The sequence below is a fragment of the Arthrobacter sp. CAN_A212 genome (assembly GCF_015752345.1).
In the GTDB taxonomy this organism is placed as follows: domain Bacteria; phylum Actinomycetota; class Actinomycetes; order Actinomycetales; family Micrococcaceae; genus Arthrobacter_D.
The window spans coordinates 227,569-458,254 of the sequence record NZ_JADOUT010000001.1 but is presented as its reverse complement, the minus strand read 5'-3'; the positions used below and the strand labels follow the sequence as shown (position 1 = coordinate 458,254).

The window sequence follows — 230,686 nt, the reverse complement described above, 5'->3', positions numbered from 1 at the left end:
CGCAGCTGAGGTAGATGGCCGTGACGGAACTAAGCGTGTAACCGCCACCAGGTATTCCGCGCCGACCATCTCCACTGCCGACGGCGTAACCCGGCGGGATGCCCTGTATTCCACAGGTAGAATAAGTCGAAGCCCCTGACCGTCCGTGCTGTCAACAGCTGACCGTCTCACACTGAGAGATCAGGAGATCATCGTGCTAATCGTGCTCATCGCGTTGTTCGCGGTAGCCTTTGTTGCGCCCCTGATCTTCCGCCGGCTCGGACGCTCGGCCTTCTACGTGCTGGCTGCCGTCCCCGGTGCTGCGTTCGTCTGGCTGGTCATCACCTTCGACCAGTACACGGGGGAGGGGCAGAACCTCCTCGAGGGCCAGCCCAACGCTCCACCGTCCATCATCTTCCGGTGGATCCCGAGCCTCACCCTGGAACTGGCCTTCCGGATGGACACGCTGGCCGCCGTGCTATCGCTCCTCATCCTCGGCATCGGTGCCCTGGTCCTGTTCTACTGCGCACGGTACTTCAAGCAGAACGACCCCAATCTCGGGCCGTTCGGCGCTCAGCTCCTCGCGTTCGCCGGTGCCATGTTCGGGCTGGTCACCGCCGACGACATGATCCTGCTGTTCATTTTCTGGGAACTGACCACGGTCCTGTCCTACCTGCTGATCGGTTACTCCCGGCACCGCCTTGCGGCACGCCGCGCAGCCCTGCAGGCGCTGATTGTCACCACCCTCGGCGGGCTCACGATGCTGGTCGGCATGATCATGCTGGGCCAGACCGCTGGCACCTATCGGATCTCGGACATCATGGCCCAGTCCGAATCGCTGCTGTCCAACGGACTGGTGGTCGACGTCGCGATTGGTCTGATCCTGGTCGGAGCGGTCACCAAGTCGGCGCTGATTCCGTTCCACTTCTGGCTCCCCGGCGCCATGGCCGCTCCCACCCCGGTGAGCGCTTACCTGCACGCGGCAGCGATGGTGAAGGCCGGCATCTACCTGGTGGCGCGTTTCGCCCCGGGGTTTGCCGACGCCGCCTCCTGGCTGCCGATGATCATGATCCTCGGATTGGCCACCATGCTGATCGGCGGGTGGCGGGCGCTGCGCCAGCACGACCTGAAACTGATCCTCGCGTACGGTACCGTCAGCCAGCTCGGATTCCTCACCATGGTGGTAGGCCTGGGCGGGCCCGGCGGGGCGCTCGCCGGCCTCGGCATGCTCGTGGCGCACGGGCTGTTCAAGGCGACGCTGTTCCTGGTGGTCGGCATCATCGACCATCAGGCCGGCACCCGCGATATCCGCAAGCTCGCCGGAATCCGCAAAACTGCCCCCGCCCTCGCCGTCATCGCGACCATCGCCGCAGCATCAATGGCCGGCATTCCACCCCTGCTGGGTTTCGTGGCCAAGGAATCAATCTTCGAGACCTTTGTCCATCAGGCAGAGATCGATCCCACTCCCATCGGCACCCTGCTGCTCATCGGCATAGTGGCCGGTTCGGCGCTCACCTTCGCCTACAGCGCCCGGTTCGTCTGGGGCGGATTCGCCTGCAAGGGGAAGGAAGCCACTGAGTTCACCCGCGTGGAGAAATCATTCCTTTTCGCCCCGGCCCTCCTCACCGTCTTCACCGTGGGGCTTGGACTCTGGCCGGCCCCGCTGGACGCCATCATTCAGCCGTACGTGACGCTGTTCGAGGCCGACGGCGAGGACAGCTACCTTGCCCTGTGGCACGGTTTCACCCCAGCCCTTGCCTTGTCAGTGGTCACCATCGTCGTCGGCGTCCTCTTGTTCTGGTTCCGCGCCCAGGTGGAGCGGGCACAGTCCAGGGTACCGGCCCTGATCGACGCCGAACGCGGCTACAAATACACGATCGGTACGCTCGACGACGTCGCCGTCTGGATCACCGGACGCACCCAGCGAGGTTCGCTGGCGTTCTATCTCTTCGTCATCCTGACCATGGCCATCATCACTCCGCTGACGGCGATCGTGTTCTACGACGCGCCGCTTCCGGACCAGTGGCACTACGCGGACTCGCCGGCGCAGGTGGCGGCCGGCGTCGTCATCATCCTTGGCATCCTCGCTGCGATCCGCGCCACCAAGCGGTTCATGGCGGTGCTCATGGTCGGGGTGACCGGGTATGGAATGGCACTGATTTTCGCGCTGCAGGGCGCCCCCGACCTGGCGTTGACCCAAATGCTGGTAGAGACGATCGTGCTGGTCGCCTTCGTGCTCGCGCTGCGCTCGCTACCCGCACGGCTGTGGCAAAAGGAGCCGGGACGGTACCGGTTGCTCCGCGCCGTCCTGGGGATCTCCTTCGGTCTGGTCATGGCGGCAATCGCGATGTCCTCCATGGCCTCACGCATCGCCGCCCCGGTGTCCCTTGAATATCCGGGCCTGGCCTACGAGGGCGGAGGCGGGGAGAACATCGTCAACGTCACCCTGGTGGACATCAGGGCCTGGGACACTTACGGCGAGATTTCGGTGCTGGCCATTGCCGCCACCGGTATTGCCAGCCTGATCTTCATCCGCGGGCGCGGTGACACCCGCCAGCGGGCCGAAAGCGTCAAATCTGGTTCGGTCGATCGCGGGCAGGAACCCCTGGGCGTGTTCGGGCGGGAAGCCGCGGCGCTGGAGCTGGCGAAGAAGTTCTCGTCGGTCTCCCGGGACGCGTGGCTGGTGGCCGGACGGACCCTCGCACCCGAGCGCAGGTCGATCATCTTCGAGGTCATCACCCGGTTGCTTTTCCACTCGATCATCATTTTCTCGATCTACCTGCTCCTCGCGGGCCACAATCTGCCGGGCGGTGGATTCGCCGGTGGGCTGATGGCCGGGCTGGCACTGACCGTGCGCTACCTGGCGGGTGGGCGCTTCGAGCTGGCGGAAGCCAGCCCGGTCAGTGCGGGGGTTTTGCTCGGTGCGGGTATGGCGACCACCTCCCTCAGCGCATTGATCCCGCTGCTGCTGGGCGGTCAGATCCTCCAGACCGCCATCCTGGAGTTCTGGATGCCGGTCTTCGGGGACGTCAAGTTCGTCACCTCGACCATCTTCGACATCGGCGTCTATCTGGTGGTCGTTGGGCTGGTGCTTGACGTGCTGCGCAGCCTGGGCTCGGAGATTGACGAACGCAGCGAGGGCCTCTCCGCATCGACCGATCCGGACGACATGCAGGCGCAGCAACAAGAACATACCGAGTCCGGCGAGGGAGTGGTCCGATGAGCGTGAACATCACCCTGCTGGTGGTCATGGCAGCCCTCTTCGCGGGCGGCATCTACCTGCTGCTGGAGCGCAGCCTGACCCGGGTCCTGCTGGGCCTGATCCTGCTGGCCAACGGTGCCAACATTCTCCTGCTCTCCACCGGAGGCCGGGCTGGCGTCGCACCGCTGTACTCCGAGGAAATCCCCGCCGACGCCTACTCTGATCCGCTGCCCCAGGCGCTGATCCTCACGGCCATTGTGATCTCCTTCGCCGTCACAGCCTTCATGCTCGGCATCATCTACCGGTCCTGGGTGCTGGGCAGGCGCGATGAGGTGCAGGACGACATGGAGGACCGCAGGGTGGCCAGTCAGAGCAGCTTCGACGCCGAAGACGACGCCGATGTGCCCGAGGAGACCACCGAGTTCACGCCGCTTGAGGAGGCCGAGGAAGCCCCCGGATCCCAGAACGCAGGAGTCCTCGACCTCTCCGCCGACCCGAAGGAGCCACGGTGAACATCGCAAGCTACGCACCGCTGGCGGTAGTCCTGCCCTTCCTCGGTGCGGCAATCGCCTTCCTCCTGATCCGCCACTCAAGGTCACAGCGTGCGGTGAGCATCTCCACGCTGAGCATCACCCTGATCCTCGAACTGTTCCTGCTCCAGAACGCTGCAGTGAACGGCGCAACCGCGGTGTTCATCGGCGGCTGGATGCCACCGTTCGGCATCACCCTGGTGGTCGATCAGTTCTCGGCGCTGATGCTGGTCATCTCAACGGCAATCAGCCTGGCCGTGCTGGTCTACGCCACCGGGCAGGGAATGACCGACGGGGACGAGGACGGGCCGATCTCGATCTTCCACCCCACCTACCTCATCCTGGTGGCGGGCGTCTCCAACGCGTTCATGTCCGGTGACCTGTTCAACCTGTACGTCGGCTTCGAGATCCTGCTGACCGCAAGCTACGTGCTGATGACCCTGGGCGGAACCACACCCCGGATCCGTGCCGGGGTCACCTACGTGGTGGTCAGCGTGGTGTCCTCCCTCCTGTTCCTGATCGCGATCGGCATGATCTACGCGGCTACCGGCACCATCAACCTGGCCGACCTCGCCGTGAAACTGGGCGAAATCGACCCGGCGACGCAGATGATGCTGCACCTGATGCTGCTCGTCGCCTTCGGGATCAAGGCTGCGGTGTTCCCGCTCTCCTTCTGGCTGCCCGACTCCTACCCGACGGCGCCAGCACCGGTGACCGCAGTGTTCGCTGGCCTGCTTACCAAGGTGGGCGTGTACGCGATGGTTCGCACCGAGACCCTCCTTTTTCCGGGCGACCGGATCAATACGCTGCTGATGGTGGTCGCGATCCTCACCATGGTGGTGGGTATCCTCGGTGCCCTGGCACAGTCCGACATCAAACGAATGCTCTCCTTCACCCTGGTCAGCCACATCGGATTCATGATTTTCGGGCTGGCGATTTCCACGGTGGTCGGCTTGGGTGCTGCCATTTTCTACGTGGCCCACCACATCACCGTGCAGACCAGTCTCTTCCTGGTCACTGGGCTGATTGAACGTCGTGGCGGGACCGCCAACATGGACCGCCTTGGCGGTCTGGCCAAACTCTCTCCGCTCCTCGGAATCCTGTTCTTCATTCCGGCCATGAACCTTGCCGGCATCCCGCCGTTCTCCGGCTTCCTTGGCAAGCTGGGGATCCTGCAGGCAGGCGTCGAGCTGGGCTCGCCGATCGCCTACGTGGCCGTCGGCGCCAGCGTGATCACCTCTCTGCTGACACTTCTGGCGATCGCGAGGGTCTGGAACCGCGCGTTCTGGCGCCGCCCGGAAGACGCCCTCCATCCCGACCCCATCCTGCTGGCAACCAAGGCTGACGGTTCAGCGGTCCGCACCTCGCAGCGCGTCAACGGTGAAACGACCGGCCGGTTCTCCGGACGCAACCCCGTCAACCTGCTGCCACGCACCATGGTCGGTCCGACCATGGGACTCGTGGGGCTCGGCCTGCTGCTCACCCTGCTGGCTGGCCCGCTGTTCGAGATCAGCGACAACGCAGCGAAAAACATGCTGGAACGCACCGACTACATTGAGGCTGTCCTCGGCGAGGGGAGCGCACCATGACCCGGCAGAAGATCCCGTTCATCACCGAACTGCCCCTGATCATCTGGCTGGTCATTGTCTGGGGTGCACTCTGGCAGGACTTCAGCCCGGGTAACCTCATCTTCGGCGGCCTGATCGCCTACGCCGTCGCCAATCTGCTGTACCTGCCCCCGGTGGAGCTCAGCGGACGGTTCAACGTGCTCTACGCCGTGCCGTTCGCGGTCCGGTTCATCTACAAGCTGGTGGTCGCAAGCTTCGAGGTGTTCTGGCTCTCGTTGACCCGCGGGCCGCACCTTGTGAACGCCGTCGTCGCCGTGCAATTGCGTAGCCCGTCAGACCTGCTGGTCACCACCACAGGGCATGCCCTGTCCCTGATCCCCGGATCGCTGGTGATTGAGGTGGACCGTTCCACCTCAACCCTGTACCTGCACTGCCTGAACGTCGTCACCCCCGAAGATGCTGCAAAAATCCGGTCCGACGTGCGCGCCACCGAAGCCTGGCTGATCAGGATCATGGGAACGCGGGACGATCTGGCGCTGCTGACAGCCGAGGACCGGTTCGATGAGGAGAACGACTCCCGTCAGGAAGGGGCCAGCACATGATGACTGTCGCCATCATCATCTCTGCGGGCCTGCTCGTCCTGGCCGCCCTGTGCGCCCTGTACCGCATTGCCCGGGGCCCCTCCATCCTGGACCGGGTGCTCGCCATCGACGTGCTGCTCGCCACCATCGGTGGGGCGCTTGCCATGGATATGGCGGTCAACCGGCACCTGGACAACGTGGTGCTCCTGGTAGCCATCTCGGTGATCGGGTTCATCGGCTCGGTCACCGTGGCGCGCTTCGTGACGGACAGGAAATAGGACATGAACGAGACTGTGATTGACGCCCTGACCGCCGTGTTCCTGATCGGCGGTTCCCTCATGTCCGTTGCTGCCGGTGTCGGGCTGCTCCGGTTTCCTGACCTGTTGGCCAGAATGCATGCGGCCACCAAACCCCAGGTGTTGGGGTTGCTGTTGTTCCTGCTGGCGATGGCACTGCAGCTGGGCAGCTGGGTCCTGCTGCCCGTGCTGTTGTTGTGCTGGATCTTCATGCTGCTGACCGTCCCCGTCTCGGCCCACATGGTGGGACGAGCAGGCTACCGTACCAAGCACATGCGGCGTGACCTGCTCAGCATGGACGAACTCGATGAGGTCGTAGAGAAGGCGGCCGGCAAAAGGGCGCCCGACCCGAATATGGCCGAGCGCCCCGACGAGACGTAAAGCGGGCGCCTAGGTCAGGTCGCGGGTCTTCGCGAACCGGAGGGCTGCCTTCTGCGTGGTGCGGTTGGTGAGGACCTGCAGGACCGCCCGGACGGCCCCGGAAATCAAGGCGAACGCGATGGCGGAGCGCAGGCTGTTCTCGAGGGCGTCCTCATCCTTGGGTGATGCCTTGCCGGTGGTCTTGTGCCAGATGAAATCCACCAGCTTGGCGCCGACAATTCCGGCTCCGAGGCTCAGTGCTACGCCGAGCAGTTTCATAAACTGGTTCATGGGTGTCTCCTTCGATGGTTGCTCTTTTTCCTAGCCTAGCGTTTCGCCTCGTCGACAACGACGCATCCGTCGCCGAACGCTGGGTGGTTTGGGGGCGGAGTGAAACGATCAGGTGTACGCTGGAAAATGCTAAACATACGACAGGGGAGCGCCGCTCAGATCATGAGCGGGCGCTGAGAGTGCGGACTACCGCAGACCCTCGAACCTGATCCGGCTAGTACCGGCGAAGGGAGTCGAGTATCTCAGGGTGCCCGGCCAGTGGCATTGCTGCAGGCCTTAGGTGCCCTCCCCTCCTGTACCTCAGGAGGAATTCAACATGGCTTCATCACCAGCACAAACCCGTAACACCCCCACCCGACGCCCCAACTATCAGTGGCGCGTGGTCGATATCGTCGTCGCGTCGGTGGTGGCGGTCGCCGTCGGGGTGGTGTTCTTCGCCTGGTCCGCCGGTTACACAGGGATCGCGGCGATCACCAGTGCGTTCCCGCCACTGGCAGGACTCTATACCGGAGGGTGGCTGATCGCCGGGGTTCTCGGCGGCCTCATCATCAGGAAACCCGGCGCGGCCATTTACTGCGAGGTGCTGGCGGCCGCCGTTTCGGCACTCCTCGGCACCCAGTTTGGCCTGACCACCCTGCTCTCCGGTGCCATCCAGGGACTGGGGGCCGAGCTGATCTTCCTGCTGTTCCTCTACCGCAAATGGAACCTCGGGGTGGCGTTGCTCGCCGGGCTGGGTGCTGGACTGGCCCTCGCCATCTCCGAGAACATCCTCTACAACGCCCTCTGGGCCGTGGAATGGCAGCTCATGTACGTGGTCTTCGCATCCATCTCCGGTGTGGTGATCGCGGGGCTTCTCTCGTGGCTGGCCGTCCGGGGACTGGCTAAGACAGGCGTCCTGTCCGCCTTCGCCGCCGGACGAACGGCTGACGTCTAACCGGTATGGCCGAGCAAACGAGGGAGCGGGCAGCCGTCAGGATCGCAGCCTGCGGCTGGAGCTGGCGGCACGCCGGGCGCAAGAGACCAGCGGTCCAGGACATTGACCTGGTGGTCGAGCCCGGGGAACGGGTGTTGTTGCTTGGCGCGTCCGGTTCCGGGAAGTCCACCCTGCTGCATGGCCTGGCGGGCGTGCTCGGCGACGACGGTCAGGGCGAGGAGCACGGTTCCCTCACCCTCGACGGAAGCCCGCCCGGCCGGGTCCGGGGACGCGCCGGGCTGGTCCTGCAGGACCCCGACACGCAGATCGTCCTCGCCCGGGTGGGCGACGAGGTGGCGTTCGGGGCCGAGAACCAGTCCGTCCCCCGCGCGGAAATCTGGGAGCGGGTGCGGCGGGCGCTCGACGACGTCGGGCTGGACGTTCCCCTGGACCGGTCCACCACCGCGCTTTCCGGCGGGCAAAAGCAGCGCCTCGCTCTCGCCGCGGTGCTGGCCATGCAGCCCGGGCTGCTGCTGCTGGATGAACCGACAGCCAACCTCGACCCCGAGGGTGTCCTGGAGGTGCGGGACGCCGTCGTCCGTGTCCTGGATCGAACCGGTGCCACCTTCGTGGTGGTGGAACACCGGGTGGCGGTCTGGGCTGACGTGGTGGACCGGGTGGTGGTGCTGGCGGCCGACGGCGGTATCCTCGCCGATGGCCCGCCGGGCACCGTCCTCACGGACTCCCGCACCCGCGAGCGGCTGGCGGAGGCCGGCGTGTGGATCCCCGGGCACCAGCCAGCTGTGCCAGGGGTGCTGCCGTCCCCCGGGGACCCGCTGCTGGCAGCCCGTGGGCTTTCGGTCGCCCGGACCAGGCGCGGTCCAGTGGTGCTCGACGGCGTCGACGTTGACCTGCAGGCGGGGGCGTCGCTGGGCATTGTCGGACCCAACGGGGGCGGCAAATCCACGCTCGCGCTGACCCTGGCCGGGCTCCTTCCGCCGCGGGGCGGAGTGCTTCAGGCCGCTCCGGCGCTCGCCCGCGGCGCCAGCACCAACCCCCACGCCTGGAAGTCAGCCCAGCTGGTGACCCGGATCGGAACCGTGTTCCAGGAACCCGAACACCAGTTCCTCACCCACCGGGTGATCGACGAACTCGAATTCGGGCCGCGCCGTCTGGAAGGCAGCGACGAGGCGACCCTCCGGCGGCGGGTCGATCCGATCGCTGAGCGGCTCAGGCTCACATCGCTGCTGCAAGCCAACCCCTTCACGCTCTCCGGCGGTGAAAAGCGCCGCTTGTCGGTGGCGACCATGCTGGCCACGAACCCCGACATCCTGGTGCTGGATGAGCCCACCTTCGGGCAGGACGCCAACACCTGGGCGGAGCTGGTAGCCCTGATGGCTGAACTGATTCAGGGCGGTGGCAGCCTGGTGGCCGTCACCCACGACCAGGAGTTCACCGAGGCGCTGGGAAGCCGGCTGCTGCGTGTCGCCGATAGCCAGGCAGTACCGGAGGCGGCCTCGTGAGCGTTGATGTGCTGACGCCGCAGCTCACCGGGCGGCTCCTGCCGCGGGCCAACCCGCTATCCAAACTGTTCGCTGCGGTCCTGGTGACCGTGGTGGTGATGCTCAGCATCGACTGGGTGAGCGCCGCCGTCGTGCTGGGGAGCGAACTGCTGCTGCTCCCGCTGCTGGGGATCAGCGCCTGGCAACTGCTGAAGCGAACGTGGCCGCTGGTCGTGGCGGCGGTGGTCGCGGGTTATGGCACGGCCCTGCTGGCGGAGAAGACGGGAGCGGTGCTCCTGGAATTCGGTCCGGTGCTCTTCACCCAGGACTCGGTGAACTCGGGGATCGCTATCGGGTTGCGTGGGCTGGCCATCGCCCTTCCCGGTATTTTCCTGCTGACGACCACCGACCCGACGGATCTCGCCGACGCGCTGGCGCAGAAACTGAGGATGCCGCACCGGTTTGTGCTGGGTGCACTTGCGGGGCTGCGGTTGGTGGGTCTTTTGGTGGACGAGTGGCGGACACTCGGCCTGGCCCGGCATGCCCGCGGGGTCGGGTTTGAAGGCAATCCCGTGGCCCGGTTTCGAAACTTCCTGGGGCAGGGGTTCGGACTGATTGTGCAGGCCATCCGTCGGGCCACCCGGCTGGCGGTGGCCATGGAGGCGCGCGGGTTCGGAGCAGGGGACCGCACCTGGGCGAGGGAAAGCACCTTCACCCGGCTGGACCTCTGGGTTTGCCTGGTCGGCGTGCTGATCGCCGGAACAGCGGTCACCGCCGCGGTGCTGGCCGGGACCTGGAACTTCCTCCTCGACGCCAGTTAGCCGGACGGCTCGTTGCCCCGGCCCGCCTGTTCGCCGACCTCAGCGGCCCGACGCCGGAGGTGGTCCCGTTCTGCAGCATTACCGCAGAGTGCGATCGCGGCGTGAAACGAGGCAGCCGCCTCCGGTGCCCGACCCGCGCGTGCCAGAAGCTCGGCCCGCACCGCGGGAAGACGATGGTGGTGGGGGAGCCGTTCTTCCAGCCCGGCCAGCAGCGCGAGACCGGCCACGGGGCCTTCGTCCTCCAGCACGGCAACGGCGCGCGCGAGCCGCACCACGGGGGAACCGGTCAGCGCTTCCAACTCGGCGTACAGGGTTGCGATCCGGTGCCACCGGGTGTCGGCTGCGCGGGCTGCGACAGCATGCTCGGCGGCGATCCGGGCCTGGAGCAGGTACTCCAACGCCAGCCCCGATGTTCCCGGGGGAACCCTGTCCAGGAGGTCCAGCCCGGACCGGATCTCGGCGGTATGCCATCGGCTCCGGTCCTGGTCCGGCAGGAGCACCAGCGAGCCATCGGCTGCTACCCGGGCGTCCCGCCGGGAATGCTGGAGAGCCATCAGGCCGAGCAAGGCGAGGACCACCGGCTGGTTGGGGAGCAGATCATCGAGTAGCCTGGCCAACCGGATCGCCTCGGCAGCGGACGAGGTGCGCACCGGGTCTTCACCGGTGGCCGGAGCGTACCCGGCGGTGAAGACAAGGTAGATGACGGCGGCCACTACCTCCAGCCGTTCGGCCAGCCGGTCCGCTGCCGGAAGGGTGAACGGAATCCCCGCCGCCGCCACCTTCTTCTTGGCCCGGGTGAGCCGGGCGGCCATGGTCGACTCCTGGACCAGGAACAGGCGGGCAATCTCGGTGACGCTGAGGCCGTTGACGAACCTCAGTGCAAGGGCCGCCCGGGCATCGGCGGAGAGCGCCGGGTGGCAGCAGGTGAAGAGCATGCGCAGCCGCTCGTCGGGTATGTGGCCGCCGGCGTCGATTGCCTGAGCGGCGTGGGCTCGCACTTCGGTGTCGACCACCATGAGCGGTTCCCGCCGCCGCGCGATGGCCTCGGCACGCACCTGGTCCAGGGCGCGACGCCGGGCGGCTGTGAGCAGCCAGGCCGCAGGGGAGTCGGGGGTTCCGTCCCGCGGCCAGGTGCGGACCGCCGCAGCGAACGCTTCGGCCAGCGCATCCTCGGCGAGGTCAAGCCTGCGGAACCGGCCCACCAGCAGGGCGAGGAGCCTGGCCCAATGGTCCTGCCAGGCCCGCTCGAGGGCAGCGTGTGCGTCCCCGGACGGAACCGACATCGGTGTGCTCCCTGGTATTCGGTGACGGATCAGTTCTCGGTGATGGATCAGTATTCGGTGATGGGGCGCAGCTCCACCGTGTACTCGGGCAGCAGCTTCACCAGGTCCACCGCGACGTCGAGGTCCGGCACGTCCAACACGTAGAAACCACCCAGCTGCTCGGCGGTTTCAGCGAACGGCCCATCGGTCAGACTCACCTGATCCCCGCGTCGCCGCACGGTCGTCGCTGTCGAGACGGCGGCCAGCGCTTCCCCGGCGATGATCGTCCCTCGCTGGCGGGCTGCCTCTGAGAAGGCATCGTGTTCGCCCATCCACTGTTCCTGTTCGGCTTCGGTGGCATTCGCCCAGATCGACTCGTCTTGGTAGAGAAAGACTGCGATTTTCATCTAGCTGCCCTCGCTCGGCGGGATGGTGGCCCGGATTTCGGCGGGCCCGGTGGTGTCGGCCAGCAGCTCACTGACCAGGTGCGCAAGGGATTCGAGGTTGTCAGTTTCCACCAGGTAAAAACCGCCCAGCTGCTCTGCCGTCTCGGTGTAGGGCCCATCGGTGATGCCGACGCTGCCGCCCCGCACAATCCTGGCGGTCCCGGACGGCTGCAGTTCCGCGCCTCCGGTGATCTTGTGCCCGTCCTCGCCGCAGCGCCGGGTGAACTCGTCATGCCGTGCGAAGGTCTCGGCGCGTTGTGAGGGTGTCGCGTCGAGCCAGGCGCGCTCGTTGTCATGCAGCAGGATGATGTATTCAGTTCTCATCTGAAAGCTCCTATCGTGTCCTCCGAAGGCGCCCTGTTGCGCCGCTCATGTCCATGACGGCTCACCCGGGCGGAAATCGACAACCGGCGTCAGGATATTTTCGCTACCAGTGCCGACAGTTCCTCGGTGAGCTCGGGCGGGGTGGGAAGCCGTTGTCCGTCGAGCGAGTTGACTGGGGCGAGCAGCCGGATACTGGAGATCAGCCAGACGCCGTCGGCGTCGTACAGCTCTGCGGGGACCAGCGGACCGTACCCGAGTTCCCACCCGGCAGACTTCGCCACCTCGAAGAGCGCACTCTGTGAAGTTCCGGGCAGGATACCGCTCTCCAGCTGGGGGGTCAGCAGCGTCTTCACGCCGTCCCGGACCCGGGCCAGCAGGACCGTGGAGGTGGGCCCCTCCAGCACCTTGCCGTCGGAGGAGGTGAAGATGACATCGTCGGCGCCATGGGCCTGCGCGTACCTGACCGCGGCCATGTTGACCGCATAGGAAAGGGTTTTTGCGCCCATCAGTAGCCACGGCGCCCGCTGGGCCACCGTGCTGTCATACCCCCGGTCGAGGAGCAGCACTGCCAGCCCGTCCCGCCGCTGCCGCCGGGTCTTCTCGGGGACCGGCGCCACCTGCACCCAGGCGGTGGGCGTCGTGGCCCCCTCGACCCCGCGGGTCACTACCAGCTTCACCGTCAGCTCGGTCTCCGGCAGAACGTCAGCACCCGCCGTGTACTCGTCGAGCGCTGTAGCAATTGCCCGCCGCCATGCCTCCTGTGGGGGCAGGTCAAGGTCCAGCGCCCGCGCCGAGGACGCGAGTCGGTCGAGGTGCGCCTGCACTTTCCGGGCCTCACCGTTGAGGGCCAGGAGCGACTCGAAAATGCCGTCTCCGCGCGTCGCGCCAAGGTCGGTGGCCATGATCTGCGGCTGGGTGGCGTCGGCCACGCGACCGTCGTCGTAGGCGGGATCAAGGAATACGAGAACAGTCATGGGATCAGCTTAGTTGGGTACCTGCCGACGGCGACGGCGGCGCACTGGCCGGTTTCACTGGGCAGTGCGCTCCCGATAGAATTTCATCAGTAGTGTTACCAAATGGCACTCTTTCCCGCCGGAACGGGAAAGCCCCCCACAGAACGGATTGTTATCGTGATCGGATTCATCGTCGCTGGACTCATCATCGGCGCATTGGCACGGCTCATCAAGCCAGGCAAGCAGAACCTCAGCCTCCTCGCGACCCTGTTGCTGGGACTTGCCGGCTCGGTGATCGGTGGAGTGATCGCCAGCCTCCTGGGCACCGGGCAGATCTTTGAGCTGAATGTGTTTGGCTTCATCGTTGCGGTCATCGCCTCCGTGCTGCTGATCGGTGTGGCCGAGGGCATGAGTGGACGCCGGAAGGTCCGCCGCTAAGGCTGTCCCTGATGGTCCTTCAGTACTTCGCTGATCACCCGGCGGGTGGCTGACTCCCCGTCGGAGCCCGTGCCGATGCATTCGACCAGGGTGATGAGGGCCTTCCACAGGGCCCATCCCCGGGCCCGTGCCCAGGTCCCGTCATCGAGGCGCACCCGGTCGCGGAACACTTCCCGGCCGGATTGATCCAGGAGGGTCCAGGCGATTGTCAGATCGCAGGCCGGATCGCCGACCGCGCAGCAGCCGAAGTCGATCACCGCGGCCAACCGGCCGTCGCTGTCCACCAGGAGGTTCCCGGCCGCCACGTCGCCGTGCACCCAGACCGGGTGCCCGGTCCACGGCGCACCCAGGGCGGCTTCCCAGACCACCATTGCGGCATCCCCGGGCAGCACCTCCCCCAGGTCGGCGATCGCAGCACGGGTCTCCGCGTCGTAGGTGGCCAACGGTCCGCCGCGGTGGAAATTGTGTTCACCCGGCAGGGGAGCACCGTTCGTCTCGATCCGGTGCAACGCCCGAAGGAAGTCTCCCAGCGCAGCGGCGCAGTCGGCCAGATCCACCGGGCCGGTGTCGCTCGCAGCGGTGCCGTCGATCCACCGGTAGACCGACCAGGGCCACGGGTAGTCGTCGTCGGGTGCGCCCTGCGCCACGGGTTGGGGAATCGGTAACGGCAGCTCAGCGGCAAGCATCGGGAGCCAGCGGTGCTCCTTCATCACCTGGGGGGCGTAGCCTGCGGCGCTCGGCATCCGGACCAGGAACTCGTCACCGAGCCTGAACGTCCGGTTGTCATTTCCGCCCGGCAGCACCTCGGACACCGCCAGCCCGGCCCAGTGGGGAAACTGGCTGGCGACCAACCGGGTGACCAGCTCCACCGACAGTTCGGGTGCGTGAGGTGCCATGAGCCGTCAGCTGTCCGGGAAGTCGGAGCCGAGACCGGACAACACCCCGAAGGCCTTGGTGCGGACTTCCTCCCACTCGTCGGCGGGATCGGAATCAGCGGTGATTGCTCCGCCGACGCCCAGACTCAGCCGGGTGCCGCCGTCGTCGTCCTCCAGCACCAGGGTGCGGATCACGACGGCGAGGTCCGCCGCCCCGTTCAGGGAGAAGTAGCCGACGGCGCCCGAATACACTCCGCGCGGTGCGCCTTCCAGCTGGTCGAGAATCGCCATGGTGCTGATCTTGGGCGCCCCCGTCATCGATCCGGCAGGGAACGCTACCGCCACGGCCTCCGCGCGGGACACCCCCGGACGCAACTGGGCATCAATGGTGCTCACCATTTGATGAACGGTGGCGTACGTTTCGATCTCGCACAGCCGGCTCACGTTCACACTGCCCGGCATCGCAGCGTGGGACAGGTCATTGCGCAGCAGATCAACGATCATGACGTTCTCGGCGCGGTCCTTCAGGGACGTCCGCAGGTCCTCCCGGAGGGCGAGGTCGGTCGAGGGATCCGGTGAACGACGGCGGGTCCCCTTGATCGGCTCGGCACGCAGTGCACCGTTGGCGCCGAGGCGGAGGAACCGTTCCGGCGAGGTGCTGGCGACCGCGAAACCGGGAAACTGCAGAAAGTGGGCAAAGGGTGCCGGGCTGGCCGTCCGCAGGGACAGATAGGTGGCCAACGCGTCCACCGGTGCCGCGGTGCGGGCGCGCAACGCGGTGGTCAGGCACACCTCGTAGGTGTTGCCCTCCCGGATCTCAGCCTGCGCGCGCCGGACCTTGTCCAGGTAGCCGGCCCGGGTGTCCCGGGCGGTGAAGACCGGTGCGGGGTGACCAACCGGGGCAGTCTCATCTTGGCTGGCAGCCTCATCTTGGTTGTTAGCCGGGGCTGCCAGCGGTGTGGAGGCCTCCTCGACCGCTCGGCGTGCCGCAGCGGCCCAGCCCCGGGCTTCCTCATCGCGGCCGGGACCGGCCAGGGTGAGCAGGTAGGTGACCTCCTGCTCATGGTCGATGACGACCGCGCGTCCGGCGAAGAGGAGCGCCGCATCAGGGAGGGAGCCAGCCGGCGCCGAGCTGCCGCCGGTCTCGCGTTTGAGCTCGTAGCCCAGGTAGCCCAGCCAGCCGAGGGTGAAACCGCACTGGTAGTCGGCGGGGGTCGGCACGGAGCGTCGGCCCCAGGTCCCATCCAGCCAGCGGAAGAACGGGCCGGGAATGCGGGCGGTGACCGGGCCCGAGACAACCTCGGTGGAGCCCGCGGTGTGCCGGGCCAGCTGACCGAACTGCCCGCCGTTGTCGGCCAGGATACTGAACCGGCTCCGCCCGCCGCCGCCCGGCGTCGAGTCGGAACTGTCCAGCCAGAGAGCGCACGCCGAGCCGCCGTAGAGCGCCGCGAAGAGGGCGCCACCATCCGGTCGCGCAGGCAGGCGCTCCACCTCCAGCGTTACCGCGCGACGCTGTGCCCGCTCCACGGCGAGCAGCGACCCGCACTGGGGCAAACCCGTGAGGGCCAGCCGGACCCGCTGGGGTGCAGCAAGATCCTGGTGGCCATCCACCACCAGGTCGGCGGTCCGTTGCGGCTGGTCACGGTCGAGCCAGGCCTGCTCCTGCCGCGCCCAGCGCTCCCAAAAGGGGGCGAACGTGTCACCGTCGCGCTTCAGTGCGCTGGTGCGCCTGACCCCTTCGTTGGCGTGAACCCAGATACTGACGTCCAGGAATTCCAGGGCCGCCCGGCAGGCCGCACCCACCCCTTCAACGATGACGACGTCGGCCGGCTCGGTGCTGTGCTCCGGGCCGTCGTCGTCGGTGGTCCAGTCCCAGGCCCGCCACCGTGCGGTACGACCAGCGGCGAGTGGGGTGAGCACACCCGCAACGTACCGGTCCATGCCGGCTTCCAGGCCGTCCCAGCCTGGGTAGATGTCCTCGAGATGGAACAGGCTCACGGTGTGATGCTCGCGGAGCAGGGCGGCCAGTTCGACGGCGAGAGTGGTCTTGCCGGCACCCGACCGACCGTCGACGGCGATGATCAACGGTACGACGGCGGTCCCGGCTTTGGGTGCCATGGGCGGCGGATCCTTCGAGGTGGCGTCAGGCGACGGCGAGCAGGATGCCCACGGCTACAAACAGTAGGCCAAAGACGCGGTTAAGAACGATCTGGCCCCGTGGATTCTGGGTGAACCGCCTGAAGGATTTGGCGGCGGCAGCATAGAAGAACCACATGACGAGCACGTCGATGGCCACCACGGTTCCCGCCAGGACACCGTACTGGCCCAGCAACGGTTCGCTGGGCCTGATGAACTGGGGAATGAACGCGAGGAAGAACACGATGGCCTTCGGGTTCAGCAGGTTCACCCACAGGCCGCGCCGAAACAGCGAGAAGGCACCCTCGGCCTGGCGAACGGCAGCCTCTTCCTCAAGGTCGGGGGTCTGGAGCAGTTTCCGGATCCCCAGGTAGACCAGATACGCGGCGCCACCGAACCGGATGACGTTGAATGCCACCGGTGAACTCGCGACCAGCAGCCCCACGCCCGCCGCCACCACCGCGATGTGCACCAGGAGGGCCACCTGCTGCCCCAGAATTCCCCACATTGAACGGCGGAACCCCACCGTGAGCGAGTTGCTCATGGTGTTGACTGCCCCCGCACCGGGGCTGAAGCTGATGAGGGCCTGCGCTCCCAGCAGAGCCAGCCAGACGGAAAAAGTCACCAGATTATTCTACGGCGGTGTGGTGCCGTCCGGTGCGGGCGATCCCGGCCACGAAATGTATCGTCATAGGGTGACTAGGCCAGGTATTCGCAGGGCAGCCCTGCTGGTGACCGGTCTGACCGCTGTGTCCACCCTGTTCGGCTTCGTGCGCGACGTCGTCATCGCTGCGGTTTTCGGGGCTGGCGCCGCACTTGACGCCTACCTGGTGGCCCAGGGACTGATGAACATTGTCCTGGGCCTGATCGCCTACGCGATGGCCCGGGCGGCAATTCCCGTCACCTCCCGTGAGGCTGCCGAGGAGGTCGATGGCTGCCGGGGGCACCCGGGCTTCGACACCGCGATCACCGTCACCATGATTGTGCTCGGTGTGGGTGGCGTGGTGATGAGCATCTTCGCAGGACCGGTCACCGCGGTCATCGCCCCAGGGTTCGACGGCGCCCAGGCGGAGCTCGCCGAATCGCTCACCCGGATCGTGCTGATCGCCACCGTGCTGATCGCTGGCACCGACCTGCTGGCGGCACTGTCACAATCTCACGGACGGGTGGCCTGGTCGGCCCTGCAGGGTGTGCCGTTCAACATCATCATGATCGGTGCGGCTGGCCTGTTCGGGCCTACCTACGGGATTGCCGCACTCGCCGTCGGATTCGTGGTCGGCTCGGGAGCACGCCTGCTGCTGCAGCTGCCACCGCTGTTTTCCCTGGGCACCCGGGTGCGCCCCCGGCTGAACCTGCGCGACCCCGGGTTCCGCGAAATGGCACGGCTGATGCCGCCCATGCTGGTGGGCAGCGCCATCGGCAACATCAACACGCTCGTGGACCGCGCCGTCGGATCCACCCTGGAGGAGGGCGCCATCACTGCCCTGTCCTACGGCTGGCGGCTCGTCAATCTTCCCGAAACCCTGATCATCGCCTCCCTGCTGGTTCCGCTCTACCCGGCGCTGAGCGCCTCCTCGAAGAACATCGTCGAAATACGCCGGTTGGTGGGACGGGGGCTGGCGGTGGCAGTCAGCGTCCTCACACCCCTGTGCGTGGTGATGATTATCGCCGCCCAGCCACTGGCGGAGGTGGCCTTCGGCCGCGGCGCCTTCACGGGTGATGACATCACCGCGACGGCGACCGCCCTGGCCTGGTACGCGCCGGCACTGCTGGCGCTGGGCTGCCGGCAGGTGGTGGTCAGCACCTCCTACGCGATTGGAGATGCGCGGGCCCCGGTAGTGGTGGCGGTGATTGCGATGGTCATCAACGTGGTCGGTGACATCCTGCTTGCCCCGCTGATGGGGATTGCGGGCATCGCGCTGGCGACCACCGCATCGTTGGTATTCGCCGCCCTCGCGAACAGCTGGCTCCTGCGACGTCGCCACCAGGGTCTTGATCTGGGGGCTGCGGTGGCCTTGCTGGCGCGGGCACTGCTCCTCGCCGCCGTGGCCGGCGCGGCTGGAGTGGGAGCGCTGGCACTGATCGACGGCCAGCCCGCGATCATTACCGGTGGGGTAGCAGCACTCGTAGTGTGCGGCGTCTACCTGTTGGGTCTGATTGTGCTGCGCGCGCCCGAACGGCTCCTCGCGCTCGACATGGTCAAGTCAGTGGTGCGGAAGGGCCGGCGGGGCTAACTGGCGACGGCTCAGGTGGTTGCGGCGGCTGGTTTCGGTTTGCGGTCCACCCGACGAAGCCGCGCCGAGGCGAGGTGCAGGGTGGGCCCGGGGTCGCGAAGGTCCCACACACTGTGGACGCCCTGGCTGGCCCACCGCAACGTGTCCACGACGTCAGGGATCCGGCCGCCGCGGCGTTCGACGCCGGCCCGCCGCAGGTCCCCAGCGGTCCAGGCATAGCGCTTGCCCACCGCCGCGTCGGGCAGGCTGTCGACTTTCTCTCCCAGGACCAGCCGTCCCCACAGGTCGGTCAGGCCCGGCCGGGCAGCGTTGGTGAGGGCCATGGATCCGAAGAACCGGCCATTGAGGTCGATGAGGTGATGGGTGCCGTCGTCGTCAATCAGGAACTGCAACTCCACCAGCCCCCACCAGCCGAGGTCGCGGAGCAGGGACTCCGCACGGGCGGCCAGGTCCTCGTCCACGGGGACCGTCTCTGCCCGGGTGGATACGCCGTTGGGGGTGGGCCAGAGGCGGGAGGTCACCTGCTGCACCCGCCCATCGAGGTGGCCGTCATGGAAAACGCCGATCAGCGCGCCCAGATGACCCTTGACGGGTTGCTGGAGGATTGGTTCGGCCCCGGATTTCCGGATCCGCTCGATCTGCGGTCCGGCGGAAACGGTGTCGGGAAAGAGCTTCGCTTCGATCCGGTGCGGACGGGTCTGGCCGTGTGCCCAATGGGTCAGGCACTTGACCACCACCGGCCCCTCCCAGTCCACAATGGCCTGGGCTGACGCCGGAACGGTTCGCGGTGCTGCAAGACCGGTGCGGTTCGCCCGGTCGGACAACCCCACCTTGTTCAGCGCGGCATTCACGACGTCAGCCGACGGGTGGGCCACCCGGGTCGGAATATCGTCACGGTAGGTAGCGAGCGCTGCCATCCAGTCGTCGCCGCCGCCAAATACGACGTCGTAGGATCCTGCAGCCACCGCGCGGCGTACACCTTCGATGAACCCTGCACCGTCCCGCCGCGGCCGGGGCACCACGTGCCGGGCCGAGACGGCGCCCGATGCGCCCAGCATGCCGCCGCCGTCGGGAGTCCCAACACCCACCAGCCAGCCGGACTGGCGCAGTGACCGGACTGCAGCGAGCGCACCCCTGTCCCGGCTGGTGCTGATGACCAGGGCTCGGCGCCCCTCGTGGGTTTTGTCTTTCAAGCTAGCCTCAAGAATTGTGAGCGCCGGCACCGATGCTCCACACCGGTGCGGTCGCTCGTGTAGATCAGAATCTTTGGTTGACTTCCACTGTACTGTCGTGACCGCCGCGGCCCCGTTTACCTGACCCGCCCGGCGTTTTCCCGTCAGGCTCCCGTCTGCCGGTGGTTCCTACTGCTCCTCAAGGACGGCCATGGCCGCGCTGTGGCCGCCCAGCCCGCTGACCCCGCCGCCGCGCTGCGACCCTGCCCCGCACAGCAGCACGCGCGGGTGGTCGGTCGCAACACCCCACCGTTCGGCCGGGGTGTCCAGCGGGGCATCGTCCTCGGCGAACGGCCAGGACAGGGGGCCGTGGAAGATGTTGCCCCCGGTGAGCCCCAGGGCCTGCTCCAGGTCAAGGGTGGTCTTCGTCTCAATGCAGGGCCGGCCGTCGCCGTCGAGCAGGACGCAGTCCTCGATCGGTTCTGCCAGCACGCTGTTCAGTGACGCCAACACGGCGGCCTGCAGCTCGGCCCGCACTGTGGCGTGGTCGGCTCCCACCGTCAGCCGGTGCGGAGTCTGCAGTGAAAAGACGGTCAGGGTCTGCGCGCCCGACGCGCGGAGCGAGTCCGACAGGATCGATGGATCCGCCAGCGTGTGGCAGTAGATTTCGATCGGGAGCGGGGACGGGATCCGGCCCTGCTCGGCCTCCGAGTAGGCGGTATCAAGCTGTGAGTACAGCTCGTTGATGTGGAAGGTGCCCCCGAATGCCTGCTCGGGTTGCACCGCCGGGTCCTTGAGCCGCGGCAGCCGGGAAAGCAGGAGATTGACTTTCACCTGCGCACCCTCAGCCGCGGGGGCAGTGGCAGCGAACCCTTCTGCTCCCGGGCCGCCCATCAGCCGGCCCAGCACAGCGGGTGTGACGTTGGCCAGCACATGCCCACCGGTGACGTTCTGCACCGGTCCCTGCCCACCGGACTCCCGGTAATGGACGACGCCGTTCGGCGCGACGGCGGTCACCTCGGCCTGGGTGCGTATCACCACCCCCGCGGCCAGCGCCGCGCGTTCCAGCGCGCCGCTGACGGCACCCATCCCGCCGACGGGAACATCCCAGTCGCCGGTGCCACCGCCGACCACGTGATAGAGGAAGCACTTGTTCTGCTGCAGGTCCTCATCGTGGGCGCGGGCAAAGGTGCTGATCAATCCGTCCGTGAGGAGCACCCCGCGGACCAGATCGGTGTCCACGGTCCGCTCGATCACCTGGCCGAGGGGCTGATCGATGAAGTCGTTCCAGATCCCGTCGTCGCCCACCAACTTCCTGGCCTCGGAGCGCCGGAGCAGCGGCCCGGTGACGGTGGGCCAGAGCTTCTCTGCCAGGACCGCGGTGCGGGCGTAGAAGGTGTTGAATTTGTCCGCGTCCTCACCTGCACCCACCCGGCGGAAGCTGTCCCGGGTGGCCTGGTGGTCCTCGTTGTCGATCAGTAGCCCCGTCTCGCTCCCGGGCAGCGGGGTGTAGGAGGAATAGCGTCGGCGCACGAGCGTTAGGTCCAGGCCCAGATCGTCGATGATCTGTTGCGGGAACAGGCTGACCAGATAGGAATAGCGGGAAATCCTTGCGCCGGTGCCGGGGAAAGGTTCCGCCGAGACGGCAGCTCCGCCCACCTGGTCCTGGCGCTCCAGCACCACCACCGACCGCCCCGATTTCGCCAGATAGGAGGCGGCAACCAAGCCGTTGTGTCCGCCACCCACCACTACTACATCGAAGTTCTCATGTCCGCCTGATGTGTGCTCCATTCACTGAGCGTAGCAACTGCGCCTACTCGGCCGGCGGACGGACGACGTCGTCCCGTGCGGCGATGGTTGCTGCGGTGATCTGGCGCATCATGTCGGCCAGGAGACGCTGCTCCTCTTCGGAGAAGTTCTTCAGCGCGCCGCGGATATGCCGCCCCAACGGGGCAAAGAGTTGTCCACCCGTGAGCATCGCCTTCTCGGTCATTTCGAGATGGACCTGGCGCCGGTCGACATCGCTGCGCGAGCGTTTGACGTGGCCGGCATTATCGAGGCGGTCCACCAGGGCCGTGGTCGCGGGGGAGCTGAGGTGCAGTTCGGAGCGCAGCATCCCGGGGGTGACGGTCATCCCCGCGCGTGCAGCGCCCATCATGACCCCGAGCGCGTTGAGGTCGGTCCGGTAAAGCGAGTCGCGCGCGCTGACAGCATCCACGTAGCGGTCTGTTTCCACGGTGAACTGCTGGAGCAACGCCATCAGCTCGGGCTGGGAATTCTCTGCCATCGTTACTTTCACCTCGTCGGTCCAACAGTTGCAGCAAAGTCAACTCTAGTCCGTCTACCCAATTATCTCCATGATGGATATAGTCTCCTTTAGAGATAAGTACTTTGAGAGGCGTTCATCATGCACAGCAAGTGGTTACGGGTCCTGCTCCCCGCCGTCGTCGTCCTGATCTGGTTGTTAGGAGCGGCGTTTGGTGGCCCGACGTTCGGCAAGCTGGAGGAGGTCTCCAGTAATGACCAGGCCTCCTTCCTGCCGGCCAGCGCCGAGTCCACGGAGGCAGCGGAATTGCAGGGGCAGTTCACCGATTCGGATGCATTGCCAGCGGTGATCGTGGTGGAGTCCGAAACCGAGATCCCGCCGACTGAGCTGGGAGCCTACGAAGAGTTGGCGACGTCTCTTGCCGCGGTCGAGGGTCTGGAACCACCCGAGGAGGGTGCTCCGGCAGTCATCGGCCCGGTACCGTCCGAGGACTCGTTCGCCATCCAGTACATCGCCTTCGTGGCCGACGACGCCGAGCTCGGGGAAGTTGTCGAGGAACTGCGTGCTGTACTGACCGCCGAAATCCCTGAGGGCACCACCGGCTATGTCACCGGACCAGCGGGTTTCGCCACCGATCTGGTGAGCGCTTTTGCTGGCATCGATGGACTGCTCCTCGGGGTTGCGCTCGCCGCCGTCTTTGTCATCCTGCTGGCCGTCTACCGGTCGGTGATCCTGCCGTTCCTGGTGCTCCTCACCTCGGTGTTCGCGCTCGCCACCTCGATCCTGCTTGTCTACGCACTGGCAAGCTGGGGGTGGATCCAGCTGAGCGGCCAAAGCCAGGGCATCCTGTCGATTCTGGTCATCGGAGCGGCTACCGACTACGCGCTGCTGCTCGTTGCAAGGTACCGGGAGGGGCTGAGCGAGTTCGAGTCCAAGTGGGATGCGATGCGGGTGGCCTACCGCGGTTCATTCGAACCCATTCTGGCCTCTGCAGCGACGGTCATCATCGCGCTGTTGTGCCTGCTCTTTTCCGACCTGAACTCCAACCGGAGCCTCGGGCCGATCGCGGCGATCGGCATCCTGTTCTCCCTCGCCGCTGCACTGACCCTGTTGCCCGCGTTTCTGCTGCTCTTTGGCCGCGCAGCCTTCTGGCCCCTGCGCCCCAAGGCCGGCACGCACCACGTTCAACCCGAAGGAGTCGAGGTCACTGGCCTGGAAGGTCTCCGCGGGATCTGGAAGAGGATCGCCACCCTTGTCTCCCGCCGGGCGCGCACCGTCTGGATTGCCTCATTCCTGGTGCTGGCCGCTGGCTCGCTGGGACTGTTCCAGCTGCAGGCGAACGGTGTGCCACAGTCAGCCCTGATCCTGACGGAATCCAATGCCGTGGACGGCCAGGATGCGCTGGCACGCCACTTCGACGCCGGCTCCGGCAGCCCGGTCTCGGTCATTGCCCCAGAGCAGGACCAGGATGCAGCCCTGGAAGTGGTGCAGAACCAGGCAGGCATTACCGACGCGGCACTCACTGTTGAATCACCCGAACCCGGGAGCAACGTCGTCGTTCGCGACGGCAACGTCCTGATCACTGGAACCCTTGAGGCACAGGCGGACTCCGAGCAGGCCGAGGACGTGGTGCGCGAACTACGGACCGCGCTCGACGACGCCAGCCCGGAAGCGCTGGTGGGTGGGGTGACCGCCATTGCCATCGACACCAATGACACTGCGCAGGCGGACCTGGTGAAGATCATTCCTATTGTGCTGGTGGTAATTCTGCTGATCCTCATGCTGCTGCTGCGCTCGGTGGTCGCTCCGGTGCTGCTGATCTTCAGCGTGGTGCTCTCCTATGCGACGGCGCTGGGCGTCTCGGCACTGGTCTTCAACAACCTGCTCGGGTTCGAGGGTGCTGATGCATCCGTTCCGCTGTTCGGTTTCGTTTTCCTCGTGGCGCTGGGAGTGGACTACAATATCTTCCTGATGACGCGGGTGCGGGAGGAGTCCCTGCGGATCGGCACCCGACCGGGGATCCTGCGGGGTCTGGGCGTGACCGGTGGCGTGATCACCTCGGCGGGCGTGGTCCTGGCGGCGACGTTCGCGGCCCTCGGCGTCATCCCGATCCTGTTCCTGGCCCAGATCGCGTTCATCGTGGCCTTCGGTGTCCTGCTCGACACGCTGATTGTCCGGTCGCTGCTGGTGCCTGCACTTGCGTACGACATTGGGCACCGCATCTGGTGGCCGTCGCGCCTCGGCCGGACAGCCGGACCGGGGCACCGGGCGGGTTCGTCGGGCACTGGGCTCGCGTCCAAGCCCAAGGAGCGTCAGCGCCGGGCCGAACCGGCTCACCGCGGGTAACCCCTTGCCTTCCGCCGAGCGGTGAGAGCTGGCGGGCCGAAACGCCCCGGGCACGCTCTCTCACCGCTCGGCTGGCGGGTTCCGCGCGGTCTGGGCAGGCCTTTACAGAGGCGCGGTTGAGGGCCATTGTGGCAGCACAGCCTCCACTGATTCAGCGCGCTGCAATCCGCCAGCCGAGGAGCCATCATGAATGATCTGGAGAACCGAAGCGAAACTGACGAAACCACCCCGACCGCGTCGGAGCAAAACCGCGCGCTGAAGGCCAGATATCGGGCCCTGTGGGCCCTGGGTGATTACCCTGCGCTGGCCGCCGACATCATTCCTACTCTTGGCGCCGTGCTCGTCGAAGCCGCCCGGGTGCAACCCGGCGACAGGGTGTTAGATGTTGCCGCCGGAACCGGCAACGCAGCCATCCCCGCGGTGCTCGCGGGTGCCAGCGTGGTCGCCAAGAAGCTGGTGGGGGAGCGCGTCACCACCATTGAGGAGCCGAAGGCCACCCTACGGGTGGACCATTTCAGCAGTGCCGAAGGGTTCCGTGACTACTTCAAGACGAGGTATGGCCCCTATATCGCCGTGTACCGCAATATAGGGGACGACGTCGCACGCGTCTCGTCTCTGGATCAGGCGCTCGTGGAAGTAGCCCGAAAGTATGCGCAAAGCAACAGAGACATTGAATGGGACTACCCGATCCTGACAGCCACGGTCCAATGAACACGTCGGTGGCGCGCACGCCGGGATCACGGTCGCCTGTCTCAGATCGAGCCGCCGCCATCGAGGGGGTCCTGCCCTACCGGCTGCTGAATAAGTTCTTCACGTCGTCGCCGTGGGCCAAGCGGAAAAATGAACCGGATATTTGCGATCTGACCTTCGGCAACCCGCACGAAATGCCGCAGGACGCCTACGTTGAGGCGCTCCAGGAGGCCACATTCCCGCGCGACGACCAGTGGTTTGCCTACAAACAGAACACCCCCGAAGCGCAGGAAGCCGCGGCGTCGTCCCTTGAGCGCCTCCTGGGGGTGCCCTTCCGGCCCGAGGATATCCACCTCACCACCGGCGGGTTCGCTGCGATTGCCCTAGCTCTGAAGGCTGTGGCAGATCCTGGCGACGAGGTGATCTACAGTCTCCCGCCGTGGTTCTGTTACGAGCCGATCGTGGTTGAGGCGGGCCTGGTGCCCGTGAAGGTCACGGTCAATCTAGAGACCTTTGACCTCGATCTTGACCAGATTGCGGCTGCCATTACCGTTCGCACCCGGGCAGTCATCGTCAATACGCCGAATAACCCGACCGGTCGGATCTATCCCGCCGCTGTCCTGCAGGGTCTTGCAGCGGTGCTGGAGGAGGCTTCGGCTCGTATCGGGCGCCGCGTCTATGTGATCTCGGACGAACCGTACAACCGCATTGTGTTCGACGGTGCCCGCTTCCACAGTCCGGTCGAGTTCTATCCCCATACTCTCCTGGCGTACTCCTATGGGAAGACCCACCTGTCGCCCGGGGAGCGGATTGGATACCTTGCGTTGCCGCCAACTTTGCCGGAGCGGGACGGGCTGGTTGGTGCGCTTGCAGCGCTTCAGCTGGCGATGGGGTGGATCTACCCCAACGCGGTGCTGCAGCATGCCCTGCCGAGGCTTGAACGGTTCTCCATCGATGTGGCTTCGCTTCAACGCAAACGGGATCGGATGGTCGACGCGTTGCGGGAGATGGGCTACAGGGTCAGTCGTCCGGAAGGAACGTTCTATCTCTTTGTGGGATCTCCCGACCCGGACGATGAGGCGTTCGTCGCTTCCCTGGCCGACCGGGGTGTCCTGGTTATGCCCGGCGCGTTGTTCGAGACCCCTGGTTTCTTCAGGATCTCCCTGACAGCCAATGAGGAGATGCTCGAACGAAGCCTGCCGGTATTCGCCGCCGCCATCGACCGGTCACCCAGCACCGCTGACTAGATGTATTCAGCCAGCCAGCTAGCAAGTCGGTCAGGCGGCCAGGCAGCTGGCAAGTCGGTCAGGCGGCCAGGCAACGGGCTGCCTCCCGGTGGTTCATTGATGGGTTGACCGATCTGCAGCGCTGGTTGAAGCCGCGGTGACCTCTATCAGAAGGGTGGCGGGTCGTCTTGCGGGGCCGGTGGTGGGTCTGGTCGGGTGAGGTAGGTTTCGCCCATGGGTGAGATGGCGATGATCATTCCGGGTTCGGGTTGTCGGTAATGCCAGTAGCCGTCGGATTTGAGTTTGTGGTGGCGTTTACACAGTGCTGCCAGGTTGCCGTAGCTGGTTTTCCCGCCTTGTGACCAGGGCGTTGTGTGGTCGAGTTCGCAGAACACCGCCAACCGGTTACACCCCGGGTGCCGGCAGGTCCGGTCCCGCACTCTGACTGCGTCCTGGAGGTCTTTGGGGACCCGGTAGGTGGTGGCGTCGGCGCCGAGTCTGGCACCGGTGAAGGGGTGGGTGAGGATCCTCGTGAAAGATGGTGCGTGACCGGCGAGCTTCCTGGCAGTGTCGGGGTCGATCGGCCCGTACCCTTCGAGTTCACCCGGGGTATCCCCGCCGAGGAGGGTCATCACGGGGACGGTGACGAATACCTTCGCCTGCACACCCCAGTAAGCACCTGCACCACCACGGCCGACCTGCCCACCCAGCCCAGCTAGGCGATCAAGCCCTTCGCTCATCACGTGCGTCCCATCCGGGCTATCGGGGCCATCCGGTTCGCTGGCACCGTCGCCGTTGAAGTCATCGGTGGCGGGTTGTCCGGTGGTGGGTTCCACGGTACTCATGTGCCCGGTGGCGCCGGCGCTGGTCAGGACATCGGTGAGGACGTCGGCGCGTAACTGGGTGAGGGTCCGGGGTTCGTCGGGGCCTTGTAGTGCGCGGGCGGCGGTGTCGACGCGGTGGAAGATCCCGGCAGCCTGGTCGAGGGGTAGGTAGGCTTCGAGCCAGGCCATCCCGTCGTAGGAAGGGGTCAAGTACACCCCGCGTTCCTTCACGGCTCTCTTGTGTCTGGTGGTGATCGTTTCGGGGTGGAGTTTTTCCCGGAGCCGGTTTGCTTGCTGCCGAAACTTCACCACGGTGGTCAGGGACGCCACCTCGATCAGCCGGGCCTCGAACTCGGCTGTCGCTGTGGGGTCGGTGTCGGGGATGCTGGTGGCTTCCTCCACGACGGCCCAGGCGTGCCGCCGGCTGAGTTTCCCGGCCTCCAACGCTTCCAGGGTGGCCGGGTAGTACCGGGTGAGCAGGGTGCTGTGTTCGACCAGGAACCCGGCCGTCCGGTCCGGCAAATGCAACGCCGCACTGATCTCAGCGGCGGTGAGGGTTGCTTCGTAACCCCAACCTCGGGGGTCGTGGCGGGTTTGTTCGGTTTGTAGGTCAAGGACCCGGGTAACGATCTTGGTTTCCTGGGCGTCGAGCCAGGACCGTGCTTCGTCGATGTCTTTCAACGTGTCCAACGCCTGACAGGCGTCCAAACCACCCACCGCCGCCAGTTGAAGCTGCCCAGTCAGTGCGGGAGGCTCGCTACTGGAACGGACCCGTTCATCCGGGTCATCTCCAAGGTGAAAGGAACCCCACGATTCAGAGAACAACCACGCCGAATCAGACTCTGTAGATTCAGACTCTGTTGAATCTGACTCCGTTGATTCTGGCCCTGTTGAATCGGACTCGGCAGTCTCCCCTTGGTTCGGATCAGCCTCAGCCGGGTCCGTGTCGGTCGTGGGCACCGGCGCCTCGATGACCGGGGCCGTCCACACCGACTCGACACCCAACGGACCAGCCGGCCCATACCCCGAGGAAGACCCGGTGGAAGACCCAGTGGAAGACCCAGTGGAAGACCCAGTGGACGTCTCCCCGGACGTATCCCCGGACGTCTCCCCGGACGTCTCCCCGGACGTCTCCCCAGCTGTCTCCGTGGAAGTATCCGGAGTCCCGCTATCGGAAGCAGAATCCGCGCCAGAATCGGGGGACGATCCCGGTCCGGGAGAAGAAGCTTCACTGCTTTCCATACCTCAATTCCATCACCCGGCACTGACAAAATAAGGGGCGATCGAGGGGCTCTCAGGAAACTTTCTTCTACTAATTTTCGGCGTCGAGCATTGTGCCCGCGGGGCCCCCAAGAACCGTGCCCGCAGGGCCCTCAGAGACACGAGACAGACCGGACCGTCCGATCCCTCCGAGATACAAGGTCATCCTCCACCGCACCCACGGGCGCATTCGCCAGGGGCCGAGGTAAGTCGTTCTCTCATGGCTGAACGCCCGGGATCCCAATGAATCCGCGGACAACTCCGACGTTATACAGGAACTTGAGTCCACTCGACTCAAGTTAAATTTGACTCTCCACCCACCGAGAGTACAGTTGAGTGAAGAACGCTCAAGGTCCCGCTTTCAGACGAATAATCGTCAAACAAAGGGTCGAGTGATTCCCCTCATTACGGGCTGTTGAAAGGAAATACGCATGTCACGTGCAGTAGGTATTGACCTCGGAACCACCAACTCAGTGGTTTCCGTACTCGAAGGTGGCGAGCCCACCGTTATCGCCAACGCTGAAGGCGCACGGACTACGCCCTCGATCGTTGCATTCTCCAAGGGTGGCGAAGTACTGGTTGGCGAAATCGCCAAGCGTCAGGCCGTCAACAACATTGATCGCACCATTGCCTCCGTCAAGCGCCACATGGGCACCGACTGGAACGTCAAGGTAGATGACAAGAACTACACCCCACAGGAAATCTCCGCGCGCATCCTTCAGAAGCTGAAGACCGACGCCGAGAGCTACCTGGGCGAAAAGGTGACTGACGCCGTCGTCACCGTTCCCGCCTACTTCAACGACGCCGAGCGTCAGGCGACCAAGGAAGCCGGTGAGATCGCCGGGCTGAACGTCCTGCGTATCGTCAACGAGCCAACCGCTGCAGCACTCGCTTACGGCCTGGACAAGGGTAAGGAAGACGAGCTCATCCTCGTCTTCGACCTTGGCGGCGGCACGTTCGACGTCTCCCTGCTTGAGGTTGGCAAGGACGACGACGACTTCTCCACCATCCAGGTGCGCTCCACCTCCGGTGACAACCGCCTCGGTGGCGACGACTGGGATCAGCGCGTCGTTGATTACCTGCTGTCGCAGGCCAAGGCCAAGGGTGTCGATCTGTCTAAGGACAAGATTGCCCTGCAGCGTCTAAAGGAAGCAGCCGAGCAGGCCAAGAAGGAACTCTCCTCGGCCAGCTCCACCAACATCTCCCTGCAGTACCTCTCCGTCACCCCCGACGGCCCGGTCCACCTGGACGAGCACCTCTCCCGTGCCAAGTTCCAGGACCTCACCAAGGACCTGCTGGACCGCACCAAGAAGCCGTTCAACGACGTCATTGGCGAAGCCGGCATCAAGGTTGCTGACATCGACCACATCGTGCTCGTGGGTGGTTCCACCCGCATGCCAGCCGTCGTCGAACTGGTCAAGGAACTGGCCGGCGGCAAGGAGCCCAACAAGGGCGTCAACCCTGATGAGGTAGTCGCCGTCGGCGCCGCCCTCCAGGCTGGCGTACTGAAGGGCGAGCGCAAGGACGTGCTGCTCATCGACGTCACCCCTCTGTCCCTCGGGATCGAGACCAAGGGCGGCATGATGACCAAGCTGATCGAGCGCAACACGGCCATCCCCACCAAGCGCAGCGAAACCTTCACCACCGCTGACGACAACCAGCCATCGGTGGCCATCCAGGTCTTCCAGGGCGAACGCGAGTTCACCCGGGACAACAAGCCACTGGGTACCTTCGAGCTGACCGGTATTGCGCCGGCTCCCCGCGGCGTGCCGCAGGTCGAGGTCACTTTCGACCTCGACGCCAACGGCATCGTCCACGTGTCCGCCAAGGACAAGGGCACTGGCGCCGAGCAGTCGATGACCATCACCGGCGGCACCGCGCTGTCGAAGGAAGACATCGACCGCATGGTCCGCGAAGCCGAGGAGCACGCAGCCGAGGACAAGGAACGCCGCGAGGCAGCCGATACCCGCAACGGCGCCGAGCAGCTGGCCTACTCGGTCGACAAGCTGATCGCCGACAACGCTGACAAGCTGCCCGAGGACGTCAAGACCGAGGTCCAGACCGACGTCGACGACCTCAAGAAGGCGCTGGAAGCCAACCCCGAGGAAGCCGGATCGGTTGACGCGGTCAAGGCAGCATTTGAGAAGCTGCAGGCTTCCCAGACCAAGCTCGGCGAGGCAATCTACGCAGCGGCACAGCAGGACGCCGCCGCACCGGGAGCCGACGCCCCTCAGGAGGGGACGACGCCGGGCGCCGACTCATCCTCGAACGACGAGGACATCGTTGACGCCGAGGTAGTCGACGAAGACGACACCACCGAAAAGAAGTAGCCATGCCGCACCACGGAAACGAAGAAGAGCACCAGTCCGAACCGGTTAGCTTCCGCGACAAGCGGAAAATCGATCCAGAGACAGGCAAGGTCCGTGGGCAGCAGCAGGACGACGACGGCTCACAGGCTGGTCCCAGCGACCAGCCTGTTACCCCGGACTCTGTTCAGGATCCAGTCCAGGAAGCCGACGCCGACGCCGGAGAGCAGGCTGCCGACGGCAGCGACGCCCTGTCCCAGGCCGAAGCAATCCTGAACGGGATCGACGGCGAAGGGTTCACCGAACCCGCCGCCGAATCGGCCTCCAGCCTGGAGACCGAGCTGCGCACCGACCTGCAACGCCTTTCGGCCGAGTACGTCAACTACCGGAAACGTGTTGAACGTGACCGCGACGTGGCCCGGGACATGGCGGTCATCGGAGTGCTGAACTCGTTGATGCCCGTCCTGGACGACATCGACGCTGCCCGTCAACACGGTGACCTGGCCGACGGACCCTTCGCTGCGATCTCCACCAAACTGGAAAACGCATTGAAGACCTACGGCCTGACCCGGATCGACGAGACCGGAGTGGAGTTCGACCCGAACATCCACGAGGCTCTCATCCAGCAGCCCAGTGCAGACGTGCAGTTCGACAGTGTCAGCCAGATCCTGCGGTCGGGTTACAAGAAGGGCGACCGCGTGCTGCGCGCAGCGCAGGTTATCGTCGCAGTACCTGAGTAGTTGCTTGGCAAGCCGGAGCAGTGCCCGACCGGCGGCAACGAAATTTCATCGCTCGCAGAGCTCGCTTGAAATATTAAAGCCGCCGGGTCGGACACTGCTCCGGCTCCGTAACTACTCACCTATGCTTTGAATTCATATACGAAAGGGGACGCCAATTGGCTAGTCAGGATTGGGTCGACAAGGATTTCTACAAGATTCTGGGTGTCCCCAAAGATGCATCCGCGGCCGACATCAAGAAGTCGTACCGGAAGCTGGCCCGCAAGCACCACCCGGACCAGAACCAGGCAACCGGCGGATCCGACAAGATGTTCAAGGACATCTCCGAGGCCTATTCGGTGCTGTCGGACCCCGAGGATCGCCAGCAGTATGACGCCATCAAGGCCATGGGCGGCGGCGCACGGTTCACCGCCGGCGGTCCCGGCGGTGGTGCGGGCGGAGCAGGTTTCGAGGACATCTTCGGCAACCTCTTCGGCCAGGGCGCAAGCCGTCCCGGCGCCGGCCGCCAACGCGGCGGTGGCGCACCCAACTACGGCAACCTGCCACCCGAGTTCGCCGATCTTTTCGGTCAGGGCGGGGGAGGCGGTGGCTTCGGCCAGGGCAGCGGATTCCCCGGCGGCTACCAGCCCACCCCACGCAAGGGTGCCGACCGCACCGCGACCACCAGCATTTCCTTCGCCGGCTCCATCAACGGCACCACCATCGGGCTGCGTGAGCCGTCCGGTGAGGTGATCGACGTCCGCGTGCCAGCGGGTATCAAGGACGGTCAGAAGGTCCGCGTCCGAGGCAAAGGGCAGCCAGGTGCGGCAGGCAACGGTGACCTGATGGTCAGCGTCAGCGTCAAACCCCACCCGTTCTTCCAGCGCGACGGCGACAACATCCGGGTGCACGTTCCAGTGTCCTTCCCCGAGGCTGCCCGTGGCGCACAGATCGACGTGCCCACGCTCACCGGTGACATGGTCAAGGTCAAGGTTCCCGGCGGGACGCCATCCGGTCGCACCCTGCGCGTGAAGGGACGAGGGGTCTCCACCGCCAAGGCGACGGGTGATCTGCTGGTGACCATCGACGTCGTCGTCCCCCAGAAGCTGAACAAAGATGCCGAGGCGGCCGTCGAAGCGTTTGCCGCCGCAACGGCCGACGCCAATCCACGGGCGGGTCTTGCCGCGAAGGCCAAACTCTAAAGCCCAAACTGCCTGAAAGGAGGTCACGATGGCAATTGATGCAACCCTGCCCATCTATGTGATCTCCGTGGCCGCCGAGCTGGCGGACATGCACCCCCAGACGCTCCGGCAGTACGACCGGCTGGGGCTCGTCACCCCCAGCCGAGCCCCGGGCCGCGCCCGGCGCTACTCGCAGCGGGATGTCACCACGCTCCGTGAGGTGCAGCGGCTCTCCCAGGAGGGCGTCTCCCTGGAAGGGATCCGCCGCATCCTGCAGCTTGAGAACCAGGTGGCTGCGCTCCAGTATCGGGTACAGGAGCTGACCGACGAGCTGGCCGCCCGTCGTCGCCAGCCCGACGCCAGCAGGGTCTTCGCTGCCGGCCTCGCCGGCGACGTCGTCACCCTCTCGCGGGGGCAGCGCCCCCGCCCCCGCAGTCAGGCCATGGTCGTGTGGAGACCGTGACCGCGGCCCGGGTTACATTGCTGGCGCGGCAGTACTCGACCGGATAATGAGCGCCGTTCGGGCAACGTGGTCGGTCGAACCATAGGCATCCGGGTCCTGCAGGATCTCCAGGAGGCGTTCGACGGCGCGCTGGCCTTGTTCCCGCGGGAACTGGGCCACCGTGGTCAGCCCAAGAGCTTCCCCGAGCTCATGCCCGTCGATCCCGATCACCGAGATGTCCTCTGGGACGCGCAAGCCGAGCTCGCGCGCCGCGAGGATTGTGCCTATCGCCATCTCGTCTGACGCGCAAAAGACCGCCGATGGAGTATCGCGAGGATAACCCAGGAGCTGCTTTGCCTGGGCATAACCCCCCTGAATGGTGAAGTCGGCGTCGACGCGCCAGGAGTCGACAATGTCCAGGTTCGCATTCCTCATGGCCGACTCATAGCCGTTCCTGCGGGTGCCGGAAACCCGGAAATCGTTCTCAAAAGCTTCGGCGCCACCAAGGTGGGCGATCCGCCGGTGCCCGAGCCTGATGAGGTGCTCCGTGGCGAGTCGGGCGATTTCACCCTCATTGACGCTGAAGGTCTCTGCCCCGGGAAGGGGCCCGCCGATGCCGACCACCGGCTTTCCTACGGCCAGGAGCTGATCCAATTCGCCACGGCCAAGTTCCAGGGAGACGGGAATCATCCCGTCACACCGCTGGCGTAAGAGGAAATCTGACAGGACGCGGTCGCGGTGGTCGGCGTCCTCGTTCAGGTTGTACAGCGTGAGGTCATAGCCGGACGTGAGTAACGTTGCCGCAACGCTGTCGACTATTTGCGAGTAGTACCAGCGGGCCACCGACGGCACAACGACTCCCACATTGCGGTGACGGCCCGAGGCCAACGAGGACGCAGTCGAACTCACTACGAAGCCGAGTTCTTTTGCGGCTCGCAGAACCCGAGCCCGGCTTCGCTCCGAAACCTGTCCCTTGCCGCTGAGCGCTCGTGACACGGTCGCGGTGGAGACCCCGGCGAGCTGGGCGACATCCTTGATGCCGGCCATGGTCTCCCTCCCAGTGGATTTACTCGGTGCACCCCAGTTGGACTGTGCCTCCTTCGATCATCGCGGAGTCGGCGCGAAAGTGCTATCCGGAGAGAGCATCAGCCAGACGCAGGCATTAGGTGGAAGCATTCGATTTTCCCCCGCTTCCGGTGTGCTGGCGACGATGATGGCACCCGGCGGAAGCGGAACCGCGAATTCACCCATGTTGAGAACCGCCATCACTTCGCCGTTGAGGAACGCGACGGCGTCGGTCGTTTCGTACTCGCGGGACCAGCTCAGGGACCCGGCACCGAGCAGCAGATCACGCCGCAACTGGAGGGCCTCCCGATACAGGGAAAGCGTTGAGGTGGGGTCCACCGACTGGCGGTCGCGGGCGTAGCTGGACCACTCCTCTGGCTGTGGCAACCAGGGGGTCGATGCTTCATCGGAAGCGCCCCCGTGGTTTGCCCCAAAACCAAACGTGGGCGTATCTGCGACCCACGGTAACGGAACCCGGCAGCCGTCACGGCCGAGCCGCTCGCCTCCGGTTCGGGCGAAGGTGGGGTCCTGTCGAGCATCTTCAGGCATGGCAGTGTGGTCAGGCAGGCCAAGCTCCTCGCCCTGATACAGATAGATGCCTCCCGGTAAGGCGAACATCGCGAGGGAAGCAGCCCGGGCCCGGGCCAGTCCTATCGCGGTGTCGGGCTGCGCATCGGACCCTCCGATGCCGTCACCCCCACGGGGAGTACCCTCGGGGAGGCCGAAACGGCTCGCGTGCCGGACGACGTCGTGGTTGCTCAACACCCATGTGGTGGTCGCGTCGACTGCGTCGAAAGCGGACAACGAGGTCGAGATTACGTGGCGGAGGGAGTGAGCGTTCCAGGGGTGGTGGAGGTAAGCGAAGTTGAAGGCCTGGTGCATCTCGTCCGGGCGCACCCAATCGGTTAGCCGGGGCAGGGGGTCAATCGACGCTTCGGCGCAAAGGATTCGGTCGCCGTCGTACTCGGCGAGGATGCCACGCCACCGACGATAAATTTCATGGATCTCATCCTGCCCGAACATGGGCGCGTCCGAACCAGGGAATCCCTCCGAGGATCCGCCGTCGGCACGGCCGCCCCAGTCCGGCAAGCCCTTGGCCTTGATGAGGGCATGCGCCACGTCCACACGGAACCCGGCCACACCGCGGTCCAGCCAGAAACGAAGAATCCGCTCGAACTCCTCCCGGACGGCTGGGTTGTCCCAATTGAAGTCGGGTTGGGAAGAATCGAAAAGGTGAAGATACCACTGGCCCGGGGAGCCATCCGGGGCGGTGGTCCGCGTCCAGGCAGGGCCGCCGAAATGGGATTGCCAGTTGTTGGGGGGCTCGTCGCCGCCGCAGCCCGAGCCGTCACTGAAGATAAACATGGATCGCTCAGGCGAGCCGTCTGGAGCAGCTAACGCCGCCTGAAACAGTGCATGCTCACTGGAGCAATGGTTCGGTACAAGATCGACGATAATCCGGATCCCGAGACGGTCCGCACCGGCAACAAGGGCGTCGAAGTCCGCTAGCGTGCCAAACATCGGGTCGACATCACAGTAGTCAGCGACGTCGTAGCCGCCGTCGCGGTGGGGGGAGGGATAAAACGGGGATAGCCAAACAGCGTCGACGCTGAGCTCTGCCAGACGGTCCAATTCGGCCAGGACACCAGGAAGGTCCCCCGTGCCATCGCCGTTCGAGTCCCGGAACGAGCGCGGGTAGACCTGATAGATGACAGAGGAGCGCCACCACTCGGCATCCCCCCACGCAGCGTGCAATGGGTCGTGGAAGGAGGCAGGCGAGGACAGGCGATCGCTGCTCAGGACGGGAACAATCTCAGGCATGCCGACTATCCTAGACCGCAAACCCGCCGAAAGTGGAAGCGCTTGCCCCGGCTCAGCCTGCGGCAACTCGGTTTAGGGTCGGATTCGCTCCTGGATTTTTCTGATAATTGGAATATTTTGTGCAAGCGTTTACAGTTGTGACTCTTATCACCAACTGCCCAATCGGGCAGGTTGCTGGCATAGACATTTCCCGGTGAGCGGATATACCGCTCTGATGCCCGGGCACTGACCGAAGACGTTCACGAAAGGTACACCAATGAAGGTGCGATCAACCCAGCCGATGCGTCGGCACACCCTAGTCACCGGACTACTGTCCGTTGCAGTCCTGGCCCTCACCGCCTGTGGCGGCGGAGCTTCCGAGTCAGCCGGAACCAGCAGCACCCCCGCCGCGGAAAACCTCTCAGAGGGGGGCGCCACGACGCTCACCATGTGGGTTGACGCGGAGCGGGCGCCCGCCCTCGAGGAGATCACCGCTTCCTTCCAGGAGGACACCGGGATCGAAGTGAAGCTCGCGGTCAAGGATTTCGCCGCGGTACGTGATGACTTCATCACCCAGGTGCCTACCGGAAAGGGTCCGGACCTGATCGTTGGTCCGCATGACTGGTTGGGTACTTTCGTTCAGAACGGCGTGGTGGCACCGGTGGAACTCGGCGACAAAGCCGCCGAGTTCCAGGAATCCGCCATCCAGGCGATGACCTACGACGGCAGCGTCTACGGCGTCCCCTACGCGCTGGAGAATATTGCACTGCTGCGCAACACCGATCTGGTACCCGAGGCAGCAACCACCTTTGACGAGGTCATCGCGAACGGCGAGGCCGCCGTCGCCGCAGGCAACGCCGAATATCCCTTCCTGGTGGGCATGGATCCCAAGCAGGGCGATCCGTACCACCTGTATCCGCTGCAGACCTCAATGGGGGTCCCCGTCTTCGGCCAGAACGAGGATGGCAGCTACAACGCGGACGAACTGCTGTTGGGCGAGCCCAACGGCGTCGAGTTCGCGAAGAAGCTTGTCGAGTGGGGCGACGAAGGGTCGAAAATCATCAACTCGAACATCACCGGTGATATCGCGAAGGAGAAGTTCAACGCGGGCGAGTCGCCCTACTTCCTGACCGGTCCCTGGAACGTGCCTGATGCCCAGGCCGCAGGGTTGAACGTCGCTGTCGACAAGCTTCCCACCGTCGGGGAGGAAGACGCGCAGCCTTTCATCGGTGTCAATGGTTTCTTCATCTCCTCGAAGAGTGCCAACGCGCTCGCGGCGAATGAGTTTGCTGTCAACTACCTCAGTACCGAGGAAGCACAGGACGCTATGTACGCCGTCGGAGGACGTCCACCGGCCCTCAACGCCAGCTTCGACAAGGCTTCTTCTGATCCGATCGTTGCGGCGTTCGGCGAGATCGGAGCCAATGGTGTGCCGATGCCAGCGCTGCCGGAAATGCAGGCCGTCTGGGCTGACTGGGGAGCAACCGAGCTCGCCCTGATCAAGGGCAGCAGCGATCCTGAGGCTGCCTGGACCACCATGGTCAGCAACATCGAAGAGAAGATCGCGGGGCAGTAACAACACGGCGCCCGTCCTTCAGCGGACGGGCGCCACCCCTGGCTGCTCCGGCAGCACCCTGTTCGCCGCAGGCCGGTGCCCTTCTCCGGTCCGCGGCGGATCATCTCACCGCAGCGGCCGCCCTCGGCCTATCAACGAAAGCCTTTTCGATGTCTACCCTTGCCCCTCCCGACCGGTCAGCAACGCTGCCACGGAAGAAGCCCAGCTCGCACTCGGATTCCACCTTTGGGCTGCTGGTCAAAATTACGCTGCTCGGCCTGGTTGATGCCTTCGCCGTGTACGTCATGATTACGCTCTTCTTTCAGGAGAAGTGGCTGATCCTGATATTCGCCGCTGCGGTGACACTGCTCATCAACTGGATCTATCTCAGGAAGGGCGGGCTACCGGCGAAGTACCTCGCACCGGGAATCTTTTTCCTGGTTCTCTTCCAGGTGTTCGTGATGCTGTACAGCGGGTACGTTGCGTTCACAAACTACGGCGACGGGCACAACAGCACCAAAGCCGACGCCGTGAGCGCCATCCAGTTATCGGCGCAGCAACGGGTTCCCGATTCGCCCGCCTACCGCGTCTCCATCCTGGAGCGCGACGGCGAACTCCACCTTCTCGCCACCGATCCCGACGGCGATACTTCTGTTGGCGCCACTGGCTCGCCGCTCGAAGCCACAGACGAAGCTGTTACGGATTCGACGGGTAGGGCGGTGGAACTGGAGGGGTACAGGACACTGGGCTTCGCTGAAATTCTCACCAACCAGGCGGACATCCTGGCCGTCACAGTCCCTTTCTCGAATGACCCCGAAGACGGCAGCCTCAAGACGAGTGATGGATCGAGTGCCTACGTCTACCGTCCCTCGCTCAGTTTTGATGAGGCGACCAGTACGTTCACCAACCTCGAAACCGGAGCCACCTACACCGATTCGGGTGAGGGCTCGTTCACCTCGGCCGACGGTGAGCAGCTCAGTACCGGGTGGAAGGTGAACGTCGGGTTCGATAACTTCGCCAAGGCTTTCTCTGACCAGAACATCCGAGGACCGCTGGTGCAGGTGGTTCTCTGGACCTTCACCTTCGCGATCGTCTCCGTTCTCTCCACCTTCGCACTAGGGCTCTTCCTCGCCAACGCGTTCAATCTTTCCGACCTCCGCGGCAAACGGACCTATCGCATCCTGATGATCCTTCCGTATGCCTTTCCGGCTTTCCTCGCCGGCCTCGTCTGGTCCGGACTGCTCAATCCGGAATTTGGTTTCGTCAACAACACCTTCTTTGGGGGAGCGGACATTCCGTGGCTGACCGATCCGTTGCTGGCGAAGGTCAGCGTGCTCGTCGTCAACCTGTGGCTCGGTTTCCCGTACATGTTCCTGGTCTGCACGGGCGCTCTACAATCCTTGCCCGAGGAGGTCAACGAGGCGGCCCGCATGGACGGTGCCTCGGCCTGGCGGACCTTCACCGCCATCAAGCTGCCGCTCCTTCTCGTCTCGGTGGCGCCGCTGCTCATCGCGAGCTTTGCTTTCAATTTCAACAATTTCAATGTCATCTACATGCTGACCGACGGCGGGCCCCGCTTCGACAATACGACGGCGAATGTCGGGCACACCGACATCCTCATCACGATGGTCTACGAGATCGCCTTCGGCACCGGGGTAGGCCGTGACTATGGCCTGGCCAGCGCCCTATCCATCATCATCTTCATCATTGTCGCCGTGATCTCGGCCATCAGCTTCCGGCAGACCAAGGCATTAGAGGACATCAACTGATGACTACATTTACCGACCCCCGGGCGGCCGCCGCCGCCGAACCCCAGCCGCAACCCGCGGGCAAGATCCCCGAGCATCGTCGTCGCACCTTCGGCCAGTGGTTCAGGCACAAAGGGTGGCGGCACGTGGTTGGTGTGGTGACCACGCTCTTTGCCGTCTTCCCTCTGATTTATGTCCTTTCAGCTGCCCTTAACTCGAACGGAACGATGGTCGGTTCCAACGCCCTGTTCAGTCAGATTGACGGCGGCAACTTCGAAGCGCTGTTCACCAACCCGAGCCGGCCGTTTGGCCGGTGGTTCATCAATACGATGGTCATCGGTGTGGTCACGTCCGCGGCGACGGTTTTCCTGGGGGCGCTTGCTGCCTACGCGTTCAGCCGCATGCGGTTTACCGGGCGCAGGTTCAGCCTGCTCACCCTGCTGATCCTGCAAATGTTCCCCCAGTTACTGGCAGTGGTAGCCATCTTCCTGATGCTCAATGCGATCACGGATATCGTGCCGTGGCTGGGCCTCGGAAGCCAGCTCGGACTCATCATGGTCTACCTCGGCGGGGCCCTGGGCGTTAACACTTACCTCATGTACGGTTTTTTCAACACCGTGCCCAAGTCGCTCGATGAGGCAGCCAGGATCGACGGAGCATCCCACGTCCAGGTTTTTTTCACCATCATCCTGCCATTGGTGACGCCCATCCTCGCGGTGGTTGGGCTGCTTGCCTTCATCGGTTTGAGCAGCGAATTCGTTATTGCCAGTGTTGTCCTGACCGACCCGGACTCCCAGACCCTCGCCGTGGGCCTCTACTCCTATGTAGCGCAGCAGCGGTCCGAGAACTGGGGAGTCTTCGCGGCGGGCGCAGTCCTCGCGGCTGTTCCGGTGATGGCCCTGTTCCTGTTCCTGCAGAAGTACATCACCAACGGTCTCGTGGCCGGTTCCGTCAAGGGCTGAGCCGTGGATGATGCACGCCTGTGCTCACCCCACCACGACGGTTCGCCACAATATGTCAGGAACCAGGCACCTGTTGTAGGCGATGTCCTTGCCGTGCGGCTGCGGGTTCCTGCGCGCTGCGGGACTCCGCGCAGGGTTTTCCTTCGGTCGTTGAGGGACGGCGAACCGCACTACGACCAGGCGCGGACCCTCCCGAGCGTCGACGGCTGGTCATGGTGGGAGGCAGACGTCACAGTGGCGAATCCGACGCTCAGGTATCGCTTCCTGCTGGAAGAGGCCGACGCCCGGGGCACCAGCTGGTCCTGGTTTAACGCCACCGGAGCATCCCCCTGGGACACCCCAGACCGGGACGATTTCGTCATCCATTGCCGGGCTGCCCCGACTGAGTGGGCCCGGAACGCGGTGATTTACCAGGTTTTCCCTGATCGTTTCGCGAGGTCACAGCAGCGCCAACCGGTGGACCTCCCCGGCTGGGCGATAGCATGTGGCTGGGAAGACCCGGTCGAGCCCCGAGGCGAACTCACTCCCCGGCAGGTCTACGGGGGTGACCTCGACGGGATAACGGAAAACCTCGACCACCTCGTTGATCTTGGCGTCACGGTCCTGTACCTGACTCCCTTCTTCCCCGCGCGCTCCAACCACCGCTATGACGCAACAACCTTCGACGTCGTCGATCCTCTCCTGGGCGGGGATGACGCCCTGGTCCGTCTGGTGGAATCAGCCCACGCCCGCAACATCGCAGTGATCGGTGACCTGACGGCCAACCACACCGGTGACGCACACGAATGGTTTCGGAAGGCGCGCGCCGATCCGACCAGCGCGGAGGCAGGCTTCTACTACTTCGACAAGGACACCACCGACTACGCCTGCTGGTTCGGCGTGCCGAGTCTGCCGAAACTGAATTGGGCCTCCCCCGAGCTGCGCAGACGCTTCATTGAGGGAGCGGACTCGGTGGTGGCCAAATGGCTCTTGCCGCCGTTCAATCTCGACGGGTGGCGGATCGACGTTGCCAATATGATGGGACGCAACTCAGACGTCGACGTGAACCATCAGGTCGCCGCCCTGATCCGGGCCACCATGGACGAGGTGCGACCGGGACTGATGCTCCTCGCTGAGTGCACCGGGGACGCCACCGAGAATCTGACCAGCCAGGCGTGGGATGGCGCCATGACCTACTCCAATTTCACCCGGCCGCTGTGGCAATGGTTTGCACGTGAAAACGCGGCAGCCAACTTCTTCGGAACTCCTATCCCCGGCATTCCCCGCATCGATGGTCAGGGTTTCGTGGCGACGCACCTTGCCCTCTCGGCAGGTTTCTCCTGGCGTGCGCGGACACAAAATATGAGCGCGTTGAACACGCATGACACGGCGCGGGCCGGCACCGTGATGATCGAGGGCGGCCCCGCCGTCGGCATGGCCCTGGTGTTCCTGCTACCAGGCCTGCCTACCCTCTTCGCTGGGGATGAGTTTGGGCTGCGCGGCATCAACGGGGAGGACTCCCGTACGCCAATGCCGTGGCAGGCTGCCGCTGACAGGCCCGATGACCTTCGCGCGCTCATTGCCGCGCTATCTACACTGCGGGCGGGGTCCCCGGCGCTCCGGGAAGGCACGGTGCGCTGGCTCGCCATCACGCCGGACGTGGTTGTGCTCGCCCGGGAGCATGAGGATGAATGCTTCGTGATTGCGGCGGCGAGGGCGGATTACGACCGTCTCACCGTTCCGCTTGATCTCCTGCCGGGTTCGTGGGCCGACGCCGACCAGGTTGTCCTGGGATGGCCGGACGCCATCGGGGAGCTGGCCGATGAGACACTAGTGCTTTCGGGCAGGGGGCCCAGCGTCCAGGTATGGCGCCTCCCTGGGCTGGTCATGCCCTGAGCGGACATCTGGACCCACCGCTGGAAACCGCTGCAGTTACGGTGCAGACTGGGAGCATGCCTCAACAGTTCTCCGACGCCGGTGACTTCGGCGACATGCTCATGCAGCTCCTCATTTTCGGCGGGGTCACGCTGCTGGTCATCGGTCTGGGAATGGCCCTGGCCACGTGGCTGATTGTCCGGCGTCTCCGCCGCTCAGGAGTGGTGCAGCGAGGCTTCTCCAACGGCGTTCTCACCGCTCGTTCGTACGCCGTCGACGACGGCGTCCGCCGGATTGCCCGACTCCGTCTCGACCTGCGGCGGTCCGGTCAGGCCACCCGCCGGGCCCTCGACGCCGTCGCGGGCAGCGGCGGTCCGATCGGGGAACTTCCGATGGTGGCGGAGGACCTGTTCCGGGCCGAACGCGCTCTGGAGGACCAGCTCCGCCTCGCCGAACGCGAACCCGACCGCCAGCTTAAACGCGATCTGGCCAGCCGCATCGGTGAGCAGGTCCAGTCCTACGGCACCCTCTCTGCAGACCTCCGACGGTCGCTCATGCAGGCCGGCCAACCGGCTGGCGGCGCCGAAATCCAACGGGCGAGCACCCACCTGACACGCGAGATCAATGTGCTGCAGGCATGGAGCAAGGCCTACGGCACCCGCGACCAGATCCAGTAGAGGGCTCAAGGAACCACCACCATGTCACTAGGCCGCCGCATCTCCCGTATCGTTCGTGCAAACCGCACTGCCGCGAAAGAGAAGCCCACCGATCCTATTCAGACCGTCGAGCAGGCCCACCGGCAGCAGCTGGACCTGGTGGACAAGGCCCGCCGCAGCGTCGCGGACCTCGCCGCCAACCGTCACCGACTGGATTTGCTCGCCGGCGAGGCGCGCGCCGAACTGGACCACCTGGAACAGCAGGCCACGGATGCGGTGAACGCGGGCGACGACGACGCCGCCCGGGCCGCCCTCCGCCGCGGCCTCGCCGTCACGAAGCGGCTTGAGACGCTAACCCGTCAACGGGACGAACTCGATTCGCAGGTCCGCCAGCTCGACTCCAACCTGCAGCGGCTGGAGAACCGGGTGGAGGACAACGGCATCCGGTATCAGACGCTGAAGGCCAGGCACGGCGCTGCCCAGGCCGAACTCGGCATGCAGGACGCTCTGAACGGGTCCGGACAGGCTGCAGCGGGGGCCGAGGCCGCGGCACGGCAGGCTGAGCTGGAGGCCCGACGGGTCCAGGCCCAGGCCTCAGCCCACGACGAACTGTCCTGGACCGATCCCAACTCCCGGCGTGTGGAGGAGGCCTTCGAGGAACTGGAAGCGAGCTCTGCCGCTGACCGGAAGCTGGAACGTCTGAAGAACCGGCGCCTCCGCGACTAGCCGTTGCCCCAGATCGCAGGATGGACACCCGGGGTGGGTAGACTCGGCCACATGACAACTATCAGTGGCAGCCACTTCCTGGTCATCGGTGCGACGGGTGTTCTGGGCGCCGCCGTCGCCAGGCAGTTGGCAGGTGCCGGGGCGAGGGTGACACTCTCTGGCCGATCCGCAACGAAACTGGAGAGCCTGGCTGGCGAACTGGGAGATGCGGTGGCGGGAACCGTCGTCGCCGATCTCACCCACCCCAACACTCCGGCCGAAATAGCCGAGGTCTGCGGTGACGTCGACGGGTTGGTGTACGCGGCGGGAGTAGTCGCGTTCGGGCCGGTAGCGGAACTCGATGACGAGACTCTGGATGAGCTGCTCCTCGTCAACGTCCTGGGTTATATCCGGCTCGTCCGCGCGGTGTCCGCTCAGCTGCAGCGGGACTCAGTAGTGGTCCAGATCAGTGCTGTGGTCGCCGAAAGCCCAACCGCCGGAATGGCTGCCTACTCGGCGAGCAAGGCAGCGCTGAGCGCATTCGGGAAGGCGTTGTCGCTCGAAGTGCGCCGGCAGGGGATCCGGGTGCTCGATGTCCGGCCGCCGCACACCGAGACTGGGCTGGTGAACCGCGCAATTGCCGGCTCCGCCCCGCGGCTTCCCGCCGGGAAGGACCCGGAGGCCGTCGCGGAGCGGATTGTCCGGGCGATCGCGGACGGCGAGAAGGACCTCCCGGCGTCGTCGTTCAGCTAGCGCGCAGTTCGATCTCGGGGCAGTGACGCCCATCCCCCCAGGAGCGGCCGAAAACAACCGCCGGTGTTTAGATTGATGTTTCCGCCAGCAATCCATCCATGCTCTCGACGAATATGGATCGTTATTGTTGTGCCAGCTCGAGCCGGAAGAATATCTCGAGGTGCTCGGCGTGTTGAGCGACCCCACTCCCAGTGTGATGGATGCCGGCGGGCCGAACTGCAGTGCGTTCTGAAACGGTTCCGCAATGGGGTGGCAGCAATGATCGGCAACCGTTTATGACGACGCCGCACGAAACAATCGGTTCTGCTGGCTGTCTTAGCTGAGGAAACGCGCTCCTTTAGGCCAGTTTTATCGCAGTTATTTCTGGCTGATCCGCACAGCAGGCGGATAGGCGAAATTTGGCTCTATGCTGTGTGAACATCGGCTGGGGGCCACGAGTCAGGGCGTCATGCAACAGGTCATCGAAATACAACGCGATCGTTATGAGATCGGCGTACCCGTCCGCCGTCGTCAGTGGCTTTTGTGGTCGACGGGGGTGCTCCTGGCGATCACTGTGATCTCCCTTCTTCCCATCACTCAGGGTGCTATCGGCACCCTGCCATCCACTGTGTTGTATCCGCTCACAGAAGCTTGCGCGGCAGCCCTATGCTGGATGGCCGTCCGGGCCGCAGGATTCCGACGGCTGGAAGTAACCCTCGGGGCTGCTGCTGTCACTCTGTACCTTGTCGGTGACTCGATCTACACATATACCGCGCTGCAGGGAGAGACCGGCACCGTCACTTTCGCTGATCTGGCTTATCTGCTGTTTGCTGTGTTGATCATCGGATCTCTCAGTGTGGTGATCCATCGTCAGATGCGTGACCGGCTTTGGCCGGTCCTCCTGGATAGCCTTGTCGGTACACTTGCTGCCGCCTCGGTGGTCTCGATCCTTCTGACACCCGCCTTGAAATCCGCATCGAGCGGACCCATGTCGCCCGAATCAATCATCGCGATCGCCTACCCTATCCTTGATATCGCGATCATCGCGGTGATCGCCGGGATCCTTGCATCGCAGGGATTGGACCTCGGAAGACGATGGCCATTTTTCCTGGCGGGGCTGGCCCTGTTCACTGCCTCTGATGTCATTTATGCGCTGGACGTTAGCGGGTATGTTGTTGGATCCGTCCTGGACGCAGGGTGGCTCATCGGCGTCGTCGCGGCAGCATTCTGGGTTGACGGTGCTGCCCGGCCGGTCATCGCGACGGATGAAACCACAGCGGTCATGCCAGCGCTTGCCGCACCTGTAGTGTCGATCGGTGCCGCGCTCGGTGTCCTGGTGCTGGCCAGTCAAACAGAGATACCAACCATTGCCGTTCTGTTTGCAGGGCTTACCCTCGCTGCCGCAGCCGTTCCGATGACTTTCCGGCACAAAATGCAAAGGACCCTGGCCCACACGGATGACCTTACCGGGCTGCCCAATCGGCGAGCCCTCCATTCGGATGTGCCAGCCCACCTGCAACCGGGCCGGAGTGGAGCCCTCCTACTCATGGATCTGGACCGATTCAAGGATGTGAATGACGGACTTGGCCATCATTTTGGCGACGATCTGTTGCATCAGGTAGGGCGTCGACTGGCCGAACAGGTTCGTGTTCCAGATATTGTGTCGCGAATCGGTGGAGACGAGTTCGCCGTCTTCCTGACGGACGTGTCGCAGGAAGCGGCGGTTGAAACCGCCGCGCGCATCTACAAGTGTCTCGGCGAACCGTTCGCCATTGGCGGCACGATGGTTCAGTCCAGCGCAAGCCTGGGTATAGCTCTTTACCCCAGCCACGGCACCGACCTCGACGCGCTGTTGCGCAGTGCCGACGTCGCAATGTACCGCGCGAAAGCCGACCACAGCGGGCATCACCTTTACCAGCTGGACTACGACGACCACCGCGAAATCCGCTTCCGCACTATGCAGGAGCTCCGGACCGCCATCGCCGAGCACCAATTCGTCATGCATTATCAGCCGAAGATCTCCCCCCGCGGTCCCGAAATTGCCGATGTGGAGTCGCTGGTGCGCTGGAACCACCCCACCCGTGGGCTGCTCTACCCCGACGCCTTCCTCCAGTTCGCTGAAGAGGCCGGACTGATGCCGCAGCTCACCGAGGTGATCATGGACCAGGTGCTGGACCAGGTGGTCCGCTGGCGGTCCGAGGGACTGGACCTGGCGATTGCCGTGAACGTGTCAGCGAGCTGCCTCCGGGAGGACCTGCCGCACCAGATCACCCAGATGCTGAGCGCCCGAAACCTGCCACCCTCGGTGCTGGTGCTGGAAATCACCGAGGAAATCCTCATGCAGAACGGCGCCCGGGCGGTTGGGGTCCTGCGGGAGCTGCGGGCGAGGGGCGTTGAAATCTCGATCGACGACTTCGGGACGGGCTACAGCTCCCTCGCATACCTGCGGGACCTTCCCGTCGACGAGCTCAAGCTGGACCGGTCGTTTATTTTTCCGATGAACCAGGACCGTCGAGCAACCAGCCTGGTGGCATCGATCATCGACCTGGCGCACAGCCTGGGTCTGCGGATCGTGGCGGAGGGAGTCGAGAATGAGGAGGCGTACACAGAGCTGGCCCGCCTTGAGTGCGACCTGATCCAGGGGTACTACCTGAGCAAGCCCATCCCGGCCGGGGAGCTCAGTGCCTGGATGGTCAAGCAACGGGTCGCAGCAGGTCTGGTCTGACCTATCCGGGCACAGGCATGCCCCAGTGGGGGAGTGCTAGTGATTGGGTGCGCCGCGGAGGGTCCCGACGGCGAGAGCCCCGGCCAGCACGGCCAGGGCCGCCGCGTAGAGGGCCACTCCGTTCCAGCCGAAGCCGTCGAAGAAGAAGCCTCCGGTCCAGCCGATCAGACTGGATCCGGCGTAGTAGAAGAAGTTGTACAGGCTGGAGGCCTGGGCGCGGCCGACGTCGGTGAGCCGGGGCGTCCAGCCGGCCGCCACCGAATGGACGGTGAAGAAGCCGCCGGTGAAGATGATCAGCCCCACGATGATCAAGGGGAGCGAGTCGGCGAGCGTGATGATCAGGCCGAGCACGATCACCGGGATACCGGCGACCATCACCTGAAGCCGCCCGAACCGGACCGCGAGCGTGCCGGCCACCCGCGAACTGACCGTCCCGGCCAGGTAAGCCAGGAAGAGGAGGCTGATGATGGCGACGGGAAGCCCGAAGGGTGGCAGTTCGAGGCGGAATCCCAGGTAGTTGTAGACTGCCACGAATCCGCCCATCAGCAGGAACCCCTGGGCGTACAGGCCGAGTTGGCGCGGCGACCGGAGATTGTGGACAATCCGCTCGGAGAGTTTTGGCCCAATACCGCGGACCACCGGTGCGAACCGTCGTGGTGCCGGCGCGAGCCAGACGAAGGCCACCGCTGCCAGGGCTGCCATCAGGCTCGCCACGAGAACTCCGGCCCGCCAGTCGAGGAGGTCCGCCACCGGTCCGGAGACCAGCCGCCCCGACAGCCCGCCGATGGTCGTTCCCGCAACGTAGGTGCCGGCAGCGACGGCGGCATGGAGTCGCTGCACTTCCTCGTTGAGGTAGACCAGCGCGATGGCCGGGATCCCACCCAGGGCCGTGCCCTCCAGGAAGCGCAGCACCAGCATCAGTTCGAAGGTGGGGGCCAGGGGGACCATCAGTCCGAAGGCGACGGCGGCGCTGATCGCCCAGGTCATGGTCCGTTTCCGGCCCGCCCGGTCGGCGACCCAGGACCAGGGGATGACGGCCAGGGCTAGCCCGATGGTCGCAGCGGAGACGGTGAGCGCTGCCTGGGCAGCCGAGACGGAAAAGTCGCTGGCGATGCTGGTCAGGACGCTCTGCACCGAGTACAGCTGGGAGAAAGTTGCGACCCCGGCGAAAAACAGTGCCCAGAGCATCCGGTTATAGGCGCGGCTGCCTTTTGGGTGGCCCTCCCACGCCTCGTGCGGGTTCACCGGCGTACGCCGTGTGCAGGTTTCCCCAGCTTCTGCAGGGCCCTTCGGTGCGTCGTCGGCGGCACGCCGTGGTGCGGGCGTGAAGGCGCGGGGATGATGGGCAAACCTGTACGCCTAGATCTTGCGATAGGTCAGGTCGAAGATCATCCTGCCGGCCTCGTGGGCCTTGTTCTCGAAGCTGGTGAGGATGCGGCCGTCGAAGCGCGGGGCCCAACCGCCGCGGGTGTCGATTCCCTCGTTGACGCCGGTGTTCCCGGTGCTGACCGGGTCCTTGCCTTCGCGGACGGGCGCCCCGCCCACCACCAGTTCCACGCCGCTCTCCCACACCTGGGTGAGGGGGCTCTCGGCACCGGTGCGCTCGCCGTCGTGCACATTGGTGAAGTGCTCCGAACCCGCCAGGACGTCGCGCATCTGCACGGCGTAGTCGGACCAGTCGGTCGCGAGGCGCCAGAGGCCACCGTCGGCAAGCACCCGCGCCGCGACCTCGGCGAAGTCGTCCTTGACGAGGCGGCGTTTCCGGTGGCGGGTCTTGTGCCAGGGGTCGGGAAAGAACACCCAGAGTTCGTTGACCGAGCCGGGTGGCAGCATGGTGGCGAGGGCCTCGGCGGCGTTGGCCTGCGCGACGCGGACGTTGGTGAGCTGTTTCTGCTCGATCCGCAGCAGGGTCTGCGCAAGGCCCGGTTTGTAGACTTCAAGGGCAAGGAAGTTGGTGTGTGGCTGCAGCTCGGCCGCGTGGGTGATGGCCTCGCCCAGGCCCGAACCGACCTCCACGACGAGCGGTGCCTCGCGGCCGAACTCTGCGGTGGCGTCAAACCGGTAGTCAGGGTCGACGGAGGTGTCGGCCATCGTGTTGCGCGGCACCTCGACCACAAACCCGTCGAGCTCAGCCCACGCCTGACGGCGTCGGCCCTGAAGCCGTGAGCCACGGCGCACGAAGGACACGGGCTGGGAAAGATGTGGGCCGGGGGTCGGCGAGGGGGCTGCTGGGTTAGTGCTCATTGTTCTAAGGGTATCCAAGCGAACGAAAAGCGCCCGCAGTGGACAGTGGGATGGCCCGCTGTTACGGACCAACTCCACCCCTCACTAAGGGCGCATTCGTTTTACGGATTCCCGGGACCGGCGCAGGAACTGCTGCCTGGCCCCTCAGGCGGGAATCTAGTGGCCGGATTCCGCTTCCGCGGCGGCTGCTGCTGCCTTTTCGGCGTCCTTCTGAGCCCGCAGTGCCTCGGACTCGTCCTGCTCCTCGGCCTTTTCCTGGTGGATGACCTCGGCGAGAAGTTTCTCCATCTCCTTGGCTACCAAGGCAGCTGACGCGGGATTCTGGCCGGTGACGAGACGCTCGTCCACGATGACCTTCTCTTCGAAGACACCCGCCGAGACATGGGTGGCACCCTGCTCCTCGAGGCGGTCAGCCAGGAAGAACGGGACGATCTTGTCCTTGTCGGCAGCGACTTCCTCGTCGTTGGTGAACGCGGCAACGCGCTTGCCCTCGACCAGCCGGAGACCGTTCTCCAGCTCGACGTTCAGGAGACCGGCCGGTCCGTGGCACACAGCGCCGACCACGCCGCCGGTGTTGTACACGCTGGCGACCAGCTTCTGCAGGCCCTCACTCTCGGGGAAATCCCACATGGTGCCGTGCCCTCCCACCAGGTAGACGGCGTCGTACTGGGAGGGGTCAACCACGTCAACGCGGGCCGTGTTGTAGAGGCCTGCCCTGGTGGTCTCATCCTCGGTGAAGGCGACCTGGATGGGGTCGGAGGTATCAACCTCGTCCTGGGGTGGGACGCCGCCCTTGATGGAGGCGAAGTCAACGAAGTGACCCGAATCCTTGAAAACCTTCCACGGGTGGGCAGCCTCGGCCACGTTGTAACCGGTCTTCTCGCCGGTGTCGCCGAGTTCGGAAACGCTGGTCAGTACCAGCAGGACTTTTTTCATGGGGAACTCCTCTAGTCGTTGTTGCCAGCCTAGGCGAGGAGTACTGGCAGCGCATCTTGAATCCGTCCGTAGACTCGGGTGATGACACCAGAACCCCAGGGCGGCGCCACACACGGGTTGCGACGGTTCTTCTCCGACCGTGACGGGAACCTGGTCATCGGCCAGGTCCCTAATATCCCCATCATCGGATGGCTCGTGCTGATGGTGGCCGCCGCACTGGCGCCGGATCCGGACATATCAGCCACGTTGTCCTTCTTCAGCGCGGCCTTCCTGTTCACCTGGGCGTATCTGGAGCTGGCGCAGGGAGATAGTCCCTTCCGACGGGTGCTCGGTGCCGGAGCGCTGATCTACCTGGTCGCGGGCCGCCTGATCACCTAGCGCAACTACTGCACGACGGCGGCCAGCTCGGCGATCCGCGCCAGGGCCAGCTGGGTGTACAAAGCCGCTCCGTCGGCCAGGACGCTGTCGTCGAAGGTGGCGTACGGGGAATGGTTGTACGCACTGGTTAGCGGGTCCGCTCCGGGGGCCACCGCGGAGAGGAAAACGAAACTGCCCGGGACCGCTGCGAGAATCCGGGAGAAGTCCTCGGACCCGCTGAGCGGCTGGGCCATCCGGGAGTAGCGGTCCGAGCCGAACAGGTCCGCGATGACCGATTCGGCCCGCACCGTCTCGGCGTCGTCGGTGATTGTCAACGGGTACTCGGTCGAGTAGTTGACCGTGACCTCCAGGCCGTGGGCGGCGGCAATTCCTTCCAGCAGCCTCGGCACCACTGTCTGCATCTTCTCCCGGTTCGCCTCGGAGAAGGTCCTCACCGTCGCTTCGAAGACCGCCGACTCCGGGATGACGTTGCGCTTGGTGCCGGCCCGCAGCACACCGACTGTCACCACCACCGGATCAAACATGTCGAACTGCCGGGTGATCATCACCTGCAATGCCGTCACCATTTCCGCCGCTGCGGTGACAGGGTCCTTCGCCAGGTGCGGGGCGGAGCCGTGGCCACCAGCGCCGTGCACGGTGACGTGCAACCCGTCGGAGGCTGACATTAGGGTGCCGGGACGGGTTGCCAGCCGTCCGTTCGCCTGCTGAGCCGACATCACGTGCAGGCCGTACGCGGCGTCGGGGGTCCTCCCGGCCGCCTCGAGTACCCCTTCCCGGATCATCACCCCGGCGCCGTCGAAACCTTCCTCACCGGGCTGGAACATGAGGACGACGTCGCCCGCCAGCTGATCCTGCCGCTCCGCCAGCAGGGTGGCCGCCCCGGCCAGCATCGCGGTGTGCAGATCATGCCCGCACGCGTGCATGGCGCCGTCGAATCTCGACGTGTACTCGACGCCGGTCTGTTCCTGCACCGGCAGCGCATCCATGTCGCCCCGCAGCAGCACGGCGGGCCTGTCCGTTGCTGCAGTGGCCGACCCGTGGCCGCCCTGTCCGCGGAGCACGGCGGTCACCGAGGTGGTGTCCGTCCCGAGCGTGACCTCATAGGGAAGACCGTCGAGCGCCTGGAGTACCTTTTCCTGGGTGCGGGGCAGGGTCAAGCCAATCTCGGGTTCCTGATGCAGGCGATGCCGCAGCCGCACCAGGTCGTCGTGGAGTTGCTGCGCGTCGTCGAGCACTGAGTGGTCGGGGTGGGTCATGGCGGCCTCCGGATAGCTGTGGTGTCAGTCACGTTCACCCCCAGTTCACGGTCAAACGGGCCATGGCGCAAGTCAGACGACGCCAACGCTGATAGAGTTGAGGGACTTGTCTGCGTGCCAGCCTGGATGGAAATACTCCACACCTGCTGGAAACCAGCGCAGCTTGCGTCGATGAACGCATTCTTTTGTCCCGCATTTGAGCTCCCAACATTGTGAGCGCGGTTGACACTGTCTGACTTTTCTTCGGCGAACCCCTCGCGTCAACCGATTCGTGGGGAAGATGAGAAGAAAGTTCGTGTACCTACATGACTACTTTTGCTGCACTCGGTGTGCCCAAGGCTCTGGTCCAAACCCTTACCGCCCAGGGAATCACCGAACCATTCCCCATCCAGGTCAAGACCCTGCCCGACACGCTGGCTGGCCGTGACGTGCTCGGCCGCGGCCGCACCGGCTCCGGCAAGACACTCGCGTTCGCGCTCCCCATGGTGGCCCGGCTGGCCGAGCAGGAAGCCGCGTACCGGCGGAAGCCCGGACGCCCGCTGGCGCTGGTGCTCGCTCCGACCCGCGAGCTCGCCACCCAGATCAACGCGACCATCGAGCCGCTGGCCACCGTGCTCGGCCTGAACACCACGGTCATTTACGGCGGTGTCTCCCAGGCCCGCCAGGAGAAGGCCCTGCGCGCCGGCGTCGACATTGTTATCGCCTGCCCGGGCCGCCTCGAGGACCTGATGCGCCAGAAGCTCATCACCCTCGACGCCGTCGAGATCACCGTGCTGGACGAGGCCGACCACATGGCCGACCTCGGCTTCCTGCCCGTCGTGAAGAAGCTCCTGGACACCACACCCAAGGAGGGCCAGCGCCTGCTGTTCTCCGCCACGCTGGACAACGGCGTGGACAAGCTCGTCCAGCGGTACCTGACCAACCCGCTGACTCACTCGGTGGATGACCCCCAGGCGTCGGTGACCACCATGGAGCATCACGTCCTGCTGGTCGGCGACCAGACGCAGAAGAAGCAGCTGATTGTTCAGCTCGCCTCCGGCAGCGGGCGCCGCCTGCTCTTTATGCGCACCAAGCACCACGCACGCAAGCTGGCGAAGACCCTGACGGACGCCGGCATCCCTGCCGTTGACCTGCACGGCAACCTGTCGCAGAACGCCCGCGACCGTAACCTCGCGGAGTTCTCCTCCGGCGACGTGCGCGTGCTCGTCGCCACCGACGTCGCCGCCCGCGGCGTGCACGTGGACGACGTCGAACTGGTGGTCCACGTGGATCCCCCCACCGAGCACAAGGCCTACCTGCACCGCTCGGGCCGTACCGCCCGTGCCGGCTCGTCCGGCACCGTCGTGACGATCACGCTGCCGGAGCAGAAGTCTGAGGTGCAGAAACTGATGCGCGCCGCGGGCGTTGACGTCGCCTTTGAGAACGTGAAGGCCACCTCGCCGCTGGTTGGCAAGCTGATCGGTGATGTCGCCGAGAAGATCGATCCGCGCACCCGCGCATCACTGGTAGCCTCGCGTGAAGCACAGCGTGGCGGTGGCACCTCCACCGGAGCCAACGCACAGCGCAAGCGCCGCGGCACGGCGCCACCCTCGTCGGGTGGACGCGGCGGCCGTGGCGGTCGCGGGAAGGTTTCCGCTGAGTCGACGGGCAACCGGTCCGATCGTCGGCAGGATCAGCCACGCGGTCCCCGCTTTGGCGCTACGGCCGGCGCATCAGCTGGCGGCTCCAACGGTGGCGGACGCCGTCGTGACGACGACCGTCCCGCCGGCTCGGGAACGGGTGGCGGCAACCGCACCCGCCGTCCAGCCGGTGCACGCGCTGCCGACGTCGCACCCCAGGGCAAGGCACCTCACCGCTCCAGCAGCGCGGGCGCCAAGCAGGAGCCGGGTAATCAGCGCAACCACACGCCGTCGGCCGGGGCGGGACGCCGCTCCAGCGGACCCCGCCGGGCCACCGCGCCCGCGTCGAACGACCGCCGGAGCAACTAGGCTCTGACCAATGAGTGCCCTTCCCGTCCGCGGGAAGGGCACTTTTTTGCCTGTCCCCGAAACGCACTGGACGATCGGCAAACTCAGGGGTGTCCCCCATAGACCGCCGCAGTGCACTAAAGGAAAATTGAACCCATGAACGTAATTCTGAATGTCATCTGGCTGATTTTCGGCGGCATCTGGCTTGCCCTGGGGTATGTTCTGGCGGGCGTGATCTGCTGCCTGCTGATCGTGACGATCCCGTTCGGGATTGCGTCCTTCAGGATCGCCGCCTACGCCATCTGGCCTTTCGGCCGAACGATTGTGGATCGGGGAGGCAGAGCGTCGACGCTGTCCGGTATCGGCAACGTCATCTGGATAGTTGTCGCAGGCATCTGGCTTGCCATCGGGCACGTGCTGACGGCGATCCCCATGTTCCTGAGCATCATCGGCATCCCCCTGGGCATCGCCAACCTGAAAATGATCCCGATCTCGCTAACGCCACTCGGCAAGGAAATCATCGAGACCCGCGGCAGCACGGTTCCACAGCTGCGTTAGCGGTCAGGGCTGAGAAGCCGGCCAGATCACAGATGCGGTGAGGCTTTCCTTGGGAACCGGCCCGAAATCCCGAGAGTCTATGGATACCGCGCGGTTGTCTCCCAGCACAAAAACATAACCATCCGGCACTGTGACGGGCCCAAAGTACGTTGCGTCAATGCTCTCATAATCAACGAAGGATTCGTCGGGAGGGATACCGTCGACATAGAGCGTCGCATCCTTGATTGCCACAATTTGCCCCCCGACCGCCACGATGCGTTTGAGGGTGAGGGTACTGTCCACGGGGTTGGGGAAGGCTACGAGGGAACGCGCCTCGCCTGATGGAGGTCCCTTGAATAACACCACTGTACTGCCCTGCGGCACGGTGGGCTCCATGCTGTCCGACGCGACGGTGAATGGTTCGACGACCCACAGTCGGAGCCCGAGGAGGACGGCGATACCCATCAACGCCGCCCCCACGAAACGCCGGGTGCTGGTCCTAGCCATCCCACGTAGCGGGTGCCGCAGTGATCGGGTCATAAGGATCAAAGTTGTCTTCCGGCCCCACCCTGAACTGAACCATCATGTCGTGGTCCTCGTGCGGAAGGTTGTGGCAGTGCAACATATAACGGCCCTTGTGAGGCCCGAACTTCATCAGCAGCCGGACCGTCTCTCCTTCCCCAATGTAGACCACATCCTTTGGCCCCTTCTCGTAGGCGAACGGCGGGCGGCCGTTGCGGCTGAGGATCTTGAAATCGATGAGGTGGATGTGAAGCGGGTGGAACCATCCGCCGGAGCTGTTCTCAAATTCCCAGATTTCGACGTCCCCGAGCCCCGGATCCGCGATGACCCTTTTGTAGCCGCTGCTGATGACGTCTTGCCAGGTTTCCCCGTTGATGATCCACATATTAGTGACGTCGTCGCGCTTGACCCGGAACCTGCGGACCTTACGGGACTCGGATGGGTTGAGGGCCATCACAGGATTGCTGGTTGCGAGTTGCGCCGGAATAGTGTTCCAGGTCGGGTCGCTCGTATCAACCGGTTCATCGGTAACATCGAATGCCATGATCCTGTTGGTGTAGTCATAGTTCACATTGTTTGGGTTGGACAGGTTCCGCAGCACGATCCGTTGCCCGGTGCTGTATTTCCGGAAATCGATGAGGATCTCATAACGTTCCGCAGAGGCGTGCCGCCAGCTTGCCACGGTCTGGGACAGCGGCAGCAGCCCACCGTCAACGCCGACAAAGGTGACCGGGTCTCCGGTGCTCAGGGCGGGCCGTAGCGAGCGGGAGATACAGCAGTTGAGGATCCTGAATCGGTAGATGCGTTTCTGTACTTTCAATACGGGCCACGGCCGGCCATTGACCAGAATGACGTCACCCCAGAGCCCCGAATGGCTGTCGTCCGTGTAGCTGAGAGTGCCGTTTGCCGCGAAGATGGCGTCGGAGATGCTGAGCGCCACATCAAATCGTCCCTGAGGTAGGAGCGCGCGCTCCAGCGGATCGTGAAGGTGGTACTGCCCGACGAGTCCGGAGTATACGTTGAGCGCTGTGTAATGGACGCCGTGGTCGTGATACCAGAGGGTCCGGGCTGGCTGGAAGTTCGGGTAGTGATAGTCCTTTCGGAACCCGGGGCTGGTGATATCGCTGGCGTACCCATCGTACTGCGGCAACGACGCTGACCCGTGTAGATGCGTTGAGGTCGTTAGGGGGTGGCCGTCAAAGGGGTGGACAGCCGGCAGTTGGTTACGTATGCGCAGAACGGCTTTGGTGCCCTGCTCGAGGCTGATCGTGGGGCCGGGAAAGATCCCGTCGTAGCCAAGGATCGGGGTTTTGAGCCGAGGGAGGATGGCGGCGGTAGCCGCCATCTCGGTGAGCGTGAAATAACTGACCGGAGCACCATCCACCGGATCGATGCCCGTGGAGGATGGTTCAAGGATGGGGGCCTGCGTTAGAAGTGTTTGAAACGGGCGGGGCATGTCCCCGGGAGCCAGACGGCTGATCGATTTGGCATCGATGGACCGAGCCGGCAGGGACAGGGCGCCTGCGCCGAGGGCCCCCATCAGGCCGCCCCCCAGCAGCACTTGTCGCCGTGAAATGGACATTGGTATCTCCCTTCGAAGCAAGTGGCTCGATGATGTCAAACCGCCCTTGGAGAAACCCTGTGCCGCTCGGCCCCAGCTAAGCGGCGGAGGGGATGCGGCTGAGTGTTGCGATCACTGAGGTACCGCAGCCTCCGCCTGACAACACCTGAAGGGAGCCGCCTGCCTCCCGGATGGTGTCATGCATGAGCCGTAGGCCGAGATGGCCTTCGGGTGAACCATCCTCTGGGTTGAAACCGCGGCCGTCGTCCCTGATGGTCAGGACGGTACTACCGTCCTCCCTCAGCAGCGAAAGATGGACGGAGTTCGCATGGGCATGCTTCACGGTATTGGTCAGTACCTCCCGGGCCACCCTGTACAACATGACGGCGTGGTCGCGGTCCATCTCATAGTTGTCCGGAACCTGAAGCGCCACGTCGATGCCCTGTTCGCGCAGAGACTCTGCTAACCGGGTCAGAGCCGCCGGCAGCCCCAACGTGTCCAGGTCCGGGGGATAGAGTTCACTCGTCATGGCACGGAGTGTCCGGAGGTTTTCCTGGAGAATGGACCGGACCCGGCCAAACAGGGGACGTTGAGAGGCCGCACCCCGTTTCTCTTCGGCCTCCATCGCGTAGGACAGCCCCGCAAGGTCCTGGATTACCTCGTCATGAAGGTCCCTGGCAATCCGTCGACGCTCCAGATCAGAGGCTTCAATAGCGTATTGCAGCAGTTTGCGACGGGAGACCTCGTGTGCCTGGATCCGGCGGGCGAGCCGGACAGCGGGTATCAACTGTGCGAGTTGGAGGACGCCGAAGGCGAGCAGGAAGATCGGCGTGATCGCCAAAAGCACCCGAGTCTGCTCTTCGCGAACGCCGTCGTCGTCGTAGTACGCCTCAAAGATCAGGGGCGCTCCAGTGGCCGCCAGCGACCCCACATACACCTCCACCAACTCGCCGGAGTCTGCTTCGTACTCATTTTCCAGACCTTGTTGGTCCTCCAGGGACGTGGTTCCGCTAGCTCCGGCGAGCAGACCCAGGGCGGGCGCGGGGAGGTCGAATTGTTGGCCGATCAGGGACGGCACGTCTGAATAGATAATCCGCCCGTCGCCGTCCCACACCTTGATCCTCAACACGGCGCCCCGTTCCAGCCACGGTTTCAGCCGTACATCAAGTTCCTCGATCGCCGCGGGGTCGCCAGCGATCAGGCGATCATTGATCAACGGGCTGACCGCATAGTCAGCTAGGCGCTGGGTAATGCGCTGCGCGTTATCGAGCGCATGGTTCTCCGCTTCAGCCCGAATCCAAAAGGCGACAGGCGTGGCAATCAGTGTCATGACAAGCAGCCCGGTCAAAAGGAAGCGCCCCACCGCACTGCGAACCTCTGAGCGCTCTGAGACGGTCACACCGCCGTCCGCTATGTGTCGAGGCCAGAGGCGTTTACCCATGCCGCGGTTCAATCAGGAGGCCCAGTCTGGTGGCAACAGCAACTGCTTCGAGCTGCGAGTGGGCCCCCAGTTTCACAAGAATGGACTTCACGTACCCTCGACAAGTGTTCTCGGTAATCCCCAGTGCTTTCGCATTGGCACGCACATCGCTACCTGCGGCCATTAACGATAAGACCTCCAGTTCTCGCTGGGTGAGCGAGGCAAAGCCGGTGGAAGGTGGCCGTTTCCTGCGTGCAGCGAGCTGAGTAACGAGAAGCGGATGCACCATCATGCCACCGTTCCTGGCATGCCTGATCGTCTCAAGCAACGTCATCAGGGAACCGTCCTTCGGGAGGAAGGCACAGATGCCACTGTTGGCCGCCCGGCCAAGTGCCTGCAGGTTGGGATCGCCTGTCAGCATGATCACACGGGTATCTGGGGCCACGGCGAGGACCTGTTCGGCTGCGGTGATGCCGTCGCCATCAGGCAGGTGGTAATCCATGACGACGACGTCGGGGTGCAGCAACATGAACTGCTTGATTGCAGTGCCAATGCTGGTAGCGAATCCGACGCTGGCCAGATCGGGTTCCCAGGCGAGGGCCTGGGCCAGCAATTCAGCAAAGGTTGCGTGGTCATCGACGATAAGAACACGAATTTGCTTCAGCTCGACGCTAACAGAATCGGCTGCAAGAACTGTCATGACAATCACCCCTACGGTGTCACGCCCCAACAGCTGTGTGTAGTCCGAGTATGCATCCTCAGGGGTGACAAAACCAGCAAATCCTGTGGAAAAAATGGGTAAATGTTGGGAAGCACAGGAGAAACCCGCATGCTGATACAAACGGCAGTCATCTTGATGGTCGGGTGGTGGGGTTGGGCGAGCCCCCCGACGCGTGGATGGAACCCAATTCATACCTGCAAGCACCACTTCCAGTGACGGCAGGTGCAAATCGGCGGGAACTGAGCGGCGGGTCAGGAGGTTGCTAGAGCTTTCAGTAGGAAGGAAGACAACACCTCGCCTGCGGTGCGGACGGTCTTCCCAAGGGACGACTCGGGTGGCACCGAATTTCGGCCTGTACGCTGCTCCACCCGGCCATGCAACACCAGCAGAGCCGAAAGCACTTCAGCCAACTCAGATTGGCCGTCAGCCGTGGCGCGAAGCAACCGGAGCTGGGCGTCCCGAAGTTTGGGTCCGGGAGTGCAGCCGAGCTCAAGATCCAGGGCCCGCCGGCACCGCTCGTACGCCTGGAGACCCTCCGCATGGCGCCCCGACTGCTCCAACGCCGAAACCAGCGCCGTCCAGGCGCCCTCGTTGAGGAAATCGGCGTCCAGGGCACGCCGCGCCCAAAGGACTCCGTCGTCGGGCTGGTGCAGAACACACGCGATTTCGGCGGCGAGGATCAGGGCAGACGTGACCCGGGCGGAATGCAGGGCACGCTCCTCCTGCGCCCATTCGGGTCGAAGCTCGTCGGCCAGAAGCGGGACCGCTGACAGCTCAAGTGCCTGCTGGAGCAGGGGATAGGCAGCCGCGGGTGAAGAAGCCCGCACCGCACGCATCAAAGAATTGAATCGGTCCAGATCAAGATCCACCAAAAACGGATCCATGACATAGCCGCCGTTTGATGTGCGCAGGGGCCCTGCCTTGCCTTCGCCCGGTTGAAGGTGGCGTCGCAGGACGCTGACGTAGCTTTCCAGCGTCGCCATGGACTCGGCTGGGGGGTGGTTTCCCCAGAGCTTTTCGACGAGTCGATCTTTCGACACCGGTGTTCCAAGTGTCAGTAACAGGATCTCAAGGATCTGGCGCGGTTTGGGACCGCCGAAGTGCTCGGCTTCCAGGACTTCATTGCCACGGCGGACCCGCAGCTTTCCGATGATCTGAATTGATAGGTGAACGGGTGCTGGGCCAGGACGGTTGGCCATTGGTTGATGAGTAGCATCCATGATGAACCCCCTAAAGTGGATGGCTCAAATTTTCCGCTCTTCGTCCCCCCCAAATAAGCCCCATCTGGGTGGTGTGCACCCCCAAAGTTGAGGGTTGTTTACTGCCCGCCGGAGTGGTGGTCGGTGCCGAGCGAAAGACGTACGTCGTCGTCGTTATCGAGGGTCAAAAGGACAGCCTGATCGGGTAGTTCAAAGACCAAGGCAACGCTGAGGTTCTCTCCCTGATTGACGAACGCCGATTCGACTGGAGCCCACACCACGTTATAGCGGCTGGTTCCTACCCCCGCAACAGAGTAGTCGTCGGCTGCAAAGTCCATACCGCCGAGTTCCAGCGCCGTCAGTTCCAGTATTATCCTGACCCGATGCGAGCCGTCTCCCATGGGCTCGTCAAGCCAGCCGGGACTTCCTGCGGGGTTCCAGCTGTCCGATTCGAGGGGAATGATTCCGTTAATACGGCTTAGGCCGCCAGCGATGGCCGCGGAGGCACCGAGTGGAACGCTAGGAGTTTTCTCCTGGGACAGGGCGATGGCGGCAAGGCCGCTGACAGCGAGGAGCAAAACGACCGGGATTAGGGCCCGGTGGCGTAGTCCCGACCTCGTGCGGGTGCGAGCGGAACCCGCTCCGGGGGGTACGTTGTCGACGGCCATGCCACGATTGTTCTCGACTGACCATGGAAAAACCCTGACCTGCTACTGCGCGGCGCCGCGCAGGAAAGCGTCCATCAGCGGGCCGCCGGAGGTGGATCCCAGCTCTCCCTCCTCCACGAACACCGCGACCGCAAGGTCACCCTGCAGTGCCACAATCCACGCGTGGGTTCGTGGTGGGTCCTCATCCCCGAATTCTGCGGTGCCGGTCTTCGCCAGGACCGGATCCCCGGGCACATCGGCGAGCACCGTGGCGCCGCCCTCGGCGACGACCGCGGCCATCAGGGTCCGCAGCGTTCCCGCCTCGTCGGCGGTGAGCGCGCCCGGGGTACCAGCCGGCGACGGCGACGGGTCGGATTCGCCGGCCGTCTCGCCCGCTGTCTCGTTAGCCGAATCCGCTGCGAGCAGGGTGGGGGTAACACGTTCACCGGCGCCGACACTCGCGGTCATCACCGCGAGGGCCAGCGGGGACACCAGCACCTCGCCCTGCCCGATCATTGAAGCCGCGTGCGCAGTGCCCTCGGCGGTCTCGGGCACTGACCCGAAGAACGCGGAGATCCCCATGGAGGCCTCGACCCCCACCCCCAGATCGCTGGCGGCAGCGGCCAGCTCTTCCTGGGAGACGACGTCGCGCGTGGCGATGAACCCGGTGTTGCAGGACTGGGCGAAGGTCTGCAGCAGCGGAATCTCACCAAGAAACGCGGCTGGGTAGGTACTGGCGTTGTTGAAGGATCTACCGTCAACAACGAGTTCCTCGGTGCACTGGGTGCCGGATTCGGGCGTGAACCCCTCCCGCAGCAGGGCTAAAGAGGTGGCTACCTTGAAGGTTGAGCCCGGCGGGTACTGGCCCAACAGCGCGGTCTGCAGGCCGGCGCTGCCGGGTCCGTTCGCTACGGTCAGGATTTCCCCGGTGGACGGGCGTAACGCCACGATTGACGACGCCGACGGCTCCTCCTCAAGCACACCCTCGGCAAGTGACTGTAGCGTCTGGTCGAGGGTGGTAGTCAGCGGTTCCCCTGGCACTGGGTCCTGTTCGAACAGCACCACCGGCCCGGTGGCGTCGCCGGTTTGTTCGGCGGGTGCCGCCGAGACGACCAGACCGGGCGTACCCGCGAGCTGATCGTTGTGCTGCAGTTGCAGTCCCGACAGGCCAGTGACGTCGCCAGACTCCAGTTCGCCGTCGGACTGCTCAATCATTTCCGCGCTCGCCAGGCCCACCGACCCCAACAGTTCACGGGCGAACGTCCGGGTGGGGGCGAGGGCCAGCTCGTCGGGGAGCGCGAGGGCCCCCGGAACGGCGGCCAGCTCCGCGTCGGTTACAGCGCGGGAATCGTCGTCGCGCAACACGATCGCCTCAACAAACGCTTCCGGCCCCGCTCCGTCGACCTGGGCGGCGAAGGCCTCCGGGTCAACTCCCAGCAGCTCAGCCAGGGCCTCGGCCGATCCGGCCCACTGGTCAGCCTCGAGCTGGGTCTTGTCGATGCCGATGCGGATCACAGGACGGTCAGTCACCAGAATCTCGCCGTCTGCGCCGAGGATGTCTCCGCGCTCGGCCGGATTTGATGACTTCGTCAGGACCTGGCCGGGTTCCAGCCCGTCCACGGCAGCCGCCGGATCCCAGGCCACCTGCCAGACGTCATCGACGAGAGAAAGCTCCACGGAGGTGGTGTAGGCCCAGTCGTCGTCGCTGTCGTCCAGGTCCCACACGTGGTCCAGTTGGACGGTGGCTGTGCCCTCGGACGGAGATTCCACCGCCCCGACTGAGACGGTGGGAGTGAGCGGATCGAGTGCCGCAGTGATCGCGGCGAGTTCCTCATTGACCGTCGCTACCGAACCGGCGGTGAACGTGGAACCGGTGACGTCGAGGGCGGTGAGCCCCTCGGCGAACACGGCGGCGGCGTCCTCTGCCGTTGGGCCGGTATCCGTGCAGGCGGTGAGAGTCAGTGCGAGCGCTGCGATGGTTGCCACTGATGTTGTACGTCGACGTTTCCCCATTGGGTCATTATTGCCTACCGGTAGGCCCGGTCACTCCGATGTCGAAACGATGACATGTTGCTGGTGGGACCCGGTTCCTAGACCGCGGGACGTTAGAGTAGCAGGAGGTTATAGAGGCACGACGGCGCAGTGACGGATCCCCTGGTGGGGGAGCGCTCGGTACGTCGCTACTGAGCCGCCGAAAGGATCCATGTGAATACTCTCGCAGTTGCACCGAGGGGTTCATCCATGCGCTGGCGGAGTGGACTCTGGTGGCTCGCTGGCGGTGCTCTGGCGCTGGTCATGGTGATCGGTTACTACCTGACGGTGAACAGTGGCACACCGATGGCCCAGAGCATCGGGAACATCAGCCTTCTGGCGTTCAGCCTCGCCGCCGCCATCAGCTGCGCCGCGGGTGCCCGGCGCGATAAGGACTCGGCTAAGGCATGGTGGGTGCTGGCAACGGCAATGCTCGCCTGGTTTGGCGGGATGCTGGCATGGACCTACTTCGGAATCACCCGCGATCACCTCTATCCCTTCCCCTCGATTGCTGACCTCGGATTCATTGGTTATGCCGTGCCAGCCACTGCCGCACTATTTCTGTTTCCTCGGCCGTCAGCAACCCTTGTGTCCCGCCTCCACACCCTGCTCGACGGCGGAGTGATCGCCGCAACTGTGCTGTTTATCAGCTGGGCGACGGTTCTTGGACCCGCTTATCGATCCTCCGATCAGGCATTCATCGGGCAACTTACCGGCACCTCGTACCCGGTGGTCGATGTGATCATCATTTCCCTGGTGCTTGTGCTGGGCATCCGACGCCCGGTGGGTGACCGGCTGCGCTGGTTCTGTATGGGGGGTGGACTGCTTGTCCTCGCCGTTACCGACAGCGTCTACGTCCGCCTGGTCTTTGAGGGCGCGACAGGGTCCACCGGTTCCCCGCTCGCCATCGGCTGGATGCTCGCCTTCGGGCTCATCGCCCTCGCGCCGTTTGTACCGCGCAGCACGCGAGTGGAGGGCGATCGCCACCGGTATGCGGTGGCGCTGGAACTGGTGCCCTACGTCCCGGTGGTTGTGGCGATCATGGTGTCGGGCTACATCACTGTCGGCGCCTACCCAGTCCAGCTCGGCATTGGGTTGGTGGCACTGGTGCTACTGGTGGTCCGCCAGGTTTTGATCGTCATCGAGAATGTGACCCTTACCCGCGGACTGGCTGACCAGGTGGCGGCGCGCACGGCGGAGCTCGAGGGGCTCGGTGCGATCGTCACCTCGTCCTCGGACGCGATCTTCGGTTACACCCCGGACGGCAAGATTGTCAGCTGGAACCCCGGAGCGGAACGGATCTTCGGGTACCCGGCGGCTGACACGATCGGCCGGGACAAAGATTTCTTCGTGCCGGCGTCGGCACGAGCAGACAATGAGGCCGCGCAGGCTCTCGTGGCCGCAAGCGGGGAGGGTCATAGTTTCGAAACGGAACGTTTGCGCAGCAACGGATCAGTCGTGCAGGTCTCGATGACTATCTCCCCGGTGTTCACCGATGGGGTGATGCGTGGGATGGCAACCATTGCCCAGGACATCAGCGATCGGCGCGCTGCGGAGACCGAGCTGCGCAACGCGAGGGAGGCGGCACTGGAGGCGACCCGCCTGAAGTCGGAATTCCTGGCAACCATGAGTCACGAGATCCGCACCCCGATGAACGGGGTGATCGGATTGACGGGATTGCTGCTGGACACCCCGCTGGATTCCACCCAGCGGCAGTACGCCCAGGGGGTCAAGGGTGCCGGAGAGTCGCTGCTGCTGCTGATCAATGACATCCTCGACTTCTCGAAACTCGAAGCCGGCCGGATCAACCTGGAGATGGAGTCCTTCGACCCGCGCAACCTCATCGACGAAGTGGCTGGCCTCCTCGCGGAGGGTGCACGACGGAAGAATTTGGAGCTGATTGCCTACTGCCTTCCCGAGGTGCCCCAGCATCTGGTCGGAGACGCTGGGCGGATCCGTCAGGTGCTCCTGAATCTGCTCTCGAACGCGGTAAAGTTCACGGCGGCCGGAGAGATCGCCATCCGGGTGCACCCGGTGGATGTCGCCGATACCCACGGCGGCGACCACCGGTCGATGATCCGCTTCGAGGTGCGGGACACGGGCATCGGAGTAGAGGTAACTGACCACGAGAGATTGTTCGAATCTTTCGCGCAGGCTGATGCGTCGACCACCCGCAGGTACGGTGGAACCGGATTGGGACTGGCGATCTCCCGGCGCCTGACTGAGGCGATGGGCGGGACCATCGGGGTTGCAAGCACCCCCGGTGCAGGCAGCACCTTCTGGTTCACCCTGCCACTCGCTGGGTCGAAGAGCATGACGGCACCGGAATCCAACCTGCTCGACGAGCTACGGGTGCTGGTGGTCGACGACAACGCGACCAACCGGCTGGTGCTGGAATCGCAGCTGGGGTCCTGGCGGATGAACACTGCAGCTGTTGAGACCGGTGACGTCGCAATTGAGCGACTCCTTGCCGCAGCCGACGCGGGAGAACCTTTCGACATAGCTGTGCTCGACATGTGTATGCCGGATATCAACGGGATCGACCTGGCTGAGGCGATCAACAGCCACCCCGAGCTGGCAGCTACCCGGTTGATCCTCCTCACTTCCAACGGGCATATTGACCGCGACCGGCTTGCCGCTGCCGGGGTGTCTGAATGGTTGACCAAACCGGTCCGGAGCTCGGCGCTCTACGACCGCCTGATGCACCTGATGCACCTGATGACTGCAACCGACGCCGAACCGGCGCCGGAGACTGTCCGCTCCCGCACCGTCCAGCTGCAGGATGCCCAGTACGGTTCGGATGCCCGCATCCTGGTGGTCGAGGACAACGCGGTCAACCAGCTGGTCGCCGAATCGATGCTGCTGAAGCTGGGATATCGGGTGGACCTGGTCGGAGATGGCACCGAAGCGGTCAAGGCCACGTCCCACGAGACCTACGCGGCCGTGCTGATGGACTGTCACATGCCGGTGATGGATGGGTTCGAAGCCACCCGCGCCATCAGGGGTCGAGGAGGAGCCCATCTGCCAATCATCGCCATGACCGCTGGAGCACTGAGCGAGGACCGTGAACGATGCCGCGCCGCAGGGATGGACGATTACCTCGCCAAGCCGGTAGACATCACCCGGCTCCAGACCACCCTGCTCCGGTGGGTGGGCACCCCCGCCGTCGCCCCCGCCGTCACGACAGCGCCGACGCCCGCGGCCGACGTCGTACACGCCGAACCCCGGGAGGTCGTGGACCCCGCCCGGCTGGAGGTGCTCCGTGGGCTGGGCGCCGATGATGGGTGGGGTGTGCTGCCCGCTGCAGCCGCCGCGTTCCTCGGCGCTGTTCCCGGCGATCTCGCGGAGCTCCGCGAGGCGCTCGAGCGAGGCACAGGATTGGGCGACGCCGCGCACAAGCTCCGGGGGGCAGCCGCAAATATCGGTGCTGACGGCGTAGCCGCGCTGTGCGCGGAGCTCGAGGACGCCTCACGCGGCGGTAGCGAGGTGCACCCGGAAAAGCTGGCAGAGCTGGAAGCGGAACTGGAACTGGTATCCGTTGCGCTCGCCGAATCAGTGGTGGGAGCACCGTGAAGGTACTGGTCGTGGACGATGATCCGGGTTCGCTGATGGTCGCGAAAGCGGTGGTGGAACATGCCGGCTACGAGTGCCTCTCGGCGGCCGACGGGGACACCGCGTGGGAGCTGTTCCAGCTGCATCAACCGGAGGTTGTGGTTACCGACTGGGTGATGCCAGGCATGAATGGCCTGGAGCTGTGTGAGTCGATCCGAAGGGTCGCCGAGGACTCCTACACCTACCTCGTCTTGCTCACCTCCTTCGGCTCGCAGGACGACGTGCTCGCCGGGATGGAGGCCGGCGCCGATGATTACGTCACCAAGCCGTTGGACCCCTTCACCCTGCGCACCCGGCTCCTGGTGGCACGCCGGGTGACTGCCCTGCACGCGCAACTCGGAAAGTACCGGCAGGAGCTCACCCGGCAGGCGCGAACCGATCCTCTCACCCATCTGGACAACAGGCTGAAACTCACCGAGGACCTGGATTTGCTGCATGGCCGTAGCCAGCGCTACGGCGGTCGTTACTCCCTGGCGTTGTGCGACGTTGACTACTTCAAGAGCTTCAATGACCTGCAGGGTCACCCGGCTGGCGATGATGCCCTGAAATTGGTCGCCAAGACCCTGGCCGCGCTGGCACGGGACACAGACGGTGTCTACCGCTTCGGCGGCGAGGAGTTTTTGCTGATCCTGCCTGACCAGGGAGCAGCCGACGCTGAGGTCGCGGTAGAGCGAATCCGCTCCGGTATTGAATCACTGGGTATCGTGCACGTGGGCAACCCCCGCGAGGTGCTCACGATCAGCGCTGGCATCTCAACCTTCACCGCTGACCATCCAGTCAGTAGCGGGCGATTACTGAAAGAAGCCGATGACGCCCTGTACTCGGCCAAAGCCGCAGGCCGGAACCGGGTTGTGAGTTTCGTCCGGGCCGGATAGAGAAACCCGGCCCGGACGACCCCCGGATGCCTAGGTGGCCGAGGTCTGCTTGATCAGATCAGCGCAGCGCTCACCGATCATCATGGTGGTGATGTTGGGGTTCACGGTGGTCAACTCGGGCATCACCGACGCGTCAGCCACCCGCAGACCCGTCACCCCTTTCACCCGCAGCTGGGGGTCCAACGGCGACAGGTCGTCGCTGGGCGCCCCCATCCGCACCGTGCCGGCAGGGTGATAAACCGTGTTGTGGGTCCTGCGGATGTAGTCGGTGATCTCCTCATCCGTCTGCACGTCCTGGCCGGGATAGAGCTCGCGGCCGGCCCATTCCGCCATGGCCGGCTGGGCGACAATCTCCCGTGCCTTCCTGATTCCCGCAATCATGACCCGCATGTCATGGGGGTCGGTGAAGTAGCGCGGATCCACCATCGGCTTGTCCCGATAGTCCCGGCTGCGCAGCCGTACCGTCCCGCGCGACCGCGCGTGAGTGACGTTGGGAGTCAGGCAGAACCCGTTATCGGTGGTGGGATACCCCTGCCGCAGCGTATGCATGTCGAAGGGCACGGACCCGTAGTGGAACATCAGGTCAGGCCGGTCCAGGCCTTCCTCGGTGGTGGTGAAGATCCCGATCTCCCACCACTGCGTCGATGTCTCGGGCATTGGCTGCTTGGCTTCCCACTGGATGACACCCTCCGGGTGGTCCTGCAGGTGTTCACCGACGCCCGGGGAATCCACCCGAACGTCGATGCCATGCGTTGTCAGGTGCTCGGCGGGGCCGATACCGGAGAGCATGAGCAGTTTCGGTGAGTCAATGGCCCCAGCCGACAGGATCACCTCCGACCGCGCGGTGAGGGAATGAGTGCGTCCAAAGGAGGCATCGACGACGTCGACGCCGGTGCACCGGTTGTCCGCGTCGAACGTCAGTTCACGCGCCCGGAGGTCGGTGAGCAGGGTGAAGTTGGACCGGTCAATGATCGGGTGGACGTAGGACACCGAGGACGACGCGCGGGTGCCGTCGGCCTGGCGGTTGATCTGGAAGAAGCTGGCACCGTTGATCACCGTCGCCCCGGTGTTGAAGTGGACCCGCGGGATGCCCGCCTGTTCACAGGCGTCAAGCAGTGCTTTGCCCGAGGGGTCCGACGCCGGAATGTTCATCAGGTGCACGGGGCCCGAATCGCCGTGGTGCGGAGCATCCGGGCCGGCGTCCTCGTTGGTTTCCAGGCGCTGGTACAGCGCGTAGGCGGTATCGGCGTTCCACCCCTCCGCGCCGAACTTCGCTTCCCACTCGTCGATGTCCTCCCGCGGCGCCCAGAAGGCGATACAGGAGTTGTGGCTGGAGCAGCCTCCCATCACCTTGGCGCGGGCATGGCGCATGAAGGAGTTGCCGTTCTCCTGCGGTTCGATGGGGTAGTCCCAGTCGTAGCCCGACTCGAGGAGTTCCATCCACCGGTCGAGGCGGAGGATCTGGTCCACGCCGCGGTCGTCCGGCCCGGCTTCAACCAGGGCTACCTCCACGGCAGGGTCCTCGCTGAGGCGTGCTGCGACGGCGGCGCCCGCGGAGCCGCCGCCCACCACGATGTAGTCGAAGTCGGTCCTCTCGATCTGGTCAGTCACTGGTATTGGATCAGACACGGTTACTGCTCCTCTTCACGGTCCGCAAACCAGCCGGTGACCTGCGGATCGATGTTGTGGTAAATGTGCTTGGCCTCCTGGTATTCGGACAGACCGGTCGGCCCCAGCTCGCGCCCCACGCCTGACTGCCCGAACCCGCCCCACTCGGCCTGCGGCAGGTAGGGGTGGAAGTCGTTGATCCAGATGGTGCCGTGGCGCAGCCGCCGGGCAACCCGCTGGGACTTCCCGGCGTCCTGGCTCCAGACCGCGCCGGCGAGACCGTAGTGGGTGTCGTTGCCGATCGCCACTGCCTCGTCTTCCCCGCTAAACGTCTCGACGGTGACCACCGGTCCGAATGCCTCGTCGACCACGACCGACATGCCCCGTTCCACCTGGTCGAGCACGGTGGGTGTGTAGTAGAAACCCTGTTCCAGGTCGCCGGTGCCCCAGGTGCCGCCGCAGCGCAGGCGCGCCCCCTCAGCGACTCCCTTCTGAACGTAGGCGGTCACCTTGTCGCGGTGTGCCGCCGAGATCAGTGGGCCGGTTTCGGCGTCCTCATCGAAGGGTCCGCCCAACCGGATCAGCTGGGCGCGCCGCACCAGTTCATCGGTGAAGCGTTCGGCGATGGATTCCTCAACGATCAGTCGGGCTCCGGCAGAGCAGACCTGACCGGAGTGGACAAACGCTGCGTTGAGCGCGTTGTCCACCGCGGCATCGAAATCGGCGTCGGCGAAGACAATGTTGGGGTTCTTTCCACCCAACTCCAGCGCCACCTTCTTGACGGTGGCGGACGCTGCGGCGGCAATCCTCCTCCCGGTTTCGAGGCCGCCCGTGAACGAGACCAGGTCGACGTCGACGTGCTCGGACAGCGGTGCGCCGACGGTCGCCCCGGCGCCGAGCACCAGGTTCGCTACCCCCTTCGGCAACCCCAGCTCGTCCAGTACCTCCATCATGAGCATGCACGTGTGCGGGGTAAGCTCGCTGGGCTTCAGCACGAAGGTGCAGCCGGCCGCCAGAGCCGGGGCGATCTTCCAGGCCGACTGGAGCAGCGGATAGTTCCAGGGCGAGATCAGCCCACACACGCCGACCGGCTCGTATTCAATCCGGCTCACCACGGAGGCGGTACCGGGATCGACAAGCCGTCCCTGGTTCTGGCCAGCGAGCTTCCCGAAGTAGGTGAAGCAGCCGATGATGTCATCCATGTCGATTTCGCTTTCGACCAGGCGCTTGCCGGTGTCGAGCGTTTCGGCACGGGCAAACTCGGCCTTGCGTTCCTGCAGGCGGGCGGCGACCTTCAGCAGGAAGTCCCCGCGTTCAGGAGCTGGCACGGCGGCCCATTCGCCCCCGTCGAACGCCCGTCGTGCGGCGGCGATGGCGGCCACGGCGTCGTCGGCGGTCCCCTCCGAGACGGCCCCCACTGCGGTGCCGTCGGCGGGGCAGCGGATCTCCCGGGTGCCGCCATCGGACGCTGGCACCCAGTGGCCATCAATGAACAGTGTTGCGGTACTCATGAGCGCTCCTCAGGGGTGGTGAAGTCGGCTTCCCAGTTGTCGGATGCCAGATGGTCGTCGGTGATCGCCGTCGTGCCTGGCGTTGCACGGTTGCTGTGCAGGAATTCAAGGTGTGTCTCGTAGTGGTCCAGTACGTCGGTGATGACCTGTTCCCTGGTGTATCCGAGCAGGTCGTACCCGTTGCTGCCCTCGAGGGAGAAGACCTCCATCCGGTAGTACTTGTCGGTGGTGGAGGCGCTCTTCAACGCGTACGACGGCGTGTCGTACTGCACGGGGTACACCTGGTATTTGAACGCGCGTTCGCTGCCCAGGTTGACGGTCAGGTCCACGTGGCCAACCCCACCCGGGCCGACGCTTCCGGAGGTCAATGTCACGTCGGCACCCTGGGCGGCCAGTTCGTCGTGGACTTCCTGGAGTGCGGGCCGCGCAACCTCGTCGATGAACCGCTGCGCCTGTCTACGTCCAGGGTAGGTCAGGACATGGGCGAGCCGCTGACGCCAGGTGCGTCCGCCGCGGGCCTCGGAACCAGACCGGCTGGAGATGATCCCGGGCAGCGACGAGCGGTAGCTGTCCATCCGGGAGCTTTCCATCCGCAGCGCCTTGTACAGCCCGTACATGATGAACAGCAGCAGGATGGAGAGTGGCAGCCCCATCACCACCGTGGCGTTCTGCAGGGTCAGGACCCCGCCGACCGAGAGCATCGCCAGGGTGAGCGCGCCGGTCACCAGCGCCCAGAACACCCGGAGCCACTTGGGGCCGTCGGAGTTGGCGTCCTTGAGGTGGGAGGTGAAGTTGGCCATCACGAGGGCGCCTGAGTCGGCACTGGTGACGTAGAAGAGCAGGCCGGTGAAGGTGGCGATCGCAATGATCAGTGGTGCCAATGGGTACTGCTCCAGCAGCCCGTAGAAGGCCCGCTCCGGCTGGTTCATGCCCACCTCGCCGAACTCGGCGTTGCCACCCATCACAATGTCGAGGGCGCTGTTCCCGAAGATCGAGATCCACAGCAGGATGAAGGTGAAGGGCACGATCATGACGCCCAGGACGAACTGCCTGATGGTGCGGCCCCGGGAGATGCGTGCCAGGAAGAGTCCGACGAAGGGAGCCCAGGCGATCCACCAGGCCCAGAAGAACAGCGTCCAGCCGCTTAGCCACTCGTCCGGCCGGTCATAGGCGAAGGTGTCCATGGTCATGCCGGGGAACTGGCTGAGGACGTCGCCCGTGTTCTGGATGATCCCGTCCAGCAGGAAGCTGGTCTTGCCTGCAATCAGGATGAAGAGCATGAGCGCGCCGGCCAGCAGCACGTTCAGCTCGGACAGGCGCCTGATGCCCTTTTCAACACCGGACACGGTGGAGATGACCGCCATCACGACGGCGACGGTGATCAGGCCGATCTGGACCGCGAGGTTCTCCGGCAGGCCGAACATGAGCGTGAGCCCGTAGTTGAGCTGGACGACGCCGATGCCCAGGGAGGTGGCGATGCCGAAGATGGTTCCCAGGAGTGCAGCGATATCCACTGTGTGCCCGATAGGGCCCTCGACCTTCTTGCCGAAGATGGGGTACAGCGCCGAACGGATGCTCAGGGGCAGGTTGTGGCGGTAGGCGAAGAAGCCGAGGGCGAGGCCCATCAGGGCGTACAGAGCCCAGCCGGTAATCCCGTAGTGGAAGAGGGTCCAGACCATCGCCTGACGGGCGGCCTCAACTGTCTCGCCGGATCCCTGCGGAGGTGCGAGGTACTGGGTAATGGGTTCAGCGACCGAGAAGAACATCAGGTCGATGCCGATGCCGGCGGCAAACAGCATCGAAGCCCAGGTGAAGATGCTGAACTGTGGTTTGGAGTGGTCTGGCCCCAGTCGGACTTTCCCTACCCGGGAGAGCGCTGCGACCAGGACAAAAATGACCACGAGGGTGACAATCAGGAAGTAGTACCAGCCCATGTTGACCGAGACCCACGTGACCAGGGTGCCGATGACCGCTTCAGCGTTACCCGGGGCGATGATGGCCCAGGCGGTGATCGCCAGAATGCCGACGGCCGAGCCGATAAAGACCGTCTTGTTGACTCTGGTTCGTGGCAAGGGGTTTGGTTCTGCACTCGGCTCGCCGGGGGAGTCCGGCCGATTCTTGATCGATTGACTCATCATTCGCCTCACAGTTGTTTGGTGCCGCGCCTCAGCTGCCTTGAAGTTAAGTGGACGGTTATAGGTATGGCGGGCTTATCCACGCTATCAAGCGGGCTCCTCCGCCCCAAGTGGCGTTCTCGCTCAATTGCGATTGTGACCAATCTGCAACTCGCTCTTGTTTCCCTCGGGTCAAAGGCTAAGGGTGGAATCATGACTATTCCCCGGATTGAACTGACCCCCGGCTTCTCCGTCAGCGCCCAGGGCTTTGGCGGTATGGCGCTCACCGATGTCTACGGTGGGTTGCCCAGTGACGAAGCGTTGGCGACCCTGAACCACGCAGTGGATATCGGGGTGACACTGATCGACACGGCAGACGTGTATGGGGCTGGCAGTAACGAGGAACTGATTGCCCGGTTACTTCGGGATCGGCGGGACGAGGTCGAGTTGGCGACCAAGTTCGGGATCATCGGCAGCCCCGCACAGGGTTATTCGGGGGTCCGCGGTGACGCCGCCTACGTCCGCGAAGCCGCCGAAGCGAGTCTCGGGAGGCTTGGTACCGAGGTGATCGACTTGTATTACCTGCACCGGAGGGACACCAGCGTGCCCCTCGAGGAAACGGTGGGAGCAATGGCGGACCTGGTGGCGGCGGGCAAGGTGCGCCATCTGGGCCTGTCCGAGGTAACCGCCGACGAGCTGCAGGCGGCGTGCGCGGTTCATCCCATCGCTGCCGTTCAGAGTGAGTGGTCCATCTGGAGCCGGGATGTGGAGGCCGCCGTGGTTCCGGCGGCGGCACGGCTGGGCGTGGGGTTCGTCCCGTACTCGCCGTTGGGTCGGGGCTTCCTGACCGGCACTGTTCAGGCGGCCTCGCTGGGTGACGGGGACTTCCGCCACCGGGTGCCCCGCTTCGACCCCGAAGCCATGACGGCCAACGCGGCAGTTGTCGAGGCAATCCAGGGCGTTGCTGCCGACGCCGGTGCCACTGCCGCGCAGGTGGCATTAGCCTGGCTGGCTGCACAGGGCCAGCGGTTCGGGTTGCCAGTGGTCCCCATCCCCGGCACCCGGAAGCCACAGCGGATCGATGAGAACGCCGACGCCACCGCAGTGGTACTCACCGAGGCACACCTGGATGTGCTGGCTGGTGCCGCCGCCCAGGTGGTGGGAGACCGCAGCGCCGACCGGGGCTGGGTTTCGCAGGGAAGAGAGGCTTAGGGCCCTACCCCCGTCCCGGCTGGGGTGCTCTACTGGACCCGGTGCGGTGCTGGTTTGCTGTCAGCGAACCAGCTGTAGAACCGCAACCGCGGTGGAGTTGAGCGAGGTAGACTCAACTTACGGTCTAGCTGTTCGGAAGGTTGAGTCATGGACGCCAAGTTCACCACCAAAAGCCAGGAAGCACTGTCCGCCGCGGCAATGAATGCTTCGACAGCGGGAAATCCCCAGGTCGAGCCAGCGCACCTGCTGAAGGCCTTGATGGATCAGCGCGAGGGCGTAGCAGTGGCCCTGCTCAAGGCCTCGGGGGCGGATCCCGACGCCGTTAGCGTCCGTGCGAGCGCTGCGATCAAGGCCCTGCCGTCGTCGTCGGGCTCAACCACGGCGCAGGCACAGTTTTCCCGCGACATCCTGCAAGCCATCAAAGCCGCCCAGCAGGAGGCAGAAGGGCTGGGTGACAGCTTCGTTTCCACCGAGCACCTGCTTTTGGGCATGGCGGCAGGCGTCGGGCCGACGGCCACCATTCTGCAGGGGGCCGGGGCAAGCAGGGAAGCCCTCGCGGCCGCACTGCCGGGCATCCGCGGCGACCGGCGAGTGACCACCCCAGACCCGGAGAACACCTTCCAGGCGCTGGAGAAGTTCGGCGTGGACCTCACCGAGGTGGCCCGGTCCGGAAAGCTTGACCCCGTCATTGGGCGGGACAGCGAGATTCGGCGGGTGATCCAGGTGTTGTCACGTCGCACCAAGAACAACCCGGTGCTGATCGGCGAGCCAGGTGTCGGGAAGACCGCCGTGGTGGAAGGACTGGCCCAGCGGATCGTCGCCGGGGACGTCCCCGAATCACTGCGGGACAAGACGCTGATCAGTCTCGACCTGGGATCGATGATCGCCGGCGCCAAGTACCGGGGCGAATTTGAGGAACGGCTGAAAGCTGTCCTGGAGGAGATCAAGTCCGCCAATGGTCAGGTGGTGACGTTCATCGATGAGCTTCACACGGTGGTGGGTGCCGGGGCTTCCGAGGGGTCCATGGATGCGGGCAACATGCTCAAGCCGATGCTCGCCCGCGGTGAGCTCCGGCTGATCGGTGCCACCACGCTCGACGAGTATCGCAAGAACGTTGAAAAGGACGCAGCCCTGGAGCGCAGGTTCCAGCAGGTCTACGTCGGTGAGCCCAGCGTCGAGGACACCATCGGCATTCTCCGCGGCCTCAAGGAACGCTACGAGGCGCACCACAAGGTGACCATCGCCGATTCCGCGCTGGTGGCGGCGGCCACACTGTCCAACCGGTACATCTCCGGGCGCAAGCTCCCGGACAAGGCGATCGACCTGGTGGATGAGGCTGCCTCCCGGCTGCGGATGGAGATCGATTCTGCCCCGGAGGAGATCGACCAGCTGCGACGCTCGGTGGACCGCCTAACCATGGAGGAGCTGGCGCTCGCGGGCGAGAACGACGACGCCTCCCAGGACCGGCTGCATGCCCTGCGAGCCGACATGGCCGATCAAAAGGAAAAACTCGCCGCACTCAACGCCCGCTGGGAGGCGGAGAAGGCTGGCCTGAACCGGATGGGCGACCTCAAGGCGGCGCTCGAGGACCTTCGCTCACAGGCCGAGCGTGCCCAGCGCGACGGCGACCTGGAACATGCCTCGCGGCTGCTCTACGGGGAGATTCCTGCGCTGCAGCGGGAGTTCGACGCGGCGCAGGAGGCCGAGCCGGAAGACACGCCGCTGCCCATGGTTGCCGAGGATGTGACCGCCGCTGACATTGCCGAGGTGATCTCCGCCTGGACCGGTATTCCCGCTGGGCGCATGCTCCAGGGGGAGAGCCAGAAGCTGCTGCATATGGAACAGGTCATCGGTTCACGGCTGATCGGGCAGACCAAGGCCGTATCCACCGTCTCGGACGCTGTCCGCCGTGCCCGCGCAGGCATCTCCGACCCCGATCGTCCCACCGGATCCTTTCTCTTCCTGGGCCCCACCGGCGTCGGAAAGACCGAACTCGCGAAGGCGCTCGCCGACTTCCTGTTCGACGATGAACACGCAATGGTCCGGATCGACATGTCCGAGTATTCCGAGAAGCACTCCGTCTCCCGGCTGGTGGGTGCCCCTCCCGGCTATGTCGGCTACGAGGAGGGCGGCCAGCTCACTGAAGCTGTGCGCCGCCGCCCCTACAGCGTGCTGCTGCTCGACGAGGTGGAGAAGGCCCACCCGGAGGTCTTCGACATTCTCCTGCAGGTGCTCGACGACGGCCGGCTCACCGATGGGCAGGGCCGGACGGTCGACTTCCGGAATGTCATCCTGGTGTTGACGTCGAACCTCGGCTCCCAGTTCCTCGTTGATCCAGCGCTGTCGGACTCGGCAAAACGCGACGCCGTGATGGCTGTGGTGAACGCGAGCTTCAAACCGGAGTTCCTGAATCGGTTGGATGATGTGGTCCTCTTTGATGCGCTGAGCCTTGAGGAGCTGTCCCGCATCGTCGACCTGCAGGTCCAGTCGCTCGCCTCCCGGCTCCACGAGCGCCGCCTTAACCTCTCGGTGACCGATGCCGCGCGTGAATGGCTGGCGCTGACCGGATTCGATCCCGCCTATGGTGCGCGGCCGCTGCGTCGCCTGGTTCAGCGGGAAATCGGGGACCGGCTGGCCCGCGGCATCCTCGCGGGGAGCATCAACGACGGTGACACGGTGCTGGTGGATCGCGCCAGCGACGGGGATGGGCTCAATGTCGCCGCCGCCGAGGTTTCTGTGTAAGAGGTGCTGGGGTGGCTAGCGTCTTTGATTACTCGTTGATCAGTGTGTCGCTGATGATGTTGCCCTCGCTGCTGGTCACCACGCAGTCCACCCGGCGGTCGCCCTCGGACCAGGACCCCTGGCGCGGGGTCACACGGAGGAGCTCAAGGTTTTCGTAGCGGGCGGCGGTGCCTTCATCCAGGTCGACGCCGTCGCACACCTCCTGCGCCCGGAGGGCCAGCGCGTCATCGCCAGGGAACGCATCGCCCTCGGCGTAGAACGCTGTGGCCAGGAGTTGGGCGTTGTGCGGGGTTGAGCAGGTGACCACCGTGGACTCGCTGTTGATATCCACGAAGTCCCGCAGGCACTGGCCCTCCTCGATGTCGAGAGGCAGCACGTTCTCGGCGATGATGCCGTCGGCTCCGGGGGTGCCGTTGACCACTGGCTCCCGGTCAGGAGTGGCTGTGAGCCCGCCGATCAGGGCGATCAGTCCCCAGATCAGCAGGCCGAGCGCCAGCAGGCCGAGCAGGGCACCACCGATGAGGAGGTTGCGGTTGCGAGGGCTCTTGCCGGGGTCCTGCCGTCCCTCACCACGGGCGGGGTGGGCGCCAGCCGCCGGGAGGCCGTAGGGGCCTCCGGCAGGTTCGGCCTTGGATTCTTCAGGTGTCTGCGGGTAACTGCCGACGGGGCCAGCCGTTGCGCCCCCGGATGGCGCAGTGCCGGACTGTTCAGTGTCGGATAGCGCCGCGTCGGACTGGGCTTTTTCGGAAGGCGCAGCGCCGGACTGTGCTTCTTCGGATGGTGCAGTGCCGGACTGTGCTTTTTCGGACGGTGCAGCGCCGGGGTTGGCATGAGCGGTGCCAACGACGACGGCGGGGGGAGCGCCGGGCGCAGCGGAATCGGCGTCGGGGGAATCCGGGGTGGTTCCCATCTGGGTGCCGTGCTCAGTCTGGTCGAAGAGTTCGTCCCATCGCTGTTCATCTGTTGCGGCGGGGGTCCACCGTGGCGCCTCACCGTCGGCGGCGAAGCTCGGAAGGGAGCGAGTGGTGTCGTTGCTGTCCAGAGGGCCACCGAACGGGTTTGCGTTCTCACCTACAGAAGCATCACCCACAGCAGGAGCATCGGCAACCGGAGCAGCAGCGTCGGGCGCTGCAATGTCGGAACCTGGGCCGCGGGATTCTGGAGCTCCGGATTCTGGAGCGTCGGCGTCTGGCGCCCCGTTCGCATCCTCAGCGGAACCGTCGATGGCAGCTTCGGCCGGGCGAGCGGCGGAGGTGCCGTCGACCTCTGGCGTTCCCCGTGTGGTGCTTGCACCAGCGTCGGCGTCAGGGGTTTCGCCCGCAGCGGCGGGAGCCTCCGCAGTAGCATCGCCGGCCGCTCCGCCGGCAGGCGCAGTGCCTGCTGGTGCCGCCTGGGGCGCCGGGTCGGAGGCGGGAACGGTTCCGGCGACGAGCGCCCCGGCGTCCAGTGCTTCCTGCTCGACCCTGCGGGCCTCGGCCGCAGTCTCCTCCAGTGATGCGGCGCGTGCCGTGTCCTCGCTGATTCTCGCCGGGTTCAGGGATGGTTCGACGAGGTGCAGGTCGTCGGCGGAGACTGACAATTCTGGTTCAACGGTTTCGGGGGATACCTCGGCGTCGGCAAGCTCGACGGCATCCGCATCCACCAGCTGGGGTTCGTCCACGTGAAACGGGTCAACCTGCGGTGGCTGCGTGTCGTTGTGGCCCGGCTCAGCTTCGGAGTCCCGAGGGGTGTGCTCCTGATCGCTCATGGTGTCCTGCCCTGCCTTCGATGTTCTCTCGCGTCCGCCCAGATTATCGGCTCCATAAGTACGACTTTAGCCAAGTTTTGCCTGCGTCACGCGGGGGCCGGAGATTCCAGTTCCGGCGTCGTGGTTAGCGCGATTTACGGGTGGCCGCGGCGGCGCACGCGGCGGTCGCGAAAGCATGTAATCTATAGGTACGACAAACTGACCAAATACTCCGGGGCCTCGCTGCAGCCTTGGGCCGATAGGGCCCCAGTGACCACCTCCGGATCGACGCAAAAGGGGGTCACGCCATGGGGCGCGGCCGTCAAAAGGCAAAAGCTACCAAGCAGGCTCGGGACATGAAGTATTTCAGTCCCGCAACTGACTACACGGCACTGCAGCGAGAGCTCACAGGCCCGGGCGAGCGAGCCTCCAAACGTTCGGCGGATCCGATGGAGCCGGTCGAACCAGATTACTCGGCTTACGCGGACAAGTACGCTGATGTGGTCGATGATGACGAGGATGACGGCGGATCACGCCGCACCGGTTAATCTCCTTCAAAAAAGTGGGGTACCTGCAAAATAGCCGTCAGCTGACGGCGATTCTGCAGGTACCCCACTTTTTTGTGCTGGAACCGCGCCTGGCCTAGGCGTACTGGCCGACCAGGCGCACGGATCCGCCATCGACACCCTTGGCGCCCTGCACATAATCCGGTCCGTCGGTGGACTCGTTGGAGGCATCGGCAATCTGTCCCATCACCCAGGCGGGGACGCCCCGTTCGGTCAGCCGGGCAATGGCGGCGTCGGCGGCGGGCGCTGACACGACGGCGACCATTCCGACACCAAGGTTGAGCGTGCGCTCGAGATCCGGTAGCGGGACGGCGCCAAGCTCGGCCACTAGTTTGAAAATGGCTGGCAGTTCCCAGGTGGACCGGTCCACGGTGGCTTCCAGACCGTGCGGGAGCACCCGGGCCAGATTGGCGGCAAGACCGCCACCGGTGACGTGGCTGAAGCCGTGGACGCCGGCGTCGTGGGTGACCGGCAGGAAGCGGGCCAGGTCCAGGCAATCGGCGGCGTAGACGCGGGTTGGTTCGAGGAGTTCCTCGCCGAGGGTGCGGCCCAATTCGCTGACCTGGCGGTCCAGAGCCCAGCCGGCCTGGTTGATGATCCGGCGCACCAGGGAGTAGCCGTTGGAGTGCAGACCGGACGACGCCATGCCGATGACGACGTCCCCAGCCCGCACCCGGTCCGGGCCGAGTAATGCGTCGGCTTCGACCACGCCGGTGGCGGCGCCGGCGACGTCGTACTCGTGTTCGCCCAGGAGACCCGGGTGCTCGGCCGTTTCGCCGCCCACCAGCGCGGTCCCGGCGACCGAGCAGGCGGCGGCGATACCCCTCACGATGTCGGCGATGCGCTCAGGTACCACCTTGCCGCACGCGATGTAGTCGGTCATGAAGAGGGGCTCTGCGCCCACCACCACAATGTCGTCGACCACCATGCCCACCAGGTCAAACCCGATGGTGTCGTGGATGTCCATGGCCTGCGCGATGGCGACCTTGGTGCCGACGCCATCGGTGGACGTCGCGAGGAGTGGCTTGCGGTAGGTCAGCAGCCGTGACACGTCATACAGGCCAGCGAAACCGCCGACCCCGCCGATAACCTGGGGGCCGTGAGTCGCCCGGACCGCATCCTTCATCAGTTCGACGGCACGATCACCGGCTTCGACGTCAACTCCGGCGCTGGCATAGGTGATGGGGGAGTTGGTGGTCATACCCGTTCTTTCTTGTCTTCGTCGGTCAGGACTGCCTCGAACTCGCTGTCGGGCCCGGGGTCGCATCCGTTGGAGCCGGGGTCCTCAGCCGGATCGATCCGTTCAAGTAGGTTCTTCCCCCGCCGTTCCTCGGCGGGAAGCGCGATGGGGTAGTCGCCGGTGAAGCACGCCGTGCAGAGCCGTTCACGGGGCTGCTCGGTCGCGGCAATCATTCCATCCTCGGAGATGTACGCCAGGCTGTCGGCGCCGATGGAGTTGCTGATCTGTTCCACCGCTGCACCGTTGGCAATCAGTTCTGCGCGGGAGGCGAAGTCGATCCCATAGAAGCAGGGCCAGCGGACCGGTGGGGAGGAGATTTTGACGTGGACCGACGCCGCGCCGGCTTCGCGGAGCATCCGTACTACTGCCCGCTGGGTGTTGCCTCGCACAATCGAGTCGTCCACCACGATGATCCGCTTGCCCCGGATGACCGACTCCAGCGCGTTGAGCTTCAGGCGGATGCCGAGTTGCCGGAGGGTCTGGCTGGGCTGGATGAAGGTCCGGCCCACGTAAGAGTTCTTGACGAATCCGTGGGCGAACGGGATACCCGACTGCTCGGCGAACCCCACCGCGGCGGGGGTGCCGGACTCGGGGACGGGGATCACGACGTCGGCCTCGGCCGAGTTCTCGCGGGCCAACTGGCGGCCCATCTCCACGCGTGCCTCATAGACGGAGCGGCCGGCGATGGCGGCGTCGGGCCGGGCCAGGTAGACGTATTCGAAGACGCAGCCGGCCCTCGTGGGCTCGGCGAATTTACGGGTGCGGACGCCATCCTCGTCGATGGCGATGAACTCGCCCGGTTCGATTTCCCGGATAAAGCTGGCACCGACAGTGGCGAGGGCTGCCTGCTCGGACGCGACCACCCAGCCGCGTTCCAGCCGGCCGAGGACGAGCGGGCGGACGCCGTGCGGGTCGCGGGCGGCGTAGAGGGTGCCCTCGTCCATGAAGACGAAGCAGAAGGCGCCGTTGATCTTGGGAAGCAGTTCCAGGGCTGTCTCCTCGAGGGACCGGCCGTCGTCGCCTGCCAGGAGCGTGGTGACCAGCGCCGTGTCCGAGGTGTTGCCCTGCGCCATTTCGCCGCTGCGGGGCTTGCCGTGGCGATCGAGGACCATCTGGTACAGGTCTGCCGAGTTGGTGAGGTTGCCGTTGTGGGCGAGCGCTACGGTTCCGACCGCGGTGGCCCCCAGCGTGGGCTGGGCGTTGGCCCAGTTGGAAGACCCGGTGGTCGAATAGCGGCAGTGCCCGACGGCGATGTGCCCCTCAAGCGTGTTGAGTGTGGTCTCGTCGAAGACCTGGGACACGAGGCCCATGTCCTTGTAGACGCTGATCCGGGTACCGTCGCTGGTGGCGATGCCCGCAGATTCCTGTCCCCGGTGCTGCAGCGCGTACAGACCGTAGTAGGCGAGCTTGGCCACCTCCTCGCCGGGGGCCCACACACCGAAGACACCGCAGGCATCCTGGGGTCCCTTCTCGCCTGGAAGAAGGTCATGGGAAAGAGTACCGTCACCGCGAGCCATTGCATCATTCTCTCACGCGCTGGCCCCAGCAGTTCCATAGTCAGTCTGTATGTGACTCGTCGTCGTAAGTGCGCTCTGCAACGGTCCTGCGGGAGCGCCGGACGCTGATTCGATCAAGGACGAGGACCAGGAGCGCGCCGAGCAGGAGCCCGGGAATCGCGAACACCATGATGAAAAAACCGAAGATCGATTCGCGGGTCAGGGTGGGATCGCCGGGGCCGGCGTAGGCGACGATCGCAGCGATGATCACTCCCACCAGCACGCCGAGTCCCATGAACGGGGCGAACCGCGGTGCGCGGCGGACCGTCACCTCACGGCGGGCGGGGGCTTGGCCCCGGGCGTTGTCGGAGGTGTTACCAGAGGCGCCGACAAGGGAGTTGTCCGTCTCAGGCGTTGCAGGCGTTGCTTCGGCTGGGGTCGCGGCGTCGGGTGCTGGCACATCTGCGTCCCCGTTGCGGGGTGGGGGTTGCTCTGAGCTCATGCTTTAAGGCTACCGGCGTTAGCCGTTCCGCCTGACCATTTGGTACCCATCGTCCTGGAAGACGGGCTCGTAGGACTCGCCGGGGTAGGTGTCCTCGGCGTGGGCCGCGGCGTCGTCCGGATGGGTGGGGCCCCAGCTCCAGTCCTGGGTGTCGACGATGAGGAAATCGGGGGGCGGATTCTCGGAGCCCAGCCAGAACACCTCGGTGTGGGGCACCAGGTATGGCATCAGCACCACCCCGGTCTCCACGGTGGCGCCCTCGGGGATCTGGTCCATGAGGCGCTGGGCCGTCTCCCAACGCTCGGACTGCCGGTAGGTTTCCGGGTCGGCGAGGGCGGCGAGCGGCTGGGTGGGCAGCAGGAGCAGCGCGACGACGGTTACGGCGGGTACGACGGCGGTCGCGGCCGCCCGCACCCACCGCCGCTCCGACCGGCGGGACGTGTCAATGGCGTCGACCAGTGCGGCGAACAGGACCGGCATCAGTACGGCGCTGTAGTGCCACTCGGTGCCCCAGTACACCGGGTTTTCGGCCACGAAACGCCAGGCCAGGGTGGGAACCATGATCAGTGTGAGCGGGGACCTGAGGAAGAGGAACCCACCCGCCAGCAGCAGCAGCCACACGGTTTCGTATTTGGCGCTGGCGGAGAAGATCGTCACCACAGCACCGACCGGGTCGGCAAGCATCCCGCGGACGTCGATCCGGTCCGAGTAGTCGTACTGGCCGCCGCTGTTGAGCAGGGGCAGGATCACCGCCACGGACAGCAGCATCCAGCCCACTCCCCAGGCCGCGAGCCACAGGCCGATCCGGTCGCGGTGCCGCCAGGCGATGACCAACCCGATCGCCGCGACGGTCAGCCCCAGGTCCTCCTTGACGAAGACCAGCAGGCCGGCCCAGACGACGGCGGCGCGCAGCCGCCCGTTGATCATCGCTTCGAGCGCCAGGGCGAGCAGCGGGATGGCGAACGCAATCTCGTGGAACTGGGCTGCGACCGCGGTCTGCAAGCCCCACGACAGACCGTAGGCCACGCCAAGACAGATGCCGGCAATGGTTCCCAAGCGGCGGATGCCCAGACGGGCGATGACCAGGACCGATGCTCCGATCAGGATGTTCTGCAGCACCAGAAGGGTCAGCCCGGAGGGGAAGAAGGCGTAGGCGGGGCCGAGGAGCACGAGCAGCGGGTGGAAGTGGTCGCCCAGCAGGTTGAATCCGTCCCCCTTGATCGGGACGATGGGCGCATCAAAACCGGCGTAGGCCTTGGCCAGCTGGGTGAAGATGCCTAGGTCCCACGAGGGGGTGTCCATCCGGTTCCACTGCGCCACGGAGAACACCGTGTAGATGATTGTGACCGTGAGGGCTGTGATCAGTGCGGCGGGTGGCTGCCGACGGAACGCCGACCCCGTCGACCGGAGACCGTCAGCGATGAAGGAGGGCCGGTGCGCAGAGTGTTGGACGCTCACGGAGTGTGGCGGCCGGTGGTCGGAAACAAGGGCAACCATTCACTCAGGTCCGCCCGCTGACCGGACGCGGCGACCTTGCCGGCGCTGACGGCGTCGGGCCAGGCCAGTGTTCCGGTGACCAGCCCCAGCCAGGTGGCGGCGTCTGTTTCCACCACGTTCGGCGGGGTACCCCGGGTATGGCGTGGCCCGGGCACGCACTGCGCCACGCCGAAGGGAGGCACCCGCACCTCGACGCTGTTCCCCGGGACCCGCTCGGCGAGCTCTTCGAGGGTGTAGCGGACTGCGGTTGCCGTATCGGGCCGCGCGGCCGTGCCGGACCGCACCGCGTCCAGGGCGGGTTGGCCCGCTGTGGCGGGGATCCGTCGTCGTGCCATGGTGGTTAGTCCAGCAAGGCCATGACCGGTGCGGCGAGCCGGAGCTTGCCGACCGGCTCGTTACCGCCGAGGACAGGCGGCACCACCTTGTCCAGCACGGCGCCCACCTTGTCGACGTCGACCGCACCGGCGGCCGCCAGCAGGGTCAGGCCGACCAGCGTGGTGGCGCGGATGTTGCCGTCCAGGATCTTCAGGGCCAGGGAGACACCGGTGTCGGTGCCCATCACGAGCACCCCTTCGGCACCGTTCTTCGAGATGATGCCCAGATCTTCCATCACCACCGAGTTCTCGCGGCCGCGGCCATGAACGGCCCACGGGTAATCGAGCATGGCCGTGGCGATGGTCGCCGCGCGGGCGTCTGCGTGCTTGTCGGACGGCGCCCGGGAGAACTTGCCGATACCGCGGGCCAGCCCCTTCAGGGAGACCGCTGCCAGGGGAGCACCGCAGCCATCGACGCCCCAGTGCGCAACCTTCTCCTCGGTGTACTCCTCGATGACCGTGGCAATCCGCTGCTGCAGCGGGTGCGACGGGTCGAGGTAGGTGGAGTGGTCCCAGTTGTTTTCGGTGCACGCCCACAGGAACGCGGCGTGTTTGCCGGAGCAGTTGAAAGCGATGCGCTGCTTTCCCCGGTCCGTGCGGACCAGCCAGTTGCGGGCTTCCTCATCCTGGGGCCAGTCGGCCGGGCACTGGAGGTGATCCTCGGACACTCCGGCGGCGCTGAGCATGGTGCGGACCACATCCATGTGCTCGTGGGAGCCCACATGGCTGGCAGCGGCCAGGGCCACCTGGGGGCCACGCAGCGGCACCCCCGACTGCATCGCGGCCAGGGCCTGGAAGGGCTTGAGGGTGGAGCGGGGGAAGACAGGGGAGTTGATGTCTCCCAGTTCGGTGACGACTGTCCCGTCCGCGGCCAGGATCACTGCCGAACCCAGGTGCCGGGATTCGATGAAACCGTTGCGTTCCAGGACGGCGAGGTCGACGGCGTCGGAAGTGGAGAAGGTCTGAGGCATGAGACCAGTATCGCTTATCGGCTGCGGGGGTGGAGCTTGTGCCCACCGAAGGGAACGGACATCCGGTGGGCACAAGTGGGGGGTGGCAGGCTATTCGGCGGAGAACTGCACCGACTGCCAGCCGGACGCGCCGTTGGGCACGGTATCGGCGCGTTCCTCGGTCTGTACGCCGTCGGGATCATAGGCCCGGGCGCGTACCGTGTGTGAACCGGAATCAAGGGTGACCTCGTGGGACCACTGGCGCCAGGTATCCACCGACGCTTCGGCAGCCAGGGTGACTTCCTCCCAGTCACCGCCGTCAATCTGGACTTCCACCTTGGTGATGCCGCGGTGCTGGGCCCAGGCCGTGCCGCCGATCATCGAGGTCCCGGCGGGCACCTGGGCGAAGGATCGGGGCACCTCAACGCGGGCCATCGTCTTGATGGGGCCCTCTTCCGACCATCCGCGGTCGGTCCAGTAGGCCGTCTTGTCGGCAAACCGGGTGACCTCCAGATCGACCACCCATTTGGTGGCGGAAACGTAGCCGTACAGGCCGGGCACCACCATCCGGACGGGGTAGCCGTGTTCCAGGGGCAGCGGCTCACCGTTCATTGAGATCGCGAGCATGGCATCCCGGTCGTCCTGCAGGATCGGCAGGGGAGTGGAGGCGCTGAAGCCGTCGGTGCTGGTGGACAGCACCATGTCGGCACCACCGGTGGGCCGGGCCCGGGCCAGCAGGTCGCGGAGGGGGTAGCCGAGCCATTTGGCGTTGCCAGCCAGGTTCCCGCCCACGGGGTTGGAGACGCAGGTCAGGGTGATGTGGCGTTCGATCAGGTCGGCGTCGAGCAGATCCTGGAAGGTGATGGTGAATTCCTCCTCGACCATTCCGTGGACGCGCAGTTCCCAGGTTTCCAGGTCGATCTGCGGCACGCTCAGGGCGGTATCGATGCGGTAGAAGTCAGGGTTGGGGGTGACCCAGGGGACCACGCCGTCGACGCCGGCTTCCACCCCCGCAGGGATGGCCGGTGCAGCGCTGGCCGGGGCGGGGAAGCTGAGGGCTTCGCGGGCCATGTTGACCGTGTTGCGGGCACCGGCGATGGCGCGTCCTCCGGCGGCCGCGGCACCCGCGATGACTGCGGTGATGCCGGCGGCAGCGAAGAAGGTGCGGCGGCTGGTCCCGCTGGTTTTTGCCTGCCTGGAGTTCGTCTGGGTGGAGTCCAACCCGTGTGCTGCGGGGTCACCGTCGTGAGCGACAGGTGAGGCGTCGCCGTCGTGCGCGGCATGGAGGGCCCGGATAAGGAACCGCAGCGCGAGCAGCCCGACGGCGGTGCCGATCACGGCAGGGATGGCATCCACGAGGGTGGCCCCGGCGCGGGAGATCACGGCGGCCACGATGATAGCTCCCATGAGCACTACACCTGCGACGCCGAAAGCCCATCGACGGTAGGCGACCACACCGAGAATCGCGGCGAGGATGACGATGGTGACGCCCATGCCGACGAACAGGGCCACCTTGTCATTGGTGCCGAAGGTGGCGATCGCGAAGTCCTTCAGCCACGGCGGCGTGAAGTCGATGAAGGTGGAGCCCAGCGCGATCAGGGGCGCGGCGCGGGCGGTCAGGAAGGCGCCGAGCAGTTCGGCAACGCCCAGCACCAGACCCGCCGCCACGATCCCGGCGAGTGCGGCCAGCATGGTTCCCTTACGCCCGAGGCGTTGTAAAGCTTTCATGACCTTCATTCGTAGTCGTGGGGCACGGGTATGGGTTGTCATAGGCCACATCGGCCCGTCACAGCTTCGCGAGGACTCAGCGGAGACAGTACGCTGATCTACTGTGAAGGTTCTAGTGATAGGCCCCGGCGGCCGCGAACATGCCCTTGTCCGAGCGCTGCTGGCCGATCCGTTCGTGCACAAGGTGCACGCCGCCCCCGGCAACGCGGGAATCAGCGCGATTGTGCCCACCCACCCGGTTGACGCCGTCGACCCCGCCGCCGTGACAGCCCTGGCCCAGTCGCTGGGCTCCGATCTGGTGGTGATCGGCCCGGAAGCGCCGCTCGCCGCCGGGGTTGCCGACGCGCTGCGGGCCGCCGGTATCCCGGTCTTCGGTCCGTCCCGGGAGGCCGCGCAACTGGAGGCCTCCAAGGCGTTCGCCAAGCAGATCATGGCGGCGGCCAACGTTCCCACCGGGATGGCCCGGGTCGCCTCAACTGCCGAGCAGGCGGCCGACGCGCTCGACATCTTCGGAGCCCCCTACGTCGTCAAGGATGACGGGCTGGCCGCGGGCAAGGGAGTGGTGGTCACCGCGGATCGGGCCGAGGCCCTCGCCCACGCGCAGGCCTGCTTCGACGCGGGCGGAACGGTGGTGATCGAGGAGTTCCTCGACGGACCCGAGGTTTCCCTCTTCGTCCTCTCGGACGGCCTGAACGTGCTGCCCCTCGCGCCCGCCCAGGATTTCAAACGCATTCACGACGGCGACCAGGGCCCGAACACCGGCGGCATGGGCGCCTATTCGCCGCTGGAGTGGGCGCCGGCTGGACTGGTCGATGAGGTCATCGCCCGGGTAGCGCAGCCCACCATCGACGAGATGGCCCACCGCGGAACCCCGTTCGTGGGAGTCCTCTACGTTGGTTTGGCGTTGACCACGCGCGGTCTGCGGGTCATTGAATTCAATGCCCGCTTCGGCGACCCCGAGACCCAGGCCGTCCTGGCCCGGTTGAAGACGCCGCTGGGCGGGGTGCTGCTGGCCGCGGCGAAGGGCGAACTGGACCGGGTGGAACGGCTGCACTGGTCGCCCCAGACGGCGGTGTCGGTGGTCCTCGCGTCGGCGAACTACCCCGATGCTCCCCGAACCGGCGACCGGGTGCGCGGGCTGAAGAAGGCCGAGGCGATCGACGGCGTGCAGGTGCTGCACGCGGGAACCGCCAGGAAGCTCGGCAAGGTGGTTTCCGCCGGGGGCAGGGTGCTCGCCGTCGTTGGGCTCGGCGACGACCTCGCGGCCGCCCGGGCCAAGGCCTACAGCGGCCTGGCCGAAGTGAAGCTGAAGGGCGGGCAGTACCGGAGCGACATCGCCCTGGTTGCTGCGCAGGGCGGGATCGTCGTGGCCTCACCGGCCCCATCGCCCGTCACGGCGTTCTCCGCCGGGTCCGCCTCCACCCCTGCCGGGGAGTGAGCGTGGTCTTTGCCCCACCGTTCGTCGAGGTTCCGGGCTGGAAGCACGTCTACTCGGGGAAGGTGCGGGACCTGTACTCGCCCCTGACCGGGCCTGACGTTCGGGTGCTCGTGGTGGCGAGCGACCGGATCAGCGCGTACGACCACGTGTTGACCTCCGAGATTCCCGACAAGGGCCGGGTGCTGACCCAGCTGAGCCTGTGGTGGTTTGACCAGCTTGCCGAGGTGCCCAACCATGTGCTCTCGACCGAGGTGCCCGACGCGGTCGCTGGCCGGGCGATGATCTGCCGGAAGCTCGAGATGTTCCCAGTGGAGTGCATTGCCCGCGGTTACCTGACCGGGTCCGGCCTCCTGGAGTACCGCTCGTCGGGAACTGTCTGTTCGCTTCCGCTGCCGCCCGGGCTGGTGGATGGGTCCCGGTTGGAGCCGGCCGTGTTTACACCGTCAGCCAAGGCTGCCGTGGGGGAGCACGATGAAAACATTGCGTACGACGACGTCGTCGCCACCGTCGGCGAGTCCGTCGCGTCGGAGCTGCAGCGGTTGACCCTGGCGATCTATGGCCGCGCCGAGGAGATTGCCCGGTCCCGGGGGATCATCCTGGCGGACACGAAGGTGGAGTTCGGACTGTCGGGTGACGGGGAGATCACCCTGGGCGACGAAGTGCTGACCCCTGACTCGTCACGGTTCTGGGATGCCTCACTGTACGCGCCGGGTCAGGCGCAGCCCTCCTTCGACAAGCAGTTTGTCCGTGACTGGCTCACCTCGGACGCGTCCGGGTGGGACAAGACCTCGAACCCGCCCGAGCTGCCTCTTGAGATTGTCGAGAAAACCCGTGCCCGGTACATCGAGGCCTACGAGCGGCTGACGGGCCTTACCTTCGCCTGAGCCTGTTTGGGGCTGTCCCGCCACGCAATTTCCCGCCGGCCGGTATCCGTCAGTGGGATTGTCTGGACTATCCCAGTGAACGCGCCCGACCGGTGGGTTTTCCTGGCGGAGCGGCCGCGATTGCGGGTCTCTGGTGCACGAATGCTCACCCACCTGCCAGCCCTACCGGGCATAAACGCTCATGCTCGCTGGCTCCTTCACCCTGGTGAGCAGCTGTATCGGACAGGGCATGGAGCAGGCATGAAAAAGGGCCCTGCGTTCAACTGAACCGCAGGACCCTGAAACTGGTCGGGGTGACAGGAATTGAACCTGCGACCTCGTCGTCCCGAACGACGCGCGCTACCAAGCTGCGCCACACCCCGATGCGCCCGAGCGACCGCACGAAGCGGAAGCCAGAGCAACCTCTAAAGACTACCCGAGCACCCGGGGAAGTAAAGCTACACCAGGGTCTGCTGCCAGGCGGCGTGCAGAGTCGCGAAGCGCCCGTCCCCACCGATCAGTTCCGCCGGAGTGCCGTCCTCCACCACCTCGCCGTCGTGCACGACGAGCACCCGGTCGGCGATCGCGACCGTCGACAGCCGGTGCGCGATGATCAGCGCCGTCCGGTTGCCGAGCAGCTTCTGGAGCCCCTCCTGCACCAGCCGTTCGCTGGGAATATCCAGGGAGGAGGTGGCCTCGTCCAGGATCAGCACCGCGGGGTTGGCGAGGAAGGCACGGGCGAAGCTGATCAGCTGCCGCTGGCCGGAGGACACCCGGCCGCCGCGCTTGTTCACGTCGGTGTCGTAGCCATCGGGGAGCGACCTGATGAACTCGTCGGCCCCCACCGAACGCGCCGCCTCCTCGATCTCCTCCCGGCTGGCCTCGGGCTTGCCGAGGGCGATGTTGTCCGCCACCGAACCGCTGAAGAGAAACGCTTCCTGCGTGACCATGACGATGGCGCGACGCAGGTCCCGCGGGTCGACCTGGCGGATGTCGACGCCGTCGAGGGTGATGCTTCCGGCGGAGACGTCGTAGAAGCGGGCAATGACTTTTGCCAGGGTGGACTTGCCGGCACCGGTCTGACCGACGAGGGCAATCGTCTGACCGGCCGGGATGCGCAGGTCCATGGTGGGCAGGATGAGGGGGCCGTCCCCATAACGGAACTCGACGCCGTCGAAGTTAATCTCGCCGCGGGGATCCTTCAACGGCACGGGGTGCTTTGGCGGGCGGACGGTCGGCACTTCCTCAAGCAGCCCCGACACCTTCTCCAGCGCGGCCGACGCCGACTGGAACGAGTTGTAGAACATGGCCATCTGGTCGACCGGCTGGAAGAACCGCTTGCTGTAGAGCAGGAGGGCAAGGAGGGCGCCGACCGCCAGGGTGCCGTCGAGCACCCGGAAGCCACCGACCAGCAGCACCACTGCCACTGTCACGTTGCCGATCAGCACCAGGCCTGGCTGGAAGATGCCGTTGAGGTTGATCGAGCGGACGGTGACCCGGCGGTAATCTTCGGCCAGCTCGTCGTACTTCGCAGCGTTGGCTTCTTCGCGGCGGAAGGCCTTGACCGCGCGGATGCCGGTCATCGTCTCGATGAAGTGCACGATCAACCGTGCCGACACCACCCGTGAGGAACGGAACGCGATCTGGGAGTGCTTCTGGTACCAGCGGGCCAGGAAGAACATGGGTACCGCGGCAACCAGGATCAGCAGCCCGGTCCGCCAGTCCAGGACGAAGATGGTGATCGCGGTGAACAGCATGTACATGACGCCCGAGGCAAGGGAGCTGACCCCGGAGTCCAGCAGTTCGCGCAGTGCCTCCAGGTCGGAGGTCTGCCGGGAAATAATCCGCCCCGACGTGTATTTTTCATGGAATTCAAGACTGAGCCGCTGGGTGTGCCGGAAGACCCGCAACCGCAGGTCCAGCAGCATCGCCTGGCTGAGCAGTGCCGTCGCCCGTACGTAGCCCGCGGTCAGGAAGGCGGTGAGGACCGCGGCAATCAGGTAGGTGATCCCGGCCAGCCACAGGAAGGTCGGGTCGCCGTCGAGCAGCGCGGGCAGGGCATTGTCGATGCCGTAGGCGATGATCGCCGGACCGGCGACGCGCGCTGCCTGGGATCCGACCACCAGGGAGATGGTCCAGATGAACTGGCGCCGGTTGGGGCGGATCAGCGAGCCGAGCAGCCGGAAGGAGCGGGAGCGGACCGACTTGTTCTGGGCCTTGGAGAGAAGGACGTCGTCCTCGTTGGTGGTGCCCGATGAGGTAGCGCCAGCCGGTGTTCCCTTGCCGGGCGCGGATCCGTGCTCCGGCTGTGGTGATGTGCTCACGCGAGCGCCCCCTCGTCGTCGTTCTTCAGGTCTTCGAGCTCGGAGTCCAGATCGGTGGGCCCGTCCGGCAGGCTGGCGATCACATACCGGTAGTGGGTGTTCCGGGCCAGCAGTTCGGTGTGGGTGCCGACGTCGGTCACCCGCCCGTCCTCGAGCAACGCCACCCGGTCAGCGAGGGCGACCGTCGACGGCCGGTGCGCGACGATCAGTGTGGTGGTCTGGTCGAGTACCTTGCGCAGACCCTCCTCCACCAGTTCCTCGGTCCGGACGTCGAGCGCGGACAGTGGATCGTCGAGTACCAGGACCCGTGGCTTCGACGCGATGGAGCGGGCCAGCGCGATCCGCTGCCGCTGTCCGCCGGAGAGGCTCAGTCCTTCCTCGCCGATCAGGGTGTCGACGCCGTCGGGCAGCGAGTACGCGAAGTGGGCCTGGGCGACGTCGAGCGCCTCCTCCAGGATTTCCGCGGCGTGTTTGTCGTCGCGTGGTTCGGCGCCCATCAGGACGTTCTCGCGGACCGAACTGGAAAACAGCGTGGTGTCCTCGAAGGCGACCGACACGTGGGTTCGCAGGTCGGCGAGGGAGATGTCCCGCAGGTCGGTGCCATCGATTTTGATGGATCCGCCGGTCACCTCGTACAGGCGGGGGACCAGCTGCAGGAGAGTGCTTTTGCCGCACCCGGTCACGCCGACCAGCGCCATCGTCTCACCCGCCCGCAGGGTGAGGTTGATGCCGTTGAGGACATCGGTGGTGCCCTCCTCGGCGTCCGGGTAGCGGAAGTGCACGTCGGTGAGGGTCACGTCACCGCGGGGATCGATCAGCCGGACCGGCTCCTCCGGATCGGTAATCGTGTTGACCGATTCCATCACTTCGTAGTGCCGGTCGATGGCGGTCTTGGCGGTGAAGGTCATGGCCAGGAGCGGCCCGATGAACTCGACGGGTGTCGCGACCACGGCGGCGGTGGCGAAGAAAGCAACCAGGGCGCCGATGGACAGGTCCCCGTTGGCGGCGAAGAGGACACCCACCACCAGCGAGGCGCCGAGCGCCAGCTCGGGCAGCAGGGTGACGATCAGGGAAAAGTTGGCCAGCGAGCGGGCCTTGTAGATTTCGGTTTGCCGCAGTTCCTCGGCCTGCAGGTTGAATCCCTCCAGCGCCTCACGGCTTCGGCCGAAGGCCTTCAGGACCCGGATGCCATGGACAGATTCCTCGACGGTGGTGGCCAGGTCCCCGGCCTGGTCCTGGCTCTTGCGGGACACCTTGCTGTAGGAGGTGCGGAACCGGAATCCGTAGATCATGATCGGCAGCGCGGCGGCCAGGAAAATCAGGGCCAGTGCCCAGGAGGTGAGGAACATGATGACGACGCCGATCACCACGGTCAGCGACGTGACCACCAGCATGATCAGCCCGAACGCCATCCAGCGGCGCATCAGGTTCAGGTCGGTCATTGCACGGGACAGTAGCTGCCCGCTGCCCCACCGGTCATGGAAGGCGACGGTGAGGTCCTGCAGGTGGCGGTAGAAGGACGTCCGCATGTTCGTCTCTACGGTCGTCGCCGGGGCGATGACAAACTGGCGGCGCAGGGCGACGAACGTTGCCTCCAGGACGCCGAGTAGCAGCACCACACCGGCAGCAATCCACACGGTCGACGATGCCCCGCCGATGGCGAGGGCATCGTTGATGAGCACCCGGAACACCTGCGGGATGGCGAGGGCCATCAGGCTGGCGCCCAGCGCGCAGACAAGGCCCAGGATCAGCCGCGGCAGGATGGGCTTAATATGTGAGTACAGTCGCCCGAGCGATTCCCACAGAGTGGTTTGAGTCTGCATACTTCTGTCTTTGACACTGGAAGGAGGATCTAGCAGGAGCGGACACTTTGTGTCCCGTAGCAACTATCCTATGTCAGAGCTCAACCGCTGTCCCGAGCGGCCGAGGGGTGCCGCTGGTTCCGCGGCTCTTACCGTGCTGTCAGCGACAGGAGGACAGCCTCGGGCCGGCAGGCGAACCGTACCGGCGCAAACCGTGAGGTACCGATCCCGGCTGACACGTTCAGCGGGATGCTGCGTCCCTCGTGTTCCCAATCGGTCAGGCCTCGTGCCCGCCAGGTGGGAAGGTCGCAGTTGCTGACCAACGCGCCGTAGCCCGGGATGCAAACCTGTCCGCCGTGAGTGTGGCCCGCGAGGATGAGGTGGGCGCCGTCGGCGGTGAAGTAGTCCAGCACCCGCTGGTAGGGGGCGTGCGCGACAGCGATCCGCAAGTGACGCGCGTCGGGGGAGGTACTGCTCCCGGCCGGATAGCCTGCATAGTTATCCCGGTCGATGTGGGGGTCGTCCACGCCGGTGAAGTCGAGACGCAGGTTGCCCATCGCAACCGACTGGGACCGGTTGGACAGGTCGATCCAGCCAGCATTCCCGAAGCTTCTGAACATTTCGGCCCAGGGGAGCGCCTTGGGCTGGCGGTCGCTGCGGTGCTTCGACGGACCCGAAAAGTACCTCAGCGGGTTGTTGAGGACCGGTGCGTAGTAGTCGTTGGACCCCGGAACAAACACCCCGGGGAACTGCAGCAGCGGGCCCAAGGCCTCCAGCAACGGCTCAACACCCTTGCGGTGGCTCAGGTTGTCGCCGGTGTTCACCACGAGGTCGGGTTCTAACCGGGCGAGCCCCTTCAGCCACTGGGTCTTGGCTGCCTGGTGGGGTGCCATGTGGATGTCGGACAGATGCAGGATCCGCAGCGGCCGGCTCCCTGGCGGAAGGATCGGCAGGTTCTCCTCGCGGAGCTGGAACAGATTCCGTTCCACCAGTGAGGCGTAGCCCAGACCGGCGACGGCTACCGCGGCTGTACCTCCCAACGCGATCGTCGTGGCGTCGAGCAGCTTCGATGAACTCAAGGGTTAGCCTTCGTCTTCGTTGTCGTTGTCGTCGTCTTCGTTGTTGTCGAAGTCGAGCTGTTCGACCCGATTATCTTCGCCAGGAGTCATCTGGGTGGGGGAGCGCTGTGCGGTGAGCATCCGCTGCGGTGGGTTCACGAACTCCTCGGCGGGATAGCGGTCAGGGATCTGCTGCATGAACCGTTCCCAGGAGGGCGCCGCCACGAAGGAACCATCAATTTCGGGGTACACCTGACCGCCGATCTGCAGTCCGCCGAGGCCTACGCTGTTCTCTTTCCAGTTTCCGAGCCAGGTGGCGGTAGCCATGCCCGAGTTGTACCCCATGAACCAGGTCTGTGACCGGTCATCGTTGGTTCCGGTTTTCCCGGCCATGGGGACGTCGCCGTATTCCAGGAGCTGGCCCGAGCCGCGTTCCATGACTTCCTCGGTTGCGTAGTTCATTCCGCGCGCCAGCTCCTTGGGAATTACTTGCTCGCAGGTCTGTTCAGGAACGGGGAAGCTGGTGCCATCGACGGCGACTACCTCGGTCAGTGCCCGAGGCTCGCAGGTCAGGCCTTCCGCTCCCAGTGCTGCGTAGGCCGTGGCCTGGGACAGCGGGGACACTTCGGTGCCGCCGCCGATCAGGGCTGACGGAGAGACCTGCAGCGGCGTGTAACCGCCCTCCGCGCTCTTGGCATCGTGGAGGCCGAGGTCCGCTGCGATCTCGAACGGCTTGCACAGGTCAACCTGTCTCGCGGTTTCCATGGTGATGGTGTTGTAGGACTGTGCCAGCCCCTCAAGGACTGTGTAGTTGCCGTAGTTGATGTCGCCGTAGTTCTGGGGCTCGTAGCCATCCTCGTCGGGCAGCACGTAGGCTCCGTCGGGGAAGCAGCTTGCTTCCCACTCGTCGCCCTGGGGGTAAAGCCTCTTCGCGCCGTTGATCACGGTGTTCAGTGCTTTGCCGTCCTCGAGCCAGGCTCCGACGGTGAACGGCTTGAACGTGGATCCGGGTTGGAACCCGCCAACTCCTCCGAGTGGTTGGGCGGGGTCGCCGTCCTGATAGAGATCGACGTTGAAGTTGAGGACTGAGTCGCCCGCCTCGGTTCCTGGCATGTAGCGCGTGTTCTGGGCCATCACCAGGATGTCTCCGGTCCCCGGCTCAATGCTGACCATTGAGTGTCCCACTGACGGATCAGTCGTCGCGCGATCGGCGGTCTCCTGGATGGCGGTCTGCGCGGCGGTCTGCGCCACGGGATCGAGGGTGGTCTTGATCGTGAGTCCAGCGCGGTACAGCGTGTCGGTCCGATCCTCAAGCGTCTCACCATAGGCCGGATCGTTGAGGATCAGGTGGGTGACATAGTCACAGAAATAGGGTGCCTGGGCGGCCCCGACGCAGCCGCTGTAGGTGGGGGTGATATTGAGCCCCAAGTCGGAGGCAACGGCGGCGTCGTACTCCTCCTGGGTGATGTGGTTGTTCGAGAGCATGGCGCCGATGACCAAATTGCGGCGTTCCAGCGCACGCTCGGGGTTAAGTTCAGGGCTGTAGAAGGTGGGGCCGTTGACGACGCCGGCGAGCAGCGCTGCCTGCTGGATGTTCAGGTCGGCGGCCGCAACATCGAAGAAGTACCTCGACGCCGCCTGGACCCCGTAGGTAGTGCCGGTGAACGGCACGATGTTGAGGTAGCCCTCAAGGATTTCGTCCTTGCTGAGTTCCTTCTCCACGGCGATGGCCAGCTTGGCTTCGCGAAGCTTGTCTCCGAGGGTTTTCCCGCCACTGAACGTCACCGACCCGTCGCCGGCCTGCAGGCTGGCGTCGATCAGGACGTTGTTCACGTACTGCTGAGTGATGGTGGAGGCGCCGCGGGTCGTGTCGCTGCTGACGTTGCTGACCACGGCGCTCATGATGCCCTGCAAATCGACGCCGCCGTGCTCGTAGAACCGGGCGTCCTCAATGGCCAGCAGTGCGTTCACCATAGTGGGGTTGATCTCGTCGAGGGTCACTGGCTGCCGGTTTTCCTCATAGAGGGTGGCGATCACGGAACCGTCGGCGGCGAGGATGGTGGACGGCTGAGCGAGTGCACCCCGTTCCAGCTCCGCAGGCAGTTCCTCAAAGAACTGAATTGATGCGGAAGCACCGGTGCCCGCCGCCGCAGCGACAGGGACCAGTAAACCCGCAGCAAGCACACCGCTCAGAGCACTGATTCCGAGAAACGCAATCAACTTCCCCAGGGTGGTTGCTGTGTCAAAGATCGGTGATTTACGAGCAGCCATTACTCCAGTTTACAAGCACGCGCTAGTCTGTGAACCATGACCAAATGGGAGTACTCGACAATTCCGCTCATCATCCACGCCACGAAGCAGATTCTGGACCAGTGGGGAGAAGACGGCTGGGAACTGGTGCAGGTAGTTCCCGGGCCGGACGGCAAGGGCCTCGTTGCCTACCTGAAACGAGAGAAGAACCAGTCGTGACCAGCGCCGACGCGCCCGCCTCGGCTGTCGAACGCCGGTTAGAGGACCTCGGGATTGCCCTGCCGGAGGTGGCGCAGCCGCTGGCGTCCTACGTCCCCGCGGTGGTCTCCGGTAACTACGTCTTTACCGCTGGGCAGCTTCCACTGATTAACGGGGAACTCCGAGCTTTGGGCAAGGTGGGCGCCGAGGTCACCCCCGAAGCTGCCAAGGAGTATGCGGCCACCTGCGCCGTGAACGCCCTGGCCGCGATCAAATCGCAAATCGGCGATCTGGACCGGATCAGCCGAATCGTCAAGGTGGTGGGATTCGTCGCCTCCGATCCCAGTTTCACAGGCCAACCCCAAGTCATCAACGGCGCATCAGACCTCCTCGGTCAGGTCCTCGGCGACGCGGGAACACACGCCCGCTCCGCCGTCGGTGTCGCCGTGCTTCCCCGGGATGCGCCCGTGGAAATCGAAATTATTGCGGAGTTTGTCTGATTTCTGTGGGCCGTATTACTAACCGTCATTTCCCGGTTCCGGAAGACCAGCTTGGCGCAGCGCGAAGCTGGGTGGAGCATGGCGAACGAACGCCGGTGAAACCACGTCCGGCGTCGTCGGTCGTGTTGATCCGTGATGCCCCCGGTGGCACCGAAACCTACCTTTCCTACCGGCGTGGCGAGTCCCCGCTGGGTATTGTCGCCTTTCCCGGCGGCAGTATCGAGGAGTCCGACGACGACGACGTCGCCTGGTTTGGACCCTCGCCCGCCCAGTGGGCCAAGGCCATGGGCATCGATGACCTATTCGTGGCACGGCGGCATGTGGTGGGGGCGATCAGGGAACTATTCGAGGAAACTGGTGTCCTGCTGGCCGGCCCGGACGCAGTGTCGCTCGTCGACGGTAGCCGGAGTCCCGAGTGGATGAAGGCCCGCGAGGACATCAATACGCAGGAACGCTCCTTCACCGAGATCCTGACCCGCCGCTGTCTGGGGCTCCGGACAGATCTACTGAAGCCGCTCGCGCACTGGCTGAGCCCGGACTTCGCCCACCGCCGGTTCGACACGCATTACTTCGCCGCCGCGCAGCCTACCGGCCAGGAAGCCACCATCCTCGCCAGCAAGGGAATATGGGGGGAATGGCGCTGCGCAGCGAGGGAAGTTGCCCGAGCCGACAGCACCGCGCTGGGCGACGAGGTGGGCCAGCCCAACTCGGTGGGACGCACTCTTGATGAGATCGCTGTCCCCGCCGTCGAGCTCATGCTCGAGAAGATCGGGTCTTCCAAGGGCTGTATCGCCTACCTGACGCACAAGCGACCCATGAAGGTGTACTACCCGCATCTGGTCACGCCCGATGAATCTGCCAACCCGATGCTCGAAGTCGCCTGCTCCGTGGCCACCGAGGGCGGTTCGGGCCAGCGCGGCCGCTAGCCCGAACCCACGTCCACCGCGACCAGTTCCGGCCCGGAGTAGGACACCCTAGCGCGGCTTGCGGGACACCTCCGGTTCCCCGATGGGCTCATGTCCTTCCTCGATCCGCGCGAATTCGGGGTCGTCAGCGTAGGACTTCAGCCTCGCGATGCGATAAATGATCAGGGCATAGACCGCTTTGGCTGCAATATCCGCGATGGAGTACCCGCCCTGCTTCAGGACCCAGGCGTCGGCGCCCGAGATGCCAAGGAGTGGCAACGCATAGGCGAGCGGGTAGACGATCCAACTTGCCAGGAGCAGGATCCGGAGACGGCTGATCAGCGCCCGAACCTGCGGGGGCTGGCGATCAAGCGACTTCGTCAACTCGACGAACAATACGTACAGAATGAAAATAAAGGGAATGGTGGAGAGGATCCCCCACAGGACGCGCGTTCCGTCAGAGGTGCTGATTTCTCCTGGATACCCGAGCAGGATCATCAGAGTGGCAGCGGGAACCAGTTTCCACAGCAGGCTGGTCTGCACTTTTCGTGCGAGAGCCAAAACAGCAATCAGCTCTACCAGCAGCAGCGGCACGGTGAGTAACCAGTCAACATACCGGTATCCCTCGTTGAACGACGCGCCCTCGGCCTGCAAATATGTTCCACGACCACCGACGGCGTCCGTGATGAAAGCGTCCTTGAATGAGTCAAAGATCCGGAAGTAGTGGTACGCGGCAATTCCGCAGACTATTGCCGCAATGACAATTGCCTGCCGGTACCGGGGAAGGACGCGCGGCAGCACAAGAATGAGGAAGACGGCCGTGAAGAGCTGTGAAGCAATAACCAGCGAGAGCAAGTTGTAGACAGTGTCGAACTGGCTCTGGGTCAGGTCATCAGGAATCATGGTTGTGCTCCTTTGCACATGAGGTAAACCCTGCATGGCGGCGGATGATGGAAATCATCCCGTTCCGCACAGTGCGTGAAAGAATTCTACGCTCTGTAGAATCTCCAGCCAAGGGTTATTTCAAGCAAAGGTGAGCGTCTGGATCACAACGTCCTGAAGGAGGTGGTGTTAGCGGCTGCGCTGCCGCAGGCGCTGGATGTCCAGGATGACGACGGCGCGTGCTTCCAGGCGCAGCCATCCCCGCTGCACAAACTCGGCCAACGCCTTGTTGACCGTCTCGCGGGAGGCCCCGACCAGTTGGGCTAGCTCTTCCTGGGTCAGTTCGTGCGCAACTAAAATCCCATCCGTTGCCGGCCGGCCGAATCGGTCGGCCAGATCCAGCAGGGCCTTGGCGACACGGCCAGGAACGTCAGAGAACACCAGGTCGGCGAGGGACTCGTTGGTGCGGCGCAGTCTGCGGGCCAGGGCCTGCAGCAGCTGGGCGGAGACCTCGGGACGCGTTTCCAGAAGGGTACGCAGATTCTCGTTCTTCAACCCGGCGAGGCGTGTCTCGGAAACAGCAGTGGCCGTCGCGGTTCGTGGGCTCGGATCAAACAGCGCCATCTCACCGAACAATTCGCCCGGGCCGAGGATGGCCAGCAGATTCTCGCGGCCGTCCTGGGCGGTGCGGCCGAGCTTGATCTTGCCGGACACGATGAAATACAGCTGGTCGCCCTGATCGCCTTCGCGGAAGACCGATGCCCCGCGTGAGAGATCCACTTCGGTCAGCTCATCGGTGAGCGCGGCGAAGACGTCGTCGCCCAGCGAAGCGAAGAGTGGCGCGCGGCGCAGTACCTCGATGTCCATGAATTCTCCTGATAGTTGTCGGCTCATTCCATCTTGCCGTACATAACGAACTTGTGACACCTGCTACACGCGTGTTCGCCGTCGGAATAGCCGATTTGCCTGCCATTTGGGGTCAACGGAGGGTTTGGAGACCGGAAACAGCAGGGTCACACAGTGCGGCCTTCCCGCTCAGGGGACTGTCAGCACCGCCCGATAGACTCGCCTGTATAACGGAGGCGGAGCGCCTCTCAAGGATCAGGGAGCGTACGTGCCGGACTTCACCATCTTGGACATCCTGCTGGTGCTCGCGCTGCTGGGATACCTTGTCGCCGGGCTCCGGAATGGCTTCCTGGTGACACTCGGGGGAATCGCTGGTTTCGTGGCCGGGGCAGTCGCAGCTTTCTTCGCCATCCCCTTGGTCAGCGAGTGGGTGCCCGACGACGCCTGGCGGCTCCCCGCAATCATCTTTACCGCCCTGGTGTTGGTGGTGGTGGGCCAAGCAATCGGATCTCGGATCGGCTCCGGCATCCGGCGGGCCCTCGATTTCCGCCCCATCAGGACAGTCGACCGCTTGCTGGGCGGGGCAATGAACGTGGTGGTAGCGGCGCTGGTGATGTCGATGCTCGCCTTCAGCATCGGCACCCTCGGCGTGCCGTTCCTCTCCCAGTCCATCGCTTCCTCCCAGGTCATTCGCACGATCGATAACCTCACCCCTGCCCCCGTGCGCACCTGGATGGCCGAGTTGCGCACCATCGCCGTCGACGACGGTATCCCCACCCTTCTCGAAAGTGTCGCTCCTGCTGCTCCGGCGCCGGTGCCGGACGCGGCGGTTGATACCCCCGAGCTGGCCGTTGCCTCCGAATCGGTGCTCCGGATTGCCGGGACGGCGTTCCAGTGCGGTCAGAATCAGACCGGTTCGGGCTTCATCATCGCCCCCGGTCGGGTGGTGACCAACGCGCACGTCGTCGCCGGGGTGAACGAGCCGGTCGTGGAGATCCCCGGTGAGGGAGCGTTGCCCGGACGGATTGTCCACTTCGACGCCGTCCGCGACCTCGCTGTCCTCGCCGTGGATGGCCTGGACCGGGCGGCACTGCCGCTCGGGGAGGACCTCTCGATCGGCGACACCGCCGCGTTTGCAGGGTTCCCCGCGGGCGGACCCTTCCAGATCCAGCCGGCAAGCATCCAGAATCGCAGCGACGTTCTGGTCGCGAACATCTACGGCGCCGACCCGTCCTCGGTGAACGTGTATAGCCTCGCGGCGAACGTCCAGCAGGGGAACTCCGGCGGGCCGTTGCTGGATCTGCAGGGCCGGGTCGCCGGTGTCATCTTCGCGAAATCGACCCAGGATGCTCCTGTCGGATACGCACTGACGCTCGGGGAGTTGCGCCCGATCGCAGAACAGGCCGGGGCGTTCACCGATACCGTTTCCGCCGGGCAGTGCAACCGCCGCTGACATTCGGGCAGTGCAACCGCGATCTGCGGCTCACTCCAGCCAGTGAAGCGACTGGCCATGCCCTCCGGTACGTGCGACTGCCTGGCCATTGTGTGCGAGCACAAACAGTCGATCAACCTCACCGTCAGCCTTCTGTAGCGCCCCCTCGACGCCGGGCAGCACCCCGTAGCCCTCGTTGGACAGCCAATGCACTGGCCGGCTCCGGTCGGCCGTCAGCCTGAGCATGGTGTCCCGGAACGCCTCCCGGCCGGATTCCTCGACGTACGCCAGCACCGCGCTGTGAAACACGACGACGACGGCGTCCGCCGGGGCCCGCTGGATCAGGGCTTGCAGGTCGACCGTCAGGTCGCCCCGGACCAGCAGTGGCGGCTCCCGGCGGGCCACCTCGATGGCGGCGCGGAGCCGGTCCCGTCGTCGGGTGTGTTCAGGCCAGACAAGTGCTTCCAGCCAGGCGACGTCGTCATCGTTCCCCACCTGCAGCGGATTCAGGTCGATGCCCGCACGGAAGCTCACCCGGGGCAGCGAGGCAGGCAGGGGCGGGTGGCCTGTCGTGGTGCAATCCATGACCAGCGCATCCGGGACTGCGCCGGCGGACAGGACCGGGCCGTCGTCGTACGCGAAGCCATACCGGTCCGGGTACAGGCACAGCCCGGCGGAAGCGCCCACCTCAAGCAACGCCAGCGGGCGTCCCTCGGCAGCCGCGATCCTCGCGAGCGCCGGAAGCAGGACCGCGCAGCGGCCCGCCTCATTGGTCTGGGTGCTGCGGGTGAGCATCGTCTCCCTGAGCTGTGACCAGTGGTCCAGAAGGAACGCGCGGAACTGGGGGTAGGGCGTCGCCGGGGCCCCATGGAACCGGGCGGCACCGAGCAGGAGGTTCGGTTGCCTCTTGGCGGCCGGCAGGTCCTCGAGCAGGGCGAGGAGGCGCGGGTCCTCGCTGATTCCAGTGCACCACCGGTCATAGGTCGGCGAGTATCCACGGGTCTCGACGAGCGCGAAACGCCGGTACCATCCCGCCGTGTCGAGTTTCTCCACCATGCCAGTCCCTCCGCCAGTGCTGGGTGAACGGCCACCCCAGCCGGTCTGCGCCCGCGTGTGCAGACGCCAACGCGTGACCAAATCGTAACCTCATCTGTGATGTAAATCCCATCAGGAACCTTCCTCAGGGATAGGCTCATTCCACAGATTGCTCCGCTCGCGCGGAGCTGTCAGGGCATCACGTCACGTGTACTGCCTCCGCACTCGTACATGAGGAGCTCAACATGCAAGAAAGCGCCACACCGCCGCGCAGCTCACGCCCCGCGAAAAAGCGGGCCGCTGTGGTCACGGCTGGATTGGCAATCGGTGCGCTGTTGCTTTCCGGTTGCGTCGAAAGCCAGCGGGACGACGAGACCGCCGACGGCGGTGAGGCGACTGTCGATTCGACGTTCGTGTTCGCTGCGTCGGCCGATCCCGCGTCCCTCGACCCCGCATTTGCCAGCGACGGCGAGACCTTCCGGGTCAGCCGTCAACTCTTTGAGGGCCTCGTAGGCGTCGAGCCCGGCACCGCCGACCCCGCGCCACTGCTCGCCGAGTCCTGGGAAACCTCCGAGGACGGCTTGTCGACCACCTTCGCGCTGAGGGAAGGCGTCACGTTCCATGACGGCACCGAGTTCAACGCCGAGGCTGTCTGCTTCAACTTCGACCGCTGGTACAACTGGACCGGGGTTGCCCAGGCGCCGTCGGTGTCGTACTACTACAACAACCTGTTCCGCGGCTTCGCTGATTCACCTGATGCAGCGGTCTACGAATCCTGTGAGGTGAACGGTGACCTTGAGGCGACGGTCACGCTCGCGCAGCCGTTCGCCGGGTTCGTCCCCGCGCTGTCGCTGCCGGCGTTCGCTATGCAGAGCCCGACGGCGCTCGAGGAGTTTGCAGCCGATGACATCGGTGGCTCCGCCGAGGCGCCAGCCCTCAGCGAGTACGCCGAGGGTAACCCGGTGGGCACCGGACCGTTTAAGTTCGACTCCTGGGATGTCGGCGAACAGCTGCAGCTGTCCGCCTACGAGGATTACTGGGGCGAGCAGGGAGATGTGCAGACCATCATCTTCCGCATGATCGATGACCCTCAGGCGCGCACGCAGGCGCTGCAGGCCGGCACGGTCGACGGATTCGACCTCGTCTCGCCTGCCGACATCCCCACCCTTGAGGACGAGGGATTCATGATTGTCCCCCGCGATCCGTTCACGATCCTCTACCTGGGCCTGAACCATGAGGTCGAGGAACTCAGCGATCCTCTGGTCCGCGAGGCGATCCACCACGCCATCGACAAGCAGGCACTGATCGACCAGACGCTTCCCGAAGGAACGCAGCTGGCCACCCAGTTCATTCCTGACGTTGTTGACGGTTACAACGACGAGGTGACCACCTACGAGTACGATCCCGAACGAGCCATCGAACTGCTGGAAGAGGCAGGCTACCCTGACGGCTTCGACGTCGAGTTCAACTACCCGACGAACGTGTCGCGGCCGTACATGCCAACCCCCGAGCAGGTCTTCACCAACCTGACCGATCAGCTCTCAGCTGTCGGCATCACTGCCACGCCTGCTCCTGATGTGTGGACCCCCGATTACCTGGACAAGATCCAGGGCACTACCGATCATGGGATCCACCTGCTCGGTTGGACCGGTGACTACAACGACACGGACAACTTCATCGGTGTGTTCTTCGGGCAGGAGAAGCTCGAGTTCGGCTTCGACAATCCCGAGCTGTTCGCGGCACTGGACGAGGCACGCGGTATGACCGACCGCGAAGCACAGACGACGGCGTACGAGGAGATCAACGAACAGATTGCCGAGTTCAACCCGGCGATCCCGTTGGCCCACCCCGCACCCTCGCTGGCTTTCGCCCCACGTGTTGACTCGTACCCGGCAAGCCCCGTCAATGACGAGGTCTTCAACATGATCGAACTCAACGAGTAACACCTATTGATGACAGGAGAGCCTGGCCGACAAGGCCCGGCTCTCCTGTTGTTCGTTGGACAAGTGTTTGATCCGTTCCTGAAAGGACCCCGTGCTACGCGTCATTGGTAAGCGCCTTGCGCTGCTGGTACCCACTCTGATCGGCCTGTCGATCCTGTTGTTCCTCTGGGTACGCAATCTTCCCGGCGGTCCGGCCACCGCCCTGCTGGGCGAACGGGCCACCCCTGAAGCGGTGGAAAGGGTCAATGAGCTCTACGGCTTCAATGAGCCGATCATCTCCCAGTACTTCACCTATATGGGCAAGCTGCTGCAGGGTGACTTCGGTACCTCGATCAACACCGGTCGCCCCGTGCTCGAGGAATTCGCCACCCGGTTCCCCGGCACCGTCGAACTCACCATCGTTGCCCTGATTTTCGCGATCGGCATCGGTATCCCGCTGGGCTACGTGGCCGCCCGTTACTACGGCCGGTTCGTGGATCACGGTTCTGTTGTCCTCAGCCTGCTCGGTATCACCGTCCCCGTCTTCTTCCTGGCTTTCATCCTGAAGTACCTCTTCGCCATCCAATGGCCCATCCTCCCTCCGGACGGCCGCCAGGATCCCCGGATGGACGCCACCCATGTGACCGACTTCTATGTACTGGATGGCATCCTTACCGGTGAATGGGATGCGGCCTGGGATGCGTTTCAGCACCTGATCCTGCCGGGCATCGCCCTGGGCACCATTCCGCTCGCGATCATTGTGCGGATCACCCGAGCGTCGGTCCTCGAGGTCCAGAACGCCGATTACGTCCGTACCGCCCGCGCCAAGGGCCTGCTGGAGAAGACCATCCGGAACCGTTTCATCCTCCGCAACGCGATGCTCCCCGTGGTCACGACTATCGGCCTGCAGGTGGGTCTGCTGATTTCCGGTGCAGTGCTCACCGAGACGGTCTTCGCCTTCAACGGGATCGGCAGGTTCCTGCGTGACGCGATCTTCGGCCTCGACTATCCGGTCCTCCAAGGATTCATCATCATCATTGCCATCCTGTACGCGGTGATCAACCTCATCGTTGACATTTCCTACAGCATCATCGATCCAAGGGTGCGTGTGAGTTGAGTACAACATTGCCTCCGTCCGCCGGCGGTGGGCCGACACCCGCCGAACCGACGCCCACCGAGCCGACGATTCCCGACGGCGCCGGAACCGGCCTCTGGAAAGACGCCTTCCGGCGGCTGAAGAAGAACCCGCAGGCCATCGCTGGGGCCGTCATCGTGGGACTGTTCCTGCTGGTCGCTATCCTGGCGCCGGTGCTAGCCCCGTATGGCGGTGACGAACTGCCGGGCCGGACGGAAATCACCCCCACCAACATCCCTGGGCCCGGCGAGCTTGACGCCTACCCGCTGGGGCTCGACCGGTTCGGTGGTGACCTGCTCAGCAAGCTGATCTGGGGCGCGCAGGCGTCACTGCTGATCGGCGTCGTCTCGACCGCGCTCGGCCTCGTGGGCGGCATGATCCTGGGGCTGCTTGCTGGCGGCCTCGGTGGCTGGGTGGACAGCGTCATCATGCGGTTCGTGGACATCCTGCTCTCGGTGCCGAACCTTCTGCTCGCGGTCAGTATCGCGGCGATCCTCGGCCAGGGACCCTACGCGGTGATGATCGCGATCGGTGTCTCACAGGTGCCCATCTTTGCGCGGCTACTTCGGGCGTCGATGCTCTCCCAGCGGGGCTCGGATTACATCCTTGCTGCCCAGACGCTTGGACTGAGCCGCTCCACCATCACCATGAGCCACCTGTTGCCCAACAGTGTGGGGCCGGTGATTGTCCAGGCGACCCTGACCCTCGCCACCGCGGTGATTGACGCCGCAGCGCTGTCATTCCTTGGTCTGGGCGGTGGCAGACCGCAAACGGCCGAGTGGGGGCGGATGCTCACCTACGCGCAGGCTGAACTGGCTAATTCGCCGCAGCTCGCCTTCCTGCCGGGTATCTGTATTGCCGTCACAGCCCTGGGCTTTACCCTCCTGGGCGAATCGCTGCGCGAGTCTTTGGATCCCAAGACCCGGAAAAAGTAGCGGGACGGAGAGGGAGCACAAGACCCCCGGCACCATCGGTGCCGGGGGTCTTGTGCTGATCAGGGCAGTTCTAGGCGATGTTCAGTTCGTTGCCCGGGATGGATGCGAGCAGCTTCCTCGTGTACGGGTGGCGCGGGTTCTGGAACACTTCCTCGGAGCTCGCCGCCTCGACCAGCTCGCCGTCCTTCATCACGCAGACGTAGTCCGAGATCAGGCGGACCACAGCCAGGTCGTGCGAGATGAACAGGTAGCTCAGGCCGAGCTCAGCCTGCAGATCGCCGAGCAGTTTCAGGATCTGGGCCTGCACCAGGACGTCGAGCGCGGAGACCGGCTCGTCGCAGATGATCAGCTCGGGCTTCAGCGCCAGCGCACGGGCAATGGCGACACGCTGCCGCTGCCCACCGGAGAGCTCCGACGGGTACCGGCGCAGCGCGGCCTGCGGCAGCGACACCTGGTCCATCAGCTCGCGGACCCGGGCCCGCCGCTCACTCTTGGATCCCCGCTTGTACGCGTTGAGGGGTTCCTCGACGATCCGCTCGATGGTGAACATCGGGTTCAGCGAGGAATAGGGGTCCTGGAAGATGGGCTGAACCCGCTGCCGGAAGTCCGCGAGTTGCGCCTTATCCAGCGTCCCCACGTCCATCCCGTCGAAGGTCATGGTGCCCGACGTCGGCTCGATGAGCTTCAGGAGCATCCTCGCCGTCGTCGTCTTCCCGGATCCTGATTCACCAACGATGGCGACGGTCTGGCCGCGGGGCACATCCAGGGTGACGTTCTTCGCGGCGTAGAAGTCCTCGGAACTGCCTCGCCGCTTGTACACCTTGGTCAGGTCGCGGATCTCTACGATGTTCCGGCCCGCTGTCGCAGACGCAGCGATTTCCGTGGGTGCCTCGGTCTGGTGTTCGGCGAACGCCGCGTCCGCCGCTTCGACGCGCTGGGCGGCGTCGGCGTGGTACGTTCCCGGCTGGAGGCGGACGGCTGCCACGCTGGGCGCCGCGCGGACCAGTGACTGGGTGTAGGGGTGCTGGGGGTCGGTGAGGAGCTGTTGCGCCGGACCGGTCTCCACCACCCGGCCGCGGTGCATCACCACGAGATCGGAGGCCCGTTCAGCCGCCAAGCCGAGGTCGTGGGTGATCAGCAGCACTGAGGTGCCCAACTGCTCGGTCATCTGGTCGATCTGGTCGAGGATGGTCCGCTGCACCGTGACGTCGAGAGCGCTGGTCGGCTCGTCGGCAATCAGCAGCCGCGGCTGGCATGCCATTCCGATGGCGATCAGGGCGCGCTGGCGCATGCCGCCGGAAAACTCATGGGGGTACTGTTTGGCCCGGTCGCCGGCGTTCGGCAATCCGGCGGCCGTGAGCACCTCAATGACGCGGTCCTTCACGTTTTTCTTGGTCGCCATTCCGTGGACCAGAAGGGTCTCGGCCACCTGGGTGCCGATTTTGGTGACCGGGTTGAGGTTCGACATCGGGTCCTGGGGGACCAGTCCAATGGCCCGCCCGCGGATCGCGCGCATTTTTGCTTCGGGCAGCGTCACGAGGTTCTGTCCCTCGAACTGGATGCTCCCGCCGGTGACGCGGCCGTTCGAGGGCAGCAGGCCGATGCATGCCATCGCCGTCGTTGACTTGCCGGATCCCGATTCACCGACAATCGCCAGGGTCTTGCCGCGCCGCAGGGTAAAGCTGGCGTTCTCCACCGCTGTCACGTCACCGTAGGTGGTACTGAAGGTTACGGCAAGGTCTTTGACCTCAAGGAGCGGGGCGTCGAACGTGTCGCCGTCAATGGGTGTGATGTCGATCATGGTCCTATCGTCCCCTATATCGGGCTCTAACCAGCGGATCCGGACGAGAGTTTCTCGATCAGCAGGTCGACCGCGAACCGGTAGCCGCTGATCCCGGCGCCGACGATGACCGCCTCGGCAACGCCTGAGAGGTAGGAGTGGTGCCGGAACTCCTCGCGCCGGTGGACGTTGCTGAGGTGGACCTCGACCATCGGGAGGCCGACGGCGGCGATCGCGTCGCGGAGTGCGACCGAGGTGTGGGTGTAGGCCCCGGCGTTCAGGACGATGCCGTCAGCGGTGCCGGCGGCGCCGTGGATGGCGTCGATCAGCTCACCCTCGTGGTTGGACTGCACACAGGTCACAGCCCAGCCGTGCCGTCCGGCGACGTCGGCGGCGACGGCCTCGACGTCGGCCAGCGTGGCGGTCCCGTACGTGGCCGGCTCACGGGTGCCCAGCAGGTTGAGGTTGGGTCCGTTGATGATCAGGAGCGTGGTGGTCTTCGGCATGGCTTAACTATGCCCCACGCCCCCGGGCTGCCCGACACCGGGCGGGGTTAGTGGCTAACGTCTGCCGCAACGGTGGCGGCAGGCTCAACCCCCTGGGACTTCCGGCGCAAGCGGACCGCCGCGAGCGCGCCGGCTACCGTCACCAGGCTCATTACCGCGAGCACAATACCGGGATGCCACCAGGCGCCGTCGGTGGCCTGTCCGAGGAGCTGGGTGATCGAGGGTGCGAAACCGGCGACGATGGCTGCCAGGCTGTACGCGAATGAGAGGGCCGTGAAGCCGGTGCGCGGCTCGAAGAGATCCGCCATCAACCCGCCCAGCGCGGCCCAGCTTGCCGTGGGCAGAATGCCGCCCAGCAGAATGGCGGCGGTATAGGTGGGCGCGTCAGCGATGCTGATCACCCAGTACAGCGGGAACGCGATCAGAGCGGTGCCGATCGCACCACCGGCCACCACCTTGGCTGAGCCGATCTTCATTGCGAGGTAGCCGAAGGCGGGGATGGTCGCCAGCTGCAGCAGCGAGCCGATCAGTGCGGCGTTCAGGACGGTCGCCTGCTCCAGCCCCAACCGTTCGGTACCGTAGGCCTGCGTGTAGGACACCATCAGGAAGTAGGAGCCAATGCCGAGCACGGCTGCGGCGGCGGCGACGGCGATCGCTGCCGGCTGGCGGCGAATCACCTCGAAGAACGGGATGCTGGCGCGCGACTGGGTCTGCACCGTCGACTTGAACACGGGTGTCTCGTCGATGGCGAGCCGCAGGTAGAGCGCGATACCCAGGAACGGGAACGCGAGCAGGAACGGGATGCGCCAGCCCCAGGTGGTCATGACGTCCGGTGCAGCCACCGCAAGGATCAGGAACACAAGCGAGATGAGCATGGTGCCCACCGGGGAGCCGAGCTGGGGAATTGAGGCGTAGAGCGCCCGTTTACGCGGCTCGGCGTGTTCGGTGGCGATCAGGATGGATCCGCCCCACTCGCCGCCGAGGGACAGCCCCTGCAGGAGCCGCAGGACGGTCAGGAGGATCGGAGCCCACACGCCGATCACACTGTAGTCCGGGAGCAACCCCACGGATCCGGTGGCCAGCCCCATCAGCACGATGGTCCAGATCAGGGTCTTCTTGCGGCCGATCCGGTCGCCGAGGTGTCCGAACAGGATGGCACCCAGCGGGCGGGCCACAAAACCCATCGCAAAGATCAGAAACGCCGACAGGGTTCCGGCCAGCGGGTCCTGGGAGGTGAAGAACACCTGGTTGAATACCAGGGCGGCGGCCGTTCCGAAGACGTAGAAGTCGTAGGACTCAAGGGTGGTGCCAACAAACGAGGCGGCCGCGGACTTCCTGGCCATCTTGCGGTTGGCGGCTGGCGGAGGCCCGGGGATCGCGGGGGCAGTAGTAGTAGACACGCTTGGAAATTGTCCTCGGCGGCCGAGGGGCTACGCCATCTATTCCGGACAAGATCACACCCCACCGGGATGCAGGTCACATCCCGCGCCGGCCTCCCCTGAGGGTGGGTCCGGCAGATCAGTCCCCCAGACCCGGTGACGCGCCTGCAGCGTGCTGCATTCGCGTCACCGGGTGCCCGGTCAAGGGTGGGGCCGTGGGGGCTACTTCCTGAGGGACTGCGCGATCTGGGCCATGATCGTCGGGTCGGACAGGGTCGACGAGTCGCCGACCTCGCGGCCCTCGGCCACGTCCTTGAGCAGGCGGCGCATGATCTTGCCCGAGCGGGTTTTCGGCAGTTCCGGCACCACGAGGATGTTGCGTGGCTTGGCGATCGGACCGATCTCCTTGCCCACGTGGTTGCGCAGGGTGGTGACGATGTCGTCGTCGTCGACGGCGGAGCCACGCAGGATCACGAACGCCACCACTGCCTCACCGGTCATCTCATCGGACGCGCCCACGACGGCGGCCTCCGCCACCGAGGGGTGGCTTACCAGTGCCGATTCGATCTCCGTGGTCGAGAGCCGGTGACCGGAGATGTTCATGACGTCGTCCACCCGGCCCAGCAGCCAGATGTCGCCGTCCTTGTCGCGTTTCGCGCCGTCGCCGGCGAAGTACATGTTGTCGAAGCGGGACCAGTAGGTGTCCTTGAACCTCTGCGGGTCGCCCCAGATGCCACGGAGCATTGACGGCCACGGTTCGCGGACCACCAGGTACCCGCCCGAACCGTTGGGGACCGACTGCCCCATCTCATCCACAACGTCCACCGAGATGCCCGGCACCGCCACCTGAGCGGAGCCCGGCTTGGTGTGGGTGACACCCGGCATCGGGGCGATCATGTGCGCGCCGGTCTCGGTCTGCCACCACGTATCCACGATCGGTGCGCTGCCGCCGCCGATCATTTCGCGGTACCACATCCACGCCTCGGGGTTAATGGGTTCGCCGACGGAGCCGAGGACCCGGATGGAGCTGAGGTCGTACTTCTTCGGGATGTCGCGGCCCCACTTCATGAAGGTCCGGATAGCTGTCGGCGCGGTGTACAGGATCGACACCTTGTATTTCTCGACCAACTCCCACCAGCGGCCCTGGTGCGGGGTGTCGGGTGTGCCCTCGTACATGAGCTGGGTGGCGCCGTTGACGAGCGGCGCATAGGCGACGTAGCTGTGCCCGGTGACCCAGCCGACGTCGGCCGTGCACCAGAACACGTCGGTCTCCGGCCGGAGGTCGAACGTGTTCTTGTGGGTGAAGGCCGTCTGGGTCAGGTAACCGCCGGTGGTGTGCAGGATGCCCTTGGGCTTCCCGGTGGTGCCCGAGGTGTACAGGATGAACAGCGGGTGCTCCGAGTCGTGGCCCTCGGCGGTGTGATCGGGGGAGGCGGTGCCGACGACGTCGTCCCACCACACATCCCGGCCCTCGGTCCACTCGACCGGCTCACCGTTGCGCTTGACGACCACCACGTTGGTGACCGTATGGCCCTCACGTTCCAGGGAGCCGTCGACGGCGGGCTTCAGCGAGCTGGGCTTGCCGCGACGGTAGGTGCCGTCCGCGGTGACCACCAGTTTGGCTTCCGCGTCGTCGATCCGGCTGCGGAGCGCGTCGGCGGAGAAGCCGCCGAAGACCACCGAGTGGACGGCGCCGATCCGGGCGCAGGCGAGCATCGTGATGACTGCTTCGGGAATCATTGGCAGATACACCGCCACCCGGTCGCCTTTTTCCACGCCGAGCGACAGGAAGGCGTTGGAGGCCTTCTTGACCTCTTCGGTGAGCTCCGCATACGTGTAGGAGCGGGTGTCGCCCGGCTCGCCCTCAAAGTGGATGGCCACGCGGTCTCCGCGGCCCGCCTCGACGTGGCGGTCCAGCGCGTTGTAGGCGGCGTTGATCCGGCCACCGACAAACCACTTGGCGAACGGTGCGTCCGAGAAGTCGAGGGCTTCGGTGAAGTCCTCATCCCAGCTCAATAGTGCCCTCGCCTGGGTGGCCCAGAACTCCGGGCCGGCTTTGCCCTCCTCGTACAAGGACGGCTGTGCCACCGCGTTGGCGGCGAATTCCTCGGTCGGAGGGAAGCTGCGCTCCTCCAGGAGGAGGTTCTCGAATGCGTCGCCCTGGGTGGTGGTCTGGGTGTTCTCCGACATGTTCTACCCTTCTTCTGCCGATGATCTCTCTGGGGCGGTGAGCCACACGGTTCGAACCGGCACGCCGCACCGCGATACTGCTGATCAGACTAACCGGGGATGCGATGAAAATGTGCGCGCGCTCACACTCCCAGATGTGAAAGGCAGAGATTCTGCGGTGAGCGGCGGCACGCGGGGTCGGCGCACCGCCGAATGGCTAGTGAAGGAGGGGTGGGGTGGCTAGGCTGGTGCGAGAAGAGAACGCTGGCGACTGCGGCCTGCCCGGCCGCCGCGACGAATGGAATTTCGACATGACAGATCCGCAGACCGGCCGGAGTTCCGGCACCAGTGGCAGCACCCGCGTCGAGACCGGGAGGACCGGCGGCGAGGCGGTGGCTGGGCCGTTCACGCTCCGCGAAACGGTGATCGGGGGGTCGGTCCTGGTCATCTTCATTGGTTCGGTTCTACCCTTCTTCGAAGCCATGGGGCGGTTCGGCAACCTCTGGAACTCGTCCTCGCTGTTCTTCCTGGCTATTGGGATTGTGCTGCCGATCGCCACCACAGGCCTGCTGACGGCTCGGCGGCTCGGCACGGACACGCGGGTCGGTTCCCTGTCGGTCGACCAGTTCGCCTCAGTGGTCGCCGTGCTGGCCACCGCCTTCTTCTTCCTGCAGACCGTCACCTCCTTCCATTACGGGCCCCTGATCTGCCTGATCGGTTCGCTCGGGATGCTGGCGGCGACGGTCGGTGGACCGCATCTGCCCGGTTTTGCGGTCGACTTCGCCGGTCGTCCGTCCGCCGAGGCCCATGTCGTGGCGCGGAAGGTATTGCCGGCCAAGCCCAAAGCACCCAAGGCACCGAAGGCACCCATGGCCACGGCCACCCAGTCTGAATCGGCCGAAGAGGTCACCCAGTGGAGCGATGGAGCCGGAAGGACAGGTGCTGCCGCTGCTGCCGCTGGCACCACCGCCGGCACCACCGCCGGGTCACCCGCGGGATCACCAGCGGAAGGCCGCCAGCCGGGGACCCCGAAGAAGCCCGGCAGTGCGCTGCGCAACAAGCTCGGGTTCGGAGCTGCTGCCAAAGCATCAGCCACGGATCCGTCCCGCAGCACCCCCGACGCCCACCTGGACAGTTCGGTCGCTGCGGTTCCCGGGGTCCAGGACAAGGAAATTTCCGACGCCGACTCCTCGGGCTACCCCCGGTTCGCCGACGAGGACTTCGCCCCCTACGCCACGTCGGCCGATTCGGCGAAGTCGCCGGATTCAGCGAAGCCTGCCGGGGCGACGTCGTCCTCCGACAAAGAGGAACCAGCTCGTTCAGCAGCACCAGCCGGGACGGCCACTCCAGCCGGGGCGACCACCCCAACCGGACCGACGAATGCCGGAAACGGTGACGCGGCCACTGCTCAGCGGGAATCCACCGAACAGCGGGAATCCACCGGGGACCAGCGCGCAGAGCGCGACGCCGACCGGGGTACCGGAACGAACGCCGGATCCCGCCCAGCGGAGCAGGCCTCGGCGGACACCGGCCGGCAGGACGCCGTCTCCGGCGGAACCGCCGCCAGCACCGGCGCCAGCGCCGGCGCTGCAGCCGCCGCCGGAACAGCCGCCGGAACAGCCGCTGCAGCCGCAGCGACCACCGCGCAGCCGGTGGTGGAGCACCGCGGCAGCGGAAACCACGAGTCCATCTCGGCCACCAAATCGGAGGACGAGGGCCCCGTGGTCGAGGCATTCTGGTTCGCGGTAGGAACCCCCCGCCCTGTGGTGGACGAGGCCTCAGGAGTAGAACTGTTTGTCCTGCGTCCGGGTGACTGGGAAGTGGGTATCGAGGATCGCGGTGAGGAATTCCTGGTACAGGACAAGCGCACCGGCCGCGTCGGAGTCATGCGGGACCTGAGCAACATCGAGCGCGCCCCGAGCGACGGCTAGGCACGGTGGTCAGCAGGACACCCGCCGTCGGGGTGGATCCTTCGCCGCTGGCGGTCAAGCGGCGCGCACGTCGGATCCACCGACGGTTGGCGGAGGAATACCCGTACGCCGTCCCGGAGCTCGACTTCACGAACCCGTTCGAGTTACTCATCGCGACAGTGCTCTCAGCCCAGACCACCGATGTGCGGGTGAACCTCACCACGCCCGCACTGTTCGCCCGTTACCCTGACGCGCGCAGCCTGGCGGAAGCCGACGAAACACTCCTGCAGGAGCTGATCAAGCCCACCGGGTTCTTCCGTGCCAAGGCGAGGAGTCTGCTGGCGCTGTCCACCCGGTTGGTCGACGAGTTTGATGGCGTCGTGCCGGCGCGGCTGGAGGATTTGGTAACTCTCCCCGGGGTGGGGCGGAAAACGGCGAATGTGGTGCTGGGCAATGCGTTCGGCATCCCGGGGATAACCGTCGATACCCATTTCGGGCGGCTGGCGCGGCGTTTCCGGTGGACCGATTCCGACGACGCCGTCAAGGTGGAGGCCGACGTCGCCCGCCTGTTCGAGCCGCAGGACTGGACCCAGTTGTCCCATCACGTGGTCTTCCACGGCCGGCGTGTCTGCCACGCACGGAAGCCCGCGTGCGGCGCCTGTCCGCTGGCGACGCTCTGCCCCGCCTACGGCGAGGGCGAGGTGGACCCGGTCAAGGCCACCAAAGCGCTTAAATACGAGTTGGCGCCCGGCAGGGAAGAATTGCTGCGCCTCATGAAGGATGGCGCAACGCGACGCGAACTGCAGGCCGCCGGCTACAGCCTCGGACCATGAGCGCCCGGGAACAACTGCTGGACCTCGCGGCACGGTCCACTGACCTGTGCGGGACTCTGCGCGGCGTCGACCCGGCGTCGGCGCGCCACGCTGCCGTCCTGATCCTGTTTGGTGCACTCGACGACCGGCCCGCGCAGTTCCAGGCGTCAGCCGTGCCGGAGGACCTCGACATCCTGCTGGTGTTGCGGTCCGGGTCGCTCACCGATCATCCCGGCCAGGTGGCTTTCCCCGGTGGACGGATCGATGACGACGACGACGGCCCGGTTGCGGCAGCCCTCCGCGAGGCCCGGGAGGAAACCGGCGTCGACCCGGGCGGCATCGAAGTGCTCGGGCCGCTCCCGGAATCCGGGCTCCCGGTCAGCAATTTTCTGGTCACCCCGGTGCTGGCGTGGTGGACCCGGCAATCACCGGTCACCGCCGTCGACGAGGCGGAGTCCGAACACGTGTTCCGCCTCCCGGTCGCAGACCTTCTTGATCCTGCGGGTCGACGGTCGGTCGTCGGAAGCAGGAACGGCGTGAGGTGGACGACCCCGGCTTTTCTGGTCGGTGACGTCACGGTGTGGGGTTTCACCGCGATGCTGCTGGACGGCCTGTTCGATGACCTCGGGTGGACCATTCCCTGGGACGCCTCCGCCGTGATTCCGGCGCCGCTCTAACCAGGGGCTGTCACTTGGCATCGGCGTAGGAGTCCACCACCATCACGTTGACGGCGAACTCGATCGGGATGTCGCCGAACATGAGCCGGGTCGCCGACTGGGCCGCCGCCGTCACGAGGCGGCAGACCTCGTCGACCTGTGCTTCGGGGATATGGAGCATCACCTCGTCGTGAAGGAAGAACACCAGTTGGTCCACCGGAGCGGGCACTGCCGCCGCGCGCAGCTCGCGGCGGAGCTCGGCCAGCCAGCACAGCGCCCATTCCGCAGCGGTGGCCTGCACCACGAAATTACGGGTGAACCGGCCGCGCGACCTGGCCAGGTTGTCCGCCCGGCGTTGCTCATCGGCGCTGGCGGTCTGCTGGGCGGCCACCCACGCATCCGTCGCGGGGGGACAGCCCCGGCCCAGATAACTGGTCACCACGCCGCCCGCTTCGCCAATGCGCGCTGCACCCTCCACCACCTGTATCGCCTGGGGGTAGGTGCGGGCCAGCTGCGGCATCAGACGTCCTGATTCGCCGGTGGTCGCTCCGTACATGGCCCCGAGCATGGCGAGTTTCGCCTTCGCCCGGTCGCCGAAGCCCTGCTCGGCAATCCCCTGATACAGGTCCTTCCCCCGGGCGGCCGTCGCCAACGCCGAGTCGCGGCCCAGCGCGGCCAGCACCCGCGGTTCGAGCTGAGCGGCGTCGGCAACCACAAAACGGTGACCGGGGTCCGGGCGGACGGCGTCGCGGATCTGTTTGGGGATTTGCAGCGCCCCGCCGCCCCGTGAGGCCCACCGGCCGGACACCACGCCTCCGACGACGTACTCGGGCCGAAAGCGGCCGTCCTGCACCCAGGCGTCAAGCCAGGTCCAGCCATTGGCGGTCAGTAGTCGGGAGAGCTTCTTGTAGCGCAGCAGCGGTTCGATCGCGGGATGGCGGTGCTGCTCCAACTCCCAGGATTTGGTGCTGGCCACCTCGATGCCGGCCCGGTGTAGGGCCCGCAGGAGCTCCTGCGGCGAATCAGGGTTGAACCCGGGATTGTTCAGATGACCGCGCAACTCGCCCGCTATCCGCTCCAACTCGCGTGGTCGTGCGCCCTCGCGGGGTCGGGGACCCAGCTCGGATTCCAGCAGTTTTTCGTGCAGGTCGCGGCGCCAGGGGATCCCCGCCGCCTCCATCTCCGCGGCCAGCAGTGCACCGGCGGACTCGGCGGCGAGCAGCAACGCCAGCCGCTGGGGCTGGCTGCCGGTGGACACTGCCTGTTGTTGCTGGCGGAACTCTGCGAGGACAGCCTCGGGGCCCGGACCGCTGGGGGCGCTGGGTGTGTCGAAGAGGCTGAACTGGCCGGCCTGTTCAGGGAGCGGCGGAAGCTGCCGGGCGGGCTGCTGGTCCGGTGCGTCCGCTCGGTCCCGCAGGTCCGTCACGTAGGGCAGGTCGGCGCTGAAGCTGGAGTTGCGGAGGATCTCCCGGGACAGGCTCAGATCATGGCAGCGTTCAACACTGATCCCCGCCGCCAGCAGGGCCGGGTACCAGACGCGGGTGGCCTCCCACACCCACCGCACGCTCTGTCCCTCGAAGTGGCGGACCGCTGCAGGGAAGTCACCCTGTCCGACGGCGATTGCGTCACCCCTGGGGGCCCCTGTTCCATTGGCGGGTTGCAACACCGCCATCTGCACAGCTGACGCGGCATCCGGAGGTCCCGGCGATGGGGCTGCCTCGGCCCCTCGAGGGGATGGCGCTGAGACAACTACATACATGACTACATTCTCCCCTGCGAAGCCCTACCTCCTGCACAGGCAGGGGCAGCCGTTGGCACTCCTCCTCCACCGGATGCGACGTCGGACGCTTTGTCCACATTGGCAGTGAGCAGTCAGGGTAAGCGCTGCTTCCCGCGGCACGCTAAGGGCATGACAACTGGCCAACCGTGGCTCCCGGCACCCGACGACGGGGGTGCGGCGCTTGTGACTGGCTCGCAACGCATCCGCGACGAGACGGCACGGGTGGCAGCTGCCGCGGGTCTTGAGCTGACGGTCACCGGGACGCTGTCCGAGGCACGGATGCAGCAGCCAGCAGTCCTGCTGGTGGGAACCGACATCGGTGCGACTGGGCCGACGTCGGACAGTGACCTGATCCTGGTGGGGCTGCAGGGAGAGGAGACCAGCGCGTGGGAAGTGGCGTCACGGATCCACGCGTCACAGGTCGCGCTGCTGCCGGCCGCGGCACCTTGGCTGGCCGGGAGGTTCGCTGCACTACGGACCCGGGGTCCGGCAGGTCATCTGCTGGGAGTGCTGGGCAGCACGGGCGGGGCTGGGGCAAGTTCCCTCAGCTGCTGGCTCTCGCTCGCCGCCGCCCGCTCCGGCCGATCCACCCTGCTCCTCGATGGGGACCCTGGTGGGGGAGGGCTGGATCTGGCGCTGGGGGCCGGGCGGGGGCCGCGTGTGCGGTGGGAGGACCTGGGTGAAGTCAGCGGCACGCTCAATCCCGATCAGCTGGTCGGCGCCTTGCCCACGGTGTCGGGTGTCTCAGTCCTGTCCATGAGCGGAGCCGGTGCAGCCGAGTCCGACATCCTTGCTTCCCCGGCCGCGCCGTCGGTGGTGGATGCCGTCCGCACCGCCTTCACGCTGACCGTTGTCGATCTGCCGTCGGGCTGGCCGGCAGGCGGGCCGCTGCTGCAGGTCTGCGACGCGGTAGTGCTGCTGGTTCCGGGCCGTGCCAGATCAATTGCGGCAGCCCGCTCCCTGGCGCACCAGACCCAGCACTTGCCCGGCTCGGTAGTCGCCCGCGGCCCGCTGGTTTCGGGGCTGGACCCACACCGGGTGGCTGAGCTCACCGGGCTACCGCTGGGTGGCTACCTTCCCCAACTGCGCGGCGTGCACACCGCCGAACATCAGGGGCGGCTGCTGGAATTTGGGTCCCAGCGGTCTCTCCGGCGGCTCACGTCCGCCCTCCTTGCCTCGCTGCCGGACCTGGCTGGGCGGGCACGGAGATGACCGACCGGCCGGCGATCCGCCCTGGCGACCGCCTACCCGGCGACGTCGGAAGGTCAATGGTCAGCGAAGTGCGCCAGGCCGTCCTGGCGGATCAGCTCCCACTGACCGGTGCCCGCCTGGCAGCGGCGGTCCAGTCGACCGGCAAGCTGCTGGGGTCCGCGGGGACCCTCCGCACCGTGGACCGGGTGCAGGCCGAGCTGCAGGGATTAGGGCCGTTGCAGCACCTTCTCGCTGACCCCATGGTCACTGACATCCTGGTCAACGGGCCCGACGAGGTGTGGGTGGACGGCACCGACGGTTTGAGACGCGCCGCGGTGAGCTTCGACGCGGACGCCGAGGTACGGTCGCTGGCCGTTCGGCTCATTTCGGCGGGTGGGCGGCGGCTCGACGACGGCAACCCCTGCGCCGACGTCCGGTTCAGGACGTTCCGGGTGCACGCTGTCCTCACCCCCGTCTCCAATCGCGGAACGCTGCTGTCCATCCGCATCCAGCGCCCCCGCGAGTTCACTCTGGGGGAGCTGACCCGGTCCGGCACCCTCGAGACGGAAATGTCGGAGGTACTGCGCGCGGTGGTGGAACAGCGCCTCAACTTTCTGATCAGCGGCGCCACCGGCACCGGCAAGACCACCCTGCTGTCGACTCTGCTGGCGCTGAGTGCCCCCACCGAACGGCTGATCACCGTCGAGGATTCGGCGGAGTTGACCCCGCGGCATCCCCACACGGTGCCGCTGCAGTGTCGTCACGGCAATGTGGAGGGCGCCGGAACCGTGGACCTGGCAGAGCTCGTCCGGCAGGCGCTGCGGATGCGACCGGACCGGTTGATTGTCGGCGAGTGCCGTGGAGCCGAGGTCCGGGAACTGCTGGCCGCGATGAATACCGGCCATTCGGGTGCCGGCGGAACGATTCACTCCAACTCGGCTGAAACAGTCCCGGCGCGTCTGACGGCCCTGGGATCGCTGGCGGGATTGAGCCGCGAAGCCGTCACCCTGCAGGCGGCCAGTGCCCTCGACGTCGTCGTGCATCTGGTACGCACCATCAGTGGCCGCCGGGTCGCAGCAATCGGCCTCGTGGAACTGGACGAGGCGAGCCACCTGGTGGTGCGGCCGGCTCTGCTCCGGAGTGCCGGCGGGTGCGACCGGGCACCCGGCTGGCCCCGGCTGGAAAACCTGCTCGGGCACGGGCCGTCCCGATGACCGGGACCATGGTCGGCGCTCTCCTGTTGGCGAGCTTCCTGATCCTTGCCCTCCCCTCCGACGGTGGCGACGGTCTGGTTCCTCGGCGGACCAGCGGGGTCATCGGCTGGAGGCGCTCCGCGCGGCCAGCCGCCGTCGATCCGGCAGAGTTGCCGTTGTTCGTGCATCAACTCACCACCCTGCTGCAGGTCGGGAGGTCACCGCACCAACTGTGGCAGGACATTGCCCTGCTCTACCCGGCGACCGACGACGGCAACGGGCGAAGGGCCGCAGCCGGCTTCGCCCACTTCGCGGCACCCGTGCTGAGTGCCGCCCAGCAGGCGGCAGCCATCGGCGCGGGTGTCCCGGAGGTGCTTCGGGCCGCGGCCGCCGAGCCACCCAGGTCCAGCGGCTTCAGGCCCGGTCGGGCGCGAACGCCACCCTCGGTGTGCGCCGGCCTATGGCGGGATCTGGCAGTGTGTCTGGAGGTTTCAGAACGGAGCGGCGCACCGCTGACCGAGGTCCTCAGTCGATACGCGTCCCAGCTCGACCTTGCACTCGACTCGGCATCAGCACGGGCGACCGCACTGGCGGGTCCGACGGCGACGGCCAAGTTGCTCGGCTGGCTACCCGTGGTCGGACTCGGGCTGGGCTATCTGACCGGACTTCAGCCGCTCGCCGTTCTCTTTGGATCGACTGCCGGAGTAACGGTGTTGGGTGCGGGAGTCTTGCTGATGCTGCTGGGCCGGTTCTGGTCCGGACGGCTGGTCGCCGCAGCGGGAAAGGAGTCGGGATGACCGGTGTGGTGGTCTTCCTCCTGGCCTTCACCGGTTTCTGGCTGCTGGCCAGCTCATTTCGCTTCCGGATCGCGGCGTTGGACTCCGAAGGTGGGTACTCCGGCGGTGTCTCAGGCGTGGAGTTCAATCCGTCGCGCACCGGTCGGCGACAGGGGTGGCACCCATTCCGCGACCGTGATCATCCCGAGGAAGCGGTCCATCCGCTCGACCCGGCCGTGATGATCGACCTGCTGGGGGCAATGTTGGTTGCGGGCGCGCCGGTTGGGGATGCGCTGGGAGCGCTTGCCAGCTCCTGCCCGCCGCGCCTGGCGTGGGGGCTCAGGCGCGTAACGGGGGCTCTCACCCTCGGAGCGGACTGGGACGCGGCCTGGAACTCAGCGCTGTCGCAAGCAGATCCCCCCACCCGTCGGGTGCTGGCGGAACTGAGGGATGCGCTGCGATTCTCCGCGCTGACCGGTGCATCCTCGGCCGAGATGGTTCACTCCTACGCCGCACTGTTGCGGCGCCGGAGAAATGGTGAGGCAGAACGGCGTGCCGCGACCCTCGGTGTTCGCCTGGTAGTTCCCCTGGGGCTGTGCTATCTGCCGGCCTTCATCTGCCTGGGAGTGCTTCCAGTGGTCCTGGCGCTGCTTCCGCGCTGGGCGTGACCCGGGGCAGGGCCAGCATCGGCAGTCCAGTAAACGCAGTGTCAACGTTGCCGTTGCCGTTGCCGTTGCCGTTGCCGTTGCCGTTGCCGTGGGCGTTTGCCGTTGCCATGACCGTGAGCGTGGCGATCGTCATGACGGTGGCAGTCGCTCGGGTGGCCGACTGTCGGCGACTTATCCACATAACGAGTGCGGGCGAACCGCAGCCCCGCGTGAACGGGCAGAGTCTCAGCAGGACACAGCAGCGTCCTAGCCGATCGAGACCCCGAGGGGCGGGGCTCTCACCAGATGGATCACACGGAGGAAGATATGTCGTCAATCAAGGTATTCGTTTCAAGCAGCGGCCGGCGCCTGGCCAGGGAGGTACGTCGTCTGGGCAGGTCAGAGGCGGGGATGGCAACCGCGGAGTACGCCATTGCCACCCTGGCTGCGGTGGGGTTCGCTGCCCTGCTGGTGGCGATTCTGTCCAGCGGTGAGGTCAGGGGCATGCTGATGAACCTGATCAGCTCGGCCCTCAGCTTCGGGTAGCCCACGGTGTCCCCCCACCCCCACCCAATGAGACGTCGGCCTCGGCGCGGGACCGGTCTGGTGCCCCGCCGTGAGCCAGCACAGTGCCCGCGACGGCCCGAATCCCAGTGCGGGGCGGTGACGGCGGAAGTGGCGGTGGCACTGCCGTCCTTGATCCTGCTTCTGGCACTGCTTCTAGGCGCCGCCACGGCTGGACTGACCCAGCTCAGATTGGAAGAGGCGGCCCGGGCGGGCGCCCGGGAAGTGGTCCGGGGAGAGCCAGCGGATCAGGTGGAGGCAACGGTGCGCAGGCTCGCGGGCCCGCAGTCGCGGCTGGAAGTGGCGGAGCAGGGTGTCTGGACCACGGTGACCGTCGGGTCGAGTGTCTCCCTGCCCGGGATGGATTTTCTGGGATGGGACCTGTCGGCGTCCGCCACGGCCCGGGCCGAACTCCAGGAGCAAGCCCCCCGGACGCCGGATCCGGTTGCGTCAGTCGCAGGTAATGACTCAACCGCTCGCCCTTTCGGCACCGCTTGCCCTCCCGACCCCGGTAGCCGTCGGGGTGGTTGCCCGGCAACGCCCTGTCAGGTACCCGCGGTGCACGCCTGATGAGGGGGTGGACGCAGCGGCGGCGCCGTGGCGCTGGCGCGGAGGTGGGAGCCGGGACAGTGTTGACCTGCGGGCTCGCAGTGCTGCTCATGTCCCTGATTGCCGCGGTGGTTCTGTTGGCCCAGGCAGGCGCTACGGCGTCCCGGGCAGCCACTGCTGCCGATCTGGCAGCGCTGGCCGCCGCGGACGCGTCCCGCGGACTGCTTCCTGGCGACCCCTGTACGGTGGCCGCCGAAACCGCAGCGGCACATGGGGCAACCCTGCAGTCCTGCAGCAGGGACGGACCGGGTGGCACCGTCGTGGAGGTGCGCACCTCTGTCAGGGTGGGCCCAGCGGCCCACTGGTTCGCGCTGGTCCCGGACGCGACCGGCCGGGCGCGTGCTGGGCCGCCGCCCTGACCCGCCAACCTGGGGATGGCCGCCCTGACCCGCCAACCTGGGGGTGGCCGCCCTGATCCGCCAACCTGGGGATGACCGCCCTGATCCGCCAACCTGGGGATGGCCGCCCTGACCCGCCTAGCCCGGGATACCAGGATTGCTGGGGTTGCCGCCCGGGTCCTGGGCCAGCAGGAGGGCAAGCAGGGTGGTGGCACCTGACTTGCTCAGCGGGTTATTCCGGTTCCCGCACTTGGGTGACTGCACACAGGAGGGGCACCCGGTGTCGCACTCGCAGGCGCGAATCGCATCGAGGGTCGCCTTGATCCAGATCCTGACGGCGTCGTACCCCCGTTCGGCGAAGCCTGCCCCACCCGGGTGGCCGTCGTAGACGAAGATGGTCGGCACCATGGTGTCGGCGTGCAGGGCGGTCGACACTCCGCCGATGTCCCAGCGGTCGCTTGACGCCACGAGAGGTAGCAGGCCGATCGCGGCGTGTTCGGCGGCGTGTAGGGCTCCCGGCAGATCGGCTGCCGTCAGGCCGTTGGCCTCCAGCAACCGCTGGTCGAATTCAAACCAGACCCCCTTCGTGTGGAGGTCACGCGCGCCCAGCTCCAATGGTTCCTCACCGAGGATCTCGTTGGAGACGAAGGCCTTCCGCTGGAAGGAGACTACCTGGGTGGTGACCAGCACCTCACCGAACCGGATCTGGACTCCACCCCAGTCCTGGGTGCGGTCAGTCCCGATCACCTCGATCTCGGTGATGTCCCTGGCCTGGGTGTAGTAGTCAGGGTTCGAGCGGGTCACCATCGCGCAATGATCCTGCTCGTTGAGTTCGTCCACCACATAGGTCTGCCCCTGGTGCACATAGATCGCGCCGGCGTGCGCCTGGTAGTGGCTCTGCGGCGAATCCATGGTGCCGAGCATCGTGCCGGTCCCGGTTTCGACGATGCTGATGGGTCCACCGCCGTCCGCGCGAAGGTTCACCATCGCGGCTGCACTCTGCGGATGGGTCCAGAACCAGCCCGCGGGTCGCTGCCGGAGATACCCCTGCGCCACCAGTTTGCCCAGCAGGGCTTCGACACCCACCCCGAAAAGGGGCAACTCGGAGGGGGTCAGCGGAAGCTCCGCCGCCGCCGCACACAGGTGAGGGCCCAGCACATACGGGTTGGTCGGGTCGAACACGGTGGCTTCCACCCCAACGTCGAACACCGCCTCCGGGTGATGCACCAGGTACGTGTCCAGTGGGTCGTCGCTCGCGACGAAAGCGGCGAGGGCATCCTGACCGGAACGCCCGGCCCGCCCGATTTGCTGCAGGAGCGACGCCCGCGTGCCCGGCCAGCCAGCCACCAGCACCGCGTCCAGCCCTGAGATGTCGATGCCCAGTTCCAGGGCGGGGGTGCTCGCAACGCCAAGGAGTTGCCCGCTGCGGAGCGCCGCCTCCAGTTCCCTGCGCTCTTCGGGTAAATAACCCGACCGGTAGGCCGCAACCCGGGAAGGCAGGCTCGGATGGACCTCGTGGAGCAACCGTTTCGACATCGCCGCGATGCTCTCGGCGCCCCGTCGCGACTTGATGAACGCGATCGTCCGCACCTGCGCGGAGACCAGGTTCGTCAACAGGTCAGACGTCTCGGCGATGACGGTCCGGCGCTTGGGGGCGCCGTTCTCCCCGCGGAGCTCGGTGAGCTCAGGTTCCCAGAAGGCCACTGTGGTGGACCCGTGGGGCGAGCTGTCCTCAACAACGGGGGTCGCCTCGCCGCCGATCAGCTTCCCGAAGGAGGCCCCGGGGTCGGCCGAGGTGGCGGAGGCCCCAATGAAGACGGGGGAGGCGCCGTAGTATTCGCAGACCCGGCGCAGCCGCCGCAGGAGGTTCGCCACATGGGACCCGAAGACTCCCCGGTAGCTGTGCGCCTCGTCGATGATCACGTACTTCAGCCGTCGGAAGTACCTGGCCCACCAGGCATGGTTGGGGAGGATCCCGTAGTGCAGCATGTCAGGGTTGGCCAGCACCAGGTTCGCGTGATCCCGGATCCAGCGGCGGGCGGTGGGATCCGTGTCGCCGTCGTAGGTTTCCGCCCGCACCGTTGGAATGTTCAGAGCCTTGACGGCGGCCAGCTGGTCGGCGGCGAGGGCTTTGGTCGGGGCGAGGTACAGGGCCACCGAGCCGGTGGGCTGTAAGGAAACCTGGTCTCCGAGTGCCGTCCGGTGGATCTCGTCGAGGACCGGTAACTGATAACAGAGTGACTTTCCGGATGCCGTTCCGGTGGCCACAATGGTGTGCTGCCCGCTATGGGCGGCGTTGGCCGCGGTGACCTGGTGCCGCCACGGCGTGGGAACCCCCAGTGCGCCGTAGGCGGCGACAACGTCGGGGTGCGCCCAGGCCGGCCATGGCTCGGTGACGGCCTGCCGGGCCGGGATCTGCCGGACGTGGACCAGCTGCTCCGGTTCGGCGCCCCCACCAAGCAGGGGGATGAGGGAGTCATGTTGCGCCACGGTGCCATTGTGTCACTCCGGCTGCCCCCCACCCGCGGGGAGCGCGGGATCGCTCCGCCCGGGCGGAGCGATCAGGCGCGAATCACAAACACGTCGGCCAGATGGGTCCAGCCCAGGAACTGGTACAGCTGCTGGCCATCTGCTGAGGCCATCAGTAGCCCGTCCTGCACGTCATCCTCGAGGACCGCCGAGGTGAGCGCCCGCATGACGAAGCTGCCGAGCCCCCGTCGCCGGTAAGCCTCGTTGGTGATGATGCGGTCGTAGACCGCGAACTCCTGTTCGACGGCGACCGAGCCGCGGGCGGCTTCCTCACCATTGGCTGTCACCATCACCCGCCGACACGATGGTTCACGCAGGTGGGTCAGGGAGAACACCTCGTCCGGCACCCGTGGCTCCTCCACATCCTGGCCGTCCATATTGACGGTCATCAGTGCCTGACGGTTGTCGATCACGCGCAGCCCGAGGGGACGCAGCGTCGTCAACAGATCATTCATTCTGGTGGTGACCACTGTCAGGAGACGGTTCGGATCGGCCTTCGTTTCGGTGGCGAGCGCCAGCGCCTCCTCATCGGATGGTTCATAGACGAAGTGTTCGAGCTGGTTACCGGTGTCGGTCAGCAAAACGGACACCGTCCGGCCATCGTCATGCGGTTGATAACCCCGGCAGGCGGACCAACCGGAAATCCACGTTTTCATCAAATCTTCAGAGAGGGTTGCGCTCATGCAATGACCATAGTTTGTACGAGAGATATTGAACATAGAATTACCCGGCCGTAGCGCATTTGAGACCTGCCATGACAGGGGCCGTTATGCTTAAATGCGTGTCCATGAACCGCATTGTGCTCTATTACGCCTTCACCCCGTTGCCCGATCCGGAAGCCGTCCGCCTGTGGCAGCGCGCCCTCTGCGAGAAGCTCGGGCTGCGGGGACGCATCCTGCTGTCAAAAGACGGTATCAACGGCACAGTGGGCGGTGAGCTCAACGCGATGAAACAGTATGTGAAAGCCACCCGCGAATACCCGGCTTTCAAGAAGATGGACATCAAATGGTCGGATGGTGGCGCGAACGACTTCCCACGCCTCAGCGTAAAGGTCAGGGAAGAGATCGTGTCCTTCGGTGCCCCGAACGAACTCAAAGTCAACGACTCGGGGGTGGTAGGAGGCGGTACCCACCTCAAGCCGGCTGACCTGCACCGGCTGGTGGACTCGAAGAAGGCCAACGGGGAGGAAGTCGTCTTCTTCGACGGCCGCAACGCCCTCGAGGCGCAGATCGGGCGGTTCAGGAACGCCATTGTGCCCAACGTGGCCACGACCCAGGACTTCGTCAACGAACTGGACTCCGGCCGGTATGACGACCTCAAGGACAAACCCGTGGTCACCTACTGCACCGGGGGGATCCGCTGCGAGGTGCTGTCCAGCCTGATGATCAACCGTGGTTTCACCGAGGTGTACCAGCTGGACGGCGGGATTGTGCGGTACGGCGAGGAATACGGTGACTCAGGCCTGTGGGAAGGGTCGCTGTACGTGTTCGACAAACGCATGCACGTCGAGTTTTCCAAGGACGCGAAGACCATCGGCAAGTGTGTCCGCTGCGAAACACCCACCAACAAGTTCGAGAACTGTTCCAACCTTGCCTGCCGGAACCTCACGCTCTACTGCGCCGACTGCGCGGCCTCTCCTTCGACCCTGCGCTGCCCGCAGGGCTGCGAATCCGACGAGTCCGAGGCCACCGCAGCGGGTGCCGCGTGACCCCTCCGGACTTCACGGCCGACGTCCCCGACGCACCGGCCAGCAACGACCAGGCGCTGCTCAGGCAGCTGGCCGCTGACCTTCTGGCATTGAACTACACGGTCGACGGCGTCGCTGACCTGGTCGGCATCGAGGCCTGGCAGGCGTTGGAGAAGGACCAGCTCATCCCGGCGCTGCTCGCCTGCCAGCACGCGGAGACCACCGGTGGCCAGCTGGCAGTCCCTGTCCTGCTCTGGATGCTCGGCGAGCGGGTATCGGACGAACAACTGGGTAAAGCCTTCCCCCGCACGGAACCGGCCGGACTGCACCGCCTGGGACTGGCTGAGCCGTCTGACGAAGACGAATGGCATGCAGCTCTCGACCTTCGGCCCTATACCTCGGACACGAGCGGGGACCTGTGGGTTGCCAGCGACCTCGGGCAGCACCAGCGGCCTGGCGTCCTCCGACGCGATCATGTCCTCGGAATCGGTCAAGCCTCGTTGAACCTCGCCCAACTGACCATCCGGCCGACCGTCGACCGTGCCCTGGACCTGGGCACCGGCTGCGGAATCCAGACCTTTCACCTTCTTGATCACGCACGGCACGTCACCGCCACCGACATCTCGGCACGAGCTCTCGCTTTCACCCGGTTCAACCTGCTCCTGAACGCTGAGGGTCTCCACCTCGACCCCACGGATCTCGGCGCCCGGGTCACCCTCAGGCAGGGCAGCCTGCTCGATCCCGTGGCGGGGGAGACCTTCGACCTGATCGTCTCCAACCCACCATTTGTCATTACCCCGCGCCTGCCCGGTGAAACCGCCGACAACCAGTTCACCTACCGCGACGGCGGTCTGCCGGGAGACGACATTGTCTCCACCCTGGTCAGGGACCTCCCGGGGCTACTCACCGATGGTGGAACCGCCCAGCTTCTGGGCAACTGGGAGATCACGTCCGGCGGCGGCGCATGGTACGAGCGGATTGAGTCCTGGATTCCGGCTGGAGTGGACGGCTGGGTAATCCAGCGGGAACAGCTCACGCCGTCGGGATATGCCCTGACCTGGCTGCGGGACGCCGCCGAAACCCGCGACCCACACCGGTTTGCTGACCGCTATTCCGCGTATCTCGCTGACTTCGCCACCCGGGACGTTCAATCCATCGGTTTCGGCTCGGTAGTGCTCCGGGCGCACTCACCGCGCAGCGCCGGCCAGGCGGTGACCGCACCGCTGCGCCGGTTCGAGGAGATCACCCACCCCCTGGAGCAACCCATCGGCCCCCACATCGGTGCTGCCCTGCGGCGGCAGGACTGGTCGACGGCGCACGCCGAGGACCTCGCCGAACAGCACCTGATGGTGGCTGATGATGTTACCGAGGAACGGCACCAGCGCCCCGGCGCGGAACATCCCGGCGTGATCCTGCTGCGGCAGGGTGCCGGATTCCGGCGCACCAACCTCCTCAGCACGGAACTGGCTGGTTTTGTCTCCGCTTGCGACGGCGAGCTCTCCGCCGGTCAGATCACGATGGCACTCGGTGCCCTCCTCGGCCAGGACGACGCGGCCTTCCGGGACGCGCTTCTCGCCGAGGTGCGGGAAATCCTCCTCGACGGCTTCCTCATCCCGGCCGACGATCAATAGGGTCAGGATGCGTCCGTCCAAGGCCTGCGGTGGCCACCCCCGCGGAGCTTCCGGCGACGAGAGGTTGTACACAGTTATTGCGCTTTTGTGACCACCCCTACACAGGAGCCGTTACCCTATTGCAAGAAGGCATACCGCATACTGTGAAGGGTATGGGGCCAGAGAACCAGTGGCGTCCCGTCACGAACCACGCTGAATCACCACCAAAATCAGCGACCTATATATAGGAGAGAAGTGCCCACTAAGGCAACGGACAAGAAGCCCGGCCGCAAGCTCGTCATCGTTGAGTCACCCGCGAAGAGCAAGACCATTGCGGGTTATCTTGGCGAGGGCTTTGAGGTCACGGCGTCCATGGGGCACATCCGGGATCTTCCCCAGCCCTCCGACCTTCCCGCTGAGTTGAAGAAGACCAGTGTAGGCAAGTTCGCGGTGGATGTGGACAATGACTTCGAGCCCTACTACGTGGTGTCCGCCAACAAGAAAAAAACCGTTGCGGAACTCAAGGCAGCACTCAAAGGCGCCGAAGCCCTCTATCTCGCAACTGACGGTGACCGTGAAGGTGAAGCGATTGCCTGGCACCTGCTGGAGGTCCTCAAGCCCAAGGTTCCCGTGTACCGGCTGACCTTCCCCGAAATCACCAAGGAAGCCATCCAGCGAGCGCTGCTGGAAATGCGTGAACTCGACACCCCCATGGTCGATGCCCAGGAGACCCGTCGCATCCTGGACCGCCTGTACGGGTACGAAATCTCCCCCGTGCTCTGGCGCAAGGTTGCCCGCGGTCTCTCCGCCGGCAGGGTACAGTCCGTCGCCACCCGGCTCGTGGTGGAACGCGAACGTGAGCGGATGGCGTTCCGCGCCGCCTCCTACTGGGATTTGACCGGAACATTCTCACCGTTGAGTGGTGGGGAGCGGCAATCGTTCGGCGCCAAACTGGTCAGCCTCGACGGTGCACGCGTGGCCACCGGCAAGGACTTCACCGACCTGGGTGAGCTGAAGTCGTCGACAGTGGCACGGCTCGACGCGGAGACCGCCGAATCCTTGGCGACCGAACTCCAGACTTCAGAGTTTGCGGTCCGCTCAGTGGACACCAAGCCCTACACCCGCCGCCCGGCGGCGCCGTTCACGACGTCGACCCTGCAGCAGGAAGCGGCGCGGAAGCTCCGCTTCTCCTCCCGGGTGACCATGCAGGTGGCGCAGCGGCTGTACGAAAACGGCTACATCACCTACATGCGAACCGACTCGCCAGCCCTGTCGGACCAGGCAGTCAACGCTGCCCGCCGCCAGGCGTCCGAACTGTACGGCGCCGAATATGTACCGGACGCCCGCCGGGTATACAAGGGCAAGTCGAAGAACGCGCAGGAGGCCCACGAGGCCATCCGTCCGGCGGGGGACTCCTTCCGCACCCCCGCCCAGGTGGCGGGGCAGCTCCGTGGCGACGAGTTCCGGCTGTACGAGCTCATCTGGAAGCGCACCGTCGCATCCCAGATGGCGGACGCCAAGGGGTCGACGGCGACCCTCCGGCTGGGAGCGCTGGCGACCGGACCGGACGGCAAGACGCGCGACGCTGAGTTCTCGGCTTCCGGAACCGTGATCACCTTCCGCGGCTTCATGGCCGCCTACGAGGAGGGCAAGGACGCCAGCCGCAACGAACAGGACACGGCCGACGACGGTGGGCAGGGAGCACGGCTCCCCAACCTCACGGCGGGGGACAAGCTGGGCGCCGAGGAAGTCGCCGCGGTCGGACACGAAACCTCGCCGCCGCCGCGCTACACCGAAGCGTCCCTCGTCAAGGTGCTGGAGGAGCTCGGCATCGGCCGTCCCTCCACCTACGCCGCGACCATTTCGACCATCATGGACCGCGGGTATGTGCGCACCCGGGGCCAGGCCCTGGTCCCCAGCTGGATTGCCTTCTCGGTGGTCCGGTTGCTGGAGGAGCATTTCCACGATTACGTCGACTACGACTTCACCGCCGAACTGGAAGAGGATCTGGACCGTATTGCCCGCGGCGAGGCCGGCCGGGTCGACTGGCTGAACCACTTCTACTACGGGGACCGCAAGGTCACCGGGCTGCACACCATCGTGAACGACCTGGGCGAAATCGATGCACGCAAGATCAACTCCATCGAGATCGCCGAGGGCATTACCCTGCGGGTCGGCAAGTTCGGCCCCTACCTGGAGAAGCCGCTCGACCCTGACGCCGAGGAAGGCACCGAGCCGCAACGCGCGAATGTTCCGGAGGACCTCGCCCCCGATGAGCTGACCGTCGAGAAGGCCATCGAGTTGATGAACTCGTCCGGCACCGAAGAACGCGTTCTCGGGGAGGACCCCGAGACGGGGCGCTCGATCGTGGCTCGCGACGGCCGGTACGGACCCTATGTGATCGAACTGATCCCGGAGGTCACCGAAGAGGAACTGGCCAAACAGCCGGTCGAGTACTACAAGAACGGCAAGCCGAAGCCGCCCAAGAAGCCGGTGAAGGAAAAGCCGCGGACAGGGTCCCTGTTTGCTTCGATGTCCCTGGAGACGGTTACGCTCGAGGATGCCCTGAAGCTGATGAACCTTCCCCGGGTCCTCGGAACCGACGAGGACAAGGAGATCACTGTCCAGAACGGGCGATTCGGTCCCTACCTGAAGAAGGGGACCGATTCGCGATCCATCGGGTCGGAAGAGGAAATCTTCACCATCACCCTCGAGCAGGCACTGGAGATCTACTCGCAGCCGAAGCAGCGTGGGGGACGGGTGGCTGCCCCGCCGCTCGCCGAGTTTGGCGATGACCCGGTCTCCGAGAAGCCGGTAGTGGTCAAGGACGGTCGCTTCGGCCCGTACATCACCGATGGCGTCACCAACATCACCGTTCCGCGGTCGATGGCCATCGAGGAGCTGACCCGTGAGATGGCGCTGGACCTGCTTGCAGAGAAGCGCGCTAAGGGGCCGGCGCCGAAGAAGAAGACGGCCAGCCGTGCCCCCGCCAAGCGTAAGGTTGCTGCGCGGAAGTAGGGGTTTGGTGGCGTGCGCCACTGGGTAGGTCTGGATCAGTCACAGGATGTCGTGGGGGCGCGTCGTCAACGAAAGTAGCTAACGAGACATAATGGAACCATGCGTCTAGGCGTCCTCGATATCGGGTCAAATACCGTGCACCTGCTCCTGGTTGATGCACATGCCGGGGCGCGACCGGTGCCCTTCGCATCCCACAAGCGTTCACTCCAGTTGGTGGCGCACCTGGACGCCGACGGCGCCATCACCGATCAGGGTCAGGACGAGCTGATCAGTTTTGTCCGGGAGGCCAGGAAATTTGCCGATCGGCACGGAGCTGAGGACTTCCTCGCGTTCTGCACCTCAGCGATCCGGGAGTCGGCGAACGGCGCCGCAGTGCTGCAGCGGGTCAAAGAGGAGACGGCCGTAGCGCTTCAGGAGCTCAGTGGAGACCAGGAGGCGGCCATGACGTTCCAGGCCGTCCGTCGCTGGTACGGCTGGAGCGCCGGTTCAATTCTCAACCTTGACATCGGTGGTGGCTCCTTCGAAATGGCTATGGGAGCCGACGAGCTGCCCGAGGTCGCTATCTCAGTGCCCCTGGGAGCCGGGCGGCTCACCCGGGACTGGCTGGCCGAGGACCCGCCGAGTGCGAAGAGCGTCAAGGACGTCCGGAGGTACATCCGCGGCACCATGAAGGAAGCGGCTACCGAGTTCGCCGCCCTCGGTGAACCACATCTGGTGGCGGGGACATCGAAAACGTTTCGTTCGCTGGCCAGGCTGGCCGGGGCTGCGCCGTCGGCGGCGGGGCCGTTTGTGGGCAGGGAACTCCGCCTTGAGGACCTGTCCCTGTGGACCAAGCGGTTGGCAGCCATGTCCGTGAAGGACCGGGTCAACCTTGACGGTGTTTCTGAGGCCCGGGCGGCGCAGGTGCTGGCGGGTGCGTTGGTGGCCGAGGCAGCCCTCAAGGCGTTCAGGGTGGACAGCATCAAGATCTGCCCGTGGGCGCTGCGGGAAGGGTTACTGCTCCGAAGGTTCGACACCCTGATGTTCGAAGCCCAGGAACCGATGCCTGCTGTCGGCGTGGGTCACGTGCAACTCAACTCTGCCCTCCAAGACACCCCGTGGGCAGGGCGCGCGGCGCTGTGAGCGGGGAGTCTGCACCGGAGCGGAACGGGGTGCGGATCGCTCTCTCCAGCGCGTCCGTCTACCCCCTCGCGGTGCATGAGGCTTTTGCGGTCTCCCGGAGCCTGGGATACGACGGCGTGGAGGTAATGGTCACCAACAATCATGTGAGCCAGAACCCGGACATGCTCAGTGCTCTCAGCCGGCAGTACGACCAGCCGATCGTGGCGATCCATGCGCCGACTCTCCTGCTCACCCAGCAGGTGTGGGGCAAAGCGTGGACCAAGGTGGAAATGTCCGCTGCGATGGCTGTGGAGGTGGGCGCCGACACGGTGGTGGTGCACCCCCCATTTCGATGGCAAAGCGGCTACGCGGAGAATTTCGCGGAGGGAGTGCTCCGCATCACCGCGGAGTACGGAGTTACGGTCGCCGTCGAGAACATGTATCCATGGCGGGTCCGCGGGCGTGAGGCGAAGGCCTACCTGCCGCACTGGAACCCGGTGCCGCAGGCCTATGACGCCGTCACCTGGGACTTTTCCCACGCGGCGATCTCCGGGATGGATTCGCTCGACGAGATGCGGACGCTGGGCGACCGGCTGTCGCATGTACACCTGACCGACGGCACGCCCAATGGAAGGGACGAGCATTTGTTGCCCGGGCAGGGCACACAACGCTGCGCCGAGTCACTGCAGTTCCTCGCTGATTCGGGATTCACCGGTGTGGTGGCGGTGGAGGTCAGTACCAGAAAAGCGAAAGGTGCCGACGAGCGGGACAAGTGGTTGGGTGAAACACTTGCTTTTGCTCGACGGCACCTGGGTCAGGCCAAGGAAGCCTGACTGATATCACTCGCACCTCAAGGAGGTGTTACCCACACTAGGACCGCTATTTGTGTGTTAGCCGTGAGGTACCTGAGCGTTGGGCTTAAAAGAAACGGTGCCGGCAAGCTGTCCAGGCAAGTGGGGGGCAAGCCTGAGTCGGTCACCGGCACCTGAGACGGATCAGACCACGAGGGCCCGATCCGGTATCACTCGCACCTTTATGAGGCAATAACGAGTGTACTGCTATTTCCTCGCGGATTACCCCGAAAAGGCTGGGATATCGCTGTGAATTTGTCCGTGGCAGGATGGATTCATGAAAAACACCCCTGAACCCACGATTTCCTTCCTCGGCTGCGGCTCCATGAACGAGGCAATTTTGCGGGGATTACTTGCCGGCGGACTCCCACCCGAGCGGGTGATAGCGACGGTTCGGGGCGCGGAACGGGCGGCAGAGCTGCGCAGCACCCATGGCATTACGGTGCTCGCCACGTCGGAAGACCCGGAGGCCAACCGTGTGGCGGCCGCGGGAGCCGACGTCGTCATCATGGGTGTCAAGCCAGTGGGAACGATCGACCTCGCCCGCGAGATCGGGCCGGTACTGAAACCGACCACCACCGTCCTGAGCGTCGCCGCCGCCATCTCCCTTGCGATGCTGGAGGCTGCGCTCCCGGACGGCCAGCCGGTCATCCGATCGATGCCCAACACGCCGTCCCGGCTCGGCCGGGGGGTTCTTTCCATTTCGGCGGGAACGCACGCTGATACGGCCCTGATGTCGCAGGCGCGGGAGATCCTTGGCTCGGCCGGAACGGTGGTGGATATTCCGGAGAGCCAGGTCGACGCCCTGTCAGCGGTCAGCGGCTCCGGCCCCGCATACGTGTTCTACCTCGCTGAGGCCATGGCGGCGGCCGGCGTGGAGCTAGGCTTGGATCCCGACTTGGCCAAGGTCCTGGCCACCGAGACGGTGGCCGGGGCCGGTCTGATGCTGGCGGAGCCGGGAGCCGATCCCATCGCACTTCGGCGGGCAGTGACCAGCCCCAACGGCACCACCGAGCAGGCGATCGCCACCTTCGACCGGCTGGACCTGCCCGTGATCGTTGCCGCGGGAGCCCGGTCTGCCAGCAACCGTGCGAAGGCGATCAGCGAGGAGCTGGACAGCTGACACTGCCCCGCCCCTCCGGGTGCTCCCGGGCTAGGGGCGGGCGGCGAAGCGCTCCAAAAGGTCCACGTGGCCCGAGACAATCAGCATGTCCCGGCTGGTCACCTTCGTGTCCGGACGCGCGTAGGTGAAGTCCTCGCCCGGCGATTTCACGCCGACCACCGTGACTCCGTACTTGGACCGCACCGCTGACTCGCCGAGGGTGAACCCCTGGGTCTCCTTGGGTGGGTACATCTTCACGATCGCGAAGCCGTCGTCGAACTCGATGAAGTCCAGCATGCGTCCGCCCACCAGGTGGGCCGCCCGCACCCCGGCGTCCGCCTCGGGGTAGATGACGTGGTTGGCACCGATCCGTTTCAGGATCTTGCCATGCGCAGGGGTGATCGCCTTGACCCACAGATGGTCGATGCCCAGGTCCACCAGGTTCGCCGTGATCAGGACGCTGGACTCGATTGACGTTCCCACGCCCACGACGGCGGCGGTGAACTCCTGCGCCCCCAGCTGGCGGAGCGCGTCGATGTTGGTCGCGTCGGCTTCGACCACATGGGTGAGGACCCCTGACCATTTCTGGACGAGCTGGGTGTCGCGTTCGATTGCCAGGACCTCGCGGCCCTGCTTCACCAGTTGGTCGGCGGTGGCTGAGCCGAAGCGGCCGAGTCCGATCACCAGGACCGGTGCGTTATGTGCTGGTCTTTCAGCCAATGATTGGCCTCTCTTCGGGGTAGTGATACAGGGTACTGCGTTGCCGCAGGGCAAGCGCGGAGGCGAGCGTGATGGTTCCCATCCGGCCGGCAAACATCAGCGCGGACAGGACATACTTGCCCTCCGGTGGCAGCTCGGCGCTGAGGTTGGTGCTCAGCCCGCAGGTGGCAAACGCCGAGATCACCTCAAAGAGCACCCTGTTGAGGTCCTCCTCGGTCATCCAGAGCAGGATTCCACAGCCAACCAGCACCAGGGTTGCGCCCATGAAGATGACCGAGATGGCAACCCTCATCACACCCTCGGGGATCTTGCGGCCGTAGGCCTTCACATCCGAGTTGCCGCGGGCTTCAGCCACGATGGCAAGGAACATGACGGCGATCGTGGTCACCTTGATTCCACCCGCGGTGGAGGCCGACCCGCCGCCGGCGAACATCAGCGCGTCGGTGAGCAGCATCGTTGCCGAGCCCATGTCCGACTGGTCCACCAGGTTGAACCCGCCGGAGCGGGTCATCACCGAGGCGAAAAGGGCATGGATTACCTTGTCACCGCCGCTAAACGCCCCGATGGTCCGGTCGTTGGACCATTCCATTGCTCCCCACGCGAGCGCACCCAGGACCAGGAGGATTACCGAGACGTTGATCGTCAGCTTGGTATGGAGGCTCCACTTACGGACCCGGTGACGGTATTGGATCAGGACCAGGATCACCGGGAACCCGAGGCTGCCCAGGAACACTCCGAGCATGATCGGGACCAGGATGAACAGGTCTGTCTCGTAGGGCACCAGCCCGTCCGAGTGCGGCGTGAAACCCGCATTGTTGAAAGCTGAAATGGAGTAGAACACGCCGTGCCAGACGGCGAGCCAGAACGGTTCCCCCAGCACCATGAACCGCGGGATCAGCATCAGGGCGAGCACGATCTCCACCACCACCGATGTGGTGATCACGATGCGCAGCAGTGTTCCCACCTCGCCGAGCCGGCTCGCGTTGTTGAGCGCCGACTGCGCCAGAAGCTTGCCGCGCACGCCGAGCCGCTTGCTCACCATCAGCGCGAGCAGCGAGGCAAGGGTCAGGGTGCCCAGGCCACCCACGAAAATGGCAATCAGGATTACCAGTTGGCCGAAGAAGGACCAGTACGCCGCAGTGGAGACCACGGTCAGCCCCACCACGCAGACCGCAGATACCGCTGTGAACATCGCATCGTGCAGCGGGGCGGCCTCGCCGCCGGCGGTCGCTATCGGCAGGCTGAGAAGGGCGGTGAAGATGAGGATTACGCTAAAGAAGATGATCAGCGCGACGCGGGCGGGGGAACTGTTCGCCACTCCGTCGATGAAATCCCGGATGCGGGCCAGCAGCCTCAGGTACACGCTCTGCTCTTCCCGCAGCCAGGACGGCTGTTGTCTTGCCATAGCGTTCGCTTTGCCCCGGTTCCGCGGTCTCGACTTCGGCTGGATTACACCAGATGTCCTCCGAGTAGTAAACCACTTTCGGGGGGCCAGCGTGTCCAGACATCCCGCACATCACGTACCCTGTCAGTGATGAGTAGCGAATCCGCGTCGTTCCCCACCAGCGTTGTCTGGGACGACTCAATGCTGGCCTACAACTTTGGCCCGACGCACCCGATGAACCCGCAGCGGCTGGCGCTCACGGCACGGCTTTCCTCTGACCTGGGGCTCTTCGACCATCAGGCCGTCACCCTCACCCCACCGTTCGTGGCCAGCGACACCGAGTTGGCGACCGTGCACGACGACGACTACATCGACGCCGTGCGGACAGCCGGAGTGGATCCCGGGCAGGCGGATCAGGCCATGGGCCTGGGCACCGCGGACAATCCTGCGTTTGTCGGCATGCACGAGGCCAGCGCGCGGCTGGTCGGGGGATCACTCGCCGCCGCCGACGCAATCGTCGCTGGGCGCGCAGTGCACGCGGTGAACTTCGGTGGCGGGATGCATCACGCCGGCCGTTCACTGGCCAGTGGCTTCTGTATCTATAACGACGCCGCCGCCGCCATCCAGCGGCTGCTCGACTCAGGGACACAACGGGTCCTCTATGTCGACGTCGACGCCCATCACGGTGACGGAACCCAGAGTATCTTCTGGAATGACCCGCGGGTGATGACCATTTCACTGCATGAGACAGGCATGTCCCTGTTCCCGGGGACCGGGTTTGCCAACGAAATCGGAGGGCCGCGGGCCGAAGGATACGCGGTCAATGTCGCGCTTCCGACGCTGGCCGGCGATGGCGCCCTCCTCCGGGCGTTCCACGCGGTGGTTCCGCCGCTCACAGAGGCATTCCAGCCCGAGGTGATCCTGAGCCAGCACGGCTGCGACAGCCATGTTGACGACCCGCTGACCAACCTCAGAATCAGTGTTGATGCCCAACGCGACCTGATGGTCAGTATCAGTGACCTGGCAGCACGGATCTGCGAGGGGCGGTGGATCGCCACCGGCGGAGGTGGCTACAACCTCACCAGCGTGGTGCCCCGCGTCTGGTCAACACTGGTCGCGGTGGCCGCCGGTGCGTCAATCGGTCCCCATACCCCGGTGCCCGAGGCCTGGCGTTCATACGTGCTCGAGCAGTACGGGGCGACCGTGCCCCTGCTGATGGGTGACGGCGCTGATACCTGGTGGCGTTCCTGGGAGGTCGGCTACGATCCGAATGATGAGCTGGACCGCACGGTGATGGCCACCCGCAAGGCAATTTTTCCGCTGCACGGGCTTGATCCGTGGTTTGACTAGCATCGACCGCATATATGCCGCTAGGGTAATGGAATGGTCATTGAGGATGTTTTCGCCGTCGTCGCCGAAGGTACCCGCCGGGAGATCCTCGGGTCGCTCCGCGCGGGGGACAAGGCGGTTGGCGAGCTGGTCGACGAGCTCGAGGTCAGCCAGCCGACAGTATCTAAGCACCTGAAGGTGTTGCGCGTTGCAGGCCTGGTGTCCATGCGGGCCCAGGGACAGCGCCGTTATTATTCACTGAACCCCGCGCCTCTGCGAGAGATAGAACTTTGGCTGGGTTCGTTCGACCTCCCGGCCCGGACGCCAGCGGAGCCTGAACTGGCCGGAGTTGCTCCCCGCCCGTCAACGGTGCTGGCGACCGCCGTTGACCCTGCCACCGATCTAGCCGGTCAGCAGGCGTTCGGGCGCACCGTGGGGAGGGCGGCCGAACGCGCTGCTGATCTCTTCGCGCAACTGCCGAAACTGCGGCGTCGACGCGACTGACACGGCGGCTCCCGCCTCGCCCTACAGGGTCCAATGGCACTTTCACTTTAGTCACATCAGCCACTAGAATATTAGGTGGCGGAATCTTCCCTTCACGTGGTGAAACGCCGTTTGGTCTGCCACAAGGCACGCCTCAGACTGCACACGTTGGGGGTGCAAGCCTCAGTTTTTAGGAGCAAGGTGTGATGGTAGAAGTGAGCAACTTCTCGGATGTGCGGTTTGTGACCGTAGCCGAGGTGGCCGACATGATGCGGGTCTCCAAAATGACCGTTTATCGCCTGATTCACGCCGGTGAAATGCCAGCAGTACGCTTCGGCCGGTCCTACCGGGTCCCGGAATCGGCGGTCGAACAGTTCGTCCGGGGCGCGGTAGTGGACGATCACTCCGAAACTGGCTAGTTGTCCTCGGGTGCCCAGGTGCCCGATGCGCACGATGTAGGCCCGGTCGGGAGAGGTCACAATTAGCGGTACCCTGTTAAGGAGCGTTTTACGCGCTGTTGGCTGTGTGCCCGCCTTGCGGGAAGGCCGATCCGCGTAGGTAGTTGCGTTATTGTCAGAATCCGGTCCTTGGCCCCACCCGGGCCGGGTCGGAAATCGAAGATCAGTTTGTGAGGACTTTATGGGTTCAGTAATTAAGAAGCGCCGCAAGCGTATGGCCAAGAAGAAGCACCGCAAGCTGCTTCGTAAGACCCGTCACCAGCGTCGCAACAAGAAGTAGTTTCAGTTTTGCTCAAGGGCCCGTCACTTCGGTGACGGGCCCTTGAGCGTTAACCGGGCGCTGCCTAGTTCCCGCGCATCCTGGTGAACCCGCGCCAGAGTCCGTAGACCGCCCCCGCGCCCGTGGCCGCCTTCAGCCCCAGGGTTGCGGCCCGGCGGCCACTGCGGAAGTCGTAGATTGGCCAGTTGTTCTCGCGGGCATGCCGCCGCAGTTTGCGGTCCGGGTTGATCGCTACCGGATGCCCCACGATGCTCAGCAGTGGAATGTCATTGAAAGAATCTGAGTATCCCCAGCACCGCCGCAGATTGAGGCCCTCCTTCTCCGCCAGGGCGCGAACTGCAACCGCCTTGGCCGGCCCGTGGAGAAACTCGCCCACGAGCTTCCCGGTGTACAGGCCATCAGCCACTTCTCCTACCGTGCCCAGCGCGCCGGTCAGACCCAGCCGGTTGGCGATCACGCTGGCCACCTCCACGGGTGTCCCGGTGACAAGCCAGACGCGTCGCCCTGACTTGAGGTGCTGTTCGGCCAGGGCGCGGGCGCCGGGCCAGATCTTGGAGGCGATCATCTCGTCGTAGACCTCTTCGCCCAGAGCCTTCACATCTTCATGGGCAATGCCGATGGCGAAGGCCAATGCCGCATCACGCACTGAATTGATGTCGGTCATGTTCTCGCCACGCATGACAAAGCGGAGTTGTTTCCACGCCAGCCCGGTAGCGAACCGGAGGGTGAATGCCCTGCGCTGATACATCTTCCGTCCCACGTGGAAAAGGCTGGCGCCGCGCATCATGGTGTTGTCGACGTCGAAGAAAGCGGCATCTCCTCCTGGGCCGGGGAGGGTGTCGGCTACCCCTGGGATCACGCGCAGGGGTCCGGTGCTGGCAACGGACATGCTCTGAGTCTAAATCACTTGAGTCTGGGCCCGGTCCGATGCCGCGCGGTGATCGGAGAGGCGGTAACTTGGTGGCATGATCCCAACACACCAGTCCGGCCCGCCAGGGAACGGGGCACCCGCACGCCGTGTGGAGCTGCTCACCCGGCCCGACTGCCATCTGTGCACCGATGCCCGGGCCGTGGTCGAGTTGGTATGCGGCGATCTAGGTATGCCCTGGCGGGAACTGTCGACGGCGGAGAGGGCGGATCTGCTCGACCAGTTTGCCGAGGAGATCCCGGTGCTGTTCATTGATGGTGTGCAGCGGGACTTCTGGAAGATTGACGAACGGCGACTTCGGTCGCTGCTGACCCCGTGACTGTTCGGTCGGCCACTGCCAGCTTTGTGCGGTCCACTCGGCACCCTACAGTGGAGTTACCCACGGCATCGGCTAGTCCGGCGTCGTGCAACCCTGCCGCCTGAGCGGCTGGTGGATAGCAACGGAGCGATGGAAAGTGACGACGCCGGAAGTACCCGAGCTGAGACTGTCGATGAGCGGCAACGCCGCACGCCAGATCCCGAGCGCCTCCCTGACGCGCCTGACCATTTACTTACGCGCCCTGAATTCCTTTCTGGCGGAAGGCACGGAACGGGTGTCTTCCGATCGCCTGGCGGAGGCCGCTGGTGTCAACTCTCCGATCCTGCGCAAGGACCTGTCCTACCTAGGCTCCTACGGCACACGGGGTGTCGGCTATGACGTGCAATATCTGAACCGGCAGATCTCGGCGGCGCTCGGCCTGACCCATGACTGGCGGGTAGCCATCCTGGGGGCGGGCAACCTGGGCCGGGCGCTCGCCGGTTACTCCGGGTTTGAGTCCCGGGGATTCGAGATTGTTTCCCTCTTTGACGCCGACCAGCTCATTGTCGGAGCGGAGGTGGGCTGGCTGCGGGTCAGCCCGGTTACCGACCTGGAGCAGGTGCTGGAACGGACCCGGGCCAACATGGCGGTCCTCGCCGTGCCGGCGGCGGTGGCGCAATCGCTATGTGACCGGTTGGTCGCGGCAGGAATCACGAGCATTCTGAGTTTCGCCCCGGTGGTGCTGCAGGTGCCAGATGGGGTTCAGCTGCGCAAGGTCGACATGGCCACTGAGCTGCAAATCCTTGCCTATCACGCACAGCGGGCGCAGGAGCCGGAGATCACAGATGGCTCCCGCGCCCGTTCGGCCCAGTAGGTCTCAGGCCCAGTAGGTTTCGGCCCAGCAGGTTTCAGGCCTGAAGGTTTCGCGCAGTCGGTTTCCCGCTCGGGCCTATCTAATACTGGCCGGGAGCGGTCTGCTTCTGGAAGTACGGCCGGGCCGGCTTCAGGAAGGTCATCGCGACGCCGGCGATCCCGAGCAGCAGCACAGCGATGTTCAGGATGGTCTGCAGCGGCCCTGGTGTGACCATCTCCTGGCCTTGCAACAGCTCACTGCCCTCAAGGATTGATGCCGACAGCAGGCCAAAGAGGTAGCTCAGCACCGAGAGAACGGCCAGCACCGCCGCGGTGATCCGCGCCCAGTTGTGACCCTTGCGGATGAAGATCGCCAGCAGGATGTAGATGCCGGTCGCGATGGCGGCGAAGACCACGGTAATCGCGGTTGCCGCGCCGGCACCGAGGCCCTCCAGCTGCGTTGACGTTGCGCTGAGGATGCTGGAGATCAGGCTGAGCGCGCCCGCAGCAATGATCAACCAGAAAGCCCGCTTCACTTCCTGGGGGGCCGGGCCCTTTTCCGTCATGGCGACCTGACTCATGTTCCCCGGGTAGTTGTAGCTGGCGGGCGGATTGCTGGGCGATCCGTACGGCGACGAAGTGTGGCCCGCCGCGTTCTGGCCTGGGGCGGACTGTCCCGCCGAGGGATCGCGCGGCATTTGATCCTGGCCGTAGTTGGGGTCGTTGGGAGGTGTGCTCATTGCCGTTTCCTCTTCACTTGAGACTGACTGGTGCAGACCCTGCGGGGTCCCAAAATCAACCCTAGCCCGGAGGGCCGAGCGTCGGCAGCATTAGACAAGAGGCAGCATGAAACAACAGTGGCTGCCCTTCCCATGGGGAAGGGCAGCCACTGAGAGGGATGCTTAGGCTGCTGGTGCTACAAACGCTGCATCGAGGTTGATGGTGACCTTGTCGCCGACCAGGACGCCGCCTGCTTCGAGCGCTGCGTTCCAGGTGAGGCCGAAGTCCTTACGGGAGATCACGGTCTTGCCGGAGAAGCCGGCGCGGGTTGCACCGAAGGGATCCACTGCAACTCCGTTGAACTCGGTCTCGAAGACTACGGGAAGGGTGGTGTCGCGGATGGTCAGGTTGCCGGAGAGCTTGTAGGTCTCGCCGGAGCCGTCGATGGAGGTCGACTCAAAGGTCATCTCGGGGAAACGCTCGACGTCGAAGAAGTCCTCGCCACGCACGTGGGCGTCGCGGTTCTCGTCGTTGGAGTTGAAGGATGCGGTCTTGATGGTCGCGGTGATCTTGGAATCGCTCAGCGAGGAGCCCACCTGCATGGCTGCATCGACGGTGTCGAAGTTGCCGCGCACCTTGCTGATGCCAGCGTGCCGCACGGTAAAGCCGACCTCGCTGTGCGAGCCATCGAGGGTCCAGGTGCCGTTGTTCAGTCCGGTGGGAATTGCCATGGTAGTTCTCCTGATCGTGGTGCCGTCTCGGTGATGCTGCTGTCGCTGCCGGGAGGCCGCTACTCAGAATAAGCATGCATTTGCATTGATTATTCCTCAAGTTACTTGAATGTTCAAATAAATGGTTCCTGAGCTGCACCCGGCACGGATTTCGAGGCATGAGCGAACTCTGAGAAACTAGAGGCATGTCCCTAGCTACCGTTCACCTCGTGCGCCACGGTGAGGTCCATAATCCCGACCGCGTCCTCTATGGACGGCTGCCCGAATTTCACCTCTCCGAATTGGGGCATGAGATGGCAGCCCGGGTTGCCGGGCATTTCGCGCAAAGCGCCGCCGAGGGTGCAAACATCGTGCGAATCGTGGCATCACCATTGACACGTGCGCAGGAAACCGCTGCTCCGATCGCTGAACGGCTTGGCCTGGAAGTGCGGACGGATGGGCGTGTGATTGAGGCGTTCAGCCGTTTCGAGGGCATGTCGCAGGTAGTCCGTCAGCTCAAGCACCCCCGCTACTGGCCGCTCCTTGCAAATCCCTTCCGGCCATCCTGGGGGGAGCCCTATCGCCAGCAGGTCGCGCGGATGAAGTCGGCCGTGGATGACGCGCGGTGGAGCGCTGTCACGCTGGCAGAAGCTGCCGGAACCTCCGGCCCGGCCGAGGCGATCGTGGTCAGCCACCAGCTGCCGATTTGGGTTTCCCGCCTGGCCGCTGAGGACCGTCGGCTCTGGCACGACCCCCGTGACCGCGAGTGCACCCTCACCTCCGTCACGTCTTTGGATTTTGATGGCGAGCGGTTGATCGGGGTGCGCTACCACGAGCCGTGCGCGGATCTGCTGCCCGGTGCGGCGAACCTGCCGGGAGCATAATAGAATTACTACACGTTGTAGAACTGTGGAAGAAGCTGTGAAGAAATCTGACCGATCTGCCGGGCGCCTGAAAAAGCTGGGTGCCGCGCTGGCTCTTGGGCTGGCTGCCTCACTCGCCCTTTCGGCGTGCGCCGCTGACGACCCCCTCGCGCAGCAAGCCGCCGTCGGGGACAACAAGAACTACATCGCCGGCGACGGATCGGTGACCGAATACGCTGCCAGTGACCGCGGTGAGCCGCTCGCCATCACCGGCACGCAGTACGACGGCACGGTAGTGGATTCTGAGGAGTGGGCCGGCCAGGTCACGGTGGTGAATTTCTGGTACGCGGCTTGTGCGCCTTGCCGCGAGGAGGCGCCCGACCTGGTGGCATTGCATGACGAATACGCGTCGGCTGGCACCGAGTTCTACGGGGTCAATATCCGCGATACGCAGCGCACAGCCGAGGCTTTCGAGCGCAGCTTTGAGATTCCCTACCCAAGCCTGGACGACCAGGATGGTGGGGTACTGCTGGCAATGACCAGCTATGTGCCCCCGCAGGCGGTCCCCACCACGCTGGTGATCGACAAGGAAGGCCGTGTCTCAGCGCGGATCCTCGGGTTGGCCGACAAGAGCACGCTGGCCGCTCTCATCGACGCCGCGTTGGCCGAGTAAGACACAAGTGACTTTTCAGCTGCACCTCAATGCCGCCGTCGGGGGTTCACTTCCGACGGCTACCTCCAACGCGTTCGCCGACACCGTGCTGAACGGGTCGATGCTTCTGGCGCTCCCTGTGGCCCTGCTGGCTGGCCTGGTGTCGTTCGCCTCACCCTGCGTCCTGCCGCTCGTCCCGGGCTACCTGGGCTATGTCACAGGGTTGACCGGCGTCGACCTCGAACAGCAGAAGCGCGGCCGGATGTTGACCGGGATCGCCCTCTTTGTGCTCGGGTTTTCGGTGGTCTTCATGGCGTACGGCGCCCTGTTCGGCCAGCTGGGCGCCTGGATGGTCGGGTCGGAGAGCTGGCTCATCCCGGTGCTGGGTGTGGTGGTAGTGCTCATGGGCCTGATCTTCATGGGAGGTTTCTCCTGGTTCCAGACCGAGAAGAAGCTCCACACCAAAGTACCGACCGGACTCTGGGGTGCGCCCCTGTTGGGTCTGACCTTTGGGCTGGGCTGGGCACCCTGCATCGGGCCCACCCTGTCGGCGGTGCAGCTGCTCGCCTTCTCGAACGACGACGCCAGCGCCGCGAAGGGCGCCGCCCTCACCTTCGTATATTGCCTCGGACTGGGCCTGCCGTTTCTGCTCATTGCGCTAGGGGTGCGGCGCGGCATGGGCGCCATGGCGTTCTTCCGGAAGCACCGCCTGGCCCTGCAACGGTTCGGAGGCGGGATGCTGGTGGTGGTTGGCCTGCTCATGGCAACCGGCGTCTGGACGCTCTGGATCAATGAACTGCAGAACTGGCTCGGCGGGGTGACCCTTCCCATCTAATGACTTCTGACCACTTTGAAAGGGGGCAGACAATGACCCCCGACACTCCCGACGGCGGTAAACCCGACGTCGCTCTACCGGCCCTCGGCTTCCTCGGCAGCCTGCGCTGGGGCTGGACCCAGCTCACCAGCATGCGCACCGCACTGTTTCTGCTGCTGCTCCTTGCGGTCGCAGCGGTGCCCGGATCGTTGTTCCCGCAGCGTCCAGCCAACCCGGCAGTAGTCACCCAGTACATTCAGGACAACCCGGACACCGGGCCGATCCTCGACTGGTTCCAGCTGTTCGATGTCTACTCCTCGGTCTGGTTCTCGGCGATCTACCTGCTGCTCTTCGTGTCCCTGATCGGTTGCGTCATCCCGCGGGCTCTCGCCCACGGCCGGGCCATGAAATCAAAGCCACCCCGGACACCCCGAAAGCTCTCGAGGATGCCGATCTACGGCACCCTGGTCCTTCCTGCCTCCACACAGTCCGGCGGCTCCCCGATCACTGCGGCGTCCGCTGCCGCTAACGCCGCAGCGATGCTGAAAAAGCGCGGCTACCGGGTGGACCTCCGGGATACCGACTCCGCGCAGCCCTCCGTCGGCGCCGAACGCGGCTTCCTCAAGGAAGTCGGCAACCTGGTATTCCACTTCTCGCTGATCGGCGTGCTGGTCTCCGTGGCAGTTGGCGGTCTTTTTGGCTACAGCGGGCAGAAAATCATCGTCGAGGGTGACAGTTTCGTCAATACGCTCGTCGGCTACGACACGTTCACCCCCGGAGCCAACTTCACCGCCGGCCAGCTGGAGCCCTACTCGTTGCGCCTCGACAATTTCGACGTGCAGTTCGACCGCCAGGAAACCCACTACGGGCAGCCCCTCGACTTCACCGCCAACGTCACCACCAAGGACGGGCCGGATGCCGACGAGGAAGAACAGGTCCTCAAGGTAAACTCTCCGCTGAGTATTGGCGGTACCGGCATCTACCTGGTGGGCAACGGTTACGCGCCGGTGGTCACCGTCCGCGACGGCAACGGCGACATCGCCATGCAGGGTCCGGTGGTGACCATCCCGCAGGACGGACTCTTCACCTCCCTTGTCGTGGTCAAGGCCCCGGACGCCGCACCAGACCAGCTGGGCTTCGTCGGATTCTTCCTTCCCACAGCCTTTGTGGGCGAGGACGGCGTAGCCTTCTCCCGTGATCCTGACCCGTTCAACCCCCAGCTGAACCTCAACTCCTACTACGGTGACCTCGGTCTCGACGACGGCGAACCGCGCAGCGTCTACGTCCTCGACACCGAGGACCTGACCGAGCTGAACAGCCGCACCAGCGATGAGGGCGGGATTGTCCTTGGCGCCGGACAGACCTACGATCTTCCCGAGGGCAAGGGCTCGATCTCCTTTGACGGGCTGGACCGCTACATCGCCGTCGACATCCGCCACGATCCCGGGCAGCTGGGCGCCCTCGTGTTCTCCTCCCTCGCGTTGGCCGGGCTGACGGCATCGCTGTTTATCGGACGGCGGCGGGTCTGGGTGCGAACCGGCACCCACGCCGATGGCCGCACCATGCTCGAGTACGGACTACTCGCGCGGGGCGAGGACCACAGGCTGACCGGTGAGGGAGCTGCGATCGAGAAGGCGCTCCGAGCGCAGTGGCTGGTGGACGAGCCCGTTGAGGAGCAAAATGGGAAGCTTGGCGCACCAGGCAGCACGAACATCGAACACGCGTCACACCAGGCAAGAAACCGGTAAGGAAAGCTAATGCCACCAATCAGCCAGACCCTGGGGGAGTTCAGTGAGCGCTTCATGCTGCTCGCTGCGCTCACCTACACGGTCGCCTTCATTGTCTTCACGCTTGACCTTGTAAAGAGCAGCAAGCGAATCCGCGCGGTGGAGGAGAATCTCGCCGCATCCCAGCAGGCCGAGCAGAAGGTGCTGGTGGGGGCGGACCGTACCGGTGGCCCCTCGGCACGTGGCGGCGCTGCCCGTCTCGAAGCTGACACCACCGCCGACGATTCGATGGATTACTCGGGCCGGCGGAAACTGGCGCGCATCGCCGTCGTCCTCACCGTCATCGCCGCTCTGATCCACGCGGCCGGGGTGATCTCCCGCGGGCTGGCAACCAACCGGGTTCCCTGGGGCAACATGTACGAGTTTTGTACCACCGGCGCCCTGGTGGTGGTGCTCGTCTTCCTCATCGCGCTGATTCGGAAGGACCTCCGGTTCCTCGGTACGTTCGTGGTCGGTCTTACCCTGGTGATGCTCTGCGCTGCGACCATCGGCTTCTTCACCCCGGCCGGCAACGTGGTTCCCGCCCTGCAGAGCTACTGGCTCATTATTCACGTCTCGGTGGCGGTAGCCGCCTCGGCGCTGTTCACCCTGACCTTTGCCATGTCAGTCCTGCAGCTCATCCAGACGAGCCGGATCCGCAAGCTTGCCGCCGGCGGTGTGGACCGCGCCCCGTTCATGCGGTTGGTTCCGTCGGCTCTGAGCCTTGAGAACCTCTCCTACCGGATCAACGCTTTCGCCTTCGTGATGTGGACCTTCACCCTGATGGCCGGCGCCATCTGGGCTGAAGAGGCCTGGGGCCGTTACTGGGGCTGGGACGTGAAGGAAGTCTGGACCTTCGTCATCTGGGTCGTCTTCGCCGGGTACCTGCACGCCCGGGCCACCCGTGGCTGGACCGGCACCCGCGCCGCCTGGCTGTGCATCATCGGGTACCTGTGCATCGTGTTCAACTTCACGATCGTGAACATCTACTTCTCGGGCCTTCACAGCTACGCCTAGCGAGGCAACCGACCAGTCAGAAAAGTGCAGCCACCCCTTACGGAGTGGCTGCACTTTTTGTCTCGGGCGGTCGGTGGGCCTCAGGTGTCACCGATCCGACAACGACGGCGCCGCAGGGAGGCCGCCACGACGTAGCCGGGAAGTCCGTGACGGCGAGGGAATCAGGCGGTCTGGCTACCCGGCTCGGGGTCGGTTTCCCCGTCTTTCTTCTGTTGTTCCTCGCGGGCCTTCTTCTCCTGGGCTGCGCGCAGCTCCTGCTCCTTGCGCCGGATTTCCTTCTCGCGGGCCTGCTGCCGACGCTTTGCCTCAAGGTTCCGGAGGAACTGGGGATCGTCGTCGGGTGCGGTGGGATGGCGGGGAGCGGGGCGGGTGCGTCCGCGGGTGCCACTGGGCCGGGGACGGCCGAAGAGGAACCACAGTCCCGCACCGAGAAGCGGTACCAGGGCAATGGTGAGGATCCACGCGGGTTTGGAGATGCTGCGCACCGAGTGCGCCTTGGTCATGATGCAGTCGATCAGAGCGTAGACGATAACGGCAACTGCAACGAGGATGAGAAACAACAACAGGCGAGGCATCTATCAATTGTAGGCGAGTAAACTTGATGAGTGCCCTTCTTCAAATTCACTGCCCTCCGCCTCGGCCTCGTCGTGGTGTTCTTCGTTATTGCCTATTGGCTCGGCCTTGGCGCCATCTTCTCGGCCGTCGCAGCAGCAATCCTTGCCTGGTGCGTGACCTACCTGTTTTTCCGCTCCCAGCGGGACGCCGCCGCAGCCTCCCTGCAACGCCGGTTCCGGGACGGAGCGCCGCCGCAGCGCAACCCTGCCGAGCTCGACGACGCCGCCGCTGAGGACGCGTACGACCCCAACGCAGCGGTGAACCCCGACCGCAAACCCCGCCCTTAGGCCCCGGGGTCCGCAGGGTAGGAAGCGTCAGGACGCGATGATAGTCGTCAGGATAAGGCCGGCCCCGTAGAGGACGCTGAACCCGAGGTTGATCAGGCCGGTCTGCTTGAGCACCGGGATCAGGCTGCTCCGTTGCTCACCCTTGAGCATCAACCGGCTCGGCATCAGGCAGGCCGGGACGAGGAGCAGCACCAGTAGCACCCACGGGTGGTTGAAGACCAGGAGCACCGGAAGCAGCAGCGCGACGGCAAGCATCATCACGTAGGTGATCCGCGCCGTGGTGTCACCAAGTCGGACAGCCAGGGTGATCTTCCCCGCCTCACGGTCGGTTGGGATGTCCCGGACGTTGTTGGCCATCAGGAGCGCCATCGCGATGAGGCCGGTGCTGATCGCGCCGATCCACGCCGCAGCGCTCAGCTGACCGGCCTGCGTGTAGGTGGTGCCGAGTGTCGCGACCAGCCCGAAGAAGACGAACACAAAGACATCGCCCAGACCCAGGTACCCATACGGCTTCCTGCCGCCGGTGTAGCCCCAGGCCGCCGCGATGCAGCCCACTCCCACGAGCAGCAGGAACCAGGCCTGGGACAGTACCACCAGCCCACCGCCGGCGATCATCGCGAGCGCGAAGCACGCGAAGGCTGCCCGCTTCACCTGTTCCGGCCGCGCGGCCCCGGATCCTGTGAGGCGTAGCGGGCCGACCCGGTCCGCGTCGGTGCCCCTGACGCCGTCGGAGTAATCGTTGGCGTAGTTGACGCCGATCTGCAGCAGGATGGCGACGAAGGCCGCCAGGGCAGCGTTGACGGGTTTGAAGGCCCCGAGGTCGAAGGCGGCGGCACAGCCCACGATTACCGGTGCGATAGCCATCGGGAGAGTTCGCGGGCGGGCGCCCTCAAGCCATTGTGCGGCAGTAGCCACGGTGTTGTCCTTTGTTTCGGGGCGGGAGGTTTAGGCGCCGGCGCGTTCGAGCAGGGCCAGCACGGCGAGCCGGTCGGGTTTGCCGTTGGGCAGCACCGGCAGCGATGCGAGGGTGAGGATGGTGTGCGGCGCGGCGTGCGCGCCGAGGGCAGCCTTCGTATGCCGGCGCACGTCGTCGGGGCTTACCTGGCCGACGACGGCGGCCGCCACCTCCGAGCCCCACTCGGCGCTTTCGATGCCCAGCACCAGAGCCGACTGCACCCCGGGCATCGACTCGATGGCGGAGGCGACGGCGGTGGCAGACACCTTGACGCCCCCGGTAACGATGACGTCGTCGATCCGGCCGGAGACCGACAGTTTCCCGCCGGTAAGGTCAGCGGTGTCATCGGTTCTGAACCAGCGGCGGCCCGAGTTGAACCTGAACCGGTCGGCGCTGAGCTCGGGCTGTCCCAGATAGCCGTCGGCCAGGACCGGACCGCTGATCCACAGCCGGCCGTCCTCGTTGATCAGGTCAACTCCCTCCAGCGGGACGCCGTCGTAGACGCAGCCGCCGCAGGTCTCGCTCATCCCGTAGGTGAGCACCAGGTTCAGCCCCTGCCGTCGCGCTTCCTCACGGAGGCTCGCCGATGCGGGCGCGCCCCCGAGGAGGATCGCGTTGAACCGGCGCAACGCCTGGAGTGTTTCCGGACGGGGATCCTGGAGCAACCGGTGCAGTTGGGTGGGTACCAGCGAGGTGAATCGAACCTTGTCGGTGAGCTCGCCAGCGGCTGCGGTGAACGCTTCGGCGCTGAACGGTGCCGCCAGGTCCATGGCCCAGGGGCGGGTGCCGGCGTACAGCGATCGGACCAGGACCTGGAACCCTGCCACGTAGTGCACGGGAAGGGTGAGAAGCCACTGGCCCTCGGCCTTCAGCGCCAGGGCTGTGCCCATCGCCGAGGCGGCGAGCGCGTCGACGCTGAGCATGGTTTGCTTGGGCGTCCCGGTCGAGCCGGAGGTGCTGAGGACGGCGGCTATCTCGTCGTTGGGCAGTTCACCATCGAAGGTCTGCCCCTGATCCAGATGGGGAGCAATGGCTGGGCCTTCACCGGCGAGGGCAGCAGCCAACGGAGCGAGGAGGGCATGGGGGTCGGATCCGGGCGGGGTGTGAAGTGGGAGCAGTTCCATGGTGGCCTAGAAGTAGTAGGGGTAGGCGGACCAGTCTGGTGCCCGTTTTTCCAGGAAGGCTTCCTTGCCTTCGACCGCCTCATTGGTCATGTAGGCCATCCGGGTGGCTTCGCCAGCGAAGACCTGCTGGCCGGCGAGGCCGTCGTCGGCCAGGTTGAACGCAAACTTCAGCATCCGGATAGCCTGTGGACTCTGCCGCGCGATGTCGGCGGCGTACTGCAGCGCCGTGGTCTCCAGTTCCGCGTGGTCCACCGCCTCGTTCACGGCGCCCATGGCGACCATCTCATCCGCTGAGTATTCGCGGGCGAGGAAGAAGATCTCGCGGGCCTTCTTCTGGCCGATCTGCCGGGCCAGCAGGGCAGACCCGTAACCGGCGTCGAAACTGCCCACCGTGGCATCGGTCTGTTTGAACTTGCCGTGTTCGCGGGACGCGATCGTGAGGTCCGCCACCACGTGCAGGCTGTGCCCACCGCCGGCTGCCCACCCGTTGACGACGGCGATGACCACCTTGGGCATGGTGCGCATCAGTCGCTGCACCTCCAGGATGTGGAGCCGTCCCGCACGGGCAGGATCGACGCTTTCGCTGGTCTCGCCGTCGGCGTAGCGGTAGCCGTCGCGCCCGCGGATCCGCTGGTCACCGCCGGAGCAGAAGGAGTGACCGCCGTCCTTGGGCGACGGACCGTTTCCGGTAAGCAGCACGGTGGCCACGTCGGAGGTCATCCGGGCATGATCCATGGTCCGGTACAGCTCATCGACGGTCCCGGGGCGGAAGGCGTTGCGGACCTCGGGCCGGTTGAAGGCAATTCTCACGGTGGGGAGATCCCGCGTCTTCCCATCCACGGCCCGCTCAACCTGCCGGTGGTAGGTGATGTCCTGGAGGTCACCAAACCCGGAGACGAGTCGCCAGCGGGCAGGGTCGAAGAGGTCTGAAACCTGTGGGGGAAGGTCGATAGTCACCCATCGAGTGTAACTTCGCGGCGGGCCCTTCATGTGATCAGGTCGGTCTGCTGCGATCGGCCGGAAGAGGGAAACCACGAGGGCTGGCGGTTTTTCTTGGTGTTTGGTTAGCTGGCGCGTGAGAGCTGGCCAAGAGGGGCAGCCGACATCAAGGGGGAGTCATGAAACTCACTAAAATCCTCGCCATCGCGGCGGCCTCGGCTGTGATCGCTCTCGCGGGCGCCCCGGCGGCCCTCGGAGCTTCCGATGAGATTGTGTTCGTTCCCTTTGACGAGGCGACGGTGATCGACCCGAACACCGTCACCTTCGTGACCGGGGGCCTGCTTGACGCCAACGGAAACAATCTGTGTGCCGTCAACCCCGGTTCCATTGTGTTCCCGGATGGAACCTACCCCTGCTTCATCGATTTTGCGTCGCCCACGCCGGACCCCGCACCGCAGGTGGGTCAGCTGCCCGTGGGAGGGGCCGACACGGGGGTGTCCACGCCCCCCGTTCTGCCCGGGGTGACGGCCACGATCGCGGGAGCCGCCGCTGGGGCTCTCAGCCTTGCAGCAGCGGGCGTGGTGTTGCGGAGGCGGGACGTTTAGCCAGCGTCAGCCAATGCAGAACTCGTTGCCCTCGGGGTCGGCCATCGTGTACCAGATGTGCGGCCCCTGGTTCGCCTGGTAGAGGAACCGGGCGCCCCGTCCCTCAAGCCGGGACCGGAGTTGGTCCTTGTCGTCGCCGTCGAGGTTGATGTCCAGGTGGCAGCGGTTTTTTGCGGTTTTCGGTTCGGGGACCGGTTGAAAGAGCATGCGCAACCGGCCAGGGGTGCCCTCCTGGCCGGGACGGCAGATAGCTGCGCCGTCCCGCCAGACCCGCACCCCGTTGTGCACCACCACTTCGTCAGGTTGAGCCCAGCCTTTGGCCAGCATGTCATCGATGAAGGCCTGGTCCGTGGGCTCCACCACCCAGCCAAGCGTTTCAGCCCACCAATCCGCCTGCCGGTGAGTATTTCAGCCCACCAATCCGCCTGCCGGTGAGTATCGGTGCAGTCGAAAGTGATCTGAATGTTGTAGGTCATGCACCGACAGTAGGGAAGTACGGCTGCGGCAACCACCCCATAGCGGCCAGCATTTGTCCGTGGGAGGGGGCCGCCCCCGGGCACTCGCGGTAGAGAGCATGGTTTTCGGTGAGCTAGAATCTTCTCTATCAAGGGGAGTACTCCCGTCTGTGATCGGCCCGTCAATACGGATGCACTGAAGCATCCCGGGTCGTCAGTACCGGTGCCGTCCGGGCGGAGGAGACCTTGGCGTATTTGTTCAGCGCCTACACCCCTGGGAGTCCCCTCATGCAAATCACCCCTCAAATTTGGCTCATCACTATCGCTGTGACGATCCTGTTTTTCGTGTACGAGTTTTTCGCCCACGTGCGTAAACCCCACGAACCATCCATCGGAGAATCGGCGCGCTGGTCCGCGTTCTATATCGGACTAGCGCTACTGTTCGGCGTCGGAATCGGAGTGGTCTCCGGCTGGAGGTTCGGCGGCGAGTACTTCGCCGGGTATCTCACCGAGAAGGCACTCTCGATCGACAACCTATTCGTCTTCCTCATCGTGATGGCCGGATTTGCTGTGCCAAAGAAGTACCAGCAGAAGGTGCTGATGATCGGGATCATCATTGCCCTGATCCTGCGTGGCGGGTTCATCGCCATCGGGGCGGCCCTGATCGAGAACTTCTCCTGGGTCTTTTATATCTTCGGCGCTCTGCTGCTTGTCTTGGCGTACCGGCAAGCATTTGGCAGCCACGAATCCAATCCGGCTAACGGTAAGTTCATGACACTGGTACGCCGGGTCCTGCCGGTCACTGATGAGTACCACGAGGACAAACTCACTGTGAAGCAGGGCGGGAAGCGGTTCGTCACGCCCATGCTGTTGACAATCATCGCGATTGGCTTTGTGGACCTCATTTTCGCTGTCGATTCGATTCCTGCAATCTATGGTCTGACCAACGAGGCCTACATCGTTTTCACCGCCAACGCGTTCGCGTTGATGGGTCTGCGTCAACTGTTTTTCCTGATCGGAGGGCTGCTTGAGCGTCTGGTCTACCTTGCCCAGGGTCTGGCCGTTATCCTTGGCTTCATCGGCGTGAAGCTCGTCTTCCACGCACTGCATGTCAACGAGCTTTCCTTCATCAACGGCGGGGAACCGCTCCTCTGGGTACCAGAAATCCCCATCTGGTTCTCGCTGCTCTTCATCACCGCAACCATCGCTGTGGCGACCGTCGCGAGTCTGCTCAAAACCCGCGGAGCAGATGACAAGGACGACCACGCCGTGGCCACGGCAAAGCGCTCAAGCTAACCTTCAGTCTCGAAATCGAGGAGTCCTGATAAGAGGGCTAGCGAAAGTCTGAACTTCAACCCTGCGACTGTAACCCTGTGTTTACCGGCGGTGGATGCTTCGTTTCCGGTGGGGGTACCTGAAAGGGTGGAATAGTGATGGTGTCCACAACGGGGCCTCGCCGAATGATTGGAGACCCCCTGACCATCATGCCTGCTCCTCAGATCGACCGGTATGCCGCTTTCACGGACCGTGCCGACTGTGGAAACCCCGCCGGAGTTGTCCTCGACGCACAGCATCTAAGCGCCGAGGACATGCAGCGCATCGCGGCCGATGTGGGGTATAGCGAAACCGCGTTCGTGATCTCTTCCCTCCAGCGCAAGACCGTGCTGACAGTCCGCTATTTCGCACCCGGGGGCGAGGTCGATTTCTGTGGTCATGCGACCATCTCCACTGCTGTGGCGCTGGGTCATGAACTAGGTTTCGGGGATTTCACACTGGATACCAGGGTGGGAAACGTTCTTGCGTCAGCCACCACGACTGACGCAGGGACCAGCGGCGCATTCCAGAGCCCCACCATCTCAAGCTCACCCATAACTGCTGGTCAGCTAAAAGATGTCCTCCACCATCTCGGGTGGGACGGCACGGATCTGCATCCGGACTTCCCGCCGGCGATCGGATTCGGCGGCAACCATCACCCGGTGCTCGTCGCCTGCAACACCTCGCGGCTTGCCAGGCTCAACTATGACTTTGAGAAACTCCGGGCCCTCTGTTTGGCGCAAAACTGGGTGACCGTCCAACTCATCGCCCCCACCGGTGCCGGGCAATGGCACTCACGGAACCCGTTTCCGTGGGGTGGAGTCATCGAAGACCCAGCCACAGGTGCAGCGGCAGCAGCCTTCGCCGGTTACCTTGCAAACCTTGGCCGTGCCACAACCGGCGACAGATTGACGATCACCCAAGGAATCGAAATGGGACGCCGTAGCCACATCAACGTGGAACTCCTCGCCACCACCGCCCTGATCTCGGGATCAGTCACCCCTATCCGGGCTTGACCCCGACCAGGCTATCCAGCACTCGACGACGTGCCACGCGGGACATCACACACCATCACTGGCACCGTCCCCGCAGCTGCCCGCTCAACCCTCGTCATTCGAATCAGTTGTCAGCTTGAACGTGATTCCAAGCGATCACGTGCGGTGACGGTCAATATAGTGGCGGCCGCTCCGGCCGCCACTGCAACTGCGGACCGGGAACGACCGCGTTGCCCGATGATCACACCGGCGAATGCCCAGAGGAGAGTGCCGATGTAGAAACGGGAGGAGACGCTGGTGCGTTCCGGCGTGGCCGCAGCTCTGGTGCCGAGCACGCCGAGCCCCGCGAGGAGCGCCGCTCCTGCGGTGGCGGCTTTCGGCCCGGCGGGGACAAGGTTGTTGCTGACGAGCATGGCTGCCATGTTGACTCCGCATGCTGCCTGACCCCAGGCCGCGAGCATTCCCGCTGCGGGGGCGGCCGCAGCCACCTCTGCGGTGGTCAGATCGCCCTTGAGCTCTGCATGAGCGATTCGGCGGCGTCCCAACTCTGCGAGCACAGCGATTGTGACCAGCGCTCCCTGGGCGCTCCAGAACTTGCCGGATCGCACGAGCGGCGCCCAGATACCGGTGGCGGCGAACGCCCCGGCGAGAGGCCAGCCCACTGCACGCGAGATGTCCATGTTCCGGGCCGGGCCGAGGGCCTGGTGGACCGCGTAGGCGATGGACGAGGCGAAGATGGGGAACCAAACGGTAAAGGTGTAAGGGGCCGGTTGAATCACGTTCGGTGGAGCGTTCTCCCCGTTGAAGCGTGGACCGTAGACCGTTGGCAAGAGGACCTGGGCGGCAGCGGCCGCACACGTGAGCACGCGCCGGGATGGGTCGCCCGTGGCAACTGCCCACACGCGGCTGGGGAGGCTGGGAACGGGGTCGGTCATGTGAACTCCTAGGAGGGTGCGAGCAATTCCTGGCCGGAACGCCAGTTTCATCAGTAGTGGGAAAGCAAAGTGCTGTCTCAGGCATCACTCCTGCGGGAGAGGAGTTCCTGAAGTGCCGATTCCATCGCTGCCCCCGAGGGATGGGACTAGGGTAGGGCTTCACAGGGCTGGCAACAAGCCCTGGGGCGGTCACACTGGATCCGATAGCTGGGCTCCCCGTCAGACCAGCGGGTTGACGGGCCCACCGTCCCGGGGCACGCTGGGGGCATGTGGAATTAGCCGCCCCGCCCGTGCAGTCGGTGCCCACCGTGCGCCGTGACAATGACGCGCCGTCCCACCGGTGCCCCCTTCCACAGTATGAGGAACCCCCGTGAGCGAACACATAGAGCTATCCGAGGTGTCCCATGGTTACGGCGATCGCCTGCTGCTGGATCACGTCAATCTGAGAATCGGCAGCGGCGAACGGGTAGCAGTGGTCGGTGAAAACGGTGCCGGGAAGTCCACCCTCCTGCGGCTCATCGCGGGGCTGGAGTCTCCCGACGGCGGTCAGGTCTCCGTGCACGGGGCAGTCGGCCACCTGCCGCAGACCCTCGACCATGCTCCGACCGACACGGTGCAGACGGTCATCGATACGGCGCTGGCCAGGATCCGCTCGATCGAGGCGGAGCTCCGGACCCGGGAGGCCGCGCTGGCTGTCGCTGACTCCGACGAGCTTGAACGCTATGGCGCGGCCCAATCCGCATACGACCTCCATGATGGCTACGCCGTCGATTCACGGGTTGATGCTGCGCTCAGCCAGCTCCGCCTGGGTGGTCTGCAGCGGGACCGCACCCTCAACACACTGTCCGGTGGGGAGCAGGAACGTCTGGCGCTGGCCTGCCTGCTCGCGGATCCCGCCGCCATCCTGCTGCTGGATGAACCGACCAACCACCTCGACGACAACGCCGTCGCATGGCTGGAGCGTGAGCTGGCCACCCACCGGGGCGCCGTCGTTGCCATCTCCCACGATCGTTCGTTCCTGCGCACCTTCGCCACGACAATCATCGAGGTCGATGGCGACCGACGGGAGTTGCGCCGCTATGGTGACGGGTACCACGGGTATCTGCAGGCCAAGGCCGCCGAGCGGCGCCGCTGGGAACAGGACTACCAGCAGTGGATGGATGCCAAGGAAGCTGAACGGGCCAAGGCCGCGGCGGTCGAGGGCCGGATGGGTTACGGTCGGCGACGCGACGGGGACAAGATGGGCTACGACTTCAAGCAGGGAACGGTCCAGGAAGCAATCACCAGCCAGAAACGCAACGCCCTGGAACGCCTGCGCCGACTCCAGGAACACCCGGTGGACCGGCCACCGCAGCCACTGACACTCTCAGCACAGTTCGGGTGCCAGTCGCTCACTGGTACGGTTCTGGAACTGGACGGCGTGGCGGTAGCCGACCGACTCGCCGTGGAGGCCCTGGCTGTCGGGGCGGGGGACAACCTCCTGGTCACCGGACCCAACGGGGCGGGCAAAACCACCCTTCTCGAGGTCATGGCCGGGGTGTGTCCCGTGGACCGGGGCACCCTCGCCCAGCGCGGACACCTGGGGTACCTTCCGCAGGAACTGCGTCCACACCGGAAACCGTCAATGCGCCTGCTGCCAGCCTTTGCCTCCGGGCTCATCGGGGATCTGGAGGAGCATGCGGATCGCCTGCTGAACCTGGGCCTGTTCCGCACCGCTGACCTCCTGGTGCCTGTGGGATCGCTGTCCGCCGGGCAGTATCGGAGGCTCGCACTGGCCCGCCTGTTGGTGGGGCGCTACGACGTCATCCTGTTCGATGAGCCGACCAACCATCTGGCGCCCGTCTTGGTGGGGGAACTCGAGGAGGCCTTGGCTGGCTACGGAGGGACGCTGGTGATCGCCAGTCACGACCGCGAGTTGCGGCGGTGGTTCTCGACCCTTCCCACGGGGCGTGAGCTGCGGCTGGAATCCGGACGGGTCGCAGGATCGCCCAGCTAGACCCGGGCCGCCCAGGGAAAGTGCCTCACCAGCAGGCGAGTGGTGTGGCAACAACGTGTGTGCGGCAACGCCACTTTTTTGGGCACGTCTGTAATATAGAACGAACGGTCAGTAATTGAGCTGGCCGAAGGACTAACAAAATCGCTGATGATTCTGGAGGCAGGCATGGCCGAGGCATTTCTGGTCGGCGGGGTTCGCACCCCGGTAGGACGCTACGGCGGGGCCCTTTCAGGAGTCAGGCCCGACGACCTGGCGGCACTGGCGATCCGCGAAGCCGTAACCCGCGCGGGAATCGACCCCGGGGAAATCGACGAGGTAATCTTCGGCAACGCCAACGGAGCCGGTGAGGAAAACCGCAACGTCGCCCGGATGGCGTCCCTGCTCGCCGGCCTGCCGGAGACGGTTCCCGGCATCACCGTCAACCGGCTCTGCGCGTCAGGCCTGTCAGCAATCATCATGGCCTCCCACATGATCAAGTCCGGGGCAGCAGATATCGTCGTCGCCGGCGGCGTGGAATCCATGAGCCGTGCCCCCTGGGTAATGGAGAAACCCGCCAAGGCCTTCGCTAAGCCGGGCGACGTCTTCGACACCTCCATTGGGTGGCGCTTCACCAACCCGATCTTCGCGGCGCAGGACAAGACCACCTACTCCATGCCTGAGACGGCCGAGGAGCTCGCATCGGTCGACGGGATCACCCGTGACGAAGCCGACGCCTTCGCCCTGCGATCCCATCAACGGGCCCTCGCCGCCATCGAGGCGGGCCACTTCCGCGACGAGATCGTGCCGGTGCCCACCCGTGCAGGGAAGCGGGAGGTCCTCGTCGACACCGATGAGGGTCCTCGCGCTGACACCACGCTCGACGTACTCGCGGGCCTCCGCCCGGTCGTCAAACGCGACGGGGTGGTCACAGCCGGCAACTCCAGTTCCCTGAACGACGGCGCCTCGGCTATCGTCGTCGCTTCAGAAGCGGCGGTAAACCGACTGGGACTCGCAGCCCGCGCCCGCATTCTCGATGGCGCATCGGCGGGCGTGCCGCCGGCGATCATGGGCATCGGCCCGGTCCCCGCCACCCAGAAGGTGCTTCAGCGCACCGGCCTGGGCATCGGCGACCTCACCGCCGTCGAACTTAACGAAGCCTTCGCCACCCAGTCGATCGCCTGCATCCGCAGGCTGGGACTCGATGAGGAAGTGGTGAACCGGGATGGCGGCGCGATTGCCCTCGGACATCCCCTCGGCTCCTCCGGATCGCGCCTCGCCATCACCCTGCTGGGCCGCCTCGAACGTGAGGCACGTGGCGAGGGACGGGCGATCGGACTGGCGACCATGTGCGTCGGCGTCGGCCAGGGCACCGCAATGCTGCTGGAGCGCGTCTAGTGGCTGGGTTCACCACGCTGAAGGTGAGCGACGACGGCGACCGCCTCACGGTCCAGCTGCACCGGCCGGAGGTTCGCAACGCCATTGACCAGACAATGGTCGATGAACTGCATGCAGTGTGCGTCCTTCTGGAGAAAGAGCCCCGGGTCCTGATCCTCGCCGGGAGCAACGGCGTCTTTGCCTCAGGGGCGGATATCGCGCAACTGCGCGAGCGACGGCGGGACGATGCCCTGGCTGGTATCAACTCCACCCTGTTCGCCCGGATCGCCCGGCTGCCCATGCCGGTGATCGCCGCGCTCGATGGGTACGCGCTCGGGGGAGGTGCTGAGCTTGCCTACGCAGCAGATTTCAGGATCGGTACGCCCAGCCTGAAGATCGGCAATCCCGAGACTGGCCTTGGCATCCTCGCCGCGGCCGGTGCAACGTGGCGGCTGCGTGAGCTGGTCGGCGAGCCGCTCGCCAAGGAGATCCTGCTCGCGGGCCGGATCCTGGGGGCTGACGAGGCGCTCGCCGCCAGGCTCATCACCGAAATCCATGAGCCAGACGCCTTGCTCCCCGCCGCCAACGCGCTCGCCGACCGGATCGGACGGCAGGACCCGCTGGCCGTCCGGATCACCAAGTCCGTGTTCCATGCCCCGCCCGAAGCACACCCGGTCATCGACCAGTTGGCCCAGGGAATACTGTTCGAATCCGAGGCGAAGTTCGACCGGATGCAGGCATTCCTCGACAGGAAGAACAAATGACACCAGCACCGGAAACCTCTGACACGGTTCCTATCCCCGACCTCGTCGGCGTCCTGGGCGGCGGCCGGATGGGCGCGGGTATCGCCCACGCGTTCTGCACGGCGGGTGCCACCGTTGTGGTCGTCGAGCGCGACGGCGACGCCGCCGAGGCAGCCCTCCAACGCGTCCTCGACGCACTCGGAAAAAGCGTGCAGCGCGGGACAACGACAGAGACCCTCGACACCCTTTCGGCACGGGTGTCCGTCTCCGTTGACTACGCAGCGTTCGAGTCCTGCGGGTTGGTGGTCGAGGCGGTTCCTGAGGATGCAGACCTCAAGTCAGCCGCCCTCACCGCCGTCGAGGAACGGCTGGCTCCCACCGCATGGCTGGCGACCAACACCTCGTCCCTGTCCGTCAGCGACCTGGCCGAGAGACTGCAGCGCCCCGACCGCTTCTGCGGGCTCCACTTCTTCAACCCGGTGCCCGCCTCAACGCTCATCGAGGTGGTCCTGGCACGGCAGACATCGGACGAGCTGGCCGTTGCAGCGCGCGGCTGGGTGCAGCAGCTGGGGAAGACCCCCGTCGTCGTGAAGGATGCGCCCGGGTTCGCGAGCTCGCGGTTGGGCGTGGCGATCGCGCTCGAGGCGATGAGGATGGTTGAGGACGGTGTTGCCTCGGCCGAGGACATCGACACCGCGATGGTGCTCGGTTATAAACATCCGGTCGGCCCACTGCGGACCACCGACCTGGTGGGGCTGGACGTGCGGCTCGGCATCGCCGAGTACCTGGAGTCGACGCTGGGGGAGCGGTTTGCGCCGCCTCAGCTGCTGCGGGACAAGGTGGCCCGCGGAGAGCTGGGCCGGAAGTCGGGCAAAGGCTTCTTTGACTGGACCGAGTAAACCAGGGGAGGGTCGAGGATTGCTGAAGTTGGTCGACTGGTTTCCACCAGCCAGGGCGAAGGCCTTGCCAGCGACCGCAAGGTGGGCCATAGTGGCAATCCACCGACGGCTTTGGTTGAGGAGCCGCCACACCCGGTGAGGTGTTCCAGGAGGCACCCTTTGAGCCAGCCCAGCCAACCATCACAGGATCACGAGCACACTACCCCAACCGCGGAGGCGGTGGCGCAGCGTGTGCTCGATGCGTCCCTTGGCATGGTCGACGCGCTGGCCATCCATCTGGGAGACCGGCTGGGGTGGTACCGGCAGTTGCGGGATGGCGGACCCGCGACAGCAGCCGAGCTGGCCCAGCGATCCGGGACGAACGAGCGGTATACCCGGGAATGGCTGGAACAGCAGGCGGTCACCGGAATCGTTGCCGTCGCTTCCGGACCGGCGGACGGTGTGGACGCCGCAGTGCGCGAGCGGCGATTCAGCATCCCCCCGGGCGCGGTGGAGGCGCTCACTGATGAGGGCAGCTTGAACTACCTCGCCCCGCTGGCCAGGATGTTTGCGGGCGCCGCAGTACAACTGCCATCCCTGCTGGACGCCTATCGGACCGGAGGCGGCGTGGGGTGGTCAGACTTAGGCGCTGACGCCCGGGAGTCGCAAGCTGATATGAACCGGCCCTGGTTCGAGTCGGTCCTGCCTGGCGCGTTGCGGGGGATCGAACACCTTGATGCGCGGTTGCGCCTCCCCGGGGCCCGGATAGCCGATGTGGGCGCCGGGGGAGGATGGTCGAGCATCGCCCTGGCCCGCGCCTATCCGAACGCCACGGTGGAGGGCTTCGACGTCGACCCCGCATCAGTGAAACTGGCGACAGTCAATGCCACCCATGCGGGCATGCAGGACCGGGTCAGCTTCTGGGAGGCGGACGCCAAGGTGCTCCCCGCAGCGTCCTACGACGCCGTGTTCGCCTTCGAGTGCATCCACGACCTGCCCCACCCCGTGGAGGTCCTCGCCGCGGCCCGCCAGGCGCTCGCCCCGCATGGCACCGTGATTGTCATGGACGAGGCTGTCGCCGACACTTTCACCGCACCGGGGGATGAACTGGAGCGGCTCATGTACGGATTCAGCCTGCTCGTCTGCCTGCCTGATGGCATGTCGCACAAACTCAGCACCGCCACCGGGACGGTGATGCGCCGCGACGTCCTGCACGCGTACGCGGTGGCGGCCGGGTTTGCCGGCATCAGGACGCTACCGATCGAGGACTTCGGTTTCTGGCGGTTCTACGAGCTGCTCCGATAGCCGTGTCTCACCCAGCGCCGGATCCGTTCGGTGCCGGGTCCCGTTCAGCGCGCCAGGGTGGACAGGTTGACCATGCTGCGGACCGCCTTGAAGTAGCCCCGCTCATACCCCCTGGCGTTCGGGTGCAGATCGTCGATTGCGGTGAAACCGGTATAGGTGATCCAGGGGTCCCTGGTCCCGATGCCGTGTCCCTTGAACTTCTGGACCACGTCCACGTACTGCAGACTGTTGGCCTGGGCGTTGTGGCGGATGACCTCATTGAGCGCATCGGTGCCGTCATTGAACAATCGTTGCGCCTCCGTGCTGAGGAGTACTTCGGAGCCCGATCGTGGCGAGAACAGGTGAGGGTAGCCGGTGACCACAATCTCCGCCGTCGGCGCGGCGGCGCGGAGGTCCCCATAGAGGTCATCCAGGGCGGCGGCGAGGGTGGTCTGGGCCTGGAGCGTGCGGGAATCAATGACCTGCTCGCAGACGGCGAGTGGTTGAGTGGCACACGCGCCCACCACCGAGCCGAAGTTGAGATCGTTGCCTCCCGCGGAAAGGGTGACCAGATCGGTGCCCTGTCCGATCAACCCGGCGCCGACGAGTTGCTCCAACTGCTCGGGAAGGTCAGGGACGGCGTCAGTACGGTCGGCGGAAGCCTTCGCTCCGCTGCAGGAGGCGTTAAAGGTCAGTTCGATCCCCCGCCGCTCATCGAGGAGACCAGGCAGCCCCAGCGGTGATTGTCCACAGGCGTTGACATAGGAGCCGGCACCGAATCCCGCGGCGTAGGAGTCCCCCAGCGCTACATAGTCGGCCGACACCCGGTGCCGGTCGGGGGTGGTGGCCGAGGTGGGGCCGGCGACGGTGCCGGCGACCAGGCCAAAAGCGAGAAGTGTGGCGGCAGTGCCGCGTCCCAAGAGGGACCAGACGGGAGTTTTCATGGGTTCAAGGTACTCCTGAAAGGGGCTTCCTGGATACGGGTAGCGGGAAGAACCCGCTACCCGGTCGACACTTGTTAGGGTGGGGCATGACCCCGCACCCAGACCAGGCCACCGACCCCTCCAGCGCGGGAATTGTCGGGTGGGACGGCGCGGTCAACGCCCGCGATCTTGGCGGCTTAGGCGGCCTCATTCAACCGGGCCGGATCTACCGGATGGGCCGCCACGAGTGGATCACCGCTGACGGCTGGCAGCACGCGCACGACGACGGCGTCCGCACCGTCGTCGACCTGCGGAATCCCGGCGAGTTTGGCCGGAGGGACAGCGACCCGGCGGTTGCCGATGAAGCCCTGGGCCGTTTCTTCATCGTCAACCGCCCCACAGAGGACCAGTCCGACGCTGAGTTCATGGAGCTGGTCGGCCCGTACCTGAGCTCACCGAAGTACTATCTGGAGAATTTGCGGCGCTGGCCGGAAAAGATCGTCGCAGTGGTGAGGGCTGTGATCAACGCACCTGACGGCGGAGTCGTGGTCCACTGTTCGGCGGGCCGCGACCGCACTGGCCTCGTGGTGACGGTGATGCTGTCAGCCGCAGGGGTCCCTACCGACGAGATTGTCCAGGATTATGCCAGGGGCGTCCGGGGGATCAACGAGTTCCACTCCACGCAGGAGACTCCCCGAGAGGTTCCGCTGTCCGAAACTGAGCTGATGGAGCGTCTTGACGGTGCGATCGCCCATCTGCGGGAGCTGCTGGATGTCTTCGACGCCGAGCGGTATCTCCTGGATGCGGGCCTCACCGCGGTGGAACTGGCAGCGTTGAGGGCCCGGCTGACCGGCTAGCCTGGCCAGCTGACCTACCCAGCCAGTGGTTCCTCCGCGCAGCCCCCGGGAGGATGGATCGCGTGGTTGAATGAGCCCATGACCGCACTGCTGCCCGTAACGCTGACCGGCCCAACAATCACCCTGGCGCCGCTCTCGACTGAGCACCATGACGGGCTGGTCGATGCCGTCCGGGACGGCGAGCTGTGGAATCTCTGGTACACCTCGGTCCCCACCCCCGAGACGATGGCCGCGGAGATCGACCGGCGGCTGGCGCTCCAGGCCCAGGGCGCCATGCTGCCCTTCACCCTCCGCCGGAATGACAACGGCCAGGTTCTCGGCATGACCACGTACTGCAACATCGATGCCGACACCCCGCGGGTCGAGATCGGCTACACCTGGAACCGTGCCTCCATCCAGGGCACAGGAACGAACCCCGAAAGCAAGTGGCTGCTCCTGGCCCACGCCTTCGACCAGATCGGGTGCACCGCCGTCGAATTCCGCACCCACTGGATGAACCATCAGTCGCGGGATGCGATCATCCGGCTCGGGGCCAAACAGGACGGCGTGTTACGGGCCCACCGGCGGGGGCCCGACGGCAGTCTTCGGGACACCGTCGTGTTCTCGATCGTCGCGGCCGAGTGGCCGCAGGTATTGGCGGGGCTCACCCACCGGCTGGCAAGGAACCGCTAGCGGATGACCTAGCGGCGGTCGATGATCAGGTTGGTGATCCTCAGGCTGCACAGGCGGGCGCCGTCGTCGTTGGTGAGGACCACCTCGTGGGTGGTGAGGGTGCCGCCCAGGTGGATCGGGGTGGCGGTGATCGTGACCAGACCCTCGCGGGCAGACTTGTGGTGGGTGGCTGAGACATCCACGCCCACGGCTGTCTTCCCCATGGTGCTCGCATGGATCACGGCTGCCCAGGACCCCACAGCCTCGCCCACGGCGAGGGAAGCACCGCCGTGCAGCAGACCGAACGACTGCCGGTTGCCCTCCACCGGCATGGTGGCTACCACCCGCTGAACCGACTGCTCAAGAATTTTCACGCCCATCTTCTCGTCGAGTTCGCCAAGCTGAATCTGCCAGACCTGATGGGTCACGGAGGGCTCCTTAGGGAGGAAAGTAACGGGTACGGAAAATGTCGACTAATGTACGCTGGACATATTACCGAACGCCCGTTCAGTTATCCTCCTTCAGGGGGCGGCGGGCGCTTGAGACACCCAGAGGCGAAAGGCAAGTCGACGATGACTTCAACAGCGGTACGCGTTCAGACGGTTCCCAGTTTTATCGAGGATGCCTGGTGGACGCCCGACACCAGCTCCCTGACCGACCGCAACAGTGCGGATGTCAGGGATGCCAGCACCGGCGAAACACTTGCGGTAGTCAGCACCGAGGGCCTCGACGTCGCCCGGGTGGTCGACTACGCGCGCACCACAGGTCAGCGGACGCTGGGCGAATTCACGATCCACCAGCGCGCGCTGATGCTCAAGGCGCTGGCGCAGTTCCTCAACGACCAGCGCACCTCGCTGTACGAACTGTCGGCCCGGACCGGTGCCACGAAAATTGACTCGATGGTGGATATCGACGGCGGGATCGGGGTGCTCTTCACCTTCGGGTCCAAGGGCCGCCGCGAGCTGCCGAACTCGAACGTGGTGGTGGACGGGCCGCCGGAGATTCTTTCGAAGGATGGCACCTTCCTTGGCGAGCACATCTACACCCGGATCCCCGGTGCAGCCGTCCAGATCAACGCCTTCAACTTCCCTGTCTGGGGCATGCTGGAGAAGCTGGCTCCTGCCTTTCTGGCCGGAGTGCCGACCATCGTCAAACCGGCTACGCCCACCGGATACCTGACTGCCGCCGTCGTGAAGTTCATCATCGAGTCCAACATCCTGCCGAAGGGGGCGCTCCAGCTGATCTCCGGGTCCGCTCGTGACCTGCTGGACTACCTGGACTACCGGGACCTGGTGTCCTTCACCGGATCGGCGTCGACCGCCAACAAGCTGAAGTCCCACGACAACGTGGTGCACGGGGGAGTCCGCTTCACCTCCGAAACCGACTCCCTCAACGCCGCGATCCTCGGAGAGGACGCCGTCCCGGGCACACCCGAATTCGACGCGTTCATCAAGTCGCTGGTCACCGAGATCACCGTCAAGGCTGGACAGAAGTGCACGAGCATCCGCCGCACCATCGTGCCCAAGGCGCTGGTGAACGACGTCGTCGCGGCGGCGAAGGAGCGCATTGAGCAGCGCGTCGTCCTCGGCGACCCGCGGGCTGAGGGTGTCACCATGGGCGCCCTCGCATCGCTGGACCAGCTGAGGGACGTCAGAAGCGCCGTCGAGACGATGATCGCGGCCGGCGGTGAGCTGGCCTACGGCACCCTTGATGCTCCCCGCGTCACCCGTGCCGACGGCACGGTGGACACCGTCACCGACGGTGCTTTCATGTCCCCGGTTCTCCTGACCTGGGAAAACGCCGAGGCGATCGAACTCCACACTGTTGAGGCATTCGGTCCGGTGGCGTCGGTGATCGGGTACGACGACGCCGCCCACGCCGTCCGGCTCGCCGCCCTCGGTGCCGGGTCACTGGTGGCGACGGTCTGCACCAACGACCCCGCCGTCGCCCGCGAACTGGTCCTGGGTATCTCCGCCCACCACGGCCGGGTACTGATGCTCAACCGGGAAGATGCCCGCAGCTCCACCGGCCACGGCTCACCCGTTCCTCACCTGGTCCATGGCGGGCCGGGGCGTGCCGGCGGCGGCGAGGAACTCGGTGGTATCCGCTCGGTCCTGCACCACATGCAGCGCACTGCGATCCAGGGATCGCCGAACATGCTCACCGCGGTGACCGGTGTGTGGCATACCGGGGCCGACCAGCGGTTCGATGACGCCCACCCGTTCCGGAAATATCTGGCCACCCTCCGGATTGGGGACGCCGTCCGCTCGGAGCTGCGACAGGTGACCCTCGAGGACATCACCGCGTTCGCGAACAGCACGGGGGACACTTTCTACGCGCATACCAACGAGGAAGCCGCGGCGGCCAACCCGTTTTTCCCCGGCATCGTGGCGCACGGGTACCTGTTGCTGTCCTGGGGTGCGGGATTGTTCGTCGACCCCGCTCCGGGTCCGGTGCTCGCCAACTATGGGCTGGAGAACCTGCGGTTCATCACCCCGGTGGCCGCCGGTGATTCGATCCGCGTCACCCTGACGTCCAAGCGGATCACCCCGCGTGAAGACGAAGAATACGGCGAGGTCGCCTGGGATGCGGTGCTGCACAACCAGAACGACGAGATCGTCGCCACCTACGACGTCCTGACCCTCGTCGAGAAGTAGGTCGCTATCTGCGAACCGACCTTTCTCCGCCGAAAATTCGCCGTGCCGAGTCAGGAAAAGTGGCGACGCCGCAGATTAGCAGTTACCCAACAGCGAGTTTGCGGGGGAAGCACTTTTCTGGGGTCTCGTTGGCCGGGTCCTCGATGCAGCTGATCAGGTGCTGTGGAGCCCGTCGAAGACCATCGTGATGACGTCGTCGGCCAGCTGATCCGGTGACACCGCGCCGCCGGGTTTGTACCACTCGACAATCGAGTTGATGGTGCCGAACAGCAGGCGGGTGGTGGTGCGTGGGTCGATATCGGAGCGCAGGGACCCCTCGGTGCGCGCGGCATCCACCAGCGCCGCCACCTGATGGTCGAAGGCCCGGCGACGTTCCAGGGCGCCACGCTCCACCTCGGTATTCCCCCGGAGCCTCAGCAGCAGGGTCACGAACGGGAGCCGCTCGATCAGCACGGCGATGGTGCCCCTCAACACGAACTCCAGCCGGGCGTCTGCCTTGCCCGAGGTGGCGGCTGGATCGGTCAGCACGGCTTCCAGCCCGCCGAGTGCGTGATCGAGCGCGAGGCGGAGCAGGTCCCCCTTGGAGGGGACATGGTGGTAGATGGCGGACTTGCTGATCCCCAGGTTCTCGGCGAGGATACCCATCGACGTTGCCTCATAGCCGTGTCGGTTGAACACGTCGACGGCGATCGTCAGGACGGTCTGCTGGTCGTAGCCGGGCCGTCCGCGTCGGTTGCCCGTCTGCTGGGAAGCGGTCGGCATCAGCTGCCGCCCTTGGGTCGCAGGTCATAGATGCGGCGGAGTTTGCCGCTCGACCGGGCCAGTGAACCCGGCTCAGCGACGGTGACCGCGCAGCTGGACCCGATGTGGATCTTGATCTGCTCGCTGAGGTGGCTGGCCGCTGTTTCGGCGTCGTGCGCTGAAACCCCTTCCCGTGGTTCGATCTTGACGGTCATGGCATCCATCCGTTGGCCTTCCGGACGGGTGATCTCCAGCTGGAAATGCGGGCTGAGTGCCGGGATGCGAAGCGCGATCTCCTCGATCTGGGTAGGGAAGAGGTTGACCCCGCGGAGGATGATCATGTCGTCGCTGCGTCCGGTGATGCGACCCATCCGGCGCATGCCGGGCCGCGCGGTGCCGGGAAGCAGTCGGGTCAGGTCGTGGGTGCGGTACCTGATGATGGGTAGCGCCTCCTTGGTGAGGGAGGTGAACACCAGTTCTCCGTGCTCGCCGTCGTCGAGCACCTTGTCGGTGAACGGGTCAATGATCTCGGGCCGGAAGTGGTCCTCCCAGATGTGGGAGCCGTCCTTGCTTTCGACGCATTCACCTGCCACACCGGGGCCCATCACCTCGGACAGGCCGTAGATGTCACAGGCATCGAACCCCATCCGGCTCTCCAGTTCGTGGCGCATCTCCTCGGTCCAGGGCTCGGCGCCGAGCACAGCAGTCTTCAGAGACGTGCTGGCGGGGTCGATGCCCGCGGCAGCCATCGCGTCAAGGATGGTGAGCAAATAGGTGGGGGTCGCCAGGATCGCGTCGGGTTCGAAGTCGGAGATCAGCTGGACCTGCCGCTCGGTCTGCCCGCCCGAAATGGGGATCACCGTGCAACCGAGCTTCTCGGCCCCGAAGTGGGCCCCGAGGCCTCCCGTGAAAAGCCCGTAGCCGTACGCGTTGTGGACCTTGTCGCCCTTCTTGACGCCCGACGCGCGGAGCGACCGGGCCACCAGCGTGGCCCAGCGGTCAAGATCACCGGTGGTGTAGCCGACGACCGTCGGGCGGCCAGTGGTGCCCGACGACGCGTGGATCCGCGCCACCCGGTTCTGGGGGACGGCGAACATCCCAAAAGGGTAGGTTCGCCGCAGGTCCTCCTTGGTGGTGTACGGGAAGGCCGAGAGGTCGCTGAGTTCCTTGAGGTCGGTGGGATGCACCCCCGCCGCATCGAACTTGTCCCGGTACAGCGGCACGTTTTCGTAGGCGTACTGCACGGTGTGCTTCAGGCGGGTTAGCTGAAGAGCCTCGATCTGATCGCGGGACATCAGCTCCTCGGCGTCGAGGGTTGCGGGATCCGCGGCGGTGGCCTTGAGTGCCGTGCTGGTCATGGGAGGCTCTTTTCTGTCCTGGTGCCGGTGGAGCTGTCGGAGGTTGCGTTGTTGGGCATGATGCGTTGCGGATTCGGGATGGTGCGGGACCGCCCACGGAACTCGGCAATCGCACGCGTGCCCTCGCTGTTCTCGGCGGTCACCGAAATGTCGTAGAGACCGCTGCGCCCCGCCGACGCGCGGCGGGTGGCGGTGGCAGTCAGTCGGTCGCCGGGCTGCGCGGATGCGAGGAAGGTGATGTCCGCGCCCGAGGCCACCGTGGCAGTTTCGGTCTTACCGACCGGGTTGCAGGCCAGGGCGAACGCCGAGTCGGCGAACGCAAACACCATCCCGCCGTGAGCTATCCCGAACCCGTTCAGCATTTCGTGGCGGAGCGTCATGGTGATCACCGCGTAACCGTCGTCGAGGGCAACGACGTCGATCCCGAGCCAGCGCGAGGCGTGGTCCCGTTCGAGAATCGGATGCGTGGGTTGGACGCCGGTGTCCGCCATTGGAGCCTCACTTAGGTATCGCTGATAGGTGATTCATTTTAGTGACCGAATGTTCATTCAGATAATCCCGCGGGCGGGACGGTGTCAAGAGATGACGCACTAGCGGACGGGTCGATGGCGCACCCGCGTGGCCGGACGCGTTCCATGGCGCATAACGATTTGATTACGGCCGATTCGAGCACGCTCGTCTGACTAGGAGCTTTGGTTCGAAGTGATCCCGAAATGGATCCGTGGAAGCGCTCCCACTTGACATGAGACGCAGGTCACTCAAAGATGAATCAAGAACGTGAGAGCGCTCCCATGACGATTTAGGTCAACACCCGACAAAGGAGTCACCCCGTGCACAATCGAGCAAGATTCACCGCACTATCAGCCAGCGCAGTTTGCCTGGCCCTCGCCGTCTCAGCCTGCGGTTCCAATTCAGCCCCGGCGGGCAATATCGACGACGCTACCGGCGAGTCAGACGTCACCCTCACCGTTGCCACCTTCAACGAGTTCGGGTACGAGGACCTCTTCACCGAATATGAAGAACTCAACGACAACGTCACCATCGAACACAAGAAAGCGGCGACCTCCAACGAGGCCCGTGATAATCTCACGACCCGCCTCGCCGCAGGATCAGGTTTGTCCGACGTCGAAGCCATCGAGGTTGACTGGCTGGCCGAACTGATGGAATTCCCCGACCAGTTCGCTGACCTCGCCGACCCGGCAGTCGACGGCCGCTGGCTGGACTGGAAAACCGAGGCCGCCACTACCCCCGACGGCAAGCTCATTGGGTATGGCACCGACGTTGGCCCCCAAGCTGTTTGCTACCGGTCCGACCTCTTTGAGGAAGCCGGTCTGCCCACCGACAGGGAGGAAGTCGCAACGATGCTCGGCGGTACCTGGGATAGCTACTTCGAGGCTGGCCGGGACTTCGTCGCCGCAAGCGACGGAGTCGCGTGGTTCGATTCGGCGGGAGCCACCTACCAGGGCATGATCAATCAGGTCGAAAACGCCTACGAAACTGAGGACGGCACCATCATCGCCGCCGACAACGCTGAGGTTAAGGAGATCTACGAAACGGTTCTCGCTGCCTCCGTTGACGACAATCTTTCGGCACACCTGGGCCAGTGGAGCGAAGACTGGACCGCAGGATTCCAGTCGGATGCGTTTGCCACCATGCTGTGTCCCGGCTGGATGCTCGGTGTGATTGAAGGCAATGCCGACGGCGTAGAGGGATGGGACATCGCCAACGTCTTTCCCGGCGGCGGCGGCAACTGGGGAGGATCCTATCTGACGGTTCCGGTACAGGGTGAAAACCAGGCCGAGGCCAAGAAACTGGCGGACTGGCTCACCGCACCCGAGCAACAGATCAAGGCGTTCACCTCGAAGGGAACCTTCCCAAGCCAGGTTGATGCTCTCGAAAGCCCGGATCTGCTGAGCGCAACCAACGAATTCTTCAACGAAGCACCCACCGGCGAAATCCTTGCCGAAAGGGCTTTGGCCGTGGATGTCACCCCCTTCAAGGGGCCGAAGTATTTCCCGATCAATGATGCGATGCAGCAGGCCCTGACGCGAGTCGATGTCGATCAGACAGACGACGAGGCATCCTCCTGGGACAAGTTCGTCACCGCGGTCAACGCTCTCTAACATCATGGCCATCACTGACCGCGGGCTGAAACCAGCCCCGCCCCGGCGCCCACCAGAGTCAAGGAGGGTCCGGCGAATAGCTTTCTCCCATCGGCTCTCCCACTGGGATGTGAAGTTCTCCCCCTACCTCTACATCTCGCCGTTCTTCCTCCTGTTCGCCATCACCGGTCTCTTCCCCCTGGGATACACGGCCTGGGTTTCCATTCATAACTGGAACCTGATCGGCGGGCAGGGGGAGTTCACCGGATTGGAAAACTACTCGTTCGTCCTGTCCCAGCCGTTCTTCTGGAATGCAGTGGGCAATACCTTCAGTATCTTCCTGCTGTCCTCGGTGCCTCAGGTGGTGGCGGCGCTGGTCATTGCGGCTTTCCTTGACGCCAACCTCAGGGCAAAAACGTTCTGGCGGATGGGGGTCCTGATTCCCTTCGTCGTCGCGCCCGTTGCTGTTGGTCTGATCTTCAACAATCTCTTTGCTGACCAATTTGGACTGGTCAACGAAATCCTGCGGTTTCTCGGGTTTGAGGGAATCCGGTGGCATTCTGATGCCACTGCCAGCCATGTGGCCATTGCCACCATGGTGAACTTCCGCTGGACCGGATACAACACCCTGATCTTCCTCGCCGCTATGCAGGCGATTCCCAGGGACGTCTATGAGTCAGCAGCGATCGATGGTGCGGGCCGGCTGCGCCAGTTCTTTTCCCTCACGGTCCCAATGCTGCGACCCACAGTAATCTTTGTGGTGATCACCTCCACCATTGGCGGACTTCAAATCTTTGATGAGCCACGCGTCTTCGACCAGTATGGGCTGGGCGGGTCAGACCGACAGTGGCAGACCCTCACCATGTACATCTGGGAACTCGGGTGGGGGCAACGCAACTTTGGACGCGCGTCAGCCGTTGCCTGGCTGCTGTTCCTCATCATCGTGCTGATCGCTGTGCTGAACTTCTTCATCACCCGTCGCATCGCTAACCAGGGAGGTGCCAAGTGAGTTCCATACCGTTGATCGCACAGACAGCCGGCAAGGGAGCGGCGAAGGCTGCCGCCCGTAAGGGCGGCCGCCGACGGCGCCCGGGTCCAGGGGGGACCGGCCGGCGTCCGGGTTTCATCACCTACGGCTTCCTCGGCGCAGTCCTGCTGGGTTCGTTGTTTCCGCTGTACTGGTCGTTCCTCGTCGGCAGTCACGACAGCACTGTTCTCTCGAGAGGGATCCCCTTAAGCCCGGGAGGCAACTTCCTGGCCAACGCGGCAGAAGTGATGGATAGCATCCCGTTCTGGCAAGCGCTAGGCAACTCCCTGGTGGTGTCCACCGTCACGGCGTTTTCGGTGGTGTTTTTCTCCACGCTGGCGGGGTTTGCCTTCGCGAAACTGAAGTTCAGGGGCAGCAAATGGCTGCTGGTGTTCGTCATTGCCACCATGGCTGTGCCGACCCAGCTCGGTGTGGTGCCATTGTTCATCGTCATGTCCAGGTTCGGTTGGACCGGGTCTCTGTGGGCGGTCATCATCCCGGCCCTCGTGACGGCGTTCGGTGTGTTCTGGATGACCCAGTACATCAGGGAAGCCCTGCCCGATGAGCTGATCGAGGCGGTGCGGGTGGACGGCGCGTCAATGATCAGGGCGTTCTGGCATGTGGGCCTTCCGGCCGCGCGGCCCGCCGCCGCCATGCTGGCCCTCTTCACCTTCATGGCCACGTGGACCAACTTCTTCTGGCCGTTCATTGTGCTCGATCCCAGTAACCCCACCCTTCCGGTGGCACTGCAGCTACTGCAGGCAGCACACTTCGTCGACTACTCAGTGGTTCTCGCAGGTGCAGTGCTTTCGACCATTCCGCTCCTGCTGGTATTCGTTATTGCAGGACGCCAACTCGTTTCAGGAATCATGCAAGGAGCAGTTAAAGGATGACCACTACACCCATCACCTTTCCAGAGGGTTTCCTCTGGGGTGCAGCCACGGCTGCCTACCAGATCGAAGGGGCGGCCCACGAGGGCGGCCGGCAGGATTCCATCTGGGACGTGTTTTCTCGGGAGCCCGGCGCGGTGGCCGATGCGCACAACGGTGACATCGCCTGCGACCACTACCACCGGTCGGCTGAGGACGTTGCTCTGATGAAACAGCTCAACCTTCAGGCCTATCGCTTCTCGACCTCCTGGGCCAGGTGCATGCCGGACGGTGTGACTCCCAACGTCGAGGGAATCGAGTTCTATTCACGGCTGGTGGACCAGCTCGTCGCCGCAGGGATCAAGCCCTGGCTGACGTTGTACCACTGGGACCTGCCGCAAGCTCTGGAAGCCCAGGGTGGGTGGGCTAATCGTGAAACCGCCTACCGGTTCGCCGAGTATGCCGCGGTAATGCATGAGGCCCTTGGCGACCGGGTCCGTATCTGGACCACACTGAACGAGCCGTGGTGCTCCGCATTCCTGGGCTATGCAGGGGGAATCCACGCGCCGGGACGTCAGGAACCGCGTGCGGCACTGGCGGCCGCGCACCACCTGCTCCTGGGACACGGCCTGGCCGCGCAGGAGCTACGTCGCCGCGACCCATCCGTAGAGCTGGGTCTTACCCTGAATCTCACGGTGCCGGATCCTGTGGATCCAGCCAGTGATGCCGACGTCGATGCCGCTCGCCGCATCGATGGCCAGTTCAACCGGATCTTCCTTGATCCGGTGTTCCGGGGAGAATACCCCGAGGATGTGCTCGACGACGTCCGCCACCTCGGTCTGGACGACTTCATTCAGAGCGGTGATCTGGCCATCATTGCCGAGCCTCTCGACCTTTTGGGAGTGAACTACTACCACGGCGAGGCAGTCACAGCGTCAGCAGACCCAGCCGATGGCGGCAGTCAAGCACCGGAGGGGCGGCCTGTCTCGTCACCGTACGTGGCGGCCGACGGGATCCGTTCGATTCCGCGGGGTCTCCCCGTCACCGGGATGGGCTGGGAGGTGCAACCCGAGGGGCTGCGACGGCTCCTGGGACGCGTCCACCGGGAATACACCGGTCCTGCCGGGATCCCGGTCTATATCACCGAGAACGGGGCTGCTTACGACGACCTGCCCGATGACCTCGGTTATGTGGACGACCAGGACCGCTTGGCCTATTTCGAGGCGCACCTGCGCGCCGTGAAGGAGGCGATCAACGATGGTGCCGATGTCCGCGGATATCTTGCCTGGTCCTTCCTCGACAACTTCGAGTGGGCCTGGGGCTATCACCAGCGTTTCGGTCTGGTCCGGGTTGACTATGACACCCAACAGCGGATCCCCAAAGCAAGTGCCCTGTGGTTTTCGCAGGTAGCTAAGACAAACGCGCTACCGCCCTCAGCGCGCTCCATCGATAGTGCCTCCATGGAGGGGGCGGCAGGGCCGGGGGAGGTCATGGCAACCGTCCCCCGGTGAGCTTCACCGGCGGCCATCGTGTCGTATCCTCTAAATGATGGAAGATCAGCAGCGACGAACAGAGCGTCTCGGACTTGCCCAGCCGTTGGCTGCCAAGTCCACTCCCACTCTTGAGGATTTGGCGGCGGCCGCCGGCGTGTCCCGGTCGACGGCGTCGCGCGCCATCAATGGTGGGAGCAGGGTGAGCCCCGAGGCCCAGGCGGCGGTTGACGCTGCTGTTGTCGCCCTCGCCTACACGCCCAACCGCGCCGCCCGGTCGCTGGTCACCCGGCGTACCTCCTCCATAGCGCTGGTGATTCCCGAACCTGACATGCGGGTCATGATGGACCCGTTCTTTGCGATGGTGATTACCGGTGTTACCGAATCACTCAGAGATACCGATGTGCAGATGGTCCTGCTGATGTCGCGCAGCGACGATTCCGCGAGGACCGTCCGCTATTTGCGCGGTGGTCACGTGGACGGGGCAATCGTGGTCTCTCACCATCAGGGTGACAGTTGGGTTGGTCCACTTGCAGAAAGTGGCCTGCCGATGATTTTCATCGGCAGGCCATGGCAGAGCGGTCCGGGCCTGACCTATGTCGACACCGACAATTACGGGGGAGGCATCCAGGCGGCGCGTCATCTGATCGCGGCGGGAAGTAAGCGCCCCGCCACTATCGCGGGCCCCGCCGATATGACCGCAGCAGTGGACCGACTTCGCGGTTGGCAGGCCGGGCTACGCGAGGCAGGCCTGGCGCCGAGCCCCGTCGAGTTCGCTGACTTCACCACGGTGGGGGCAGCAGCAGCAACCCGGCGGCTGATGGATGCTGTGCCCGGAACCGACGCCATTTTTGCTGCTTCTGACCTGATGGCCGTGGGAGCGCTCGAGGTGCTTCGCGATCGTGGCCTGCAGGTGCCCGGCGATGTAGCGCTCCTGGGTTACGACAACCACAGCATTTCAGCCTTGGCCAACCCGACCCTGTCCACCATCACCCAACCGATGGCGGAGATGGCAGCAAAGGCGGGTGCCATGCTCCTCGAGGAAATCGAAGCGCCTGGCACCCACCCTGATCCGGTCATCTATCCCGCTGAACTGGTGGTGAGGCGCTCCTCGGCGCCCAGTGCGGCGGCCACAAAGGCGTAGTCCCAGGCAACGTCCTTCCATTTCTCGTACCGGCCACTGGCGCCGCCGTGTCCGCCGTCCATCTCGGTCTTCAGGAGGATCGGTTCGCTGCCGGTGGTCGTTTCACGGAGTTTAGCCACCCACTTGGCGGGCTCCACGTACAGCACCCGCGTGTCGTTGAAGCTGGTTACCGCGGCAATCCGGGGGTAGGCGGTCGACTGGATGTTCTCGTAGGGGGTGTATTCCTTCATGTACCGGTACACCTCGGGGTCGGTGATGGGGTTGCCCCATTCTTCCCATTCCAGGGCCGACAACGGCAGCTCGGGATCGAGGATGGTGGTCAGCGCGTCGACGAACGGCACCTGGGCCACGACCGCCCGGTACATTTCGGGTGCAAGGTTGGTGATGGCGCCCATCAGCAGGCCACCCGCCGACCCGCCCATGGCGGCGATCCGGGCCGGATCAACGAAGGGTGACGCCGCCACGTGGCGGGTGGCGTCCACGAAGTCGGTGAACGTGTTCTTCTTGGTGAGCTTCTTGCCGCCCTCATACCAGGTACGGCCCATCTCGCCACCACCCCTGATGTGCGCGACGACGAAGACCACGCCGCGGTCCAGGAGCGAAAGCCGCGAGATGGAGAAGCCGGGATCCATGCTGATCTCGTAGCTGCCGTAGGCGTACACCAGCGCCGGGTTGCTGCCATTCGCAGGAAGGTCAGCTCGCCGCAGCACCGAGAGCGGCACCAGGGTACCGTCGGTGGCGGTGGCCCATTGCCGCTCGGCCACGTAGTCCTCCGGCCGGTATCCGCCGCGCACCTCGGTCTGCTTGCGGAGCAGCAGGCTGCCGGTGTCGAGCACATAGTCGTAAACGCGTGGGGGAGTGAAGAACGAGGTGTAGGAGAGCCTGATGATCGGTGAGTCGAACTCCGCGTCGGCCAGGTGACAGGTGAACAGCTCCTCATCGAATGCTGGTTCCTCGGGGACGGGCTGGGTGGTGGTCCCGAGCCCCTCGAGCGGGAGCACCTGGACCCGCTCGATGGTGTCCTTGCGGACAGAGACGACGAGGTGTGTGGAGGTGACGGCGACGCCACCGACGCGGACGGCGTCGTCGTGCTCCACCACGGTCCGCCACTGCTGGTCGGCGAGCGGCTTCCTGAACTCGGATTCGGCGGCGAGGCTGACCATCGAGTTCTTGGCGTTCCGGTTGTGGGTCAGCACGTAGTGGCGCTCGCCGTCGATCGTCACTGGATCCGCCTCGTAGAGCACCTTCTCGCTGCGCGGGATCAGCGTGAGGAGACCGGCGGACGGGTTGGCCAGGTCGAGCACGCGGTACTCGCTGTACTCGGAGCAGCCGATGCCGATGATGAGCTGCGAGCGGTCGGCGGACAGGTCGAAACCGGTCCACATCGCGACGTCGTCCTCCTGGTACACCACAGCGTCCTGTTCCACCGGGGTGCCGAGGGTGTGGGACTTGATTTGGTACGGGCGCCACGAGTCGTCGACCACCGTGTAGAACACCTGGGTGCCATCAGGGGAGAATGCCAGGCCGTAGAAGATGTGGGGCACTACGTCGGGAAGCAGTTCGCCGGTGCGCAGGTCCTTGATCCGCAGGGTGAATCGCTCGTCGCCGGCGTTGTCCTCGCAGTAGGCCAGCAGGTGCCCGTCCTCGGTGACAGCCAGCCCGCCGAGAGAGAAGAACGGCTTTCCCTCGGCCTCGGCGTTGCCGTCCAGCATGATCTGTTCGCCGTCGATCGGCTGGCCCGGGACTATTTCCGGTGGGGTCCAGTCCCTGTTGAGGTCCCCGGTGTCAGCGGCAGCGACCCGGCAGTTGATGGCATACTGTTTGCCCTCCTCGGTGCGGGCGTAATACCACCAGCCCCGTTTGCGGGAGGGAACCGACAGGTCGGTCTCCTGCGTGCGGTTCTTGATCTCGGTGAAGATGTCCTGCCGGAGCTTCTCCTGGCCAGCGGTCACGGCCTGGGTGTACTCGTTCTCGGCGGTGAGGTGGGCAACCACCTCGGGGCTTTCCTTTTCCCGCAGCCACTCATACTCATCCACGAAGGTGTCCGAATGGTGCACGCGCTCCGTCGGAACCTTCTTGGCGACGGGCGGGGCGGGAAAATGCGTCTCTGCAGTCATGGAATCCATCCTGCCAGAGACTCCGGCGTGCAGGTTTCCCCAGGTTCTGCGGCCCACACCGCGTGGCGGGCTGCGACGCGCCGGTCAATGGCCGACGACGGCGGCAGCACCTGGGGGATCCGGTACGCCCTGGTGGGGTGTCAGAGAGCCGGGGGTTGCGGCTCAGGCGGACAGGAAGGCGCCAGCGGTGAAAATGCCCGCGCCGATGGCCATCAGCCAAGGCACGGCTGCAACCACCGCTCGTTCCACGGCCGTTTCCTGTTCCGGAACGCCAGCATTGGCCGGGCGGACGATTCCCTCGCTGCTATTGACCGACGCACGGGTCCAGAATCCAGCGCCGATGATTATTGCGCCCGACAGGATGGACGCGGGAACGGCCGGGGCTTCCCACAGTGGAAGACCGAGAAGTCCCGGCAGGACCGATGCCAGGACGCCAAAGCCCACGACCGCCAGCCAGATCGCAAGCAGCACCCACCACTTCCTCACCATCGTGAAAATGTTCCTCGCAATCAGGAGCATGGCGATCCCGAGAACCAGGAACACGGCGAACTCGACCCCGCTGAAGCTCACCGGTTCGCCCTGGGTTGCAGCCGAGATCGAGGGGAGGTAGATCAGCAGTCCGAAGATGCCCAGCAACGCGGGGATGAGTATCCGGGGGAAACCTGGCTCCGGTGTGGTGGGCAGCTCGAGGGCCTGCGCATAGGCCACCGGGTCCCCGAAGGACTCCGCAGCAGATTCCCCACTATCGGCCAGATGGGATTCGACTGATGCCTTGGCATCACCAATATCCCGGCCGTTGACTCCCCGGTGGGAAAGCTCAAGAACAAAATCCGTCAACCACTGCTGGTCCTTTTTGGTGTCGTTCACTGGGTGTCTCCGTTCAGGTGGGTCAGTGTCTGGGCGGTGAAGGCCCGCCAGTCGGTGGCTTGCTGAGCCAGCTCGGCGCGGCCGGCGTCGGTGAGCGAGAAGTACTTGCGGCCCGGGCCGCCGTCCCCGGCTCGCCACTCGGTGGTGACCAGCTGTGCCGCTTCGAATCGGGTCAGCAGGGGATACAGGGTGCCGCCCTTGATCGAGCCCAACCCCGCTTCCGCCAGGGCGGCGGCAATCGCGTAGCCGTAGGTGGGTCCGCCGTCGAGGACCTTGAGCACACTCATGCCGAGTACGCCCCGCATCCACTCGCTGGGCCATTGTTTGTCAGTCACGTGTTTGTCAGTCACGGCTATATAGTTGCACTAACTAGTCAGGCTGTCTACCTAGTTCGAGGATAACTTCACTGACTGTTGACTGTCCGGTGGCCGTCCCGATATCCTGAACGAACGGTCGGTAATTACCCTGCGGCCGACATCGCGTACTTTTGACGCTCACAGTGAGGTGACCACCATGGCAACAGCACCAGCAGTTGGCCAGACGCCGGCCGAATCAGCCAACGAGACCGAAGACGAGCGCGCCGGACGGGAACAGTTCGAGCGACTCATCAGCGAGGACTCACGGATCGAGCCCCGCGACTGGATGCCCGAGGCCTACCGGAAGACCCTTGCGCGGCAGATCTCCCAGCACGCACACTCCGAGATCATCGGCATGCAGCCCGAGGCCAACTGGATCTCCCGCGCTCCCTCGCTCAAGCGCAAGGCCATCCTCATGGCCAAGGTACAGGACGAGGCTGGCCACGGCCTGTACCTCTACTCGGCCGCCGAAACCCTGGGCACGCCCCGGGACAAGATGACCGAGGATCTGATCGCGGGTAAGGCCCGCTACTCAAGCATCTTCAACTACCCCGCCGTCACCTGGGCGGACATGGGTGCCATCGGCTGGCTGGTCGACGGCGCCGCGATCGCCAACCAGGTGCCGCTCTGCCGGGCCTCCTACGGCCCCTACGGCCGCGCCATGGTGAGGATCTGCAAGGAAGAATCTTTCCATCAGCGCCAGGGCTTCGAGATCCTGCTGGAACTCGCGAACGGCACCCCGGCCCAGAAGGAAATGGCCCAGGACGCCGTCAACCGCTGGTATGCCCCCTCGCTGATGATGTTCGGCCCGCCCGACGATGATTCGCCCAACTCCAAGCAGTCGATGGCCTGGAACATCAAGCGGTTCTCCAACGACGAACTCCGCTCACGCTTTGTGGGCATGATGGTGGAGCAGGTGAAGGTCCTCGGCCTGACCCTCCCTGATGACCAGATCCGGTTCAACGAGGACACCCAGCAGTGGGAGCACGCCCCACTCGACTGGGACGAGTTCAAGGAAGTTCTCGCCGGCAGGGGTCCCTGCAACGCCCAGCGGATGGAACGCCGTCGTGAAGCCCACGAAGATGGCGCCTGGGTGCGCGAAGCAGCGGCGGCCTACGCCGACAAACGAGCCGCAGCGGCAACACAGCAGAAGGCGGCCTAGATGACCGGCGGTTCAACCACAGGCGACGACGGTTCGGTGGCACCAGCCCCGGTAGCTCCCGAGAAGCGCCAGCCCTGGCCGCTATGGGAGGTCTTCGTCAGATCCTCCCGCGGTCTGTCGCACGTTCACGCTGGCTCCCTGCACGCCCCCGACGCCGAGATGGCCGTCAGGAACGCACGGGACCTGTACACCCGGCGCAACGAGGGCGTCAGTCTGTGGGTGGTGCCGGCGTCGTCGATCATCACCAGCGATCCCGACGCCAAGGGCCAGTTCTTCGAATCCCCGCAGGGCAAGGACTACCGGCATGCGACCTATTACACGAAGAGCGATGGGGTGAAGCACCTGTGAATGAATCCAACACCAGCGCCACCCGGATCACTCCGGGGAACGCCTTGCGCCCCGAGGACATCGCCGCCGCGGACCTGCGGCCGAGCACCGACGTGGCCGAGTACGCGCTGCGCCTCGGTGACGACTCGCTGATCCTCTCCCAACGGCTCGGCTGGTGGATCTCACGGGCACCGGAACTGGAAGAGGACGTGGCACTGGGCAACATTGCCCTGGACCTGATTGGCCACGCCCGGTCCTTCCTCAGCTATGCAGGCCATGGCCTCGACAAGACCGAGGACGATCTGGCCTACTTCCGCCGCGAACCTCAGTTCCGCTGCGCGCACCTGTTTGTCCAGCCGAACGGCGATTTCGCCCGCACCATCGCCCGCCAGTTGGTGGTTTCGCACTACCAGTTCGAGCTGTACTCCCGGCTGATGCATTCGTCCGACGCCACCCTGGCGGCTATCGCCGCGAAGGCCGTCAAGGAAGTGGATTACCACCGCGACCACAGCAGCCAGTGGGTGCTGCGCCTTGCCCTGGGCACCGACGAGTCCCGCCGCCGCATGATCGCCGGGCTGAAACTGACCTGGCCCTACGTCGAGGAACTGTTCGTCGACGACCAGCTCATCGACACCCTCGGTGACGCGGCGGTCCGCCCGAGCACCCTCCGCGCGCCGTTCGACTCCCTCATCGGTTCACTATTCGCCGAGGCCGAACTGGACATCCCCCAGGTACCCGCTGCGGTTGGTGGCGGCCGCGCCGGCAAGCACAGCGAACACCTCGGCTACCTGCTCGCCGAAATGCAGGTGCTCGCCCGCGAGCACCCCGGCGCCACCTGGTAACGGAGGCTACAGCCATGAGCATTGAGATCAGCAGCACCAACACTGGCAGTACCAACACTGGCAGTACCAACACCGCGCATCGCCCCGTCGACGCCGCGACCGCCCGTGTCTGGGACATCGCCGCCACCGTGGTTGACCCCGAGATCCCGGTCCTCACTATCGAGGATTTGGGCATCCTGCGCCAGGCAACGGTCGACGACGACGGCGCCGTCACCGTGACCATTACGCCCACCTATTCGGGCTGCCCCGCCATGGACGCGATCCGGGATGACGTCACGTGTGCGCTCGCCGGACACGGGTACAGCGATGTCCGGGTGCGGCTCACGCTCGCTCCGGCCTGGACCACCGACTGGATGACCAGTGCCGGCAAAGCCAAACTGGACGAGTACGGCATTGCCCCGCCCACCGGCCTCGCTGCGGCGGGACCCATCCGGGTGGGACTCAGCGTGAAGTGCCCCCAGTGTTCCTCCCTCAATACCCGCGAACTCACCCGCTTCGGTTCCACTTCCTGCAAGGCGCTCTATGTCTGCCAGGACTGCAAGGAACCTTTCGACTATTTCAAGGTGCTCTAGATGGCAGTCAAGCTCGCCCCGTCCACCCAGCGCCGCACGGCCTTCAACGAACTCACCGTCGCCGAGGTTAGACGGCTCACCGGCGACGCCATCGAGGTCACCTTCGCCGTCCCCGACCATCTGACCGACAAGTACAACTACCTGCCGGGCCAGTACGTTGCCTTGCGCACCACCCTCGATGTCGACGGCTCACCCGTCGAAGTGCGCCGTAGCTATTCCATCTGCGCCGAACCGGTGCCTGGGGAAATCCGGGTGGCGATCAAGAAAGACCTTGGCGGCGTGTTTTCCAGCTGGGCGAACGAATCGCTGAAGGCTGGCGACCGGCTCGACGTCATGAGCCCGATGGGGCAGTTCATCTCCAAGCATGAAATGAACGAGCTCAACCGGCCCGAGCACCTCCAGCAGAACCTCACCGTCGCTGGGGAGTCGACCTTTGTTGCCGTGGCTGCCGGGTCCGGCATCACACCGGTGATCGCTATCGCCCGGACGGTCCTGGCCGCCAACGATTTTGTGCGCTTCGATTTGATCTATGCCAACAAGGCAGCGATGGACGTGATGTTCCTGGAAGAACTCGCTGACCTCAAAGACCGCTACCCGGCACGGTTTGCCCTGCACCATGTGCTGTCCCGCGAACAACGGATTTCGCCGTTGCTCAGTGGACGGATCGACGCGGACAAACTAGAGAAGCTGCTGGGCACGGTGATCCGGACCGACGATGTTGACGAGTGGTTCCTCTGCGGGCCCTTTGAACTCGTCCAGCTGTGTCGAGACACTCTCGGGGAGCGGGGTGTGGCGCCCGAAAAGATCCGGTTCGAGCTCTTTTCGACCGGCGAGCCTACCCGGCCGGAAGGGCAGATCGGCCGTCCGGTCCGCGCCGACGATAGCGGTGACAATTACACCATCTCCTTCAACCTCGACGGGTTGCAGGGCAAGGTGGACAGCCCCACCCATGCCCGGGAGTCAATTCTCAACGCGGCGCTCCGGGTGCGCCCTGATGTGCCGTTCGCCTGCGCCGGCGGTGTCTGCGGCACCTGCCGCGCGAAACTCGTCTCCGGCACCGTGGAGATGGAAGAGAACTACGCGCTGGAGGCGGACGAAATCGAGAAGGGCTACGTGCTCACCTGCCAGTCCCGACCCACCAGCGACGCAGTCTCGGTGGACTACGACGCCTGAGCTATTTCATAAACTTTCATGTTTCTGCATCCAAAGAGCCGCCACCGACGGTAGTACCGGTGTAAGCATCAGCTGGAGGCCCTCTGGGCCCGAGTGAGGAGCAAGAAATGCGAAAGAGTCTTTACGCAGTAGGAGCAGTAGCAGTTCTCGGCGCTGCGTCCGTCGCAGCACCGGCTGTAGCCACCGAAACCGGTGACACGGCCTCATTGTCAGTCCTTCACGCTGTCCCCGACCTGACGGTCGACGTCTACGTCAACGGTGACCTGACCCTCGACGACTTCACCCCCGGAGAGCTGGCTGGACCCCTCGAACTTCCAGCTGGGGATTACGAACTGGCAGTGACGGCGTCCGACGCCGCTGACGCCAGCGAACCTGTGATCGGCCCTGTCGCAGTGACGTTGGCAGCGGGGGGCAACTACACCGCCACCGCCAACCTCGATGCTGAGGGTGCCCCCACAGCTAACTTCTACACGAACGACGTTTCGGCTGTGGAAGCCGGCCAGCCCCGGCTCACCGTCCGCCACACCGCCGCTGCGCCAGCGGTCGACGTCCTCGCCGGCGATGCCGCGGTGGTGGAGAACCTCAGCAATCCCGACGAGGCAACCCTGACCACCGTCCCGGCACCATTTCCGCCTCCGTGGCGGCCACCGGGACCACCGACCCCGTGATCGGCCCGGCAGACCTGACCCTCGGTGAAGGCACCGCGACCATTGTTTACGCCTGGGGAAGCCTCGAGGACGGCAATCTCGCCCTCGCCACCCAGGTGATCGAGGGACTGCACTCCGACCCTGCGGCGGTCCCCGGCGCACAGGCCGGTCCAGCGCAGGACAATACCGCAGCCATCCTCGGAGCGGGATCCCTCGGCCTCGTGCTCCTGTCGGGAGCAGCTGTCGCCGCCCGGGTGCGTACCGCCCGCGCCGGCAAGTAAACCAGTGTGGGCAGGGTGGGGGCTCCCTCTCGCTCCTTACCCTGCCCGCCTGTCCACCTCTCCCTCACGAAAGCCCCAGCTCTTGCCGCACAAGTCCCTCCGCCTCACTACAATGGTTCTCGCCACGTCATGTGGACTATTCGCTGGTGGATGCGCCAACCCCGCAGGCCAAGCCGAACCCGCGACCACCGTCGAACGGTCGACACCTCTGGCGACCATCGAGGCGAGCGATCGCCCGGAGAGCGAAACCAGTGGGCCGGCACTGCCGGAAACGAAGGCTCCGGCCACTCCTGAAGCAGACGTCGACACCGCTGGTGTCGACATCCGCCCTGCCACCGGAGCCCTGGCGGAAGCCTTGCCCCGTCCTGTTTCGCTTGATATTGCGGGCACCGACATCACCGTCGATGTCATCGACGTAGGCATCGCGAGTGACAACGAAATGGAAATTCCCGACAGCTTCTACGAGGCGGGGTGGTACCGGTACGGCCCCGTGCCGGGTGCCGACGCGGGGAACGCTGTTCTCGCCGCGCACATAGACATCGGGACGGAAATGATGCCGTTCACCCAGCTGAAAGACGTGCCGATGGGCACGATCATCACCGTCGGACGCGAGAACGCTGAGCCAGTCCAGTACCAGGTCACCGACGTCAGGCATGTACCGAAGGCAACCCTCGATACTTCGCAGATCTTCCAGCGGGACGGCGAGCACCAGCTGATGATCCTCACCTGCGGAGGGGACTGGCTAGCAGACAAAGATGATTATGAGGATAATGTTGTGCTGACGGCCTCCCCGCTCTGAACGGTCCGTGCACGAGCGACCGGCCAGTAGCGTGGATGCCATTTCAGAGGGCACCAGAGACGCGGCCGCGCCGTAAGGAGAGTAGTTTGACACCTCCAGGCCATGACTGGACACGGCAGCGCGATGTCGAATTTTCGGCGGGTGATGAACACGCGTTGGCTCTCGCCTACAAGAGTTTCTCCCCGCTGATCTTCACCGTAGCTCTCCGTTCGCTCGGTGACCGAGCGGCGGCGTCCGATGTTACCCAGGAAGTGTTTGTCAGGGCGTGGCGGTTCCGCTCCGGGTACAGCCCGGAGGCGGGGAGCCTGCCCGCGTGGTTGCTCGGTATCAGCCGCAATGTGGTGTCCGATGCGCAGGGTGCTCGCTAGAAGAGCGAGAAAATTGTGCAGCGGGCCCACACCGTGGGAGAGCACCGGGTGAGCGAACAGGGTGCGGACGAGATCGAGAGTCGGCCAATCGGGAGGTGCTCGATTCCGAACTCTCGCTGTTGGGTGAACCCCAGCAATCAATCCTTCGGCGCGCCTTCTACGAAGACTTAACACATCAACAAATATCTTCACGGCTGGATCTGCCCCTCGGAACCGTCAAGAGCCATATTCGCCGAAGCCTCACCTAACTACGCAGCCGATTGGAGACCTGGAATGCAGCACCTTGACCCGGGAACCATCAGTATGGCTGCCCTCGACGAACCCCTGGACGCAGCGGCGCAGGGTCACCTGAACCGCTGTGATACCTGCGCCGGCGAGGTGCTGGAGTTGAACAGTGTGGTCCTCGCCGCCCGGGGGGATGTGATCGGAGCCCCGCTGGAATCGCCGGACGCACAGGTGTGGGCCGCGATCCACCAGGAACTGGGCCTGCAGTCTTCCCTCCTCCCTGACCCGCTCAGCAATACCCCGCAGCCCAGCACGACAGTGCCCGGACACCCAATCACCGAAACCACCGCGGCCGATCCTGCGGAGCCCGATACGACCGTGGTGGCCCTCAAGCCGCGGGCCGGACGGCGGACGTTCACCTCACGATTTCTGGTCGCCGCAGTGACCGTCGGAGTCCTCACCGGTGCGGCAGCGGTCTGGGCAGCGCAGCAGTTGGGCGCGGAATCCGCCCCCGCCGTGGTGGCGCAGAGTGAACTGGATCCTTTGGAAGGCTTCACCGCGCAGGGCAGCGCCACCGTCTACGCCGATGACGACGGCGCCGGCACGCTGGAAATCACCGTGACCGACGACCTGGTTGCTGGCTACCAGGAGGTGTGGCTGATCGCGCCGGACCTGCAGCAGATGTACAGCCTCGGGGTGGTCGGGGCCGGTACCAGCTCCTTCACCATCCCGGACAGCGTTGACCTGGCGGCTTTCCCCATCGTGGACGTCTCGGATGAACCGCTCGACGGCGATCCGGTGCATTCAGGCGTCAGCGTGCTCCGCGGCACCCTGTCCGCCTCGGCAAGCTAGGGACCCACCAGGCCCGAACCGGCGGGTGGATGCCCTTCTGGGCGGGTTTCCCGGTGTGGGCGCAGCGTCCCGGCAGGACGCTGCGCGTGCGGTCCCCGCTAGGCTGGAATCCACCCGACCGGAAGGCCCCGACCATGATCGACCTGACCTATCAGAACAATGTCGCCGAGATAGTGCTCAATGCCCCTGCAAAACTGAACTCCCTGGACGAAGCAGGCATTGCCGAGCTGTCACGTGCCTACGACGAGGCGGCGTCCAAGGCAGCCACCGGAGCTGTCCGGGCACTGGTCCTGCGCGGGGAGGGGAGGGCGTTCTGCGCCGGTCGCGACATCTCGGGGGTGGAACCGGCAACGGACGACGCCGTCGCCTACCTGGACGGCCTCGTCACACCCCTGCTCCGGAAAATGGCGGACTTCCCGGCGCCCACGTTCGCAGCGGCACACGGGGCGTGCCTAGGCGTCGGACTGGGACTGCTGGTCGCGACGGATGTGGTCTATGTCGCCGACACGGCGAAACTGGGATCTCCTTTCGCCAATCTCGGGGCGACCCTCGATTCCGGAGGGCACTGGCTGTTCACCGAGCGGCTGGGCGCCCACCGCACCCTCGACCTGATCTACACAGCCGAGCTGATGACTGGCGCCGACGCCGTCGCTGCTGGCCTGTTCAGCAGGGTGATGCCGGCGGAGGAACTCCTACCGCGCACCCGAGAGACGGCGCAGCGGGTGGCCTCGGGCGCCACCGGGGCGTTCCGCGCGTCGAAAGCTCTGGTGGCAAGCATCCGCGACCGTAGGCTCGGCCTCTGGGATTCGATCAACGAGGAAAACACCGCCCAGGGGGTCCTGTGCAGCAGCGAGGACTATGCCGAGGGTTTCACGGCCTTCCAGGAGAAGCGCAAGCCGGTTTTCAAAGGCTGAGGACCGTGCTCAGGTATCCGTGCCAGTAGTCTCAGCCGAGCCCGTCCGGCGTCTAACGGATTCAATTGTTTATAACTTTTGGGAGAACATTGCCGATGAAAGCCTAGTTTCAAAGTATTTTACCTAGGCAATGACTTTTACTGGTGGTGTGGCCAAGGGGCGGTTCCGCAGCGTCTCATGGGGGAGGGTGACATTCAGAACGGGATGTCACCACCAGTCAGGATCGCCCCTTGGTCACACCAGTTCACCTGAGGTCCCGCAGCCGCCCCGTAGATCACCGAGTGTCAATGTCCTCGAAAACCAGGAAGGTCTGCGTATCCATCACTCCGGGCATGGACTGGAGTTGATCGAAAATGACGCGTCGGAGGCCCACGTTATCTTCGGCCCGCACTAACAGGATGACGTCGAAGTCTCCGCCGACCAGGGCAATGTGATGGATCTCGGGAACCAGTCTGAGTTGTTCGCGGAGTTCCCGCCACGCGTGCTGCTGCACCTTCAGGGTGACGTAGGCAGAGGACCGAAGACCGGCTTTGATGGGGTCAATGAGGGCCGTGAATTTGGTCAGAACACCTGATTCGGTGAGGCGGGCAATACGGGAGTAGGCGTGTGCACGGGAAATGTGGACATTCTCCGCAACCGCGGTAACGGACAGCCTCCCATCCCTGGTGAGCTCGGCAAGAATACGCCGGTCCACTTCGTCCAAGGGCTGGTCCATTATTTGTCCACACCTTCCTACGTAACGCAGCTCACAATAGCAATTCGTCCACAATATTATGCCTCTAGCGAGTAGAAGTCCAGAGATGTGCCGGTTGGTAGATACGAATAGCTACCCCAGACCATAATTGGACTACACAGCATCCAGTGCCCGGAATCTTCTGGGCCCCTCGGATCAGGAGAACAACCGCTCTACCGGGGCGGTGCGACGGAGGCGGACATGACCATTTCGACCGGTACCAACAGGGCACCCGGCACCGCAAAGACATCGGAGCAGCCGGAATCGGCTGAAGCAGCCATGCTTCCCTCGGCGACACCGGTGCAACTGGTGGACCCCAACGGAACCCACACCCCGCACGCGGACTATCCGCTGCCGGACGGCGGGAGCCTCCTGGCCGCGTATCGCAAGCTCGTGGTCGGACGGCGGATCAATGATCAGGCGAACGCCCTGGTGCGGCAGGGCCGGATGGCCGTCTACCCCTCCTCCCATGGCCAGGAAGCTTGCCAGGTGGCTGCCGCCGTCGTCCTTGATCGCCAGGACTGGCTGTTCCCCACGTACCGGGACACCGTCGCAGTCATCACCCGGGGGGTAGACCCGATGGAGGTGCTGACGCTCCTGCGCGGCGACTGGCATTCGGGGTATGACCCACTGGAACACAAGGTAGCCACCCAGGCCACCCCGCTGGCCACTCAGCTGCTCCACGCTGTTGGGGTGGCCCACGCGGCGAAGCTCAAAGGCGAAGACACCGTGGTACTGGCCCTCTGCGGCGATGGTGCCACCAGCGAAGGGGACTTCCATGAGGCACTGAATTTCGCCGCAGTATTCCACGTCCCGGTGGTCTTCCTCATCCAGAACAATGAGTACGCCATATCGGTCCCGCTGAAGTCGCAGACCGTCGCACCGTCGCTCGCCCACAAGGCGATCGGGTACGGAATGCCGGGCGAGCGGGTGGACGGCAACGATCTCGCCGCCCTCCTCTCCGTCCTCGGGAAGGCAGTGACACGGGCACGCGACGGTGGCGGACCGACGCTGGTCGAGGCCCATACGTACCGGATGCAGGCCCACACCAATGCCGACGATCCGTCGCGCTACCGCTCCCAGGACGATGTGGAAAAGTGGATTCCCAAGGACCCGCTCAGCCGCATGCGTACCTATCTGCGGGAACTGGCAGTACTTGACGACGACGGCGAGGCCCGCATTGCCGCGGCCGCCGAGGAGATGGCTGCGAGCCTAAGGAACGGCCTGAATACTGACCCAGTGGTGAACCCCGAGGACCTGTTCAACTTCGTCTTCACCGAAAAGACCAGCCAGCTGCGCGAACAGGCGGATCTCCTGCGCGGGGAACTCAGCCGCGAAGAGTCCTCCGAGGAAGTGACACCATGACCGATACAACCGAACGGGTGATCGACGCTGCGGCGGAGCTGCCCGACGCGCCGCAGGCTGGAGAGCTGAACGAGCCGGGGCAGGCCGAGGCGCGCATCGCCGGGCCAGTCACTTTCGCCAAGGCCCTGAACGCAGCACTGGCCGATGCCATGGAAGCCGACAGTTCGGTTGTCATGTTCGGTGAAGACGTCGGCGCACTGGGGGGCGTGTTCAGGATTACCGACGGGCTCACCGCACGGTTCGGCACCAGCCGCTGCTTCGACACTCCGCTCGCGGAGGCGGGGATCATGGGGATGGCAGTCGGGATGGCGATGAACGGGATCCGGCCCGTGGTCGAGATGCAGTTCGACGCGTTCGCCTACCCGGCCTTCGAGCAGGTGGTCAGCCACGTCGCCAAGATGCCGAACCGCACCAAGGGCAAGGTCAAACTGCCGATCGTCATCCGCATCCCCTACGCTGGCGGCATCGGCGGGGTCGAGCACCACTGTGACTCCTCTGAGTCCTACTACGCCCACACCCCTGGTCTGACAGTCCTTGCGCCGGCAACGGTCAGGGACGCCTACACCATGTTGCGCGAGGCGATCAGCTACCCGGATCCGGTGGTCTTCCTGGAACCGAAAAAGCTGTACTGGTCCAAGGAAGTGCTGGACCTGGCGGAACTGAGAGAAACCTTCGAAGCCAGCACCGCGGCGCCGAGCATCGGCCGGGCCGTAGTGGCCCGCGCCGGCACTGATGCGACCCTGGTCGCGTATGGGCCGTCGGTACCCACCGCGATGGCCGCCGCTGCCGCAGCGGCTGAGGAGGGCCGGTCGCTCGAGGTGATCGATGTGCGGTCGATCGTCCCGTTCGATGACGAAACAGTCTGTGCGAGTGTGCGCAAGACGGGACGGGCTGTGGTGATCGCTGAAGCGCCCGGGTTCGCGTCCGTCGCGTCCGAGATCGTGGCCCGCATCCAGGAGCGCTGCTTCCATTCGCTGGCGGCGCCTGTGCGCCGGGTGACCGGATTCGACGTGCCGTATCCGTCACCGAAGCTGGAACACTTCTTCCTGCCCAGCGTTGACCGTATCCTTGACACCGTCGACGAACTGCAGTGGGAGGATCAGGCGTGAGCGCTACAACTGCCAGCGCACCGGCGCCGGCCACCGGGCTGCAGGTCTTTAATCTCCCCGACCTGGGCGAGGGCCTGACCGAGGCGGAACTGGTGAACTGGCTGGTCGCCGAGGGCGACGTCGTCGTGGTGGACCAGGCCATCGCAGAGGTGGAAACCGCGAAGTCCGTCGTGGAGGTGCCGTCGCCGTTCGCGGGGGTGGTCGAGAAACTCCACGGCAGCGCGGGCGAGACAATCGACGTCGGGAAGCCGCTCATCTCAGTCCGCCCCGCGGACCAGGCCGGAGTCACGTCGCCGACGGCGGCCGAGGAGATCTACCGGGAAGAAGAGCGTGCGGGGATCACCCCGCCCCAGGACCGCGAACCCATGGCCGCACCTGCGCCCCACGAGGGGTCCGGAAATGTCCTGATCGGCTACGGCACCCCCGGCGGGCTCGCCTCCGGGAGGCGGCGACGTCCCAAGCATCAGGGTGCGGCCGCAAACCCGCAGCAGGTCGCCGTCACCCCCAACGCCGCCGCCAATGAGGCGTCCACTCGCCAGGCACCCCTGTTTATCTCCCCGCTGGTCCGCAAACTCGCGCGGGATGCGGGCCTGCGGGCAGTCGACCTCACCGGTTCGGGCCCCGACGGCATGGTCCTGCGCCGGGACGTGGAGTTGCACCTCGGCCGGTCCGCCGCCCAGCCGCCGTCCGACGGCGAAGCCACCGCGGCTGTTTCCGCGCCCGCCGTTCCGGCAACCGACGTTCCGGCAACCGCAGCTCCGGGCGTTCCCTCCGCGGAATCCTCGACCGATCGCAAATCCGGCCTGGGCATCTCCACCCGCACGCCCGTGAAGGGAGTGCGGAAGACGGTCGCCGACAACATGTCGCGCAGCCGGCGCGAAATACCCGAGGCAACGGTCTGGGTGGACGTCGACGCCACGGCACTGATGGACCTGCGCGCTTCGCTCAAAAGCACCGATCCGGACGGCACTCCCGGTCTGTTGGCCTTCGTAGCGCGGTTCGTGACGGCCGGGCTGGCGAAGTACCCGGAGTTGAACACCAGGATCATCACCGACGAGGGAGGGAGCCAGGAAATCCTCGGGTTTGATGGGGTGAACCTCGGGATTGCAGCCCAGACCCCTCGCGGGCTGATGGTGCCCTGTGTGCAGCGGGCCGATGCCCTGAGCGCGCGCGGGCTGGACACCGAGATCCGGCGGCTTACCGCCGTCGTCAGGGAAGGAAAGGCGACCCCCGCCGAACTGACCTCGGGCACCTTCACCCTGAACAACTACGGCGTGTTTGGTGTGGACGGCAGCGCCGCGATCATCAATCACCCGGAGGCCGCGATCCTGGGCATCGGGCGGATCATCGACCGCCCGTGGGTGGTCGGCGGCGAGCTGGCCGTCCGGAAGATCACCGAACTCACCCTGACCTTCGACCACCGGGTGTGCGACGGCGGGGTGGCCGGTGGCTTCCTTCGGTATGTTGCGGATGCGATTGAGAATCCAGGCACAGTGCTTGCGGACCTCTGAAGCTCACCGTCGGGCGGCGACCACACCGCTGATCGGTCCGGTGGCGGCCCCTGAATACCATGTGATGACCTTCAATATCCGACGGTCAATGCCGCATTTGCTGCCCGGGCATCGTGACTCCTGGGCTGTCCGCTCGCCACTGGTGACACGCCTGCTCCGGGATGAGCAGCCAACCCTGCTCGGTGTGCAGGAGGCTCTCCCCACCCAGCTGGATGCAGTCCAGTCAGGGCTGGGGTCCGCCTACACGGGGATCGGTCACGGGCGGAACGCCGACGGAATGGGTGAACAGTGCCCGCTGTTCTACGACCGGACCAGGCTTTCCCTGCTGGAGTGGGAGCAGTTGGCGCTCTCAAACACGCCGAACGTTCCCGGGTCCACCTCGTGGGGCAACCGGATCCCCCGGATCGCGGTCCGCGCCGTGTTCAGCGACGTCGGTTCCGGGCAGGAGTTCACGGTCATCAACACACACCTTGACCATCTTTCGAAGCGTTCCCGCCTCTATTCAGCCGATACCCTGCGTCACCTGGTGCAGGACACAAAACGGCCGGGGATCGTGACGGGCGATTTCAACGTCGATGCACCCTCCGGTGCCTACGACGTTCTCACCCAGGGTGGCCGGTTGGTGGACACCTGGAGAGCGGCGAACCGTCAGCTCACCGAGCAGTGGGGCACGTTTCCCCACTATGGGAAACCGCAGCGGGGCACTAAACGCATCGACTGGATCCTTGCCACCCCCGACTTCAGCGTGCAGCGAGCAGGAATCAATGTCACCCGGTACGGTGGTGCGTGGCCGTCCGATCACGCGCCGGTGCAGGCAGTCCTGATACCCGGTGGCCGCACCGGCTCGTAAATGCCCGCACGAGGTACTGCGCAGCGACAGCAGTTGAGAGGAATCCATGTCCGACACGCATGAAGTTGATCCAGACTCCCGATGGCGGAGCGTGGGTCCCCAGACGTGGATCCTGCGGGATGCTGGCTACGGAATCAACCCCGGGCTGGTGATTGGTACGGAGCGTGCCCTGGTCATCGATACTGGCGCTGGTCCCGGCCAGGCGGTTCGCATCCTCGACGCTGTCCGCGAGCTGACGGACCTCCCGGTGACCGCCGTCAACACCCACTCGCACTTCGACCATGTGTTCGGCAACGCCTATTTTGCGGCCCACGGTGTCGAAGACATCTGGGCAACGGTGCGGTGTGCCGAGGACCTCGCCCAGACGGGTGATCAACAGCGGGGGCTTGTGGCCGACCTTGAGCCGGACATGGCCAACGACGCCGGCCCGCACACGGCCATTCATCCGGCCAACCGGTTGGTGGAGGGCAGCCCCGTGGACCTGGATCTGGGCGGAATCTCCGTGACCCTGTTCCATCTGGGGCGTGGCCACACTGACAACGATCTACTCGTGGGTGCTGGCAATGTGCTGTTCACGGGCGATCTGGTCGAAGAGGGAGCGGACCCTGGATTCGAGGACTCCTATCCGGCGGACTGGATTCGCACGCTAGGAAAGATCGCGGCGCTGGAAGACCTCTATGAGGTGTTTGTCCCGGGCCACGGCAATCCGGTGGGGGTGGAGTTTGTCACCGCCCAGCTGTACAAGATGAGAACCGCTGTCCGGGTCACCAAGGTGGCCATGGACGAGGCATCGGTGGACATGACGAAGGCAATCCCCATCCTGCCCTACGGTCCCGAACAGTCCCGGGCCCTGCTGATCCGGCTGCGGACCCTCGCGCACTGGAAGTGGCACAAGACCGCCACCCCCTGATCCTGGCTGGTCCCTGTCCGCCCACTGGGTTCACCCTCAGGCAGCCGGAGGACAATCCGCAGGCCCGGCTGTGACGAAGACCATATGACACTATGATCCACAAACCAGCCGGGACCCGGGTTCATCCGCGTTCCGACTGCAATTCTTCGGAGGACAGCCATGAAAATCCGTCAGAGCATCACAGGAATAATGTTGACCGCAGCATTGGTCGGGCTTGTCGGCTGTGGGACCGCTGAGGACTCGGGGAGCACCGAGACGGAGGGGCCGAGCGCACCTCCGGTAGCCACCAGCACCCCGGCCGCCTCCAGTCCAGCTGCCGCGCCGGCCGAGACCACCGAGTCAGCTGAGGCCCCGGCCGAGGCGGCCGAAGAAGTGGTCATCACCATCACAGACTTTGAGTTCGAAGTTTCCGGACCGGTCGCTCCGGGCGCCGAAGTGACTGTCATCAACAATGATGCAGTCGGCCACACTGTCACCTCGGATGAGGAAGGCGTGTTCGACACGCCCGTCGGGCCGACCGAAACTGTCACCTTCACGGCTCCCGAGGACGCCGGCGAGTACTCCTTCTTCTGCATGCCGCACCCGGCCATGATTAGCACACTGGTCGTCGAAGGGTGAGCAACCGGGTACTCCCACGCAACCGCCCGGTGCTGGTCGGTCTTCGCGTAGCCATCGCCATCGGACTGGCGATCGATGCCTTCGTCCATGTGCAGCTCGCCGCCAACTATCAGATCGCGTATCCAGGTGGGATGGGCGGTGGCACGCTGTTCTGGCTACAGGCGGCCGCAGCGGTGCTGGCGGCTTTCTACGTCCTCCTCCGAGGCAGCAGGTTGTCCTACCTCATTGCCGCGGTAGTGGCTTTATCAGCATTCGTGGCCGTGGTGGTGTCGGCGTACGTACAGCTTCCCGCCATCGGTCCCATTCCCGCGATGTATGAGCCGATCTGGTTCTTCGAAAAAACCCTGAGCGCGGTCGCTGAGGGCTTAGCTGGAATCCTCGCCCTCGTGGCGTTCTTCCTCCTGGGGCGGAGTACCCGGGAGGGCTAGGCCTGCGCTGGCACTCCAGCGCTGGCCCTGCCATGCTGGCACCCTTCCGATGGTTGCTGTCCTGGCAGTCACCGGTGCCGGGGACCAGCGAGCCGGTGACTACAGTAGAACCGTGCCGGCCGAATCGTTCAACCTGAAATCGATCGCCGTCGGCGCGTATGGTCCATCCCTCCTCTACGGAGTGGCGACGGGTGCCATCCTGCCGGTCATCGCGCTGTCGGCGCGCAGTCTGGGAGCCGACATTGCCACCGCTGCCCTAGTAATCACGCTGACCGGTATCGGTTCGCTGGTCACCAACGTCCCCGCCACGTTGATAGCTACCCGGTTCGGCGAAAGGTGGTCGCTGGTGGGTGCATCACTCTGGTGTTCGGCCGCGATGGTGCTGGGGCTGCTGGCCCCGAACCTCGCCGTGTTCGCGGCAGCCATTTTCATGGTCGGAATGGCCGGCGCAGTGTTTGGCCTGGCGCGCCAGAGCTACCTCACGGAAGTGGTTCCCCTCCATTTCCGGGCGCGTGCCCTCTCCACCCTGGGCGGCGTGACACGGATCGGGGTGTTCCTTGGTCCGTTTGCGGCAGCCCTGGCGATGAGCTCTGGCGGTCTCGCGGGCGCCTACTGGGTGGGGGCTGGGGCGGCACTCCTGGCCGCGGTGCTGAGCAGCAGAGTCCCGGAACTGGCTGCACCCGGTCGGCTGGCAACGGCTGGGTCCGCAGGGATCGAAGGGATGGCGGGCCAACCACAGCCCGCGCCGACCGTCCGGTCAATCCTGCGTTCTCATCGCCGGGTCTTCGCCACCGTGGGCCTTGGTGTCCTGCTGATCGCTGCGATCCGGGCCACCCGGCAGGCAGTGCTCCCACTCTTGGCCCAGGACATTGGGTTAGACGTCACCACGACGGCCCTGATCTACGGATTGTCGGGGGGCATCGACATGCTGATCTTCTACCCCGCTGGGAAACTGATGGACGTCAAGGGACGCCGCTGGGTCGCCGTGCCCTGCATGTTGATCATGGGGGTCGCCCTGATCCTGCTCCCGTTCACGGCTGACGCCGTCGGGCTGCTGTTGGTGGCGCTGCTCATCGGGTTCGGCAACGGAATAGGGTCCGGCATTGTCATGACCCTCGGTGCCGATTTCTCCCCGAACCCCGGCCGCCCGCAGTTCCTGGGGATCTGGCGGCTGCTCAGCGACATCGGCACCACGACCGGTCCCGGTATCCTCGCGGGGGTGACCGCCGTCGCGACCCTGTCGGCGGGTATCTGGGCCACCGGCGGTCTCGGTGTGCTCGCTGCTGTGGTCCTCTGGTTCTGGATACCGCCGCACCGGCCGACAGCACTCGCGAGGAACGAACGGTGATGACCCCGGCACAGCTGAACGGGGGACTCGGTGGCAGAACCTCTGAGGAGGCGGGCCGTGGTCCGGCTCAGGCTTGGCGTCGTCGTGCCTGGTGGCCGAACAGGCAGCCGGCAGCGGCGCTGAGCGTGAATCCGACCCCCACAATCATCGACAGCCCCGACCAGAAGAAGAGGGGAATGCTCGCTGTCCCCGGGACCGGGGCGGGGCCAATCATCTGCACGTACAGGTAGAGAATCACGCCGAGGGCGAGGCCCGCCACCCCTGCCGCCCAGCAGAAGGTCAGCCACAGTTTCGACGCCGCCCAGTGCCCTCCGAACCCGTCCCAGACGTTCCAGTCGTTGCCGAACCGCATGGTCAGCAGTCCTCCCAGAAGGGTCCACACGCCGACTACCAGGAAGGCGGCGACCACGTCCGCCGGCCGATGCCAGAGGTTGAGGAAGGTCGCAGCGCCCGCAGCCACCGCGTAGGTGCCCCCGGCCGCAGCAGCCAACGGCCGCCACCGCGGGGTGACCACGAGGAAGATGGCGGCGGCAGCTGACGCGGCGAGGGTGGTGTGCCCGGAGGGAAGCGAGTTGAAATCGAGGGTTGGCACGCCACGGTCCGGGCGGTCCAGCAGGAAATTCTTCAGGAGCTGGGTGGTCAGATTGGCTCCGGCGATTGTCCCCAGCGCGATCACTGCGGCCGGCCACCGGCCCCGGCGCAGGGTGACGAAGAGGATCACCCCGGCCGCAATCAGGACCGACAGCGCGGGCAAGCTATCCAGGAACCGCAGGAAGGGTTGCTGCGAGTCGGGTGCGGCGAAACCCGCCTCCCGCCAGGCGGATTCATCGGCGAACTGCCCGGTACTGGTGCGGACAAACGCCCAGTAGGTCCAGCCCAGTGCCACGGCGCACAGGAGCGAACCCAGCAGGAATAAGGCTGGGTTGCGCGCGGCGGGAGGTCGCCGCGTGCACGGGTTCGTGGATTGCCTGGAGCTCACCCTGCAAGACTTCCACATGCGCGCCGCACATCTGTAATCCAATTGTGATCTTGCGAGGATCCTGTCGCGAGGGGGAGCCGGGACAATGAGTCAATGACACGGCACCGCGCGCTCCGGCCGACGTCGTCAGCGACGACGACAAAGTTGTTTGCTGCGGCGGCTCTGGCCGCCGTGGTTCTGGTCGGATGCGGGGCAGTGGGAGTTCCGGGGTCGACCAGTCCAGGGTCGACCAGTCCGGATTCTCCCGTTGCGAACTCCCCGGGTATCTCCCCAGCGCCGACCTCTCCGTCGTCGGCCGTGCCTTCGGCGGGCGACGCGCGGGCTATCCCAGCCCCGGGTGAGGTGTTAGCGCAGGGCGCCGTCCTTCAGCAGGGTGAGGCTCCGCCACAACTGTGCCTCGGCGGCGTGGCCGAGTCCTACCCGCCGCAGTGTTCCGGACCGGAGCTCCTCGGCTGGGATTGGCTGGCGGTGGAGCAGTCCGAAACCGCTGCCGGGGTGACCTGGGGAACCTACGCGGTGCAGGGGACGTGGGACGGCGCCGCCTTTACCCGCACGGGTGACCCGATCCCGCTGTCCCTCTACGACACCATTGCCGACATTGACCCCCGGCTGGATCCGGCCAACCCTGGAGGCGGTGAGGAGGCGGAGCTGGAGCAACTCCAGGTGGAGCTGTTGGAGGCCGAACCGTTGATACTGACGTCCTCGGTGGTCAACGGCTACCTGTTCGTCACCGTGGTGTACGACGACGGAACTCTCCAGGAACGTTACGACGTCCAGTACGGCCGGGACCTGATAGCGGTGCAGTCGGCCCTGCGGCCCGTCTCCTAAGCCTGTCGCTCCCATCCGGCGGCCACTGATCCGTCGCGTAACCTGAACGCGTGAGCACACTCGTCCCAGCCACTGATCTCCGTTCTTCCGCCCGGGTGGTGTCGATTCCCATGCGGGTGAAGTTCCGCGGGGTCAGCCACCGCGAGGCCCTGCTGGTGCGTGGTCCTGCCGGCTGGGGAGAGTTCTGCCCCTTCCCCGAGTACGACGACGCCGAAGCGGTCCCCTGGCTCCTGGCCGCCATTGAAGCTGGTTGGGAGGGCTTCCCCGAACCGGTGCGGGACCGGGTGGCGGTCAACGCCACCGTCCCCGCTGTATCCGCTGGGGAGGTGGAATCGGTGCTGGCCCGTTTTGGGCCGGTCACCGCCGTCAAGGTCAAGGTCGCGGAGAAGGGCCAGAGTCTCGCCGACGACCTGTCCCGGGTGGCTGAGGTGCGCAGACTGCTCCCCGCCGCGGGGCTGCGGGTCGACGCGAACGGCGGCTGGACTGTTCCGGCTGCGATCACCGCGCTCACAGCCCTCGCCGAGCACACCCTCGAATATGCTGAGCAGCCGGTGATGGATATCGCTGGTTTGCGGGAGGTCAGGCTTGAACTGCGCCGTCGCGGTGCCCCGGTGTTGATTGCCGCCGATGAATCAGTCCGCAAGGAATCCGACCCGCTTCGCGTCGCACGGGAGGACGCAGCCGATCTGCTGGTGATCAAGGTGGCACCCCTGGGCGGGGTGCGGCGGGCGCTCGATATCGTCGCGCAGGCGGGGCTTCCCGCCGTCGTCAGTTCGGCGCTGGATACGTCGGTGGGGATCAGCGCCGGCGTAGCCCTCGCGGCGGCGCTCCCGGAACTTCCCTATGCCTGCGGACTGGGCACCGTGACCCTCATGAACGGGGACATCACGGCGGAGTCGCTGGTGCCCGACCGCGGATGGCTGCCCGTGGGGCTGGTGGACGTGTCCGAGGAGTTGCTGGACCGGTACGCCGCCGATCCGCAGCGGACGGCCTGGTGGCTGGACCGGCTGGACCTGGTGACCTCGCTCCTCAGCCAAAAACCCTGTTGAACCGATCCTGGAAGAAGTTCACCCGCCGGTCATCTTGATGGCCCGCAAAGTTTGCCTGGGCGGGACAGGGTAGGAGCGGCTCTCCCCCTCCGCTGCTGGAAGGCACCCCATGACTGACACAAAAAAGCGTTTCCTGCCCATGCTGGGCCACACCAACGGGAAGCGCAGCCCGGTGACCTGCGCGCTGAAGTGTGACAACGCCTGCGCCTCGGCTGTCTGCAACACCACCGACAACAGCTACTTCCGGGACATTGCCTCGTCCGAATTTTCACGCCGGAACATGCTCGGGGTGGGTGCAGTCGGGGCGTTGGCGCTGATCGTCGGCGGCCAGGCGGGCACCCCACTGCAGGCGCCCGGTCAACCGTTGGCACCCGCCGTCGCGGTCCAGCGGCGCGGCCCCCGCAGTAACCTCAAATTTTCGCCGATCCGCCCGGTAGACGCTTTGGTAGATGACTTCACTGTGCCCCAGGGATTCACCTGGCGGCCGATCATCCGCTGGGGTGACCCGCTGTTCCGCAGTTCGCCGGCGTTTGATGTCTTCAACCAGTCCGAAGCCGCGCAGGAGCTCCAGTTCGGTTACAACTGCGACTACACGGAGATCCTTGACCTGCCCGGTAGCAAGGGGAAGCGGGCCGTCATGTTCGTGAACCACGAGTACACCAACGAACCCATCATGGTTCCGCCCAGCATGCCCGCCGCTGAGGTGCGTGGCATCGGCCGCGCAGCGCACGGGCTGACGGTTGTCGAACTGGAACGGCAGAACGCGTCCAAGCCCTGGAAATACGTCCAGGGAGCACCGTTGAACCGTCGCTTCCTGCTGGCTACCCCCTACGAGCTCACCGGCCCCGCCGCCGGATCCGACCTGGTCAAAACCGTCGACGATCCCGCTGGCCGCACCATCCGCGGAACCCTGGGCAACTGCGCGGGCGGCACCACCCCCTGGGGGACCATCCTGTCGGGGGAGGAGAACTTCAATGGCTATTTCATGAGCCCTGGAACCAGCGCATCAGACCGGCGCTACGGTCTCACCGCGGCGCCGACCGCCCGCGGCTGGGAAATTGACGAACCGCGGCTGGACACCCGCAACGCCGGCTACGGGAACGAAACCAACCGCTTCGGCTACATCGTTGAGGTGGACCCGTTCGACAAAACCTCGACGCCGAAGAAACATTCAATGCTGGGCCGGTTTAAGCACGAGGGTGCGAACGTTTCAGTGGCCGACGACGGCCGGGTGGTCGCGTACTCCGGCGACGACGAGCGTTTCGACTACCTGTACAAGTTCGTGTCCAAGAACCGGATGGACACGGCAGGCACGCCGGCCGCCCGACGAAGGAACATGACGCTGCTGTCCGAGGGGTCGCTCTATGTGGCCCGGTTTCAGGGCAACTCGACACCCGAGATTGATGGTTCGGGCACCGTGCCCACCGACGGGGCGTTCGACGGCGTCGGCGAATGGTTGCCGCTGATCGTGAACAACAAGTCGGCGGTGCCCGGGATGAGTGCCGCGGAGGTAGCCGTCTATACCCGGCTGGCGGCAGACAAGGTGGGTCCCACCAAGATGGACCGCGCCGAGGATGTGGAGCCGAACCCGCTGACCGGCAAGGTGTACGTTGCGTGCACCAACAACACCAACCGCGGGGTCGGAGCCAATGCCGTTGCCGACGAAGCTAATCCCCGGACCGGCAACCGGACCGGGCACGTCATCGAGATCACCGAGCGCGGGGGAGACCAGACTGCAACCCGTTTCACCTGGAACCTGCTCCTGGTCTGCGGCGACCCAGCGAACGACCCCACCGTATACTTCAGCGGTTTTCCGGCGAACAAGGTGTCGCCCATCTCGTGCCCCGACAACCTGGCGTTCGACTCGGTTGGCAACCTGTGGATCTCCACCGACGGGCAACCCGGCACCATCGGGTACTGCGACGGGCTGTTTCAGGTCACGCTCGACGGTGAGGACCGCGGCAAGGTTGAGCAGTTCCTGGCTGTCCCCAGGGACAGCGAAACCTGTGGGCCGATTATCAGGGACAAGGACAAGCACGTGTTCGTTGCCGTCCAGCATCCCGGCGAAAACGGGGTCTGGGGAAACCAGACCTCCCTTTTCCCGGACTATGTCGCAGCGGGCAGCGCACCCCGTCGAGGGGACGCGGCAGTGCCCCGGCCCTCAGTGGTGCAGGTGTTCCCCGGCAATGACAAACCGCGGGGCCGGGGGCGGGGAGACGGGAGGCCGCGCCGGGACGACCACCGGGGCGGTCGGGACGCGAAGGGCTTCTCCTAGCAACGCAGCACCGTAGCTTCATGCCATCCCGGTCCAGAAGGCCAGGGCGCCAGCTGGGTTGTGTGAGGATGGAGGCGTGAACCAGCAGCTGAACTCCATCGACGCCGCCCGGCTGGCGGTAGCCTCGCTGACCGCCGCGGGTGTGCGCCACGTCGTTGTCGCGCCCGGGTCGCGCAGCGCACCGATGGCGTACGCACTCGCCGAGGCGGAAGCGGCCGGTGCCGTCCGCCTGCACGTCAGGATTGATGAACGGGTGGGCGGGTTCACCGCGCTTGGCCTTGCCCTGGGATCGCAGGCGCCGGTCGCGGTCCTGACGACGTCGGGCACCGCCGTGGGGGAGCTGCTACCCGCCGTGATGGAGGCCAATCACGCCGCCGTGCCCCTGGTGGTGTTGTCCGCGGACCGCCCCGCGGAGCTCAGGGGGAGCGGGGCCAATCAGACCACCAACCAGATCGACCTCTACGGTGTTCACGTCCGGTGCGCACTCGATGTTCCGGCCGGTACTGATCCCTCGCCGTTCGTGGCCCGGGCCCTCGCCGAGGCTCGGGGTGCGTCCGGGCCGCGGGGGCCGGTCCAGCTGAATCTCGCCTTCCGGGACCCCCTGATTCCCGGCCCCGCTGCGGCACTGGATCCTGCTGCGGCCCCGGACTCGGCTGGGGTACCCGTTCCTGCGGCCCCGGCCCCTGCTGCGGCTTCCCCTTCCGATGGCGCAGTGCACGACGGCGGCCCGGTGGTGCCAGCCGAACGAGTCCTCCCGCGCCAGACCCAGCCAATCCCGACATCGCAGGCCCGCACCGTGGTGGTTGCCGGACACGGTGCAGGCGAGCTGGCCGCCGTCGTCGCGCAGCACCTGCGCCTCCCGCTCCTCGCCGAGCCCTCCTCGAACGCCCGCTTCGGACCGAACGCCGTCGCCCAGTACCGGCTGCTCCTCGAACATCTGGGGGCTGACATCGAACGGGTGGTCGTCTTCGGGCGCCCCACGCTCTCCCGGCCGGTAGCGGCCCTGCTGTCACGGACCGACGTGGACCAGGCCCTCTACCTTCCCGGACCGGTGGCCTGGTTTGAGGAAGGACGACGCCGGGAGGGGATCATCACCACCCTTGATGACCTGCTGCAGTTCGCCGGGACGGGCGAACCCGGCTGGTTGGAACGCTGGCAGGTCGCCGGAACACACGCAGACGCCGCTGTCCGCTCACTGCTCGCGGAGCGCAGCGCCCTCAACGGTCTTCATGTTGCGGATGCTGTCTGGGAACACACCGACGGCAACCTGGTCCTGGGATCCTCCAATCCCATCCGGGACGCCGACCTGATCGCCTCCCCGGGCTGGCACCCGCTTGAGGTGTACGCCAACCGTGGCCTCGCGGGCATCGACGGCACGCTGTCGACTGCCGCAGGAGTGGCGCTCGCCACCGGGATCCCGACGCGGCTGCTCGTGGGAGACCTGACGTTCCTGCACGACGCCGGGGGGCTGCTTCTCGGGCCGGGCGAGGAGGAAGCGGACTTGCAGATTGTGGTCCTCAACGACTCAGGGGGAGGAATATTTGGGCTACTCGAACACGGCGCGGAGGAAAATCTGGAACGCCATCGTGGGGTGGTCGAACGGCTCTTCGGAACCCCTCACGCAGCCGATCTCGGCGCGCTGGCCCGCGGCTACGGCGTTCGGCATACCCTCGTCGACTCGGCCCTCGCGCTGGAGGCGGCTCTGGAACCTGCCATCGAGGGCCGCTCCATCATCGAAGTCCGGGCGGATCGCGCCGGTCTCCGTGCACTTCACGCATCGATCAAGGCGAGCGTTTCCCGGGTCGTCTAGCGGTATCGATCACCGAGGTTGGCCCCACCCGGCCAGCCCAAGGCGCCCGGCCAGCCCTGGCGGCCTGCCGAATAGCCCGGCCGGAGCCTGGATCCTTTTCTGTCGGACCGGGACTACCGGAACAACCGGTAGTCCTGCCAACCGGTGCCGATGGTGAACGAGCCGCCCCACCCGCGGGAGGTGATCGGATAGTGCTTCAGGATGCCCGAGCTGGTGCGGGCGGTCAGCCCGTAGGAGCCCGGACCCTGGAATCCCGAGACAGCCCGTGCGCTGTCGATGTGCTGCCAGCCGGAACCGATGGTTCTGCGGCTTTCCGGAATGAAGCGGGCCAGACCGTTTGACCGGTAGAGCACGAGCTCGCCGCTGGCACGGGTTCCCAGGACGTCCTGGTTGCCGTCCCGGTCGTAATCGGCGAGGGTGATCCGCAGGTTCTGCCAACCCGATCCGATCTGCCCCCGCGCCTGAGAGGACAGGGCGCCGCCGGTGTTGTTGGCATAGTGCCAGAGCCGTCCCGCACCGTCCTTGGTGACAACCGAGGGATATTTGCTTCCACGCCACCAGGTACCCACGGTGATTTCGTGGTTGGCCCATCCGCTCCCGATCCGGATTGGTGTCTGGAAGCCGCCCCCGCGGAGTCCGCGGTAGAGGGTCAGCCTGCCGTCCTGCCACTGGGCAAGGATGTCCTGGACGCCGTCAGCGTTCCAGTCGGTGGCGAATCCTGCCTTCAGACCACCCCAGCCACTCCCCACCCGGGAGCGTTTGGACAGCCCCCCGGACCAGGTCGGCGGGTAATTCCACAGCACTCCCGCCGAGTCCACCGCGGTGAGGTCCGTGGAGCTCTTGATCGTTGGGTTGGAACCGCTGAAATAGTGTTCAAGGGTTGGGAAGCCACGGGTCTTCATTTCGGCGGCCAGGGGGCGTCCGACATACCGCAGGTGCCAGGGCTCGTAGGTGTAGCCGGTGGTGGACTGGTAGCCGTCCGGGTAGCGAATGATGAAGCCGTACTTGTACGCATTGGCCGCCACCCACCGACCGCCCGGAGTGTCACCGAAGCAGGATCCCAGTCCACACGAACCGTTGGCGTTCCCGACGTCGACGGCGAGTCCCGTCTGGTGCTCGCTGTGCCCGGGCCGCGCCGAGAGGGTGTCCGCGACCGCCTGGCCGTAGATCGATACGTAGTAGTTGTAGAGGGCCGCCTGCTCGTCGTAGGAACGATAGGCACTCACCACGCTCAGCGGTGCCCCGGCGTTGCGGGCACCGGCGAAGAGGTTCGTGAGGTTTGCGGAGACGGCGCTGCGCATCACATAGTTGGTGCCCGGGAAGTAGACCAGATCCGGGGCAATGTAGTTCAGCGGGTTCAAGGGCCGGGACTTGGTCACCAGCACGTGATAACTGTTGGGGTCGCCCACCGGAAGGGCCGCGGTCGCGGGCTGTGCTGTGAGCATCCCGCCCAGGAGGGCACAGCAGAGGGCGACGACGCTGATCAGCCGGGCGCGAAGCCTTGCGGGCCGGGTGGGTGAGGGCATGAGGATTCCCGCGGTTGGTTGGTCAGATGGACTTATCGTCCCACGCGTTCGGGCCCGCCGCTAGGGCCCGGCGCGGGGTTGAGCTACAGCACTGTTGAGGCACAGCACTGTTGAGCCACAGGATCTTGGAGCCACAGGACCGTCGGGCTATAAGACCTTGGAGAGGAACTCGCGGGTACGTTCGTGCTGCGGGTTGCCGAGGACGTCCTCGGGTTTGCCCTGCTCGACCACCACTCCGCCGTCCATGAACACCACCCGATCCCCCACCTCACGGGCGAACCCCATTTCGTGGGTCACCACCATCATGGTCATGCCGTCCTTGGCAAGCTGCTTCATCACGTCCAGCACGTCACCGACCAACTCGGGATCCAGGGCGCTCGTGGGTTCGTCGAACAGCATCATGTCCGGATCCATCGACAGCGCGCGGGCAATGGCCACCCGCTGCTGCTGACCGCCGGAGAGCTGGGCCGGGAACGCCGTCGCCTTGTCCTCCAGCCCCACCTTGGCGAGGTTGCGGGCCGCGACCTCGCCTGCCTCGGACTTGCTGCGCTTCTTTGCCCGGATCTGCGCCAGGGTGAGGTTGCGGGTCACGTTGAGGTGCGGGAAAAGGTTGAACTGCTGGAACACCATACCGATGCGGGTGCGTACCTTGTCCAGGTCCGTCTCGTCGTCCGTGATGTCGACGCCTTCCACCATGATGGTGCCGCTGGTGGGTTCCTCCAGCCGGTTCACGCAGCGCAGGAGGGTGGATTTCCCGGAGCCCGACGGCCCGATCACGCAAACCACCTCACCACGGTCCACATGGAAATCGATGCCCTTCAGGACCTCGTTGTCGCCGAAATTCTTGTGCAGGTTCCGGACCTCAATGGCCGGCACGCCTTTGCGGAGCGTTGGTTCGGTCACTTCGCTCACCGCCCTCTCTTGTTGTGTCGTTCGAGCTTGGCCACCAGCTGGGTGAGCGGCAGGGTGATGATCAGGTACAGCAGGGCGGCGAGGACCAGCGGGGTCGCGTTGGCGGAAGAGGAGACCATGTCGCGGGCGAACGTGGTCAGTTCGCGGTCGCCCAGGGCCATTCCCGCGATGAACAACAGCGAGGTGTCCTTGATCAGGATCACCAGCTCGTTGGTCAGCGGCGGGGTGATGATCCTGAATGCCTGAGGGAGCACGACGGAGATCATGGTCCAGGAAGGGTGCATTCCCAGCGACCGGGCAGCCTCTACCTGACCCGGCGGGACTGCTTCAATTCCAGCCCTGATGGTTTCAGCAATGTAGGCCGAAGAGACAATGATCAGAGCAATCAGGCCCGCTCCGGCGCTGCCACCGGGCGGCCGCCAACCGAACGCAATCGGTACAGCGAAGGCGAAGCCAAAGATCACCAGCAGTGCTGGTAGCCCGCGGAAGAGCTCAATGTAGGCGGTCGCTGCCCAGCGGTATGGCAACACGGGGGAGAGCTTCATCAGGGCGAGGATCAACCCTAGGAGAAGTCCACCGACAAAGGCGATGGCCGTATACAGGACGGTGTTCTTCGCCGCCACTGTCAGGATCTCCGGGAAGGCCTCGATGGCTACGTCCACATCGAAGAAATTGCTTCGGATTGCTCCCCAGTCAGCCAGCGAGACGATGACGACGACGACGAGGATAAAGATTGCGTACAAGGCGCCGCGGGTCAGGCGTCTGCGGGTTGATCGTTTCACGGGGGCCAATCTCTCTCAGAAGGCTTACGGCCCGGAACCCGCCACGGCTATGCAGAGTATGTGCTGCCGTGGCGGGTTCCGAACGAGGTGGTTCTACTCCGAGAAGTAGGTGTTGTAGATCTCGTCGTACTCGCCATTGTCCCGCAACTCGGCGAGCTGCTCGTTGACGGCTGCGAGGAGATCCTCGCTGCCATCCTTCGTGGTGGCGAAACCGTACTGCTCATCGGTCTCGAACTCTGCGGCGATCGTGTAGGTGCCGTCCTCGGTGTGGACGAGGTTCACCGGGAGGTCCTGCAGGATCGCGGCAACGTTGCCGGCCTGAAGCGCCGAGTACAGTTCAGCGTCGCTGGGGAAGGCCACCACCTCGGTGTCCTCGGGGACGTTCTCGCGGGTGTAGGTCTCGCCGGTGGTGCCAGCCTGCACCCCGACGGACTCGCCGGCCAGATCGTCGATTGAGGCAACGTCGGAATCGACAGGGACCAGCAGCGACTGCAGGGAGTCGTAGTACGGCTCCGTGAATGCTAGATTCTCCGAGCGCTCCTCGGTGATGGTGATGGCGCTCGCGCCGATGTCGCACTGGCCGGCTGCAAGTACCGCACCGCTGGCGAGGCCGTCGAAGCCAACGTCGACCACCTCGAGCTCAAGGTCCATGCCGGTGGCGATGGCCCGCATCAGGTCCATGTCGAAGCCGACGTACTCGCCGTCTTCCTCATATTCGAAGGGTGCGAAAGGGATGTCCGAGCACACGGTGAGGGCACCCTCGGCGACCAGGCCGAGACCCGATTCCTCGGCGGCTGGCTCGTCGGAGCCACCGCAGGCGCTGAGCGCGAGCGCGCCGATGGCCGCGATGGCGAGGGTCTTGGGAACGGTTGAGCGCTTGGCAAACATACAGCTACCTCTTTTGTGGACGGGGAAAACTTCGTTTCACAGTGTAGTCGTATCGAGATGTGCATCACAGGCTACAGCTATTGCGTATAGGTAACCATCAGGTTTCGCGCCCGCGCGGAGTGTGATGTAGGAGGAAGCTCTCGTTAGCGGCGAATCCCCAAAGCCTCGATCATGGGCCGGAACTTGCTCCAGGATTCCGCCAGCTCGGCGGCGGCATTCGAGGCCGCAACGATCCCGCACCCCGCGTACATCCGCACCCGGGTGGGGCTTTCGATCACAGCTCCCCGTAACGCGATTCCCCATTCCCCGTTGCCGCGGGCGTCCATCCAGCCGACGGGTCCGGCATAGGGTCCGCGCTCCAGGTGTTCCAGTTCGCGGATCAGGGCGCCTGCCACCGTGGTGGGAGTGCCGCAGACGGCGGCAGTGGGGTGCAGCGCGCCGACCAGGGCCAACGACGTCGGCACGCTTCCATCAGCCCCGGGTTCCAACTGAGCTGTGACATCGGAGGCCAGGTGCCAGACATTCGGCAGTTCCAACACGAAGGGCTCACTATGCGAGGTCATCGAGCTGGTGAACGGTTCAAGCTGCTGGGTCAGCGAGTCGATAGCGATCTGGTGCTCATGGAGTTGTTTCTCCGAGCCGGCCAGGACCCGCTGTGCGTAGTCCGGGTCGTCCGCGGGAGCGTTGTTGCGGTCCAGCGTGCCTGCCAGGACCCGGGCGCGCGCCGTCGACTTCTCCACCTTGATCAGCATTTCCGGCGTCGAGCCAATCAGCCCGTCCACCGAATAGGTCCAGCAATCGGAATACCTGACAGCCAACTCGCGCAGCACCTGGGCCGTGGCCACCGGGGATCCCAGTTCGGCCACCACGTCGCGGGCGAGCACCAGCTTGCTCAGCTCTCCGGACCTGATGTGCTCGATCCCCCGCTCCACCGCGGTCATCCACTGCTCTTCGGAGAGGATCCCCGAGGTGAGCCTGTCTCCAGCGTTGGGTACCCGTTCGACAGCTGTCTCGTCGAGATACCCGGCCAGTGCAGCCTCGGCTGCGGCCCCGCTCAGCTCCGCGTCGGCGTCGTCGGTGATGTAGGTGAGCCAGCTATGGCCGTCTCGGCAACCGACCACGATCCGCGGAACGATCAGCCGGGACGGGTGCCCGGAGGTCTTCGAGAACGCGAATGAGCCGAAGGCCACCAGCCCGGAGCCGGGAACACTGAGCGGATTGACGACGTCGGCGGCCGCCAACTCGGTCCGCCACCATTCCTGGGCGTCGGCGAACCGGTCTGGTCCCGTCGCGGTAAATCGGGTGGTCTCGCCAAAGGCAACCAGTCCGTCGCCGCGGCGGACCCAGGTATGAACGTCGTTGCGCGCCACGTAGTCGAGGAGTCCGGTGCTGTCGTCGAGCTGTCCCCGCTCGATCGTAATACTGCGGAGGCCGTGCGCTGATGTCAGCGGCGGCGCGACCGCGATGGGGGACGGGGTGCTCATGATTTCCAAGCCTACTCTTGCCTTCGGAGCGGGTGTGTCAGGGGCACTGCAGGCGCCGATGGCAGCCGGTCGGTGAACGATCGATTAGGGACCTGTCAATTGTTTGAGACAATGGAGGGGTGAACCGTGCATCACTGGAAAAGCGTCCCGAAGAAGTAGCAGCCATGTTTGACGACGTGGCGCCCAAATACGACGTGGTCAACGACGTCCTGTCCCTTGGGCAGACCCACCGCTGGCGGCGCATTGTGGTGGAGGCAGTGGGTGCCGTGAAGGGCCAGCGGGTCCTCGACCTCGCGGCAGGCACCGGCACATCCAGCGAGCCGTTCGCCGACAACGGCGTGTACGTGGTGGCGTGTGATTTCTCGCTCGGCATGCTGCGGGTGGGAAAGCGCCGCCGCCCGGACATCGACTTCATTGCCGGCGACGCCACCGACCTTCCATTCGCCGATGACTCCTTCGACGCGACAACCATCTCCTTCGGCTTGCGCAATGTGCACCGCCCGCAGTTGGCGCTCGCCGAGATGCTCCGGGTCACCAAACCAGGCGGCAAACTGGTCATTGCCGAGTTCTCCCAGCCGACCGTCCCGCTGTGGCGCACCATGTACACGGAGTACCTGATGCGGGCCCTCCCCGCCATCGCCACCAAGGTCAGCTCGAACCCCACCGCCTACGTGTACCTTGCCGAGTCCATCAGGGCCTGGCCCGACCAGGATGCTCTAGCCGGGTGGCTCGCCGACGCCGGCTGGGAAAGCGTGGCCTACCGCAACCTGAACGGCGGTATCGTGGCCATCCACCGGGCCACCAAGCCACTGGGCTCTCCAGCGACAACACCGGTCAAGGCGCGTGCTGGCCGCCGCAGCGCACGGCCCGCCAACTAGATGTCGGTACTGATAGTCGGGGCTGGCCCCGCGGGATCGACAGCTGCCTATTACCTGGCCCGTGCCGGGGTGGACGTGACCGTCGTCGAAAAATCGGTCTTCCCCCGGGAAAAAGTCTGCGGCGACGGGTTCACCCCCCGCGCGGTGCGGGAGATTCAGTTGCTCGGGCTACCCCACGAGGAAACGGCAGGATGGCGCCGCAACGTCGGCCTGCGGCTCCGGGCTGGCGGGCGAACGGTCGAGGTGCCCTGGCCAGAGCTCACCGACTTTCCCGACTACGGCCTGGTCCGCACCCGGCTCGGATTCGATGAGGAACTTGCCGAGCACGCCCGCGCCGCCGGAGCGGTCATCCTTGAAGGCCACTCAGTCACCTCCGCAATCCGGGACGACGCCGGACGGGTGAAGGGCGTCGTCGTCAATATCCTTGACGCAGCCGGTCGGAAAACGGGTGAGACCCGGCAGTTCCACGCCGACACCGTCCTGGCAGCCGACGGCAATTCGACCCGGACCGCCGTCAGCCTGGGCCTGGCGAAGCGCGATGACCGCCCGCTCGGCGTCGCGGTGCGCACCTACTTCACGTCCCCGCGTCACGAGGACCCGTGGATGGAAGGGTGGCTTGAGTTGCCCGATGCCTCCGGCCGTCCGCTCCCCGGTTATGGCTGGGTGTTCGGCGTGGGGGATGGGACCTCCAACGTGGGCCTGGGGATTCTCAACTCGTCGGCCGAGTTCGGGAAGATCGACTACAAGCAGGTCCTGAAGGATTGGACTGCCGGGATGCCCCCGGAGTGGGGTTTTGTGCCCGAGCAGCAGGTGGGCGAGATCCGTGGCGCCGCCCTGCCGATGGGGTTTAACAGGACACCCCACTACAGTCCCGGAATGCTGCTGCTCGGCGACGCCGGCGGAATGGTCTCCCCGTTCAACGGGGAAGGTATCTCCTACGCAATGGAGTCGGCACGCTACGCTGCCGAGTTCATCATCAACGCCGAACAGGTCCGGTCGCCGCTGGGCCGCGACCAGGTGCTGGCCGGTTATGCACCGCACCTTCGGGGACTGTGGGGCAGCCACTTCACGCTAGGTACCATTTTCGCGCAGCTTATCGGTAAGCCAGCGATCCTGCGCCTGGCGCTGCGGACCGGCATGCCCATTCCGGTGCTGATGCGCTTCGTGGTGCGCATGCTCGCCAACCTGACCGACACCGGTGGCAAGGGTTTCGAGGACCGCGTCATTCACTTGCTGGAGCAGCTGGTACCCGCCGTCAGCAACCAATCCCATCCACGCACCCGGACCCATGCCAGCTCCGCGCGCTCTACTGGTTAGTCTTAGACAGTGACAGAATCTGCGAACCCCGGCTGGACCAGCGCTGGGCACCCGCGCTCCGACGGCGCCGAGCTCGATACTGTCATCGGAGCCATTGCCACCGGTCTGAAGCTTCCCCCTGGGTTCGCCCTGATTGCCGATGATCCCGATCTGGGTCCTGCCGTCTCCTCCTGCCTCGCCGAGGTGGAGAAGCAACTGCGAGAAGCCATCTCCAGTTCCGACCCACTGGCAGACGCCACCAGCCGCCACCTTGTCGAAGCAGGCGGCAAACGGATCCGGCCGCTGCTCACGATCCTCGCCGCGCACCTGGGCGACTCGAGCCGCCCCGAGGTGGTGCAGGCCGCCGTCGTCGTCGAGCTCACCCACCTGGCCACGCTCTATCATGACGACGTCATGGACTCTGCGCCCTACCGCCGCGGCGCCCCGACAGCGCACGAGGTGTGGGGGAACTCGGTGGCCATCCTGACCGGTGACCTGATTTTCGCCCGTGCCTCAATCCTGGTGTCGGAGCTGGGTGGTCAGGCGCTCGGTATCCAGGCGCGGACCTTCGAGCGGCTCTGCCTGGGACAGCTGCACGAGACGGTGGGCCCCCGCGACGACGAGGACCCCGTGGAGCACTACCTCTCGGTCATCGCGGACAAGACCGGATCGCTAGTGGCTGCATCCGGGCAGTTGGGTGCGTTGTTCGGTGACGCACCCCAGGCGGCGATCGACGTGATGCTTGCCTACGGTGAGCGGGTCGGAGTGGCCTTCCAATTGGCCGACGACGTCATCGACGTCACCGGCGTCAAGGTCACCTCGGGCAAATCGCCCGGCACCGATTTGCGCGAAGGCGTGGCAACCTTGCCTGTCCTCCTGATCCGTCAGGCTGCCGCGCGGGGGGACGCCTCGGCCGTAGCGGTGCTGGATCTGGTGGATGGGGACCTCACCTCGGACGAGGCGCTCGCCACGGCCGTCGCCGCGGTCAGCGGCCACCCGGCCACCCAGGAGGCCTGGGCGGTAGCGCACCAGTGGGCTGACGACGCCGTCGCCGCCCTTGAGCCCCTGCCCGAGAGCACCGTCAAGCAGGCGCTGACCGCGTTTGCCCAGGCAGTAGTCACCCGGGACGTCTAGTCCCAACAGGTTCCCGTCTCAGCCTTTCGCTGGTGTGCACGTCTCCCCAGGTTCTCCGCCGCAAGGTTCCCTTAGACGGCGTGTTGCCCGTCGCCACGGGGTTGAATGCCCAGCACCCGGGGAAACCTGCACGGCTTCCGCCCGGCTTTACCTCCACAGGCCTATCCCGCGGCCGTTTGTCGCTGCGCCTGCCCACATAGGGCCGCACCGAAGACCGGAACGGGCCAGGATCGGCTGCACTGGCCAGATGGATGCCATCACCACCCTCAGGGGTCTGGGGTCGGTCGCCCGCTGCTGCGAGGTGTTGAAACGAGGTCCGACCCGCCGCCAGATTGATCGCCACGTGGCACGCGGTGAGATACTCCGACTCCGTACGGGGGTGATTTCACTGCCCGACGCGCGTCCCGACTATGTGGCCGCCGTCCTCAACAACGGTCGCCTGACTTGTGTTTCAGCAGCCGCGACGTACGACCTGTGGACGGTAACGCCAGCAAACTCCCTGCATCTGAGTTGCCGGCATGGGCATGGCGCCGGCTACACCAACCATCGGGAACGCACCGTCCCTCCCCATCCGCGGTTGCCGCTGGTGGGACTGGTGGATGTGCTGGTCCACGCGCTGAGATGTCTTCCGCCACTTGAAGCCGCCGTCATGGTCGAGTGTGCGCTCCGTCGGGGTGACACGATTCGTAGCTTTCTGCTGGATCGGTTACCCGGGGAACGGAATGCCCCCGCCCGCGCGGCGGTGGGTCTGGTGACGTGCGCCGCCGAGTCTCCCTTGGAGGTGGTGGCACGGGTCCTCTTCATCAACGCAGGATTCCACGTTGAGACTCAGGTGCCACTGGCCGGCGTCGGGAGGGTTGACTTCCTGCTTGAGGGCTTTCTGGTGGTCGAGGTGGATGGTGCCGCCTTTCACTCCGACCGGCGTGCCCTCCGTCGGGATCTCCGGCGAAACAATGGGGCCATTGTCGGCGGGTACCTGGTGCTGCGCTACAGCTATGAGGACATCATGTTCCATCCAGAGGAAGTGCTCCGGGAGATCCGACAGGTCCTTTCCGGCCGCGTCATCCGCTGACCGGGTGCAACTCTCCCCAGGTTCCACGCCCCAACTCCCACGTCATCGGGGTGGCGCGCGCCGACACGCGGTGTGACGCCCACAACCTGGGGAAACCTGCACGGCTTCCGCCCGGCTTTACCTCCACAGCCACGGGTCAGCCCGCGAGGCCAGACCCCGCAGGCCGGGTTACAGGACGGCGCGGAGTTCGTCGGCCTTCCGCGCCCGGACCGCGGGGTCCACGACGGGGCGCTTCGGGGTGAAGTAGAAGCCGTCGTTGTGCCAGCGGGGGAGGACATGCTGGTGGTAGTGCCAGACGTGCTGGCTGCCTGCAGGTTCGTTGTGTTGGCGGGTGGAGATACCGTCCGGGGACCAGGCCCGTTTGATGGCGACGGCCATGTCACGGGTGACGGTCATGATGCGGGCGGCGACGTCGTCGGGCAGTTCGTACAACAACTCGAAGTGCGCGCGCGGGGTCACCAGCACATGGCCGGGGTGCGGTTCGAATCCGTGGGAGGCAATGAAGGCCAGCACCAGATCGTCCGAGTAGATCAGATCGCCTGGCCGGCACAGGTTCTTGGGGGCACCGAAATCCCCGGCAGCAAAGTCGCAGAACGGGCACTGGTAACCGTCAGGCGCGTGCCGCACCCACTCGGTCACTGCTCGTCCGTGTCTTCCTCGAACACCCACTCGAACATGTCGAGGACGTACTCGCTGAACGTGCCCTCTTCGCTCTTCCATGTTCCGCGGGCATTGTTGCGACGCCAGATAATGGGGTCCGGGACATCCAGCTGGTCCACGCGGATTCCCCAGGTGTACTTTTCCTCTTCATCCTCGAGGAAAAGGAGGTGGCCGTCTTCGATGGTCAGCTCGTCGGGATCCCAGAAGAAGTGGTAGGCCTCCATGATGTCCTCGACGGCGCCAACAGCGAGGTAGAAGTCGCGCAGGGCAAGTGGGAGGTCGAAGTCCTGGTCCTCCATGAGGTCCTGGAGCTCTTCCTTCGACAGTCCATCCTCCGCCGACCACTGGTCGTCGAAGTACGCCGGGACAAGCGCACGGAATTTGTCCAGGAATAGCTCAGTCACTTGGAACTCCAGGGGTGGGGGTGGGGGATACTTCCATCCTAGCCTCCGCCGCCGGGTCGGCTACGCAGTGCCTGAACGCTTCCAGCCGAGCACCGCGAGGGGTGCACGCCAGCTGAAGCGCCAGGCGAGGACCCGTAGCGCGAACACCAGCGTCGCGACGACGGCTCCGGTCACCACGTTGAACCCTCCAGTGCCTACCAGCAGGGTGGTCAGCCCGGCGCCCAGCATCGCGGGTAGGGCGTAGATGTCCCGTGGGTCAAACAGTTGGGGTATCTCATTCGCGACGACGTCGCGGAGTAATCCGCCGCCGACGGCGGTGGTCACCCCGAGCAGGATCCCCGCCACCGGGTGCAACCCGAACTCCAGCGCCTTGACCGTGCCGGTGATGCAGAACAGCCCCAGGCCGGCGGCGTCAAAGACCACCAGTAGGTTGCTGACCCGTTCCACCCCGGAGAACAGGAAATACACCAGGAGGGTGGCGAGCACGGGGGGAATCAGGTAGGCGGGATTCGAGAATGCCGCGGGGACCGTGTCGATGATGAGGTCCCGTGCCACACCACCGCCCAGTCCGGCGAGCGAGGCCAACAGCAGGGACCCCACCAGGTCGAACCCCTTCCGAGCTGCCAGCAGGGAGCCGGAAACGGCGAAGAAAAAGACCCCCAACAGGTCGATCATCAGGGCAACGTCTACCGCGTTGGTCATGGATTCCTCGCCGTCCGGGTTGCACGTGGTTGGTCTGCGCCAGATGCATTACCGGCCTGCACGAGTTTACCCAGTGCGGGCTACCGCAGGCGGCCGGGCGCTAGCCGATCCGTCGGGCGAGTCCGGGATAGTCGAGCACGACGCCGTCGTCGTCAACAGTGAGTTCAGCCGTAAAGCCGCCGTTGCCCGAACTGAACAACACCATGGCAGGACTATCCTCACGTGCCGATCGCACCTGGCTGTACACCTGACGGCTGGGGATCACGCGCAGGCTGGGGACCTCAACCCAGGCCATGGTCAGCTCGGTTTCATCGACCGGGGCAGCGTCCCCCGTCAGGAGGTCCAGACGCAGGATCGGCATCGTATTGGTGACCGGGCACAGGCCCAGATCGCAATCCAATGCGCCAGCCAAGGCGTCAGGATCAGCGATCCCGGGCTCGGGAAGGGAGGAATCCCCGGAACTCTGGGCAACGCAGGACCATTCACCCGCTTCGGTCCGGTCCAGCTCAAGGTGGCGGCTCCACCCCTGCCCATGGACCGTCACGGTGAGCCGCTGGGTGACCCAGCCCGACGTCGTCCCGAGTGCCCAGCTGATCGCGTAGTCGGCAGTCCTGGAGGTGCCGTGCGCGGTGAGGCGGTCGGTTTCAAGGTTGATCGTTGCCGTGTCGATCCGGGAGGGATCGTCCTCGCCCTGCCAGCTGTGCTGGAGGCTGGTGTGTGCTGGGTTTGCCATCCTCTCACCTTAGGCAGCGGCGCCCGCCTCCGCTAGGCCCCTAGAGTTAAGCCCATGACCCCGACCAACCGGACCACCCCCGATCGTCCGAGCATGCCCCTGCGATTCGCCAGCGCCGCTTTGCGCCTGACGCCCACCAAGGGGCACTACAACTCGGTCGACTGGATGCGGGGACAGTATTTGCAGCGCACCTATCCCAGCCCCGCGTCGCTGACCCGGGCACTGCGCCGGCTGTGCAGCGTCGAGGACTACCTTCTCGACGGCGTGCGCACAGTGACGCTGCGGCCGCGGTCCGGCGGCTCGGGACGGCACATCATCTACACCCACGGCGGCACATACATTAACGAACTGACCACTCCCCACTGGTGGATCATCGCAGCGCTGATCAGGTCCACTGGTGCCACGGTGACGGTGCCGCTGTACCGGCTGGCACCTGAGCACACGTTCGCTGAGGCCTACCGCTATCTCACCGCCGTCTACGAACGGGTGCTCGAAACCACCGCCTCCGACGACGTCTGCCTGGCGGGCGATTCGGCGGGCGCTGGATTGGCGGTGGGCCAGGCCCTGCACTTCGCCGCTGTGGATCTGCCGCGACCCGGCCAGCTGGTACTGTTCTCCCCGTGGCTGGACGTCACAGGTACCAACCCGGATATTCCGCAGTACGATCGGGTGGACCCGATGCTGGGGGTGCCGGGTGCTGTCGAGGCTGGCAGGTGGTGGGCAGGAGAAGCGGATCCGCGGCACCCATCAGTCAGCCCGGTCTTCGCCCCTCCCACCGCGCTGGCCGAGCTACCGCCGACTTCCATCTATCAGGGCACCCGGGATATCTGCATGGCGGATGCACTCGCTTTTCAAAGAAAAATGATCGATGCCGGAGGCGACGTGGTGCTGCACCGTTTTGCCGGGGCATTCCACGTGTTTGTCGGCTTGCCGTGGCTCCGCGAATCGCGCGCGGTGTTCGCTGATATTGCCGAGACAATGCAGGCGAAAAGATCGCTGGGAGAAGAAAAGCCCCAACCGTAGACGCAACAGCCCTGGAGGATTACGATTGGTGTACTGCCCCAGACCCCGGCACCGTGTTGATTATGTGCATTCCGCGGAAGCAAATTGGTTGGGGTATTTCTCTGTCCCCGGACCTGATGTTTCTTTGCCAGGCGGAGGGTTCCTGCTGAGCCGATTACGGCGCTCCATTTGCTGGCAGCAGGGCGGATCCTCAGCATCGTCGGATCTGGGTAAGTAGATGAAATATGAAGTCTGAGACGGTCGAACGACTCTTAGAGGGAGAACATATGGCAGCTAAACCGCGGTCGGTAGTCGATGAGGTACATCGGCGCTGATGGCAACCTGACAACTTGCGCTGTCAGCCGGTTCGGTCATTTCCCCCAGCCACCGAACCGGCTGGCAGCGCACCTATCTGTAAACGGCTTCAGCCATATCCCGGGCGGGCTTCTCACAACCCATCCCGCGCCGGTCAGAAGGTCGAGGGTCGGTCCACGAATCTGACGGTGGTGTCGTCCAGGGTGGGGTAGGGGAAGAGCCGTAGCATGGCTGGATGGCAACAGAGGATGGGCTGCAGCGGTATCGTCCGCTGCTCCTCGAGGAATTGCAGCGTGCACGTGCCAGCTCGGCGGCGCTTGCCGCGGAGAGCCGCTCGGTGAGCGCCGCCCGGGACAATTCGAACGTCGACGACGAACACGATCCTGAGGGAACCACTATCGCATCCGAACTGTCCCAGATGTCGGTGCTCTCGCGGGCCGCCACCGCCCGCGCCGCCGAAATCCAGGCGGCATTGGAAAGGCTCGACATCGGCACCTACGGTCGGTGCGCGGTCTGCGGGGATCCCATTGCCGTGGGGAGGCTCGACGCCCGGCCATGGACCGCGTTCTGTATCGGGCACGCGTCGTCGAGCGCTCGTTGATGAAGCGGCCCTGACTCTCGCGGTCGCCGGCGGGGCAAGGTGCGTTTCACCCCGTGCTCCTGCTACTCCTCGGGGGTAGCAGTGATCACCACGTTCTTACCCCAGATGTCCTCGGTGTAGCAGCTGATCACCACCAGGCGGTTGGGCACGATGTCCCAGATCTCGCTGTCCTTGAGCGTGTCCTTGTCGAGGGTGGTGATCGAATCGATGACGTAGTCAAGGACACCGGTCTCGGTGGTCAGCTGAATGGAGTCACCCACCTCCGCGTCGGTGCTGAGCCGGTTGAAGGGAGCGTCCTTGCCTTCCCAACTGTGTCCGGTGAGGTAGGTGGTGTCCTCGGAGCCGCTGCCCGGAGACCCGAACGAAGTCAACCAGTAGGCGTCCTCGGTCAGGGGCGGAACTATTGACTGGGAGGCGAAATCCTCAGACGACGGCGTGAGCGGAAGGATCGACTGGTCGATTCCGGCCGCTTCAACCGTCAACCACCCCGGCGGGGATGCCGCGGGGGTGGCATCTGAGGCGGGTGGAGTGACAATCGGTTCGGGGGCAGCAGGCTGAGCCGGAGCGTAGGCGACTGCCACCGCCTGCCGCTCGAACGTGGCTGGCGCCGAAGATGCTGCACCAGCCACCGAGGAAACGGTAACGATCAGTGCGGCCGACAGCGCCAGTCCCGTCCAGCGGGCAGCGCGACGCCGTCGGCCGGTCACCGTTATGCCCGTGTGGATCGGCGCAGCCATACTGCGGCACCCGACAGGAGCAGCAACGCTCCTGTCGCCAGTCCGCCGATCGCCAGTGCCCCACCGTCGGTCGCCGATGTTTCAGCTGCTGCGGTCTGGACGTTCAGACCCCGCCCGGCCGCTGGGGCGGCGGTACCGGGTGCGGCGGGGGTGCTGGGCACGATATTGACGACGGGCACTTCAATTTCCTGTCCCGTCCCGGCACCGGTCGCGGCGCAGGCGGCAATCGCGGCGTTGACCAGTACCTGGACCTCCTCGACGCTGGTGCCCGGGCCGCCCAGGGCTGAGAGCACGCCCTCGATCACTTCGATGGCAGCAAAGTAATTGTTCTCCGCGGTAAGCACAGCCTCGGTGTACAGAGCGTTGTCGAGGGCCGTCTGAGCGTCCATCAGGGCGGCGTCGGCTGCATCAAAAGCGGCGGGAGCGGCGTCGCGCTCTGCCTGCCGTGCGGAGAGAGCTGCGGTAGCGTCGGCCTGGGCGATCAGGGCCGCCGCGAGTTCCGCTTCGGCTGCCAGACGAGCATCGTCGTCCCCGTCCGCCACCGCGGCGAGCGCCAGCTCGGCAGCGATCACCCGATCGTCTGCGAGGATCTTGATGGTCTGAGCGGCATCCAGTGCCACCTGGGTGGCTTCGATCGCGACGATGGCGGATTCGTAGGCCTCGATTGCCACCTCGTAGGCCGCGTATTCCTCGGCGGCGGCAGCGTCGGCGGCCATCCATGCCTCGTCGAGAGCAAGCGAAGCCGCTTCCACCGCGGTGAGCGCGGCCTTCAGCTCGTATGCCAGGGCGATATCCACCGACGCGGAGTCCAGGACGCCCGCGAGGGCTACCTGCGCGGTGACGCACGACTCAGAGTTCGGCGCCGCCGCAGCGGGAGTTGCGGTGATGAACGCTGAGCCGGCGATAAGCGCGGCACAGGAGCTAAAAGTCAGCAAGCGATTACGGTGTGTCATGAGAGCATGTCTTTTCCCCGAAATGGGCCCTCAAGTCCCCCTTGAGCGGCATCCGCCGGATGCGCGTCGCTGGGTGCGGTTTGCTGTGCGGCTGAAGTAATTTGACCACGCGGACTGACGAAATGCCAGCAATTCTTTGAGTAATCTCGAAATATCTTCGAACTGTCATCAACCTCGTCGAACGGTTACCTTAATCCCCTCACATTCAGGGCGAGGTACAGGTGAACCCGGTCAGCGGTGACGCCCGGGTCGTACCCGCTGAGGTCCTGGATTTGCTGCAGCCGGTACCGCACCGTGTTCCGGTGTAATTGGAGGGCTTCAGCCACGGCGGCGACCGATCCGTTGAGGGCGAGGTACCGGTCCAGGGTCACCATCAGCTCGGAATGGTGGCGCTGGTCGAACGCCGCCACCGGATCCAGCGTCTCCGCGGCCAGGTCGGCGAGCGGCACGTCCTCGCTGGCCATCAGGAGCGAGGTCAGGGATAGCCGGTCGGGGGCATTGACCGGTTGGCCCCTGGTCAGTGACTCGCGGGCCTCAAAGTAGCTCCAGCGGAAACCGCTGGCCTGAGCGTAGGCTCCACCGAAGCCGACCTTCGCGGTCAGCCCCGCCCCATGCAGGTAAGCGCCCATCGACTGGCTCAGGGCGGGGCCGTCGGCGTCGGGCACGGCGATCACCAGGCGTTCATCGACCAGCGCCGCCACCCCCGCTTCGAATCCCGCAGGGGTCGGCAGCGTGCGCAGGGCGCGGCGCTGGCCGGAGGCAACCTCCACGATCACCACCACCTGGCGCAGCCCGGGGTCGATCCCGGCGCCGCCGAGGCGTGCGACGGCGTCGGGACCCGCCAGGGTTCCCCTCACCACATCCTGGAAGAGTTGCCCCATGACCGCTCGCTCGCTCGCGCGTCGTCTGGCCTGGTTGCTCAGCTCAACGCTGATCAGGCTCTGCGCGTAGGCCACGATGGCGTTGGGTGTGTAGGGCTCGGCGATGGCGAGGGTGCACCGGTCCTTCAGTCCTGTCGCCACCGGCAGGCGGTGCCAGTGGCCCGACGGCGGACCGGTGGGTCCGGTGCCGAACAGGCGGGTCCCGTACTGGGACAGCGCGACGTCGGCCCCCAGCATCGCCCTCAGTTCTCGCAGCAACTGATGAAGGCCGCCCTCGCCGAGAAGCGCTGATGCCAGGATCTGGTGGCCCTTGAGCAGATTCTCGAGCCGCGAGTAGTGGTCGGCGGAGAGCGAATCGGCAACGATCTTCCCGATGGCGATGAATGGGGTCTCGTAGGGGACCCGGAAGACGGGGAGCCCCAGGGTGTTGGCTTCGGCGATCAGGGCGGCCGGGACCTGCTTGTGCCCCAGCCCGGTGCCGAAACCGATGCCGAGTGCTCCCGACTCGTGGACCCGGCGCACAAACGCCCGCTGCGTCGTCGTCGTCTTTTGCCGCGCCCCGGTGGTCAGTACGATCTCGCCGCCGCTAAGGAAGGGGAGCGGGTCCTCGAGTTCGGTCACCGCAACCCACTGGATCGGGAGGTCGACTGCGGGGGTCATCCCGACCGGATGGAGATCGAGGCCAGCGGCGGCGAGGAGGGCGGGGAGCGTGATGGCCATGGCTCAACTATAGAGCGGGGACACTGTGCGGTTGCATCACAGTCAGCCTAAGTTGTTGTGCGCATCACCCTAGGCCACGGATCGCGTGAAGGCGTAGGGTCGGCAGTGGATTTACGCTGCGACGGGTCCGATTTGACCCGTCAGCCCATCATAGAAAAGGGATGAATACCGTGGTAACCACCCTCCAGAACTTTATCAACGGCGAGTTCGTGACGCCGGCCGGCACCGAGTTGCTGGACATAGTTAATCCGACCAACGGCGAGGTCGTGGCGAAGGCGCCTGTTTCGCTGCAGCCGGACGTCGACTCCGCCATGACAGCGGCGGCGCAAGCTTTCACCACCTTCAAGCACGTTACCCCTGGTCAGCGGCAGCTCATGCTGTTGAAGCTGGCTGACGCGTTGGAGGCCGCGAGCGACGAACTCGTCGAAGCGCAGCACCGCAATACCGGACAGGTACGCGACCTGATCGCCGCTGAGGAAGTGGCGGTCGGTGCCGACCAGCTGCGCTTCTTCGCCGGCGCAGCACGCCTGATGGAGGGCAAGTCCGCCGGTGAATACGTCGAAGGGCACACCTCCTACATCCGCCGCGAACCGATCGGCGTAGTCGCCCAGGTGGCACCCTGGAACTACCCGCTCCTGATGGCGATCTGGAAGATCGGCCCCGCGCTCGCCGCAGGCAACACTGTGGTCCTCAAGCCCAGCGACACAACGCCCGAGTCAACGCTGGTGCTGGCGAAGCTGACCCAGGGCATCCTGCCCGCCGGTGTGCTGAACGTGATCCTGGGGACCGGCCAGACGGGTGCCGCGATGGTGGACCACCCGGTTCCCGGACTGGTCTCGATCACAGGATCGGTCCGCGCCGGTATCGCCGTCGCCACCGGTGCCGCCAAGACCCTCAAGCGTGCCCACCTTGAACTGGGAGGAAAAGCACCCGCCGTCGTCTTCGCTGATGCCGATATCAAGAAGACCGCAGCGGCCATCGCCGAGTTCTCCTTCTTCAACGCCGGCCAGGACTGCACGGCGATTACCCGGGTCCTGGTCCAGGATTCGGTACACGATGACCTGGTAGCCGCCATGGTGGCGCACACCGAGACGCTCAAGACCGGCAACGCTGACGACTCGGAGAACTACTTCGGTCCGCTGAACAACATCAACCACTTCAACGCGGTCAACGCCGTGATGGATGCCCTGCCGGAACACTGCAGGGTCGAGATCGGCGGGAAGCGCTCCGGCGACAAGGGGTACTTTTACGAGGCCACCATCATCACCGGTGCCCGCCAGGACGACGACATTGTGCAGAAGGAAACCTTCGGCCCGGTCATCACCGTGCAGAAGTTCACCACCGAGGACGAGGCAGTGGAACTGGCGAACGACGTCGAGTACGCCCTCGCCTCCAGTATCTGGACCACCGATCACGGCACGGCCATGCGCGTCTCCCGCGACCTCGATTTCGGGGCCGTCTGGATCAACACCCACATTCTTCTCACCGCTGAGATGCCGCACGGGGGCTTCAAAAGCTCCGGTTACGGCAAGGACCTCTCGATGTATGGCGTTGAGGACTACACCCGGATCAAGCACGTGATGAGCGCGCTGGATGTCTAGAAAGGCAGTTTCCCTATGACCACCCAAGTAACCCAGCCGCAGTTCCGGCTCGAGCAAAAACGCAAGATCATCGCCGACTTCCCCGGACCCAAGTCCACTGAGCTGGCCGCCCGGCGCGCTGCGGTCGTCGCCAAGGGTGTCGCCTCCGGCGTCCCGGTGTACGTTGCCGACGCCGACGGTGGCATCGTGCACGACGTCGACGGCAACTCCTTCATCGACCTCGGCTCGGGCATCGCGGTGACCAGCGTCGGGGCATCGGATCCCGCCGTCGTCGGGGCCGTCAAGGAACAGGTGGAGCACTTCACCCACACCTGCTTCATGGTCACCCCCTACGAGGGCTACATTGCGGTCGCCGAGAAGCTGGCCGAACTGACGCCGGGCGATTTCGAGAAGCGCACCGTGCTTTTCAACTCGGGTGCCGAGGCTGTCGAGAATGCGATCAAGGTGGCGCGTCTGGCAACCGGCCGCACCGCCGTCGCGGCTTTCGATCATGCGTATCACGGCCGCACCAACCTAACGATGGCACTGACCGCCAAGTCCATGCCCTACAAGGGCGGACCTGCTGGCGACTTCGGGCCCTTCGCGTCAGAGGTGTACCGGCTGCCGATGAGCTACCCGTTCCGCGAGGAAAACCCCTCGATCTCCGGTGTTGAGGCTGCCCAGCGCGCCATCACGATGATGGAGAAGCAGATTGGGGCCAGCTCACTGGCCGCCATTATCATCGAACCGATCCAGGGCGAGGGCGGCTTCATCGTTCCAGCCGAAGGCTTCCTGCCGACCCTGGCCGCGTGGGCCAAGGAGAACGGTGTGGTCTTCATCGCTGACGAGGTGCAGTCGGGCTTCTGCCGCACCGGCGCCTGGTTTGCCGTCGACCATGAGGGTGTGGTGCCCGACATCATCACGATGGCCAAGGGCATCGCCGGCGGGATGCCCCTGTCGGCCATCACCGGCCGGGCGGACCTGCTCGACGCCGTCCATCCCGGTGGGCTCGGCGGCACCTTCGGTGGTAACCCGGTGGCGTGTGCAGCCGCACTGGCCGCCATCGAGACGATGCAGGAGCAGGACCTGATCTCGCGCGCTCAGGCGATCGAAGAGCTGGCTACATCGCGTCTGAGTGCGTTGCAGGACGACCTGGGTGCCGAGTCGATTATCGGCGAGATCCGTGGTCGTGGCGCGATGCTGGCACTCGAGTTCGTGAAGCCCGGCACCAAGACACCCAACCCGGAGGCCACCAAAGCCATCGCCGCGGCCTGCCTGCAGGAGGGTGTCATCATCCTGACCTGTGGCACCTACGGCAACGTGGTTCGGCTGCTGCCCCCACTTGTGATCGGCGACGAGCTGCTAAACGACGGCCTGGACGTTCTTGAGGCGGCAATCCGCGCCGCGAAGTAGTCCTACGCTCGACGCGGGCACTCGTTGCCGACACGTTGTCGGCTTCGCATTCGCCGTCTATTCCGTTCAGCGCTAAGGGAACCGGCCACCGCACCAGAAGTATCTGGTGCGGTGGCCGCTTTTTGTCTGTTCGGCCGGGTGAAACGGCGTTAGCTTGCGAGCTGCGCCTGCAGGCCCACGATGAGCGCCTCGAGGCCCAGGGCGAAGGCCGCATCGGCCGAGTCGGCCTGCAAGCCGCCTCGCACCCGCACGGCCGCAGTGAACCGGGGGTAGTCGGGTCCCAGGCTGCCGGACTCGAAGATGTCCTCCGGTGCGGCGACGTCGAAAGCGGACCCGAAGATGAAGGACTCCAGGGCCACAATGGCGGGAATGATGCGGTCCTCTGGCCATCCGGCGTCGAGGAAGCCGGCGGAGACAGCCTCGTACATTGCCAGAGTTTCAGGTGCACCAGTTACTGGCAGGACAGCGATCACCGAGATTAGCGGGGTGTGCGCAGCGAAAACCTCGCGGTAGGACCAGGCCCACGCGCGGACTGCCTCATCCCACGGCGCCACGGCAAAGGCGCTGAAGTCCACCTGCGCCATCACCTGATCCTCCACCCAGCGCAGCACTTCCTGCTTGGACTCGGCGTGGTTATACAGGGCCGATGGCGCCACTCGTAGCTGTTGTGCCAGGGCAGACATGGTGAGGCCGTCGTAGCCGTGGGAGGCTATCAAGCTCAGCGCCGCATCGGTGATGAGGTCGCGGGAGAGTAGCCCGCGGGGCGGGCGACCCGCCCGCCGACGGCCGACCGGCGTTCCTACACTTCCCATGACCGCCCCTTTACCGTCCCTGTTGCGCGTTCATTATACTGTGCGCTCTGACGATCATCCCCGCCGCTGGGCATCATTGCTGCCCGGGATCGCCATCGGCAAACACGCGGGTCCGGCGCCCAACCCGTTGTCGACTCGGTAGGAGTGCAGGCTGGCCCCTTTCCAAACCGGACGATTATCGCTAAAGTATCCCCAATAAATGAATGACGTTCATTTTGTGGTCTGGACCATACCGTTCGTGAGGGGTAGTTGTGAAGCAGTTGGAACGCGACGTAGTCATCGTGGGTGCGGGGCCATCGGGTCTCACCGCCGCCTGGGAGCTGAGCAGGGCGGGACTGAGCGTCGCCGTCCTGGAAGCGCGGGACCGGGTGGGTGGACGCACCTGGACCGACACGGTCGACGGCGCGGTGCTGGAGATCGGCGGCCAGTGGGTCTCCCCGGACCAGACCGCCCTCAAGGACCTGCTGACTGAGCTCGGACTGGAGACCTACGAGCGGTATCGCGACGGCGACTCCGTCTACATCGCCGCTGATGGCACCCGCACCCGCTACACCGGCGACATGTTCCCGGTCTCCGCGGACACCGAGGCGGAGATGAACCGCCTGATTGAGTTGCTGGACCGGCTGGCCGCCGAGGCTGGCCCCGAGACACCATGGACCCACCCGGAGGCCAGGGTGCTGGACACGATTTCCTTCCACCATTGGCTCCGCGAACAGTCCAGCGATGAGGAAGCCTGCAACAACATTGGCCTCTTCATCGCCGGCGGTATGCTCACCAAACCCGCTCACGCGTTCTCTGCCCTGCAGGCCGTGCTCATGGCCGCGTCGGCCGGGTCCTTCTCCAATCTGGTGGACGAAAACTTCATCCTCGACAAACGGGTTGTCGGCGGCATGCAGCAGGTCTCGGAGCGCCTCGCTGGGCGCCTGGGTGACGACGTCGTCCTGTCCAGCCCGGTCCGTACCCTGCGGTGGTACGGCGGCTCGAACGACGACGGCACCACCGACGGAGGCCACGTCACGGCCGTCTCGGACACCGTCACCGTCAAGGCCCGCCACGCGATCATGGCCGTCCCACCGAACCTTTATTCACGGGTGTCGTACGAGCCGCCCCTGCCGCGCCGCCAGCACCAGATGCACCAGCACCAGTCCCTGGGCCTGGTCATCAAGGTGCACGCCGTGTACGCGACGCCGTTCTGGCGCGCGGACGGCCTCTCCGGCACCGGGTTCAGCGCCTCCTCGATCGTGCAGGAGGTGTACGACAACACCAACCACGAGGATTCCCGCGGCACCCTGGTGGGGTTCATCTCGGATGAAAAGGCCGACGCCATGTTCCGGCTGGACCCGGCGGAGCGCCAGCGGACCATCCTCGAATCAATCGCAGGCTTTCTCGGACCGCAGGCGCGGACCCCTGAGGTCTACTACGAGTCGGACTGGGGCTCTGAGGAATGGACCAGGGGAGCGTATGCCACCAGCTACGACCTCGGCGGCCTCCACCGCTACGGACCCGACCAGCTCACCCCGGTGGGCCCCATCCACTGGTCGTGTTCGGATCTCGCGGCCGAGGGCTACCAACACGTAGAGGGAGCAATCAGAATGGGTCAAGCGACTGCCCGCAACATCCTGAGCCTCACACCAGCCGAAGGAGCATAAGGCGCATGGACTACATCGTCGGGTACACGGCTGACGAGCGCGGCCGCGACGCCGTGAGCCTCGCCGTCGCCCTCGCCCGCCGCCAGGACGCGACGCTGCAGCTCGTCATGGTGATGCCCGAACACTCACCCTTCAACGCCGTCTACCCTCCCGAGCGCGGCTTCGAGAGCATCCTGTCCGCACAGCTGCAGGAATGGCTGGCGGAGGGTCTGGCCATGATTCCCGACGACGTCACCGCCCGTGCGCACGTCATCAGCGCTGATTCGCAGGCAGGCGGCCTGATCGACGCAGCAGTGGACTCGGGTGCCTCGCTGATCATCATCGGTGCAAGTTCCCGTGGGCTGCGCAAGCGGTTCAACGTGGGCAGCGTCGCGGGGACGCTGCTGCACGCATCCCCGGTTCCGGTGGCCCTGGCGCCACAGGGCTACCGGCGGCTTGACCCAATCACCCGGCTCACCTGTGCCGTGGGGACGAGGGTCGGCGCCGACGAGGTCATCGCCGTCGCCGTCGACTCCGCAGCCCGGCGGAAACTGCCCTTGCGGCTGGTTTCGCTGGTAGCCCTGGACCCGTCGTCAGGCGCTGACGGAGCCGATACTGCGGCGGTGGAGGCCGCCCACGAGCACGCCAACACCCGGTTGGCCCAGGCGGCCGCCTCGCTCGCAGCGGGAGGCCAGGTCAGCGTCGAGGTGGTGAGCGGGTCAACCGTCGAGGAAGCCATCGGCGCGCTCGCGTGGGATGAGGGCGAGATCCTCCTGGTCGGGTCGAGCCGGCTGGCCCAGCACAGCAGACTATTCCTCGGCGTGACCGCCAACAAGATCCTGCGGGCCCTGACCGTGCCAATGGTTGTGGTGCCACGCGACTACAGATCCGACGATAACCAGTCGCTCCAACCGGAGCGATCTGTCACGAAGCGCTCCGATGCCGGTGAGGGCAGGGACGTCCAACCTACCGAGGTGTCACAGTGAGCACTACACAGGATTCGTCCACCGGGCTGAGCAAAAAGGGCCTGAGTTCCGGGTCGGTCGGGCTGCTGGGCGCCGTCGTCATCGGAATCTCCTGCATCGCCCCCGCCTACACGCTGACCGCGGCGCTCGGCCCCACCGTCGCCGAGGTGGGGGTGCAGCTTCCAGCGATCTTCCTCGTCGGATTCATCCCGATGCTGCTGGTGGCCCTCGGCTACCGGGAGCTGAACAATGCGATGCCCGACGCCGGTACCTCCTTCACCTGGGCGACGCGGGCGTTCGGCCCGTGGATCGGCTGGATGGGTGGGTGGGGGTTGATCGCCGCCACGGTGATCGTGCTGTCCAATCTGGCGGCCGTCGCCGTCGACTTCTTCTATCTCATGCTCGCCCAGCTGACCGGGAACGAGTCGCTGGCCGACCTCACCCTGAACCTGCCGCTGAACATCGCCACCACACTGGCCTTTGTCGCGCTCGCCTGCTGGGTGTCCTACCGCGGGATGGAAACAACCAAGGCGGTGCAGTACGTACTGGTCGGTTTCCAGCTGCTGGTCCTGGGCTGGTTCGCGATCGCCGCCTTTGCGCACGTCGCAGGCGGCACTGCTTTCGATGCGACCGCCATCAGCCCTGAATGGTTCAATCCGTTTGCCGTCGAATCCTTCTCGGCCTTCGCCGCCGGGGTGTCCCTGTCGATCTTTGTCTACTGGGGCTGGGACGTCACCCTCACCATGAACGAGGAAACGAAGGACCCGGAGCGGACACCCGGCCGGGCCGCCACTCTGACCGTGCTGGTCATCGTGGTGATCTACCTGACGGTAGCCCTCGCGACCCTGTCCTATGCAGGGATTGGCGACGGCGAATTCGGTGCCGGCAACGTCGACAACCAGGGGAGTATCTTCGCCGTGCTGGCTGGACCGGTGATGGGCCCGTTCGCCATTCTGATGTCCCTGACTGTGTTGAGCAGTTCAGCAGCGTCCCTGCAGTCGACCTTCGTTTCACCGGCCCGCACCCTGCTCGCGATGGGCCACTACCGGGCCCTGCCGGCAAGCTACGGGAAGATCAGCCCCACCTACAAGTCCCCGAGCTACGCGACCATCGCTGCGGCGGTCGCCGCATCCGGGTTCTACGTGGTCACCCGCATTGTCTCGGAGAACGCTCTGTATGACACCATCACCGCGCTCGGCATGATGATCTGCTTCTACTACGGGATCACCGCCATGGCCTGCGTCTGGTACTTCAGGACTATCGCATTCAATAACGCCCGCAGCTTCCTGCTGAAGTTCCTCGCACCGCTGCTCGGCGGCGTGATCCTGCTGGTGATGTTCGTGAAGACGGCCACCGACTCGATGGACCCCGACTACGGGTCCGGTTCGTCGATTGCTGGAATTGGACTGGTGTTCATCCTGGGTACCGGAGTGATCCTCCTCGGGGCGGTGCTCATGGTGGTGATGTACCGGGTCAACCCAGCGTTCTTCAAGGGCGACACCCTGCGGAAGGGAAGCGCCCCGGCCGACGTCTAGCGGTAGAACACCCCACGGTCCGCCACCTGATCAAATCACTCTCTACAGCCGCGATAGGGTAGAGCAGATCTGCGGCGGTGATCAAAGGCGCCGGTCAGAATCCGAACCGGAAGGCGCCGTATGCGTTATGTAGTGGGTTTCACCAACAATGATCGTGGCCGTGATGCCCTGGCTCTGGCGACGTCGCTTGCGCGCACGCAGGGTGCGAGTATCGACCTGGTGACGGTGCTGGACCGTCCGCAGGACGGCAGCGTCGGGGCAGGTACGGGCCGTGCGATGGCCGCCCTCGAGGAAGCCATCCAGGGGATCCCCGGCGGCGTCGAAGTGGTTCCCCACGTGAAGCTCGCCGACTCGTTTGCCGAAGGCCTGCTGGAGGTTGCCGCGGAACTGGAAGCTGGGCTGATTGTGATTGGCGCGGCCAGCAATGGTTTGCTGCGCCGGTTCACCGTGGGCAGCGTGGCCAATGCAGTTCTGCATTCGTCCCCTGTCCCGGTGGGGCTGGCTCCCCGCGGCTACCGTCACCGCGACCGGATGACCCGGCTGTCCTGCGCCGTCGGTACCCGCGCGGGTGCGGAAGCTGTTCTGGACGTGGCGGTCGACTCGGCAGCTCGCCGGGGCATGCCGTTGCGCCTGATCTCCCTGGTGGCACTGGACATCAACGAGCAGGCTGATACCGGGGAAGCAATCAATCTGGCGCACCAGCACGCCAATACGGTGCTGGCCCGTGCGGGGGCACAGCTGCCGGAAGGCCACGAAACGACTATCACCGTGGCTCACGGCCGGACTATCGAGCAGGCCATCGATGACATCGAGTGGGATCCGGGAGAGATTGTCTTTGTCGGCTCGAGCCGGCTGGCCAAGCGGAGCCAACTTTTCCTGGGCTCCACTGCCAACAAAATGCTGCGTGCGCTGCCTATCCCGATGATCGTCGTTCCACGGGACTGGAACCTGCCGGCCGCCTAGCGGCACCGCGCCCAGCAATACCAGCAGAGCTTCCCGGTCAGACCTTCGCGGTCTCCTCAACCACTGCGGCGGCGCGGGTGCGGCGGGGGCGGGAGTTCTTTCGGACAGTGCGCAACATGTCGATGGTGAGCATCGCGAGGGCAACCCAGACCAGACCAAATCCGATCCAGCGTTCCAGCGGCATCTCTTCCTTGAACACGAACAGGGCCAACAGGAACTGCAGGACCGGTGCCAGGTATTGCAGGAGGCCGATCGTGGTCAGGGGCAGCCGACGTGCGGCGGCGCCGAAGAAGAGCAGTGGAACGGCGGTGATGACTCCAGCGGCCGCCATGATCCAGAAATGTCCCGGCCCCTCGGTCAGGACTGTCGCAGCCCCGGAAAAGGTCAGCCAGATCATGACCACGGCGGCAATCGGGGTCAGGACGGCGGTTTCGATGCTGAGGCTCGACAGTGCATCCACCCTGGACCCGACCCGCTTCTTCACGAAACCGTAGAAGCCGAACGAGAAGGCTAGCGTCAGGGCGATCCAGGGCACGTTGCCGTAGCCGATGGCCAGGACCACCACCGCGATGATGCCCATGCCGACCGCTGCCCACTGCAGCCTCCGCAGTTTCTCCCGCAGGACCAGTACCCCCAGAAGTACCGAAACAATCGGGTTGATGAAGTAGCCGAGGGCGGCTTCGATCGCGTGGCCAGTGGTCACGCCGTACGTGTAGACGAACCAGTTCACGGCGATCAGCAGTGCGGCGATGGCCAGGGTGCCGAGGATCCGTGGATTGGACGCCGCGGCCCAGACAGTCCGCCAGGAACGCATCACGGTCAGGAGCAGGGCGCAGAACACCAGTGACCAGAGGACCCGGTTGGCGACAATTTCGATGGCCGTCGCCGGCAGCAGGATCATGAAGTACAGCGGCAGCAGCCCCCAGAGGCCGTAGGCGCCGATTCCGTAGAGGATGCCCGTCGAATTTTCGCTTCGGGGCTGACGCTGGCGAGCGGTTTCGGTAGGAGTCACGTCGGCTCCAGCGCTCACGGGTCGTGATTTATTCCCGGCGAACCAATGATCCTGCTATGAGACGGGTATCACCGGTTTAGACGACACCCCGGCAGGGCATTTAGAATAGGAAACTGTGCGCTAAATGTGCGTCTCGGTTTGTCCACTAGGAAGAAGGCCAATCAGTGTCCACCTCAGCTGCGGGGCGACCGCTGCGGGTAGCGATCATCGGTGCCGGTCCGGCAGGCGTGTACGCCGCCGACATCCTGACGAAGTCCCAGGAAGTCCAGGGTGGTGACTTCCAGGTCAGCATCGATCTCTTCGATCAGCACCCTGCCCCCTACGGATTGATCCGCTACGGCGTGGCCCCCGATCACCCGCGTATC

Annotated in this window: 208 protein-coding genes, 1 tRNA gene, 1 pseudogene and 1 riboswitch (2 of these 211 running past the window's edge); of the genes and pseudogenes, 123 read left to right on the top strand and 87 right to left on the bottom strand. The window is 65.2% G+C overall.

What is annotated here, in order from left to right; translation table 11 throughout:
* Window positions 1–69: the beginning of an MFS transporter gene (locus IWX64_RS02165; RefSeq protein WP_334683126.1), read on the bottom strand. The gene continues 1,443 nt to the left of window position 1, outside the view; 69 of the gene's 1,512 nt are visible here — the first part of the coding sequence; it begins with the start codon at window positions 67–69; its stop codon lies beyond the left edge, outside the window.
* Window positions 70–193: 124 nt separating this feature from the next.
* Between IWX64_RS02165 and IWX64_RS02160 the strand changes: the two genes are divergently transcribed.
* The 6 genes from IWX64_RS02160 to mnhG are packed head-to-tail and all read left to right on the top strand — an operon-like array spanning window position 194 to window position 6,537.
* Window positions 194–3,202, top strand: coding sequence for a Na+/H+ antiporter subunit A (locus IWX64_RS02160; protein WP_196865479.1), 3,009 nt, complete (start codon window positions 194–196; stop codon window positions 3,200–3,202).
* The gene (locus IWX64_RS02155) at window positions 3,199–3,693 is read left to right on the top strand and encodes a Na(+)/H(+) antiporter subunit C (RefSeq protein WP_196865478.1); all 495 of its coding nucleotides are present in this window, start codon (window positions 3,199–3,201) and stop codon (window positions 3,691–3,693) included. The genes IWX64_RS02160 and IWX64_RS02155 overlap by 4 nt, the downstream gene beginning before the upstream one ends.
* On the top strand, window positions 3,690–5,300 hold the full coding sequence (locus IWX64_RS02150; protein WP_196865477.1) for a Na+/H+ antiporter subunit D: 1,611 nt from the start codon (window positions 3,690–3,692) through the stop codon (window positions 5,298–5,300). Before IWX64_RS02155 ends, IWX64_RS02150 begins: the two co-directional genes overlap by 4 nt.
* On the top strand, window positions 5,297–5,881 hold the full coding sequence (locus IWX64_RS02145; RefSeq protein ID WP_196865476.1) for a Na+/H+ antiporter subunit E: 585 nt from the start codon (window positions 5,297–5,299) through the stop codon (window positions 5,879–5,881). Before IWX64_RS02150 ends, IWX64_RS02145 begins: the two co-directional genes overlap by 4 nt.
* Window positions 5,881–6,138: a monovalent cation/H+ antiporter complex subunit F gene (locus IWX64_RS02140; protein ID WP_395939862.1), complete on the top strand. Its 258-nt coding sequence runs from the start codon at window positions 5,881–5,883 to the stop codon at window positions 6,136–6,138. The genes IWX64_RS02145 and IWX64_RS02140 overlap by 1 nt, the downstream gene beginning before the upstream one ends.
* 3 nt (window positions 6,139–6,141) lie before the next feature.
* Window positions 6,142–6,537 (top strand): monovalent cation/H(+) antiporter subunit G, encoded by a 396-nt coding sequence (gene mnhG / locus IWX64_RS02135; RefSeq protein ID WP_196865474.1) that lies wholly within the window; start codon window positions 6,142–6,144, stop codon window positions 6,535–6,537.
* A 9-nt stretch (window positions 6,538–6,546) separates the two neighbouring features.
* Here the strand turns inward: mnhG and IWX64_RS02130 are convergent, their stop codons facing one another.
* Window positions 6,547–6,807, bottom strand: a complete 261-nt coding sequence (locus tag IWX64_RS02130; RefSeq protein WP_196865473.1) for a DUF4235 domain-containing protein — start codon at window positions 6,805–6,807, stop codon at window positions 6,547–6,549.
* A gap of 132 nt (window positions 6,808–6,939) precedes the next feature.
* A riboswitch (TPP riboswitch) is annotated at window positions 6,940–7,056 on the top strand.
* Between the two features lie 67 nt (window positions 7,057–7,123).
* On the opposite strand from IWX64_RS02130, the gene IWX64_RS02125 reads away from it, so the two are divergent.
* The 3 genes from IWX64_RS02125 to IWX64_RS02115 are packed head-to-tail and all read left to right on the top strand — an operon-like array spanning window position 7,124 to window position 10,043.
* Entirely contained in the window at window positions 7,124–7,741 is a 618-nt protein-coding gene (locus tag IWX64_RS02125) for an ECF transporter S component (RefSeq protein ID WP_196865472.1), read from the top strand.
* A 5-nt stretch (window positions 7,742–7,746) separates the two neighbouring features.
* Window positions 7,747–9,243: an ABC transporter ATP-binding protein gene (locus IWX64_RS02120; RefSeq protein WP_196865471.1), complete on the top strand. Its 1,497-nt coding sequence runs from the start codon at window positions 7,747–7,749 to the stop codon at window positions 9,241–9,243.
* Window positions 9,240–10,043 carry an energy-coupling factor transporter transmembrane component T family protein gene (locus tag IWX64_RS02115; RefSeq protein WP_196865470.1) on the top strand — a complete coding sequence of 268 codons (804 nt, stop codon included), beginning with the start codon at window positions 9,240–9,242 and terminating at the stop codon, window positions 10,041–10,043. Before IWX64_RS02120 ends, IWX64_RS02115 begins: the two co-directional genes overlap by 4 nt.
* Here the strand turns inward: IWX64_RS02115 and IWX64_RS02110 are convergent.
* The 4 genes from IWX64_RS02110 to IWX64_RS02095 all read right to left on the bottom strand — a co-directional run bounded on the left by IWX64_RS02110 (window position 10,040) and on the right by IWX64_RS02095 (window position 13,049).
* Window positions 10,040–11,326, bottom strand: coding sequence for an RNA polymerase sigma factor (locus tag IWX64_RS02110; RefSeq protein ID WP_196865469.1), 1,287 nt, complete (start codon window positions 11,324–11,326; stop codon window positions 10,040–10,042). The genes IWX64_RS02115 and IWX64_RS02110 overlap by 4 nt on opposite strands.
* Before the next feature lie 47 nt (window positions 11,327–11,373).
* Entirely contained in the window at window positions 11,374–11,712 is a 339-nt protein-coding gene (locus IWX64_RS02105; protein WP_196865468.1) for a YciI family protein, read from the bottom strand.
* Window positions 11,713–12,075: a YciI family protein gene (locus IWX64_RS02100; protein ID WP_196865467.1), complete on the bottom strand. Its 363-nt coding sequence runs from the start codon at window positions 12,073–12,075 to the stop codon at window positions 11,713–11,715.
* Window positions 12,076–12,164: 89 nt separating this feature from the next.
* A complete protein-coding gene (locus tag IWX64_RS02095; protein WP_196865466.1) occupies window positions 12,165–13,049 on the bottom strand; it encodes an aminodeoxychorismate lyase in 885 nt (294 codons plus the stop codon).
* 102 nt (window positions 13,050–13,151) lie between these two features.
* On the opposite strand from IWX64_RS02095, the gene IWX64_RS02090 reads away from it, so the two are divergent.
* A complete protein-coding gene (locus IWX64_RS02090; protein WP_334683120.1) occupies window positions 13,152–13,466 on the top strand; it encodes a GlsB/YeaQ/YmgE family stress response membrane protein in 315 nt (104 codons plus the stop codon).
* Here IWX64_RS02090 and IWX64_RS02085 read toward each other — a convergent pair.
* Genes IWX64_RS02085 through IWX64_RS02075 form a run of 3 tightly spaced genes read right to left on the bottom strand, consistent with a single transcriptional unit; the run spans window position 13,463 to window position 17,102 of the window.
* Window positions 13,463–14,362, bottom strand: a complete 900-nt coding sequence (locus IWX64_RS02085) for an aminoglycoside phosphotransferase family protein (RefSeq protein ID WP_196865465.1) — start codon at window positions 14,360–14,362, stop codon at window positions 13,463–13,465. The two genes, IWX64_RS02090 and IWX64_RS02085, sit on opposite strands and share 4 nt — an antisense overlap.
* A 6-nt stretch (window positions 14,363–14,368) precedes the next feature.
* The gene (pabB, locus tag IWX64_RS02080; protein WP_196865464.1) at window positions 14,369–16,459 is read right to left on the bottom strand and encodes an aminodeoxychorismate synthase component I; all 2,091 of its coding nucleotides are present in this window, start codon (window positions 16,457–16,459) and stop codon (window positions 14,369–14,371) included.
* Window positions 16,460–16,484: 25 nt separating this feature from the next.
* Window positions 16,485–17,102, bottom strand: a complete 618-nt coding sequence (locus IWX64_RS02075; protein ID WP_196865463.1) for a LysE family transporter — start codon at window positions 17,100–17,102, stop codon at window positions 16,485–16,487.
* A gap of 70 nt (window positions 17,103–17,172) precedes the next feature.
* On the opposite strand from IWX64_RS02075, the gene murJ reads away from it, so the two are divergent.
* Window positions 17,173–18,711: a murein biosynthesis integral membrane protein MurJ gene (gene murJ, locus IWX64_RS02070; RefSeq protein ID WP_312883923.1), complete on the top strand. Its 1,539-nt coding sequence runs from the start codon at window positions 17,173–17,175 to the stop codon at window positions 18,709–18,711.
* An 11-nt stretch (window positions 18,712–18,722) separates the two neighbouring features.
* Here the strand turns inward: murJ and IWX64_RS02065 are convergent, their stop codons facing one another.
* From IWX64_RS02065 to IWX64_RS02055, 3 genes are all read right to left on the bottom strand, one after another.
* A complete protein-coding gene (locus IWX64_RS02065) occupies window positions 18,723–19,904 on the bottom strand; it encodes a hypothetical protein (RefSeq protein ID WP_196865462.1) in 1,182 nt (393 codons plus the stop codon).
* A 168-nt stretch (window positions 19,905–20,072) separates the two neighbouring features.
* Entirely contained in the window at window positions 20,073–21,674 is a 1,602-nt protein-coding gene (locus tag IWX64_RS02060; protein ID WP_196865461.1) for a phytoene desaturase family protein, read from the bottom strand.
* 22 nt (window positions 21,675–21,696) lie between these two features.
* Complete coding sequence (locus IWX64_RS02055; protein ID WP_196865460.1) at window positions 21,697–22,170, bottom strand: MarR family winged helix-turn-helix transcriptional regulator; 474 nt, start codon at window positions 22,168–22,170, stop codon at window positions 21,697–21,699.
* 120 nt (window positions 22,171–22,290) lie between these two features.
* On the opposite strand from IWX64_RS02055, the gene IWX64_RS02050 reads away from it, so the two are divergent.
* The 3 genes from IWX64_RS02050 (at window position 22,291) to IWX64_RS02040 (ending at window position 26,432) form a co-directional block, all read left to right on the top strand.
* Window positions 22,291–24,495, top strand: a complete 2,205-nt coding sequence (locus IWX64_RS02050; RefSeq protein WP_196865459.1) for an MMPL family transporter — start codon at window positions 22,291–22,293, stop codon at window positions 24,493–24,495.
* A gap of 186 nt (window positions 24,496–24,681) precedes the next feature.
* Entirely contained in the window at window positions 24,682–25,206 is a 525-nt protein-coding gene (locus IWX64_RS02045) for a hypothetical protein (RefSeq protein ID WP_196865458.1), read from the top strand.
* Between the two features lie 83 nt (window positions 25,207–25,289).
* On the top strand, window positions 25,290–26,432 hold the full coding sequence (locus IWX64_RS02040) for an aminotransferase class I/II-fold pyridoxal phosphate-dependent enzyme (RefSeq protein WP_442859021.1): 1,143 nt from the start codon (window positions 25,290–25,292) through the stop codon (window positions 26,430–26,432).
* Window positions 26,433–26,578: 146 nt separating this feature from the next.
* On the opposite strand, the gene IWX64_RS02035 is transcribed toward IWX64_RS02040, so the two are convergent.
* On the bottom strand, window positions 26,579–27,925 hold the full coding sequence (locus tag IWX64_RS02035; RefSeq protein ID WP_334683119.1) for an HNH endonuclease signature motif containing protein: 1,347 nt from the start codon (window positions 27,923–27,925) through the stop codon (window positions 26,579–26,581).
* A gap of 1,001 nt (window positions 27,926–28,926) precedes the next feature.
* Between IWX64_RS02035 and dnaK the strand changes: the two genes are divergently transcribed.
* The 4 genes from dnaK (at window position 28,927) to IWX64_RS02015 (ending at window position 33,161) form a co-directional block, all read left to right on the top strand.
* Window positions 28,927–30,825 (top strand): molecular chaperone DnaK, encoded by a 1,899-nt coding sequence (gene dnaK, locus IWX64_RS02030; protein WP_196865456.1) that lies wholly within the window; start codon window positions 28,927–28,929, stop codon window positions 30,823–30,825.
* Window positions 30,826–30,827: 2 nt separating this feature from the next.
* Window positions 30,828–31,541, top strand: coding sequence for a nucleotide exchange factor GrpE (locus IWX64_RS02025; protein WP_196865455.1), 714 nt, complete (start codon window positions 30,828–30,830; stop codon window positions 31,539–31,541).
* Between the two features lie 155 nt (window positions 31,542–31,696).
* On the top strand, window positions 31,697–32,719 hold the full coding sequence (locus tag IWX64_RS02020) for a DnaJ C-terminal domain-containing protein (RefSeq protein WP_196865454.1): 1,023 nt from the start codon (window positions 31,697–31,699) through the stop codon (window positions 32,717–32,719).
* Between the two features lie 28 nt (window positions 32,720–32,747).
* Window positions 32,748–33,161, top strand: a complete 414-nt coding sequence (locus IWX64_RS02015) for a heat shock protein transcriptional repressor HspR (RefSeq protein ID WP_196865453.1) — start codon at window positions 32,748–32,750, stop codon at window positions 33,159–33,161.
* A gap of 12 nt (window positions 33,162–33,173) precedes the next feature.
* Here IWX64_RS02015 and IWX64_RS02010 read toward each other — a convergent pair whose 3' ends face one another.
* Window positions 33,174–34,187, bottom strand: a complete 1,014-nt coding sequence (locus tag IWX64_RS02010) for a LacI family DNA-binding transcriptional regulator (RefSeq protein WP_196865452.1) — start codon at window positions 34,185–34,187, stop codon at window positions 33,174–33,176.
* 57 nt (window positions 34,188–34,244) lie between these two features.
* A complete protein-coding gene (locus IWX64_RS02005) occupies window positions 34,245–36,026 on the bottom strand; it encodes a glycoside hydrolase family 13 protein (protein ID WP_196865451.1) in 1,782 nt (593 codons plus the stop codon).
* A gap of 256 nt (window positions 36,027–36,282) precedes the next feature.
* Between IWX64_RS02005 and IWX64_RS02000 the strand changes: the two genes are divergently transcribed.
* From IWX64_RS02000 to IWX64_RS01965, 8 genes are all read left to right on the top strand, one after another.
* Complete coding sequence (locus IWX64_RS02000; RefSeq protein WP_196865450.1) at window positions 36,283–37,581, top strand: sugar ABC transporter substrate-binding protein; 1,299 nt, start codon at window positions 36,283–36,285, stop codon at window positions 37,579–37,581.
* Window positions 37,582–37,730: 149 nt separating this feature from the next.
* The gene (locus tag IWX64_RS01995; protein ID WP_196865449.1) at window positions 37,731–39,329 is read left to right on the top strand and encodes an ABC transporter permease subunit; all 1,599 of its coding nucleotides are present in this window, start codon (window positions 37,731–37,733) and stop codon (window positions 39,327–39,329) included.
* Entirely contained in the window at window positions 39,329–40,270 is a 942-nt protein-coding gene (locus IWX64_RS01990) for a sugar ABC transporter permease (protein WP_196865448.1), read from the top strand. Before IWX64_RS01995 ends, IWX64_RS01990 begins: the two co-directional genes overlap by 1 nt.
* Before the next feature lie 3 nt (window positions 40,271–40,273).
* Window positions 40,274–42,145 (top strand): glycoside hydrolase family 13 protein, encoded by a 1,872-nt coding sequence (locus IWX64_RS01985; RefSeq protein WP_334683117.1) that lies wholly within the window; start codon window positions 40,274–40,276, stop codon window positions 42,143–42,145.
* A gap of 56 nt (window positions 42,146–42,201) precedes the next feature.
* A complete protein-coding gene (locus IWX64_RS01980) occupies window positions 42,202–42,801 on the top strand; it encodes a hypothetical protein (protein ID WP_196865447.1) in 600 nt (199 codons plus the stop codon).
* Between the two features lie 21 nt (window positions 42,802–42,822).
* Complete coding sequence (locus IWX64_RS01975; RefSeq protein ID WP_196865446.1) at window positions 42,823–43,506, top strand: PspA/IM30 family protein; 684 nt, start codon at window positions 42,823–42,825, stop codon at window positions 43,504–43,506.
* Window positions 43,507–43,557: 51 nt separating this feature from the next.
* The gene (locus IWX64_RS01970; protein ID WP_196865445.1) at window positions 43,558–44,238 is read left to right on the top strand and encodes an SDR family NAD(P)-dependent oxidoreductase; all 681 of its coding nucleotides are present in this window, start codon (window positions 43,558–43,560) and stop codon (window positions 44,236–44,238) included.
* Window positions 44,239–44,644: 406 nt separating this feature from the next.
* Entirely contained in the window at window positions 44,645–46,942 is a 2,298-nt protein-coding gene (locus IWX64_RS01965; RefSeq protein WP_196865444.1) for a putative bifunctional diguanylate cyclase/phosphodiesterase, read from the top strand.
* Window positions 46,943–46,978: 36 nt separating this feature from the next.
* Here the strand turns inward: IWX64_RS01965 and IWX64_RS01960 are convergent, their stop codons facing one another.
* The 3 genes from IWX64_RS01960 to IWX64_RS01950 all read right to left on the bottom strand — a co-directional run bounded on the left by IWX64_RS01960 (window position 46,979) and on the right by IWX64_RS01950 (window position 50,122).
* Complete coding sequence (locus tag IWX64_RS01960; RefSeq protein WP_196865609.1) at window positions 46,979–48,130, bottom strand: MFS transporter; 1,152 nt, start codon at window positions 48,128–48,130, stop codon at window positions 46,979–46,981.
* Between the two features lie 171 nt (window positions 48,131–48,301).
* The gene (gene trmB, locus IWX64_RS01955) at window positions 48,302–49,186 is read right to left on the bottom strand and encodes a tRNA (guanosine(46)-N7)-methyltransferase TrmB (protein WP_196865443.1); all 885 of its coding nucleotides are present in this window, start codon (window positions 49,184–49,186) and stop codon (window positions 48,302–48,304) included.
* Window positions 49,187–49,342: 156 nt separating this feature from the next.
* A complete protein-coding gene (locus tag IWX64_RS01950; RefSeq protein ID WP_196865442.1) occupies window positions 49,343–50,122 on the bottom strand; it encodes a type 1 glutamine amidotransferase domain-containing protein in 780 nt (259 codons plus the stop codon).
* Window positions 50,123–50,203: 81 nt separating this feature from the next.
* Between IWX64_RS01950 and IWX64_RS01945 the strand changes: the two genes are divergently transcribed.
* Entirely contained in the window at window positions 50,204–50,500 is a 297-nt protein-coding gene (locus IWX64_RS01945) for a hypothetical protein (RefSeq protein ID WP_196865441.1), read from the top strand.
* A 5-nt stretch (window positions 50,501–50,505) separates the two neighbouring features.
* On the opposite strand, the gene IWX64_RS01940 is transcribed toward IWX64_RS01945, so the two are convergent.
* Window positions 50,506–51,756, bottom strand: a complete 1,251-nt coding sequence (locus IWX64_RS01940) for a M20 metallopeptidase family protein (protein WP_196865440.1) — start codon at window positions 51,754–51,756, stop codon at window positions 50,506–50,508.
* Window positions 51,757–52,061: 305 nt separating this feature from the next.
* Between IWX64_RS01940 and IWX64_RS01935 the strand changes: the two genes are divergently transcribed.
* Together IWX64_RS01935 and IWX64_RS01930 are read left to right on the top strand one after the other, a co-directional pair.
* Complete coding sequence (locus IWX64_RS01935) at window positions 52,062–53,744, top strand: DEAD/DEAH box helicase (RefSeq protein WP_196865439.1); 1,683 nt, start codon at window positions 52,062–52,064, stop codon at window positions 53,742–53,744.
* Between the two features lie 135 nt (window positions 53,745–53,879).
* The gene (locus tag IWX64_RS01930; protein WP_196865438.1) at window positions 53,880–54,281 is read left to right on the top strand and encodes a YccF domain-containing protein; all 402 of its coding nucleotides are present in this window, start codon (window positions 53,880–53,882) and stop codon (window positions 54,279–54,281) included.
* 3 nt (window positions 54,282–54,284) lie between these two features.
* Here IWX64_RS01930 and lepB read toward each other — a convergent pair whose 3' ends face one another.
* The 7 genes from lepB to IWX64_RS01895 form a co-directional block, all read right to left on the bottom strand.
* Window positions 54,285–54,767 (bottom strand): signal peptidase I, encoded by a 483-nt coding sequence (gene lepB / locus IWX64_RS01925; RefSeq protein ID WP_196865437.1) that lies wholly within the window; start codon window positions 54,765–54,767, stop codon window positions 54,285–54,287.
* Window positions 54,760–56,364, bottom strand: a complete 1,605-nt coding sequence (locus tag IWX64_RS01920) for a multicopper oxidase family protein (RefSeq protein WP_196865436.1) — start codon at window positions 56,362–56,364, stop codon at window positions 54,760–54,762. The genes lepB and IWX64_RS01920 overlap by 8 nt, the downstream gene beginning before the upstream one ends.
* A 76-nt stretch (window positions 56,365–56,440) precedes the next feature.
* Window positions 56,441–57,673 carry a sensor histidine kinase gene (locus IWX64_RS01915; RefSeq protein WP_196865435.1) on the bottom strand — a complete coding sequence of 411 codons (1,233 nt, stop codon included), beginning with the start codon at window positions 57,671–57,673 and terminating at the stop codon, window positions 56,441–56,443.
* 103 nt (window positions 57,674–57,776) lie between these two features.
* Complete coding sequence (locus tag IWX64_RS01910; protein ID WP_196865434.1) at window positions 57,777–58,463, bottom strand: response regulator; 687 nt, start codon at window positions 58,461–58,463, stop codon at window positions 57,777–57,779.
* 272 nt (window positions 58,464–58,735) lie between these two features.
* Complete coding sequence (locus tag IWX64_RS01905; RefSeq protein ID WP_245345545.1) at window positions 58,736–59,704, bottom strand: AfsR/SARP family transcriptional regulator; 969 nt, start codon at window positions 59,702–59,704, stop codon at window positions 58,736–58,738.
* A 98-nt stretch (window positions 59,705–59,802) separates the two neighbouring features.
* Window positions 59,803–60,351: a hypothetical protein gene (locus IWX64_RS01900; protein ID WP_196865433.1), complete on the bottom strand. Its 549-nt coding sequence runs from the start codon at window positions 60,349–60,351 to the stop codon at window positions 59,803–59,805.
* A gap of 42 nt (window positions 60,352–60,393) precedes the next feature.
* On the bottom strand, window positions 60,394–62,316 hold the full coding sequence (locus IWX64_RS01895) for a penicillin-binding transpeptidase domain-containing protein (RefSeq protein WP_334683111.1): 1,923 nt from the start codon (window positions 62,314–62,316) through the stop codon (window positions 60,394–60,396).
* A gap of 219 nt (window positions 62,317–62,535) precedes the next feature.
* Here IWX64_RS01895 and IWX64_RS16895 point away from each other — a divergent pair, with 219 nt between their 5' ends.
* Both IWX64_RS16895 and IWX64_RS01885 read left to right on the top strand, forming a co-directional pair.
* Window positions 62,536–65,934, top strand: a complete 3,399-nt coding sequence (locus IWX64_RS16895; protein WP_334683110.1) for a PAS domain-containing hybrid sensor histidine kinase/response regulator — start codon at window positions 62,536–62,538, stop codon at window positions 65,932–65,934.
* 11 nt (window positions 65,935–65,945) lie between these two features.
* Window positions 65,946–66,848 (top strand): GGDEF domain-containing response regulator, encoded by a 903-nt coding sequence (locus tag IWX64_RS01885; protein ID WP_334683109.1) that lies wholly within the window; start codon window positions 65,946–65,948, stop codon window positions 66,846–66,848.
* Window positions 66,849–66,878: 30 nt separating this feature from the next.
* Here IWX64_RS01885 and IWX64_RS01880 read toward each other — a convergent pair whose 3' ends face one another.
* Genes IWX64_RS01880 through betT form a run of 3 tightly spaced genes read right to left on the bottom strand, consistent with a single transcriptional unit; the run spans window position 66,879 to window position 72,105 of the window.
* Complete coding sequence (locus IWX64_RS01880) at window positions 66,879–68,477, bottom strand: GMC family oxidoreductase (RefSeq protein ID WP_334683107.1); 1,599 nt, start codon at window positions 68,475–68,477, stop codon at window positions 66,879–66,881.
* Between the two features lie 2 nt (window positions 68,478–68,479).
* Window positions 68,480–69,967, bottom strand: a complete 1,488-nt coding sequence (locus IWX64_RS01875) for an aldehyde dehydrogenase family protein (protein ID WP_196865430.1) — start codon at window positions 69,965–69,967, stop codon at window positions 68,480–68,482.
* Window positions 69,964–72,105: a choline BCCT transporter BetT gene (gene betT, locus IWX64_RS01870; protein WP_334683106.1), complete on the bottom strand. Its 2,142-nt coding sequence runs from the start codon at window positions 72,103–72,105 to the stop codon at window positions 69,964–69,966. The genes IWX64_RS01875 and betT overlap by 4 nt, the downstream gene beginning before the upstream one ends.
* Before the next feature lie 189 nt (window positions 72,106–72,294).
* On the opposite strand from betT, the gene IWX64_RS01865 reads away from it, so the two are divergent.
* Both IWX64_RS01865 and clpB read left to right on the top strand, forming a co-directional pair.
* The gene (locus IWX64_RS01865) at window positions 72,295–73,293 is read left to right on the top strand and encodes an aldo/keto reductase (RefSeq protein ID WP_196865429.1); all 999 of its coding nucleotides are present in this window, start codon (window positions 72,295–72,297) and stop codon (window positions 73,291–73,293) included.
* Window positions 73,294–73,440: 147 nt separating this feature from the next.
* Entirely contained in the window at window positions 73,441–76,035 is a 2,595-nt protein-coding gene (clpB, locus tag IWX64_RS01860) for an ATP-dependent chaperone ClpB (protein WP_196865428.1), read from the top strand.
* A gap of 28 nt (window positions 76,036–76,063) precedes the next feature.
* On the opposite strand, the gene IWX64_RS01855 is transcribed toward clpB, so the two are convergent.
* The gene (locus IWX64_RS01855) at window positions 76,064–77,782 is read right to left on the bottom strand and encodes a septum formation family protein (protein ID WP_196865427.1); all 1,719 of its coding nucleotides are present in this window, start codon (window positions 77,780–77,782) and stop codon (window positions 76,064–76,066) included.
* 287 nt (window positions 77,783–78,069) lie between these two features.
* On the opposite strand from IWX64_RS01855, the gene IWX64_RS01850 reads away from it, so the two are divergent.
* Entirely contained in the window at window positions 78,070–78,309 is a 240-nt protein-coding gene (locus IWX64_RS01850; protein ID WP_196865426.1) for a DUF3073 domain-containing protein, read from the top strand.
* Between the two features lie 94 nt (window positions 78,310–78,403).
* Here the strand turns inward: IWX64_RS01850 and purM are convergent, their stop codons facing one another.
* The 7 genes from purM to IWX64_RS01815 form a co-directional block, all read right to left on the bottom strand.
* Window positions 78,404–79,528, bottom strand: coding sequence for a phosphoribosylformylglycinamidine cyclo-ligase (gene purM, locus IWX64_RS01845; protein WP_196865425.1), 1,125 nt, complete (start codon window positions 79,526–79,528; stop codon window positions 78,404–78,406).
* Window positions 79,525–81,084: an amidophosphoribosyltransferase gene (gene purF / locus IWX64_RS01840; protein WP_196865424.1), complete on the bottom strand. Its 1,560-nt coding sequence runs from the start codon at window positions 81,082–81,084 to the stop codon at window positions 79,525–79,527. The genes purM and purF overlap by 4 nt, the downstream gene beginning before the upstream one ends.
* A gap of 40 nt (window positions 81,085–81,124) precedes the next feature.
* Entirely contained in the window at window positions 81,125–81,565 is a 441-nt protein-coding gene (locus IWX64_RS16890; RefSeq protein ID WP_334683105.1) for a hypothetical protein, read from the bottom strand.
* An 18-nt stretch (window positions 81,566–81,583) separates the two neighbouring features.
* Complete coding sequence (locus IWX64_RS01830) at window positions 81,584–83,023, bottom strand: DUF2079 domain-containing protein (protein ID WP_196865423.1); 1,440 nt, start codon at window positions 83,021–83,023, stop codon at window positions 81,584–81,586.
* Complete coding sequence (locus tag IWX64_RS01825) at window positions 83,020–83,397, bottom strand: sterol carrier family protein (protein WP_196865422.1); 378 nt, start codon at window positions 83,395–83,397, stop codon at window positions 83,020–83,022. Before IWX64_RS01825 ends, IWX64_RS01830 begins: the two co-directional genes overlap by 4 nt.
* Window positions 83,398–83,402: 5 nt before the next feature.
* Window positions 83,403–84,407, bottom strand: a complete 1,005-nt coding sequence (locus tag IWX64_RS01820) for an asparaginase (protein ID WP_196865421.1) — start codon at window positions 84,405–84,407, stop codon at window positions 83,403–83,405.
* 90 nt (window positions 84,408–84,497) lie between these two features.
* Window positions 84,498–86,114: a molybdopterin-dependent oxidoreductase gene (locus tag IWX64_RS01815; RefSeq protein WP_334683104.1), complete on the bottom strand. Its 1,617-nt coding sequence runs from the start codon at window positions 86,112–86,114 to the stop codon at window positions 84,498–84,500.
* A gap of 103 nt (window positions 86,115–86,217) precedes the next feature.
* Here IWX64_RS01815 and purD point away from each other — a divergent pair, with 103 nt between their 5' ends.
* A complete protein-coding gene (gene purD / locus IWX64_RS01810) occupies window positions 86,218–87,552 on the top strand; it encodes a phosphoribosylamine--glycine ligase (RefSeq protein ID WP_196865420.1) in 1,335 nt (444 codons plus the stop codon).
* A 2-nt stretch (window positions 87,553–87,554) separates the two neighbouring features.
* On the top strand, window positions 87,555–88,436 hold the full coding sequence (locus IWX64_RS01805) for a phosphoribosylaminoimidazolesuccinocarboxamide synthase (RefSeq protein WP_196865419.1): 882 nt from the start codon (window positions 87,555–87,557) through the stop codon (window positions 88,434–88,436).
* Window positions 88,437–88,721: 285 nt separating this feature from the next.
* On the opposite strand, the gene IWX64_RS01800 is transcribed toward IWX64_RS01805, so the two are convergent.
* The 5 genes from IWX64_RS01800 to IWX64_RS01780 all read right to left on the bottom strand — a co-directional run bounded on the left by IWX64_RS01800 (window position 88,722) and on the right by IWX64_RS01780 (window position 95,870).
* Window positions 88,722–88,798, bottom strand: a tRNA-Pro gene (locus IWX64_RS01800).
* Window positions 88,799–88,873: 75 nt separating this feature from the next.
* Window positions 88,874–90,739 (bottom strand): ABC transporter ATP-binding protein, encoded by a 1,866-nt coding sequence (locus tag IWX64_RS01795; protein ID WP_196865418.1) that lies wholly within the window; start codon window positions 90,737–90,739, stop codon window positions 88,874–88,876.
* Window positions 90,736–92,562 carry an ABC transporter ATP-binding protein gene (locus tag IWX64_RS01790; protein WP_196865417.1) on the bottom strand — a complete coding sequence of 609 codons (1,827 nt, stop codon included), beginning with the start codon at window positions 92,560–92,562 and terminating at the stop codon, window positions 90,736–90,738. Before IWX64_RS01790 ends, IWX64_RS01795 begins: the two co-directional genes overlap by 4 nt.
* Window positions 92,563–92,690: 128 nt before the next feature.
* A complete protein-coding gene (locus IWX64_RS01785; RefSeq protein ID WP_196865416.1) occupies window positions 92,691–93,620 on the bottom strand; it encodes a metallophosphoesterase in 930 nt (309 codons plus the stop codon).
* Between the two features lie 3 nt (window positions 93,621–93,623).
* Complete coding sequence (locus IWX64_RS01780; RefSeq protein WP_196865415.1) at window positions 93,624–95,870, bottom strand: transglycosylase domain-containing protein; 2,247 nt, start codon at window positions 95,868–95,870, stop codon at window positions 93,624–93,626.
* Window positions 95,871–95,906: 36 nt separating this feature from the next.
* On the opposite strand from IWX64_RS01780, the gene IWX64_RS01775 reads away from it, so the two are divergent.
* The 3 genes from IWX64_RS01775 to IWX64_RS01765 are packed head-to-tail and all read left to right on the top strand — an operon-like array spanning window position 95,907 to window position 97,473.
* The gene (locus IWX64_RS01775) at window positions 95,907–96,068 is read left to right on the top strand and encodes a DUF4177 domain-containing protein (protein WP_019483144.1); all 162 of its coding nucleotides are present in this window, start codon (window positions 95,907–95,909) and stop codon (window positions 96,066–96,068) included.
* Window positions 96,065–96,547: a RidA family protein gene (locus tag IWX64_RS01770; protein ID WP_196865414.1), complete on the top strand. Its 483-nt coding sequence runs from the start codon at window positions 96,065–96,067 to the stop codon at window positions 96,545–96,547. Before IWX64_RS01775 ends, IWX64_RS01770 begins: the two co-directional genes overlap by 4 nt.
* Window positions 96,548–96,552: 5 nt before the next feature.
* On the top strand, window positions 96,553–97,473 hold the full coding sequence (locus IWX64_RS01765; RefSeq protein WP_196865413.1) for an NUDIX hydrolase: 921 nt from the start codon (window positions 96,553–96,555) through the stop codon (window positions 97,471–97,473).
* A gap of 48 nt (window positions 97,474–97,521) precedes the next feature.
* Here the strand turns inward: IWX64_RS01765 and IWX64_RS01760 are convergent, their stop codons facing one another.
* Both IWX64_RS01760 and IWX64_RS01755 read right to left on the bottom strand, forming a co-directional pair.
* Window positions 97,522–98,355 carry a bacteriorhodopsin-like gene (locus tag IWX64_RS01760; protein ID WP_196865412.1) on the bottom strand — a complete coding sequence of 278 codons (834 nt, stop codon included), beginning with the start codon at window positions 98,353–98,355 and terminating at the stop codon, window positions 97,522–97,524.
* Between the two features lie 168 nt (window positions 98,356–98,523).
* Window positions 98,524–99,201, bottom strand: a complete 678-nt coding sequence (locus IWX64_RS01755; protein WP_019483148.1) for a Crp/Fnr family transcriptional regulator — start codon at window positions 99,199–99,201, stop codon at window positions 98,524–98,526.
* Between the two features lie 247 nt (window positions 99,202–99,448).
* On the opposite strand from IWX64_RS01755, the gene IWX64_RS01750 reads away from it, so the two are divergent.
* On the top strand, window positions 99,449–100,633 hold the full coding sequence (locus IWX64_RS01750) for a MarP family serine protease (protein WP_196865411.1): 1,185 nt from the start codon (window positions 99,449–99,451) through the stop codon (window positions 100,631–100,633).
* A gap of 30 nt (window positions 100,634–100,663) precedes the next feature.
* Here IWX64_RS01750 and IWX64_RS01745 read toward each other — a convergent pair whose 3' ends face one another.
* Entirely contained in the window at window positions 100,664–101,668 is a 1,005-nt protein-coding gene (locus tag IWX64_RS01745; RefSeq protein ID WP_196865410.1) for a DUF2332 domain-containing protein, read from the bottom strand.
* A gap of 224 nt (window positions 101,669–101,892) precedes the next feature.
* Here IWX64_RS01745 and IWX64_RS01740 point away from each other — a divergent pair, with 224 nt between their 5' ends.
* The 3 genes from IWX64_RS01740 to IWX64_RS01730 all read left to right on the top strand — a co-directional run bounded on the left by IWX64_RS01740 (window position 101,893) and on the right by IWX64_RS01730 (window position 105,639).
* A complete protein-coding gene (locus tag IWX64_RS01740; protein WP_334683098.1) occupies window positions 101,893–103,590 on the top strand; it encodes an ABC transporter substrate-binding protein in 1,698 nt (565 codons plus the stop codon).
* Window positions 103,591–103,681: 91 nt separating this feature from the next.
* Window positions 103,682–104,686, top strand: a complete 1,005-nt coding sequence (locus tag IWX64_RS01735) for an ABC transporter permease (protein WP_196865409.1) — start codon at window positions 103,682–103,684, stop codon at window positions 104,684–104,686.
* A complete protein-coding gene (locus tag IWX64_RS01730) occupies window positions 104,683–105,639 on the top strand; it encodes an ABC transporter permease (RefSeq protein ID WP_196865408.1) in 957 nt (318 codons plus the stop codon). Before IWX64_RS01735 ends, IWX64_RS01730 begins: the two co-directional genes overlap by 4 nt.
* Window positions 105,640–105,709: 70 nt before the next feature.
* On the opposite strand, the gene IWX64_RS01725 is transcribed toward IWX64_RS01730, so the two are convergent.
* The 4 genes from IWX64_RS01725 to acs all read right to left on the bottom strand — a co-directional run bounded on the left by IWX64_RS01725 (window position 105,710) and on the right by acs (window position 111,494).
* Complete coding sequence (locus IWX64_RS01725) at window positions 105,710–107,440, bottom strand: dipeptide ABC transporter ATP-binding protein (RefSeq protein ID WP_196865407.1); 1,731 nt, start codon at window positions 107,438–107,440, stop codon at window positions 105,710–105,712.
* Between the two features lie 26 nt (window positions 107,441–107,466).
* Window positions 107,467–107,925 carry a type II 3-dehydroquinate dehydratase gene (gene aroQ / locus IWX64_RS01720; protein WP_196865406.1) on the bottom strand — a complete coding sequence of 153 codons (459 nt, stop codon included), beginning with the start codon at window positions 107,923–107,925 and terminating at the stop codon, window positions 107,467–107,469.
* 47 nt (window positions 107,926–107,972) lie between these two features.
* Entirely contained in the window at window positions 107,973–109,325 is a 1,353-nt protein-coding gene (locus IWX64_RS01715; RefSeq protein WP_196865405.1) for an MFS transporter, read from the bottom strand.
* Window positions 109,326–109,526: 201 nt separating this feature from the next.
* On the bottom strand, window positions 109,527–111,494 hold the full coding sequence (gene acs / locus IWX64_RS01710) for an acetate--CoA ligase (protein ID WP_196865404.1): 1,968 nt from the start codon (window positions 111,492–111,494) through the stop codon (window positions 109,527–109,529).
* 215 nt (window positions 111,495–111,709) lie between these two features.
* Here acs and IWX64_RS01705 point away from each other — a divergent pair, with 215 nt between their 5' ends.
* From IWX64_RS01705 to IWX64_RS01695, 3 genes are read left to right on the top strand one after another with little or no spacing between them, the layout of a single operon-like run.
* A complete protein-coding gene (locus tag IWX64_RS01705; protein ID WP_196865403.1) occupies window positions 111,710–113,404 on the top strand; it encodes a hypothetical protein in 1,695 nt (564 codons plus the stop codon).
* A gap of 5 nt (window positions 113,405–113,409) precedes the next feature.
* Complete coding sequence (gene nth / locus IWX64_RS01700) at window positions 113,410–114,216, top strand: endonuclease III (RefSeq protein WP_334683096.1); 807 nt, start codon at window positions 113,410–113,412, stop codon at window positions 114,214–114,216.
* Window positions 114,213–114,872 carry an NUDIX hydrolase gene (locus IWX64_RS01695; protein ID WP_196865402.1) on the top strand — a complete coding sequence of 220 codons (660 nt, stop codon included), beginning with the start codon at window positions 114,213–114,215 and terminating at the stop codon, window positions 114,870–114,872. Before nth ends, IWX64_RS01695 begins: the two co-directional genes overlap by 4 nt.
* A 10-nt stretch (window positions 114,873–114,882) precedes the next feature.
* Here the strand turns inward: IWX64_RS01695 and IWX64_RS01690 are convergent, their stop codons facing one another.
* Window positions 114,883–116,610: a bifunctional 3'-5' exonuclease/DNA polymerase gene (locus IWX64_RS01690; RefSeq protein ID WP_196865401.1), complete on the bottom strand. Its 1,728-nt coding sequence runs from the start codon at window positions 116,608–116,610 to the stop codon at window positions 114,883–114,885.
* 150 nt (window positions 116,611–116,760) lie between these two features.
* On the opposite strand from IWX64_RS01690, the gene ssd reads away from it, so the two are divergent.
* The 7 genes from ssd (at window position 116,761) to IWX64_RS01655 (ending at window position 121,970) form a co-directional block, all read left to right on the top strand.
* The gene (ssd, locus tag IWX64_RS01685) at window positions 116,761–117,843 is read left to right on the top strand and encodes a septum site-determining protein Ssd (protein ID WP_196865400.1); all 1,083 of its coding nucleotides are present in this window, start codon (window positions 116,761–116,763) and stop codon (window positions 117,841–117,843) included.
* Window positions 117,840–119,036: a TadA family conjugal transfer-associated ATPase gene (locus IWX64_RS01680; protein WP_334683093.1), complete on the top strand. Its 1,197-nt coding sequence runs from the start codon at window positions 117,840–117,842 to the stop codon at window positions 119,034–119,036. The genes ssd and IWX64_RS01680 overlap by 4 nt, the downstream gene beginning before the upstream one ends.
* Window positions 119,037–119,044: 8 nt before the next feature.
* Window positions 119,045–119,812, top strand: coding sequence for a type II secretion system F family protein (locus tag IWX64_RS01675; protein WP_196865399.1), 768 nt, complete (start codon window positions 119,045–119,047; stop codon window positions 119,810–119,812).
* Window positions 119,809–120,459, top strand: a complete 651-nt coding sequence (locus IWX64_RS01670) for a type II secretion system F family protein (RefSeq protein WP_196865398.1) — start codon at window positions 119,809–119,811, stop codon at window positions 120,457–120,459. Before IWX64_RS01675 ends, IWX64_RS01670 begins: the two co-directional genes overlap by 4 nt.
* A 306-nt stretch (window positions 120,460–120,765) precedes the next feature.
* Window positions 120,766–120,984, top strand: coding sequence for a DUF4244 domain-containing protein (locus tag IWX64_RS01665; RefSeq protein WP_196865397.1), 219 nt, complete (start codon window positions 120,766–120,768; stop codon window positions 120,982–120,984).
* Window positions 120,985–121,011: 27 nt separating this feature from the next.
* The gene (locus IWX64_RS01660) at window positions 121,012–121,572 is read left to right on the top strand and encodes a TadE family type IV pilus minor pilin (protein ID WP_196865396.1); all 561 of its coding nucleotides are present in this window, start codon (window positions 121,012–121,014) and stop codon (window positions 121,570–121,572) included.
* Window positions 121,572–121,970, top strand: coding sequence for an Rv3654c family TadE-like protein (locus IWX64_RS01655; RefSeq protein ID WP_196865395.1), 399 nt, complete (start codon window positions 121,572–121,574; stop codon window positions 121,968–121,970). Before IWX64_RS01660 ends, IWX64_RS01655 begins: the two co-directional genes overlap by 1 nt.
* A 117-nt stretch (window positions 121,971–122,087) precedes the next feature.
* Here the strand turns inward: IWX64_RS01655 and IWX64_RS01650 are convergent, their stop codons facing one another.
* The gene (locus IWX64_RS01650) at window positions 122,088–124,439 is read right to left on the bottom strand and encodes a DEAD/DEAH box helicase (RefSeq protein WP_196865394.1); all 2,352 of its coding nucleotides are present in this window, start codon (window positions 124,437–124,439) and stop codon (window positions 122,088–122,090) included.
* A gap of 71 nt (window positions 124,440–124,510) precedes the next feature.
* Entirely contained in the window at window positions 124,511–125,161 is a 651-nt protein-coding gene (locus IWX64_RS01645) for a GNAT family N-acetyltransferase (protein ID WP_196865393.1), read from the bottom strand.
* A gap of 98 nt (window positions 125,162–125,259) precedes the next feature.
* Here IWX64_RS01645 and trhO point away from each other — a divergent pair, with 98 nt between their 5' ends.
* The 6 genes from trhO (at window position 125,260) to proC (ending at window position 133,868) form a co-directional block, all read left to right on the top strand.
* Complete coding sequence (gene trhO, locus IWX64_RS01640) at window positions 125,260–126,186, top strand: oxygen-dependent tRNA uridine(34) hydroxylase TrhO (RefSeq protein WP_196865392.1); 927 nt, start codon at window positions 125,260–125,262, stop codon at window positions 126,184–126,186.
* On the top strand, window positions 126,183–127,796 hold the full coding sequence (locus tag IWX64_RS01635) for a DUF7059 domain-containing protein (RefSeq protein ID WP_196865391.1): 1,614 nt from the start codon (window positions 126,183–126,185) through the stop codon (window positions 127,794–127,796). Before trhO ends, IWX64_RS01635 begins: the two co-directional genes overlap by 4 nt.
* A 234-nt stretch (window positions 127,797–128,030) precedes the next feature.
* Window positions 128,031–130,793: a type I DNA topoisomerase gene (gene topA, locus IWX64_RS01630; protein ID WP_196865390.1), complete on the top strand. Its 2,763-nt coding sequence runs from the start codon at window positions 128,031–128,033 to the stop codon at window positions 130,791–130,793.
* Between the two features lie 99 nt (window positions 130,794–130,892).
* On the top strand, window positions 130,893–131,915 hold the full coding sequence (locus tag IWX64_RS01625) for a Ppx/GppA phosphatase family protein (protein WP_196865389.1): 1,023 nt from the start codon (window positions 130,893–130,895) through the stop codon (window positions 131,913–131,915).
* Window positions 131,912–132,727, top strand: coding sequence for a sugar phosphate isomerase/epimerase family protein (locus IWX64_RS01620; protein WP_312883931.1), 816 nt, complete (start codon window positions 131,912–131,914; stop codon window positions 132,725–132,727). The genes IWX64_RS01625 and IWX64_RS01620 overlap by 4 nt, the downstream gene beginning before the upstream one ends.
* A 295-nt stretch (window positions 132,728–133,022) precedes the next feature.
* The gene (proC, locus tag IWX64_RS01615) at window positions 133,023–133,868 is read left to right on the top strand and encodes a pyrroline-5-carboxylate reductase (protein WP_196865387.1); all 846 of its coding nucleotides are present in this window, start codon (window positions 133,023–133,025) and stop codon (window positions 133,866–133,868) included.
* Between the two features lie 30 nt (window positions 133,869–133,898).
* On the opposite strand, the gene IWX64_RS01610 is transcribed toward proC, so the two are convergent.
* Together IWX64_RS01610 and IWX64_RS01605 are read right to left on the bottom strand one after the other, a co-directional pair.
* A complete protein-coding gene (locus tag IWX64_RS01610) occupies window positions 133,899–134,567 on the bottom strand; it encodes a potassium channel family protein (RefSeq protein WP_171585775.1) in 669 nt (222 codons plus the stop codon).
* The gene (locus IWX64_RS01605; protein ID WP_334683085.1) at window positions 134,560–135,972 is read right to left on the bottom strand and encodes a TrkH family potassium uptake protein; all 1,413 of its coding nucleotides are present in this window, start codon (window positions 135,970–135,972) and stop codon (window positions 134,560–134,562) included. The genes IWX64_RS01610 and IWX64_RS01605 overlap by 8 nt, the downstream gene beginning before the upstream one ends.
* Window positions 135,973–136,101: 129 nt before the next feature.
* On the opposite strand from IWX64_RS01605, the gene IWX64_RS01600 reads away from it, so the two are divergent.
* The 4 genes from IWX64_RS01600 (at window position 136,102) to IWX64_RS01585 (ending at window position 138,501) form a co-directional block, all read left to right on the top strand.
* Complete coding sequence (locus IWX64_RS01600) at window positions 136,102–137,301, top strand: acetoin utilization protein AcuC (RefSeq protein WP_196865386.1); 1,200 nt, start codon at window positions 136,102–136,104, stop codon at window positions 137,299–137,301.
* A 33-nt stretch (window positions 137,302–137,334) separates the two neighbouring features.
* A complete protein-coding gene (locus tag IWX64_RS01595; RefSeq protein ID WP_196865385.1) occupies window positions 137,335–137,784 on the top strand; it encodes an ArsR/SmtB family transcription factor in 450 nt (149 codons plus the stop codon).
* A gap of 185 nt (window positions 137,785–137,969) precedes the next feature.
* Window positions 137,970–138,182 carry a helix-turn-helix domain-containing protein gene (locus IWX64_RS01590; RefSeq protein WP_196865598.1) on the top strand — a complete coding sequence of 71 codons (213 nt, stop codon included), beginning with the start codon at window positions 137,970–137,972 and terminating at the stop codon, window positions 138,180–138,182.
* Between the two features lie 220 nt (window positions 138,183–138,402).
* Entirely contained in the window at window positions 138,403–138,501 is a 99-nt protein-coding gene (locus tag IWX64_RS01585) for a 30S ribosomal protein bS22 (protein ID WP_003792170.1), read from the top strand.
* Window positions 138,502–138,565: 64 nt separating this feature from the next.
* Here IWX64_RS01585 and IWX64_RS01580 read toward each other — a convergent pair whose 3' ends face one another.
* Window positions 138,566–139,390, bottom strand: a complete 825-nt coding sequence (locus tag IWX64_RS01580; protein ID WP_245345553.1) for an HAD family hydrolase — start codon at window positions 139,388–139,390, stop codon at window positions 138,566–138,568.
* A 76-nt stretch (window positions 139,391–139,466) separates the two neighbouring features.
* Here IWX64_RS01580 and IWX64_RS01575 point away from each other — a divergent pair, with 76 nt between their 5' ends.
* Together IWX64_RS01575 and IWX64_RS01570 are read left to right on the top strand one after the other, a co-directional pair.
* Window positions 139,467–139,748 (top strand): glutaredoxin family protein, encoded by a 282-nt coding sequence (locus IWX64_RS01575; RefSeq protein ID WP_196865384.1) that lies wholly within the window; start codon window positions 139,467–139,469, stop codon window positions 139,746–139,748.
* A 172-nt stretch (window positions 139,749–139,920) separates the two neighbouring features.
* Window positions 139,921–140,601: a redox-sensing transcriptional repressor Rex gene (locus tag IWX64_RS01570; protein ID WP_196865596.1), complete on the top strand. Its 681-nt coding sequence runs from the start codon at window positions 139,921–139,923 to the stop codon at window positions 140,599–140,601.
* Window positions 140,602–140,680: 79 nt separating this feature from the next.
* On the opposite strand, the gene IWX64_RS01565 is transcribed toward IWX64_RS01570, so the two are convergent.
* Window positions 140,681–141,319 carry a hypothetical protein gene (locus IWX64_RS01565; protein ID WP_196865383.1) on the bottom strand — a complete coding sequence of 213 codons (639 nt, stop codon included), beginning with the start codon at window positions 141,317–141,319 and terminating at the stop codon, window positions 140,681–140,683.
* A 162-nt stretch (window positions 141,320–141,481) separates the two neighbouring features.
* Window positions 141,482–142,030, bottom strand: coding sequence for a YceI family protein (locus IWX64_RS01560; RefSeq protein WP_196865382.1), 549 nt, complete (start codon window positions 142,028–142,030; stop codon window positions 141,482–141,484).
* Between the two features lie 185 nt (window positions 142,031–142,215).
* Here IWX64_RS01560 and IWX64_RS01555 point away from each other — a divergent pair, with 185 nt between their 5' ends.
* The 5 genes from IWX64_RS01555 (at window position 142,216) to ccsB (ending at window position 147,121) form a co-directional block, all read left to right on the top strand.
* A complete protein-coding gene (locus tag IWX64_RS01555) occupies window positions 142,216–142,893 on the top strand; it encodes a histidine phosphatase family protein (protein ID WP_196865381.1) in 678 nt (225 codons plus the stop codon).
* Window positions 142,894–142,930: 37 nt separating this feature from the next.
* On the top strand, window positions 142,931–143,545 hold the full coding sequence (locus IWX64_RS01550; RefSeq protein ID WP_196865380.1) for a TlpA family protein disulfide reductase: 615 nt from the start codon (window positions 142,931–142,933) through the stop codon (window positions 143,543–143,545).
* 100 nt (window positions 143,546–143,645) lie between these two features.
* A complete protein-coding gene (locus IWX64_RS01545) occupies window positions 143,646–144,359 on the top strand; it encodes a cytochrome c biogenesis CcdA family protein (protein WP_196865595.1) in 714 nt (237 codons plus the stop codon).
* 32 nt (window positions 144,360–144,391) lie between these two features.
* Complete coding sequence (gene resB, locus IWX64_RS01540; RefSeq protein WP_334683080.1) at window positions 144,392–146,086, top strand: cytochrome c biogenesis protein ResB; 1,695 nt, start codon at window positions 144,392–144,394, stop codon at window positions 146,084–146,086.
* A 9-nt stretch (window positions 146,087–146,095) separates the two neighbouring features.
* Window positions 146,096–147,121: a c-type cytochrome biogenesis protein CcsB gene (gene ccsB / locus IWX64_RS01535; protein ID WP_196865379.1), complete on the top strand. Its 1,026-nt coding sequence runs from the start codon at window positions 146,096–146,098 to the stop codon at window positions 147,119–147,121.
* Window positions 147,122–147,282: 161 nt separating this feature from the next.
* On the opposite strand, the gene IWX64_RS01530 is transcribed toward ccsB, so the two are convergent.
* Window positions 147,283–147,696 carry a PLD nuclease N-terminal domain-containing protein gene (locus IWX64_RS01530; RefSeq protein WP_196865378.1) on the bottom strand — a complete coding sequence of 138 codons (414 nt, stop codon included), beginning with the start codon at window positions 147,694–147,696 and terminating at the stop codon, window positions 147,283–147,285.
* Window positions 147,697–147,726: 30 nt separating this feature from the next.
* Here IWX64_RS01530 and IWX64_RS01525 point away from each other — a divergent pair, with 30 nt between their 5' ends.
* On the top strand, window positions 147,727–148,023 hold the full coding sequence (locus IWX64_RS01525) for a DUF4229 domain-containing protein (protein WP_196865377.1): 297 nt from the start codon (window positions 147,727–147,729) through the stop codon (window positions 148,021–148,023).
* Between the two features lie 27 nt (window positions 148,024–148,050).
* On the opposite strand, the gene IWX64_RS01520 is transcribed toward IWX64_RS01525, so the two are convergent.
* From IWX64_RS01520 to IWX64_RS01510, 3 genes are read right to left on the bottom strand one after another with little or no spacing between them, the layout of a single operon-like run.
* Window positions 148,051–148,938: a 1,4-dihydroxy-2-naphthoate polyprenyltransferase gene (locus IWX64_RS01520; protein WP_196865376.1), complete on the bottom strand. Its 888-nt coding sequence runs from the start codon at window positions 148,936–148,938 to the stop codon at window positions 148,051–148,053.
* A gap of 30 nt (window positions 148,939–148,968) precedes the next feature.
* Complete coding sequence (locus tag IWX64_RS01515; RefSeq protein WP_196865375.1) at window positions 148,969–150,102, bottom strand: AMP-binding protein; 1,134 nt, start codon at window positions 150,100–150,102, stop codon at window positions 148,969–148,971.
* A gap of 6 nt (window positions 150,103–150,108) precedes the next feature.
* Entirely contained in the window at window positions 150,109–151,092 is a 984-nt protein-coding gene (locus IWX64_RS01510; RefSeq protein WP_442859018.1) for a 1,4-dihydroxy-2-naphthoyl-CoA synthase, read from the bottom strand.
* 128 nt (window positions 151,093–151,220) lie between these two features.
* Between IWX64_RS01510 and IWX64_RS01505 the strand changes: the two genes are divergently transcribed.
* The gene (locus tag IWX64_RS01505) at window positions 151,221–151,646 is read left to right on the top strand and encodes a hypothetical protein (RefSeq protein ID WP_196865373.1); all 426 of its coding nucleotides are present in this window, start codon (window positions 151,221–151,223) and stop codon (window positions 151,644–151,646) included.
* Window positions 151,647–151,652: 6 nt separating this feature from the next.
* Here IWX64_RS01505 and IWX64_RS01500 read toward each other — a convergent pair whose 3' ends face one another.
* Window positions 151,653–152,009, bottom strand: a complete 357-nt coding sequence (locus IWX64_RS01500) for a VOC family protein (RefSeq protein ID WP_334683075.1) — start codon at window positions 152,007–152,009, stop codon at window positions 151,653–151,655.
* A gap of 380 nt (window positions 152,010–152,389) precedes the next feature.
* On the opposite strand from IWX64_RS01500, the gene IWX64_RS01495 reads away from it, so the two are divergent.
* Together IWX64_RS01495 and IWX64_RS01490 are read left to right on the top strand one after the other, a co-directional pair.
* Window positions 152,390–153,397, top strand: a complete 1,008-nt coding sequence (locus IWX64_RS01495; protein WP_196865372.1) for a TerC family protein — start codon at window positions 152,390–152,392, stop codon at window positions 153,395–153,397.
* Window positions 153,398–153,585: 188 nt separating this feature from the next.
* Complete coding sequence (locus tag IWX64_RS01490; RefSeq protein WP_196865371.1) at window positions 153,586–154,431, top strand: PhzF family phenazine biosynthesis protein; 846 nt, start codon at window positions 153,586–153,588, stop codon at window positions 154,429–154,431.
* Between the two features lie 110 nt (window positions 154,432–154,541).
* Here the strand turns inward: IWX64_RS01490 and IWX64_RS01485 are convergent, their stop codons facing one another.
* Window positions 154,542–155,345: a hypothetical protein gene (locus IWX64_RS01485; RefSeq protein ID WP_196865370.1), complete on the bottom strand. Its 804-nt coding sequence runs from the start codon at window positions 155,343–155,345 to the stop codon at window positions 154,542–154,544.
* A gap of 370 nt (window positions 155,346–155,715) precedes the next feature.
* Between IWX64_RS01485 and IWX64_RS01480 the strand changes: the two genes are divergently transcribed.
* The 5 genes from IWX64_RS01480 (at window position 155,716) to IWX64_RS01460 (ending at window position 161,620) form a co-directional block, all read left to right on the top strand.
* Complete coding sequence (locus IWX64_RS01480) at window positions 155,716–157,341, top strand: ABC-F family ATP-binding cassette domain-containing protein (RefSeq protein ID WP_196865369.1); 1,626 nt, start codon at window positions 155,716–155,718, stop codon at window positions 157,339–157,341.
* A 165-nt stretch (window positions 157,342–157,506) separates the two neighbouring features.
* The gene (locus IWX64_RS01475) at window positions 157,507–158,715 is read left to right on the top strand and encodes a thiolase family protein (protein WP_196865594.1); all 1,209 of its coding nucleotides are present in this window, start codon (window positions 157,507–157,509) and stop codon (window positions 158,713–158,715) included.
* Window positions 158,715–159,458 carry an enoyl-CoA hydratase/isomerase family protein gene (locus IWX64_RS01470; RefSeq protein ID WP_196865368.1) on the top strand — a complete coding sequence of 248 codons (744 nt, stop codon included), beginning with the start codon at window positions 158,715–158,717 and terminating at the stop codon, window positions 159,456–159,458. The genes IWX64_RS01475 and IWX64_RS01470 overlap by 1 nt, the downstream gene beginning before the upstream one ends.
* Entirely contained in the window at window positions 159,455–160,336 is an 882-nt protein-coding gene (locus tag IWX64_RS01465) for a 3-hydroxyacyl-CoA dehydrogenase family protein (RefSeq protein ID WP_196865367.1), read from the top strand. The genes IWX64_RS01470 and IWX64_RS01465 overlap by 4 nt, the downstream gene beginning before the upstream one ends.
* 159 nt (window positions 160,337–160,495) lie before the next feature.
* On the top strand, window positions 160,496–161,620 hold the full coding sequence (locus IWX64_RS01460) for a class I SAM-dependent methyltransferase (protein ID WP_334683072.1): 1,125 nt from the start codon (window positions 160,496–160,498) through the stop codon (window positions 161,618–161,620).
* Window positions 161,621–161,664: 44 nt separating this feature from the next.
* Here IWX64_RS01460 and IWX64_RS01455 read toward each other — a convergent pair whose 3' ends face one another.
* On the bottom strand, window positions 161,665–162,543 hold the full coding sequence (locus tag IWX64_RS01455) for an SGNH/GDSL hydrolase family protein (RefSeq protein ID WP_196865366.1): 879 nt from the start codon (window positions 162,541–162,543) through the stop codon (window positions 161,665–161,667).
* Window positions 162,544–162,629: 86 nt separating this feature from the next.
* On the opposite strand from IWX64_RS01455, the gene IWX64_RS01450 reads away from it, so the two are divergent.
* The gene (locus IWX64_RS01450) at window positions 162,630–163,379 is read left to right on the top strand and encodes a tyrosine-protein phosphatase (RefSeq protein WP_196865365.1); all 750 of its coding nucleotides are present in this window, start codon (window positions 162,630–162,632) and stop codon (window positions 163,377–163,379) included.
* Window positions 163,380–163,457: 78 nt separating this feature from the next.
* Entirely contained in the window at window positions 163,458–164,051 is a 594-nt protein-coding gene (locus IWX64_RS01445) for a GNAT family N-acetyltransferase (RefSeq protein ID WP_196865364.1), read from the top strand.
* Between the two features lie 8 nt (window positions 164,052–164,059).
* Here the strand turns inward: IWX64_RS01445 and IWX64_RS01440 are convergent, their stop codons facing one another.
* On the bottom strand, window positions 164,060–164,410 hold the full coding sequence (locus IWX64_RS01440) for a PaaI family thioesterase (RefSeq protein WP_245345874.1): 351 nt from the start codon (window positions 164,408–164,410) through the stop codon (window positions 164,060–164,062).
* A gap of 192 nt (window positions 164,411–164,602) precedes the next feature.
* Here IWX64_RS01440 and paaZ point away from each other — a divergent pair, with 192 nt between their 5' ends.
* Window positions 164,603–166,687, top strand: coding sequence for a phenylacetic acid degradation bifunctional protein PaaZ (paaZ, locus tag IWX64_RS01435; protein ID WP_196865362.1), 2,085 nt, complete (start codon window positions 164,603–164,605; stop codon window positions 166,685–166,687).
* 153 nt (window positions 166,688–166,840) lie between these two features.
* On the opposite strand, the gene IWX64_RS01430 is transcribed toward paaZ, so the two are convergent.
* The 3 genes from IWX64_RS01430 to paaI are packed head-to-tail and all read right to left on the bottom strand — an operon-like array spanning window position 166,841 to window position 169,277.
* Window positions 166,841–167,449 carry a TetR/AcrR family transcriptional regulator gene (locus IWX64_RS01430; RefSeq protein ID WP_196865361.1) on the bottom strand — a complete coding sequence of 203 codons (609 nt, stop codon included), beginning with the start codon at window positions 167,447–167,449 and terminating at the stop codon, window positions 166,841–166,843.
* Entirely contained in the window at window positions 167,449–168,786 is a 1,338-nt protein-coding gene (gene paaK / locus IWX64_RS01425) for a phenylacetate--CoA ligase PaaK (protein WP_196865360.1), read from the bottom strand. Before paaK ends, IWX64_RS01430 begins: the two co-directional genes overlap by 1 nt.
* Entirely contained in the window at window positions 168,783–169,277 is a 495-nt protein-coding gene (paaI, locus tag IWX64_RS01420; protein ID WP_196865359.1) for a hydroxyphenylacetyl-CoA thioesterase PaaI, read from the bottom strand. The genes paaK and paaI overlap by 4 nt, the downstream gene beginning before the upstream one ends.
* A gap of 339 nt (window positions 169,278–169,616) precedes the next feature.
* On the opposite strand from paaI, the gene IWX64_RS01415 reads away from it, so the two are divergent.
* From IWX64_RS01415 to IWX64_RS01395, 5 genes are read left to right on the top strand one after another with little or no spacing between them, the layout of a single operon-like run.
* Window positions 169,617–170,909, top strand: coding sequence for an ABC transporter substrate-binding protein (locus IWX64_RS01415; RefSeq protein ID WP_196865358.1), 1,293 nt, complete (start codon window positions 169,617–169,619; stop codon window positions 170,907–170,909).
* Window positions 170,910–170,913: 4 nt separating this feature from the next.
* The gene (locus IWX64_RS01410; protein WP_196865357.1) at window positions 170,914–171,897 is read left to right on the top strand and encodes a carbohydrate ABC transporter permease; all 984 of its coding nucleotides are present in this window, start codon (window positions 170,914–170,916) and stop codon (window positions 171,895–171,897) included.
* Window positions 171,894–172,808 carry a carbohydrate ABC transporter permease gene (locus IWX64_RS01405; protein ID WP_196865356.1) on the top strand — a complete coding sequence of 305 codons (915 nt, stop codon included), beginning with the start codon at window positions 171,894–171,896 and terminating at the stop codon, window positions 172,806–172,808. Before IWX64_RS01410 ends, IWX64_RS01405 begins: the two co-directional genes overlap by 4 nt.
* Complete coding sequence (locus tag IWX64_RS01400) at window positions 172,805–174,295, top strand: GH1 family beta-glucosidase (protein WP_196865355.1); 1,491 nt, start codon at window positions 172,805–172,807, stop codon at window positions 174,293–174,295. Before IWX64_RS01405 ends, IWX64_RS01400 begins: the two co-directional genes overlap by 4 nt.
* A 34-nt stretch (window positions 174,296–174,329) precedes the next feature.
* Window positions 174,330–175,418 (top strand): LacI family DNA-binding transcriptional regulator, encoded by a 1,089-nt coding sequence (locus tag IWX64_RS01395; protein WP_196865354.1) that lies wholly within the window; start codon window positions 174,330–174,332, stop codon window positions 175,416–175,418.
* On the opposite strand, the gene IWX64_RS01390 is transcribed toward IWX64_RS01395, so the two are convergent.
* From IWX64_RS01390 to IWX64_RS01380, 3 genes are all read right to left on the bottom strand, one after another.
* On the bottom strand, window positions 175,355–177,535 hold the full coding sequence (locus tag IWX64_RS01390) for a S9 family peptidase (protein ID WP_196865353.1): 2,181 nt from the start codon (window positions 177,533–177,535) through the stop codon (window positions 175,355–175,357). The two genes, IWX64_RS01395 and IWX64_RS01390, sit on opposite strands and share 64 nt — an antisense overlap.
* Before the next feature lie 162 nt (window positions 177,536–177,697).
* Complete coding sequence (locus IWX64_RS01385; protein ID WP_196865352.1) at window positions 177,698–178,402, bottom strand: hypothetical protein; 705 nt, start codon at window positions 178,400–178,402, stop codon at window positions 177,698–177,700.
* Entirely contained in the window at window positions 178,399–178,707 is a 309-nt protein-coding gene (locus tag IWX64_RS01380; protein WP_196865592.1) for a PadR family transcriptional regulator, read from the bottom strand. Before IWX64_RS01380 ends, IWX64_RS01385 begins: the two co-directional genes overlap by 4 nt.
* Before the next feature lie 208 nt (window positions 178,708–178,915).
* Here IWX64_RS01380 and paaA point away from each other — a divergent pair, with 208 nt between their 5' ends.
* From paaA to IWX64_RS01330, 11 genes and pseudogenes are all read left to right on the top strand, one after another.
* Window positions 178,916–179,920 carry a 1,2-phenylacetyl-CoA epoxidase subunit PaaA gene (gene paaA / locus IWX64_RS01375; protein WP_196865351.1) on the top strand — a complete coding sequence of 335 codons (1,005 nt, stop codon included), beginning with the start codon at window positions 178,916–178,918 and terminating at the stop codon, window positions 179,918–179,920.
* Window positions 179,921–180,268 (top strand): 1,2-phenylacetyl-CoA epoxidase subunit PaaB, encoded by a 348-nt coding sequence (gene paaB / locus IWX64_RS01370; RefSeq protein WP_209728798.1) that lies wholly within the window; start codon window positions 179,921–179,923, stop codon window positions 180,266–180,268. It begins immediately after the preceding gene.
* On the top strand, window positions 180,265–181,089 hold the full coding sequence (gene paaC, locus IWX64_RS01365) for a 1,2-phenylacetyl-CoA epoxidase subunit PaaC (RefSeq protein ID WP_196865350.1): 825 nt from the start codon (window positions 180,265–180,267) through the stop codon (window positions 181,087–181,089). Before paaB ends, paaC begins: the two co-directional genes overlap by 4 nt.
* 14 nt (window positions 181,090–181,103) lie before the next feature.
* On the top strand, window positions 181,104–181,661 hold the full coding sequence (paaD, locus tag IWX64_RS01360) for a 1,2-phenylacetyl-CoA epoxidase subunit PaaD (RefSeq protein WP_196865349.1): 558 nt from the start codon (window positions 181,104–181,106) through the stop codon (window positions 181,659–181,661).
* Window positions 181,662–182,834 (top strand): 1,2-phenylacetyl-CoA epoxidase subunit PaaE, encoded by a 1,173-nt coding sequence (paaE, locus tag IWX64_RS01355; RefSeq protein ID WP_196865348.1) that lies wholly within the window; start codon window positions 181,662–181,664, stop codon window positions 182,832–182,834.
* A gap of 107 nt (window positions 182,835–182,941) precedes the next feature.
* Window positions 182,942–183,762, top strand: a pseudogene (locus IWX64_RS01350) (DUF4397 domain-containing protein).
* 112 nt (window positions 183,763–183,874) lie between these two features.
* Complete coding sequence (locus tag IWX64_RS01345; protein WP_334683067.1) at window positions 183,875–184,561, top strand: class F sortase; 687 nt, start codon at window positions 183,875–183,877, stop codon at window positions 184,559–184,561.
* An 86-nt stretch (window positions 184,562–184,647) separates the two neighbouring features.
* A complete protein-coding gene (locus tag IWX64_RS16885; protein WP_245345557.1) occupies window positions 184,648–184,929 on the top strand; it encodes an RNA polymerase sigma factor in 282 nt (93 codons plus the stop codon).
* Entirely contained in the window at window positions 184,827–185,177 is a 351-nt protein-coding gene (locus tag IWX64_RS16880) for a sigma factor-like helix-turn-helix DNA-binding protein (protein ID WP_334683066.1), read from the top strand. Before IWX64_RS16885 ends, IWX64_RS16880 begins: the two co-directional genes overlap by 103 nt.
* Window positions 185,178–185,202: 25 nt before the next feature.
* Window positions 185,203–186,006 carry an anti-sigma factor domain-containing protein gene (locus IWX64_RS01335; protein WP_196865347.1) on the top strand — a complete coding sequence of 268 codons (804 nt, stop codon included), beginning with the start codon at window positions 185,203–185,205 and terminating at the stop codon, window positions 186,004–186,006.
* Window positions 186,007–186,140: 134 nt separating this feature from the next.
* Window positions 186,141–186,920 (top strand): enoyl-CoA hydratase/isomerase family protein, encoded by a 780-nt coding sequence (locus IWX64_RS01330; RefSeq protein WP_196865589.1) that lies wholly within the window; start codon window positions 186,141–186,143, stop codon window positions 186,918–186,920.
* Between the two features lie 274 nt (window positions 186,921–187,194).
* Here the strand turns inward: IWX64_RS01330 and IWX64_RS01325 are convergent, their stop codons facing one another.
* Window positions 187,195–187,635: an Lrp/AsnC family transcriptional regulator gene (locus IWX64_RS01325; RefSeq protein ID WP_196865346.1), complete on the bottom strand. Its 441-nt coding sequence runs from the start codon at window positions 187,633–187,635 to the stop codon at window positions 187,195–187,197.
* Between the two features lie 219 nt (window positions 187,636–187,854).
* On the opposite strand from IWX64_RS01325, the gene pdhA reads away from it, so the two are divergent.
* The 8 genes from pdhA (at window position 187,855) to IWX64_RS01285 (ending at window position 195,792) form a co-directional block, all read left to right on the top strand.
* Window positions 187,855–189,018: a pyruvate dehydrogenase (acetyl-transferring) E1 component subunit alpha gene (gene pdhA / locus IWX64_RS01320; RefSeq protein ID WP_196865345.1), complete on the top strand. Its 1,164-nt coding sequence runs from the start codon at window positions 187,855–187,857 to the stop codon at window positions 189,016–189,018.
* Window positions 189,015–190,127: an alpha-ketoacid dehydrogenase subunit beta gene (locus tag IWX64_RS01315; RefSeq protein WP_281064514.1), complete on the top strand. Its 1,113-nt coding sequence runs from the start codon at window positions 189,015–189,017 to the stop codon at window positions 190,125–190,127. Before pdhA ends, IWX64_RS01315 begins: the two co-directional genes overlap by 4 nt.
* Window positions 190,124–191,638: a dihydrolipoamide acetyltransferase family protein gene (locus IWX64_RS01310; protein WP_334683062.1), complete on the top strand. Its 1,515-nt coding sequence runs from the start codon at window positions 190,124–190,126 to the stop codon at window positions 191,636–191,638. Before IWX64_RS01315 ends, IWX64_RS01310 begins: the two co-directional genes overlap by 4 nt.
* A complete protein-coding gene (locus IWX64_RS01305) occupies window positions 191,625–192,488 on the top strand; it encodes an endonuclease/exonuclease/phosphatase family protein (RefSeq protein ID WP_245345558.1) in 864 nt (287 codons plus the stop codon). Before IWX64_RS01310 ends, IWX64_RS01305 begins: the two co-directional genes overlap by 14 nt.
* Before the next feature lie 46 nt (window positions 192,489–192,534).
* Window positions 192,535–193,398: an MBL fold metallo-hydrolase gene (locus IWX64_RS01300; RefSeq protein ID WP_196865343.1), complete on the top strand. Its 864-nt coding sequence runs from the start codon at window positions 192,535–192,537 to the stop codon at window positions 193,396–193,398.
* 159 nt (window positions 193,399–193,557) lie between these two features.
* A complete protein-coding gene (locus IWX64_RS01295; RefSeq protein ID WP_196865342.1) occupies window positions 193,558–194,016 on the top strand; it encodes a cupredoxin domain-containing protein in 459 nt (152 codons plus the stop codon).
* The gene (locus IWX64_RS01290; protein WP_196865341.1) at window positions 194,013–194,444 is read left to right on the top strand and encodes a hypothetical protein; all 432 of its coding nucleotides are present in this window, start codon (window positions 194,013–194,015) and stop codon (window positions 194,442–194,444) included. Before IWX64_RS01295 ends, IWX64_RS01290 begins: the two co-directional genes overlap by 4 nt.
* Before the next feature lie 112 nt (window positions 194,445–194,556).
* Window positions 194,557–195,792 (top strand): MFS transporter, encoded by a 1,236-nt coding sequence (locus IWX64_RS01285; RefSeq protein WP_334683061.1) that lies wholly within the window; start codon window positions 194,557–194,559, stop codon window positions 195,790–195,792.
* Window positions 195,793–195,859: 67 nt separating this feature from the next.
* Here the strand turns inward: IWX64_RS01285 and IWX64_RS01280 are convergent, their stop codons facing one another.
* The gene (locus tag IWX64_RS01280) at window positions 195,860–196,771 is read right to left on the bottom strand and encodes a phosphatase PAP2 family protein (RefSeq protein ID WP_334683059.1); all 912 of its coding nucleotides are present in this window, start codon (window positions 196,769–196,771) and stop codon (window positions 195,860–195,862) included.
* 93 nt (window positions 196,772–196,864) lie between these two features.
* Between IWX64_RS01280 and IWX64_RS01275 the strand changes: the two genes are divergently transcribed.
* The 4 genes from IWX64_RS01275 to menD all read left to right on the top strand — a co-directional run bounded on the left by IWX64_RS01275 (window position 196,865) and on the right by menD (window position 202,733).
* The gene (locus IWX64_RS01275; protein WP_196865338.1) at window positions 196,865–197,599 is read left to right on the top strand and encodes a hypothetical protein; all 735 of its coding nucleotides are present in this window, start codon (window positions 196,865–196,867) and stop codon (window positions 197,597–197,599) included.
* A gap of 50 nt (window positions 197,600–197,649) precedes the next feature.
* A complete protein-coding gene (locus IWX64_RS01270; RefSeq protein WP_196865337.1) occupies window positions 197,650–198,648 on the top strand; it encodes an o-succinylbenzoate synthase in 999 nt (332 codons plus the stop codon).
* A 109-nt stretch (window positions 198,649–198,757) separates the two neighbouring features.
* Window positions 198,758–200,923, top strand: coding sequence for a PhoX family protein (locus IWX64_RS01265; RefSeq protein ID WP_196865336.1), 2,166 nt, complete (start codon window positions 198,758–198,760; stop codon window positions 200,921–200,923).
* A gap of 76 nt (window positions 200,924–200,999) precedes the next feature.
* Window positions 201,000–202,733 (top strand): 2-succinyl-5-enolpyruvyl-6-hydroxy-3-cyclohexene-1-carboxylic-acid synthase, encoded by a 1,734-nt coding sequence (gene menD / locus IWX64_RS01260; protein ID WP_334683058.1) that lies wholly within the window; start codon window positions 201,000–201,002, stop codon window positions 202,731–202,733.
* Between the two features lie 113 nt (window positions 202,734–202,846).
* Here menD and IWX64_RS01255 read toward each other — a convergent pair whose 3' ends face one another.
* The 5 genes from IWX64_RS01255 to IWX64_RS01235 all read right to left on the bottom strand — a co-directional run bounded on the left by IWX64_RS01255 (window position 202,847) and on the right by IWX64_RS01235 (window position 208,325).
* Window positions 202,847–204,259: a D-alanyl-D-alanine carboxypeptidase family protein gene (locus IWX64_RS01255; protein ID WP_334683057.1), complete on the bottom strand. Its 1,413-nt coding sequence runs from the start codon at window positions 204,257–204,259 to the stop codon at window positions 202,847–202,849.
* 147 nt (window positions 204,260–204,406) lie between these two features.
* On the bottom strand, window positions 204,407–205,171 hold the full coding sequence (locus tag IWX64_RS01250; protein WP_334683056.1) for an amino acid ABC transporter ATP-binding protein: 765 nt from the start codon (window positions 205,169–205,171) through the stop codon (window positions 204,407–204,409).
* Window positions 205,168–205,953 (bottom strand): amino acid ABC transporter permease, encoded by a 786-nt coding sequence (locus tag IWX64_RS01245; protein WP_196865335.1) that lies wholly within the window; start codon window positions 205,951–205,953, stop codon window positions 205,168–205,170. The genes IWX64_RS01250 and IWX64_RS01245 overlap by 4 nt, the downstream gene beginning before the upstream one ends.
* A 93-nt stretch (window positions 205,954–206,046) precedes the next feature.
* Window positions 206,047–206,841, bottom strand: coding sequence for a transporter substrate-binding domain-containing protein (locus IWX64_RS01240; protein WP_196865334.1), 795 nt, complete (start codon window positions 206,839–206,841; stop codon window positions 206,047–206,049).
* A 143-nt stretch (window positions 206,842–206,984) separates the two neighbouring features.
* Window positions 206,985–208,325, bottom strand: a complete 1,341-nt coding sequence (locus IWX64_RS01235; protein ID WP_245345562.1) for an isochorismate synthase — start codon at window positions 208,323–208,325, stop codon at window positions 206,985–206,987.
* A 119-nt stretch (window positions 208,326–208,444) separates the two neighbouring features.
* Between IWX64_RS01235 and IWX64_RS01230 the strand changes: the two genes are divergently transcribed.
* The 4 genes from IWX64_RS01230 (at window position 208,445) to IWX64_RS01215 (ending at window position 212,705) form a co-directional block, all read left to right on the top strand.
* The gene (locus IWX64_RS01230; protein ID WP_196865333.1) at window positions 208,445–209,203 is read left to right on the top strand and encodes a demethylmenaquinone methyltransferase; all 759 of its coding nucleotides are present in this window, start codon (window positions 208,445–208,447) and stop codon (window positions 209,201–209,203) included.
* A complete protein-coding gene (locus tag IWX64_RS01225; protein ID WP_196865332.1) occupies window positions 209,204–210,520 on the top strand; it encodes a geranylgeranyl reductase family protein in 1,317 nt (438 codons plus the stop codon). It begins immediately after the preceding gene.
* Between the two features lie 9 nt (window positions 210,521–210,529).
* Window positions 210,530–211,633: a polyprenyl synthetase family protein gene (locus tag IWX64_RS01220; protein WP_196865331.1), complete on the top strand. Its 1,104-nt coding sequence runs from the start codon at window positions 210,530–210,532 to the stop codon at window positions 211,631–211,633.
* A gap of 247 nt (window positions 211,634–211,880) precedes the next feature.
* Window positions 211,881–212,705, top strand: a complete 825-nt coding sequence (locus IWX64_RS01215; RefSeq protein ID WP_196865330.1) for a DUF559 domain-containing protein — start codon at window positions 211,881–211,883, stop codon at window positions 212,703–212,705.
* A gap of 168 nt (window positions 212,706–212,873) precedes the next feature.
* Here the strand turns inward: IWX64_RS01215 and IWX64_RS01210 are convergent, their stop codons facing one another.
* From IWX64_RS01210 to IWX64_RS01195, 4 genes are all read right to left on the bottom strand, one after another.
* The gene (locus IWX64_RS01210; RefSeq protein WP_196865329.1) at window positions 212,874–213,344 is read right to left on the bottom strand and encodes an HIT family protein; all 471 of its coding nucleotides are present in this window, start codon (window positions 213,342–213,344) and stop codon (window positions 212,874–212,876) included.
* Complete coding sequence (locus IWX64_RS01205; RefSeq protein WP_196865328.1) at window positions 213,341–213,769, bottom strand: hypothetical protein; 429 nt, start codon at window positions 213,767–213,769, stop codon at window positions 213,341–213,343. The genes IWX64_RS01210 and IWX64_RS01205 overlap by 4 nt, the downstream gene beginning before the upstream one ends.
* A gap of 60 nt (window positions 213,770–213,829) precedes the next feature.
* Complete coding sequence (locus IWX64_RS01200) at window positions 213,830–214,471, bottom strand: trimeric intracellular cation channel family protein (protein ID WP_196865327.1); 642 nt, start codon at window positions 214,469–214,471, stop codon at window positions 213,830–213,832.
* Between the two features lie 100 nt (window positions 214,472–214,571).
* Entirely contained in the window at window positions 214,572–215,204 is a 633-nt protein-coding gene (locus IWX64_RS01195; protein WP_196865326.1) for a putative glycolipid-binding domain-containing protein, read from the bottom strand.
* Window positions 215,205–215,258: 54 nt separating this feature from the next.
* Here IWX64_RS01195 and IWX64_RS01190 point away from each other — a divergent pair, with 54 nt between their 5' ends.
* Window positions 215,259–216,227: an alpha/beta hydrolase gene (locus IWX64_RS01190; protein ID WP_196865325.1), complete on the top strand. Its 969-nt coding sequence runs from the start codon at window positions 215,259–215,261 to the stop codon at window positions 216,225–216,227.
* A gap of 529 nt (window positions 216,228–216,756) precedes the next feature.
* Window positions 216,757–217,122 (top strand): TraR/DksA family transcriptional regulator, encoded by a 366-nt coding sequence (locus tag IWX64_RS01185; protein ID WP_196865324.1) that lies wholly within the window; start codon window positions 216,757–216,759, stop codon window positions 217,120–217,122.
* A gap of 62 nt (window positions 217,123–217,184) precedes the next feature.
* Here the strand turns inward: IWX64_RS01185 and IWX64_RS01180 are convergent, their stop codons facing one another.
* The 3 genes from IWX64_RS01180 to IWX64_RS01170 all read right to left on the bottom strand — a co-directional run bounded on the left by IWX64_RS01180 (window position 217,185) and on the right by IWX64_RS01170 (window position 220,413).
* The gene (locus IWX64_RS01180) at window positions 217,185–217,859 is read right to left on the bottom strand and encodes a class F sortase (protein ID WP_196865323.1); all 675 of its coding nucleotides are present in this window, start codon (window positions 217,857–217,859) and stop codon (window positions 217,185–217,187) included.
* Window positions 217,832–218,794, bottom strand: coding sequence for a hypothetical protein (locus IWX64_RS01175; protein WP_196865322.1), 963 nt, complete (start codon window positions 218,792–218,794; stop codon window positions 217,832–217,834). Before IWX64_RS01175 ends, IWX64_RS01180 begins: the two co-directional genes overlap by 28 nt.
* A 203-nt stretch (window positions 218,795–218,997) precedes the next feature.
* The gene (locus IWX64_RS01170) at window positions 218,998–220,413 is read right to left on the bottom strand and encodes a PucR family transcriptional regulator (RefSeq protein ID WP_196865321.1); all 1,416 of its coding nucleotides are present in this window, start codon (window positions 220,411–220,413) and stop codon (window positions 218,998–219,000) included.
* 161 nt (window positions 220,414–220,574) lie between these two features.
* Here IWX64_RS01170 and IWX64_RS01165 point away from each other — a divergent pair, with 161 nt between their 5' ends.
* Together IWX64_RS01165 and gabT are read left to right on the top strand one after the other, a co-directional pair.
* Entirely contained in the window at window positions 220,575–222,014 is a 1,440-nt protein-coding gene (locus IWX64_RS01165) for a gamma-aminobutyraldehyde dehydrogenase (RefSeq protein ID WP_196865320.1), read from the top strand.
* A 15-nt stretch (window positions 222,015–222,029) separates the two neighbouring features.
* Window positions 222,030–223,406: a 4-aminobutyrate--2-oxoglutarate transaminase gene (gabT, locus tag IWX64_RS01160; protein ID WP_196865319.1), complete on the top strand. Its 1,377-nt coding sequence runs from the start codon at window positions 222,030–222,032 to the stop codon at window positions 223,404–223,406.
* Window positions 223,407–223,555: 149 nt separating this feature from the next.
* Here gabT and IWX64_RS01155 read toward each other — a convergent pair whose 3' ends face one another.
* On the bottom strand, window positions 223,556–224,218 hold the full coding sequence (locus IWX64_RS01155) for a TetR/AcrR family transcriptional regulator (protein ID WP_196865318.1): 663 nt from the start codon (window positions 224,216–224,218) through the stop codon (window positions 223,556–223,558).
* 251 nt (window positions 224,219–224,469) lie between these two features.
* Between IWX64_RS01155 and IWX64_RS01150 the strand changes: the two genes are divergently transcribed.
* The 4 genes from IWX64_RS01150 to IWX64_RS01135 all read left to right on the top strand — a co-directional run bounded on the left by IWX64_RS01150 (window position 224,470) and on the right by IWX64_RS01135 (window position 229,309).
* A complete protein-coding gene (locus IWX64_RS01150; RefSeq protein ID WP_196865317.1) occupies window positions 224,470–225,867 on the top strand; it encodes a flavin monoamine oxidase family protein in 1,398 nt (465 codons plus the stop codon).
* 5 nt (window positions 225,868–225,872) lie between these two features.
* Entirely contained in the window at window positions 225,873–226,832 is a 960-nt protein-coding gene (locus IWX64_RS01145) for a universal stress protein (RefSeq protein ID WP_196865316.1), read from the top strand.
* Entirely contained in the window at window positions 226,829–228,346 is a 1,518-nt protein-coding gene (locus IWX64_RS01140) for an APC family permease (RefSeq protein WP_196865315.1), read from the top strand. The genes IWX64_RS01145 and IWX64_RS01140 overlap by 4 nt, the downstream gene beginning before the upstream one ends.
* Before the next feature lie 120 nt (window positions 228,347–228,466).
* Window positions 228,467–229,309, top strand: a complete 843-nt coding sequence (locus IWX64_RS01135; protein WP_196865314.1) for a universal stress protein — start codon at window positions 228,467–228,469, stop codon at window positions 229,307–229,309.
* Between the two features lie 37 nt (window positions 229,310–229,346).
* Here IWX64_RS01135 and rarD read toward each other — a convergent pair whose 3' ends face one another.
* Complete coding sequence (gene rarD / locus IWX64_RS01130) at window positions 229,347–230,321, bottom strand: EamA family transporter RarD (protein ID WP_196865313.1); 975 nt, start codon at window positions 230,319–230,321, stop codon at window positions 229,347–229,349.
* A gap of 164 nt (window positions 230,322–230,485) precedes the next feature.
* On the opposite strand from rarD, the gene IWX64_RS01125 reads away from it, so the two are divergent.
* A protein-coding gene (locus tag IWX64_RS01125) for an FAD-dependent oxidoreductase (RefSeq protein ID WP_196865312.1) crosses the window boundary here: on the top strand, window positions 230,486–230,686 show its 5' portion. The gene runs 1,224 nt beyond the window's last position; 201 of the gene's 1,425 nt are visible here — the first part of the coding sequence; its start codon is at window positions 230,486–230,488; its stop codon lies beyond the right edge, outside the window.

Bases quoted from the DNA above. Each gene is read 5' to 3' on its own strand.
- IWX64_RS02155 (WP_196865478.1), top strand. From the start codon at position 3,199: ATGAGCGTGAACATCACCCTGCTGGTGGTCATGGCAGCCCTCTTCGCG.
- IWX64_RS02145 (WP_196865476.1), top strand. From the start codon at position 5,297: ATGACCCGGCAGAAGATCCCGTTCATCACCGAACTGCCCCTGATCATC.
- IWX64_RS02140 (WP_395939862.1), top strand. From the start codon at position 5,881: ATGACTGTCGCCATCATCATCTCTGCGGGCCTGCTCGTCCTGGCCGCC.
- mnhG (WP_196865474.1), top strand. From the start codon at position 6,142: ATGAACGAGACTGTGATTGACGCCCTGACCGCCGTGTTCCTGATCGGC.
- IWX64_RS02130 (WP_196865473.1), bottom strand. From the start codon at position 6,807: ATGAACCAGTTTATGAAACTGCTCGGCGTAGCACTGAGCCTCGGAGCC.
- IWX64_RS02125 (WP_196865472.1), top strand. From the start codon at position 7,124: ATGGCTTCATCACCAGCACAAACCCGTAACACCCCCACCCGACGCCCC.
- IWX64_RS02120 (WP_196865471.1), top strand. From the start codon at position 7,747: ATGGCCGAGCAAACGAGGGAGCGGGCAGCCGTCAGGATCGCAGCCTGC.
- IWX64_RS02110 (WP_196865469.1), bottom strand. From the start codon at position 11,326: ATGTCGGTTCCGTCCGGGGACGCACACGCTGCCCTCGAGCGGGCCTGG.
- IWX64_RS02105 (WP_196865468.1), bottom strand. From the start codon at position 11,712: ATGAAAATCGCAGTCTTTCTCTACCAAGACGAGTCGATCTGGGCGAAT.
- IWX64_RS02100 (WP_196865467.1), bottom strand. From the start codon at position 12,075: ATGAGAACTGAATACATCATCCTGCTGCATGACAACGAGCGCGCCTGG.
- IWX64_RS02095 (WP_196865466.1), bottom strand. From the start codon at position 13,049: ATGACTGTTCTCGTATTCCTTGATCCCGCCTACGACGACGGTCGCGTG.
- IWX64_RS02090 (WP_334683120.1), top strand. From the start codon at position 13,152: ATGGCACTCTTTCCCGCCGGAACGGGAAAGCCCCCCACAGAACGGATT.
- IWX64_RS02085 (WP_196865465.1), bottom strand. From the start codon at position 14,362: ATGGCACCTCACGCACCCGAACTGTCGGTGGAGCTGGTCACCCGGTTG.
- pabB (WP_196865464.1), bottom strand. From the start codon at position 16,459: ATGGCACCCAAAGCCGGGACCGCCGTCGTACCGTTGATCATCGCCGTC.
- IWX64_RS02060 (WP_196865461.1), bottom strand. From the start codon at position 21,674: ATGGAGCACACATCAGGCGGACATGAGAACTTCGATGTAGTAGTGGTG.
- IWX64_RS02055 (WP_196865460.1), bottom strand. From the start codon at position 22,170: ATGGCAGAGAATTCCCAGCCCGAGCTGATGGCGTTGCTCCAGCAGTTC.
- IWX64_RS02050 (WP_196865459.1), top strand. From the start codon at position 22,291: ATGCACAGCAAGTGGTTACGGGTCCTGCTCCCCGCCGTCGTCGTCCTG.
- IWX64_RS02045 (WP_196865458.1), top strand. From the start codon at position 24,682: ATGAATGATCTGGAGAACCGAAGCGAAACTGACGAAACCACCCCGACC.
- dnaK (WP_196865456.1), top strand. From the start codon at position 28,927: ATGTCACGTGCAGTAGGTATTGACCTCGGAACCACCAACTCAGTGGTT.
- IWX64_RS02025 (WP_196865455.1), top strand. From the start codon at position 30,828: ATGCCGCACCACGGAAACGAAGAAGAGCACCAGTCCGAACCGGTTAGC.
- IWX64_RS02015 (WP_196865453.1), top strand. From the start codon at position 32,748: ATGGCAATTGATGCAACCCTGCCCATCTATGTGATCTCCGTGGCCGCC.
- IWX64_RS02010 (WP_196865452.1), bottom strand. From the start codon at position 34,187: ATGGCCGGCATCAAGGATGTCGCCCAGCTCGCCGGGGTCTCCACCGCG.
- IWX64_RS02005 (WP_196865451.1), bottom strand. From the start codon at position 36,026: ATGCCTGAGATTGTTCCCGTCCTGAGCAGCGATCGCCTGTCCTCGCCT.
- IWX64_RS02000 (WP_196865450.1), top strand. From the start codon at position 36,283: ATGAAGGTGCGATCAACCCAGCCGATGCGTCGGCACACCCTAGTCACC.
- IWX64_RS01995 (WP_196865449.1), top strand. From the start codon at position 37,731: ATGTCTACCCTTGCCCCTCCCGACCGGTCAGCAACGCTGCCACGGAAG.
- IWX64_RS01990 (WP_196865448.1), top strand. From the start codon at position 39,329: ATGACTACATTTACCGACCCCCGGGCGGCCGCCGCCGCCGAACCCCAG.
- IWX64_RS01980 (WP_196865447.1), top strand. From the start codon at position 42,202: ATGCCTCAACAGTTCTCCGACGCCGGTGACTTCGGCGACATGCTCATG.
- IWX64_RS01975 (WP_196865446.1), top strand. From the start codon at position 42,823: ATGTCACTAGGCCGCCGCATCTCCCGTATCGTTCGTGCAAACCGCACT.
- IWX64_RS01970 (WP_196865445.1), top strand. From the start codon at position 43,558: ATGACAACTATCAGTGGCAGCCACTTCCTGGTCATCGGTGCGACGGGT.
- IWX64_RS01965 (WP_196865444.1), top strand. From the start codon at position 44,645: ATGCTGTGTGAACATCGGCTGGGGGCCACGAGTCAGGGCGTCATGCAA.
- IWX64_RS01960 (WP_196865609.1), bottom strand. From the start codon at position 48,130: ATGCTCTGGGCACTGTTTTTCGCCGGGGTCGCAACTTTCTCCCAGCTG.
- trmB (WP_196865443.1), bottom strand. From the start codon at position 49,186: ATGAGCACTAACCCAGCAGCCCCCTCGCCGACCCCCGGCCCACATCTT.
- IWX64_RS01950 (WP_196865442.1), bottom strand. From the start codon at position 50,122: ATGAAAAAAGTCCTGCTGGTACTGACCAGCGTTTCCGAACTCGGCGAC.
- IWX64_RS01945 (WP_196865441.1), top strand. From the start codon at position 50,204: ATGACACCAGAACCCCAGGGCGGCGCCACACACGGGTTGCGACGGTTC.
- IWX64_RS01940 (WP_196865440.1), bottom strand. From the start codon at position 51,756: ATGACCCACCCCGACCACTCAGTGCTCGACGACGCGCAGCAACTCCAC.
- IWX64_RS01935 (WP_196865439.1), top strand. From the start codon at position 52,062: ATGACTACTTTTGCTGCACTCGGTGTGCCCAAGGCTCTGGTCCAAACC.
- IWX64_RS01930 (WP_196865438.1), top strand. From the start codon at position 53,880: ATGAACGTAATTCTGAATGTCATCTGGCTGATTTTCGGCGGCATCTGG.
- lepB (WP_196865437.1), bottom strand. From the start codon at position 54,767: ATGGCTAGGACCAGCACCCGGCGTTTCGTGGGGGCGGCGTTGATGGGT.
- IWX64_RS01920 (WP_196865436.1), bottom strand. From the start codon at position 56,364: ATGTCCATTTCACGGCGACAAGTGCTGCTGGGGGGCGGCCTGATGGGG.
- IWX64_RS01915 (WP_196865435.1), bottom strand. From the start codon at position 57,673: ATGACACTGATTGCCACGCCTGTCGCCTTTTGGATTCGGGCTGAAGCG.
- IWX64_RS01910 (WP_196865434.1), bottom strand. From the start codon at position 58,463: ATGACAGTTCTTGCAGCCGATTCTGTTAGCGTCGAGCTGAAGCAAATT.
- IWX64_RS01905 (WP_245345545.1), bottom strand. From the start codon at position 59,704: ATGGATGCTACTCATCAACCAATGGCCAACCGTCCTGGCCCAGCACCC.
- IWX64_RS01900 (WP_196865433.1), bottom strand. From the start codon at position 60,351: ATGGCCGTCGACAACGTACCCCCCGGAGCGGGTTCCGCTCGCACCCGC.
- IWX64_RS01875 (WP_196865430.1), bottom strand. From the start codon at position 69,967: ATGAGTACCGCAACACTGTTCATTGATGGCCACTGGGTGCCAGCGTCC.
- betT (WP_334683106.1), bottom strand. From the start codon at position 72,105: ATGATGAGTCAATCGATCAAGAATCGGCCGGACTCCCCCGGCGAGCCG.
- IWX64_RS01865 (WP_196865429.1), top strand. From the start codon at position 72,295: ATGACTATTCCCCGGATTGAACTGACCCCCGGCTTCTCCGTCAGCGCC.
- clpB (WP_196865428.1), top strand. From the start codon at position 73,441: ATGGACGCCAAGTTCACCACCAAAAGCCAGGAAGCACTGTCCGCCGCG.
- IWX64_RS01855 (WP_196865427.1), bottom strand. From the start codon at position 77,782: ATGAGCGATCAGGAGCACACCCCTCGGGACTCCGAAGCTGAGCCGGGC.
- IWX64_RS01850 (WP_196865426.1), top strand. From the start codon at position 78,070: ATGGGGCGCGGCCGTCAAAAGGCAAAAGCTACCAAGCAGGCTCGGGAC.
- purM (WP_196865425.1), bottom strand. From the start codon at position 79,528: ATGACCACCAACTCCCCCATCACCTATGCCAGCGCCGGAGTTGACGTC.
- purF (WP_196865424.1), bottom strand. From the start codon at position 81,084: ATGGCTCGCGGTGACGGTACTCTTTCCCATGACCTTCTTCCAGGCGAG.
- IWX64_RS16890 (WP_334683105.1), bottom strand. From the start codon at position 81,565: ATGAGCTCAGAGCAACCCCCACCCCGCAACGGGGACGCAGATGTGCCA.
- IWX64_RS01825 (WP_196865422.1), bottom strand. From the start codon at position 83,397: ATGGCACGACGACGGATCCCCGCCACAGCGGGCCAACCCGCCCTGGAC.
- IWX64_RS01820 (WP_196865421.1), bottom strand. From the start codon at position 84,407: ATGCCTCAGACCTTCTCCACTTCCGACGCCGTCGACCTCGCCGTCCTG.
- IWX64_RS01815 (WP_334683104.1), bottom strand. From the start codon at position 86,114: ATGAAAGCTTTACAACGCCTCGGGCGTAAGGGAACCATGCTGGCCGCA.
- IWX64_RS01790 (WP_196865417.1), bottom strand. From the start codon at position 92,562: ATGCAGACTCAAACCACTCTGTGGGAATCGCTCGGGCGACTGTACTCA.
- IWX64_RS01780 (WP_196865415.1), bottom strand. From the start codon at position 95,870: ATGGCTGCTCGTAAATCACCGATCTTTGACACAGCAACCACCCTGGGG.
- IWX64_RS01775 (WP_019483144.1), top strand. From the start codon at position 95,907: ATGACCAAATGGGAGTACTCGACAATTCCGCTCATCATCCACGCCACG.
- IWX64_RS01760 (WP_196865412.1), bottom strand. From the start codon at position 98,355: ATGATTCCTGATGACCTGACCCAGAGCCAGTTCGACACTGTCTACAAC.
- IWX64_RS01755 (WP_019483148.1), bottom strand. From the start codon at position 99,201: ATGGACATCGAGGTACTGCGCCGCGCGCCACTCTTCGCTTCGCTGGGC.
- IWX64_RS01745 (WP_196865410.1), bottom strand. From the start codon at position 101,668: ATGGTGGAGAAACTCGACACGGCGGGATGGTACCGGCGTTTCGCGCTC.
- IWX64_RS01740 (WP_334683098.1), top strand. From the start codon at position 101,893: ATGCAAGAAAGCGCCACACCGCCGCGCAGCTCACGCCCCGCGAAAAAG.
- IWX64_RS01725 (WP_196865407.1), bottom strand. From the start codon at position 107,440: ATGATCGACATCACACCCATTGACGGCGACACGTTCGACGCCCCGCTC.
- aroQ (WP_196865406.1), bottom strand. From the start codon at position 107,925: ATGCCGAAGACCACCACGCTCCTGATCATCAACGGACCCAACCTCAAC.
- acs (WP_196865404.1), bottom strand. From the start codon at position 111,494: ATGTCGGAGAACACCCAGACCACCACCCAGGGCGACGCATTCGAGAAC.
- IWX64_RS01695 (WP_196865402.1), top strand. From the start codon at position 114,213: ATGAGCGCCCGGGAACAACTGCTGGACCTCGCGGCACGGTCCACTGAC.
- IWX64_RS01690 (WP_196865401.1), bottom strand. From the start codon at position 116,610: ATGTATGTAGTTGTCTCAGCGCCATCCCCTCGAGGGGCCGAGGCAGCC.
- ssd (WP_196865400.1), top strand. From the start codon at position 116,761: ATGACAACTGGCCAACCGTGGCTCCCGGCACCCGACGACGGGGGTGCG.
- IWX64_RS01680 (WP_334683093.1), top strand. From the start codon at position 117,840: ATGACCGACCGGCCGGCGATCCGCCCTGGCGACCGCCTACCCGGCGAC.
- IWX64_RS01675 (WP_196865399.1), top strand. From the start codon at position 119,045: ATGGTCGGCGCTCTCCTGTTGGCGAGCTTCCTGATCCTTGCCCTCCCC.
- IWX64_RS01670 (WP_196865398.1), top strand. From the start codon at position 119,809: ATGACCGGTGTGGTGGTCTTCCTCCTGGCCTTCACCGGTTTCTGGCTG.
- IWX64_RS01665 (WP_196865397.1), top strand. From the start codon at position 120,766: ATGTCGTCAATCAAGGTATTCGTTTCAAGCAGCGGCCGGCGCCTGGCC.
- IWX64_RS01660 (WP_196865396.1), top strand. From the start codon at position 121,012: ATGAGACGTCGGCCTCGGCGCGGGACCGGTCTGGTGCCCCGCCGTGAG.
- IWX64_RS01655 (WP_196865395.1), top strand. From the start codon at position 121,572: ATGAGGGGGTGGACGCAGCGGCGGCGCCGTGGCGCTGGCGCGGAGGTG.
- IWX64_RS01645 (WP_196865393.1), bottom strand. From the start codon at position 125,161: ATGAGCGCAACCCTCTCTGAAGATTTGATGAAAACGTGGATTTCCGGT.
- IWX64_RS01625 (WP_196865389.1), top strand. From the start codon at position 130,893: ATGCGTCTAGGCGTCCTCGATATCGGGTCAAATACCGTGCACCTGCTC.
- proC (WP_196865387.1), top strand. From the start codon at position 133,023: ATGAAAAACACCCCTGAACCCACGATTTCCTTCCTCGGCTGCGGCTCC.
- IWX64_RS01605 (WP_334683085.1), bottom strand. From the start codon at position 135,972: ATGGCAAGACAACAGCCGTCCTGGCTGCGGGAAGAGCAGAGCGTGTAC.
- IWX64_RS01600 (WP_196865386.1), top strand. From the start codon at position 136,102: ATGAGTAGCGAATCCGCGTCGTTCCCCACCAGCGTTGTCTGGGACGAC.
- IWX64_RS01595 (WP_196865385.1), top strand. From the start codon at position 137,335: ATGGTCATTGAGGATGTTTTCGCCGTCGTCGCCGAAGGTACCCGCCGG.
- IWX64_RS01590 (WP_196865598.1), top strand. From the start codon at position 137,970: ATGGTAGAAGTGAGCAACTTCTCGGATGTGCGGTTTGTGACCGTAGCC.
- IWX64_RS01585 (WP_003792170.1), top strand. From the start codon at position 138,403: ATGGGTTCAGTAATTAAGAAGCGCCGCAAGCGTATGGCCAAGAAGAAG.
- IWX64_RS01580 (WP_245345553.1), bottom strand. From the start codon at position 139,390: ATGTCCGTTGCCAGCACCGGACCCCTGCGCGTGATCCCAGGGGTAGCC.
- IWX64_RS01575 (WP_196865384.1), top strand. From the start codon at position 139,467: ATGATCCCAACACACCAGTCCGGCCCGCCAGGGAACGGGGCACCCGCA.
- IWX64_RS01570 (WP_196865596.1), top strand. From the start codon at position 139,921: ATGAGCGGCAACGCCGCACGCCAGATCCCGAGCGCCTCCCTGACGCGC.
- IWX64_RS01565 (WP_196865383.1), bottom strand. From the start codon at position 141,319: ATGAGCACACCTCCCAACGACCCCAACTACGGCCAGGATCAAATGCCG.
- IWX64_RS01560 (WP_196865382.1), bottom strand. From the start codon at position 142,030: ATGGCAATTCCCACCGGACTGAACAACGGCACCTGGACCCTCGATGGC.
- IWX64_RS01555 (WP_196865381.1), top strand. From the start codon at position 142,216: ATGTCCCTAGCTACCGTTCACCTCGTGCGCCACGGTGAGGTCCATAAT.
- IWX64_RS01545 (WP_196865595.1), top strand. From the start codon at position 143,646: ATGCTTCTGGCGCTCCCTGTGGCCCTGCTGGCTGGCCTGGTGTCGTTC.
- resB (WP_334683080.1), top strand. From the start codon at position 144,392: ATGACCCCCGACACTCCCGACGGCGGTAAACCCGACGTCGCTCTACCG.
- ccsB (WP_196865379.1), top strand. From the start codon at position 146,096: ATGCCACCAATCAGCCAGACCCTGGGGGAGTTCAGTGAGCGCTTCATG.
- IWX64_RS01530 (WP_196865378.1), bottom strand. From the start codon at position 147,696: ATGCCTCGCCTGTTGTTGTTTCTCATCCTCGTTGCAGTTGCCGTTATC.
- IWX64_RS01515 (WP_196865375.1), bottom strand. From the start codon at position 150,102: ATGGAACTGCTCCCACTTCACACCCCGCCCGGATCCGACCCCCATGCC.
- IWX64_RS01510 (WP_442859018.1), bottom strand. From the start codon at position 151,092: ATGAAGGGCCCGCCGCGAAGTTACACTCGATGGGTGACTATCGACCTT.
- IWX64_RS01505 (WP_196865373.1), top strand. From the start codon at position 151,221: ATGAAACTCACTAAAATCCTCGCCATCGCGGCGGCCTCGGCTGTGATC.
- IWX64_RS01495 (WP_196865372.1), top strand. From the start codon at position 152,390: ATGCAAATCACCCCTCAAATTTGGCTCATCACTATCGCTGTGACGATC.
- IWX64_RS01490 (WP_196865371.1), top strand. From the start codon at position 153,586: ATGCCTGCTCCTCAGATCGACCGGTATGCCGCTTTCACGGACCGTGCC.
- IWX64_RS01485 (WP_196865370.1), bottom strand. From the start codon at position 155,345: ATGACCGACCCCGTTCCCAGCCTCCCCAGCCGCGTGTGGGCAGTTGCC.
- IWX64_RS01475 (WP_196865594.1), top strand. From the start codon at position 157,507: ATGGCCGAGGCATTTCTGGTCGGCGGGGTTCGCACCCCGGTAGGACGC.
- IWX64_RS01465 (WP_196865367.1), top strand. From the start codon at position 159,455: ATGACACCAGCACCGGAAACCTCTGACACGGTTCCTATCCCCGACCTC.
- IWX64_RS01455 (WP_196865366.1), bottom strand. From the start codon at position 162,543: ATGAAAACTCCCGTCTGGTCCCTCTTGGGACGCGGCACTGCCGCCACA.
- IWX64_RS01450 (WP_196865365.1), top strand. From the start codon at position 162,630: ATGACCCCGCACCCAGACCAGGCCACCGACCCCTCCAGCGCGGGAATT.
- IWX64_RS01445 (WP_196865364.1), top strand. From the start codon at position 163,458: ATGACCGCACTGCTGCCCGTAACGCTGACCGGCCCAACAATCACCCTG.
- IWX64_RS01440 (WP_245345874.1), bottom strand. From the start codon at position 164,410: ATGGGCGTGAAAATTCTTGAGCAGTCGGTTCAGCGGGTGGTAGCCACC.
- paaZ (WP_196865362.1), top strand. From the start codon at position 164,603: ATGACTTCAACAGCGGTACGCGTTCAGACGGTTCCCAGTTTTATCGAG.
- IWX64_RS01430 (WP_196865361.1), bottom strand. From the start codon at position 167,449: ATGCCGACCGCTTCCCAGCAGACGGGCAACCGACGCGGACGGCCCGGC.
- paaK (WP_196865360.1), bottom strand. From the start codon at position 168,786: ATGACCAGCACGGCACTCAAGGCCACCGCCGCGGATCCCGCAACCCTC.
- paaI (WP_196865359.1), bottom strand. From the start codon at position 169,277: ATGGCGGACACCGGCGTCCAACCCACGCATCCGATTCTCGAACGGGAC.
- IWX64_RS01410 (WP_196865357.1), top strand. From the start codon at position 170,914: ATGGCCATCACTGACCGCGGGCTGAAACCAGCCCCGCCCCGGCGCCCA.
- IWX64_RS01400 (WP_196865355.1), top strand. From the start codon at position 172,805: ATGACCACTACACCCATCACCTTTCCAGAGGGTTTCCTCTGGGGTGCA.
- IWX64_RS01395 (WP_196865354.1), top strand. From the start codon at position 174,330: ATGATGGAAGATCAGCAGCGACGAACAGAGCGTCTCGGACTTGCCCAG.
- IWX64_RS01390 (WP_196865353.1), bottom strand. From the start codon at position 177,535: ATGACTGCAGAGACGCATTTTCCCGCCCCGCCCGTCGCCAAGAAGGTT.
- IWX64_RS01380 (WP_196865592.1), bottom strand. From the start codon at position 178,707: ATGCGGGGCGTACTCGGCATGAGTGTGCTCAAGGTCCTCGACGGCGGA.
- paaA (WP_196865351.1), top strand. From the start codon at position 178,916: ATGGCAACAGCACCAGCAGTTGGCCAGACGCCGGCCGAATCAGCCAAC.
- paaB (WP_209728798.1), top strand. From the start codon at position 179,921: ATGACCGGCGGTTCAACCACAGGCGACGACGGTTCGGTGGCACCAGCC.
- paaD (WP_196865349.1), top strand. From the start codon at position 181,104: ATGAGCATTGAGATCAGCAGCACCAACACTGGCAGTACCAACACTGGC.
- paaE (WP_196865348.1), top strand. From the start codon at position 181,662: ATGGCAGTCAAGCTCGCCCCGTCCACCCAGCGCCGCACGGCCTTCAAC.
- IWX64_RS01345 (WP_334683067.1), top strand. From the start codon at position 183,875: ATGGTTCTCGCCACGTCATGTGGACTATTCGCTGGTGGATGCGCCAAC.
- IWX64_RS01335 (WP_196865347.1), top strand. From the start codon at position 185,203: ATGCAGCACCTTGACCCGGGAACCATCAGTATGGCTGCCCTCGACGAA.
- IWX64_RS01330 (WP_196865589.1), top strand. From the start codon at position 186,141: ATGATCGACCTGACCTATCAGAACAATGTCGCCGAGATAGTGCTCAAT.
- IWX64_RS01325 (WP_196865346.1), bottom strand. From the start codon at position 187,635: ATGGACCAGCCCTTGGACGAAGTGGACCGGCGTATTCTTGCCGAGCTC.
- pdhA (WP_196865345.1), top strand. From the start codon at position 187,855: ATGACCATTTCGACCGGTACCAACAGGGCACCCGGCACCGCAAAGACA.
- IWX64_RS01315 (WP_281064514.1), top strand. From the start codon at position 189,015: ATGACCGATACAACCGAACGGGTGATCGACGCTGCGGCGGAGCTGCCC.
- IWX64_RS01300 (WP_196865343.1), top strand. From the start codon at position 192,535: ATGTCCGACACGCATGAAGTTGATCCAGACTCCCGATGGCGGAGCGTG.
- IWX64_RS01295 (WP_196865342.1), top strand. From the start codon at position 193,558: ATGAAAATCCGTCAGAGCATCACAGGAATAATGTTGACCGCAGCATTG.
- IWX64_RS01275 (WP_196865338.1), top strand. From the start codon at position 196,865: ATGACACGGCACCGCGCGCTCCGGCCGACGTCGTCAGCGACGACGACA.
- IWX64_RS01265 (WP_196865336.1), top strand. From the start codon at position 198,758: ATGACTGACACAAAAAAGCGTTTCCTGCCCATGCTGGGCCACACCAAC.
- IWX64_RS01255 (WP_334683057.1), bottom strand. From the start codon at position 204,259: ATGCCCTCACCCACCCGGCCCGCAAGGCTTCGCGCCCGGCTGATCAGC.
- IWX64_RS01240 (WP_196865334.1), bottom strand. From the start codon at position 206,841: ATGTTTGCCAAGCGCTCAACCGTTCCCAAGACCCTCGCCATCGCGGCC.
- IWX64_RS01235 (WP_245345562.1), bottom strand. From the start codon at position 208,325: ATGAGCACCCCGTCCCCCATCGCGGTCGCGCCGCCGCTGACATCAGCG.
- IWX64_RS01225 (WP_196865332.1), top strand. From the start codon at position 209,204: ATGTCGGTACTGATAGTCGGGGCTGGCCCCGCGGGATCGACAGCTGCC.
- IWX64_RS01215 (WP_196865330.1), top strand. From the start codon at position 211,881: ATGGATGCCATCACCACCCTCAGGGGTCTGGGGTCGGTCGCCCGCTGC.
- IWX64_RS01200 (WP_196865327.1), bottom strand. From the start codon at position 214,471: ATGACCAACGCGGTAGACGTTGCCCTGATGATCGACCTGTTGGGGGTC.
- IWX64_RS01195 (WP_196865326.1), bottom strand. From the start codon at position 215,204: ATGGCAAACCCAGCACACACCAGCCTCCAGCACAGCTGGCAGGGCGAG.
- IWX64_RS01190 (WP_196865325.1), top strand. From the start codon at position 215,259: ATGACCCCGACCAACCGGACCACCCCCGATCGTCCGAGCATGCCCCTG.
- IWX64_RS01185 (WP_196865324.1), top strand. From the start codon at position 216,757: ATGGCAACAGAGGATGGGCTGCAGCGGTATCGTCCGCTGCTCCTCGAG.
- IWX64_RS01180 (WP_196865323.1), bottom strand. From the start codon at position 217,859: ATGGCTGCGCCGATCCACACGGGCATAACGGTGACCGGCCGACGGCGT.
- IWX64_RS01170 (WP_196865321.1), bottom strand. From the start codon at position 220,413: ATGGCCATCACGCTCCCCGCCCTCCTCGCCGCCGCTGGCCTCGATCTC.
- IWX64_RS01165 (WP_196865320.1), top strand. From the start codon at position 220,575: ATGAATACCGTGGTAACCACCCTCCAGAACTTTATCAACGGCGAGTTC.
- gabT (WP_196865319.1), top strand. From the start codon at position 222,030: ATGACCACCCAAGTAACCCAGCCGCAGTTCCGGCTCGAGCAAAAACGC.
- IWX64_RS01155 (WP_196865318.1), bottom strand. From the start codon at position 224,218: ATGGGAAGTGTAGGAACGCCGGTCGGCCGTCGGCGGGCGGGTCGCCCG.
- IWX64_RS01145 (WP_196865316.1), top strand. From the start codon at position 225,873: ATGGACTACATCGTCGGGTACACGGCTGACGAGCGCGGCCGCGACGCC.
- IWX64_RS01135 (WP_196865314.1), top strand. From the start codon at position 228,467: ATGCGTTATGTAGTGGGTTTCACCAACAATGATCGTGGCCGTGATGCC.